Annotated in this window: 173 protein-coding genes, 4 pseudogenes and 1 riboswitch (2 of these 178 only partly in view); of the genes and pseudogenes, 87 read left to right on the top strand and 90 right to left on the bottom strand. The window is 73.6% G+C overall.

From position 1 onward, the window contains the following. On the bottom strand, positions 1 to 681 hold the 5' portion of the coding sequence (locus ACH4TP_RS09055) for a universal stress protein (RefSeq protein ID WP_398192325.1). The gene continues 270 nt to the left of window position 1, outside the view; only the first 681 of its 951 coding nucleotides appear in the window; the start codon lies at positions 679 to 681; its stop codon lies off the left edge, out of view. 82 nt (positions 682 to 763) lie between these two features. Continuing rightward, on the bottom strand, positions 764 to 1,165 hold the full coding sequence (locus tag ACH4TP_RS09050; protein WP_389224452.1) for a DUF5997 family protein: 402 nt from the start codon (positions 1,163 to 1,165) through the stop codon (positions 764 to 766). A 64-nt stretch (positions 1,166 to 1,229) separates the two neighbouring features. On the opposite strand from ACH4TP_RS09050, the gene ACH4TP_RS09045 reads away from it, so the two are divergent. Together ACH4TP_RS09045 and ACH4TP_RS09040 are read left to right on the top strand one after the other, a co-directional pair. After that, the gene (locus tag ACH4TP_RS09045) at positions 1,230 to 2,048 is read left to right on the top strand and encodes a LysR family transcriptional regulator substrate-binding protein (RefSeq protein ID WP_398192327.1); all 819 of its coding nucleotides are present in this window, start codon (positions 1,230 to 1,232) and stop codon (positions 2,046 to 2,048) included. 101 nt (positions 2,049 to 2,149) lie between these two features. Continuing rightward, positions 2,150 to 2,728, top strand: coding sequence for a Type-2Aa cytolytic delta-endotoxin (locus tag ACH4TP_RS09040; RefSeq protein WP_398436660.1), 579 nt, complete (start codon positions 2,150 to 2,152; stop codon positions 2,726 to 2,728). A gap of 102 nt (positions 2,729 to 2,830) precedes the next feature. On the opposite strand, the gene ACH4TP_RS09035 is transcribed toward ACH4TP_RS09040, so the two are convergent. The 4 genes from ACH4TP_RS09035 to ACH4TP_RS09020 all read right to left on the bottom strand — a co-directional run bounded on the left by ACH4TP_RS09035 (position 2,831) and on the right by ACH4TP_RS09020 (position 10,611). Beyond that, positions 2,831 to 4,492: an FAD-dependent oxidoreductase gene (locus ACH4TP_RS09035; RefSeq protein WP_398436658.1), complete on the bottom strand. Its 1,662-nt coding sequence runs from the start codon at positions 4,490 to 4,492 to the stop codon at positions 2,831 to 2,833. A 39-nt stretch (positions 4,493 to 4,531) separates the two neighbouring features. Continuing rightward, positions 4,532 to 5,434, bottom strand: a complete 903-nt coding sequence (locus tag ACH4TP_RS09030; RefSeq protein WP_398192331.1) for a diiron oxygenase — start codon at positions 5,432 to 5,434, stop codon at positions 4,532 to 4,534. A 213-nt stretch (positions 5,435 to 5,647) separates the two neighbouring features. Next, positions 5,648 to 7,435 (bottom strand): S8 family peptidase, encoded by a 1,788-nt coding sequence (locus tag ACH4TP_RS09025; protein WP_398192333.1) that lies wholly within the window; start codon positions 7,433 to 7,435, stop codon positions 5,648 to 5,650. Between the two features lie 197 nt (positions 7,436 to 7,632). Then, entirely contained in the window at positions 7,633 to 10,611 is a 2,979-nt protein-coding gene (locus tag ACH4TP_RS09020; RefSeq protein ID WP_398436656.1) for a carbohydrate binding domain-containing protein, read from the bottom strand. A gap of 205 nt (positions 10,612 to 10,816) precedes the next feature. Here ACH4TP_RS09020 and ACH4TP_RS09015 point away from each other — a divergent pair, with 205 nt between their 5' ends. Then, positions 10,817 to 11,185, top strand: coding sequence for a YrdB family protein (locus ACH4TP_RS09015; protein WP_398436654.1), 369 nt, complete (start codon positions 10,817 to 10,819; stop codon positions 11,183 to 11,185). A gap of 81 nt (positions 11,186 to 11,266) precedes the next feature. Here ACH4TP_RS09015 and ACH4TP_RS09010 read toward each other — a convergent pair whose 3' ends face one another. The 3 genes from ACH4TP_RS09010 to ACH4TP_RS09000 form a co-directional block, all read right to left on the bottom strand. After that, positions 11,267 to 12,442, bottom strand: coding sequence for a hypothetical protein (locus ACH4TP_RS09010; RefSeq protein WP_398436653.1), 1,176 nt, complete (start codon positions 12,440 to 12,442; stop codon positions 11,267 to 11,269). A gap of 206 nt (positions 12,443 to 12,648) precedes the next feature. Then, positions 12,649 to 13,704 (bottom strand): helix-turn-helix transcriptional regulator, encoded by a 1,056-nt coding sequence (locus ACH4TP_RS09005; protein ID WP_398436651.1) that lies wholly within the window; start codon positions 13,702 to 13,704, stop codon positions 12,649 to 12,651. A gap of 73 nt (positions 13,705 to 13,777) precedes the next feature. Beyond that, the gene (locus ACH4TP_RS09000) at positions 13,778 to 14,233 is read right to left on the bottom strand and encodes a MarR family winged helix-turn-helix transcriptional regulator (protein ID WP_398192343.1); all 456 of its coding nucleotides are present in this window, start codon (positions 14,231 to 14,233) and stop codon (positions 13,778 to 13,780) included. 121 nt (positions 14,234 to 14,354) lie between these two features. Between ACH4TP_RS09000 and ACH4TP_RS08995 the strand changes: the two genes are divergently transcribed. Further along, positions 14,355 to 15,824 (top strand): MFS transporter, encoded by a 1,470-nt coding sequence (locus ACH4TP_RS08995; protein ID WP_398436649.1) that lies wholly within the window; start codon positions 14,355 to 14,357, stop codon positions 15,822 to 15,824. 212 nt (positions 15,825 to 16,036) lie between these two features. Here the strand turns inward: ACH4TP_RS08995 and ACH4TP_RS08990 are convergent, their stop codons facing one another. Beyond that, positions 16,037 to 17,131 carry an Lrp/AsnC family transcriptional regulator gene (locus tag ACH4TP_RS08990; RefSeq protein ID WP_398436647.1) on the bottom strand — a complete coding sequence of 365 codons (1,095 nt, stop codon included), beginning with the start codon at positions 17,129 to 17,131 and terminating at the stop codon, positions 16,037 to 16,039. 238 nt (positions 17,132 to 17,369) lie between these two features. Here ACH4TP_RS08990 and ACH4TP_RS08985 point away from each other — a divergent pair, with 238 nt between their 5' ends. Both ACH4TP_RS08985 and ACH4TP_RS08980 read left to right on the top strand, forming a co-directional pair. Beyond that, positions 17,370 to 18,815, top strand: coding sequence for an MFS transporter (locus ACH4TP_RS08985; RefSeq protein ID WP_398436645.1), 1,446 nt, complete (start codon positions 17,370 to 17,372; stop codon positions 18,813 to 18,815). Beyond that, positions 18,812 to 19,996: a M20 family metallopeptidase gene (locus ACH4TP_RS08980; RefSeq protein ID WP_398436644.1), complete on the top strand. Its 1,185-nt coding sequence runs from the start codon at positions 18,812 to 18,814 to the stop codon at positions 19,994 to 19,996. Before ACH4TP_RS08985 ends, ACH4TP_RS08980 begins: the two co-directional genes overlap by 4 nt. 52 nt (positions 19,997 to 20,048) lie before the next feature. On the opposite strand, the gene ACH4TP_RS08975 is transcribed toward ACH4TP_RS08980, so the two are convergent. Together ACH4TP_RS08975 and ACH4TP_RS08970 are read right to left on the bottom strand one after the other, a co-directional pair. Continuing rightward, positions 20,049 to 20,864: a VOC family protein gene (locus ACH4TP_RS08975; protein WP_389224475.1), complete on the bottom strand. Its 816-nt coding sequence runs from the start codon at positions 20,862 to 20,864 to the stop codon at positions 20,049 to 20,051. Between the two features lie 100 nt (positions 20,865 to 20,964). Then, a complete protein-coding gene (locus ACH4TP_RS08970) occupies positions 20,965 to 21,897 on the bottom strand; it encodes a MerR family transcriptional regulator (RefSeq protein ID WP_398192351.1) in 933 nt (310 codons plus the stop codon). Positions 21,898 to 22,048: 151 nt separating this feature from the next. Here ACH4TP_RS08970 and ACH4TP_RS08965 point away from each other — a divergent pair, with 151 nt between their 5' ends. Continuing rightward, a complete protein-coding gene (locus ACH4TP_RS08965) occupies positions 22,049 to 23,548 on the top strand; it encodes an alpha/beta fold hydrolase (RefSeq protein ID WP_398436641.1) in 1,500 nt (499 codons plus the stop codon). 52 nt (positions 23,549 to 23,600) lie between these two features. On the opposite strand, the gene ACH4TP_RS08960 is transcribed toward ACH4TP_RS08965, so the two are convergent. Genes ACH4TP_RS08960 through ACH4TP_RS08940 form a run of 5 tightly spaced genes read right to left on the bottom strand, consistent with a single transcriptional unit; the run spans position 23,601 to position 28,831 of the window. After that, positions 23,601 to 24,392, bottom strand: coding sequence for an ABC transporter ATP-binding protein (locus ACH4TP_RS08960; RefSeq protein WP_389224481.1), 792 nt, complete (start codon positions 24,390 to 24,392; stop codon positions 23,601 to 23,603). Further along, a complete protein-coding gene (locus tag ACH4TP_RS08955) occupies positions 24,389 to 25,375 on the bottom strand; it encodes an ABC transporter ATP-binding protein (RefSeq protein ID WP_398192613.1) in 987 nt (328 codons plus the stop codon). The genes ACH4TP_RS08960 and ACH4TP_RS08955 overlap by 4 nt, the downstream gene beginning before the upstream one ends. Before the next feature lie 5 nt (positions 25,376 to 25,380). Next, positions 25,381 to 26,250 carry an ABC transporter permease gene (locus tag ACH4TP_RS08950; protein WP_389224485.1) on the bottom strand — a complete coding sequence of 290 codons (870 nt, stop codon included), beginning with the start codon at positions 26,248 to 26,250 and terminating at the stop codon, positions 25,381 to 25,383. Further along, positions 26,247 to 27,200 carry an ABC transporter permease gene (locus ACH4TP_RS08945; protein WP_398436638.1) on the bottom strand — a complete coding sequence of 318 codons (954 nt, stop codon included), beginning with the start codon at positions 27,198 to 27,200 and terminating at the stop codon, positions 26,247 to 26,249. Before ACH4TP_RS08945 ends, ACH4TP_RS08950 begins: the two co-directional genes overlap by 4 nt. Continuing rightward, entirely contained in the window at positions 27,197 to 28,831 is a 1,635-nt protein-coding gene (locus ACH4TP_RS08940) for an ABC transporter substrate-binding protein (RefSeq protein WP_398192609.1), read from the bottom strand. Before ACH4TP_RS08940 ends, ACH4TP_RS08945 begins: the two co-directional genes overlap by 4 nt. 146 nt (positions 28,832 to 28,977) lie before the next feature. Between ACH4TP_RS08940 and ACH4TP_RS08935 the strand changes: the two genes are divergently transcribed. Next, complete coding sequence (locus ACH4TP_RS08935; protein WP_398436636.1) at positions 28,978 to 30,027, top strand: LacI family DNA-binding transcriptional regulator; 1,050 nt, start codon at positions 28,978 to 28,980, stop codon at positions 30,025 to 30,027. Between the two features lie 7 nt (positions 30,028 to 30,034). On the opposite strand, the gene ACH4TP_RS08930 is transcribed toward ACH4TP_RS08935, so the two are convergent. Next, a complete protein-coding gene (locus tag ACH4TP_RS08930) occupies positions 30,035 to 31,669 on the bottom strand; it encodes an amidohydrolase (RefSeq protein ID WP_389224493.1) in 1,635 nt (544 codons plus the stop codon). Between the two features lie 92 nt (positions 31,670 to 31,761). Here ACH4TP_RS08930 and ACH4TP_RS08925 point away from each other — a divergent pair, with 92 nt between their 5' ends. Further along, the gene (locus ACH4TP_RS08925) at positions 31,762 to 32,472 is read left to right on the top strand and encodes a helix-turn-helix domain-containing protein (RefSeq protein ID WP_398436634.1); all 711 of its coding nucleotides are present in this window, start codon (positions 31,762 to 31,764) and stop codon (positions 32,470 to 32,472) included. A 171-nt stretch (positions 32,473 to 32,643) separates the two neighbouring features. Here the strand turns inward: ACH4TP_RS08925 and ACH4TP_RS08920 are convergent, their stop codons facing one another. After that, on the bottom strand, positions 32,644 to 34,338 hold the full coding sequence (locus tag ACH4TP_RS08920; protein WP_398436863.1) for an IclR family transcriptional regulator C-terminal domain-containing protein: 1,695 nt from the start codon (positions 34,336 to 34,338) through the stop codon (positions 32,644 to 32,646). Positions 34,339 to 34,631: 293 nt separating this feature from the next. On the opposite strand from ACH4TP_RS08920, the gene ACH4TP_RS08915 reads away from it, so the two are divergent. The 7 genes from ACH4TP_RS08915 (at position 34,632) to ACH4TP_RS08885 (ending at position 41,492) form a co-directional block, all read left to right on the top strand. Then, positions 34,632 to 35,390, top strand: a complete 759-nt coding sequence (locus ACH4TP_RS08915; RefSeq protein ID WP_398436632.1) for a CoA transferase subunit A — start codon at positions 34,632 to 34,634, stop codon at positions 35,388 to 35,390. After that, positions 35,387 to 36,028, top strand: coding sequence for a CoA transferase subunit B (locus ACH4TP_RS08910; protein WP_398436631.1), 642 nt, complete (start codon positions 35,387 to 35,389; stop codon positions 36,026 to 36,028). The genes ACH4TP_RS08915 and ACH4TP_RS08910 overlap by 4 nt, the downstream gene beginning before the upstream one ends. Then, positions 36,025 to 36,777 carry a protocatechuate 3,4-dioxygenase subunit beta gene (gene pcaH / locus ACH4TP_RS08905; RefSeq protein ID WP_398436629.1) on the top strand — a complete coding sequence of 251 codons (753 nt, stop codon included), beginning with the start codon at positions 36,025 to 36,027 and terminating at the stop codon, positions 36,775 to 36,777. The genes ACH4TP_RS08910 and pcaH overlap by 4 nt, the downstream gene beginning before the upstream one ends. After that, positions 36,774 to 37,340 carry a protocatechuate 3,4-dioxygenase subunit alpha gene (pcaG, locus tag ACH4TP_RS08900; RefSeq protein WP_398436627.1) on the top strand — a complete coding sequence of 189 codons (567 nt, stop codon included), beginning with the start codon at positions 36,774 to 36,776 and terminating at the stop codon, positions 37,338 to 37,340. Before pcaH ends, pcaG begins: the two co-directional genes overlap by 4 nt. Next, positions 37,327 to 38,733 (top strand): 3-carboxy-cis,cis-muconate cycloisomerase, encoded by a 1,407-nt coding sequence (gene pcaB / locus ACH4TP_RS08895; protein ID WP_398436625.1) that lies wholly within the window; start codon positions 37,327 to 37,329, stop codon positions 38,731 to 38,733. Before pcaG ends, pcaB begins: the two co-directional genes overlap by 14 nt. 443 nt (positions 38,734 to 39,176) lie before the next feature. Further along, positions 39,177 to 40,286 carry a 4-carboxymuconolactone decarboxylase gene (gene pcaC, locus ACH4TP_RS08890; protein ID WP_398436861.1) on the top strand — a complete coding sequence of 370 codons (1,110 nt, stop codon included), beginning with the start codon at positions 39,177 to 39,179 and terminating at the stop codon, positions 40,284 to 40,286. Positions 40,287 to 40,304: 18 nt separating this feature from the next. Beyond that, the gene (locus ACH4TP_RS08885; RefSeq protein WP_398436623.1) at positions 40,305 to 41,492 is read left to right on the top strand and encodes a 4-hydroxybenzoate 3-monooxygenase; all 1,188 of its coding nucleotides are present in this window, start codon (positions 40,305 to 40,307) and stop codon (positions 41,490 to 41,492) included. A 66-nt stretch (positions 41,493 to 41,558) separates the two neighbouring features. On the opposite strand, the gene ACH4TP_RS08880 is transcribed toward ACH4TP_RS08885, so the two are convergent. From ACH4TP_RS08880 to ACH4TP_RS08865, 4 genes are read right to left on the bottom strand one after another with little or no spacing between them, the layout of a single operon-like run. Then, positions 41,559 to 42,014, bottom strand: a complete 456-nt coding sequence (locus ACH4TP_RS08880) for a MaoC family dehydratase (protein ID WP_352028654.1) — start codon at positions 42,012 to 42,014, stop codon at positions 41,559 to 41,561. Positions 42,015 to 42,054: 40 nt separating this feature from the next. Continuing rightward, the gene (locus ACH4TP_RS08875; RefSeq protein WP_398436622.1) at positions 42,055 to 43,569 is read right to left on the bottom strand and encodes a long-chain fatty acid--CoA ligase; all 1,515 of its coding nucleotides are present in this window, start codon (positions 43,567 to 43,569) and stop codon (positions 42,055 to 42,057) included. Between the two features lie 10 nt (positions 43,570 to 43,579). Beyond that, positions 43,580 to 44,449, bottom strand: a complete 870-nt coding sequence (locus tag ACH4TP_RS08870) for an amidohydrolase family protein (protein ID WP_389224503.1) — start codon at positions 44,447 to 44,449, stop codon at positions 43,580 to 43,582. Between the two features lie 23 nt (positions 44,450 to 44,472). Next, complete coding sequence (locus ACH4TP_RS08865; protein WP_398436620.1) at positions 44,473 to 45,384, bottom strand: SDR family NAD(P)-dependent oxidoreductase; 912 nt, start codon at positions 45,382 to 45,384, stop codon at positions 44,473 to 44,475. A 156-nt stretch (positions 45,385 to 45,540) separates the two neighbouring features. Here ACH4TP_RS08865 and ACH4TP_RS08860 point away from each other — a divergent pair, with 156 nt between their 5' ends. From ACH4TP_RS08860 to ACH4TP_RS08845, 4 genes are all read left to right on the top strand, one after another. After that, complete coding sequence (locus ACH4TP_RS08860) at positions 45,541 to 46,395, top strand: PaaX family transcriptional regulator C-terminal domain-containing protein (protein ID WP_398436618.1); 855 nt, start codon at positions 45,541 to 45,543, stop codon at positions 46,393 to 46,395. 330 nt (positions 46,396 to 46,725) lie between these two features. Continuing rightward, complete coding sequence (locus tag ACH4TP_RS08855) at positions 46,726 to 48,117, top strand: NAD(P)/FAD-dependent oxidoreductase (protein WP_398436616.1); 1,392 nt, start codon at positions 46,726 to 46,728, stop codon at positions 48,115 to 48,117. A 137-nt stretch (positions 48,118 to 48,254) separates the two neighbouring features. Further along, on the top strand, positions 48,255 to 49,520 hold the full coding sequence (locus ACH4TP_RS08850; RefSeq protein WP_398192594.1) for an MFS transporter: 1,266 nt from the start codon (positions 48,255 to 48,257) through the stop codon (positions 49,518 to 49,520). Positions 49,521 to 49,572: 52 nt separating this feature from the next. After that, a complete protein-coding gene (locus tag ACH4TP_RS08845; RefSeq protein ID WP_398436614.1) occupies positions 49,573 to 50,892 on the top strand; it encodes a carboxylesterase/lipase family protein in 1,320 nt (439 codons plus the stop codon). Here the strand turns inward: ACH4TP_RS08845 and ACH4TP_RS08840 are convergent. Together ACH4TP_RS08840 and ACH4TP_RS08835 are read right to left on the bottom strand one after the other, a co-directional pair. After that, positions 50,879 to 52,216, bottom strand: coding sequence for a hypothetical protein (locus ACH4TP_RS08840; protein ID WP_389224515.1), 1,338 nt, complete (start codon positions 52,214 to 52,216; stop codon positions 50,879 to 50,881). The two genes, ACH4TP_RS08845 and ACH4TP_RS08840, sit on opposite strands and share 14 nt — an antisense overlap. Positions 52,217 to 52,278: 62 nt before the next feature. After that, complete coding sequence (locus ACH4TP_RS08835; protein ID WP_398436612.1) at positions 52,279 to 56,040, bottom strand: choice-of-anchor D domain-containing protein; 3,762 nt, start codon at positions 56,038 to 56,040, stop codon at positions 52,279 to 52,281. Between the two features lie 536 nt (positions 56,041 to 56,576). On the opposite strand from ACH4TP_RS08835, the gene ACH4TP_RS08830 reads away from it, so the two are divergent. Both ACH4TP_RS08830 and ACH4TP_RS08825 read left to right on the top strand, forming a co-directional pair. Continuing rightward, positions 56,577 to 57,995: a chondroitinase-B domain-containing protein gene (locus ACH4TP_RS08830; RefSeq protein ID WP_389224521.1), complete on the top strand. Its 1,419-nt coding sequence runs from the start codon at positions 56,577 to 56,579 to the stop codon at positions 57,993 to 57,995. A gap of 29 nt (positions 57,996 to 58,024) precedes the next feature. After that, positions 58,025 to 58,795, top strand: coding sequence for a hypothetical protein (locus tag ACH4TP_RS08825; RefSeq protein WP_398436610.1), 771 nt, complete (start codon positions 58,025 to 58,027; stop codon positions 58,793 to 58,795). A gap of 18 nt (positions 58,796 to 58,813) precedes the next feature. On the opposite strand, the gene ACH4TP_RS08820 is transcribed toward ACH4TP_RS08825, so the two are convergent. The 4 genes from ACH4TP_RS08820 to ACH4TP_RS08805 form a co-directional block, all read right to left on the bottom strand. Further along, complete coding sequence (locus ACH4TP_RS08820) at positions 58,814 to 60,217, bottom strand: GH1 family beta-glucosidase (RefSeq protein WP_398178928.1); 1,404 nt, start codon at positions 60,215 to 60,217, stop codon at positions 58,814 to 58,816. A 54-nt stretch (positions 60,218 to 60,271) separates the two neighbouring features. Further along, positions 60,272 to 61,138, bottom strand: a complete 867-nt coding sequence (locus ACH4TP_RS08815; protein WP_389224527.1) for a carbohydrate ABC transporter permease — start codon at positions 61,136 to 61,138, stop codon at positions 60,272 to 60,274. Further along, on the bottom strand, positions 61,135 to 62,103 hold the full coding sequence (locus ACH4TP_RS08810; RefSeq protein WP_398436607.1) for a carbohydrate ABC transporter permease: 969 nt from the start codon (positions 62,101 to 62,103) through the stop codon (positions 61,135 to 61,137). Before ACH4TP_RS08810 ends, ACH4TP_RS08815 begins: the two co-directional genes overlap by 4 nt. Before the next feature lie 144 nt (positions 62,104 to 62,247). Then, positions 62,248 to 63,552 (bottom strand): extracellular solute-binding protein, encoded by a 1,305-nt coding sequence (locus ACH4TP_RS08805; protein ID WP_389224531.1) that lies wholly within the window; start codon positions 63,550 to 63,552, stop codon positions 62,248 to 62,250. A 256-nt stretch (positions 63,553 to 63,808) separates the two neighbouring features. Here ACH4TP_RS08805 and ACH4TP_RS08800 point away from each other — a divergent pair, with 256 nt between their 5' ends. Then, positions 63,809 to 66,577, top strand: coding sequence for a glycosyl hydrolase (locus ACH4TP_RS08800; RefSeq protein WP_398436605.1), 2,769 nt, complete (start codon positions 63,809 to 63,811; stop codon positions 66,575 to 66,577). Positions 66,578 to 66,687: 110 nt separating this feature from the next. Here ACH4TP_RS08800 and ACH4TP_RS08795 read toward each other — a convergent pair whose 3' ends face one another. Further along, entirely contained in the window at positions 66,688 to 67,713 is a 1,026-nt protein-coding gene (locus ACH4TP_RS08795; protein ID WP_398436603.1) for a LacI family DNA-binding transcriptional regulator, read from the bottom strand. A gap of 188 nt (positions 67,714 to 67,901) precedes the next feature. Between ACH4TP_RS08795 and ACH4TP_RS08790 the strand changes: the two genes are divergently transcribed. After that, positions 67,902 to 72,710: a hypothetical protein gene (locus tag ACH4TP_RS08790; RefSeq protein WP_398436601.1), complete on the top strand. Its 4,809-nt coding sequence runs from the start codon at positions 67,902 to 67,904 to the stop codon at positions 72,708 to 72,710. Positions 72,711 to 72,780: 70 nt separating this feature from the next. Here ACH4TP_RS08790 and ACH4TP_RS08785 read toward each other — a convergent pair whose 3' ends face one another. Beyond that, positions 72,781 to 73,572, bottom strand: coding sequence for a CbtA family protein (locus ACH4TP_RS08785; RefSeq protein ID WP_389224539.1), 792 nt, complete (start codon positions 73,570 to 73,572; stop codon positions 72,781 to 72,783). Positions 73,573 to 73,586: 14 nt separating this feature from the next. Further along, positions 73,587 to 73,814 carry a CbtB-domain containing protein gene (locus ACH4TP_RS08780; RefSeq protein WP_389224541.1) on the bottom strand — a complete coding sequence of 76 codons (228 nt, stop codon included), beginning with the start codon at positions 73,812 to 73,814 and terminating at the stop codon, positions 73,587 to 73,589. Between the two features lie 59 nt (positions 73,815 to 73,873). Then, a riboswitch (cobalamin riboswitch) is annotated at positions 73,874 to 73,954 on the bottom strand. Positions 73,955 to 74,122: 168 nt separating this feature from the next. Here ACH4TP_RS08780 and ACH4TP_RS08775 point away from each other — a divergent pair. Then, positions 74,123 to 74,698, top strand: coding sequence for a histidine phosphatase family protein (locus ACH4TP_RS08775; RefSeq protein ID WP_389224543.1), 576 nt, complete (start codon positions 74,123 to 74,125; stop codon positions 74,696 to 74,698). Between the two features lie 16 nt (positions 74,699 to 74,714). Here ACH4TP_RS08775 and ACH4TP_RS08770 read toward each other — a convergent pair whose 3' ends face one another. The 9 genes from ACH4TP_RS08770 to ACH4TP_RS08730 all read right to left on the bottom strand — a co-directional run bounded on the left by ACH4TP_RS08770 (position 74,715) and on the right by ACH4TP_RS08730 (position 84,723). Continuing rightward, positions 74,715 to 75,803 carry a FecCD family ABC transporter permease gene (locus tag ACH4TP_RS08770; RefSeq protein WP_398178948.1) on the bottom strand — a complete coding sequence of 363 codons (1,089 nt, stop codon included), beginning with the start codon at positions 75,801 to 75,803 and terminating at the stop codon, positions 74,715 to 74,717. Next, positions 75,800 to 76,834: a FecCD family ABC transporter permease gene (locus ACH4TP_RS08765; RefSeq protein ID WP_389224547.1), complete on the bottom strand. Its 1,035-nt coding sequence runs from the start codon at positions 76,832 to 76,834 to the stop codon at positions 75,800 to 75,802. Before ACH4TP_RS08765 ends, ACH4TP_RS08770 begins: the two co-directional genes overlap by 4 nt. A gap of 15 nt (positions 76,835 to 76,849) precedes the next feature. Then, positions 76,850 to 77,902, bottom strand: a complete 1,053-nt coding sequence (locus ACH4TP_RS08760) for an iron-siderophore ABC transporter substrate-binding protein (protein WP_389224549.1) — start codon at positions 77,900 to 77,902, stop codon at positions 76,850 to 76,852. A 174-nt stretch (positions 77,903 to 78,076) separates the two neighbouring features. Next, positions 78,077 to 78,808, bottom strand: coding sequence for a hypothetical protein (locus ACH4TP_RS08755; RefSeq protein WP_389224551.1), 732 nt, complete (start codon positions 78,806 to 78,808; stop codon positions 78,077 to 78,079). 81 nt (positions 78,809 to 78,889) lie between these two features. Continuing rightward, positions 78,890 to 79,885, bottom strand: a complete 996-nt coding sequence (locus ACH4TP_RS08750; RefSeq protein WP_389224553.1) for a LacI family DNA-binding transcriptional regulator — start codon at positions 79,883 to 79,885, stop codon at positions 78,890 to 78,892. Continuing rightward, entirely contained in the window at positions 79,882 to 81,663 is a 1,782-nt protein-coding gene (locus ACH4TP_RS08745) for a glycoside hydrolase family 36 protein (protein WP_398436597.1), read from the bottom strand. The genes ACH4TP_RS08750 and ACH4TP_RS08745 overlap by 4 nt, the downstream gene beginning before the upstream one ends. An 8-nt stretch (positions 81,664 to 81,671) precedes the next feature. Continuing rightward, positions 81,672 to 82,499, bottom strand: coding sequence for a carbohydrate ABC transporter permease (locus ACH4TP_RS08740; protein ID WP_389224557.1), 828 nt, complete (start codon positions 82,497 to 82,499; stop codon positions 81,672 to 81,674). Continuing rightward, complete coding sequence (locus tag ACH4TP_RS08735; protein ID WP_398436595.1) at positions 82,496 to 83,422, bottom strand: carbohydrate ABC transporter permease; 927 nt, start codon at positions 83,420 to 83,422, stop codon at positions 82,496 to 82,498. The genes ACH4TP_RS08740 and ACH4TP_RS08735 overlap by 4 nt, the downstream gene beginning before the upstream one ends. Beyond that, positions 83,419 to 84,723: an ABC transporter substrate-binding protein gene (locus ACH4TP_RS08730; protein WP_398178966.1), complete on the bottom strand. Its 1,305-nt coding sequence runs from the start codon at positions 84,721 to 84,723 to the stop codon at positions 83,419 to 83,421. The genes ACH4TP_RS08735 and ACH4TP_RS08730 overlap by 4 nt, the downstream gene beginning before the upstream one ends. 199 nt (positions 84,724 to 84,922) lie before the next feature. Here ACH4TP_RS08730 and ACH4TP_RS08725 point away from each other — a divergent pair, with 199 nt between their 5' ends. Then, entirely contained in the window at positions 84,923 to 86,866 is a 1,944-nt protein-coding gene (locus ACH4TP_RS08725) for a hypothetical protein (RefSeq protein ID WP_398436593.1), read from the top strand. Beyond that, on the top strand, positions 86,863 to 88,002 hold the full coding sequence (locus tag ACH4TP_RS08720; RefSeq protein WP_398436591.1) for an aminotransferase class V-fold PLP-dependent enzyme: 1,140 nt from the start codon (positions 86,863 to 86,865) through the stop codon (positions 88,000 to 88,002). The genes ACH4TP_RS08725 and ACH4TP_RS08720 overlap by 4 nt, the downstream gene beginning before the upstream one ends. 11 nt (positions 88,003 to 88,013) lie before the next feature. Here ACH4TP_RS08720 and ACH4TP_RS08715 read toward each other — a convergent pair whose 3' ends face one another. Then, positions 88,014 to 88,733 carry a beta-glucanase gene (locus ACH4TP_RS08715; protein ID WP_398436590.1) on the bottom strand — a complete coding sequence of 240 codons (720 nt, stop codon included), beginning with the start codon at positions 88,731 to 88,733 and terminating at the stop codon, positions 88,014 to 88,016. A 205-nt stretch (positions 88,734 to 88,938) separates the two neighbouring features. Here ACH4TP_RS08715 and ACH4TP_RS08710 point away from each other — a divergent pair, with 205 nt between their 5' ends. Both ACH4TP_RS08710 and ACH4TP_RS08705 read left to right on the top strand, forming a co-directional pair. Next, on the top strand, positions 88,939 to 89,625 hold the full coding sequence (locus ACH4TP_RS08710; protein ID WP_398436588.1) for a hypothetical protein: 687 nt from the start codon (positions 88,939 to 88,941) through the stop codon (positions 89,623 to 89,625). 219 nt (positions 89,626 to 89,844) lie between these two features. Continuing rightward, positions 89,845 to 90,219 carry a VOC family protein gene (locus ACH4TP_RS08705; RefSeq protein WP_389224569.1) on the top strand — a complete coding sequence of 125 codons (375 nt, stop codon included), beginning with the start codon at positions 89,845 to 89,847 and terminating at the stop codon, positions 90,217 to 90,219. 22 nt (positions 90,220 to 90,241) lie between these two features. Here the strand turns inward: ACH4TP_RS08705 and ACH4TP_RS08700 are convergent, their stop codons facing one another. After that, the gene (locus tag ACH4TP_RS08700; RefSeq protein ID WP_398436586.1) at positions 90,242 to 91,582 is read right to left on the bottom strand and encodes an amidohydrolase family protein; all 1,341 of its coding nucleotides are present in this window, start codon (positions 91,580 to 91,582) and stop codon (positions 90,242 to 90,244) included. 223 nt (positions 91,583 to 91,805) lie between these two features. Here ACH4TP_RS08700 and ACH4TP_RS08695 point away from each other — a divergent pair, with 223 nt between their 5' ends. Continuing rightward, a complete protein-coding gene (locus ACH4TP_RS08695; RefSeq protein WP_398178976.1) occupies positions 91,806 to 92,813 on the top strand; it encodes an aminoglycoside phosphotransferase family protein in 1,008 nt (335 codons plus the stop codon). Between the two features lie 19 nt (positions 92,814 to 92,832). Here the strand turns inward: ACH4TP_RS08695 and ACH4TP_RS08690 are convergent, their stop codons facing one another. From ACH4TP_RS08690 to ACH4TP_RS08680, 3 genes are read right to left on the bottom strand one after another with little or no spacing between them, the layout of a single operon-like run. Further along, complete coding sequence (locus tag ACH4TP_RS08690) at positions 92,833 to 94,107, bottom strand: sugar ABC transporter permease (RefSeq protein ID WP_398436584.1); 1,275 nt, start codon at positions 94,105 to 94,107, stop codon at positions 92,833 to 92,835. Next, positions 94,104 to 94,886 (bottom strand): ATP-binding cassette domain-containing protein, encoded by a 783-nt coding sequence (locus tag ACH4TP_RS08685; RefSeq protein WP_389224577.1) that lies wholly within the window; start codon positions 94,884 to 94,886, stop codon positions 94,104 to 94,106. Before ACH4TP_RS08685 ends, ACH4TP_RS08690 begins: the two co-directional genes overlap by 4 nt. A gap of 35 nt (positions 94,887 to 94,921) precedes the next feature. Then, positions 94,922 to 96,007 (bottom strand): substrate-binding domain-containing protein, encoded by a 1,086-nt coding sequence (locus ACH4TP_RS08680; protein ID WP_389224579.1) that lies wholly within the window; start codon positions 96,005 to 96,007, stop codon positions 94,922 to 94,924. Positions 96,008 to 96,254: 247 nt separating this feature from the next. On the opposite strand from ACH4TP_RS08680, the gene ACH4TP_RS08675 reads away from it, so the two are divergent. Further along, on the top strand, positions 96,255 to 96,719 hold the full coding sequence (locus ACH4TP_RS08675) for an SRPBCC family protein (protein WP_398436582.1): 465 nt from the start codon (positions 96,255 to 96,257) through the stop codon (positions 96,717 to 96,719). Here ACH4TP_RS08675 and trpS read toward each other — a convergent pair. The 8 genes from trpS to ACH4TP_RS08635 all read right to left on the bottom strand — a co-directional run bounded on the left by trpS (position 96,713) and on the right by ACH4TP_RS08635 (position 104,535). Next, entirely contained in the window at positions 96,713 to 97,807 is a 1,095-nt protein-coding gene (trpS, locus tag ACH4TP_RS08670; protein WP_398178988.1) for a tryptophan--tRNA ligase, read from the bottom strand. The genes ACH4TP_RS08675 and trpS overlap by 7 nt on opposite strands. Positions 97,808 to 98,019: 212 nt before the next feature. Then, a complete protein-coding gene (locus tag ACH4TP_RS08665; RefSeq protein WP_398436580.1) occupies positions 98,020 to 99,264 on the bottom strand; it encodes a cytochrome P450 in 1,245 nt (414 codons plus the stop codon). Further along, a complete protein-coding gene (locus ACH4TP_RS08660; RefSeq protein ID WP_389224587.1) occupies positions 99,261 to 100,490 on the bottom strand; it encodes a cytochrome P450 in 1,230 nt (409 codons plus the stop codon). The genes ACH4TP_RS08665 and ACH4TP_RS08660 overlap by 4 nt, the downstream gene beginning before the upstream one ends. Next, complete coding sequence (locus ACH4TP_RS08655) at positions 100,487 to 101,113, bottom strand: ATP/GTP-binding protein (RefSeq protein ID WP_389224589.1); 627 nt, start codon at positions 101,111 to 101,113, stop codon at positions 100,487 to 100,489. Before ACH4TP_RS08655 ends, ACH4TP_RS08660 begins: the two co-directional genes overlap by 4 nt. Next, positions 101,094 to 101,447 carry a DUF742 domain-containing protein gene (locus ACH4TP_RS08650; protein WP_388847261.1) on the bottom strand — a complete coding sequence of 118 codons (354 nt, stop codon included), beginning with the start codon at positions 101,445 to 101,447 and terminating at the stop codon, positions 101,094 to 101,096. Before ACH4TP_RS08650 ends, ACH4TP_RS08655 begins: the two co-directional genes overlap by 20 nt. After that, positions 101,444 to 101,845 (bottom strand): roadblock/LC7 domain-containing protein, encoded by a 402-nt coding sequence (locus tag ACH4TP_RS08645; RefSeq protein ID WP_030212242.1) that lies wholly within the window; start codon positions 101,843 to 101,845, stop codon positions 101,444 to 101,446. The genes ACH4TP_RS08650 and ACH4TP_RS08645 overlap by 4 nt, the downstream gene beginning before the upstream one ends. Then, positions 101,842 to 103,395 (bottom strand): sensor histidine kinase, encoded by a 1,554-nt coding sequence (locus ACH4TP_RS08640; protein WP_398436577.1) that lies wholly within the window; start codon positions 103,393 to 103,395, stop codon positions 101,842 to 101,844. The genes ACH4TP_RS08645 and ACH4TP_RS08640 overlap by 4 nt, the downstream gene beginning before the upstream one ends. Positions 103,396 to 103,503: 108 nt before the next feature. Continuing rightward, positions 103,504 to 104,535 carry a hypothetical protein gene (locus ACH4TP_RS08635; RefSeq protein ID WP_398179004.1) on the bottom strand — a complete coding sequence of 344 codons (1,032 nt, stop codon included), beginning with the start codon at positions 104,533 to 104,535 and terminating at the stop codon, positions 103,504 to 103,506. Positions 104,536 to 104,763: 228 nt separating this feature from the next. Here ACH4TP_RS08635 and ACH4TP_RS08630 point away from each other — a divergent pair, with 228 nt between their 5' ends. The 4 genes from ACH4TP_RS08630 (at position 104,764) to ACH4TP_RS08615 (ending at position 108,488) form a co-directional block, all read left to right on the top strand. After that, positions 104,764 to 104,919 (top strand): hypothetical protein, encoded by a 156-nt coding sequence (locus ACH4TP_RS08630; RefSeq protein ID WP_389224595.1) that lies wholly within the window; start codon positions 104,764 to 104,766, stop codon positions 104,917 to 104,919. 53 nt (positions 104,920 to 104,972) lie between these two features. Continuing rightward, positions 104,973 to 107,825 (top strand): class IV lanthionine synthetase LanL, encoded by a 2,853-nt coding sequence (lanL, locus tag ACH4TP_RS08625; protein WP_398436575.1) that lies wholly within the window; start codon positions 104,973 to 104,975, stop codon positions 107,823 to 107,825. Positions 107,826 to 107,884: 59 nt separating this feature from the next. Continuing rightward, complete coding sequence (locus ACH4TP_RS08620) at positions 107,885 to 108,010, top strand: ALQxL family class IV lanthipeptide (protein WP_388847272.1); 126 nt, start codon at positions 107,885 to 107,887, stop codon at positions 108,008 to 108,010. Positions 108,011 to 108,140: 130 nt separating this feature from the next. Further along, positions 108,141 to 108,488: a DUF190 domain-containing protein gene (locus ACH4TP_RS08615; protein WP_389224598.1), complete on the top strand. Its 348-nt coding sequence runs from the start codon at positions 108,141 to 108,143 to the stop codon at positions 108,486 to 108,488. Between the two features lie 3 nt (positions 108,489 to 108,491). Here ACH4TP_RS08615 and ACH4TP_RS08610 read toward each other — a convergent pair whose 3' ends face one another. The 4 genes from ACH4TP_RS08610 to ACH4TP_RS08595 all read right to left on the bottom strand — a co-directional run bounded on the left by ACH4TP_RS08610 (position 108,492) and on the right by ACH4TP_RS08595 (position 113,901). Beyond that, positions 108,492 to 108,788: a hypothetical protein gene (locus tag ACH4TP_RS08610; RefSeq protein ID WP_389224600.1), complete on the bottom strand. Its 297-nt coding sequence runs from the start codon at positions 108,786 to 108,788 to the stop codon at positions 108,492 to 108,494. Between the two features lie 130 nt (positions 108,789 to 108,918). Then, positions 108,919 to 110,142: a nitric oxide synthase oxygenase gene (locus tag ACH4TP_RS08605; RefSeq protein ID WP_398436572.1), complete on the bottom strand. Its 1,224-nt coding sequence runs from the start codon at positions 110,140 to 110,142 to the stop codon at positions 108,919 to 108,921. A gap of 101 nt (positions 110,143 to 110,243) precedes the next feature. After that, positions 110,244 to 111,806 (bottom strand): mucoidy inhibitor MuiA family protein, encoded by a 1,563-nt coding sequence (locus tag ACH4TP_RS08600; RefSeq protein WP_398436571.1) that lies wholly within the window; start codon positions 111,804 to 111,806, stop codon positions 110,244 to 110,246. Positions 111,807 to 111,813: 7 nt separating this feature from the next. Then, positions 111,814 to 113,901 (bottom strand): DUF4139 domain-containing protein, encoded by a 2,088-nt coding sequence (locus ACH4TP_RS08595; RefSeq protein ID WP_398436569.1) that lies wholly within the window; start codon positions 113,899 to 113,901, stop codon positions 111,814 to 111,816. A gap of 157 nt (positions 113,902 to 114,058) precedes the next feature. On the opposite strand from ACH4TP_RS08595, the gene ACH4TP_RS08590 reads away from it, so the two are divergent. Continuing rightward, a complete protein-coding gene (locus ACH4TP_RS08590) occupies positions 114,059 to 115,501 on the top strand; it encodes a TerD family protein (RefSeq protein ID WP_398436567.1) in 1,443 nt (480 codons plus the stop codon). Here the strand turns inward: ACH4TP_RS08590 and ACH4TP_RS08585 are convergent. Next, complete coding sequence (locus tag ACH4TP_RS08585) at positions 115,484 to 117,718, bottom strand: alpha-N-acetylglucosaminidase (protein WP_398436565.1); 2,235 nt, start codon at positions 117,716 to 117,718, stop codon at positions 115,484 to 115,486. The two genes, ACH4TP_RS08590 and ACH4TP_RS08585, sit on opposite strands and share 18 nt — an antisense overlap. 304 nt (positions 117,719 to 118,022) lie before the next feature. Here ACH4TP_RS08585 and ACH4TP_RS08580 point away from each other — a divergent pair, with 304 nt between their 5' ends. Next, the gene (locus tag ACH4TP_RS08580; protein WP_398436563.1) at positions 118,023 to 118,670 is read left to right on the top strand and encodes an alpha/beta fold hydrolase; all 648 of its coding nucleotides are present in this window, start codon (positions 118,023 to 118,025) and stop codon (positions 118,668 to 118,670) included. Positions 118,671 to 118,799: 129 nt separating this feature from the next. Here the strand turns inward: ACH4TP_RS08580 and ACH4TP_RS08575 are convergent, their stop codons facing one another. Continuing rightward, positions 118,800 to 120,467: an FAD-dependent oxidoreductase gene (locus ACH4TP_RS08575; RefSeq protein WP_398179029.1), complete on the bottom strand. Its 1,668-nt coding sequence runs from the start codon at positions 120,465 to 120,467 to the stop codon at positions 118,800 to 118,802. Positions 120,468 to 120,700: 233 nt separating this feature from the next. Here ACH4TP_RS08575 and ACH4TP_RS08570 point away from each other — a divergent pair, with 233 nt between their 5' ends. The 7 genes from ACH4TP_RS08570 to ACH4TP_RS08540 all read left to right on the top strand — a co-directional run bounded on the left by ACH4TP_RS08570 (position 120,701) and on the right by ACH4TP_RS08540 (position 125,996). Next, positions 120,701 to 121,822, top strand: coding sequence for a SchA/CurD-like domain-containing protein (locus ACH4TP_RS08570; RefSeq protein WP_398436561.1), 1,122 nt, complete (start codon positions 120,701 to 120,703; stop codon positions 121,820 to 121,822). A gap of 106 nt (positions 121,823 to 121,928) precedes the next feature. Continuing rightward, complete coding sequence (locus ACH4TP_RS08565; protein ID WP_389224617.1) at positions 121,929 to 122,354, top strand: cupin domain-containing protein; 426 nt, start codon at positions 121,929 to 121,931, stop codon at positions 122,352 to 122,354. After that, complete coding sequence (locus tag ACH4TP_RS08560; protein ID WP_389224619.1) at positions 122,351 to 123,619, top strand: beta-ketoacyl-[acyl-carrier-protein] synthase family protein; 1,269 nt, start codon at positions 122,351 to 122,353, stop codon at positions 123,617 to 123,619. The genes ACH4TP_RS08565 and ACH4TP_RS08560 overlap by 4 nt, the downstream gene beginning before the upstream one ends. Beyond that, positions 123,616 to 124,866 carry a ketosynthase chain-length factor gene (locus ACH4TP_RS08555; RefSeq protein ID WP_398436559.1) on the top strand — a complete coding sequence of 417 codons (1,251 nt, stop codon included), beginning with the start codon at positions 123,616 to 123,618 and terminating at the stop codon, positions 124,864 to 124,866. Before ACH4TP_RS08560 ends, ACH4TP_RS08555 begins: the two co-directional genes overlap by 4 nt. Positions 124,867 to 124,889: 23 nt before the next feature. Next, entirely contained in the window at positions 124,890 to 125,147 is a 258-nt protein-coding gene (locus ACH4TP_RS08550) for an acyl carrier protein (protein ID WP_389224623.1), read from the top strand. A gap of 1 nt (position 125,148) precedes the next feature. Further along, positions 125,149 to 125,628 carry an SRPBCC family protein gene (locus ACH4TP_RS08545; protein WP_398179038.1) on the top strand — a complete coding sequence of 160 codons (480 nt, stop codon included), beginning with the start codon at positions 125,149 to 125,151 and terminating at the stop codon, positions 125,626 to 125,628. Between the two features lie 35 nt (positions 125,629 to 125,663). Beyond that, the gene (locus ACH4TP_RS08540; RefSeq protein WP_389224627.1) at positions 125,664 to 125,996 is read left to right on the top strand and encodes a TcmI family type II polyketide cyclase; all 333 of its coding nucleotides are present in this window, start codon (positions 125,664 to 125,666) and stop codon (positions 125,994 to 125,996) included. Between the two features lie 85 nt (positions 125,997 to 126,081). On the opposite strand, the gene ACH4TP_RS08535 is transcribed toward ACH4TP_RS08540, so the two are convergent. Next, positions 126,082 to 127,119, bottom strand: coding sequence for a methyltransferase (locus ACH4TP_RS08535; protein ID WP_398436557.1), 1,038 nt, complete (start codon positions 127,117 to 127,119; stop codon positions 126,082 to 126,084). 55 nt (positions 127,120 to 127,174) lie between these two features. After that, positions 127,175 to 128,239 carry a nitrous oxide reductase family maturation protein NosD gene (locus ACH4TP_RS08530; RefSeq protein ID WP_398436555.1) on the bottom strand — a complete coding sequence of 355 codons (1,065 nt, stop codon included), beginning with the start codon at positions 128,237 to 128,239 and terminating at the stop codon, positions 127,175 to 127,177. Positions 128,240 to 128,562: 323 nt separating this feature from the next. Here ACH4TP_RS08530 and ACH4TP_RS08525 point away from each other — a divergent pair, with 323 nt between their 5' ends. From ACH4TP_RS08525 to ACH4TP_RS08500, 6 genes are all read left to right on the top strand, one after another. Continuing rightward, entirely contained in the window at positions 128,563 to 129,099 is a 537-nt protein-coding gene (locus ACH4TP_RS08525; RefSeq protein WP_389224632.1) for a sortase, read from the top strand. Positions 129,100 to 129,500: 401 nt separating this feature from the next. Next, the gene (locus tag ACH4TP_RS08520; protein ID WP_398179050.1) at positions 129,501 to 130,940 is read left to right on the top strand and encodes an ATP-binding protein; all 1,440 of its coding nucleotides are present in this window, start codon (positions 129,501 to 129,503) and stop codon (positions 130,938 to 130,940) included. A 1-nt stretch (position 130,941) separates the two neighbouring features. Further along, complete coding sequence (locus tag ACH4TP_RS08515; protein ID WP_389224636.1) at positions 130,942 to 131,349, top strand: roadblock/LC7 domain-containing protein; 408 nt, start codon at positions 130,942 to 130,944, stop codon at positions 131,347 to 131,349. After that, positions 131,346 to 131,702 (top strand): DUF742 domain-containing protein, encoded by a 357-nt coding sequence (locus tag ACH4TP_RS08510; RefSeq protein WP_389224638.1) that lies wholly within the window; start codon positions 131,346 to 131,348, stop codon positions 131,700 to 131,702. The genes ACH4TP_RS08515 and ACH4TP_RS08510 overlap by 4 nt, the downstream gene beginning before the upstream one ends. Next, positions 131,683 to 132,306 carry an ATP/GTP-binding protein gene (locus ACH4TP_RS08505; RefSeq protein WP_389224640.1) on the top strand — a complete coding sequence of 208 codons (624 nt, stop codon included), beginning with the start codon at positions 131,683 to 131,685 and terminating at the stop codon, positions 132,304 to 132,306. Before ACH4TP_RS08510 ends, ACH4TP_RS08505 begins: the two co-directional genes overlap by 20 nt. Next, positions 132,303 to 133,748, top strand: coding sequence for a cytochrome P450 (locus ACH4TP_RS08500; protein ID WP_398436553.1), 1,446 nt, complete (start codon positions 132,303 to 132,305; stop codon positions 133,746 to 133,748). Before ACH4TP_RS08505 ends, ACH4TP_RS08500 begins: the two co-directional genes overlap by 4 nt. Positions 133,749 to 133,775: 27 nt before the next feature. Here ACH4TP_RS08500 and ACH4TP_RS08495 read toward each other — a convergent pair whose 3' ends face one another. Together ACH4TP_RS08495 and ACH4TP_RS08490 are read right to left on the bottom strand one after the other, a co-directional pair. Next, positions 133,776 to 134,807: a hypothetical protein gene (locus ACH4TP_RS08495; protein WP_398179057.1), complete on the bottom strand. Its 1,032-nt coding sequence runs from the start codon at positions 134,805 to 134,807 to the stop codon at positions 133,776 to 133,778. A gap of 184 nt (positions 134,808 to 134,991) precedes the next feature. Then, on the bottom strand, positions 134,992 to 136,053 hold the full coding sequence (locus ACH4TP_RS08490; RefSeq protein WP_398436551.1) for a PucR family transcriptional regulator: 1,062 nt from the start codon (positions 136,051 to 136,053) through the stop codon (positions 134,992 to 134,994). 218 nt (positions 136,054 to 136,271) lie between these two features. Here ACH4TP_RS08490 and ACH4TP_RS08485 point away from each other — a divergent pair, with 218 nt between their 5' ends. Then, positions 136,272 to 138,290 carry a flotillin family protein gene (locus ACH4TP_RS08485; protein ID WP_398436549.1) on the top strand — a complete coding sequence of 673 codons (2,019 nt, stop codon included), beginning with the start codon at positions 136,272 to 136,274 and terminating at the stop codon, positions 138,288 to 138,290. Between the two features lie 101 nt (positions 138,291 to 138,391). After that, positions 138,392 to 143,239 (top strand): DNA repair ATPase, encoded by a 4,848-nt coding sequence (locus tag ACH4TP_RS08480; RefSeq protein WP_398436547.1) that lies wholly within the window; start codon positions 138,392 to 138,394, stop codon positions 143,237 to 143,239. A gap of 64 nt (positions 143,240 to 143,303) precedes the next feature. On the opposite strand, the gene ACH4TP_RS08475 is transcribed toward ACH4TP_RS08480, so the two are convergent. From ACH4TP_RS08475 to ACH4TP_RS08460, 4 genes and pseudogenes are all read right to left on the bottom strand, one after another. Then, entirely contained in the window at positions 143,304 to 143,795 is a 492-nt protein-coding gene (locus ACH4TP_RS08475) for a molybdopterin-dependent oxidoreductase (RefSeq protein ID WP_389224652.1), read from the bottom strand. A 147-nt stretch (positions 143,796 to 143,942) separates the two neighbouring features. After that, a pseudogene (locus ACH4TP_RS08470) lies at positions 143,943 to 144,498 on the bottom strand (molybdopterin cofactor-binding domain-containing protein); the annotation flags it as partial. A gap of 2 nt (positions 144,499 to 144,500) precedes the next feature. Next, positions 144,501 to 145,301, bottom strand: a complete 801-nt coding sequence (locus ACH4TP_RS08465) for a crotonase/enoyl-CoA hydratase family protein (protein ID WP_398179072.1) — start codon at positions 145,299 to 145,301, stop codon at positions 144,501 to 144,503. A 46-nt stretch (positions 145,302 to 145,347) separates the two neighbouring features. Next, a complete protein-coding gene (locus ACH4TP_RS08460) occupies positions 145,348 to 146,265 on the bottom strand; it encodes a LysR family transcriptional regulator (protein WP_398436546.1) in 918 nt (305 codons plus the stop codon). A gap of 98 nt (positions 146,266 to 146,363) precedes the next feature. Here ACH4TP_RS08460 and ACH4TP_RS08455 point away from each other — a divergent pair, with 98 nt between their 5' ends. The 3 genes from ACH4TP_RS08455 (at position 146,364) to ACH4TP_RS08445 (ending at position 151,288) form a co-directional block, all read left to right on the top strand. Further along, complete coding sequence (locus ACH4TP_RS08455; protein ID WP_398436544.1) at positions 146,364 to 147,791, top strand: MFS transporter; 1,428 nt, start codon at positions 146,364 to 146,366, stop codon at positions 147,789 to 147,791. A 196-nt stretch (positions 147,792 to 147,987) separates the two neighbouring features. Then, the gene (locus tag ACH4TP_RS08450; protein WP_398436543.1) at positions 147,988 to 149,277 is read left to right on the top strand and encodes a serine hydrolase domain-containing protein; all 1,290 of its coding nucleotides are present in this window, start codon (positions 147,988 to 147,990) and stop codon (positions 149,275 to 149,277) included. Positions 149,278 to 149,401: 124 nt separating this feature from the next. After that, positions 149,402 to 151,288: an AMP-dependent synthetase/ligase gene (locus tag ACH4TP_RS08445; protein WP_398179084.1), complete on the top strand. Its 1,887-nt coding sequence runs from the start codon at positions 149,402 to 149,404 to the stop codon at positions 151,286 to 151,288. A 24-nt stretch (positions 151,289 to 151,312) separates the two neighbouring features. Here ACH4TP_RS08445 and ACH4TP_RS08440 read toward each other — a convergent pair whose 3' ends face one another. Continuing rightward, a complete protein-coding gene (locus ACH4TP_RS08440; protein ID WP_398179087.1) occupies positions 151,313 to 151,867 on the bottom strand; it encodes a helix-turn-helix domain-containing protein in 555 nt (184 codons plus the stop codon). Between the two features lie 166 nt (positions 151,868 to 152,033). On the opposite strand from ACH4TP_RS08440, the gene ACH4TP_RS08435 reads away from it, so the two are divergent. Both ACH4TP_RS08435 and ACH4TP_RS08430 read left to right on the top strand, forming a co-directional pair. After that, entirely contained in the window at positions 152,034 to 153,182 is a 1,149-nt protein-coding gene (locus ACH4TP_RS08435; protein WP_398436541.1) for an arylsulfotransferase family protein, read from the top strand. Then, positions 153,179 to 154,501 (top strand): uracil-xanthine permease family protein, encoded by a 1,323-nt coding sequence (locus tag ACH4TP_RS08430; protein ID WP_398436540.1) that lies wholly within the window; start codon positions 153,179 to 153,181, stop codon positions 154,499 to 154,501. Before ACH4TP_RS08435 ends, ACH4TP_RS08430 begins: the two co-directional genes overlap by 4 nt. 68 nt (positions 154,502 to 154,569) lie before the next feature. Here the strand turns inward: ACH4TP_RS08430 and ACH4TP_RS08425 are convergent, their stop codons facing one another. Together ACH4TP_RS08425 and ACH4TP_RS08420 are read right to left on the bottom strand one after the other, a co-directional pair. Beyond that, positions 154,570 to 155,400, bottom strand: coding sequence for a DUF1684 domain-containing protein (locus ACH4TP_RS08425; protein ID WP_398436539.1), 831 nt, complete (start codon positions 155,398 to 155,400; stop codon positions 154,570 to 154,572). 272 nt (positions 155,401 to 155,672) lie between these two features. Beyond that, positions 155,673 to 156,470 (bottom strand): hypothetical protein, encoded by a 798-nt coding sequence (locus tag ACH4TP_RS08420; protein WP_398436538.1) that lies wholly within the window; start codon positions 156,468 to 156,470, stop codon positions 155,673 to 155,675. A gap of 343 nt (positions 156,471 to 156,813) precedes the next feature. On the opposite strand from ACH4TP_RS08420, the gene ACH4TP_RS08415 reads away from it, so the two are divergent. Next, positions 156,814 to 159,642: an AfsR/SARP family transcriptional regulator gene (locus ACH4TP_RS08415; RefSeq protein WP_398436537.1), complete on the top strand. Its 2,829-nt coding sequence runs from the start codon at positions 156,814 to 156,816 to the stop codon at positions 159,640 to 159,642. A gap of 138 nt (positions 159,643 to 159,780) precedes the next feature. Continuing rightward, a complete protein-coding gene (locus ACH4TP_RS08410) occupies positions 159,781 to 160,971 on the top strand; it encodes a S8 family peptidase (RefSeq protein ID WP_398436536.1) in 1,191 nt (396 codons plus the stop codon). 21 nt (positions 160,972 to 160,992) lie between these two features. On the opposite strand, the gene xdhC is transcribed toward ACH4TP_RS08410, so the two are convergent. From xdhC to ACH4TP_RS08395, 3 genes are read right to left on the bottom strand one after another with little or no spacing between them, the layout of a single operon-like run. After that, positions 160,993 to 161,802 carry a xanthine dehydrogenase accessory protein XdhC gene (gene xdhC, locus ACH4TP_RS08405; RefSeq protein ID WP_398436534.1) on the bottom strand — a complete coding sequence of 270 codons (810 nt, stop codon included), beginning with the start codon at positions 161,800 to 161,802 and terminating at the stop codon, positions 160,993 to 160,995. Position 161,803: 1 nt separating this feature from the next. Then, positions 161,804 to 164,164 (bottom strand): xanthine dehydrogenase molybdopterin binding subunit, encoded by a 2,361-nt coding sequence (gene xdhB / locus ACH4TP_RS08400; protein WP_398436533.1) that lies wholly within the window; start codon positions 164,162 to 164,164, stop codon positions 161,804 to 161,806. Then, the gene (locus ACH4TP_RS08395) at positions 164,161 to 165,618 is read right to left on the bottom strand and encodes a xanthine dehydrogenase small subunit (RefSeq protein WP_398436531.1); all 1,458 of its coding nucleotides are present in this window, start codon (positions 165,616 to 165,618) and stop codon (positions 164,161 to 164,163) included. The genes xdhB and ACH4TP_RS08395 overlap by 4 nt, the downstream gene beginning before the upstream one ends. A 458-nt stretch (positions 165,619 to 166,076) precedes the next feature. On the opposite strand from ACH4TP_RS08395, the gene ACH4TP_RS08390 reads away from it, so the two are divergent. From ACH4TP_RS08390 to ACH4TP_RS08365, 6 genes are all read left to right on the top strand, one after another. Further along, the gene (locus ACH4TP_RS08390) at positions 166,077 to 167,360 is read left to right on the top strand and encodes a flavin-containing monooxygenase (RefSeq protein ID WP_398436529.1); all 1,284 of its coding nucleotides are present in this window, start codon (positions 166,077 to 166,079) and stop codon (positions 167,358 to 167,360) included. A 10-nt stretch (positions 167,361 to 167,370) separates the two neighbouring features. After that, positions 167,371 to 167,865 (top strand): RidA family protein, encoded by a 495-nt coding sequence (locus ACH4TP_RS08385; protein ID WP_398436528.1) that lies wholly within the window; start codon positions 167,371 to 167,373, stop codon positions 167,863 to 167,865. After that, a complete protein-coding gene (locus ACH4TP_RS08380) occupies positions 167,862 to 168,536 on the top strand; it encodes a DUF1028 domain-containing protein (RefSeq protein ID WP_398436527.1) in 675 nt (224 codons plus the stop codon). Before ACH4TP_RS08385 ends, ACH4TP_RS08380 begins: the two co-directional genes overlap by 4 nt. Then, positions 168,533 to 169,723 carry a M20 family metallopeptidase gene (locus ACH4TP_RS08375; RefSeq protein WP_398436526.1) on the top strand — a complete coding sequence of 397 codons (1,191 nt, stop codon included), beginning with the start codon at positions 168,533 to 168,535 and terminating at the stop codon, positions 169,721 to 169,723. The genes ACH4TP_RS08380 and ACH4TP_RS08375 overlap by 4 nt, the downstream gene beginning before the upstream one ends. Positions 169,724 to 169,737: 14 nt before the next feature. Further along, positions 169,738 to 171,189 (top strand): aspartate ammonia-lyase, encoded by a 1,452-nt coding sequence (locus tag ACH4TP_RS08370; protein ID WP_398436524.1) that lies wholly within the window; start codon positions 169,738 to 169,740, stop codon positions 171,187 to 171,189. A 66-nt stretch (positions 171,190 to 171,255) separates the two neighbouring features. Beyond that, positions 171,256 to 172,182, top strand: coding sequence for a LysR family transcriptional regulator (locus ACH4TP_RS08365; RefSeq protein ID WP_398436522.1), 927 nt, complete (start codon positions 171,256 to 171,258; stop codon positions 172,180 to 172,182). 2 nt (positions 172,183 to 172,184) lie between these two features. Here the strand turns inward: ACH4TP_RS08365 and ACH4TP_RS08360 are convergent, their stop codons facing one another. Beyond that, positions 172,185 to 172,802: a TetR/AcrR family transcriptional regulator gene (locus tag ACH4TP_RS08360; protein WP_398436521.1), complete on the bottom strand. Its 618-nt coding sequence runs from the start codon at positions 172,800 to 172,802 to the stop codon at positions 172,185 to 172,187. A gap of 239 nt (positions 172,803 to 173,041) precedes the next feature. Between ACH4TP_RS08360 and ACH4TP_RS08355 the strand changes: the two genes are divergently transcribed. The 4 genes from ACH4TP_RS08355 (at position 173,042) to ACH4TP_RS08340 (ending at position 178,603) form a co-directional block, all read left to right on the top strand. After that, on the top strand, positions 173,042 to 174,514 hold the full coding sequence (locus tag ACH4TP_RS08355) for an aldehyde dehydrogenase family protein (RefSeq protein WP_398436519.1): 1,473 nt from the start codon (positions 173,042 to 173,044) through the stop codon (positions 174,512 to 174,514). 56 nt (positions 174,515 to 174,570) lie between these two features. Further along, entirely contained in the window at positions 174,571 to 175,926 is a 1,356-nt protein-coding gene (locus ACH4TP_RS08350; RefSeq protein ID WP_398436518.1) for an aspartate aminotransferase family protein, read from the top strand. A 112-nt stretch (positions 175,927 to 176,038) separates the two neighbouring features. Then, positions 176,039 to 177,526: an APC family permease gene (locus ACH4TP_RS08345; RefSeq protein ID WP_398436516.1), complete on the top strand. Its 1,488-nt coding sequence runs from the start codon at positions 176,039 to 176,041 to the stop codon at positions 177,524 to 177,526. Between the two features lie 138 nt (positions 177,527 to 177,664). Beyond that, positions 177,665 to 178,603 carry a nucleoside hydrolase gene (locus ACH4TP_RS08340; RefSeq protein WP_389224704.1) on the top strand — a complete coding sequence of 313 codons (939 nt, stop codon included), beginning with the start codon at positions 177,665 to 177,667 and terminating at the stop codon, positions 178,601 to 178,603. A gap of 59 nt (positions 178,604 to 178,662) precedes the next feature. Here the strand turns inward: ACH4TP_RS08340 and ACH4TP_RS08335 are convergent, their stop codons facing one another. Both ACH4TP_RS08335 and ACH4TP_RS08330 read right to left on the bottom strand, forming a co-directional pair. Beyond that, positions 178,663 to 182,010, bottom strand: coding sequence for a S8 family serine peptidase (locus tag ACH4TP_RS08335; RefSeq protein WP_398436514.1), 3,348 nt, complete (start codon positions 182,008 to 182,010; stop codon positions 178,663 to 178,665). A gap of 396 nt (positions 182,011 to 182,406) precedes the next feature. Then, on the bottom strand, positions 182,407 to 183,990 hold the full coding sequence (locus tag ACH4TP_RS08330) for a hypothetical protein (protein WP_398436512.1): 1,584 nt from the start codon (positions 183,988 to 183,990) through the stop codon (positions 182,407 to 182,409). Positions 183,991 to 184,130: 140 nt separating this feature from the next. Between ACH4TP_RS08330 and ACH4TP_RS08325 the strand changes: the two genes are divergently transcribed. Both ACH4TP_RS08325 and ACH4TP_RS08320 read left to right on the top strand, forming a co-directional pair. Continuing rightward, positions 184,131 to 184,799, top strand: coding sequence for a class I SAM-dependent DNA methyltransferase (locus tag ACH4TP_RS08325; RefSeq protein WP_398436510.1), 669 nt, complete (start codon positions 184,131 to 184,133; stop codon positions 184,797 to 184,799). A 43-nt stretch (positions 184,800 to 184,842) separates the two neighbouring features. Beyond that, positions 184,843 to 185,478, top strand: a complete 636-nt coding sequence (locus tag ACH4TP_RS08320; RefSeq protein ID WP_398436508.1) for a hypothetical protein — start codon at positions 184,843 to 184,845, stop codon at positions 185,476 to 185,478. A 130-nt stretch (positions 185,479 to 185,608) separates the two neighbouring features. Here the strand turns inward: ACH4TP_RS08320 and ACH4TP_RS08315 are convergent. From ACH4TP_RS08315 to ACH4TP_RS08305, 3 genes and pseudogenes are all read right to left on the bottom strand, one after another. Continuing rightward, positions 185,609 to 185,740, bottom strand: a pseudogene (locus ACH4TP_RS08315) (5'-nucleotidase C-terminal domain-containing protein); the annotation flags it as partial. A 212-nt stretch (positions 185,741 to 185,952) separates the two neighbouring features. Then, on the bottom strand, positions 185,953 to 186,795 hold the full coding sequence (locus tag ACH4TP_RS08310) for an alkaline phosphatase family protein (protein ID WP_398436506.1): 843 nt from the start codon (positions 186,793 to 186,795) through the stop codon (positions 185,953 to 185,955). Positions 186,796 to 186,826: 31 nt separating this feature from the next. Next, positions 186,827 to 188,956 carry an alpha-galactosidase gene (locus ACH4TP_RS08305; RefSeq protein WP_398436505.1) on the bottom strand — a complete coding sequence of 710 codons (2,130 nt, stop codon included), beginning with the start codon at positions 188,954 to 188,956 and terminating at the stop codon, positions 186,827 to 186,829. Positions 188,957 to 189,099: 143 nt separating this feature from the next. Here ACH4TP_RS08305 and ACH4TP_RS08300 point away from each other — a divergent pair, with 143 nt between their 5' ends. The 7 genes from ACH4TP_RS08300 (at position 189,100) to ACH4TP_RS08270 (ending at position 198,076) form a co-directional block, all read left to right on the top strand. Continuing rightward, complete coding sequence (locus ACH4TP_RS08300) at positions 189,100 to 190,290, top strand: ROK family protein (RefSeq protein WP_398436503.1); 1,191 nt, start codon at positions 189,100 to 189,102, stop codon at positions 190,288 to 190,290. A 124-nt stretch (positions 190,291 to 190,414) separates the two neighbouring features. Next, positions 190,415 to 191,701 carry an ABC transporter substrate-binding protein gene (locus tag ACH4TP_RS08295; RefSeq protein WP_398179158.1) on the top strand — a complete coding sequence of 429 codons (1,287 nt, stop codon included), beginning with the start codon at positions 190,415 to 190,417 and terminating at the stop codon, positions 191,699 to 191,701. Then, complete coding sequence (locus ACH4TP_RS08290; protein ID WP_389224723.1) at positions 191,698 to 192,687, top strand: carbohydrate ABC transporter permease; 990 nt, start codon at positions 191,698 to 191,700, stop codon at positions 192,685 to 192,687. Before ACH4TP_RS08295 ends, ACH4TP_RS08290 begins: the two co-directional genes overlap by 4 nt. Positions 192,688 to 192,694: 7 nt before the next feature. After that, entirely contained in the window at positions 192,695 to 193,540 is an 846-nt protein-coding gene (locus ACH4TP_RS08285) for a carbohydrate ABC transporter permease (protein WP_389224725.1), read from the top strand. 66 nt (positions 193,541 to 193,606) lie between these two features. Then, positions 193,607 to 195,544, top strand: coding sequence for a glycoside hydrolase family 5 protein (locus ACH4TP_RS08280; RefSeq protein WP_398436500.1), 1,938 nt, complete (start codon positions 193,607 to 193,609; stop codon positions 195,542 to 195,544). Between the two features lie 79 nt (positions 195,545 to 195,623). Beyond that, positions 195,624 to 197,378: a beta-galactosidase gene (locus ACH4TP_RS08275; RefSeq protein ID WP_398436499.1), complete on the top strand. Its 1,755-nt coding sequence runs from the start codon at positions 195,624 to 195,626 to the stop codon at positions 197,376 to 197,378. Between the two features lie 38 nt (positions 197,379 to 197,416). After that, positions 197,417 to 198,076: an HAD family hydrolase gene (locus ACH4TP_RS08270; RefSeq protein WP_398436497.1), complete on the top strand. Its 660-nt coding sequence runs from the start codon at positions 197,417 to 197,419 to the stop codon at positions 198,074 to 198,076. A 14-nt stretch (positions 198,077 to 198,090) separates the two neighbouring features. Here ACH4TP_RS08270 and ACH4TP_RS08265 read toward each other — a convergent pair whose 3' ends face one another. After that, positions 198,091 to 198,738, bottom strand: a complete 648-nt coding sequence (locus ACH4TP_RS08265; protein ID WP_398436495.1) for a TetR/AcrR family transcriptional regulator — start codon at positions 198,736 to 198,738, stop codon at positions 198,091 to 198,093. A 76-nt stretch (positions 198,739 to 198,814) separates the two neighbouring features. Between ACH4TP_RS08265 and ACH4TP_RS08260 the strand changes: the two genes are divergently transcribed. From ACH4TP_RS08260 to ACH4TP_RS08240, 5 genes and pseudogenes are all read left to right on the top strand, one after another. Beyond that, positions 198,815 to 199,753 carry a zinc-binding dehydrogenase gene (locus ACH4TP_RS08260; protein ID WP_398436494.1) on the top strand — a complete coding sequence of 313 codons (939 nt, stop codon included), beginning with the start codon at positions 198,815 to 198,817 and terminating at the stop codon, positions 199,751 to 199,753. A 180-nt stretch (positions 199,754 to 199,933) separates the two neighbouring features. After that, positions 199,934 to 201,133, top strand: a complete 1,200-nt coding sequence (locus ACH4TP_RS08255) for a glycosyltransferase (protein ID WP_398436492.1) — start codon at positions 199,934 to 199,936, stop codon at positions 201,131 to 201,133. Positions 201,134 to 201,308: 175 nt separating this feature from the next. Then, positions 201,309 to 204,224: pseudogene (locus tag ACH4TP_RS08250) on the top strand (SpvB/TcaC N-terminal domain-containing protein); the annotation flags it as partial. Between the two features lie 43 nt (positions 204,225 to 204,267). After that, positions 204,268 to 204,423: pseudogene (locus ACH4TP_RS08245) on the top strand (hypothetical protein); the annotation flags it as partial. Positions 204,424 to 204,609: 186 nt separating this feature from the next. After that, positions 204,610 to 208,965: an RHS repeat-associated core domain-containing protein gene (locus tag ACH4TP_RS08240; protein ID WP_398436491.1), complete on the top strand. Its 4,356-nt coding sequence runs from the start codon at positions 204,610 to 204,612 to the stop codon at positions 208,963 to 208,965. A gap of 45 nt (positions 208,966 to 209,010) precedes the next feature. On the opposite strand, the gene ACH4TP_RS08235 is transcribed toward ACH4TP_RS08240, so the two are convergent. The 9 genes from ACH4TP_RS08235 to ACH4TP_RS08195 form a co-directional block, all read right to left on the bottom strand. Then, positions 209,011 to 218,211, bottom strand: coding sequence for a neuraminidase-like domain-containing protein (locus ACH4TP_RS08235; protein WP_398436489.1), 9,201 nt, complete (start codon positions 218,209 to 218,211; stop codon positions 209,011 to 209,013). 37 nt (positions 218,212 to 218,248) lie between these two features. Next, positions 218,249 to 219,406, bottom strand: a complete 1,158-nt coding sequence (locus ACH4TP_RS08230) for a kelch repeat-containing protein (protein WP_398436487.1) — start codon at positions 219,404 to 219,406, stop codon at positions 218,249 to 218,251. Continuing rightward, positions 219,403 to 220,596 (bottom strand): Kelch repeat-containing protein, encoded by a 1,194-nt coding sequence (locus ACH4TP_RS08225; protein ID WP_398436485.1) that lies wholly within the window; start codon positions 220,594 to 220,596, stop codon positions 219,403 to 219,405. Before ACH4TP_RS08225 ends, ACH4TP_RS08230 begins: the two co-directional genes overlap by 4 nt. A gap of 16 nt (positions 220,597 to 220,612) precedes the next feature. Beyond that, positions 220,613 to 221,893 (bottom strand): kelch repeat-containing protein, encoded by a 1,281-nt coding sequence (locus tag ACH4TP_RS08220; RefSeq protein WP_398436483.1) that lies wholly within the window; start codon positions 221,891 to 221,893, stop codon positions 220,613 to 220,615. Between the two features lie 68 nt (positions 221,894 to 221,961). After that, positions 221,962 to 223,035: an acyl-CoA dehydrogenase family protein gene (locus ACH4TP_RS08215; protein WP_398436481.1), complete on the bottom strand. Its 1,074-nt coding sequence runs from the start codon at positions 223,033 to 223,035 to the stop codon at positions 221,962 to 221,964. Further along, complete coding sequence (locus tag ACH4TP_RS08210; RefSeq protein WP_398436479.1) at positions 223,032 to 224,420, bottom strand: MFS transporter; 1,389 nt, start codon at positions 224,418 to 224,420, stop codon at positions 223,032 to 223,034. Before ACH4TP_RS08210 ends, ACH4TP_RS08215 begins: the two co-directional genes overlap by 4 nt. A 107-nt stretch (positions 224,421 to 224,527) precedes the next feature. After that, a complete protein-coding gene (locus tag ACH4TP_RS08205) occupies positions 224,528 to 225,544 on the bottom strand; it encodes an acyl-CoA dehydrogenase family protein (protein WP_398436477.1) in 1,017 nt (338 codons plus the stop codon). Further along, complete coding sequence (locus ACH4TP_RS08200; protein WP_398179206.1) at positions 225,544 to 226,713, bottom strand: acyl-CoA dehydrogenase family protein; 1,170 nt, start codon at positions 226,711 to 226,713, stop codon at positions 225,544 to 225,546. The genes ACH4TP_RS08205 and ACH4TP_RS08200 overlap by 1 nt, the downstream gene beginning before the upstream one ends. Then, entirely contained in the window at positions 226,713 to 227,570 is an 858-nt protein-coding gene (locus ACH4TP_RS08195; protein WP_398179209.1) for an enoyl-CoA hydratase, read from the bottom strand. The genes ACH4TP_RS08200 and ACH4TP_RS08195 overlap by 1 nt, the downstream gene beginning before the upstream one ends. Positions 227,571 to 227,615: 45 nt before the next feature. Between ACH4TP_RS08195 and ACH4TP_RS08190 the strand changes: the two genes are divergently transcribed. The 4 genes in view from ACH4TP_RS08190 to ACH4TP_RS08175 are tightly spaced (at most 2 nt apart) and all read left to right on the top strand, a layout consistent with a single transcriptional unit that may run on beyond the window. Beyond that, positions 227,616 to 228,782: an acyl-CoA dehydrogenase family protein gene (locus ACH4TP_RS08190; RefSeq protein ID WP_389224757.1), complete on the top strand. Its 1,167-nt coding sequence runs from the start codon at positions 227,616 to 227,618 to the stop codon at positions 228,780 to 228,782. Further along, entirely contained in the window at positions 228,779 to 229,567 is a 789-nt protein-coding gene (locus tag ACH4TP_RS08185; RefSeq protein WP_398179213.1) for an SDR family oxidoreductase, read from the top strand. The genes ACH4TP_RS08190 and ACH4TP_RS08185 overlap by 4 nt, the downstream gene beginning before the upstream one ends. Further along, a complete protein-coding gene (locus ACH4TP_RS08180) occupies positions 229,564 to 230,175 on the top strand; it encodes a TetR/AcrR family transcriptional regulator (protein ID WP_388847444.1) in 612 nt (203 codons plus the stop codon). The genes ACH4TP_RS08185 and ACH4TP_RS08180 overlap by 4 nt, the downstream gene beginning before the upstream one ends. Before the next feature lie 2 nt (positions 230,176 to 230,177). Further along, positions 230,178 to 230,686 carry the start of an acetyl-CoA C-acetyltransferase gene (locus ACH4TP_RS08175; RefSeq protein ID WP_389224761.1) on the top strand. Its footprint extends 649 nt past the window's final position, so the window shows 509 of its 1,158 coding nt (coding positions 1-509); its start codon is at positions 230,178 to 230,180; the stop codon falls past the right edge of the window.

Raw genomic sequence — 230,686 nt, 5'->3', positions numbered from 1 at the left:
CAGCTCCTCCGCGTCGTCCGCGAGCGGCAGCGGCGGCGGCACCTGGAGCGCGGGCGAGGGCGCCGCGAGGAGCGCGGTCTGCGGCGGGGGCAGCCGGAACGCGCTCACCACCTCCAGCGGCACGCCCCGGTGGTGCGCCGCCTCGAAGGCGAAGTCCACCACCTCGTCCGGGGTCTCCTCCGGATGCATCCCGAGCAGCACCCGGCCCGCCCCCGCCCCGTCCCCCAGGGCGGCGGCACGCGCCTCGTGCGGGACGACGACCAGCGGGCAGGGCGCCGTCATGGCCAGCGTCCGGCTGGTCGAGCCCAGGAGCAGACTGGCGAAGCCGCCGTGCCCCCGCGAACCGGTCACCAGGAGCCGCGCGCCCCGCGCCGCCGCCGGCAGGGCGTCCGTCACGGACCCGTCGAGCGAGTCGTACCGCACCGGAACGCGGTGCCCGCGCTCCTCCACCAGCGTCCGTACGGCCCGCGCCACCGTGTCGGGAAGCTCCGGCGCCGTGCCGAGCGAGGCGATGCGGGCGGCGCCGAGCTGGAGCGCCTCGGCGCGCACATGGGCCACCACCAGCGGCGCGCCCAGGCCCTCCGCGGCGCTCAGCGCCCACTCCAGGGCCCGGAGACTGTGCTCCGACCCGTCCACCCCGACGACGACCGCCGGCTCGTACGCGGTGCTGGTGTCACTCATGGGGGAATGCCTCCCGCACGCGGGGAAACGCCACGCCGGTCCGGCCCGAGGGACTCGGACCGGACCGGCGTGGAAGAGAGGATCAGGCGTCCTGCTGGCGGCGGCGCGCCCGCTCGGCGTCGCGCTCCTTGATGCGGACGGTCTCCTTGCGGACCTCCGACTGGGTGGCGCGCTCCTTCTTGAGCCACTCGGGCAGTTCCTGCTTGATCGCCTCGATCTGCTCGGTGGTGAGCGGCTCGGTGATCCCGCCGCGCGCGAGACCGGCGATGGAGACGCCGAGCTTGTTGGCGACGACCGGGCGGGGGTGCGGGCCCTTCTCGCGCAGCTCCTGGAGCCAGGCGGGCGGGTTGGCCTGGAGCTCGGTCAGCTCGGCGCGCGAGACGACACCCTCCTGGAACTCTGCGGGGGTGGCCTCGAGGTACACACCCAGCTTCTTCGCCGCGGTCGCGGGCTTCATGGTCTGGGTGTTCTGGTGCGACGTCATGGTGTCAAGGGTATCGAGCATGTGGGCGAGCTCCGACCACGGCGGCTACCGGTAATCTGGCGGGGTGACAGGCTCGGACGTTTCCCCCGCTTCTTCTTCCGCCTCCTTCCGGCTCGCCTACGTGCCGGGAGCGACCCCCGCCAAGTGGGTGCGGATCTGGAACGAGCGCCTGCCCGACGTCCCCCTCACCCTCGTCGCCGTGACCCCGGCCGAGGCCTTCGGCGCGCTCCGGGAGGGCTCCGTGGACGCGGGCCTCGTCCGGCTGCCCGTCGACGGGGACGACCTCAGCGCGATCCCGCTCTACACGGAGACGACGGTCGTCGTCGTCCCCAAGGACCACCTGTTCGCGGCGGTGGAGGAGGTGTCGGCGGAGGACCTCGCCGAGGAGCTCGTCCTGCACCCCCTCGACGACACCCTCGGCTGGGAGCGGCCGCCGGGCCGCCCCGCCATGGAGCGCCCGGAGACGACCGCCGACGCGATCGAGCTGGTCGCCGCGGGCGTCGGCGTGCTCGCCGTCCCGCAGTCCCTGGCCCGGCTGCACCACCGCAAGGACCTCACCTACCGGACCCTCGTCGACGTCCCGCAGTCGCGGGTGGCCCTGTCGTGGCCGAAGGCGGACGAGGCGCCCGACCTGGTGGAGGAGTTCATCGGCATCGTCCGCGGCCGCACCGTGAACAGCACCCGGGGCCGCCGCGCGGAGGAGAAGAAGGGCCAGAAGCAGCCCAGGGAGCAGAAGCCGGCGCGCTCCGGGAAGCCCGGCGGCGGGTCCCGCACCGGCGGGAAGCCGGGCGGCGGATCCCGTACGGGCGGGAAGCCCGCCGCGTCCCGCAAGGGCGGCGCGGGCTCCGGCCGCGGCGGGAAGCCGCGCCGCGGCCGCGGCTGAACCGTCCGCACGGCGGACGCCCCGCGCCCGGCCCCGGGCGCCTCGGCATACTGACCCCTCCTGATCACCGAATTGATCACCGAGATCATCCAGGAGGAGCTTTGGCCGCCAGTTTCAGGACCGTCGTCGAGGTGGGACCCGACCACCTCGACCAGGCCCGGTCCATCGACCGGGTGTTCCAGGAGGCGATCGCCCCGGCGACCGTCAACTTCGACTTCGAGGCGATCCACCGGGCGGCCTCCGCCGTCCCGGACAGCGACGTGGTGAGGATGGTCCGGGGCTGGGGGCTCCAGGAGCACGCCCCCGTCCTCGTGATGGTCCTCTCCCTCAAGGAGGCCGTCCGCCAGGCGCTGCCGCCGGAGTGCGCGGAGGCCGGGTTCTGGGCCACGGTCGAGCGGGAGCTCGTCCAGGCCTTCACCGGGCTCGCCGCGCAGGAGGGGCAGCCCGGACTCTCCTTCTACGAGGAGTCCGGGGAGCGCACCCGCTTCTACCGGGACCTGTTCTTCGCCCTCCAGGACGAGGAGACCGGGGACCACATGTACGCCCTCGCGTTCTGCGTCGACGTGACGGTCGAGCTGCCGAAGGCCGAGACCCTCACGCTCGACCTGACCGACATCGTGCCCTTCGCGGTGCGGCTCAACGCGATCGTGGTCCGCCAGGCGCTGTCCGTCTCCGTCTGACCGTCTCCGTAAGACTGCCTCCGTACGACCCTCTCCGTACGGCCGTCTCTTCCCGGCCGCACCGGCCCGCCGTCCCGGGCCGGATCCCCGAGGAGGAACGGCTCAGCCCCGCAGGCGCAGCCGTCCGCCCCGCGCCGCCGCGACGAGCTCCGGCAGCGTCGCGAGCTTCACCCGGGGACGCCCCGCGTCCCGGCCCCGCGCCCGCTCGGCCCGGTCGATGGAGGCGAGCCCGCGCGCGTCGACGAGCCCCCGCGCGCTGCGCCCCTTCGCGAGACGGCGGAACTCCTGGGAGGTGCCCGTCGGCTTCGGCAGCGCCCCGGCGACCGCGTCCGCGAGCAGCGTCCCGATCGTCTCCTCGGCGCAGGCCCGGTTGGCCCCGATGCCCCCGGAGGGCCCGCGCTTGATCCAGCCCACGACGTAGCTGCCGGGCAGCCCCGCCACCCGGCCGGCCTCGTGTGGCACGGTGCCGGTCGTCTCGTCGAACGGCAGCCCCGCGAGCGGTACGCCCCGGTAGCCGATGGCCCGGACGAGGAGCCCCGCCGCGATCTCCGTACCGGACGCCGAACCCTCCTCCGTCACCCGGACCGCCCGCACGCCGTCGGTCCCGAGGGCCTCGACCGGGGCGGAGTGGAAGCGCAGCACGATCCGGCGCCGCTCCCCGGCGGGGGCCCGCGTCCAGTCCACCGCCTCCCGGCCGACGCCCTGGAGGAGCGCCGCCTTCGTCCCGGGTCCGGCCGCGTCGATCGCCGCGCCGGTGCGCGGGTCGTGCTCGTCGACGACCAGGTCGACCCCGGGCAGGTGCGTGAGGGCGAGCAGTTCGGAGGTGGTGTACGCGGCGTCCTCGGGGCCCCGGCGGCCGAGGAGGACCACCTCGCGGACCCGCGCGTCGCGCAGGGCGGCCAGGGCGTGGTCGGCGATGTCCGTACGGGCGAGGGCGCCGGGGTCCGAGACGAGGACGCGGGCGACGTCGAGCGCCACGTTGCCGTTGCCGACCACGACGACCCGCTCGGCGGAGAGCCGCACGGCGTCCGCGCCGGTCTCCGGGTGCGCGTTGTACCAGGAGACGACGGAGGTCGCCGAGACGCTGCCGGGCAGGTCCTCGCCGGGGATGCCGAGCCGCCGGTCGGAGGGCGCGCCCACCGCGTAGACCACCGCGTCGTGGTGCGCGGCGAGTTCCTCGGGGGTGACGTCCACGCCGATGTCGACGCCGAGCCGCACATGGGCCCGGGGGTGGGTGTGGAAGCGGGCGAGGCTCTCCCCGGCGCCCTTGGTCGCCGGGTGGTCCGGTGCCACGCCGTAGCGGACGAGACCGCCGGCGACCGGCAGCCGGTCGATCAGCGTCACCTCGGCGTTGGTGTGCAGGAGGAGGTCCTCGGCGGCGTACATGCCGGCCGGTCCCGTGCCGACGACCGCGACGCGTATCGGGGCGAAGTCGGCCGGGATCGAGCGGGCGAAGGCCGGTTCGCCCCAGGTGTGGAACACGGCCGGGTCCGCGGCGGGCGCCGGTGCGCGGTCCGCGTAGTACTCCGCGTTGATCGCCTCGTACTCCCGCAGGCGTCCGGTGAGCCGGTCCACCGGGAAGATCGCGTCGACCGGGCAGGCGTCGGCGCAGGCGCCGCAGTCGATGCAGGACTTCGGGTCGATGTACAGCATCTCCGTGGTGCCGAAGTCCGGTTCCCCGGGCGTGGGGTGGATGCAGTTGACCGGGCAGGCGGCGACGCAGGTGGCGTCGTTGCAGCAGGTCTGGGTGATCGCGTAGGTCATGTCGTCGACTCAGCTCGGGTGCGGGGTGCGGGGTGCGGGTCAGATGAGGTGCGCGCGCCTGTAGACGGCGAGCGCCGGCCGGGTGAGCAGGCGGGCGGAGGCCAGGAACTCCATGAGTCCGGAGCAGCTGGAGCGCAGCTGCGCCTTGTAGTGCTCGTTGGCCGCGGCCTCCCGGCAGGCGCGCTCCGGGTCGAGCCCGGCCTGCACGTACACCTCGGGGCTCACCATGCTGGTGACGATGAAGTACGCGGCGACGGCGATGACGAGGGCGTGGAAGTTGCGGCGGGCCCGGCCGGCGCGGGCCAGTCGCCTGCGGGTCTCGTCCCGGGCGAACTTCATGTGCCGGGACTCCTCGACGACGTGGATGTTGCTGATGGTGCGGACGAAGGGGACGACCCGGGTGTCCCGCATCCAGTCCCGCTGCATGACGTCGAGGACCTCCTCGGCGACGAGGATCGCCGCGTACGCGGCCTCGCCGAAGGCGACGCTCTTGAAGACCCGGCCCAGCTCGACGACCGCGCGGCGCGGCCGGTAGGCGGGGGCGCCGAGCTTCGCGGAGCTGCGGCCGAACATGATCGAGTGGCGGCACTCGTCGGCGATCTCGGTGAGGGCCCACTGGAAGCGGGGGTCGGTGGGGTCCTTCGCGTACATGTCCCGCAGCACCATCTGCTGGAGGATCATCTCGAACCAGATGCCGGTGCTGGCGATCGAGGCGACCTCCTGCCGGGTCAGCTCCTTGCGCTGGGCCTCCGTCATCTCGTTCCAGTACGCGGTGCCGTAGAGGGTGCTCCACTCCGGGCACTGGCCGTGGAAGTCCTTGTCGAGGGGGGTCTCCCAGTCCACGTCGACGGCCGGGTCGTACGACAGCTTCGCGGACGACAGGAGCAGCCGCGCGGCGACGTCGTGGTCTTCGTTGTCCGGGCGAACGGTGCTGCTGGCCATGGTGCGGCTCCTCGGGGTCGCGCGAGCGGCTCGGACGCTTGTTAGACGTCGCGTCTAGCAAGCTTGTTAGACGGAACGTACAACAAGGGTCCCGGGGAGGCCTACCCCCCGGTACGGACTTTCTTCCGCCGGGGCAACTCCCCAGTTGCTCCGGAACACGCGGAACGGGGCCGGAGCCGTGGCGGCTCCGGCCCCGTCCGGGGGTGCGCGGTGTCAGAAGGTCAGGTTCCAGGCGTCGATCCGGCCCGTGTCCTGGCTCGCGTTGTCGTTCACGCGGAGCTTCCAGACGCCGTTCGCGACCTCCGAGGAGGCGTTGACCGTGTACGTCTGGAGGATGTTGTCCGTGCCGCTGCCGGTGTGGTTGTGCAGGGTGTACACGGTGCCGTCCGGGGCCACCAGGTCGACCTTGAGGTCACCGATGTAGGTGTGCTTGATGTCGACGCCCACCTTGAGGGTGGCCGGCGCGTTGCCCGTGACGCCGCTGACCGTGATCGGGCTCTCGACCGTGGAGTTGTCGGCGATCGCGTAGTCGTTGAGGTTCTCGAAGTACGCCCCGGCCGGCGGGGTGGCGCCGACGGCCTTCAGGGCGTCCACGCGGCCCTCGCCGAAGAAGCTGTTCTTCGCCGTCGTGCCGGTGCAGCGCGCGTCCGCCGGGCAGGCCAGGTCGGTGGCCTGCTCGCCGAGCTTCGCCCGGATGTCCGCCGGGGTGTACGCGGGGTTGGCGCTGGCGAGCAGCGCGGCCACGCCCGCCACGTGTGGGGAGGCCATCGAAGTGCCGCTCAGCGTGGCGTACTTGCCGCCGGGGGCGGTGCTGTAGACGGACTCGCCGGGGGCCGAGACCTCGATGACGTTGCTGCCGTAGTTGGAGAACGAGGCCTTGGACGTGCCGCTGGTGCCGTTCGCCGCGACCGTGACGACGCCCGGCAGCTCGGCCGGGATGTCGAGGCAGTCGTTGGTGAGGGTCCGGGTCACCGGCGTCGAGTCGTTGGGGCTCGACGTGTCGGTGGTCTTGTTGGCCAGGTCGACGTTGGAGTTGCCGGCCGCCGCGACCTGGAGGGAGCCCTTGCCGTCGGCGTACGCCTGGGCGCGGCCCACGCCCTCCAGGATGGCCGCCTGGTCGAGGTCGTTCGGGCAGTTGAACTGCCAGGGATCCGTGTAGTAGCTGTTGTTGGTGACCTTGAAGCCGTGGTCACCGGCCCACACGAGGCCGCAGATGGTGTTCTCCGCGTAGAACAGCGTGCTGCCGGGCTCGGCGAGGCGCACCGAGGCGATCTTCACGCCCGGCGCGACGCCGATGGCGCCCTTGCCGTTCTTGGCGGCCGCGACCGTGCCGGCGACGTGGGTGCCGTGCTGGTCGACGTCGCGCCAGGCCCCGACGCGGGTGTCCGGCTTGCCGTAGGCGCAGGAGACCGAGTCGGCGGCGTCGAAGTTCGGCGCCAGGTCCTGGTGCTGGTCGTCGACGCCGGTGTCCAGGATGCCGACCTTGACCGTGGCGGAGCCCGGGTTGACGGCCCAGGCCTGGTCGGCCTTGATCTGCGTCATGTCCGAGCGGACGGGCTCGGTCGTGGGCGCGGCGGCCTGCGCCGGGTTGGCCGGGAGCGCCGGGTTGTAGGCGTCGGCGGGGACGTCGGAGGTACGGGTCGCGCCGACCTTCTGGACGCCGGCGACGCCGCGCATCGTGGCGGCGAAGGAGGCGGAGGCCGAGTGCGCGACGATCACGCCGATCGCGTCGAAGGAGGAGAAGACCGAACCGCCGTTGGCGGCCACGGCGTCGCGGACCGCGGTGGTGTCACCGGGAGCCGTGATGACCAGGTAGGCGCGGGTGCCCGCGGCCCAGGCGGCGGGCGCCGCGGTGTTGGTCCGGGCGGTCGCGGTGAAGGCCGCGAGCGGCTCGTTGTCGAGCGGGGCGGCCTGGGCGAGGGAGACCGGACCGGCGAGCGCCAGGGTCGCACCGAGGGCGGTCGCCGCGAGTCTCACGCGGCCGGATATCTGGGAAAACAATGCGTCCTCCGATGGCCCGGTGGCGCGGGTGGCGCCGGCCGGGCCGTGTGTTGTGTGGGGTGGACGCAAGATCGCAGACAAACGGGGCGGAAGGAAGTCTTCTGTCCGACAAGCCCGTTCGTGTAACAAAATCTTGACTTGAACATGCCGACGAGAGGGCGATTTCCGTTCCTTCGCCCCCTCGTCGGGCCTTGCTTCTACTTCAGGTACGGGCCCGCTGTGCCGATCTTGCCGGGGCCGTTCAGGACGTACACCCGCAGGTTGCCCTTGCCGGGGGCGGCGAGGGAGAGGGTGCCGTCGGCGACCGTGCGGACGTCGCCGGTGACGGCGTCGGTGTACGTGCCGTTCGGGACGCCCGTGAAGGTGGCGCCGCCCGAGACGGTGACGAGGGCGAAGCTGTCCGTCGGGCCGCTGGTGTAGCGGCGCTTGAACGCCATGCCGCCGGAGACGCCCTCGGTGGAGTACTGGCCCGTCTGGAGCGCGGGGATCGCCCGGCGGATCTGGTTGAGCCGCTGGACGTGCTTGACCAGGGGCTGCGCGAGGGTGGTCGCGACCTGGCCGCTCGCCGAGGAGACCCGGGAGAAGTCGGAGGCCGTGACGGAGCCGGCGACGTGGTCGCCGAAGTAGGCCCGGCCGGTGGTCGCGAGCGGACAGGTCGGCCCGCAGTCGATCTTCTGCCCCTTCTGGAACTCGATCTCGGAGCCGTAGTACAGCGTCGGGATGCCGCGGAAGGTCCACATCAGGGACATGTTCTCGGCCCAGGCGTCGGTGCCGCCGGCGTACCGCTCGCTCGACTTGTTCGGGCCGTAGTCGTGGCTGTCGACGTAGACGACGTTGTAGGTGGCGTCGTTGTAGCTGTCGTCGGAGTCCTTGCCGTTGGAGAAGGCGTTCTGCGCGTCACCGAAGTTCATGTGCATGCGCATGTCGATGACGTTCATGCCGGAGAAGCGGCTGTGGTCCGGGGTGTGGTAGCTGTTCCCGTTCAGGAAGGCGTTGGTGGACGTGGGCTGGTTGCCGGTGCCCTGCTGCTGCTCGTAGTCGTACATCTCCAGGGCGGCCTTGGCGTCGTCGGCGTCGTACTCCTTGCGCTCCTTCCAGGTGTAGAACTGCGCGGAGTGGTTGACCGAGCCGCGGTTCCACTTGTCGTTGACGAAGGCGGCGACCTCGCCGAAGACGAAGAAGTTCGCGGCCGCCTCTGCGCCGTGCTGCTGGGCCACCCGCTCCTGGATGGCGGGCAGGAAGCGGCGGTTCCAGGTGGTGCGGGGGATGTGCACGGCCGTGTCGACGCGGAAGCCGTCGACGCCCATGTCGATGTACTTGTCGTAGGCGCCGATCAGGTAGTTCTGGACGGTCGGGTTCTCGGTGTTGAAGTCCGCCAGGTCCTCGTGCAGCCAGCAGGAGCGGGAGTCCTCTCCCTCCCAGTTGCCGATCCAGCACTGGTGGTAGAGCTCCTTGGGGAACATGCCCGATGTGGGGCTCGGCCACTGGCAGTTGTAGACCGTGTAGCCCTCGGCGCTCTTGCCGCCGGTCGGCTTGCCCCAGTTCACGCAGGTGTTGCCGGTGGGCTCTGCCGTCGACCACAGGTCGCCGTTGTAGTACGACTTGCCGCTCTTCGCGTCGATGGTCAGGCCGTCGTACTCGAAACCGGGCTGCTTCTCGTCGTAGTACCAGCTCCACTGGCTGTCCCGCACGCCGTACACGGTCGGGACGAAGAGGCCCTTGGCGCCCCAGCGGGAGGAGTGGTTGTAGACGACGTCCTGGTAGATCTTCATGCCCTTGGCGTGGGCGGCGTCGATCAGGTCCTGGTAGGAGGCGCCGGCGGACTCCAGGCGCGGGTCGACCTTGTAGAAGTCCCAGCCGTGGTAGCCGTGGTAGTCGTAGTCCGAGCGGTTGAGGACCACCGGGGTGACCCAGACCGCCGAGAACCCGAGGCCCTTGATGTAGTCCAGCTTCTGGATGAGGCCCTTGAAGTCGCCCCGGAACATGGGGTCGTCGTTGGCCGCGTTGCCCGACTTGACGTGCTGGCTGCCGCCCCGGTTGTTCGACGGGTCGCCGTCGTTGAAGCGGGCGGTGAGGACGAAGTAGATCGGGTCCTTGCGCGGGTCGGTGCCGAGCGGCTTCCCGGTCGCGGGCGTGGCCGGCCTGTCGCCGGTGGTGGCGCTCGCCGCGGCCGAGGCGGCGGAGACGTTCCCGGCGGCGTCCACGGCCCTCACCGTGTAGGTGTACGCGGTCCGTTCGGCGAGGTTCGTGTCGGAGAACACCGTGGAGCCGACGTCGGTCACGACCGTGCCGCCGGTGCCGCCGGTACGGGTGACCTGGTACTTCGTGACGCCCCGGTCGTCCGTGGCCGGGTCCCAGGTGAGCAGTACGGAGACGCCGTCTGCGGTCGCGGTCAACCGGGCCGGGGCGGTGGGGGCCCGGGTGTCGGGCGGGGTCGCGGCGCACGGGTCGGCGGCGTTCGCCGTCACCACGCGGTTCCGCACGGTGGAGACGCCCGTGCCGATCGTGTAGTCGGAGCCGCCGTTGTTGTCCCAGGTGCCGTTGCCGTTGTTGAAGGCGGCCTTGAGGGATGCGGCCGACCCGAGGTCGATCTCCCGCTTCCACCAGCCGGCGCAGGCGGCCTGCATGCCGACGCCGGGGACGGCGGTCCAGGCGCCGCCCGCGGGCTGGTAGTGGATGTTGGCCATGGACCAGCCGAGCGCCTCGGTGGAGTAGTAGACCGTCGCCTTCGCGGCGGGGGCGGGCGCGGTGTCCCCGCAGGGGTCGGAGTGGGCGACGACCCCGTCCTTGACGGTGATGCTCCCCGTCCCCAGGGCGTAGTTGCGGCCGCCGTTGTTGTCCCAGATGCCGCTGCCGTTGTTGAAGGTGGCCTGGAGTCCGGCGGCCGTGCCGAGGCTGACGGTCTTCTTCACCCAGTCCGTACAGGCGGGCTCCATGGTGACGCCGGGGACCGTGGTCCAGGCGCCGCCGTCGGGGGCGTAATGCAGGTTGTACGCGGCCCAGTTCTTCGTCTTCGTCCAGTAGAAGACCGTCGCCGTGTTCTCGGCGCTCGCCGCGACCGGGGCGGTCCTGGGTGACGGGTCGTCAGGTGGTGCGGCGAGCAGGCCGAGGAGACCGGCGGCCGCGGCCAGGACGGCCACCGGGCGTCCGGGCAGCGGCAGGGGGGTGCGGCTCATCTGATTCTCCAGGCGGAGGTGCGTTCCGTGCGGGCCGGCGGGAGGGGCGGGGATCGGCACCGTTGGAAACACTGTCGGAAAGTTTCTGAAACATCTTGCGTCGGGCGGAAGTTACCGCCGCCGGGGCCGGAGGTAAAGACTTCTGACGGAAGCAGCGTCTACGCTCGGGCCGTCCGCGCGCGTGAACGATGTCGAGAGGTTTCCGGTGAAGCTCCCCGCCCCGCTGCATGTGTTCAACGAGGGCCTGGCGTTCCTGCTCGAACTCGCCGCCCTGGCCGTACTGGCCTGGTGGGGGTGGGACAGCGCGGAGGGCGTGGCGCTCCGGCTGCTGCTCGCGGTTGCCGCGCCGGCCGTCGCGGCCGTCGTCTGGGGCCTGTTCGCCGCGCCCAAGGCGCGGTTCCGGGTGCCGCTCGCGGGTGTTCTGCTCGTGAAGGCCCTGGTGTTCGGCGCGGCGGCGCTCGCGCTCCTCGGTGTCGACCGGCCGGTGTGGGCGTTCGTCTTCGCCGCGGTGGCGCTCGTCAACACCGCCCTGGCGACGGCGGACCGGCAGGCCGCGATGCGTCGCGACGCCTGATCGACTCCCTGAACCGGGAGCAGGCGTCCGGCCGGGAAGCCCAGCCGGGCGCCTGCGTGACGGGCAAGGCTCCTCCCGTCGTCAGCCGACGTGCCAGTCGTAGAGGATCTCGTAGGACCCGCCGAACTGCTCGACTTTCTGGGTGAGTTGGCGCTCCACGGAAGCGTGCCGCGCGAACTGCTCCGGGCCGTCGGCGTGGAGCGTGATCGGGATCGGTGTGAAGGACTCGTCCGCCAGTCCGGACCTGGTCTTCTCGTTCACCGCGTCGAAGACGTCGCCGGCGAGTGCGCCGATCGCCCCGGCGACGAGGGGCCCGGCGATGACCGCCCCGGTCGTGCTCGCGGCCTTCACGACGGCGTCCTTGATCTGTGTGCCGAAGGCGCCGTAGAGCGTGTCGAACCCGTTCCTCAGGTCGCCGTCGTCGTGCTCGATCACCAGCAGGGTGGTCGTGTACGACCGGGGCCAGGGGCCGGGCCTGTCGATGTCGAACTCCATGAGCACGTGCGGACGGTCGCGCCAGGGGTCCCGCACGTCGTCGCTGGACACGTCCCCGATCTCGCCGCCCCTCAGGACGTCGGCGCCGTACGTGCCGTCCGGCCGTGCCACGACCGATGCCGAGTCCACGCCGAGCGCGGAGACGTACACCTCGTCGTCACCGCCCTGCAGGAGGTCGTCCGTCGATTCCTTCTCGATGAAGTACCGCAGCCGGAACTGCAGAGTGCGGTGGTGCCAGTACGTCGACCACACGTGGTGGTCGGCCCCCAGGACGAAGAGGTCGATGTGGTTGCCCCGGCGGGACACGGCCGTCACGCGCTGCCGCTTGTCGAAGACCGCCTGCCCCGGCACCGCGAACCAGTCGGCGGCCCAGCCCGTCTCGGCACTCCAGTAGGTCGTCCGGACGTGGCTGTCGTTCCCCACGACGTACAGGTCCAGGTGCCCGGGGACCCGGGAGGACGCCGTGACGGGGCGGCCCTTTTCGAAGACGGCGCTTCCCGGTACGGGGAACCAGTCCGCGCTCCAGCCGCTGTCCGCGCCCCAGTAGGTCGTCCAGACGCGGTTGTCGTTGCCCATGAGGAACAGGTCGAGGTGGTCCTCGTCCCGGCCCACGGTCGCCACCGGTTGCTTGTCGAAGGCGGTTGCTCCGGGGATGGGCATCCAGTCCGGGTTCCATCCGGCCTGGGCGCTCCAGAACTGCGACCACACCCGGTGGTCGTTGCCCACCACGAACAGGTCGACGTTCTCCTCGGAACGAGACACCGACGTGATCTGCCTGCCTGTGTCGAACACGGCCGCACCCGGCACCGTGAACCAGTCGGCGTTTCACGTACCCGTACGATCACTCCTCTCCGGAGGGAACAGGCCCACAGGGGGCTCGTTCGGACTCGACCTCCAGCGTGCGCCGGGGTCGGGCCGCGGAGGATCCCTGACATTGGGGATGGACAGGGGTCGGGGAGTCGGCGTCGTCAGCGATACAGCGCGGCGACGAGTTCGTCGCGGCCTTCCGCGCCCGTCTTGCGGAACACCGCCTTGAGGTGGTCGTTGACCGTGTACGGGGACACCCCGAGACGCCGGGCGATCCGCTTCACGGGCGACCCGTCCCGGAGCTCGCCGACGATCTCGCGTTCCCGGGGCGTGAGCCCGTACCAGGCGCAGAAGGACGGCGTGATCATGTCTCCGGTCGCCCCTTGCAGGATGATCGCGACATCGCCGGCACCGTCCTCGCCGAGGGCCTCGGCCTGGGCGGTGAACCACCTGCCGCAGCGCGCCGGCGGCATGCACGCCAACGGGCCCGGGGCGTCGTGCCGGGCCCGGGCGGCGAGCGACAGCGCTCGGAACCAGGCGTCGGACGCCCCCGCCGCGACGGCGGGCTCGCTCCGCGCCACCACGTGTTCGACCCATGCCTTCGCCTGCGGGCTGACCGCCTTGACCTGGTGGTCGGCGCCCACGATGGCCACTCCGGCGGGCAGGACCGGAGCGTCCGGGGCGGGACACAGCGGGCCGGACGTTCCGTAGCGCCGGAGGACGGCCACCAGGGCCGGCGCGAGCCGCATGGCCCGACGGGCCTCGTCCTCGCCGAACCGATGCCCGCCCGAGGCGCGCAGCAGCCGCAGCTCTCCCCAGACCCCGCGCGGGTCGGCGAGCCTCAGCCACAGCTCCGAGCCCGCCCCGTGAGCGGCGAGGATGCGGTCCGCCTCCCGGTCGTGCGACCGCCCGCCCACGACGGCGACGGCGCTGTTCGTCCGGGCGGTGCCGGTCGGCCCGCGCACGCCCGCCCCCGCGATGCGGTGGGTGAGGAGGGCAAGGGCCAGCGCGGGCTCGTATCCGTGCCAGAAGCTGAACCAGCAGAGCTCGGTGCCCAGGACGGGATCGATGCCCCGCAGACAGAGCGCGTCGTGGGCGACGATGGGGGCGAGCAGCCGGGAGACGCCCGCGGCGGCATCCTCGCCGCCGGCACTCAGGCTCACCACCGCGTACACGTCCCGCGCCAGCCGCTCGTCGTCGAAGAACGTCGGGCCCACACGGGTCATTCTGTCAGCGGCGCCACTGCCGCGCCCACCGCGCGACTCACCCTCGCCCGGTCGACGGTCCCGGTCACGGGCGGGGCCAGGGGCGGCCTTCGAGCCGCTCGATGTCCCGGTTGAAGCGTTCGAGGTAGGCGGCGAAGCGGGCCACGTCCTCGGGCGACCAGTCCTCCATCACCCGCTCCAGGCCCTCGATGTTCGCGGTCCGGTCGGCCTCCAGGCGGCGCTCGCCCTCCTCCGTGATGCGGAACTTGCGGGCGATGCCGCCGTCCGGATCCGGGATGCGCTCCACGACCCCGGCGCGCAGCATCGCGGCGGTCTGCCGGTTGAGGGTGGAGGCGTCGAGGCCGAAGGCCTCGGTGAGCTGCCCGATGGACATCGGCCCGTGCATCCGGATGCGGGTGAGCAGGACGTACGCGCTGCGGTCGAGGTGGCCGCCGGCCGCGCGGGCGCGGGGCCCGTACAGATGGGCGTGCCGTCCCAGCAGCATGCTCTCGAACTCGACCAGGTGGGTGGGCTTGTCCATGAGGGCATTCTCTCCTGCCGCGAGGGCATGTGCATCCTGCATAACTTGTGCATGGTGCAAGTGCTGTGCATGATGCATATACCTGTTCCGGAAAACCGGAGAAAGCACCGAGGGAGAACCCGTGGACGGCTCCAAGCCCGAGGCCCGCCCAGGCGGCGTCGTCGGCGTCCTCGCCATGGCCGGCATCGTGGCCGCACTCATGCAGACCCTGGTGGTGCCGCTCATCGGCGACCTCCCGAAGCTGCTCGGCACCACCGCCTCCGACGCCTCCTGGGTGATCACCGCCACCCTCCTCGCCGGAGCGGTCGCCACCCCCGTCGCCGGCCGGCTCGGCGACACCCTCGGCAAGCGGCGCGTCCTGCTCGTCTCCGTCCTCCCGCTCGTCGCGGGATCGGTCGTCTGCGCCCTCGCCTCCTCCGTCGCCCCGATGGTCGTCGGACGCGGACTCCAGGGCCTCGGCATGGGCGTCGTCCCCCTCGGCATCAGCCTGCTCCGCGACCTCCTCCCGCCCGAGAGGCTCGGCGGCTCCATCGCCCTGATGAGCGCCTCCATGGGCGTCGGCGGCGCCCTCGGCCTGCCCTTCTCCGCCGCCGTCGCCGAGAACGCCAGCTGGCGCGTGCTCTTCTGGGTCGCCGCCGGACTGAGCGCCCTGGTCGGTGCCCTCATCTGGCGCGTCGTCCCCGCCGGACGGCGCTCGGCCGCCCCCGGCCGCTTCGACCTGCCGGGCGCCCTCGGCCTCGGCGTCGGGCTCGTCTCCCTGCTGCTCGCCGTCTCCAAGGGCGCCACCTGGGGCTGGGGCAGCGGCACGACCCTCGGCCTGTTCGCCGTCGCGGCCGTCGTGCTGCTCGCCTGGGGCGCCTGGGAGCTGCGCACCCGCGACCCGCTCGTCGACCTCCGCGTCACCGCTCGCCCGGTCGTCCTGATGACCAACGCCGCCTCGGTCCTGGTCGGCTTCGCCATGTACGCGCAGTCCCTGGTCGTCCCCCAGCTCTACCAGCTGCCCGAGGCGACCGGCTACGGGCTCGGCCAGTCGATGATGGCCATGGGCCTCTGGATGGCTCCCGCCGGCCTGATGATGATGATCCTGGCGCCCCTCGGCGCCAAGCTCTCGGCCGCCCGCGGCCCCAAGGTCACGCTCTCCGTCGGCGCGCTCGTCATCGCCGCCGGATACGGCTCCTCCCTCGCCCTGATGGGCTCCACCTGGGGCCTGCTCGCCGTGACCCTCGTCTGCAACACGGGCGTCGGACTCGCCTACGGCGCCATGCCCGCCCTCATCATGGGCGCGGTGCCGCAGGAGGAGACCGCCTCGGCCAACAGCTTCAACACCCTGATGCGCTCCATCGGCACCTCCGTCTCGGCCGCCGTCATCGGCGTCGTCCTCGCCCAGATGACCACCACCCTCGGCGGCCACGCGCTGCCCTCCGAGGACGGCTTCCGCGCCGCGATGTTCATCGGCTGCGGAGTCGGCCTCGTCGCGGCCGTCGTCGCCGCGCTGATCCCCGCGAGGTTCACGGCGCCGGCCTCCGGCGGCGCCGAGGAGACCGGGCCCGGAGCCGGTCCGCGCACCGCCTCGCGGACCACCACCGCCTGACGGCGGCGACGACCGGGGCGCGCCGCCGCGCGGTACGTGGGGACGGCCCCGCGGCGGCGCCGCCCCGTCCGGCGGGCGGGCCGCAGAGACGCCCGCCGGAACCACGAGGGCCCCGCCCGGCCGCGCAGACGCGACCGGCGGGGCCCTCCCGGGCGTCCCGGGCACCTCGCGGGCCTGCCCGCGCCCCGACGCGTCCCGCGGGTGGCGGGCCCTCAGCCCTGGGCCACCGCGAACCCCGCCCTCTTGTACGTACGCATCAGCAGCGCCGTCTCCGTCGACGTCACGCCCTCCAGGCGGGCGAAGACCCGGGCCGTGAACTCCTGGAAGTCCCGGGTGTCGCGGTGGCTGGAGTACCCGAGCAGGCTCGTCCCGCCGCTCGTGACCACCAGATGGCGCAGGGCCGGCTCGCGCGCGAGCAGCCGGATCGCGGAGTCGAGCTCCCGGTGCGGCACCCCGAGCCGGAACCGCGCCTCCACCGGGTATCCGAGGACCGCCGGGTCGGCATGCAGCCGCAGGTGCAGCACGTGCGAGGCCGTCAGCCGGGCCAGGCGCCGCCGGGCCGTCGTCTCGCCGACGCTCAGCTCCCGCGCGAGGCGGGTCGTCGACATGCGGGCGTCGAGCCGCAGCAGCTCGACGAGCCGCCGGTCGAGCCCGTCCACGACGAGCGGCTCCGGGAGCGCGGTGCCCTCGACGGCATGCCGCCGCACCTCCGTCGGCTCGTCGTCGTACGGCGCCCAGTCGCTGGCCGTGAGCAGCAGCCGGAGCACCACCGCCGAGTGGATGTCCACGACCCCGTCGAGCCGGCCGATCACCGTGTCCACCAGGGTGAGCAGTGCGTCGTGACCGGCCGCCTGGAGCTCGACGAACACGTCGAGCGCCCCGGTGGCGACCTCCACCGACCGCGTCTCCTCCAGGGCGGCGAGCGTCAGCGCCACCTCGTGGACGCGGCCCGGCGCGCACCGCACGGCGATCTCCGCCGTCACCCCCTCGTACAGGTACTCGGGGATCAGCGCCGCCACGAACGCGACCCGCCCGTCGGCGGTCATCCGCTCCAGGCGCCGCGCCACGGTCCGCTCGTGCGCCCCGACGGCCGCCGCGACCTCCGCGAACGGTGCGCGGGGGTCGCGGTGCAGGACCTTCAGGATCCCGTGGTCCAGCGCGTCCAGGCCGCCACCGGTCCCGGAACCCCCGCCGGTCCCGGAACCGGCGCCGGCGCTCCGGGCGCCCCCGGCGCCGCTCGTGCCGCCACCGCCGGCGGAGCCCGTACCGCCGTCACCGCCGTACCGCGCCGTCCGGTCCGCCGTCATCCCGCCCCTCCTCTCCGCCCCCGGGTGTCCGCCCGAAGGCGCCCCGGGCGCCCACCTCATGCCCGAATCCGCCGAAGACCCCCCACCTGCTGCCGCAATCGGCCGTCTTCAGGGTCAACTCTTGCCCGAAGTGCCGTTCGCTCGCCACATTGTGGTGCATCTTCCGCCCCTGCACCCCCACCCGCCGGGCGGCCCCTTCCCCATCGAGCCCATGGGCCCTCCCGAAGAGGTAGTACGTATGACGGACGCCGGTACCCGCACCGCCCCCGTACACAGAAGAGCCGTACGCACCGTCCCCGCCGGCGCGGTCATCGCCTCGGTCGCGCTCGTCGAGCTCTCCAGCGGCATCACGCAGGGCTTCCTCTCCCCGCTGCTCAAGCGCCTCACCGACACCCTCCAGGTCACCGCGGCCGACCTGAACTGGATCAGCATCGCGAACCTGCTCGCCAGCGTCGCCTTCACGCCGGTCCTCTCCCGCATGGGCGACCTCTACGGCCACCGCCGCCTGCTGCGCTGGAACCTCGCGATCGTCATCGCGGGCTCCGTGCTCGTCGGGCTGAGCCGCTCCTTCCCCGTGCTGCTCGCCGGCCAGATCCTCCAGGGCGCCATCGCGGGCTTCTTCCCGCTCCTCGTCGGCATCCTCCGCAACCGCCCCGACGGCGGCGACGCCGAGAGCCGCCGCGGCATCAGCCGCATGGTCGCCGCGCTGATCGGCGGCCTGACCCTCGGCCTGCTGTCCAGCGGCGTCATCGCCTCCACCGTCGACAGCCCCACCGCCGCCCTCTGGGTGCCCGCCATCGGCGTCAGCATCGCCCTGGCCGTCACCTGGCCCCTGCTCCCCGAGTCCGAGGACCGCCCCGGCGGCTCCGTCGACCGGGCGGGCGCCGTCCTGCTCTGCGCCGGCCTCGTCGCCCTGATGCTCGCGCTCGGTCTCGGCGGCACCCCCGGCTGGGAGTGGACCTCCACCCGTACGCTCGCCACCCTGGCCGGCGGCGTGCTCGTCACCGCCCTGTGGGTGCTCGTGGAGCTCCGTACCGCCGAGCCCATGATCGACGTCCGGATGTTCGCCCGGCGCAACGTGGTCGTCGTCTCCGTCGTGACGCTCTCCTTCAGCTTCTGCATGCTCGGGCTCCAGATCGCCCACCCGGTCTTCCTCGGCACGAGCCCCGACGAGACCGGCTACGGCTTCGGCTACAGCCCCGTCGTCATCGGCCTGGCCATGCTCCCCAACCTCCTCGCGATGGCCCTCGGCGCGCTCGCCGCCCCCGCCGTCGCCGCCCGGATCACCGACCGGTTCACCCTCGTCACCGGCTCCGCCCTCATGGCCGCCGGGTACGGCGTCGTCCTCGCCACGCACTCCTCGGCCCCGCTGTTCCTCCTCGGCACGGCGTTCGCCGGACTCGGCAACGGCTTCCTCCAGCACTCCACCCGCACCCTCGCCGTCGAGTCCGTCCCGCACGACCGGACCTCCGTCGGCTCCGGCATCAACGAGCTGATCATCAACGTCGGCGGCTCGCTCGGCGCCGCCGCGGTCCTCACCGTCTTCGCGGGCCACACCGCCACCGGCCACACCCTGCCCGACCTCGGCGCCTACACCGCCTCCTGGGTGCTGTGCGCCGTGATCTCGGTCGCCGGCGGCGCCGCCTCCCTCCTCTACCGCACCCCCTCCAAGGAGCTCCGATGACGACCGCCACCACGACCCGCGAGCACAGCCGGGCCGCCCTCGCCCGCCACCGGGACACGGTCATCGGGCTCAACCACGCCCTGCACGCCGACCCCGAACTCGCCTACGAGGAGCACCGCGCGGCCCGCCGCATCACCGACCTCGTCGAACGCGCGGGCTTCGACGTGACCAGGGAGGCGTACGGACTGCCCACCGCCTTCCGCGCCACCGCCGGCAGCGGCGACCTGGTCGTCGGGATCTGCGCCGAGTACGACGCGCTCCCCGGGATCGGCCACGCCTGCGGCCACAACGTCAACGGCTCCGCCGCCGTGGCCGCCGCCCTCGCCCTGGCGCCGCTCGCCGACGACCTCGGCATCACCGTCGCGCTCCTCGGCACCCCCGCCGAGGAGTCGGGCGGCGGCAAGGTCGACATGCTCCGCGCCGGGGCCTTCGACGACGTGGCGGCCGCCATGATGGCGCACGCCGCGCCGCAGGACGCCGTGGGCCTGTCCACCCTCGCCATCAGCAGCCTCTCCGTCGCGTACTCCGGCGTCCCCGCGCACGCGGCCGCGATGCCCCACCGGGGCGTCAACGCCGCCGACGCGATGATGATCGCCCAGGTCGCGATCGCCGCCCACCGCCAGCAGATGGCCCCCGGCGCCGTCGTCTCCGGCGTCGTCACCTCGGCCGGCGACGCGGCGAACGTCATCCCGGACCGCGCCACCGCGACGTACGACGTCCGCGCCCGCACCAGCGAGGAACTCGCCGAGCTCCAGGCACGGGTACGGGCCTGCTTCGAGGCCGGGGCCCTCGCCACCGGCGCCGAACTCCTCCTGGAGACCGTCGGCAACGACTACGCCGACCTCCGGCCGGACCTCGCCATGGGCCGTAGCTACCAGGCCGCCGCCGAGGCCCTCGGCCGCACCGTCCTCCCCAACGACCCCGACGTGCGCGGCGGTTCGACCGACATGGGGAACGTCTCGCACCTCGTCCCGACGATCCACCCGTCCATCGGGTACGACTGCGGCGACACGATCATGCACCACCCGGACTTCACCCGGTACGGGACCACGCCCGCCGCCGACCGCGCCGTCCTCGACGGCGGCCTCGCCATGGCGTGGACCGCGATCGACCTGGCGACCGACCCCGCCCAGCGCGAGCGGCTCCTCGCCGGGGTCGCCGCCCGCGCCGCCGCGAACTGACGGCCCTCCGCCCGTGCCTCCGGCCGCCGCGCCCGGCGGCCGGAGGCACGGGTCAGTCCTCCTCCTCCACGGTGAACAGCGCCCCCTCCGGGTCCCGGACCACCACCCGGCGCTCCTCTTCGCCCTCCGAGGGCCGCATCCCGGCCCACTCGCCGCCCGGCACGACCGAGCCGCCGTGCGCCTCGACCGCCGCCCGCGCCGCCGCCAGATCGCGCACCCGGAAGCGGACCAGCCAGCGCGGCCGCAGCTGCGGCCGGGCAGAGGCGGACTCGACCGGGCCGCTGTCGAGCCGGGCGACCGCCTCGCCCTCGCGGCGCAGCACCACCCCGTCGTGCTCGTACGACACCTCGCTGCCGCCCGGGCTCCCGTCCGCCCAGCGGAGCACCCCGCCGTAGAACACGGCCGCGTCGAACGCGTCGCGGGTGTGCAGCTCCACCCAGGCCGGGGCTTGCCGCTCCCCGACGTGCCAGCGCGAGATCAGGCGCCCCTCCCACACGCCGAACACCGCGCCCTCCAGGTCCGTCGCCAGCGCCGCCCGGCCCCGGGGCGGATACGCCAGCGGCCCCACGCCGACCGTGCCGCCGCGCTCCCGGATCCGGGCCACCGCCGCGTCGGCGTCGTCGACGGCGAAGAACACCGTCCAGGCCACCGGCACCGCGGGCTCGACGGCCACCGCCGCGATCCCGCCCACCGGCACCCCGTCCCGGTCACCCACCACGTACGCGTCGCCGAGGGCACCCCGCCGGAACGTCCACCCGAGCACGGCCCCGTAGAAGCGCTGCGCCGCCTCCAGATCGTGCGCGGACAGATTCAGCCAGCAGGGCGCGCCCATCGCGTCCCCGGTCGTCGGCCCCGACACCGGCACCACCTCCTCGTCGTCCTGAGTCCGTGCGCCCCTTCCCCGCCCCACCGCCCCGCAAGCACGCCCTCACCCGGGTGCCGCCGAACGCCACCCGCCCGGCGGTGCCTCAGGCGGTCGGGCCGTACACCTGGGCCCGGAGAGCCACCGAGAGGTGGTGGTGCAGGAGGCCGAGGACCGGCTGGTCCGGGGCGAACAGACCGGCGGCGAGCTTCCAGTAGCGGGGGAGCACCGGACCGTCGTCCAAGGCGAGCAGACCGACGAGCCGCCGCCGGAAGGCCGGAGTGTCCGGCTCCCCGCACGCGTGGGCGTAGGCGGCGACGAAGCAGTCCAGGGCCCCGCCGTCCTGCGGCGCCCGCCCGGCCGGCACCTGGGCCGAGGCGAGCCCGTACGCCTCGGCGAGCCCCTCGTACAGCACGGCCGGGCGGTACGTGCCGTCCGGGAGCGGCGGCGCGGGCCGGAACTCCGGCCGTTCGAGCCGCGGATCGGTGACGAGCGCATGCAGCCGGGCGAACGCGAGCACCTGCTCGGGGTCCGGCTCGTCCGGCGGCGAGGGCACCACCGCGTCGAGGACCAGGGACACCACCGGCCGCGGCAGCCGCGCCGGCAGCGCCCGGCGCCAGAACCGGACCAGGGCGTCCGTGTCCGGCGGGGCGGGCAGCGCGCCGAGCAGCCGCAGCCGCTCCGTGCGCTCCCCGGCCGCGCACTCCCGGATCAGCCGCAGCGACGCCTCCTTCCAGCGCAGCGCCGTCAACTGGGAGCCCACGTCACGCAGTTGCCCCGCGACGGCCTCTTCGAGCGCGTCGTCGTCCCCGTCCTTCTCAAGGACCCGCTCCACCTCCGGCACCGGCAGATCGAGGGCCCGCAGGGACCGGATGAACCGCAGCCGGTCGAGCGCCTCGGCCCCGTACCTGCGATGCCCTCCGGAGCTGCGGCCCGCCTCCGGCAGCAGCCCGCGATCCGAGTAGAACCGCACGGTCTTGACGGTCACCCCCGCCCGCGCCGCCAGCTCCCCGATGCTCCACAGCCCCTCGGACGACACGAGGCGAACCTCTTTCAGCGGAACCCGACCTCCTTCGGACCCCACCATTCTGACCTCCCGCCGGTCCGCCCGACACGTCCCTTGAATCTCCCGCAGGGGGAGTTCCTAGCGTGATCGCGAGACATTCCCGAGGAGTGACGAGGAGACGGTCATGACGGCGTTCGTGCTGGTACCGGACACCTTCACCGGTGGCTGGGTGTGGGAGGAGACCGCGGCCCGGCTGCGGGAGGCGGGAGCGGAGGCGTATCCGGTGACGCTCGCCGGGATGGGGGAGCGGGGCGACGAGGCCGGTCCGGGGACCGGTCTGGAGATGCACATCGAGGAGCTCGTACGGCTGATCGACGGGATCGACGCGGCCGAGGTGGTCCTCGTGGGGCACGGGTACGGGCTGCACCCGGTGTTCGGGGCCGCCGACCGGAGGGCCGGGCGGATCGCGCGGATCGTCTCCGTGGACACGGGGCCCCCGGGAGCCGGCGAGCCCGCCGTGCGGTCCGTGCCCGACCCGGAGGCGCGCGAGCTGCTCGCGGCGCGGCCCGACGCGCCGGTCCCGCCGCCCGCGGCCGGCGCCTGGCCGCGCTGGGGCAGCGTCGAGGGGATCCCCGCCGAGGCGCTCGGGCGCCTGGAGCGGGAGGCGGCGCCCCAGCCGGCCGGCACCCTCACCGAGCCGCTCCGGCTGACCGGTGCCGCGGCCGATCTGCCCACCACCGGCGTCCTGTGCGCCGCCAACGGGCAGAGCATCGCCATGGTCGAGATGGCGGTGGCCTCGGGCCCGCCGCAGTTGCGGGTGTTCGCCGAGGAGAGGTTCCGCTTCTTCGAACTCGCCACCGGGCACTGGCCGATGCTCTCCGCGCCCGGGGAGCTCGCCGAGGTGCTGCTCCGCGCGGCGGCCGGCGGGGGCCACCGGGTGACCGCGCCCGAGGACGGCCACGAGCAGCCCTCCCACCTGCTGCCCTTCCTGCTCGACCCGCCGGAGCGGCCGCGCGACCGGATCGGGCGGGTCGACCTGCACCTCCCGGACGGCGACGGGCCCCGGCCGGCGATCGTCTTCGTCCACGGCGGCCCCATCGACCCCGACCGGCGGCCCACGCCACGGGACACGCCGTGCTTCCTGGGATACGGCCGCTGCGCGGCGGACGCGGGCGTCGTCGGAGTCACCGCGGACCTGCGGCTCCACGGCCTCACCGACTATCCCCGGGCCGCCCAGGACCTCGCCGAGGCCGTCGACCTGGTCCGCGCCGATCCGCGCGTCGACGGGGACCGGATCGCGCTCTGGTTCTTCTCCACCGGCGGGCTCCTCGCCGCGGACTGGCTCGCCGCGCCCCCGCCGTGGCTGCGGTGCGTGGCGGCCAACTATCCGGCTCTGGCACCGCTGCCCGGCTGGGGGACGGTGGAGTCCCGCTTCCGCCCGGTGGACACCGTGGGGACGGCGGACGGGCCGCCGGTCGTGCTGACCCGCGCCGGCCTGGAGCACGAGGTCATCGCGGCGACCGTCGAGGCGTTCCTGGCCGCCGCGAAGGAACGCGGGGCCGACGTCGAGGTCATCGACGCGCCGAACGGCCACCACGCCTTCGAACTGGTCGACCCCACGGACGAGTCCCGCGCGGTGCTTGAGCGGTCCATGCGCGCGGTCCTCGCCCGGCTGGAGGCCTGACGGCGCGCGGGCCGGGGCCGGACGTGCGCGTTCCGGCCCCGGCCCGCGCCTCTCATCCTCCTGCCGGGTGCCGCCCGCGGCGGGGCACCGAGTCCAGGAGGAGCCGGGTGTACGGGTGCTCCGGCGCGTCCAGGACCCGCGCGGTCGGACCCGTCTCCACGACCTGACCGGACTTCAGCACGAGCACCTCGTCCGCGATGTGCCGGACCACCGCCAGGTCGTGGGTGACGAACAGGTAGCCGATGCCCGACTCGCGGCGGATGGTGCCGAGGAGTTCGAGGATCTGCGCCTGGATCGACACGTCGAGCGCGGCGACCGCCTCGTCGAGGACGAGCACCCGGGGCTCCACGGCCAGGGCGCGCGCGATCGCCACGCGCTGGCGCTGCCCGCCGGAGAGGCCCTTGGGCAGGGCCGAGGCCTCGCGCTCGCCGAGGCCGACCTGGTCGAGGAGCTCGGCGACCCGGGTCCGGCGGCCGGCCCGGTCGAGGCCGGTGTGGAGCCGCAGGACCTCGTCCAGGCAGCCGGAGACGGTGATCCGGGGGTCGAGCGACAGGTACGGGTCCTGGAAGACCATCTGGATCTCCCGGGCCCTGGCGAGCCGTTCGGCCCGCCCCCGCGGCAGTGCCGAGCGGTCCCGGCCGCCGAGGCGGACCGTGCCGCCGTCGGGGCGCTCCAGGCCGACGAGCATCCGGACCGTGGTCGTCTTGCCGCTGCCGGACTCCCCGACGAGGGCGAGGCAGGACCCGGGCGCCAGCGCGAAGGACACGCCGTCGACGGCCGTGTGGTCCCCGTACCGCTTGCGCAGGCCCTCGACGACCAGACCCTCCTTGAGCGCGACGGTCACAGCGTGATCCCTTCTTCGGCACGGTGGCAGGCCGCCAGGCCGTCGCCGTGGGGTACGAGCGCGGGCTTCTCCTCGGCGCAGCGCGGCAGCGCGTGGGCGCAGCGCGCGGCGAAGGAGCAGCCGGGCGGCGCCTCGGCGAGGGAGACGGGACGCCCGGGGACGGGCCGGGGGGCCGGCGCGCCCGCTTCGAGACGCGGCGTGCAGGCCAGCAGGCCCGCCGTGTACGGGTGGCGCGGCGCGTCGAACAGGTCGTCCGTGGACCGGGTCTCCACGATCCGGCCCGCGTACATGACGTACACCCGGTCGCAGACGGCGGCGGCCAGTTCGAGGTCGTGGGTGACGAACAGCATGCCCGTGCCCCGCTCGGCCCGCAGCCGGGCCAGGATGGAGATGACCTCGGCCTGGGTGGTGACGTCGAGCGCGGTCGTCGGCTCGTCGGCGACGAGGAGGGCCGGCTCGTTCGCGAGGGCCGCCGCGATGACGACCCGCTGGAGCATCCCGCCGGAGAACTGGTGCGGATGGCGGCGCAGGGCGCCGCGCGGGTCGCGGATGCCGACCGCGTCGAGGAGTTCCTCGGCGCGGGCGGTCGCCTCGGCGGCGGGCGTCCCGGCCGCGCGCATCCCCTCGGTGAGGAAGTCGCCGACCCGCCGCAGCGGGTTGACGGAGGCGCGCGGGTCCTGGAAGACCATCGAGACCTGCCGGAGGCGCAGCGCGGCGAGCTCGGCGCGGTTCATCGCGAGGACGTCCCGCCCGGCGACCCGGACCTGTCCTTCGGTGCGGGCCCCCGCGGGCAGCAGCCCGAGGACGCTGCGGCAGGCCACGGACTTGCCGGAGCCGGACTCGCCGACCAGGCCGACCGTCTCCCCGGGCCGGACCGTCAGGCTCACCCCGTCCAGGATCGGCCGGGCGGCCCGGTCGCCGGACAGGCGGACTCCGAGTCCCTCGATCTCCAGGACCGGCGCGGTATCCGTGTGTGCGCGCATGCCGTTCACCGTTCCCGCTTCGCGATCCGGTCGGCGAGCCCCTCGCCGACGATGCCGAACGCCACCACGGCGAGCACGATGCACGCGGAGGGCGCGAGGGCCGGCAGCATCGCCCCCTGGAGGACGGCCGACTGCCCGTCGTTGATCATGGCGCCCCAGTCGGCGGCCGGCGGCTGCACGCCGAAGCCGAGGAAGGACAGCGCCGCCAGGTCCATCAGCGCGTACCCGAAGTTCATCGCGGACTGCGCGAAGACCGTCGGCGCGATGTTGGGCAGCAGATGGCGCACGGACACGGTCCAGCCGGACCAGCCCTGCACCCGGTACGCCTCGATGTACGGCCGGGCCTTCTCCTGCCGGGCGATGCCGCGGACGAGCCGGCCCACGTACGGGGTGTAGGCGACGGACATGGCGATCACGGGCGCGGTGAGTCCCGAGCCGACGACCGACACGAGCAGGATCGCGAGCAGCAGACCGGGGATCGCGAAGACCATGTCCATGGATCGCGAGAGCACCGTGTCCACCCAGCCGCCGCGCCAGGCGGCCACCATGCCGAGGAGCGTGCCGAGCAGGGTGGAGACGCCGACGACGAGCAGCGGCCCGAGCAGCCCGGTGCGGGCGCCGTGGAGCAGCCGGGACAGGATGTCCCGGCCCGACTGGTCGGTGCCGAGCAGATGGTCGCCCGTGGTGCCGGCGAGGCTCGCCGACAGGTCGAGCGCGTCGGGGTCGTACGGGGCGAGGACGGGCGCGAGCAGGGCGACCAGGACGAGCAGGGCGAGCACCGCGACCGAGACCGCGAAGAGCGGTCCCTGGCCGAACAGCCGCAGGGCGCGCAGCCCCGGTCTGCGGTACGGCACCGCGGAGGTGGTGGAGGTCATGAGGAGCCTTCCCCGAGGGAGAGACGGGGGTCGATGAGCGGGGCGAGCAGGTCGACGACGAGGTTGACCAGGACGAAGGCCGCCACGCTGAGGAGCGTGATCGCCTGGACGACGGTGAAGTCCTTCGCGGAGACCGACTGCACGAGCAGCTGGCCGAGTCCGGGGACGTCGAAGGCGGTCTCGACGATCGAGGTGGAGATGAGGAGGCCGGCGAGCATCGTGCCGCCGACGGTGACGACGGGGCCCAGCGCGTTGCGCAGCACGTGCCGGCGGACCACGGACCGGCCCGCGACGCCCCGGGCGCGCGCCACCTCGACGTGTTCGCGCCCGAGTTCGTCGAGCATCGCCGAGCGGGTGACCCGGGCGAGGAGTCCCGCGAAGGACAGCGCCAGGGCGAAGGCCGGCAGGGTCAGCTGGTAGACCCGCTCGGAGAACGAGGCCGGGATCCCGCCGCCCGGTCCCGGGAACCAGCCGAGCTGCACCGAGAAGAGCGAGACGAGCGCGATGGCCGTCACGAACGAGGGCGTGGCGGTGGCGACGCCGGTGCCGATGAGCACCGCCCGGTCCGGTATGCCGGGGCGCAGCGCGCCGAGGATGCCGGCCGCGATCCCGATCACCGCGACGAGCACGGCGGCGTAGCCGACGAGCAGCAGGGTGCCGGGCAGCCGGGAGCCGATGAGCGAGGCCACGTCCTGGTGGTACTGGGCCGAGCGGCCGAAGTCGCCGCTCAGGACATCGCCGAGCCACTTCGCGTACTGCGTGACCAGCGGGTCGTCGAGGTGGTGCTCCGCCCGCAGGGCCGCCACGGTCGCGGGGGTCGCGGGGCGGCCGTGCAGGAGGAACGACACCGGGTCGCCGGGGGCCAGGTGGACGGAGCCGAAGACCACGAGCGAGGTCACGAACAGCACCGCCACCAGGCCGAGGAGCCGTCCGACGAGGTAGCGCGTCATCGCTGGGAGGCCCCGATCGTCGCGGCCCACGGGTAGTAGAGCTGGGCGATGCCGGTCGGGGCGCCGGTGATCCGCTTGTTGAGGTAGACCGAGAAGGGCGCCTCGTACACGGGGATGATGGGCAGCTCGTCCAGGGCGATCCTCTGGAGCTTCGCGGTGAGCTCGGCGCGCTTGGCGGGGTCGGGCTCGGCGTTGGCCCGGTCGAAGGCGACGTCGTACTCGGCGTTCGACCAGCGGCCGTAGTTCCCGAAGTCGCCGGTGCGCAGGTACTGGTAGAACTCCAGCGGGTCGGGCGTGTTGTCGTAGCCGTTGGTGATGACCAGGTCGAGGCCCTCGCGGGCGGACGGGTCGACGAAGATGCTGCTGTACGCGTCGGGGGAGACCGGCTTCAGCTTGACGTCGAGGCCGATCCGGCGGCCGGCGTCCTGGACGGCGTTGGCGACGACGCTGATCTCGGGCGCGAGCGAGCTGGTGACGACGGTGAGCGTCCGGCCGGTGGCGTGGGCCTCCTGGACGAGCTTCTTCGCGGCCTCGACGTCGTACACGGGCTCGGGCAGCGTGTCGAAGAGCTCCGCCGTCTTCTCCGGGGCCAGCGCCCAGGCGCCGCGCGCGGCGGGGGCCTTGGCGGGGACGCCGACGCCGCCGGCCGCCGCCTTGATGATGTTCTTCCGGTCGAGCGCCATCGACAGGGCCTTGCGGACCTTGAGGTTGCCGAGCACGCCGTGGAAGTCGAGGACCGCGAGGTCGGCGGCGGCGGTGTTGGGGCCGAAGAGGAGCGAGCCCTTGCTGCTCGCGCGCAGCTGGGCGAAGGAGGAGGACGGGACCAGGTAGCCGCCGTCGGCGGTGCCGGAGAGGAGGGCGTTGGAGCGGGCCGCGGCGTCCTCGACGAAGGTGAACTTCACCTTCTCGGACCTGGGGGCGAGCGACTTGTCCCAGTAGGCGGGGTTCTTCTTGAGGGTGATGCTGTCGCCCTGGGCCCAGTTCTCCAGGGAGTACGGGCCGGTGCAGTTCAGCTTGCCCTTGGGGGTGCCGTAGTTCTTGCCCTCCTTGGCGAGCGAGGCGGCGCTCACGACGGTGCCGGGGGAGGCGGCCATCAGCTCGGAGAAGAGGACGTCCTCCTTGCCGAGGCGGATCGTCACCTCCAGGGGGCCGGTCTTCTCGATGGAGTCGACGGTCTTGAAGGAGGAGCCCCAGGGGGAGCCGGTCTTCGGGTCCATCTGCCGCTTGAGGGAGGCGACCACGTCGTCGGCGGTCATGGTGGTGCCGTCGTGGAACCTCACCCCCGGGCGCAGGGTGTAGACGAGGGTGCGCGGGTCGGGCTGCGACCACTTCACGGCGAGGCCGGGCACGATCTTCATGTCGGGGGTGACCCGCAGCAGCTGCTCGCACACGTTGGCGAGGACGGTGTTCGGCGGGTAGTCGTACGCGAGGGCGTAGTCGAGGGTGTACGGCTCGGCGTACAGGGACCACGTGAAGGAGTCCAGCGGCCCCTGCGCGGGCGGAGAGGTCGGGCTGACCTTGAAGTCGGTGCCGCCGCCGGCGGCGGGCTTCGTGGCGCCGGAGCAGGCGGACGTGGTGGCCGCGAGGGCGGCGGTACAGACGAGCAGCGCGAGGGCTCTGGGCATGCGCATGGGGAGGGACCCACCCCTTTACAGGTGTAGTGACGGTCTCGGGGGGATGGAGCGAGTATTGGTGCGGGAACGTTCCCGCACAAGACCTGCACCCGAGTTTGCGGGAACGGTTTTGCAGAGGTCACGAGGGTGGCAGCATCAACCCCATGACCGAAGATCAACGGCACGGCGGGCAGCCCTCGCCGCCCATCCCGCGCGTCCGCCTGGTCGACGTGGCCCGCGAGGCGGGCCTGTCCAAGACGACCGTCTCGGCGGCGCTCAACGGCACCGGAAGGCTCTCCCCCGAGGTACGGGAGAAGGCCCGCGAGACCGCGCGCAGAATGGGCTACCGGCCCAACGCCGCCGCGCGCCGGCTGCGCGCGGGACGGGCCCGGCTGATCGGATACGTGGTCGGCGAGTTCGCCGCCGCTCCCTGGACCTTTCTCGAGTCGCCTTATTTCGCCCGGCTGACCGGCGCCACCGCGGCCACCGCGCTGCGCCGCGGCTACGCCGTGGTGCTGCTGCCCGCCGGTTCCCTGCAGAGCGAGTGGGCCGACCTGTCCCTCGACGCCGTGGTCGTCGCCGACCCCGTCGCCGACGACCCGGTCGTCGAGAGCCTCCTCGCCGCCGGCATCCCGGTCTTCACGGACCGGTCCGTCGAGGGAGTGCCCGGCGCGTACTGGGTGGACGTCGACGCGGACGGTGCCGTCCGCGAGGCCCTCGACCACCTCCTGGACCAGGGGGCCCGCAGGCCCGTCCTCGTGGTGCCGGACAGCACCACCCGCTTCCACGTCGGGGTGCTCGCCGCCCACCGGGAGTGGTGCGCCGCCCGCGGCCTGCCGGAGCGGGTGGTGCGCGTCGCGGAGGCCGGGAACGGCCCGGTGGTGCGGGCCGTCGAGACCGCCCTGACCGCCGACGGGCCGGAGCGTCCCGACGCCCTCCTGGTCGTGGCCGAGGCGAGCCCGCCCCTCGTCCTGGAGGCGGCGCGCCGCCTCGGGTACGAGGTCCCGGACGACCTGCTGCTCGTCCTGGTCAGCGAGGACGCCACGGCCCTGCACACCGAGCCGCCCGTGACCACCCTGAGCCTGCGGCCCGAGGCGGTCGCGGAGGCCGGCGTCGAGCACCTCGTGGCGGTCCTGGAGCACGGCCGCCGCGAGCCGACCGGGACGCTCGTACCGACGCGTCTGGACGTACGGGCGTCCTCGCTGCGCCGGTGAGGCCCGGTCAGACCGCGTGGACCAGCCGGCCGCCGACGTACGTCCGCTCGACCCGGGCCTCGTGGATCTCCTCCGGCGGGCCGGTGAGGATGTCGCGGTCCAGGACGACCAGGTCGGCGAGGTGGCCGGGGCGCAGGCTGCCGGTGTCGTCGAGACCGTTCACGTGCGCGGTGCCCGCCGTGTAGGCGGCGAGCGCCGTGCTGAGGTCGATGCGCTCCTCGGCGTAGAAGACCCGGTCGTCGGTGGCCTCCGGGTCGCGGCGGTTGACCGCGACGTGGATGCCCTCGATCGGGTCCGGGCTGCTGACCGGCCAGTCGCTGCCGGCGGCGAGGGTGGCCCCGGCGCGGACCAGGCTGCCGAACGGGTACTGCCAGGCGGCGCGTTCGGCACCCAGGAACGGGATGGTCAGCTCGTCCATCTGCGGCTCGTGCGCGGCCCACAGCGGCTGGATGTTGGCGATGGCGCCGAGCTTCGCGAAGCGCGGCAGGTCGTCGGGGTGGACGACCTGGAGGTGGGCGAGGTGGTGCCGGTTGCCCCGGCGCCCGTTGGCGGCGACCGCGGCCTCCACGGCGTCCAGGGCCTCACGGACGGCCCGGTCGCCCAGGGCGTGGAAGTGGACCTGGAAGTCGAGCGCGTCGAGCTCGGTCACGTACCCGCGCAGCGCCTCCGGGTCGACGAAGCTGAGACCGCTGTTGGCGGTGGCGCAGCCGCAGCCGTCCAGGTACGGGGTGATCATGGCGGCGGTGAAGTTCTCCGCGATGCCGTCCTGCATGATCTTCACCGAGCCGGCGCGGAACCGGCCGGAGGTGAACTTCTCGCGCCGGGCGACCAGTTCGGGGATCTGCTCGGCGCCCCGCTCCCGGTCCCACCAGAGCGCGCCGGTCACCCGGGCGGTCAGCGAACCGTCGTTCGCGGCCGTCAGGTACGCCTCCGAGGGGTCGGACATGCCGCTGAAGGAGCCGAGCAGCGCGTCCTGCCAGGCCGTGATGCCGAGCGAGTGCAGCAGCTTCTGGGCCCGCAGCAGACCGGCGAGGCGCTCCTCGTCCGTCGTCTCCGGCACCAGCCGGGCGACGAGACCGATCGCGCCCTCCTGGAGCACGCCGCTGGGGGTGCCGTCCGCCTCCCGCTCGATCCGGCCGTCGGCCGGGTCCGGGGTGTCGGCGTCGATCCCCGCGAGCTCCAGGGCGCGGGAGTTGGCCCAGGCGCCGTGGTGGTCACGGTTCGACAGCAGGACCGGCCGGTCGGATACGACGGAGTCGAGCAGCTGCCGGGTGGGCAGTCCGCCCTCGAAGCTCTCCATCGACCAGCCGCCGCCGGTGATCCAGGTCCTCTCCGGGTGGGCGTCCGCGTACTCCCGGATCCGCTCCAGGTAGTCGGCGACGCCGACCGTTCCGGTGAGATCGCACTCCGCCAGCTCCTTGCCGCCGCCGACGGCGTGGATGTGGGCGTCCTGGAAGCCGGGCAGCAGCAGCTTCCCCGTCAGGTCGACGACCTCCGTGCCGGGCCCGACGAGGTCCCGCACCTCGTCGTGGCCGACGGCCACGATCCGCTCGCCGACGACGGCGAGCGAGGTCGCCCGGGTGCGGGCCGGGTCCGCCGTGAAGACGGGACCGCGGGTGAAGACCAGATCGGCCGTGGTCATGGGCGCTCCAGAACAAGTGGTGTCGGTTGGTGGGCGCCATGCAAGCGGGCGGGCCGTTTACACGTCAATGGCGTTGACGTAAGGTTCCGGCCATGTCCGAACGCGTGGTCCCCGAAGGCAGCCGGCAGCGCCGCCGCCCCACCAAGCAGGGCGCCGTCCTCTCGGAGCGGCTCATCGTCGACACCGCACTGCGCCTGATCGCCCAGCACGGCGCGGAAGCCCTCTCGGTACGGAGACTGGGCGCCGCGCTCGGCGCCGACCCCACCGCCCTCTACCGCTACTTCCGGAACACGGACGCCCTGCTCCTGGCCGTCGCCGACGAGATGATCGGCCGCGCCCAGGAGGGCTGGACGGCCACCGGCGACTGGCGGGCGGACCTCCGCGACCTCGGCCTCCGCATCCACGGCTGCTACCAGGCCTACCCGCAGGCGGCGGCCCTCGCGGCCCACCGCACCACCGGACGGCCCTACGAGACCCGGGCCGTCGAGCGGATCCTCGGCGTCCTGCGCTCCGCCGGCTTCCCCGACGCCCTCGCCGTCCGGATCTACCACGCCTTCGTCGACCAGGCCCTCGCCTTCGCCGCCCAGGACGCCGCCGCGCTCGCCCTGCCGCCCGCGGCCCAGGAGAAGGAGGCGGAAGTCTGGCATGCGGTCTACGGCAGGCTGTCGCCCGACACCCACCCCAACATCGCCGCGACCTTCTCCCTCCTCGCCGCCGACATGCGCGACAGCGGCTACCCGTTCGCCCTGGAACTGATGCTGTCGGCGGTGGAGGCCCTGCGGCCGAAGCGTCCCACCGACTGACCGCCGCGCGGCTGGTGCTCTTCGGGGCCACCGGGCGCTCGTGGACGCGGATGCCGTTCGGGGGGAAGTCGATCCAGCCGTCGCCGGCGCCGCTTTGTGCCGAATCGGCCCCCTCCTGACCGGAACCCCACCGGGGGAACTCGTCGCGGACCCGGCGGCGGGCGCGGCCCGTCAGGCCGGGGGCACCTGGGTGAAGCGGCCCACGGCGCCGAGGTCCGTGCTGATCAGGGCGGCCGTCTCGCGCAGGGCCGGCAGCAGCGCCGCGAGGCTCTCCTCCGGGGTGGCCCGGCCCGCGTGCAGGGCCACGTTGACGGCCGCGACCACCCGGCCCGTGCCGTCGGTGACGGCCACCGCGAGGGAGCGGAGCCCCTCCTCCAGTTCCTGTTCCACCCATCCGTAGCCGCGCGCGGCGGTCGTCGCCACGGCCTCGTCGAGCCCCTCGGGGGTCCGCACCGTGCGCGGGGTGAGCGCCTCCGGGGTGATGCGGGCGAGCCGCGCGGCGCGCTCCGCCTCCGGGAGGGCGGCGAGCAGGACGCGGCCCATGGAGGTGGCGTACGCGGGCAGCCGGGTGCCGACCGTGATGTCGATGTGCATGATGCGGGTGCTGGCGACCCGGGCGACGTACCGGATGTCGTCCCCGTCGAGGACGGCGACGGACGCGGACTCGTGGACGCGCAGGACGAGCGCGACGAGGTGCGGGGTGGCGATCTCCGGCAGGCTCAGACCGGAGATCCGGGCGTAGCCGAGCTCCAGGACCCGGGGGAGTACGAGGAAGCCGTCGGCCTCCTCCCGTACGTATCCCAGGTGGCGCAGGGTGATCAGCGACCGGCGGGCGGTCGCCCGGGGCAGCCCGGTCCGCCGGGCGAGTTCGGAGAGCCGGACGGGACCCCGTACGGAACCGAAGGCACGCAGGACGTCGAGACCGCGCGCGAGCGACTGGAGGAAACCGGAGCCGAGTTCCTCCTTGAGCCCGCCCCCGGACACGGGTGCCGGCTCGGCGCACGCGGCCTCCGCCGCCCCCGGCGCCGCCAGGGCCCGCTCCATCGCCGTGACCGCGCGGCGGAGCGGCGGCAGGGCCTGTTCCCTGAGGGACGCGGCGCTGTGCCGGCTGGTGTGGCTGACGACGCTGACCGCGCAGACCACTTCGCCGTCCGGTCCCCGTACCGGCAGGGCGACGGCGAGCAGCCCCGGCTCGATCAGCTGGTCGTCCACGGCGAACCCGGCCTCCCGGGCCTCCCGTACCCGGTCGAGGAACTCGGCCTCGACCTCCCCGGAGGGGGCGGCCTGCCGGGGCGGCATGGAGGGGAAACCGGTGTCCAGCGGGTCCTTCGCGCGCCGCTCCCGCCACCGCTCGTGGTCCGCAGCGTCCCACCGCGCGGCGAACAGGGCGCCGGGAGCGCACCGCTCGGCCGGCAGGAGGTCACCGGTGCGGAAGGAGATCGCCATCGCCCGGCGGCGGGTGGCCTGGGCGAGGAAGCGGACCCCGTCGCCGTCCGGGACGGCCACGGACACCGACTCGTCGAGGGCGTCGGCGAGGGCGACGGCATGCGGGCCGAGGAGCTCCGGCAGCCCGCAGGAGGCCAGATAGGCGTTGCCGAGCTCGGCGGCCCGGGGCGCGAGCAGCAGATCGCGGCCCTCGGCCCGCAGCACGCCCAGGCGGACGAGCGTCGTCGTGACCCGGTCGACCGTGGAGCGGGCGAGTCCGGTCGTCCGGGCGAGGTCGCCGGGCCGATGACGGACCTCGGGCCCCGCGGCCATGGCCCGGAGCACGGCGAGCCCACGTTCGAGCGGCCCGACCAGCTCGTCGGGCGCGCCTGCGACTTCGGGTGCGCCTGCGACTTCGGGTGCGCCTGCGCCCTTGGGCATGCCCGGGACTTCGGGCGTGCCCGCGATCTCGGGGGCGGCCGCGACTTCGGGCGCGCCCGCGACCTCGGGGGCACTCGCGACCGCGGGTGCGCCCGGGACCTCGGTGGGCTGCGGCATCGTCCGGGCTCCTCGCTGTGGTGGTGGCAGAAGTGCGGGGAAACCGTACTCGCGCCGTTGACAGGGTCCGTGGGGCGGATGGACACTCACCCCCGCCAAAATTCTGAACTGAAGTTCAGCAGGCGAACACCCGCAGCGTCAATTCTGAGTGAATCCCGAGTGAAACGGGTCGTTACATGGACAAAGTGGTCGCCAGTGCCGCCGAAGCGGTGGCGGACATCGCGGACGGCGCCTCACTCGCCGTCGGAGGCTTCGGGCTGAGCGGCGTACCGGACGTACTCATCCGCGCCCTGCACGCCCACGGCCCCGGAGACCTCTCCGTCGTCTCCAACAACTGCGGCGTCGACGGCGGAGGCCTCGGCATCCTGCTCGCCGACGGCCGGATCAGCCGCGTCACCGGCTCCTACATCGGCGACAACAAGGAGTTCGCCCGCCGCTACCTCGGCGGCGAACTGGAGCTGGAACTCACCCCCCAGGGCACCCTGGCCGAACGGCTCCGCGCCGGCGGCTGCGGCATCCCCGCCTTCTTCACCCCGGCGGGCGTCGGCACCCAGGCCGCCGACGGGGGACTGCCCTGGCGGTACGCGGAGGACGGCACCGTCGCCGTCGCCTCCCCGCCCAAGGAGACCCGCGAGTACGACGGGCGGACGTACGTCCTCGAACGCGGCATCACCACCGACTTCGCGCTCGTCCGCGCGGCCAGGGGCGACCGCCACGGCAACCTCGTCTTCGCCCGCGCCTCCCGCAACTTCAACCCGCTCGCCGCCATGGCGGGGCGCATCACGATCGCCGAGGTGGAGGAGCTCGTCGAACCCGGCGAGCTCGACCCGGACCAGGTCCACCTGCCGGGCGTCTTCGTCCAGCGGGTCCTGGCGCTCACCCCCGCACAGGCCGCCGACAAGGGCATCGAACGAAGGACGGTACGGACCCGATGAGCTGGACCAGGGACGAGATGGCGGCCCGCGCCGCCCGCGAGCTGACGGACGGCTCGTACGTCAACCTCGGCATCGGGCTCCCCACCCGCGTGCCGAACTTCCTCCCCGACGGCGTCGACGTCGTCCTCCACTCCGAGAACGGACTCCTCGGCGTCGGCCCCTACCCGTACGAGGACGAGGTCGACCCCGACCTGATCAACGCCGGCAAGGAGACGGTCACCGTCCTGCCCGGCGCCGCGTTCTTCGACTCCGCGCTCTCCTTCGGCATGATCCGCGGCGGCCACATCGACACCGCGATCCTCGGCGCCATGCAGGTCTCGGCCCGCGGCGACCTCGCCAACTGGATGATCCCCGGCCGCATGGTCAAGGGCATGGGCGGCGCCATGGACCTCGTCCACGGAGCCCGCCGGGTCGTCGTCCTCATGGAGCACACCGCCAAGGACGGCACCCCCAAGATCGTCGAGGAGTGCTCCCTGCCCCTCACCGGCCGGGGCTGCGTCGACCGGATCATCACCGACCTCGGCGTCCTCGACGTCACCGAGGACGGACTCCGGCTCGTCGAGACCGCCCCCGGCGTCACCCCCGAGGACCTCGTCCGCCTGACGGCGGCCCCCGTGAAGGCGGAGACCACAGCATGATCCCGACCCAGCAGGACATCTCGAAGGAGATCGACGCCCAGCGGGAGGAGTACGCGCGCACCGGCGAGACCCGGCACCACCCCGCCCGCGACTACCCGCCCTACCGCAGCAGCGCCCTCCGCCACCCCCGGCAGCCCCTCACCGTCGTCCGCGACCCCGAGGCCGTCGAACTCTCCGGACCGGTCTTCGGCGCCACCGACGTCACCGCGCTCGACGCCGACCTCACCCGGGGCGCCGCGGGCGAACCCATCGGCGAGCGGATGACCGTCACCGGACGGATCCTCGACCGCGACGGCCGCCCCGTGCGCGGCCAGCTCGTCGAGATCTGGCAGGCCAACGCCGCCGGCCGCTACGCCCACCAGCTCGACCAGCACCCGGCCCCGCTCGACCCCCACTTCACCGGCGCCGGCCGCTGCCTGACCGACGACGACGGCACGTACCGCTTCACCACGATCCGCCCCGGCGCCTACCCCTGGCGCAACCACACCAACGCCTGGCGCCCCGCGCACATCCACTTCTCCCTCTTCGGCAGCGCGTTCACCCAGCGGCTCGTCACCCAGATGTACTTCCCCGGCGACCCGCTCTTCGCCTACGACCCCATCCTCCAGTCGGTCACCGACGACGCCGCCCGCGCCCGGCTCGTCGCCGCCTACGACCACGACCTCACCACCCCCGAACACGCCCTCGGCTACCGCTGGGACATCGTCCTCGACGGCCCCGCCGCGACCTGGATCGAGGAAGGCCGATGACGACGACCAGGAAGCCCACCCCCGCCCAGACCGTCGGCCCCTTCTACGGGTACGCGCTGCCCTTCCCCGGCGGCCCCGACATCGCCCCCGCCGGGCACCCGGAAACCCTCACCGTCCACGGCCACGTGTACGACGGGGCCGGCGCTCCCGTCCCCGACGCGCTCCTGGAGATCTGGCAGCCCGGCCCCGACGGCGACCGGTCCGGTGCCCCCGGCTCCCTCCGCAAGGACCCCGTCACCGGAGGCCACGCCGGCCGGGACGGCGTCACCTTCACCGGCTTCGGCCGGGTCGCCACCGACGCCGACGGCCGCTGGGCCGTACGCACCCTGCCGCCGGCCGGAGCGCCGTACCTCTCCGTCTGCGTCTTCGCCCGCGGCCTCCTGCACCACCTCTTCACCCGGATCTACCTGCCGGGACCGGCCGCCGACGCCGACCCGCTGCTCGCCTCGCTCCCGCCGGAGCGGCGCGCCACCCTGCTCGCGGCCGAGGCCGGACCCCGCGCGCTGCGCTTCGACGTCCGGCTCCAGGGCCCGGAGGAGACGGTGTTCCTTGACTTCCGCTGAGCACCCCGAGGAGCTGGAGGAGCCGTACGAGTCGTACGACCTCGGGCTCCTCGCCCCCGTCCGCGCCGGCACCGACGTGGAGGCGGCCACCGGCGACCGCGCCTTCCTGCGGGCGATGCTCGACGCCGAGGCCGCCCTCACACGGGCCCAGGCCGCCCTGGGCCAGGCGCCCGCAGAGGCGGCCGCCGCCGTCACCGAGGCCGCCTCCCGCGCCGACCGGTTCGACCCGCGCGCGCTGGCCCTCCGTGCCCGGAGGGGCGGCAACCCGGTCATCCCGCTCGTCGCCGAACTGACCGCCGCCGTACCGGACGAGGCCGCGCCCTACGTCCACCGGGGCGCGACCAGCCAGGACATCATGGACACGGCAGCGATGCTCGTCGCGGCCCGCGCACTGCCCCTGATCACCGCCCCGCTGCACCGCGCGGCCGCCGCCCTCGGACGGCTCGCCGCCGCCCACCGCGACACCCCCATGGCCGGCCGCACCCTCACCCAGCACGCCGTCCCCACCACCTTCGGGCTCAAGGCGGCGGGCTGGCGCAGCCTCGTCCTCGACGCGGCCGACCGGCTCACCGCCCTCACGCTCCCCGCCCAGCTCGGCGGCGCGGCGGGCACCCTGGCGGCGTTCGAGCAGCTGGCGGGGGAGCCCGGCAGCGGGCCCGCCCTCGCCGAGGCGTACGCGCGGGAACTGGGCCTCGCGGCCCCCGCTCTGCCCTGGCACACCCTGCGCACGCCGGTCGCCGACCTCGGCACCGCCCTCGCCTTCACCACGTCCGCGCTCGGCAAACCGGCCGCCGACGTGCTGCTCCTCAGCCGCACCGAGACCGGGGAACTCGCCGAGGGCGAGGGCGGCGGGTCCTCCGCGATGCCCCACAAGAACAACCCGGTCCACGCCACCCTCATCGCCGCGGCCGCCCGCCAGGCACCCGCGCTCGCCGCCCTCGTCCTCGGCTCGCTCACCGCCGAGGACGAGCGGCCGGCCGGCGCCTGGCACGCCGAATGGCAGGCCCTCCGCGAACTCCTCCGCCTCGCCGGGGGAGCCGCCCACCACCTGGCCGCGCTCGCCGAGGGCCTCCAGGTCCTCCCCGGCCGGATGCAGGAGAACCTGGACCTGACCCGGGGCCTGGTGGCGAGCGAACGCCTGGCGGCGGAGCTCTCCGGCCTCCTCGGCCGTCCCGCCGCCCGGCGACTCCTCGACACGGCCGCCCGGCGCGCCCTGACGGAGCGCCGCCACCTGGCGGACGTCCTCGCCGACGCCCCGGAACTCACCGGTCTGATCACCCCCGACCGCCTCACCTCCCTCACGGACCCGACGACCGCGACCGGCGCCGCGCCCCGACTCGTCGACCACGCCCTGCGGAGAACCCCCTCCACCGACCGGAAAGGCCCCGCATGACCCCCGACCCGCGCCCGACCCCGGCGCAGGCCCCCGCCGCCCCGAAGACACCGGAACCCGACGGCGTGCCCCACCCTGCCGAAGCGACCGCCACCGCCGGAGCGGCCGACGCGCCCCGGGCGGCCGCGAGCCCCGGTGCGCCCGACCCGGCCGGAACGACCGCCGTCGCAAGCGCGACCGTCCCTGCCCGGGCGGTCGTGAGCCCCGGCGCGGCCGACCCGGCCGGAGCGACCGCCGTCGCGGGCGTGACCGTCCCTGCCCGGACACCCGACGCCACCCGGGCGTCCGGCGTCGCCGAGGAGCCCGACGTTCCCGAGGCGCCCCGTACCCCCGCACGATCCCGTACTCCCGGCACCCCCGGAGACCCCCGTAACCCCGGCGCGCCCCGCGAGGCCTCCGCCCTCCACCACCGCGTCGACGGCCCCGCCGACGCCCCCGTCCTCATCCTCGGGCCCTCCCTCGGGACCTCGCTCGCCGTCTGGGACGCGCAGACCGCGGCGCTCGCCCGGCATCACCGGGTGGTCCGCTGGGACCTTCCCGGGCACGGCGGCACCCCGGCCGGCGTCCTGCCCGACACCGCTCCCGGCGCGGCCACCGTCGCCGACATCGCCGCCCTCGTCCTCGAACTCGCCGACCACCTCGGTGCCGAGCGCTTCGGTTACGCGGGCATCTCCCTCGGCGGCGCGGTCGGCACCCACCTCGCCGTCCACCACCCCGAGCGGGTCACCGGCCTCGCCGTCGTCTGCTCCTCGGCCCGCTTCGGCGAGCCGGAGGGCTGGCGCGAGCGTGCCGCGCTCGTCCGCGCCCAGGGCACCGGGCCGCTGGCCGAGGCGATGGCCACCCGCTGGTTCACGCCGGGCTTCGCCACCGCCCGGACCGCCGACCGGCTCCTGGACGACCTGCGCGGGGCCGACCCGGACGGTTACGCGGCCTGCTGCGACGCCCTCGCCGTGTACGACCTGCGCGAGGCGCTCGGCGGGATCACCGCCCCGACCCTGGTCGTCGCGGGCCGGGACGACCCGGCCACCCCGCCCGCCCACTCCCGTGAGCTCGCCGACGGCATCCCCGACGCGAACCTCCTCGAACTCGCCGGGGCCGCCCACCTGGCCCCCGCCGAACGGACACAGGCCGTCCTCACCGCGCTCCTCGGCCACTTCGGCGCCCCCGCCGACGACGGCAGCCGGCACGCCCAGGGCATGGCCGTCCGCCGCGCGGTCCTCGGCGACGAGCACGTCGACCGGGCCGTCGCCCGGACCACCGCCCTCACCGCCGACTTCCAGGACTACATCACCCGCTGCGCCTGGGGAGAGATCTGGACCCGTCCGGGACTCGACCGCCGCACCCGCAGCTGCATCACCCTCACCGCCCTGGTCGCCCACGGCCACCTGGAGGAACTGGCCCTGCACGTCCGGGCCGCGCTGCGCAACGGACTCACCCCCGAGGACATCGGGGAAGTCCTGCTGCACTCCGCCGTCTACTGCGGCGTCCCCGCCGCCAACGCCGCCTTCGCCACGGCCCAGCGCGTCCTCGCCGAAGACGCGACCGCCTCCTGACCTTCCACGGAGCCCCGCATGTCCACGTCCCGCACCACCACCGTCGGCATCATCGGAGCCGGCCCCGCCGGCCTCCTCCTCTCCCACCTGCTCCACCGGCAGGGCATCGACAGCGTCGTCCTCGAACTCCGCGACCGCGCGTACGTCGAGCGCCGCCAGCGCGCCGGCATCCTCGAACAGGACACCGTCGACGTGCTGCGCGCCTCCGGCGCCGGCGCCCGGATGGACCGCCAGGGCCTGGAGCACCACGGCATCGAGCTCCGCTTCGACCGCCGCTCCCACCGCATCGACTTCCCGTCCCTGACCGGTGGCCGCTCCGTCATGGTCTACGCCCAGACCGAGGTCGTGAAGGACCTCATCGAACTGCGCCTCAAGGACGGCGGAACCGTCCTCTTCGAGGCCGAGGCCCTCTCCGTCGACGGCGCCGAGACCGACCGCCCCACCATCCGCTACCGCCACGAGGGTGCGGAGGAGACCCTGGAGTGCGCGTACGTCGTCGCCTGCGACGGCTTCCACGGCATAGGCCGCCGCTCCCTCCCCGAGGGCCTGCTCAAGGTCGTCGAGCGGACGTACCCCTTCTCCTGGCTCGGCATCCTCGCCGACGTCCCGCCCTCCTGCGACGAGCTGATCTACGCCCACCACGAGCGCGGCTTCGCCCTGCACAGCATGCGCTCGCCGCAGGTCAGCCGCCTCTACCTCCAGGTCGACCCGGACGACACCGTCGACAACTGGTCCGACGAGCGGATCTGGGACGAGCTCGACACCCGCTTCGCCGTCGACGGCGACTGGACGCTGCGGCGCGGCCCGATCACCGAGAAGAGCATCACCCCGATGCGCAGCTTCGTCGCCGAACCCCTGCGCCACGGCCGCCTGTTCCTCGCCGGCGACGCCGCGCACATCGTGCCGCCCACCGGCGCCAAGGGCCTCAACCTCGCCGTCGCCGACGTCACCCTGCTCGCCCAGGCCCTCACCCTCCACCACACGCGGGGCGACGAGAAGGCGATCGACGCCTACTCGGAGACCGCGCTGCGCCGGATCTGGCGGGCCGAGCACTTCTCGTACACGATGACCACCCTGCTCCACGCCGACCCCGCCGAGTCCGGTTTCGACCGCGAGCTGCGCCTCTCGCACCTGCGCTACCTCGCCGGCTCGGAAGCCGCCTCGGCCTCCCTCGCCGAGAACTACGTGGGATTCAGGACGAATTGACGGTCTTCTGACACGCGGAAGGGGGCGACTGCTCGAAGCAGCCGCCCCCTTCCGCGTACGGGCGGATCAGGCGAAGAAGCGGTACACCGCCTGCGCGACGCAGGCCGGCTTGGCGACGCCGTCGATCTCCACGGTGAGGTCCACGACGACCTCGACCCCGCCCTTGACGTCCTCCACGGACACCACGCGGCCGTGCGTGCGGATCTTCGAGCCGACGCGCACGGGGGAGGGGAAACGGACCTTGTTCAGGCCGTAGTTGACGGCCATCGAAACGCCCTCGACCTGGAGCAGCTCGCTCCACATCGGGATGAGCAGCGAGAGCGTCAGGTAGCCGTGGGCGATGGTGCCGCCGAAGGGGCCCGCGGCGGCGCGCTCGGCGTCGACGTGGATCCACTGGTGGTCGTCGGTGGCGTCGGCGAAGGTGTCGACGCGCGGCTGGGCGATCTCGACCCAGGAGCTGTGGCCGAGGTCGGCGCCCGCCTGGGCCTTGATCTCGTCGATGCCGTGGACGGTGAGAGCCATGGTGGTACTCCTTGACGTATCAGAAGACGTAGAAGAGGGGTCAGGCACCGTAGAGCGCCCGGATGGGGGCCTTGAGCAGCTTTCCGGTGGCGTTGCGGGGGAGTTCGGGAACGAGGACGACGCTCCGCGGGATCTTGTAGCGGGCGAGCCGGCCCTCCAGGTGGGCGATCAGCTCCCCTTCGGTGACGGTCGCGCCCGCGCGGGTGACGACGACGGCCCGCCCCACCTCGCCCCAGCGGGCGTCGGGCACGCCGATGACGGCCGCCTCGGCGACGTCCGGGTGCAGGAGCAGGGCGTCCTCGACCTCGGCCGGGTAGATGTTCTCCCCGCCCGAGATGATCATGTCCTTGAGGCGGTCGACGAGCGTGACGTAGCCGTCCTCGTCGACCGTGGCCACGTCGCCCGAGCGGAAGCGCCCCCCGTCGCGGAAGGCCGCGGCGGTCGCCTCCGGGAGGTTCCAGTAGCCGGGGGTGACGTTCGGTCCCGAGACGACGACCTCGCCCTTCTCGCCGGGCGCCGCCTCCTCGCCGGAGGGCAGCAGCACCTGGACGTCGGTGAAGAAGTGCGGGACGCCCGCCGAACCGGCGCGGCTCACCGAGTCGGACCGGTCCAGGATCAGGGCGCCCGGCGAGCTCTCCGTCATGCCGTACCCCTGGACGAAGGCGAGGCCGCGGTCCAGATACGTCTGGGCGGTGCGGGTCGGCACCGGGGCGCCGCCGCAGAGCAGGTTGCGCAGACTGGTCAGGTCCGCCTCGGCCCACCCGGGGGCCGCCGCCATCGCGTCGTACATCGTCGGCACGCCGAACATGCAGGTCACCCGGTGCCGTTCGATCAGCCGCAGGGTGCGGTCCGGGTCGAAGGAGGACTCCAGGAGGACCGTGCCGCCCTTCAGCAGGGTCGGCAGACAGCTCATGTTGAGCGCCGCCGTGTGGAAGAGCGGCGCGGAGACCAGCGCCACCTCGTCGCCGGCGAGGTCGGTGTCCACGAGGACGTTGAGGCTGTTCCAGACGATGTTGCCGTGGGTGAGGACGGCACCCTTGGCGCGGCCGGTGGTGCCCGAGGTGTACATGATGAGGCAGACGTCCTCGTGCCCCACCTCCTCGTCGAGCGGCTCCGTCGACGCGGCCGCGAGCAGCTCCTCGTACGAAGCGCCGGCACCGCCGTCCACGGCGAGGACGATGCCGACGCCGGCGGCCTCCGACAGCTCCGTCACCCGCTCGGGCGACTGCCCGGCATGCACCAGGACGGAGCTGCCCGAGTCGGTCAGCTGGTGCAGCAACTCCGGTACGGCGAGCCGGGTGTTGAGCGGGACGAACACCGCCCCGAGGAGCCCGGTCGCGAAGAGCGTCTCCAGGTACGCCGGGTGGTTGGGACCGAGATACGCCACCCGGTCGCCGCGTCCGACCCCGGCGCCCCGCAGGGCGTGGGCCAACCGGGTGCAGCGGTCGTGGAGTTCGGCGTAGTCGATCGCACGGCCCTCGTGCAGGAGGGCCGTGCGCCGGGGCGATTTGCGGTCGCGGCGGGCGGGCCAGGAGCCGATGCCCTGGTTGCGCATGGGGTACCCCTCAGTGTCCGGTGAGACCGAGCAGCGCGGCCGCGTTCTCCTTGAGGATCTTCGGACGGACCTCGTCCTTGATCGGGAGCTCCGCGAAGTCCGCCAGCCAGCGGTCCGGGGCGAGCAGCGGGAAGTCGGAGCCGAACAGCACCTTGTCCTTCAGGAGGCTGTTGGCGTACCGGACCAGCTGCGGCGGAAAGTACTTCGGCGACCAGCCCGACAGGTCGATGTACACCTGCGGCTTGTGGGTGGCCACCGCGAGCGCCTCGTCCTGCCAGGGGAAGGACGGGTGGGCGAGGACGATCCTCATCCCCGGGAAGTCCGCGGCGACGTCGTCCACGTCCATCGGGTTCGAGTACTTCAGCCGGATGCCCCCGCCGCCGGGAGCGCCCGCGCCGATGCCCGTCTGCCCGGTGTGGAAGACCGCGATCGCACCGGCCTCCTCGATCGCCTCGTACAGCGGGTAGGCCATCCGGTCGTTGGGGTGGAAGGCCTGGATGTTCGGGTGGAACTTGAAGCCCCTGACCCCGAACTCCTCGACGAGACGCCGGATCTGACGGACCGCCGCCTTCCCCTTGTACGGGTCGACCCCGGCGAACGGGATGATCACGTCGGGGTTCTTCAGCGCCGCCTCGGCGATCTCCTCGTTCGGCACCGGCGGGGTGCCGGTCGCCGACTCCGCGTCCACCGTGAACACCACGCAGGCCATCCGCCGTTCGCGGTAGTACGCGGCGATCTCCGGCAGCGTGGGGTGACGGTGCTCCGCCTTGAAGTACGCGCCCGCGGCGGCGTCGAGCTCGGCGGAGAGCGAGGCCCCGCCCTTCTCGGACACCTCGGCGTGGGTGTGCATGTCGATGGCGACGAGCGCGTCCACGTCCATCGGGGACACCGGGCCGTGGCCGCTCACAGCTGCGGCGCCGGGATGCCGAAGGTCTCCGGGGTGCGGCCGACGGTCACCGGCCAGGCGGCCGCGATCGCCTCGGCGCTCCAGCCGCCGTCGGCGTACGCCACCGACACCTCCTGCGGATGCGACCACAGGGAGAGCTTGTCGCCGCCGATGCCGACGCACTGGCCGGTCACCCCGGCGGAGGCGTCCGAGGCGAGGAAGGCCACCAGGCCGGCGACGTCCTCGGGCGTGCCGAAGCCCTCGCCCTTGCGCAGGCTGTCCGGGAACGCGACGCCGTCCTTCTCCAGGGCCTCGACGTGCGGGGCGAAGACGGGGATCGTCTTGGTCATGGCGGTCGCGGCGACCGGGATGACGGCGTTCGCGGTGATGCCGGCCTTCGCCAGCTCCATGCCCCAGGTGCGCACCATGGCGGCGATCCCGGCCTTGGCGGCGGCGTAGTTGGTCTGCCCGAAGTTGCCGCGCTGTCCGGCGGGGGAGCCGGCGACGACGATCCTGCCGCCCTCGCCCTGGGCGCGCATCCGCTCGACGGCGGCGCGGACGCAGGTGAAGGTGCCGCGCAGGTGCACCTCGACGACGGTGTCGAAGTCCTCGTCCGTCATCTTCCACAGCACCCGGTCCCGCAGGACGCCGGCGTTGGTGACCATGACGTCGAGCCGGCCGTACGTGTCGACGGCGCGGGCGACGAGGGCCTCGGCGGCCTCGGTGGAGCCGACCGGGACCACCTCGGCGACGGCCCGCCCGCCGTCGGCGGCGATCAGGCGCACGGCCTCGGCGGCGGCCTCGGCATCCACGTCGTTGATCACGACGGCGGCGCCGGCGGCGGCGAGGGAGCGGGCGTAGGCGAGGCCGAGTCCGCGGCCGCTGCCGGTGACGACGGCGACCTTGCCGGAGAGATCCACATGAGTCATGAACGGGGGTCCTTTCCCGTGAACGCGGTGTGGGGCGCGGGGAATCGCGACCGGTCGCACACCGTCGGGCCAACAAGTTAGGCATTCTTCTGTCGGCCGTCAATGAACTGCCGAATGTTGGGGGCGGATTCCCGGAACCCGCCCTACGCTGTCCCCGTGACGCAGCCCGCCCCGACCGCAGAGACCGGACCTCCCGCCGAGCCCGGCGCTCCGCCCCGCCCCCAGTCCCTGATGCTGACCTTCTTCGGCATCCACGTCCTCGGCACCGGAACGGCCCTGTCCTCGGCGAGCGTGATCGACGCCTTCGCCCGCGTGGACGTCGGCGAGGACGCCGTCCGCTCCACGCTGACCCGCATGGTCGCCCGCGGACTGCTCGCGCGGCACCGGCGCGGCCGCCGGATGTACTTCTCGCTCACGCCCCGCGCGGCCGAGGTCCTCGCCGACGGCGAGGAGCGGATCCACCGCACCGGCGCCGTCAACCGGGGCTGGGACGGCACCTGGACCCTGGTCGGCTTCTCGCTGCCCGAATCCTGGCGCCGGGAACGCCACGACCTGCGCTCGCGCCTCGTGTGGGCGGGCTTCGGCCCGCTGCAGAGCGGCCTCTGGGCGGCGCCCGGCCGGGTGGACGTCGCCCCCCTCGCGGCCGAGCTCGGGCTCGGGGACCGTATCAGGGCCTTCCACGGCGAGGCCGCCGCGCCCACCGAGGCCGGCCCCCTGCTCCGTACCGCCTTCGACGTCGACGCGATCGCCGAGGGCTACCGCGCCTTCCTGGCCCGCTGGGACGCCGCCGCCCCCGCCGAGGCGCGCGACGACCTCGGCCGGCTGCTCCTGCTCCACACCGACTGGCTCGACCTGGTCCGCCGCGACCCGCACCTGCCCGCCGAGCACCTGCCCGCCGACTGGCCCGCCGAGGCCGCCGAGACGCTCTTCCGCGAGCTCTCCGCCCGCTTCGAGCCGGGGGCCCGGCGGATCGCGGAGGAGATCCTCGACCGCTGGGAGCCGGAGGGGTAGCGGCGGGGGCGACCGGGGCGACTCCGGTGCGGCCGTGCGGTTCCGTCGTGCCGGGGGTGTCGGGCCGAAGGCGCTGCCGTGCCAGGGGCGCTGCCGTGTCGAGGGCGCCGCCGTGCCGGGAGCGTCGGGCCGAAGGCGCCGCCGCGCTGGGGATCCGCCGTGTCGAGGGCGCCGCCGTGCCGGGGGTCCCGCCTGCGGGCGGCCCGAGCGGCGCCCCCGTGGGCGTGCTTACGTCAACACCATTGACCTTGTCGTGCGCGGCGGAGTCTCATGGGCGGCACTTCGGAGATTCCCCGTGCCGGGCGTCTCCGCGACCCCGAAGGAACCCCCATGGACCACCTCAGCTCGCTCCGGGACGTCGACCACACCCCCTTCTGGCTCGACGACCCCCGCCGGCCGCAGGCCGCCCCCGCCCTCGTCGGCGGCACCACCTGCGACCTCCTCGTGGTCGGCGGCGGCTACACCGGCCTGTGGACCGCCCTCGTCGCCAAGGAGCGCGACCCCTCCGCCGACGTCGTGCTCGTCGAGGCCGATGAGGTCGGCGGCGCAGCCTCCGGCCGCAACGGCGGATTCTGCGAGGCCAGCCTCACCCACGGCCTGGCCAACGGCATCGAGCGCTGGCCCGACGAGATCGGCCGGCTGGAGCGCCTCGGCCGCGAGAACCTCCAGGCCATCGAGGACGCCATCGAGCGCCACGGCATCGACTGCGAGTGGGAGCGCACCGGCTCCCTCGTCGTCGCCACCGAGCGCTACCAGCTCGCGGGACTCGTGGAGGAGGCCGACGCCGCCGCCCGATACGGAGGCGAGCACGTCCTGCTCGACGCCGACGCCGTCCGCGCCGAGATCGACTCCCCGACCTTCCTCGGCGGCCTGTGGAACAGGAACGACGTGGCCATGGTCAACCCGGCCCGGCTCGCCTGGGGCCTCAAGCGGGCCTGCCTCGACCTCGGCGTCCGCATCCACGAGCACACCCCCGCGACCTCGCTCGACGAGCACGGCGCGGTCGTGAGCGTCGGCACCCCCTACGGCCGGATCACCGCCCGCCGCGTCGCCCTCGCCACCAACGCCCACCCCTCCCTGCTCCGGCGCCACCGCCCGTACACCGTGCCCGTGTACGACTACGCGCTGATGACCGAGCCGCTCACCGAGGAGCAGCTCGCCTCCGTCGGCTGGAGCCGCCGCCAGGGCTTCGCGGACTGCGCGAACCAGTTCCACTACGTCCGGCTGTCCGCCGACAACCGCATCCTCTGGGGCGGTTACGACGCCGTCTACCACGGCGGTCCCGTCCGCGCCGAGCACGACCGGCGGCCCGAGACGTACGCGAAGCTCGCCGAGCACTTCTTCACGACCTTCCCGCAGCTGGAAGGGGTTCGGTTCAGTCACGCCTGGGGCGGAGCCATTGACACCAGCACCCGTTTCTGCGTTTTCTTTGACACGAGTCACCACGGCAAGGTCGCCTACGCCGCCGGCTACACCGGCCTCGGCGTCGGCGCCACCCGTTTCGGTGCCGAGGTGCTGCTCGACCTGCTCGCGGGCGAGCACACCGAGCGCACCGGCCTGGAGCTCGTACGCCGCAAGCCGCTGCCCTTCCCGCCCGAGCCCGTCCGCTCGATCGGCATCAACATCACCAGGTGGTCCATGGCGCGCGCGGACCTGAACGAAGGCCGCCGCAACCTCTGGCTGCGCACCCTCGACCGCTTCGGTCTCGGCTTCGACAGCTGAGGCTCCGACGGCCGAGGCTCCCACGGCCGAGGCCTCGGCAGCCGAGCGGCCCGCCGCACCCCACGCACCGCCCTTCCCGCTCACGCAAGACCCGCCGCGCAGCCCGCCCTCCGGGGCCGCGGCCGAGGAGACCCGACATGAACGCATCCGAAGTCCGGCCGGCCGCCCCGGCGGCCGTGGAGCCGCAGGCCACCGCCCCGGCCGCCCGCCGGGGCGACCTGTTCCGGCTGATGCCCATGCTCACGGTGGCCAACGCCGCCATGTTCATGCTCTACATGGGCATCGGCGCGGTCCTCCTGCCCGTCCAGGTCGAACTGATCGACCCGGCGAACAAGGTCGCCGACTTCGGTCTCGTCTCCGGCGTCGCCGCGATCTTCGCGACCCTCTTCAACCCGCTGGCGGGGCTCCTCTCCGACCGCTCGGGACGGCGCAACCCCTGGATCCTGTGCGGCGGCCTGGGAGCCCTCGGCGCGCTGGCGCTGCTCGGCGCCGCCCGCACGGTCCTCCTGGTCACCATCGGCTGGTGTCTCGTCCAGGCGATGATGAACGTCTACCAGGCGGCCCTCACCGCCGTCGTCCCCGACCGCGTCCCCGTCGAGCGCCGGGGCCTCGCCTCGGCGATGGTCGGCATCGGCACCCCCATCGGCTCCGCCATCGGCATCTCCACCGCCGCCCTGTTCGTCCCCTCCGACATCTCCTTCGGCTACCTCGTGATGGGCGTGGTGATCGCGGGCGCGGCCGTCCTCTTCACCGCCGTCGTCCGTGAGCGCAGGCAGCCGAAGGCGGAACCGGTGCCGCTGCGCAGGCAGATGGCCGCCTTCGCGGACACCATGAGGTCGGCCGACTTCCGCTGGGTCTTCATCGGCCGCTTCCTGATGATGCTCGGCTTCTTCTCCGTCTCGCTCTTCCAGATGTACATCCTCCAGGACCACATCAAGCTCCCCGAGGGACTCGACGCCAACGAGGCCGTCGCCTTCCTCGCCCCGATCGACGCCGGCACCACCCTGCTCGCCACCGTCGTCGGCGGACTGCTCTCCGACCGCATCGGCCGCCGCAAGCCCCTCGTCGGCATGTCCTGCGCCCTCTCCGGCCTCGCGATGCTGGTGCCCGTCGTCCTGCCGGACTGGACCGGCATGCTGATCTTCACCGTCATCGCGGGCCTCGCCTTCGGCTGCTACATGGCCGTCGACACCGCCCTCGTCACCCTGGTCCTGCCCAGCGCCGACGACGCGGCCCGCGACATGGGCGTCCTCAACATCGCCAACGCCGGCCCGCAGATCCTCGCCCCCCTCCTGGCCTCCCTGCTCGTCGGCGCGATCGGCTACGACGGGCTGTACGTCACGGCGGCCCTCATCACGCTGGCCGGCGCGGCGGCGGTCATCCCGATCAAGTCGGTGCGCTGAGGCACGCGACACCCACCGAGACCGTACGACCCCCCTCATCAGGAGCCCTCTCATGACCGAACCCCTCGTCACCACCGTCCGAGGTCCCGTGCGCGGCGAGCGCCGTGCGGACGGGACCTTGCGTTTCCTGGGCATTCCGTACGCGCAGCCGCCGGTGGGGGAGTTGCGGTTCGCGGCGCCGGTGCCGCCGGAGGCGTGGTCGGAGCCGCTGGACGCGAGGGCGTACGGGCCGACGGCGCAGCGCCGGCCGTTCGCGGAGGTGACGACGATTCCGGAGCCGTCGGTCCCGGGTGCGGGGGTGCTGAACCTGAACGTGTTCACGCCGGCGGCCGACCCGGAGGCGGGTCTGCCGGTCCTGGTGTGGTTCCACGGTGGTGGGTACGTGGCGGGTTCGGCGGCGAGTCCCTGGTACGACGGGGCCGCGTTCAACCGGGACGGCGTGGTGCTGGTCTCGGTCGGTTACCGGCTGGGGATCGAGGGCTTCCTGCATCTGGAGGGTGCGCCGGACAACCGGGGGGTGCGGGACTGGGTCGCGGCCCTGGAGTGGGTGCGGGACAACATCGCGGCTTTCGGTGGTGATCCGGAGAGGGTCACGATCGCCGGGCAGTCGGCGGGTGGTGGTGCGGTGCAGACCCTGCTCGCGGTCCCGTCGGCCGAGGGGCTGTTCCGGGGTGCGATCTCCGTCTCCGGCGCCGTCATGCGGCCCCAGGGCAGGGACCTGGCCGAGGCGGTGACGGCGCTCTTCACCTCCCGCACCGGCGTCCCCGCCACCGTCGAGGCCCTGCGCGACCTGACCGACGACGAACTCCTGGACCTCCAGGACCTCCTGAACACGCCCGGCCCCGGCCGCGACGAGCTGCCGATGGTCGTCCTGGCGCCCTTCGCGGACGGCGAGCTCGTGCCGGACCCGGTGCACGAGGCGCTCGTCGACGGCGTGGCCGGAGCGGACGTCCCGCTCATGCTCGGCCACACCGCCCACGAGTTCGACATGGTCGAGCCCCGTGAACTGGGGGCCGCGATGACCGAGGCCATGTTCCGGGAGCCCGTCATGGAGATCGCCGAGGCCCGCGCCTGGGCCGGCCGCCCGACCTGGCTCTACCGCTTCGACTGGCAGGCGACCGCGCCCGGTTACGAGGGGCTGGCCCACCACTGCGTGGACATCCCCTTCGCCTTCGACCTCCTGGACGCCCCCGGCGTCCCCGAGGCCCTCGGCGACAACCCGCCCCAGCCCCTCGCCGACGCCGTGCACGAGGCCTGGGTCCGGTTCGTCCGCGACCTCGACCCCGGCAAGTCCTGGCCGCGCCACGCGTCCGACACCCGGGCGATGCGCGTCTGGGCCACGGAACCCACGGTCGTCCTCAGGGATGCGTGAAGACCCCCACCATGCGGGTGTCCGGGTTGCTGCTCATCCCGACGATCGCCCCGCCGTCGGCGCGGTTCACGCGCGCGTGCGCGCCCGCGTAGCCGTCGTCGGTGAGGAAGAGGCCCAGCGCCGCGATCCAGTCGTCCACGGTCCCGGTCACCGGGTCGTACACGGGCTCGGGGCGCGGCACGACCCGCTCCTGCGCCACGTAGCCGCCGCGCTCGACCGCGAGGTCCAGCGCCTTTCCCCACGCGGCGTCGGAGAGCTCCCAGCCGACGAACGTGTCCAGACCGCCGTACCCGGCCCCGGGCTTGAGGATGAGCCGCTCCCGCCGCTCCCGGCAGAGCTCGACCGCCTCGGCGGGGCCGGAGGCGCGCAGGGTGCGGCTCCACGGCAGGACCCGCTCGACCAGGGCCCGCTCACCGGCGTCGAAGGCGTCGCTCCGGAGCGGGTCGGAGAGCAGGGCGAGGGCGCTCTTGTGGGAGTAGAGGCCGCTCTCCAGGGACGTGAACAGCACGGTCCTGCCCGCCTCGTGGGCGCGGAAGAAGGGCTCCGCCGCCCCCGGTCCCTCCGGGTCGTCGAGCAGCTGGCTCGCCGCGAAGTTCCGCAGCACCAGGTCGAGCGGGGTGCCGTCCAGGGTGAGTTTTCCGTCGGCACGCGCGCGTACGTCGCCGATCTCGCCGATCCTCAGGTCGAGGCCCTGCTCGGCCATCGCCTCCTGGGTGGCGCGCATCAGCCGTCCGTACGGGGCGACACCGCCGCGCCCCTCGATCAGCCCGATCACCGGTTCCGCGGAGCCGGACAGCGCGGGACGGGCCCGGTCGCGCAGGACGGCGGCGACCCGCGCGGCGATGTCCACATGGCCGAGGCCGTGCTCGCGCGCGAAGCCGGCGAACTCGGGGACCCGCAGCAGCGACTGGTTGAGGACGTCCATGTCGAGGCCACCGACCTCGCTGCCGAGGTTGAACTCCAGGAGCTTGAACGCGGTGCCGTCGTGGTACGCGTCGGCGCGGCCCAGCTTGGCGGGGACGCCCGAACCGGCCCGGCGGAGCAGCGCCACCAGCGCAGGGCCGAGCCCGATCTCCGCCGCGTACCGCTCGACGTCCCCGTCGAAGAGCCGCTCCGGCAGCGACAGCAGGAGGTCGAAGAGCCCCTCCAGGTCCCGGGCGAACGCGGCCGTCTCCTCGGCCGGTAAGAACCAGGGCCGGGGCAGCAGGTGCGGACGCCAGGCCTCCTCGAAGGCGGGGGGCAGCTCGGCCCGCGCGACGGCCGTCGCGAGCCCGCCGTCCCCGCGCAGGCACTCGGCCACGTACATCCGGCTCAGTTCGGTCATCGGTGTCGCTCGCCTCTCGTCGAAGGGATCGGGGCCGTGCTCCGAGGGGCGAGCAGGGTACCTCAGTAGCCGACGCGCACTCCCGTGACCGCATGACGGTCCGTCAAACCACCGGTGGCTCCGGAGAATCCGACCAGGACGTTCCTGGGCAGCGTCACCGCCACGTCGATGACCCGGGTGCCGTCGACCAGGACGACGAGGCGGCCGGCGGCGGTGACGTTCACGTCGATCACACGGCTGCCCGTACGCAGCGCGGGCACGGCAGTCGAGGTGGCCGCGTACTGGAGGGTGGTGCCCGAGCCCCCGGTCGCGACGCCCACGAAGTTCGACGACGGCTCCCCGGGGTTGCGGTACGTGTCCAGGGTGACCGCCACCCCGGGCAGGCCGGCGAAGCCGAGGCCGCCGCCCCCGCCGCCGAGGGCGGTGGGCGTCGCGCGGGACGCGTCGAGGAGCACGAGCGCGAGCCCGTCGGCGCCGGTGCCGCCCGAGAGGGTGGCGGTGAAGCGGGCCCGCAGTCGCGCGGACGGCACCGCGGTGGCCTGGACCGCCGAGCCCTTCAGGTAGGCCTGGGCCGGGGTCAGGACGAGCGTGGTGCCCGAAAGGGCCGCGCTGCCGTTGTACGTCCAGCCGTTGGGACCGGGCGGTGGCACGGCGTACGAGGAGGCGGTGATCGTCGCGCCCCGCACGGCGTGGATGTCGGTGATGCCGCCCGTCCCGCCGGTGAAGGCGAGCAGCGCGGTCGGGGTGAGCGAGGCGACCGTCGTCCGCAGCCGCTGGGTGCCGTCCACGGAGACCGTGACGGTCTTGCCGGCGACCGAGACGGAGACCGTGTGGGTGCCCGACCGGAGGTTCGGCACGCTCGTCGTCGTCGACGCGTAGGTAAGGGCCGAACCGCTGCCCCCGGTGGCGATCCCGACGAAGTTCGCGGACGGATCGCCCGGGTTCTTGAACGTGTCGAAGGCGACGGCCACGCCCGGGAGGCCGGTGTACCCGAGGCCGCCGCCGACCCCGCCGAGCGCGGACGGCGTGGTCCTCGCCGGGTCGAGCAGCGAGAACGTCATGCCGTCGGCGCCGGTGCCGCCGCCGATCACCGTGGTGAACGAGGCCTTGAGACCGTCCGTCAGGACGGGCACGGGCCAGACCGCGGAACCCCGCTGCGAGGCGCTCGCCTGGGTCACCTGGAGGTCGTCGCCGGAGATCCGGGCGGAGCCGTTCAGCTTCCAGCCGCCCGCGCCGGGCGTGGGGACGGTGACCGTGGTCCCGGCGACACCCGAGCCGGTCAGGGCCTCGCTGTGCGCACCGCTCCCGTCGTCGGAGGTCAGCTCGTACGCGGCCGTCACCGCGCCGACGGACGTGGGGGAGAAGGTGACGGCCTGGTGGACGACGTCGTCCGGGCCGAGGACCTGGCCCTCGCTGATCGGACTGCTCACCTGGAAAGGGGCCGCCGGAGGCTTCGCCTTGGTGATGGTGAGGGGGATGTTGCCGGTGTTGCTGATGTCGAAGGTCTTCGTCACGGACTCGCCGACCTTCACCTGCCCGAAGTCCGTCGAGGTGGGCGTGAGGGTGAGCTGCGCCCGTCCGGTCACGGCGGTGCCGCGCAGGCCCACGGACACCGTGCCGTTCGTCCCGGTGACGGCGAGCGTCCCGGTGTCCGTACCGGCGGCCGTCGGCGCGTACGCCACCTGGACGGTGACGGACTGCCTCGGCGGGACGACCGTGCCGGCGGCCGGCGGATCGGACGCGGTGAAGGGGCCGCCGGGCGGGGAGACCGAGGAGATCGTCTCGTCGGCCGTCCCCGTGTTGGTGAACGTCACGCCGAGCGCCTTCCGCGTCGTCGTGGCCACCGTGCCGAAGTCGAGCGCGGCCGGGGACGCCACGAGACCGGGCCGGGTCCCGTACCCGGTGAGGCCGAGTGCGCTGTCGCCCAGGTCGGTGGCGAAGGTCAGGGCCGAGGTGTCCGGACCGGGAGCGGTCGGCGAGAACGACACCTGGACGGTGTGAGTGTCGCCGGCCCGCAGCGCCCGGGGCAGCCCCGCGGAGGACGCCGAGAACGCGCCGCCCGCCGGCGTGCTCACCCCGGTGATCGTCACGTCCCGGGTCGCCGTGACGGTGGCCGTCACCGTGCCCGTCGTACCCACCGCGACCTCGCCGGCGTCCACCGGGTCGCCCGTCAGCGCCGTGTTCGCGGGGCGGCCGAAGGCCAGCACGTGCCCGTCCCGCGTCCCCACGTAGACCCGCCCGCCGTCGGTGGCCGGCACCGAGAACTTCGAGGCCGTGCCGATCGGCGCCGACCAGCGCAGCCGCAGCGTCCCGTTCACGGGCACCGCGTCGTACGCGCGCAGCTGCCCGTTGGCGCCGTTCGCCCCGTCCGCGGCGACGGCCCACACCAGCGCCGAACCCGGATTCGTCCCCGTGGACGTCACCACCGGCGAACCCGAGGTGTAGCCGAAGGTCTGCGTGCTGCTGCCCGTGTTGGTCAGCCCCGGCAGTCCCGAGCCGGTGAGCCCGTACGCGAACGCCCGCAGCGGTCCTCCGGAGCCGATGGCGTACACGTAACCGCCCTGCCCGCCGTACACCGCGGGATGCCCCCAGACGCCCTCGTACGGACCGAAGGCGCCGAGCACCTTGTCGCTGCCGCCGGGGCCCTGGCTCCGCCCGCCGAGATCGTCGCGGTCCAGCAGGAACAGCCGCCCGTCCTTGCCGATCTGGACGAGGAGCCGCGGATGCGCACCGGTCCCGAAGAGGGGCTCCGGCAGGGCCACCGGGCCCCCGGAGCCGAGGTCGGTGTCGTTCTGGTCGAGGACCGGGGCGTCGGACGGACTGAAGAAGTCCTGTGCCGACATCGTGCCGTCGCTGTTCACCCCGAGCCGGACCACCGACTCCGCGAGCTGACCCGGTGGCCGGTTGCCGGGGCCGGGCGCCGGGGAGACCCCGTTGCCCGTCGAGAACAGGATCCGGCCCGGACCGTCGGAGACCAGACCGCCCCCGCTCATCCACACCCCCGCCATGCCGTTCGCGGAGGAGTCCTCGGTGGCCCACAGCGTCGTCTTCCGCGTCGAGGTGCTCACGCCCATGACGTAGCCGACGTACGGCCCCCGGTCGCAGTGCGAGGCGAAGGCCGCGTACACCGAACCGCCCATCAGGAGCAGACCGGGGCGCTGGCCGGCGGTGTACGGGTTGAACGCCCGGCCCGGGTCGTTCACCGGGGCGCCCGCCACCTTCACCGGCCAGCCCGCGCGCTCGGCGCCCGTCGCCGGGTCGAGCGCGTGCACGTACCAGTCGGGGTGCTGGACGTCCGGCCCGTCGTTCACCTTCGCGGTGAGGTACACGGCATCGCTCGCCGGGTCGTACACGGGCGTCGAGGTGACCCCGATGTTCGGCACCAGGTCTCCGCAGGTGATGGCGGAGGCGGGCCAGGGGGCGCCGAGGCTCTTCGTCCAGCCGATCGCGCCGCTGGCCGCGTCGATCCCGTACACCTTGTTGTTCTCGGTGGCCGCGACCAGGGTGCGCCCCACCACCAGCGGCTGGGCGTAGACCTGGCCGTCGACGGCGGTGGAGAACTGCTGCCCGAAGTCCGAGCTGGACACCTGCTCGGGGGCGAGCCCCGGCTCGTCCCGGTCCCAGCCGGTGCGCAGGTCGTCCTGGGAGACCGTCGTCTGGTCGGCGGCGGGGGCGCCGGCGAGGGCGGGAGCGACGGCGGTGGGGACGGCGGGCACAGGAGGGGTGGCGGGGACGGCGGTTCCGGTGGCTGCCCCGCCGCCCAGCAGGCCCGCCGTCAGGGACATCGTCAGGAGTCGGGCGATCGTCCTGCGCCGGCCGGCCATCTTTCCCCCATCACATGGACGCACGAGGACGGAGACCGGGGTGCTCCGCCGGCCTCATCGTGGACCAACCACCCCGCGAGAACGCCCCGGTGGTCCGTTACGTCCCCCAGGTGTACCCGATCGGCGGGCGGGCCGGGGGCCGTTCGCCCGGGTCCCTGCCGCGCCCGGCGTTAGCGGAACGTGAGCGAGACGTGAGCGGCACCGAGCAGAGTGGTGCGTGTCGGCAGGCCAGGGAGGAGCGACCACCCTCCCGGCACGCCCGCCGACGCGTTCCGAGGAGCAGACCGGAATGAAGCAGGACCGAGGCGGGCGCTGCGGCGGCCGCCGTCCTGGCGGGTGCCGTCGTGGGGGCGGCACCGGCCAGGACGGGTCGACGCCACCGGAGAGACGGCGCTCGGAACCGGCCCCGGCCGACCGGGACCCGGCGCGGGCCGTGGGGGACCGTGCCGGGCCCCGACGGCCGGGGCCGCCTCGGCGTCCGGAGCTTCCTGATCCCGGGACACAGAACGACGACTTCCCTTCCACCAGGAGGCATCATGCGACGACGTACCTTCCTCAAGGGCTCCCTGCTGGGCGCGGCGGCCGCCGCCGTCCCGCTCGACGCCCTGCTCGCCACCGGCGCCTCGGCGGCCGAACCGGCCCCGGTCACCTCCCTGAGCGCGCTGCAGAGCGCGATCGACCGCGCGGTGCCCGGCGACCGGATCGTCGTCGCCGACGGCACGTACACCGTCCCCTCCGGCGGCGCGATCGACCTCTCGGGGCGCAGCGGCATCACGATCGTCTCCCAGAGCCGCGGCGGCGCCGTCCTGAACGGCCCGCGCAGCTTCGTCCTCGACGGCGCGAGCTCCGTCACCATCAGCGGCTTCGCGCTGCGGCAGAGCGGCACCCTCACGATCCCGGCCGACAGCACCGGCATCCGGCTGACCCGCAACGACATCCGGTTCGCCGACGTGGACGGCCTCGACTGGGTCCTCGTGGAGGGCAACGACGCCAAGATCGACCGCAACCACTTCCACGACCGCACCACCCAGGGCATCTTCCTCGTCGTCGACGGCCCCGGCACCACCGCCATCGCCCAGCGCCTCCAGGTCTTCAAGAACCACTTCTCCGGCCACGCGTACACGGGCACCAACGGCGGCGAGTCGATCCGGCTCGGCGTCAGCAGCCGGGCGCTGTCCACGGCCGACGCGATCGTGGAGTACAACCTGTTCGAGCGCTGCGACGGAGACCCCGAGGCCATCTCGGTGAAGTCCTCCGGCAACACGATCCGTTACAACACGCTCCGCGACAGCCAGGGCGGCATCGTGCTGCGCCACGGCAACCACTCCACCGTCGAGGGCAACTGGCTGCTCGGCGGCAAGGAGGGCATCCGCCTGTACGGCAACGACCACCTGGTCGTGAACAACCACCTCGCCGGCCTCACCGGCCGGGCCCTCGTCATCGGCAGCGGCACCACGCGCGACCACCACGACGGCGAGACCACCGAGGAGCGGCGCGGCAACGACGCCTGCGACCGCGCGGTGATCGTCCACAACACGCTGCGCGCCAACAAGAGTTCCCTCTCGGGCGAGACCCGCACCTACGAGCCGCGCGACGTGACCGTCGCCGACAACCTCATCGTCGGGGACAGCGGCAGCCTCGTCGCGATGGGCGCCACCACCGGCTTCCTCTGGCAGGGCAACATCCTCTGGGGCGCGGCCGCCGACGGCACCCTCCCCAACGCGGGCTATACCCGCGTCGACCCCCGCCTCGCGCAGTCCTCGGACGGCGTCTACCGGCTCACGGCGGGCAGCCCCGCCATCGGCGCCGCGACGCTGAGCGGCGTCCCGGTCCCCGACGACATCGACGGCCACGCCCGCGGCACCGCCCGCGACATCGGCTCCGACGAGTACTCGACCCTGGCCCCGGTCCGCCGCCCCCTCACCTCCACGGACGTGGGCCCGAACGCCTCCTGACCCGACCTGCCCGTACGATCACCCCGATCATGATCAACATCGCGCATTTCCGGGGGCATCAGCACGTGAACAGGGTGAGGGCGGTCGTCGCCGCGGTCGTACTGGCGTCCGCGGCGACGGGTTGCGGTTCCGGGGGACCGGCGGACGCCGCACGGCCGGCCGACAAGCCGACCGCGGCGAAGCCCTCCAACGGGCAGGCAGGGGCGGGGAATCCCTCCAGGGGGCAGGCAGGGGCGGAGAAGCTCGCCGCCGACCCCGGCACCCGCTACACCGCCGTCGCCGTGCCGACGATGGAAGGCCTCGTCTGCGACGAGGGCGACGGCGGCTTCCACTTCGGCAGCGACCTCGACATGAGCGTCACCGGCGACGACGGCCTGAAGGAGATCGAGGACGAGGGCCAGGACGTCGCCGACGAGGTGTCCTGCTTCGGCAGCCCCCGCAACGTCCTCCGCAAGGGCACCATGTCGGCCTCGGCGCCCACGTTCACCGCCAGGACCCGCCTGTACGAGGACGTGCCCGACCCCACCGCCTCCCTGAACCGCATCTTCGACGCGTCCATGGGCCTGGCGAAGGACTACGGCCGCAACCTCACCGGCGCCCCGAAGACCGTCACCAGCAGCTCCCTCGTCGTGAAGTGCCGGCAGAACGTCACCGACACCTTCCCGATGACGACCTGTCTCTGGGCGAACTACGGGGCGGCCGGAGTCCTCGACTTCTTCCCCTTCGACGACCAGTACGTCCCGGTCGACTCGGCCGCCAGGCTCACCCGGGACTTCGTCGCCGGCGCGCTGAAGAAGTAGGGGGCCGGCCGGGCGGTCTCAGACCTCGCCGAGGCCGCCCCGGGCGATCACCTCCGCGTACCAGCGGGCACTGTCCTTCAGGGTCCGGCGCTGCGTCGCGAAGTCCACGTGCACGATGCCGAACCGCTTGCTGTAGCCGTACGCCCACTCGAAGTTGTCGAGCAGCGACCACAGGAAGTAGCCCCGCACATCGGCCCCGTCCGCGAGCGCCCGGTGCACCGCCGCCAGGTGCGCGTGCAGGTACGCCACCCGCTCCGGGTCCTTCACGTTCCCCGACGGGTCGGCGTAGTCGTCGTACGCCGCGCCGTTCTCGGTGATGACCAGCGGCACACCCGGCAGTTCGTCCCGCAGCCGGACCAGGAGGCCGTGCAGCCCGTCCGCGTCCACCGGCCAGTCCATGGCCGTCCGCGGCCCGGGCGCCGGCTCGAACCGTACGTGCCGCTCGGCGCCCGCCCACGGCGACGGCGACTCCGAGCTGCCCGCCGCGACGACCGCCGGGGAGTAGTAGTTGATGCCCAGCGAGTCGATCGGCGCGGCCGCCGTCGCCAGATCGCCGTCCCGGACGAACGACCAGTCCGTGACGGCCGCCGTGTCGCGGACCAGGTCCTCGGGGAGCCGGCCGTGGAAGACCGGGTCCAGGAAGATCCGGTTGCCGACCGCGTCGATCCGGCGGGCCGCGTCCAGGTCCTCGGGCGTCTGCGAACGCGCCCGTACGGCATGGAGGTTGAGGGTCAGGGACACCTCCGCCGCACCGGGCAGCTCACCGCGCAGCGTCCGGGCCGCGAGGCCGTGCGCCAGGTTGAGGTGGTGCGCGGCGCGCAGCGCGGCGAGGTCGCTGGTCCGGCCCGGCGCGTGCACGCCTTGGCCGTAGCCGAGGAAGGCCGCGCACCAGGGCTCGTTGAGCGTGGTCCAGGTGGCGACCCGGTCGCCGAGGGCGTCCGCCATGATCCCCGCGTACTCGGCGAAGCGGTACGCGGTCTCCCGGTGCGGCCAGCCGCCCGCGTCCTCCAACTCCTGCGGCAGGTCCCAGTGGTAGAGCGTCACCACCGGCCGGATACCGGCCTCCAGGAGCGTGTCGGCGAGCCGCCGGTAGAAGTCCAGGCCCTTGCGGACGGCCGGGCCGCGGCCGGTGGGCTGGACCCGGGGCCAGGAGACCGAGAAGCGGTAGTCGGTCACCCCGAGCCGCCGCATCAGGGCGACGTCCTCGTCGACCCGGTGGTAGTGGTCGGCGGCGATGTCGCCGGTGTCGCCGTTGCGCACCTTGCCGGGCGTACGGCTGAAGGTGTCCCAGATCGAGGGGGTGCGGCCGTCCTCGGCGGCGGCCCCCTCGATCTGGTACGCGGCCGTGGCCGTGCCCCAGCGGAAACCCTCGGGGAAGCGGAGAGCGGTCGTGGGGCCGGAGCGGGCGTCGAGTGCGGTCATGGGACGGTGACTCCCTGGAGTGAGGGGGTGGTGGAGGGGGAGGGGGCGCGGGCGTCAGCCCTTGACCGCGCCCTGCATGATCCCGCCGACGATCTGCCGGCCGAGGAGGCCGAAGACGAGCAGCACCGGCAGGGTCCCGAGCAGGGTCCCCGCCATGATCACGGACTGGTCGTGGACATAGCCGCCGCCGAGCTGGCGCAGCGCGACCTGGACGGTGGGCTCGGAGGAGGAGAGCGCGACGACGGGCCAGAAGAAGTCGTTCCACGCGGCCATGAAGGTCAGCAGGCCGAGCACGGCCATGCCGGGCCGGGCGATCGGCACCACGATCGACCAGAAGATCCTCGCCGTGGACGCGCCGTCGACCCGGGCGGCCTCGATCAGCTCGTCCGGCAGCGACTGCACCAGGTACTGCCGCATGAAGAACACCCCGAACGCCGACACCAGGCCCGGCAGGATCACCGACTGGAGCTGGTTCACCCAGCCGAGCTCGGCGATCAGCATGAACAGCGGGATCACCCCCAGCTGCGGCGGGATCATCATGGTGCCCACCGTGACCGCGAGCAGCGCGCCCCGGCCCCGGAAGCGGAGCTTGGCGAAGGCGAAACCGGCGAGCGTGCAGCACAGGACGGTGCCGAGGGTGATCGACCCGGAGACGAGGAGCGAGTTCAGGAGCGCCTTGCCGATGTCGGCCTCTTCGAGGACCGCCTCGAAGTTGCGCATCAGGTGCGGGCCCGGCAGCAGGGCCGGCGGGACCTTCGCCAGGTCGGCGTTGGAACGGCTCGCGGCGACGACCGTCCAGTAGAAGGGGAAGGCGGAGAACAGTACGGCGACGATCAGGATCGTGTAGGCGAGCGGCCCGGCGTGCAGGGTGCGGCCGGCCCGGGAGGGGCCGGACCGTGCCGGGCGGACCAGCGCGGTCACCGGCCGGCCTCCTTGCGGGAACGGCGGTGCGCGATCAGGGCGTTGATCCCGACCAGCACCACGATGAGCAGGAACATCACCCAGGCGATGGCGGCGGCCCGCCCCAGGTGGAAGAAGCCCCAGCCCTGCTCGTACAGGTAGAGGCCGAGGGTCTGGTACTGGTGCGAGATGCCGCCCGAGATCGAGCCTTCGAGGAGCAGCGGCTCGCCGAACAGCTGGGTCGCGCCGATCGTGGAGACGACGACGGTGAAGAGGATGGTGGGCCGCAGGCCCGGCAGCGTGACGTGGAAGAACTGGCGCCACCGCGAGGCCCCGTCCATCGCGGCGGCCTCGTACAGCTCGTCGGGGATGGACTGCATGCCGGCCAGGTAGATCAGCGCGTTGTAGCCGGTCCAGCGCCAGATGACGACCGTGGACACGGCGATCTGCGAGGCGACCGTGCCGTTCTGCCAGTCGACGGGATCGATGCCGATGAGGCCGAGCCCGTAGTTGACCAGCCCGAAGTCCCGGCCGAAGAGCTGGGCGAAGACGAGGGTGGCGGCGGCGACCGAGGTCGCGTACGGCAGCAGGACCGCCGTCCGCAGGAAAGTACGGCCGCGCATGCGGTAGTTCAGCAGGTGCGCGAGGCCGAGGGCCATCACCAGCTGCGGCACGGTCGACAGGACGCCGATGGTGAAGGTGTTGCGCAGCGCGACCCAGAAGTACGCGTCGCCGAGGAGCGCGGCGTAGTTGCCGAGGCCGCGCCACTCCATGTCGCCGGGGGTCTGGAGCTCGACCCGGTAGAGGGAGACGAAGGCCGTGTAGAGCAGCGGGAAGAGGCCGAAGGCGGCGAACAGGGTGAAGAACGGGGCGAGATAGGCGTACGGCGAGACCGTCCGCCAGGCCCGCCGGGCGGGCCCCGGCCGGGGCGGCGGGACGGCGGCGCGCGGTGGGGCCGGTGGTGCCTGGGATGCGGCGAGGGTCACGGTGCGGCCCTTCGGTGGGAGAGCGGGGCGGGGGAGTCGGGGCGGCGCGGGCGTTCGGGGCGGTGCGGGCCTTCGGGAAGACGCGGGCATTCGGGGCGGCGCGGGCATTCGGGGTGGCGCGGGGCGGGCGCCGGGCGGCTCGCGTCAGCCGAGGGTGTTCTCGACGCCCTTCTTCGCGTTCGACCAGGCCTCCTCGGGCGACGTGCCCTTGCGCTCGACCTCGCTCAGCGCGTTGGTGATCTGCTGGGCGATGTTCTGGTCGTGCACGCCGAGCACCTGGACCGGGGCCGCCTTCGCCGCGTCGCCGAAGATCTTCCCGATCGGGGCGCCGGAGAAGTACGCGTCCTTCGCGCCGGCGACCTTCTCGATCGCGCCGGTGGCCGAGGGGAAGTTGCCCTGCTTCTCGAAGAGCCGGGTCTGCTGCTCGGGCGCGGTGAGCCACTTGATCAGCTCGTACGCCTCCTTCTTGTGCCGCGCGGCCTTCGGCACGGCCAGGTAGGAGCCGCCCCAGTTGCCGGCGCCGCCGGGGAGCGCGGCGACGTCCCACTTGCCCTTGCCGGCGTCGCCGGCCTGGCCCTTGATGTAGCCGAGCATCCAGGCGGGGCAGGGGATCGTCGCGAACGAACCGGCGGCGAAGGCCTGGTTCCACTGCGGGGACCACTGGTCGAGCTTGGCGCTCAGCCCGCTCCGCGCGGCCTCGACGGAGTGGTCCCAGGCGGTGCGAAGGGCGGGGTTGTCCTGCCAGATGAGCTTGCCGGAGGCGTCGTAGTACCGCTCCTTCTCCTGCCCGATCATGATGGAGTACAGGCTGCCGACGCTGTCGATCCACGCGTGCTTGCCCGGGGCCTTGGCCTTGTACTGCTTCCCGAGCTCCAGGTAGCCGTCCCAGGTGGCCCACTTCTTCGCCAGTTCCTCGCGGTCGGTGGGCAGTCCGGCCTGCTGGAACAGGTCCGCGCGGTAGCAGAGGGCCTCCGGGCCGACGTCCGTGCCGAGGCCGAGGACCTCGCCGCCCCCGCCGGTGGCGGCGGCCCACTTGGCCGGGGCGAACTGCTCCTTGAGCGCGCCCGCCCCGTACTTCCTGAGGTCCTCGAACCGCTCGGCCTGCTCCTTGGCGACGGAGGCGATCCGGCCGACCTCGATGCCCTGCACGTCGGCGAGGCCACCGCCGCCGGCGAGCCGGGTCTGGAGGGACTTCCAGTAGTCGGCCTCGTCCTCGGTGTCCGTCTGCTTGATCGTGACACCGGGGTGGAGCTTCTCGTACTCCGCGTACAGCCCGGCCTCCTTGTATCCGAAAGAGCCGAACAGGTCCACGGTGATGGTGACCTCGCCACCGGCGCCGTCCCCCGACGCGCCGTCCGTCGAACTTCCGCAGGCGGCGAGCAGAGCCCCGGTGAGCACGACCGCCCCCAGGCGGGCGGCGGTTCTCTTGGCGGCGCGGGTGACGGTCATGGGAAGCCTCCTTGGCTCCGGAGCGAGCGAGAGTCTCTGAGAGCGCTCTCAAGTCTGCGGGGGGAGCGTGCCCGTGAAGAGGCGTGTCCGTCAAGACTCGAAGGAGCATCGGACGGGAAGAGCGCTCAACTCCCTTCTGTGTTCAACCCATTGACACAGTCGTTTCGCGGGTTTTACGTTTCCGGCGATCTGAGAGCGCTCTCACCCTCTTCGCCGCACACCCCCCACCTCCCCCGACGACATGAGGTGCTCCTTCATGCCAGCCCCCCGCAGCAGGCCGGCCGTCGTGCTGGTCCTGGTCTCCGCCCTCGCCGCCCTGGGAATCGGCCCCGCCGCCGGTCCCGCGGCGGCGGCCACCGTCCCGGCGGGCGCAGGAAGTTACTCCGACACCCGCCCCGCCGGCGCATCGGGACCCACCACCAACACCGGCACCCCGGTCACCCCCAAGGTCACCCCCGCCGCCCAGGGCAAACCGGTCCCCACCAACGACTGGTGGTCCTCCCTCGCCTTCCAGCGGTACGGGGACAACCCGTACTCCACCCCCATGTACGGCCACCCGCTCACCTACCAGGCCGTCGCCGGCGGCCTGGAGATCGGCTACCCGACCAGTCCCGCGATCGTCGGTGACGGACGCCAGTACGAGTTCGCCCACAAACGCGACCTCACCCTCGGCCTCACCGGCCTCAACTCGCCCGACACCAGGGCCGACGCCTGGTCCGACTGGACCGTCACCCCCTACTGGTCCGACGGCACCCGCACCCTGCGCACCACCATCGGCCACGGCCTGCCCTTCGTGTACGCCAGGGGCACCGGCGGCGACGCCCGTATCACCACCGCCGAGGCGCCCACCGTCTTCGCCGACCAGGGCAACGTCCTCGGCATCACCGTCGCGGGCCACCACTACGCCCTCTTCGCGCCCACCGGCACCGACTGGAACGTCTCCGGCTCGACCGTCACCGCCGGTCTCGGCGGCAAGGACTACTTCTCCGTCGCCGTCCTGCCCTCCACCGACACCCTCGCGACCTACCGGAAGTACGCGTACAGCTTCGTCACCGGGTCGACGGTGAACTGGAGTTACGACGCGGGGACCGTCCGCGCCACCTACACCCTCACCACCGAGGCGAAGGAGGGCACCGAGCGCGGCACCCTCCAGGCGCTCTACCGCCACCAGTGGCTGCACACCACCGATCCGCTCACCCCGTACACGTACGTTTCGCCGCGCGGCACCATGAAGGTCCGCGAGTCCGCCTCCTTCACGACCTCCCAGCGGGCCGCCGCCACCCTGCCCGGACTCCCGGGCGCCGGCGTGGACCCCGCCCGGCTGCGCGGCTACCTGAACGAGGTCGCGAACTCCGCCGACCCCTTCTCCGGCGCCGTGGACACGTACTGGACCGGCAAGGCCCTCGGCAAGCTCGCCCAACTCGTCCCGCTCGCCGACCAGATCGGCGAGGGCGCGATCCGCGACAAGCTCCTCGGGCTGATCAAGGGCCGCCTCCAGGACTGGTTCACGGCCGGCGGCGCCAACGAGTTCTCGTACGACCAGGCCTGGAAGACCCTCATCGGCTACCCGGCCTCCTACGGCAGCGACACCGAACTCAACGACCACCACTTCCACTACGGCTACTACGTGTACGCGGCCGCGATCGTCGCCCAGTACGACCCTGCCTGGGCCGCCGACTCCGCGTGGGGCGCCATGGTCAAGACCCTGGTCCGCGACACCGCCGACCCCAGCCGCACCGACAGCGCCTTCCCCTTCCTGCGCGGCTTCGACGTCTACGCCGGACACAGCTGGGCCAGCGGCCACCAGGGCTTCGCCGCCGGCAACAACCAGGAGTCCTCCTCGGAGTCGACCAACCTCAGCGCGGCCCTCGTCCTCTGGGGCTCGGCCACCGGTGACACGTCACTGCGCGACCTCGGCACGTACCTCCTCACCACCGAGGGCGAGGCCGTCGCCCAGTACTGGTTCGACGCCGACCAGCAGGTCTTCCCCGCCGCCTTCCAGCACGACACCGTCGGCATGGTGTGGGGCAGCGGCGCCGCCTACTCCACCTGGTGGACCGCGAACCCGGAGGAGATCCACGGCATCAACGTCCTCCCGGTGACCGGCGGTTCGCTCCAGCTCGCCGGACACAAGGACGCCGTCCGGCGCAACATCGCCGAGATGGAACGCGAGAACGGCGGCCCCGCCGTCGAATGGCGCGACATCCTCTGGGAGTTCCAGTCCCTCGCCGACCCCGGCGCCGCCAAGGCCAAGTGGGACGCGGGCAACGCCGGTTACACCCCGGAGGCGGGGGAGTCGAAGGCCCACACCTACCACTGGCTCACGGCCCTCGACGCCCTCGGCGCCCCCGACGCCACGGTCACCGGATCCATCCCCACCTCCGCCGTCTTCCTGAAGGGCACCACCCGCACCTACGTGGCCCACAACCACGGCACGACCGCCCGCACGGTCACCTTCTCCGACGGAAAGTCCCTCACGGTCCCCGCCCGCTCCACCGCGACCGGCACCGGAACGGGCGGCACCGATCCCGACCCCGGCCCTTCCACGGGAAACACCTTCCAGCTCCGCACCGGCGGCACCCTCACCACGGCCACCGGAGCCACGGCGGGCAGCGACACCATCGCCTCGGCGCAGGGCGCCAACCACGACGGCACCCCGAGCCGGCCGCTCGTCTACGAGGCCAGGAACGTCAACGGCACGCTCAGGAGCGGAGGTTCGACCGCCTTCCGCCTCCAGGTGGACGCCGGAACGGTGGTCGGCCTAGGCCAGCAGGCCCGCATCAGCTACGACCTCACCGGCGACGGCACCTTCGACCGGACCGAGACCTACCAGTACTTCGCGACCGACCCGGTCACCGGTTGGGAGGAGTACAGCCAGGCGCGCGGCCTGAAGTCCGCCACCGGCACGCTCGGTGACCTGCGCGGCGGAACGGTCCGCCTGGAGGTCTGGAGCGCGATAGGGAACGGCGACTCACGGCTCCAGACGGGCACGGACCGGTCCGTCCTCGTCATCCCGTACGACTGACCCCAGGGTGGGGAGGCGGCGGACCCGGGAAAGCCACCCGGGCCCGCCGCTTTCCCGTACGACGTCACCCGGACCCGTCGCTTTCCCGTACGGCGTCTTTCCGCGCGGCGTCACGCGGAGGCGCGGCGGACCAGCGAGGTGGGGGTGATCACGGAGGCCGGGACCTCGGGACCGGTCCCGTCGAGCAGCCGCATGAGCAGCTTCACCATCAGCCGGCCCATGCCCTCGATGTCCTGGCGGACGGTGGTGAGCGCGGGAGTGGTCCGCTCGACGACCGAGGCCATGTCGTCGAAGCCGACGACGGCCACGTCCTCAGGCACCCGCAGCCCGCGCTCCCGCAGGGTCCGCAACGCCCCCGACGCCATCAGGTCGTTGGCGACGAACACGCCGTCGACGTCCGGCCGCCGGCCGAGGAGCTCCGCCATCGCACGGGCGCCGCTCTCCTCCGTGAAGTCGCCCGGGCACAGCAGCCCGGGATCGGCGTCCAGGAGGACGTCCCGGTAGCCGTGGATCCGGTCGATCGCGGACGTCTGGTCGGCGGGACCCGAGATGTGCGCGATGTTCCGCCGCCCGAGACCCACCAGGTGCCGCACCGCCTCCCGGGCGCCGCCCCGGTTGTCGCAGTCGACGAACGGCACGGCCGGATCCGTGCCCGGGGCGGGCCGCCCGCCGAAGACCACCGGGATCCGGGCCCGCTCGATCACGGACGGCAGCGCGTCGTCGCTGTGCAGCGAGAACGCCAGCGCGCCGTCGACGTGCCCGCCCCCGAGATAGCGCGAGATCCGCTCGTGGTCCCCGGGACCCTCCACCCACAACAGCACCAGCTGGGCGTCGTACGCGGTCAGTTCCCGGCTGATCCCCCGCACCTGCTGCTCGAAGAACGGGTCCGAGAAGACCCGGAACTCGGGCTCCGCGATGATCACGGCCACGGCGCCGTTGCGCCGGGTGACCAGGGTGCGGGCCGCGTGGTTCGGGACGTAACCGAGCTCCTCGACGGCCCTGCGCACCTTCTCCACCAGGGGAGCGCGCACGCCCGCGCCCCCGTTGACGACCCGGGAGGCCGTGGCGCGCGAGACCCCGGCGCGCGAGGCGACGGCTTCCAGCGTGGGGCGGGGCCCCGTGGTCTGCTCGGGCAAGGCGTGCGCTCCTCGACTGCGGCGGCTGGACGGGGTGTGCGGTGTGCGTGTCCGACGGGTGGTGTGCGGTCCTGCGCGGACCAGGATATCTGCAGTCCGCACCTGTTGAGAGCGCTCCCAAGATCCGAAGGGCGGGTGAACACCCGCTGCCCGGGGCGGTGTCAGTGGGGCGTGCGACGATCCTCGGCATGATCGTCTCGCTGGATGCCCTGCTGCCCGCCGCCGGTACGCACGTGTCGACCACGTACGCCGACTGGGTCGCCGCCCACGACCCGGGCGCGGTCGAGGGCGCGCGTGCGCTGGTCCGGGACATGGGCGCCGAACTCAACCGCTCCTGGACCAGGCCCGGCGCGTTCGTCGACGCCATGGCCCGGCGGGCGCGGCGGCTGCCGCCGGCGCATCTGCCGTGGTTCTGGGACACCGTGGGCCACCGGCTGATCGGTTACGGGAGCAGGCCGGGCGGGCGGGCCTACGTGGCGGCGCGCGCCGCCGAGGCCCGGCACGGGCTGTCCGTGGACCCCGCCTACCGCCGGGCCAACGGGCTGCTGTTCGCCCGGGGCGGGGCCATGCCCGCCAAGGAGTTCGGCGCCCACCAGCGGTTCCTCGCCGAGACCCTTGAGCCGGCGGCGGCCCACAGCGCCCTGGAGGACTTCCTCACCGCGTGGGCCGCCTCGCCCGCCGACCTGCCCGCGGATCTGGTGCGCCGGGTACGGGCCTCCGCCAGGAAGGCCGGGCTCGGTGACGCGGAGGTCGCCCGGATCGTGGGCACGATCCTCTCGGCCACCCGGAAGAAGGGCGTGCCGGACGCCCTGCTGGCGGCGGCCGAACCGATCCTGACGGCCCATCCGCCGACGGACGCGGTCGCGGCCGGCCTCGTGGAGGTCTTCCCCGAGGGGGCCACCGACGGCGGCCCGTGGCTGCGGCTGCTGGTCGGCTCCGGCGCGGCCGGGGCGATGGAGGACGGACGGATCGTGCCCGAGGGCGGAACGCACCACTGGCTCGGCACCTTCGTCCGCATGTACCAGTACGCCCTCCAGTCCGGCGGCGGCGTCGGACGCCAGCCGCTCCCGGCGGAACTCCTCGACCTCATCGGCCGGTTGGGGCCGCGCCTGCGGGCCGAGGGCGCGCCGGTGACCCTGCACACCACCCGCCACCACTACCAGGGCTTCGACGCGGACGTCCTCGACGCCTGCCTGGCGGCCGGGGTCGCGGTCGCCGACCCGGGGCCGGACGTCCGGATGCGCTTCTGGGGCGAGAAGTCCCGCCGCGACCTCGCCGCGCTCGCCGCCGACCCCGTCTTCGGCCCCCGCCTGGAGGGGACCGTGCACGCGAACCTGCTGCCGAGCTGGCAGACGGGGCGCGAGCGGCGGCCCGGCTCCGCGGTGACGCTGCTCCCGGGCAACGAGGGCATCGCCCACGAGGTGGCCGGACGCGTCGGCAAGCTCGTCGACACCGTCGGGGGCGGCGGCATGGCGGGCGCCGAGGAGTCCGTGGCCGAGCTGGAGACCCTCCTCGACCGGCCGACCGTGACCGCCCTCGGCGGCATCGCCGACGCCCTCGGCGCGACGAGCGCGGCGGGCGCCCTGCACCGCTCCCTCACGGCCGGGCTTCCGGAGGAACTGGTCTGGCCGGCCCTGGAGTCGGTGTACGCGGAGTTCGCGGCGGAAGCGGAAGCCGATGGCGATGGCGATGGCGATGGCGATGGCTGTGGCGATGGCGGGCCCGTGCCGGGGGTGACCGGCGTCGACGGAGTGACCTGCACCTGGCCGGTGCTCACCGTCTTCGGGGGTGGCCGGGCGGTCGCCGTCGACCCGGACGGGGTCAGGGGCTCCTGCCGGTTCACGGTGCCGGAGGACGCGACGATGCACGCCGTCCACTACGTCGGCGGCTCCTTCCTCGTGAGCTGGACGGTCAAGCCGGATCCCTACTTCTGCGACACCGCGTGCTGGGCGGACCGGCCCGAGGAGCCGTTCACGCCCGACGAGCAGGGCGGACTGGTGCCGTTCGGCGGGAAGCTGGACGGGGCCTTCGGCTTCCAGTTCGAGACCGCCGACGGGGGAGGGCGCCACGGCGGCCTGCGCGCCCTTCGGCCGGGCGGCACGGAAGGCATCGACAGCAACGAACTGCAGCTCGGCGACGGCTCCCGCATCTGGACCAACGGCGTGTACCGGCGGCGCCCGTGGGAGGTGGTGGACCCGGTCACCGGCGAGCCGAGGGGCGGCGCCGAGGTGCCGGACTTCCCCGGCCGCCCCGCGAGCACCGACCCGGCGACGGAACCGTCCGAGGCGGGCATGGCCCTCGCCCAGGAGGCCCTCCACCTCGCGCCGCTGCCCGCCGGTCTGACCGACTCCCCGCTCGGCAGCAGGGACGGCCTCGTCGGGACCCGGATCCTCTTCCGCACCCCGCACCGCGACCCCGCGCCCGACCACTACCTGGTGCAGAGCGTCGACGGGCGCTCGGCCCGCTTCTCCATCGACCGGCAGGGCCAGAAGCCCTGGGCGCTGTGGGCGCCGCCGGAGGGCGCCGTGGAGGACGTGGTCCTCGCCGAGGCCGAGACCCGGACGGGCGTGCGCGCGTACACCGCCGACGGCGTCCTGCTGTGGGAGCTGGACGGCCACCACTCGCCCCGGCACCCCCGGGTGCGGCCGGCCCGGCGCGCCACCCCGTCCGGCGGCGTGGCCCTGCCCCCTGCCTTCTGGTACCTGCTGCGGACCCGGGACGCGGCCGGATCCCGGGCGCTGCGGACGGTGAGCCGGGAGACGGCGGACGCCCTGCTGACGGCGGCGCGCGAAAGCGCGGCCGTTTCCGAGCGCGCGGAGGCGGCCGACGCCACGGCGGCGCTCCGCGCGGTCCTGGCGCGGGAGTTGCCGGACGTCACCGATCCCGTCCTGGTCGAGGCCGTCGTCGCCGTGGCCGAGCGGGCCGCCCGGGTGGAGGAGCGGCGGCGCGCCCTGCACCGGCGCGTCACCCTGCTCGCCGAGGCCCCGCCCGTGCGGCTGCGGCGGTCCTCGCCGGACACCGTGCTCGTTCCCGCGCTGTGGGGCCTCGCCGACACCGGCGGGACCGACCGGTGGCGGCGGACCCCCGACGTGGCCCTGCCGGCGACGCTGACCGCGCTCGCCGCCGACGGCGCCTGCCTGGCCGGGACGATCGTCGAGGAGGTGCGCCGGCTGTCGCCGCCCGCCCCGCCGCACGACTGGTCGCAGCTCCTCGGCGCGATCGACGCCGTCGCCTGGCGGGCGGCGGTCGCACCGACCCCGGACGCGGAGCGGGCCGCTCTCCTCGCGCTCCTGGACACCTGGGCCGAGCAGCCGTTCGCCCGCGCGGGCAGCCGCTGGTGGGCGGGGCGGATGCCAGGACCGGGCTTCGTGGACCACCTGCGCTCGGGCGCTACGACCGTCGCGTCCGCCGGTGTGCGGGACGGGGGCGCGGAGCAGTGGTTCGTGGCGCCCGTCGCGGAGAACCCGCACCGCGACCCCGTGCCGGGAGCGGCCACCGAGGTGCGGCACGTGCGCGTGGAGCGGGACGACACCGGGCGGCTGCGCGCCCTGGTGGCCGCCGTGGACACCCACGGGCCGGTCCCGGTGCCGGAGTCGGCGGCCGCGCGTTTCGCCGAACTGACGGGGGTACGACGGTCCGTGGCCCGGCTCGTCGTCGCCGGTCTCGTCGGCCGGGCCGACCGGGAGGAGCACCGGGCCCTGGTGTGCAAGGCCCCGTACAAGGCGACCCCGCTGGCGACCGAGACGTACGAGCGGCTGCGGACCCGGCTCGGCGGCGCGGGCCGCAGGGCCGTCCTGGCCGCCGCCCTGCCCGAGGACCCGGCCGAACTGTGGCGGCCCGGTGGGGTCGAGGCGGCCGTGGAGCGCATGGCCGGAGCGTGGCGGGAGCGCCTCGGCGAGCAGCCCGCCGTGCACGACGGGACGGCCGACGCCCTGGAGGCCGACCTCGGCCTCGGTGAGGTGTGGGCCCGGCGCCTCGCCGGGGGCTACGACGCCGCCGAGGACACGACCGCACCCGCGGCCGGCTGGGAGCTGACGGCGGCCCGGCAGGGCACGGGGGTGGAGGTCAGGGCCGTACCGCCGGCCGGGCCCGAACTGCCCTACCGCACCCCGGTGGGGCTCGCGCTCACGGACATCGCGAGCGCCCTCGTGTGGGCGTGGACGGACCGGCCCGTCGGCGATCCGGCGCTGGCCGGGGCCGCCGCCCTGTACGAGCGGCTGCGCGCCGAGCTGGACCGCCCCGAGCTGCTGCTCGAACTCCCCGAGACCCGCGTCCGCGACACGCCGGAGCGGATCGCCGAGCGGTTCGGCCCCCGGCGGCTGCCGGTGGCCCGGCACCCGGAGAACCCGGCCGATCCGGCGAGCGCGTACGACTCCGGGCCGCTGGTGGTGTGCGCCCCCCACGGCACCGCCTTCCTACGCCCCGCGGCCGTCACCGGCCCCGGGACCTGGCGCGAGGTCCGCGAGGTCACCGACCTCGCCGAGGACCTGGACCGGCTGGCACCGCTGCTCGCGGGCGGCGGACTGGAGCGGATGATGCGCCGGTCCCTGTCCGGAGCCGTACCGGTGGGCGGGTACGAGGCGGATCCTCGCCTGTCCTGCCCGGAGCTCGTCGCCCGGGCGGCGGCGGAGCTCGGCACGGGCGAGGACGCGGCGGCCCTGTACCTCCAGCTGGCGGCCCTCGCCGCGCCCACCGACCGGAACGTCCGGCGGTGGAACGGCTGGTCGACCACGCGGCATGCGGAGGTCCGGGCGGAACTCCTCGCCACCGGCGCGGTCCTGGAGGCCAGGCGGGCACGGGCCGGCCGGACCCTGTTCCTGCCCGGCGACTGGACCGAGCTCAAGGCCCCGCACCTGCCGCTGGAGACCGCGAAGCTGACGACCCACCTGGTGCGGCCGATGTGGGACAAGTGGATCCGCTCCCCGTTCGTACGGGTGCTGCCGACGGCACCGCTCCACGAGATGTTCGAGGAGGCCTGGCAGCGGAACCGCGGTTGACGGAGGACGGGACGACTCCGCCCCGCCCACCGGGTGGTGGGCGGGGCGGAGTCGTCGGAGCGCGCGGGGGTCAGCCGGCGGCGGGAGCCCCCAGCTGGGCGCGGGCCGTCCGGGGCGCCAGCGCCTTCTGCGCGAAGACGCCGAAGACGATCCCGAACACCGCCCACATCACGGCCTGGATGGCGAGCGAGGCGAGCCTGAAATCCCAGAGGAGCGCGGCCGGGAAGTTCGCCGCTACGGCGTCGGTGTTGTCCGGCAGGACGGCGAAGGCGACCGCCGTCACGACGACGAACCCGGCGCCGGCCGCCAGGGTCGCGTTCCAGTTCCCCAGGCGCGGCGCGAGCCGGCGCCCGGCGATCACGGCACCGATCCCCAGGAGCACACTGAGCAGGATCATCAGGAAGAACAGGGTGGTGCGCTTCCCGATGGTGTCCGGATTGCCGACGGCCGGAGGGGTCGCCGGGTACTTGAGGAACGGCACCAGATAGACGGTGGTGAACGCGGCGGCGGCGGTGAGGGCCGCCGTCGCCCGGGGGCTGAAGCGGCCGACGCGCCCCAGCGCGAAGGAGAACGCGAGGGAGGCGATGCCGCCGAGCGCCACCCCGTAGACGAGGACGCCGGTGGCGAGGCCGAAGGTCGACTGCGTGGTGCGGCTGATCCCCTCCTCTTCCTCGGCGGGCGCGGCCGCGGCCACGTCATGGTGGGCGTGGGCCTCACCGGCGGCCTGGGACTCCTCCACGGCGATCGCCCCGTTCACGGGCGGCTCACCGACCGCGTAGGCCACGGCGAAGGCGAACAGCCCGGCGATCAGGCCCGCGAGCATGCCGCGGACCAGGAGGGATCTGACGGTTGAGGCGTGCATGTACCGGTCGCCCCTCAGTGGCAGGGGAAACCGAGCAGGTGACGTCCGTCGTGCACCCACTCGTGCACGTCGGAGCCGGCGAACAGGGAGGTGGCACCCTGCTCGGCGCCCACGAAGTACAGCGCGATCAGTGCGAGGAGCCCGACGAAGAGGGCCCAGGGCAGTACGGCGCGCACGGGCAGCGGAGCCGGAACGGCGACGGAAGGGGTGGAAACGGCAGCGGAGACGACGGCCTCGGCCATGATGGAACCTCCTGTGGGAACTCGCGTCCCAGACGGTGGTGCAGGACGACGGTCCACGGGTCTGACTCGCCGTGACGTCACCCTCGGGGGACGCCGCGGCATACAGTGGCGCGACCGTGCCGGATTCCCACCGGACTTCCGTCTCGCCGTCGTCACGCTGTTCAAATGTCGCCTGACGGTACCGCGTACGGGGACCGCAGCCAAGGGCGTGAGGCCGGGATCACTTTCCGTGCACCCCCCGGTAGAGTCCCCGCGCACCCCTTCGACCACGGCCGCCCCCGCCGCCCCGCCCGCCGCAAAGGATCCCGATGACAGTCCGGTTGACGCTGATCTCGCCCGCGACGAACGAGGCGCTGCGTGAGGTCCGCTTCGACGACGACGGTCCGCTCGATCCGGCGGGCATCGCCCGCGCCGAGGCCGTCGCGTCCGCCGTCGCCCCGTCCCCGTACGCGTACACCTCGCCGTCCCGGCGCTGCCGCGGCACGGCGGAGGCCCTCGGCCTGCGCGCCGAGCCCCTGGACGGGCTGGCCGGCTGCGCGATGGGCCGGTGGCGCGGGCAGACCCTGGAGGCCGTCGCCGCCGCCGAGGAGGCCGCGCTCTCCGCCTGGCTGTCCGATCCGACGGCGGCCCCGCACGGCGGGGAGTCCCTGCGCGAGCTGCGCGTCCGGGTCGGGGCCTGGCTCGACGGCCTCCAGGACGGCTCCGGACGCGTCACGGCGGTCGCCGAACCGGACGTGATCCGCGCCGCGATGGTCCACGCCCTCGCGGCGCCGGACGCCATGGCCCGGCGCCTGGACGTCCGCCCCCTGACCGCCGTCCACCTGAGCGGCCGCGCCGGACGCTGGAACCTCCGCGCGGGCGAGCCCCTCGGAGGACGGCGGTAGCGGGGGAGGGCCGCTGTCAGGCCGGGCGCTTCCACTCCCGCAGCAGCAGGTAGCCGAGGTACGCGCCTCCGACGGCCATCGTGTACAGGCCGACCGGCAGGTTGTCGAAGAGCGGCAGCTGCTGGGCGGTGAGGTCGGCGAGGACCAGGAGCAGCGCGCCGAGCAGGGTCGACATGACCAGGTGCGGGCCGCCGCCCCGGGTGACCCGCTTGGCGATCTGCGGGGCCGTCAGGGAGACGAAGGCGATCGGTCCGGCGACGGCGACGGCGCCGGCGGACAGGACGATCGACAGCGAGACCGCCGCCGTCGCCGTACGGGCCGGGCGGGCGCCGAGGCCGGTGGAGAGGTCCTCGCCCATCTCGCCGATGCTCAGGGGCCGGGCGAGGAGCGCCGCGAGCGGCAGGCAGACGAGCAGCACCACCCCGATCGTCGTCGCGTCGTCCCAGGAGCGGGCGGCGAGGCTGCCGTTGACGTAGGCGGTCAGCGCGCCGGCCTTGTCCCGCTCGACGGCGTAGACCACGTACTGGGTCAGGGCCGTCGCCATCGCGGACACGCCGATGCCGGCCACCACCAGGCGCCCCGGGTTGCGGAACCCGGTCCCCGTGGAGAAGTAGACGACCGCCATCGCGAGGACCGCGCCGAGGAGCGCGCCGACGGGCACCGGCACGAGGTCCGGGAAGAACAGCGCGGCGGCCGCCGCACCCGCCCCGGAACCCGCGCCGAGCCCGATGACGTCGGGGCTGCCCAGAGGGTTGCGGGTGACCGACTGGAAGAGCGCCCCGGACAGGCCGAAGGCCGCGCCCGTGCCGATCGCGACGACGAGCCGGGGGCCGCGCAGCCGGTTCAGCACGAACCTGTTCTTGCCGGTGACCTCGCCCATGAGCGCCGACGGAAGGTCGGCCGGGTGGATGCCGAGGCGGCCCATGGACAGGGTCGCCACGGCCGCCCCGAGGAGCAGCAGCAGCGTCACCGCGGCGGCGACCGCGGTGCGGCGCCGGACGGGGACCGAGACCCACGGGCCGATCCGCAGGAGGCTCCGGCCCGGGGGCCGCGGCGGCCGTGCCGCCGCCCCGGCCGGGGTGTCGTTCAGCTCGGCGGTCTTCATGCCGCTCCCCTCATGCGACGGACGGCGAAGAGCAGCGCGGGCGCGCCCGCGAAGGCGGTGACGACGCCGACCATCAGCTCCTGCGGGCGGAGCAGTACGCGGCCGATGACGTCGGCGAACAGCAGCAGCGTGGGCCCCGTGAGCGAGGTGAAGAGGATCTGGAGGCGGAAGTCGGCGCCGACGAGCACCCGGACGAGGTGCGGGACGGCGAGCCCGACGAAGGCGATCGGGCCGACGGCGGCGGTCGCGGCGGCGCTGAGCAGTGTCGCCGCGAGGAGTCCCGCGCCCTTGACGCGCGCGGGGCTGATGCCGAGGGACGCGGCCTTGTCGTCGCCCATCGCCATGGCGTTGAGCCCCGGCGCGAGCAGTACGGCGAGGACGAGGCCGACTCCGGCGAAGGGCAGGACCGCCCAGAGCGCGTCGAAGCCGCGCCCGCCGAGCGAACCCACCACCCAGTAGCGGTACGTGTCGAAGACCTGCGGCCGGGACAGCGCGACGGCCTGGATGAACGCGGCGAGGACGGCGGCGAGCACCGCGCCGGCGAGCACCAGGCGGACCGGACCGCCGCCCCCGCCGGCCGTGCCGACGAGGTGGACGAGCACACCGGTCGCCAGGGCGCCGGCGAGGGCCCACCAGACGGTCTCGTGCTGCCCGGAGGCGCCGAGGAACGCGGTCGCGGCGACGATCGCGGCGGACGCGCCCGCGTTGATGCCGAGAAGTCCCGGCTCGGCGAGCGGATTGCGGGTGATGCCCTGCATCAGCGTGCCCGCGACGCCGAGGCAGAGCCCCGCGAGCAGGCCGAGCGCGGTGCGCGGATAGCGGCTCTCGACGACGGTGCGGACATAGCCCTCGCCGTCACCGGTGACGACCCGGAGGACGTCGGCCGCGGACGTCGGCTTGCTGCCGAACATCACGCTGGCCAGGACCGCCAGGGCGAGCAGGACCAGGCACAGGGCGGCGGCTGCGACATGCCGGGCAGGGCCCCGCCGTACGACGGCGGGGCCCTGCCCGGTTCGGAGGAGAGTGGTCACGCCGGGGACCCGCCGCTACTTCCCGGCCTTGGCGACGGCCTTGTCGATCATCGGGAGGTACCGCTCGATGCTGTACGGCACGGTCAGCGGGTTGATCATCGAGGAGGCGGTGACGAAGGGCTGGTCGTCGCTGTAGACGAGCGCGCCCTTCTTGACCGCGGGGATGGCCGCGTACAGCGGCTGCGCCTCGACCTCCTTGCGGGACTTGTCGTCCGTGTAGAAGGTGAAGGCGATGTCGCTCTTGGAGAGCTTGTTGGCGTTCTCCAGGCCGATGAGGGCGGAGTCGGTGCCCTCGGTCTCCTTGAAGGTGTTGACGACCGGGTCGACCTTGAGGCCCAGCTTGGAGACCATCGCGACGCGCTGCTCCTCGGGCTTGAAGACGCCGAGGGTGCCGGGGCCGGTGTTGTAGATGTACGAGAACGTGACGTTCTTGTAGTTCGGGCGCGAGGCGGCGGCGTCGGCGAGCTGCTTGTCGATCTTGGCGGTGAGCTCCTTGGCCTTCTCCGGCTGACCGAGCGCCTTGGCGACGATGTCGATCTGCTGGTCCCAGTCGGTGCTCCACGCCTTGTCGGGGTAGGCGACGGTCGGCGCGATGTCCTTGAGCAGGTCGTACTGCTTCTGCGTGATGCCCGACCAGGGGGCGAGGATGACGTCGGGCTCCAGCTCGGTGATGGCCTCGATGTCGAGCTCCTCGCCGCCGTCGAACTGCTTGGGCAGCGTGGCGCCGGCCTTCTTCACCGCGTCGTGGATCCAGGGCAGGTAGCCGGTCTTGTCACTGCCCCAGGGGTAGCTCTCGATGCCGACGGGGACGTCGCCCAGGGCGATGGCGGTCTCGGCGGAGCCCTGGCCGAGGGTGACGATCCGCTTCGGCTTCTCCTTGATGACGGCTTCGCCGAGCGCGCTCTTGATGGTGACGGGGAACGCCCCCGCCGGAGCCTTGGCCGCCGAGTCCTTCGGGGCGTCCTTCGTGTCGTCCGAGCCGCACCCGGTCACCATGAGGCCGAGCGAGACCGCGGCGGCGCCCGCCACGAGAACGCGGCGGCGGAAGGGGGTGAACACAGCAGGCATGGCGGATCCTTGTCTCCGGGCAGAGGTGTGCTGACGCCCCGCCCGCCGCCCCTCCAGGCACGGGAATGCCGAGGCAGCGGCCATCGCGAGGCGCTTGTTAGGTGAGCCTAACCTATTCTCGGTGGCTCCGGTACGCCCGGCCCCGTCCGCCGCCCCGCCCCTCGTGAAGCGCCGTCAGGCCGACGCCTCCCACGCCGTCGTCAGCCCGTCCAGCCAGGCCGGCGGCAGCTCGGCGGCGTCCCACTCCTCGTGCAGCTCCGCCGGCGCGGTGGCGAGCCGCTCCAGGACGGCCACGCTCGTGGGGGAGTGGATGAGGGAGTACCGGCCGTGGATCGCGATCGCGCTGCCGGGCCCGTACTCCGCGTACAGCCGTTCGAGACGCGCCCGGTGCACCGAGGTGAACTCCGCCAGCCGCCCCGCGTACCCCGCCCGCTGACGCGAGCTCATCGTGCCGAGCAGCGCCCGCAGCACCTGCTCGGTGACCTCCGGATCGAGATCGGAGACGTCGGTGAAGGAGAGGTAGAGCGGGGTGACCGCCACATTGGTCCGTTCCAGCTCCGTCCGCCCGACGGGAGGACGGTCGTCCGGCGAGGCGGCCGAGGGATCCGCGGCGACGGCATGCCGCAGCGCCCGCTCGGAGACGGCCGCCAGCTCCTCGGTGACCGTACGGACCCCGTCGAGCCAGCCGGAGGCGTACGCCTCGCCCTTCTCCTCGGGCGCCTTCCGCCCGGCCGTCCCGATCTCCTCGTACGCGAGGGCCAGCGCGCCCGCCTCGACGAACCCGATCAGCTCCTCGGCGTCGCCGGACCAGACCCCCGCCCGCGCGAGCAACTGCAGGAGCGTCCGCTTCGCGTTGACGACACTGGCCTCGTCCAGCTGCCGCGGTCCTTCTCCGGCGGTACTCACAGGCTTCTCCTCGACACAGGGAGGGCATTGCGCGGCCCTCCACGGAACGCTCCGTTCGAGCCTACGCAACACCCGCCCCGGCTAGCGGGCGGCCGGGCCCGTCGAGGCGCGGATGACCAGTTCCGGATCGAAGAGGAGCTCGCCCGTGGGGACCTCGCGGTTGCCGACCAGGGCGAGGACGCTGCGGCCCACCTCCAGGGCGAGACGGTCGGCGGGCTGACGGACCGTCGTGAGCGCCGGGTCGGTGAACTCGGTGACGGCCGAGCCGTCGTAACCCACCACCGAGACGTCGCCGGGCACGGACAGGCCCTGGCGGCGGATGCCCCGCACGGCGCCGAGCGCCATGAAGTCGCTGGCCGCGACGATCGCGGTGGCGCCGAGCCCGACCAGGGCCGTGGCCGCCGCCTGCCCACCCTCCACGCTGTACGACTGGCGGACCACCCAGCGCTCCGCGTCGTCGAGGCCGCGCCGGGCCATCGCCTCGACGAAGCCCCGGACCCGCCGGTCGGCCGGCCGGTTCCCCGAGGGGCCCGAGGCCATGCCGATGCGCCGGTGCCCCAGCCGGTGGAGGTGGTCCACGGCCAGCTCGGCCGCGAGGGCGTCGTCGGTGGAGAAGACCGGGGCGGGCACGCCGTCGGCGAACTCGCCGTTGATCCCGACGTACGGCACGCGCCGCTGGCGCAGCAGCTCGTAGCCGTCGGTGTCCGCGCCCTCCACGGTGTTGGAGGAGGAGAGGAAGACGACGGCCGCGATGCCCTTGTCGACCAGGGAGGTCAGATAGTCCAGCTCCTGCACCCCGCCGGCGAAGACGGGACACAGCACCGTCTTCAGGCCGTGCGGGGCGAGCGCCGACTCGATGCGCTCGGCGACGTCCGCGAAGAAGGGGTTCGACACGAACTCGGTGACGACCGCCACCAGCTGGCCCTGCGTCTGGCGCTCGTAGCCGAGCTCGGCCATCGCCCGCTCGACCGCCTCGCGGGTCTTCCGCGACACCCCCTGCCGCCGGTTGATCACCCGGCTGACGGTGGCCTCGCTGACCTGTGCGTGGGCTGCGACGTCGGTGATGCCGACCTTCATCGCGGTCCTTCCGTGAGTACGAGCGACACCAGACCGCCGCGCGGGACGGCCAGCGGGCGGGGCCCTTCCGGCAGGTGCGCGGGCGGATCAGCCATCATACGGCCGTCCGGCCCGTGGACCCGGGCGGTCACCCGGCCGCCGCCCCCGGTCACGTCCACCACCAGCCGGTCCCGGTCGGAGCCGTTGACGAGGTGGATCCGGCGGTACGCGGTGAAGTCGAGCTCCACGACCCGGTCGCCGTGCACGCTCACCAGGCACTCCTCCCCCCGGGCCGCGACCACCACCGGGTACAGCTCGTCCGGCCGCCCCGGCTCCACGGCCCCGTCGAGCAGCAGCTCCCGGTGCAGCCGCCAGCGCCCGAGCCAGAACCGTACGGCCGCCAGGTGCGCGGGCGGCGCCTCGTCCAGGCGTACGGAGATCTGCGGCACCGCGTGCAGCGCCCCGATCAGCTGCCGGGCCACCGCCTCGACCGGCGCCGTCCGGGACCACATCAGCATGTCGGCGTGGACGGCGCCGCCCACGGCGAGCAGCGAGGTGTCGAGGGTCTGGATCCGGTTGGCCGTCGCGTCCGCGGGGCAGTCCACGGAGCGCAGCATGTTCCCGAACGGCGCCATGCCGGGACCCGTGTACGGCTGGCGCAGTTCGAGCAGCAGTCCGGGCCGTACGGCTTCCAGGGCCCGGCGCAGCTCGGCGAGGAGCCCGGCCATCGCCCGGCCCACGTCCCCCGCGCCGTCCCCGGCGTACACCGCGGCCTCGTCGAGGAAGTCCAGCTTGAGCCCGTCGAGTCCGTACGCGTCGACGAGGGAGACGCACAGCTCGACCACGTGCCGGCGGACCTCGGGGAGGCGCGGGTCGAGCACCCGGGCGCCCGGCACGGTGGCGGGGGCGGGCGCCGAAGCGGCCCAGCGGTCGTGGCAGTCGGCCTCGGGGCCGAGGAGGAGGGGCGCGACCCAGAGGAGATAGCGCAGGCCCCGGTCGCGCACCCGTGCCACGTGTCCGGCCAGGTCGGGGAACTTGGCGGGGTCCGGCTGCCAGTCGCCGCAGCCGGCGTAGCCCCGGCCGTTGCCGTGGCGCTGCCAGCCGTCGTCCAGGATCAGCACCCCGCAGCCCAGGTCGACGGCCGGGTCCGCCTGCGCCTCGACGGTCGCGGCGGTGACGTCCTGGTTGAAGGCGTACCAGGTGGAGTACACCGGGAGCCTGGCCGCGTCCGGTACGGGCATCGGCGGGCGGTCGGCGGCGAACCAGGCGCGCAGCGGCCGCAGCGCGGCGGCGACCGACGGCGCGCGCGGCACGAGCAGCAGCCGGTGCGGCTCCGCCGAGGCGGGGAGGCTCAGATGGACGACGTGGGTGTCGTTCTCCTCCGAGACCCCGAAGCGGACGTCGGCCCCGGGGACCGGGTCGGCGGCGGCGAAGGTGAGGAGGGTGGCACCGGAGTGCTCGTACAGACAGCCGGCGGCGGGCCCTTCGACCAGGCCGGCCCGGGTGCGGCCCGCCCAGTCGGCGACCAGGGTGCGCCGCCAGCCGCCCTGCGGGTGCCAGTACCCGGTCGCGTCGCCGAGCGGCACCGTGAGGCGGATCTCGACGGGGACGCCCTCGGCGTGGACGGAGAGCAGCCGCACTCCGTCGGCGGGCGGGGCCAGTTCCCACCGGGGGGTGAAGCCGGGGTGGTCAGGGGCGAGGACGGCGATCGACACGTCGTCGAGCAGCGGTTCGGCGGGGGCCGGGGCGGCGTGCGCGGTGGTCACCGGGACGGTCGGCCGCGCGTGTTCCATGGGCATGGTCTCGTTCATTCCTTCACGGCCCCCGCGAGGAGGCCGGAGACGAAGTGGCGCTGGAGGGCGAGGAACACCACCGCCATCGGGACGGCGGCGACGGCGGTGCCGGCGAGGATGGCGCCGTAGTCGGTCTCGTCCAGGCCCTGGAGGGAGGCGAGCGCCACGGGGAGGGTGAAGCTGCTGTCGTCGCGCAGCACGATCAGCGGCCAGACGAAGTCGTTCCACTGGTACAGGAAGAGGAACAGGGCGAGCGCGGCGAGCGCCGGACGCATCGGGGGCAGGGCGACCCGCCACAGGAGCCGGAGTTCTCCGCAGCCGTCCATCCGGCCCGAGTCGAGGAGTTCCGCCGGGAGCGCGGCCATCGACTGGCGCATCAGGAAGATGCCGAAGGGCAGGGCCAGGTTGGGGGCGATCACCGCCTGGTAGGTGTCGAGCCACCGGAGCTCGGCCATCATCGTGAAGAGCGGCACGAGGGTGATCTGCGCGGGCACGACCAGGCCGAGCATGAGCAGGCCGAACAGGGCCCCGCGGCCGCGGAAGCGGTAGGTGGCGAAGCCGTATCCGGCGAGGGTGCACACGGTGCCGGCGAGGAGCGTGTAGACGAGGGCGATCCCCAGGGAGTTGAGGACGACCCGGCCGAAGTCCGCCGTGTCCCGGAGGGTGGCGAGGTTCTCGGCGAGGTGCCCGCCGGGCAGCAGGGGAGGCGGGCTGTCGAAGAGCTCCCGCGAGCTGTGGGTGGCGCCGACGGCCAGCCAGTAGAAGGGGACCGCGACGGCGGCCAGGGCGAGGGCGAGCCCGGAGGTGAGCAGGATGCTCCGGCCCGGGTTTCGGGTGGTCACGTCTTCTCCCCGAGGAGGCGGAACTGGATCAGGCCGAGCAGTCCGACGAGGACGGTGAGGGCGTACGCGATGGCCGAGGCGTAGCCGAAGTCGAAGTACTTGAAGGCGTTCTGGTAGAGGTACACGCCGACGGTCAGGGTCGCGTTGTCCGGTCCGCCGCCGGTGAGGACGTACGGCTCGTCGAAGAGCTGGAGCGTGCCGATGGTCGACAGGACGGTGGTGAGCAGCAGCGCGGGCCGAAGCCCCGGCAGGGTGACGTGGCGGAACGCGCCCCACGCCCCGGCGCCGTCCACGGCGGCCGCGTCGTACAGCTCGCGCGGGACGGTCTGCAGCCGGGCCAGCAGGATGACGGCGTTGTAGCCGGTGTAGTGCCAGGTCAGCGCCAGGCCCAGGGAGATCCGCGCCCACAGCGGGTCGGTCAGCCAGGGCACCGGGTCCGCGCCGAGCAGCCCGAGGAGCCAGTTGACGAGCCCGTAGTCCTTGTTGAGGAGGACGGAGAAGACGATCCCGTACGCGACGAGGCCCGTGACCATCGGCAGGAAGAACCCGAGCCGGAAGACCGGACGGCCGCGCAGCAGCTTCGAGTCGAGCGCGACCGCGAGCGCCGTGGCGAGCGCCAGCATCAGCGGGACCTGGACGGCCAGGATCATCCCCGTGTTGCGCAGCGCGGTCCAGAAGAGCGGGTCGTCGGCCAGCCGGACGTAGTTGTCGGCGCCGACGAAGGTCTCGGTGCCGCCGGTCGTGCGGTGCAGGCTGAGCAGGAACGACCGGCCGACGGGGTAGAGCTTGAACACGGCGAAGAGCAGCAGGGCTGGCAGGACGAAGAGGTACGGGGCGACCCGGCCGCGCCGCCGTCGGCGCCCGGCGGCCGGGGCGGGTCCGGGCGCCGGGGTGGCGGGCCGCGCGGGGGCGAGCTGGGTCATCGGGCGGTTTTCCGGCCGGTCTGGCGGGCCAGTTCGCGGGCCGCGTCGGTCAGCACCTTCGCCGGGTCGGCGCCCTTGAGGAGCACCTTGGACTGGGCGTCGGTGACGAGCTTCAGGGCACGGGCGTAGTCCGAGGTGTAGTTCACGGCGGGGCTGGGGGCCTTGAGGGCGTCGAGGAAGACCTCGCCCTCGCGCTGCCCGCTGAAGAAGGCCGACGGCTGGTGGAAGACGGGGTCGTCGTACGCCTTGAGGAGGGCGGGCGCGATGCCCTTGCCCCGGTAGATCCGCACCTGGGAGGCGGGGCGGGTCAGCGCGAACTCGACGAAGGACCAGGCGGCCGCCTGCTGCCCGCTGCTGCCGGAGACGGCTAGGTGGGTGGAGTTCACCGTGGCCGCGGTGGGGCCGCCGCGGCGGACGGCCGGGGGCAGTCGGACCTTCCACTTGCCGGCCTCGTCCGGCACCTGCTCCTCGATGATCCCGCCGAACCAGGTGGGCCAGGGCAGGACGGCCGCGGTGCCCCGCTTGAGCGAGCTCATTAGGGCGTTCCATCCGCCGGAGAGATCGCTGACGAGCCCGGCGTCGTTCATCGTCTTGATGAGCGTCATGGCCCGGACGGCCTCGGGGGAGTCCAGGGTGATGCGGCCCTCCAGGTCGAAGTAGAAGGCCCCCTGGAGCTGGAGCAGCATCTGGAAGAAGTTGGCGGCGTCGGGCTGGGAGGCCGGCTTGTCGATGCCGAGGAGGTGGACGCCGGTCTTCGCCTTGAGGCGCTTGCCGGCCTCGACGGTCTCGTCCCAGGTCCCCAGCGCCTCGACGTCGACGCCGGCGCGCTCGAAGAGGTCGGCCCGGTAGTAGAAGCCGGCCGAGTTCGCCTCCCAGGGAAGGGCGTTGACTCTCTTGCCGTCGGGGGAGACGGTCCCCCAGAGGCCGGGCGCGAAGGCGTCCTTGTACGCGGTGGCGCCCAGCGGGGCGAGGTCGGCGAAGGCGCCGGGGAAGTGTTCGACGTACCCCGGCAGGTAGTCGACGCCGATGTGCAGGACGTCGGCGAGGCCCTGGCCGCCGGCGGCGAGGCCGGCCGTGATCTTGTCCCAGATCGCCGGGTTGCCGATGTCCTCGACGGTCACCCGGATGTCCGGGTAGGCCTTGTTGAACTCCGGCAGCAGGGCCTTGAGTTCGGCGGCCGGTCCCTGCCAGGACCAGACCGTGATCCGGCCCTTGCGCGGGTCCCCGGCGGCGCCGCCGCCCGGTTCGCCGTCGCTGCCGGAGCAGCCGGTGAGGGCGAGTGCCAGGGCGCCGCCTCCCATGCGGAGAACGTCTCGTCGTGCCGGTCGTCTGTCTGTCATGGGGCGGGACGTTACAAGCGGGCCAACATGAGTTGCAATGGATAGTAGAAAACTTTCAGCTGGACAGTCTGTCAACGAATGCGAGATCTCTTGCAAGTCTTCCGGGTGGGTTGTTAGCGTGCCGCGCGCCGACTGATCCCCCCGATCCGGGAGAGACCCCGTGACGCGTTCCCGTACGACGCTGCTGCTCGCCGCCGCCCTCGCGTTCCTCACCCCGTCCACCACGGCGCACGCCGAACCTGCGCCGCTCGCCGTGACCGACCCCGGTTTCGAAATGGGCGGTACGGGCTGGGAGTTCACCGACGGCACCGGAGTCGCGGTCAACAACCCGCACGCCGGGAGCCGGCTCGCCTACCTCGACGCCGGCAGCGGCATGACGGTCTCCCAGACCGTGACGGCCACCGGCGGCGGCAGCTATCTCGTCTCCGCCTGGATCGCCACCGGCGGACCCGGCGGCCGGTACGTCCTCCGGGTCAACGGCGTCGAGGCCGCCGCGCGCACCCTGCCCGCCGCCGCGAACTACCGCCGCCACACCCTCGGCAGGATCACGCTCGCCCCCGGCGACCGCCTGGAGATCGCCTTCGCCTCGGGCCAGGGCTGGATCAACGTCGACGACGTCATGGTCTCCCCGGCGGCCCCCGCCGACCCCCGCGTCTCCTCCAGCGACCCCGAGGTCGCCGCCATGTTCGACTGGGCGAAGGGCAAGGCGGGCAGCTGGGTCCACCTGCCCGGCACCCGGGGCCCCCTGGACGCCGACGAACGCCAGACCGGCGGCACGGGCACCGGCGTCTACGCGCCCTCCTACTGGGCCGGTTACGCCAACCGGAGCGGCTACTACTCCCGCGACACGGCCCATCAGCTCGCCGGCGCCGGAGTCCTCGGACTGCACGCCGAGAACCGGGAGATGCTGCGAGCCTTCGCCGCCTCCGCCACCGCCGGGCACGCCTACTACCCGGTCTGGGCCCTCAACTTCGACAACCGCACCCCCCTCTCCATCGACTACCGGGGCCCGAGCCTCTTCGTCCGCGAGGTGCCCGCCCCCTTCGAACTCGTCCAGAAGGCCGAGGAGGCGTACCGCTGGAGCGGCGACCCCGCCTACCTCGACGACCCCGCCCTCTGGGCGTTCTACCGGCACACCACCGAGGAGTTCGTCACCCTCCACGACGGACAGAAGGACAACGGCCCCGTGAAGGTCGCCGAAGGCACCGGCCGCGGCATCTTCCAGGGCACCGCCAGCTACGACGAGCAGAGCGACGAACCCCTTACCGAGGCGGGCGACGCCATCGCCTCCCAGTACCAGGCCTACCGCGCGATGGCCGCCCTCGCCCGCGCCAAGGGCGACCGCGTGACCGCCGACCTCTTCGGACGCCGTGCCCGCGACCTCAAGCGGTACTTCAACTCCACCTGGAGCGGCACTGGTTCGGGCGCCGACATGGTCCGCGGCTACACCACCGACGGGCACGCCCTGACCGGCTGGGGCAAGGAGAACAGCTGGTTCATGCCGATGAAGGGGATCATCGACCCGGGCGCCCGCCGCGAGGCGTACCTCGACTACATCGACGCCCAGGCCGAGGGCGACGGACGCCCCGACAACATCGAGGCCCTCACCTACCTCCCGGACACCTTCTTCGCCGGCAACCGCCCCGACACCGCCTGGAAGTGGATGCGCCGCGTCTACGCGCAGAAGGACGTCCAGCACGTCAACTCCCGCCAGGGCACCAACGGCGACTACCCCGAGGTCTCCTTCACCCTCGTCGCCCAGACCGTCCAGGGGCTCATGGGCGTCACCCCGGACGCCCCCGCCCGCACCCTCACCACCCAGCCGCGCCTGCCCTCCGGCATGGACTGGCTGAGCGTCGAGGACCTGCGGGTCGGGGACTCCGCCTTCACCCTCCGCCACGACACGGACCGCCGCTCGACCCTCACCCACACCACCGGCACCGCCGCCTACACCTGGGAGGCGCGCTTCCCCGGCGCCCACGCCGCCGTCGCCGTCGACGGAGTGCGCCGCCCGGCCCGTACCGAGGTCGTCGACGGAGTGACGTACACGGTCGTCCGCACCCGCGTCGCCCCCGGCCGGACCGTCACGGTGGAGGTCCGATGAGCACGCCCACCGCGTTCCCGGGCGGGGTCGGACTGTTCCGCCTCACCCCCGACGTGGCCCACCTCAACCACGGCTCCTTCGGCGCCGTGCCGACCCCGGTCGCCCGGGTCCACCAGGACCTGCTGGCCGAGGCGGCGGCCGACCCTGACGCCTTCTTCCTGGGCGTCCCCGACCGCCTCGCCGAGGCCCGCGGACGCGTCGCCGCCCACCTGGGCGCCGACCCCGAGGGCCTCGCCTTCGTCACCAACGCCACCGAGGCCGCGCAACTCTCACTCGACGCGCTCCGGTTGGACGCCGACGACGAGATCCTGGTCACCGACCACGGCTACGGCACGGTCGTCGCGGCGGCGGCCCGCCGCGCCCGCACGGTCACCGTCGCCCTCGACCCCGCCCTGCCGGACGAGGACGCCGTGCGCGAGGCGGTGCTCGCCGGGCTCACCCCCCGGACCAAGGCGGCGCTCCTCGACCACATCAGCTCGCCCACCGCCCGGACCGTCGCGGGACCCCGGCTGCTCGCCGAGCTCCGCGAGCGCGGGATCACCACCGTGGTCGACGGCGCCCACGCACCCGGAATGCTCGCCGAACCGCTGGCCGGACGACCCGACTTCTGGTTCGGCAACCTGCACAAATGGGCATACGCCCCGCCGGGCAGCGCCGTCCTCGCGGTGGCCCCCGCCCACCGGGCCCGGGTGCCCGCGCCCGTGCCCTCGTGGGAGGACCACCGGGGCTTCCCGCGCGCGGTCGAGTACCGGGCCACCGCCGACTACACCGGCTGGCTCGCCGCCCCCGAGGGCCTCGACCTGATCGCCCGGCTCGGTGCCGACGAGGTACGCGCCCACAACGGCGCACTCGTACGCCACGGAGCCGAGTTGCTGGCCGAGCTCCCCGGCCTCACCCCGCTCCCGTACACCGAGGGCCTCGCGATGCGCTCGCTGCGCCTGCCCCGGGGCCTCGCCCGCACCCAGCAGGAGGCCGCCGCGCTGCGCGAGGAGATCGCCGCCCGGCTCGGCTGCCGGGTGCTGATCTGGCCCTGGCCGGACGGCGGCGGCATCCGGATCTCCGGGCAGGTCTACAACCGGCCCGAGGAGTACGAGCGCCTCACCGCCGGCCTGCGGACGCTGCTCGCGGAGGGTTGAGCGAGGAGGGCTCAGTTCCGGTACACGCGCAGCTCCGTCACCTCGTACGACATCGCCGAGACGTCCGGGTCGGGCGCCGGGTGGTACCGGCCCGCGCAGACGGAGAGGTTCACGATGAGGTGCGCCCGCCAGGAGCGCCCCACCCCGCGGCGGTCGTCGAAGACGCGCGCTCCGTTGACCCACCACACCACGGAGCGCGCCCCGAACTCGACCCGGAGGTCCACCCACGCCCCCGGCCGGACCGCCGGGTCCCGGAAGTAGAGGTACCGGCCCCGGACCCGGTTCGACAGCTCCAGGAGGTCCGGGTTGTCGGGGTGGTACTCGAAGACGTCGACCTCCTGGCCGCCGTCGAGCCAGGTCCAGATCGCGGGCCAGGCGCCCGTCTCCACGGGCAGCCGTACCCGGGCCTCCAGGACGTCACCCGTCCGCACCTGGAAGCCCTCCGCGCTGCCCTCCGTGGTGAGCAGCCCGGCGTCCCACAGCCCGTCGTCCCTGCGGGTGGCCCGGAAGGTCCCCGTGCGGCTGTACGAGGGGTCCTCCACCAGGTAGTCGAGCTTGTTGTCGCCCCGGTTCGTCGGTCCGCCGTCGGGATAGGCCCACGAGTGGCCCGCGACCCACTGGTCGGCGGAGGAGAAGTCCGCGTCGAGGACGAGGTTCGCGGGGGTCGACGCCGGACCGCGCCCGCCGGAACCGCCGCCGCGCCGGAGCCGGTCGAAGAAGTCGGAGAACACGGCACCACTCCTTTCCGCGCGGGCCTCCGCCGGTCCGCGGGCGTTCCGCTTCACTGTGGCCCGCGCGGGCCGGGAGCGTGGCCGATTGGCGACAACTCGTCACCGGAATCACCGAATGTCCTGCGGAGACTCCGCCGAACGGCCCCCGTTCCCGCACCGGCGATCCCCATCGCAACGATCTTCACGACGGCTCGTTGACCACGCCGTGAAGAACGTCAGCACCGGGCGCCGCGCCCGCCTCCTCGCCTCCGCCGTCGCCGCCCTGCTCCTGGGCGTCGTGGGCACGCCCAACGCGTACGCCGCCCCCGACACGCAGGAGTGCCCGGCCGCGGAGATCTTCGCGACCGACAACACCACGGTCATCACGGACCCCGACGACCCCCGGCTCGACACCCGCCTCGTCCGCTTCGGCCACGAGGTGCGGCAGATCATCCGCGCCCACGGCGCCCGGCCGGGTGCCTCGGAGCTGCTCGACGGCGTCTTCTGGTCCGAGGAGCTGAAGCAGGCGACGTACGAGCGCTCCCGGGAGTTCGACGTCGAGCGGGTCGGCCGCGACGGGCTCCACCACATCGCGGGCGTCATCGCCAAGCGGTACGACCAGGAGGCCGTGCTCACCTTCCGCTGCCTGCCGCGCACGTCCCCGGAGACCGACGCCGTCGAGATCGAGGTCCCCGGCGTCCGGGTGAGCGGCGTGCGCGAGGCGCTCCTCGCGGACCCGGAGGCCCGCGCGAAGCTCGGCGGCGGTTCCGTCACCCGTGACGGCCGCCTCCTCCTCGTCGCCCCGGTCGACGACCTGCCGCTGGCCCGCAGGTTCACGACGGCCCTCGGCGCCGACTGGCACCGGGCCCAGGTGCGGTACGGAGACCGGGAGTTCGTGACCGGGGCGGTGTGACCGGGCGGCCCGCCTTGTCCCGGCGCGGGGCGATCGAGTAGCGTCGCCCCCGTGAACACCGGACCGGCGATACGCCATGCACGGACGGGCGATCCGGTGGACGACTGATCGCTCGACGGGTGCCCGGCAGGCACCCCGACGGTTCGGCACGCGGACCTCCCCAGTGCGCCAGCACTGCGAGTCCCTTCCCCGTGTCGAATCAGCAGCGAGGTCATCCACATGGCAGTCACGTTCAACCACACCATCATCGCGTCCGAGAACCGCGAGGAATCCGCGCGGTTCTTCCGCGAGTTGCTGGAACTCCCCGAGGCGCCGTCCTGGGGCCCCTTCCTCAACATCCAGCTCACCGACGGCGTCCTGCTCCAGTTCGCCGAACCCCCGGTGGACATCCAGATGCAGCACTACGCCTTCATGGTCGACGACGACCTGTTCGACCGGGCCTACCGGCGCCTGTGCGAGGGCGGCATCGAGCACTGGGCCGATCCGCAGATGAAGCGCCCCGGCGAGACCAACACCGAGCACGGCGGTCGCGGGGTCTACTTCAAGGACCCCTCCGGGCACGCGATCGAGCTGATCACGCGCCCGTACCTGTAGACGGGCCCGTGGCCGGGCGGGGTCAGGCGAGGAACTCCCCGTCGCGGGCCACGACCGCACCGCCGTGGACGACCATGTCCCGGCGCGGCATGTCGACGACGACCTGCGGCAGGCACTCGCCCCGCACCAGGACGAAGTCGGCCGGGGCGCCGGGCGTGAAGTCGGCGTGGGCGAGGCCCATGACGTCCGCGCCGCCGTGGGTCGCGACGCGGTAGCACTCGTCGAGCTCCTCGTCGAGGCGTATGTCCGTCACCCATCCGAGGATGTGCGCGCGGTGCAGCATGTCGGCGTCGCCGAACGGGCTCCAGGAGTCGCGCACGCCGTCGGAGCCGAGCCCGACCCGGACGCCGTGCTCGCGCAGCCGGGCGATCGGCAGCACCAGGGAGTCGGACGGCGCGACCGTGGTGAGGGCGATGTCCTGCTCGCCCAGGTCGGCGGCGACGGCGCCGAGTTCCCTGTCCGTCAGACCCGGCAGGCAGAAGACGTGGCTGACGGTGACCTTGCCGGCGAGGGAGAGGGCGCGGGTGCGCTCGACGATGCCGCGCATCGCCCTCATGCCGTTCTCGCCGCGGTCGTGCAGGTGGATGTCCACGCCGACGCCGTGCCGGTCCGCGATGCCGAAGACGGTGTCCAGCTGCTCGTCGAGGGCCTTGTCGAAGCCGATCGGGTCGATGCCGCCGATCATGTCGACGAGGCCCTCGCGGGCCGCCCGCTCCAGGAGGGCAGCCGTGCCCGGGGTGCGGATGACACCGTGCTGCGGGAAGGCCACGATCTGCACGTCGAGGGCGTGCCGCAGCTTCTCGCGGGCCTCGGCCAGGCCCTCCACACCGGCCAGGCCGTAGGCCGGGGCCACGTCGGCGTGGGCGCGCATGCCGCGGGTGCCGCGGGAGACGGCGTGGCTCATCAGGCCGTACGCGCGCTCGGCGACCGGGCGGCGCTGGGCGCGGAACAGGTCCACGTCCTGAGCGACGTAGTCCGCGAGGGAGGAGGCCGGGCGCCGCGAGACCCAGGAGCCGCCCCAGGTGGTCTTGTCGGGGTGGATGTGCGCGTCGACGAGGGACGGCAGGGCGATCCGGCCGCCGCCGTCGACGACCTTCGCGCCGTGCGGCGCGGGGCCGTCCGAGATCCGGCCGTCGACGACCACGAGGTCCGTGGCCTTCGCCGCGCCGAACGGGCGCACATCGCGGAACACCACGGCCCTGGACCGGTGCCCGCCGCGCCCGTCCGCCGCGGTGTCGGCGGTCGCCGCCCGGGCGGGGGCGGCCGCGGCGGCACCCGTGGCCGTGGCCCCGGCGAGGGCGGCGGCCCCGGCGAGCATGGTGCGACGGGAGAGCGGGCCGGAGGCGGGTGAGGACGACTGCATGGGGACTCCTTTGGCGAGGGACTCCAGATTTTGTATACCAAGTTGCGATCGGTGGACAAGGGTGAAGGTCAGTAATGACTTACTGTCCAGCTCGTGCCGCTGTTGAGGGGTTCCCCTTGCTCTCCATTTGGTATACGAATTCTTCTTGTGGCGTTCTCGTTCCCGTGCGGGCCCCTCGGATATTCGGGTGCGCCCGGCGCCGGTCCGGTGGTGCAATCGCCCGATGGGACAAGCGACAACCATGACGGTCGACCGCGGACAGTTCGCCGACGCGGTCACCCCCTGGGAGGAGACGGCCTGGCGGGCGGCCGCGCTCGGCTGGTCGGAGCGGGAGCTCGCCCGGCACGGCCTGGCCGAGACCGGACCGCGCGAGGTCAGGGTCCGGCCCTGGTCGATCCTCGTGCGCTTCCGGACCGGGGCCGGGGAGCGCGAGGCCGTGTGGTTCAAGGCGAGCGCCCCGGACGCCGCCTTCGAGGCCGCCCTCGGGGGCGCGCTCGCCGACTGGGTGCCCGAACACGTCGTGACCCCGCTCGCCGTCGACGCCGAGCGGGGCTGGTCGCTCCTGCCCGACGGCGGGCCGCTCTTCCGGAACGTCCTCGACGCCGGTGGTGCCGGGCCGGAGTCCTGGGCGGAGGCGCTCGGCCAGTACGCGCGGATGCAGCGGGCCCTGACCCCGTACACGGACCGGATGACCGGCCTCGGCGTGCCCGGCGGACGCACCGGTCAGCTGCCGGACGTCTTCGACGGCCTCGTCGAGGGCAACGGCACCCTCGCCCCGGACACCCGCCGCGCCCTCCGGGACCAGCGGCCGAGGCTCCTCGACTGGTGCGCCGAGCTCGACGCGTACGGCATCCCGGACTCGCTCGACCACTGCGACCTGCACGACGCACAGCTCCTCGCCCCCGCCGCCGGCCGCTTCACCTTCTTCGACTGGGGCGACGCCAACGTCGCCCACCCCTTCAGCAGCCTGCTGGTCCCGGCCCAGGCCGTCCGGGAGCGCCACGGCCCCGAGCACGTGCACCGGCTGCGCGAGGCCTACCTCGAACCCTGGACCGACCTGGGGCCCTCCCTCCCGGAGCTGCGCCGCGCCGCGGTGCTCGCCACCCGGCTCGCCGCACTGGGCCGGGCGGTCTCGTGGTTCCGGCTCTTCCCCGGCACCCCGACCACGGGGTGCGAAGAGGCGAGCGCCCACTGGGTGAAGGAGCTGTTCGCGGCGTCCCCCGTGTTCTGACCCCCGTCCCGCTCCGGGGTCAGGCGCGGCCCGCGGCCTTCTGGCTACGGCGGGACAGCGAGTCGACGACCACGGCGGCCAGCAGGACCGATCCGGTGATCATGAACTGGACGGCGTTGCTGACGCCCATGATGTTCATGCCCGACTGGATGGACCCGATCACCAGCGCGCCGAGCAGGGCGGACCAGACCGAGCCGCGCCCGCCGAACAGGCTCGTGCCGCCGATGACGGCCGCGGCGATGACGTTCATCAGCAGGTTGCCGCCGCCGGAGGTCTGGCTCGCGGACTGGATCTGTCCGGCGAGGAAGATGCCGCCGACCGCCGCCATGAGCCCGGAGATCGAGAAGACGGTCATCCGGACGAACGGCACGCTGATGCCGGCGCGGCGGGCGCCCTCGATGTTGCCGCCGACCGCGAAGATCCGGCGCCCGTACGTCGTGCGGCGCAGCACGAAGTCCAGCACCACGAGCAGGATCAGGAAGATGAGGAGCGCCAGTGGCAGCCCCTGGTAGCGGTTGAGGATGTACGCCGCGACGAACGCGATCGCGGCGATGACCACCGTACGGAGCACGATCTCGGCGACCGGCCGGAACGGCACCCGGGCGGCCTGGCGCCGCCGGGCGTCCAGGAGCGAGGCCGCGAGGAAGAGCCCCACGCCCACGGCGGCCGTCACATAGGCCGCGGCGGGGCTGTGGAAGATCGTCGAGTAGAGCTTGGAGACGATGCTCTCGCTCGGGATGTTCACCGTGCCGCTGCTGCCCAGGATCTGGAGCATCAGACCGTTCCAGAAGAGGTTGCCCGCCAGGGTGACCACGAAGGCCGGTACGCCGACCTTCGCGAAGAAGAACCCGTGGATGAGCCCGACGGCCGCTCCGCCCGCGAGGGCGACGAGCAGCGCCAGCCACTCGTTCATGCCGTTCAGGACGTTCAGCACGGCGAAGACGGCGGCGCACAGGCCGCTGACGGAGCCGACGGAGAGGTCGATCTCGCCGAGCAGCAGGACGAAGACGATGCCGACGGCGATTATGCCGGTCCCGACGATCTGCTGGCTGAGGTCGGAGAGGTTCTGGGCCGAGAGGAACGTGCTGTTGAGACTGCCGAAGACCGTCCAGATGATGATCACGGCGACGATGACCGGCAGCGAGCCGAGCTCTCCGCTGCGCAGCTTGCGGCGGAACTCCCCGAGGTATCCCTTCAGGCCCTCCTCGCGGACGAGCAGTCGGCTGTCGACCGCCGGCATGGCCTCGGGCGCCGGTCCCTGCGCGCCGTTGTCGGGGGCTCGGTCCCGTCTCATTGCTCCTCCTCCTGCCGCTTGCGGGCCTGGCGGCGGGTGACGGCGCTGTCGGTGGCCCCGGTGATGGCGGAGATGATCTCCTCGGTGGTGGTGGCGCGCTTGTCGAAGAAGCCGTTGTTGCGGCCGAGCCGCATGACGGCGATCCGGTCGGCGACCGCCATCACGTCCACCATGTTGTGGCTGATCAGAATGGTGCCGAGACCGTGGTCACGGAGCCGCTCGACCAGGTCGAGGACCTCGGCGGTCTGCTCCACGCCCAGGGCGGCGGTGGGCTCGTCCAGGATGACGACCTTGGGGTCGCCGATCAGGGAGCGGGCGATCGCGACGGTCTGGCGCTGGCCGCCCGAGAGGGAGGCCACCGGGATGCGGACGCTGGGGATCCGGATGGAGAGGGTGTCGAGCAGTTCGCGCGAGCGCTGTTCCATCCGGACCTCGTCCAGGACGCCGAAGCGGCGCAGCTCGCGGCCGAGGAAGAGGTTGCCGACGACGTCCAGGTTGTCGCACAGGGCGAGGTCCTGGTAGACGGTGGCGATGCCGAGGTTCTGGGCGTCGTGGGGCCGGTTGATGGAGACCGCCCGGCCCTGCCACTCGATGACGCCCTCGTCGGGCGGGTTCACCCCGGCGATCGACTTGACGGCGGTGGACTTGCCGGCGCCGTTGTCGCCGACGAGGGCGACGACCTCGCCGGCGTGGACCTCCAGATCGAAGTCCTTCAACGCCTGGACCGCGCCGAACCGTTTGGAGATCCCCCGCAGGGTGAGCACGGGTGGCTCCGGCAAGGGAACCGCCTCCTCAGCTCGTGCCTAGGGACCGGCTATTCGAGACCGGCGTCCTTGCAGGCCGCCGCGTAGGTCGGGGTGCAGATCTCCTTGACCGTGTAGAGCCCGTCCTTGACGACGGTGTCCTTGATGTTGCTCTTGTTCACCACGACCGGGTTGAGCAGCTGGGCCGCGACCTTGTGGTTGCTGCCGCTGGTGACGGTGGTGGGCACCAGGTCGGACGAGAGGGTCTTGCCCTCGGCCAGGTTGACGGCCATCGTGGCGGCGATGTCGGCCTCCGGCTTGTAGGGCTTCTCGATGGTGAAGGTCTGAGTGCCGATCAGGATCCTCTGGATCGCGTCGAGTTGCGCGTCCTGACCGCTCAGCGGGACATTCATGCCAGCCGACTTGAGGGCGGTGGCGATACCGGCGGCCAGTCCGTCGTTGGCCGAGTAGACGCCGACGATCTTGTCCTTGCCGAGGGAGGCGATGGCGCCGGACATCTGCTGGTTGGCGTTGTTCGGGTCCCAGTTGGGAGTGTCGTACTCCTTGCCGATCTTCACCTTGCCGTCGAGGACGGAGTGCGCGCCGGCCTTGAACTCGGCCGCGTTCGGGTCCGTCGGCGACCCGTTGTGCATCACGATCTCGCCGCTCTTGGCCTTGTCGCCGAGCGCGTCGAGGAGCGCCTTGCCCTGGAGTTCGCCCACCTTGTGGTTGTCGTACGACACGTAGGCGTCGACGGGGCCCTGCGCGAGGCGGTCGTACGCCACGACCTTGACGCCCGCGTCATGGGCCTTCTGCACGGAGGACTGGATGGACTTGGCGTCCACGGCGTCCAGGATGAGGACCTTGTCGCCCTTGGCGAGGGCGGTGTTGACCTGCTGCTGCTGGGTGGTGGCGCTCTCCGCGGCGTTGTAGTAGTCGATGTGGGCCCCGGGCGCCAGTTCGTTGATCTTCGCCTCGATGTAGGGCCGGTCGAACTTCTCGTACCGCGTGGTCTTGCTCTCCGGCAGCAGCAGTCCGATCTTGACGTCCTGCTTCTCGCTCCCCGCGCCCAGGGCCGTCGCACTCGTCGCCGCCACTCCCAGGGAGAGGGCCGCGGCTCCGGCCAGGGCTATCGCGCTCCGCAATGTACGGGTCATGGGGGGCTCCTTTCGTACGCCCCTTCTCCCTCACCTCGTGAGCGCGGGAACGAGGGTGTACATATGGCCTATATATCGACATTAGCCGCAACCTGAGGACCGGCAAGCGGGTGAGCCCCGGGGCCGTGCGCTCGGATCGAGGCTGGCGGGGCGCTGCCCGGAGTGGGAGGATTTGTACGAAGCGACAACGAGCCCGCGCCGGCGCATCCGCTTCCGGCGAGGCCTCCCGTCGAACGAAGAAGGCGCCATGTCCGCCATCACGGAAAGCATCGACATCTCCCGCACGCCCGCGGAGGTCTTCTCCTACGCGACCGACCCGGCGCATCTGCCCGAGTGGCAGGAGAGCGCGGTCTCGGTCCGCGCGATCGGCGACGCCCCCCTCACGGTCGGTTCCAAGGCCGCCGTCACGCGGCGGCTCGGCAAGCGGGAGTTCACCACGACCATGCAGGTCATCGAGCTGGAGCCGCCGAGGCACTGGCACGTGCACGGCATCGACGGCCCCGTACGCGGCGACGTCCAGGGCACCATCGAGCCGCTGGACGACGGCGAGCGCTCCCGGCTGACGCTCTCCCTCGACTTCGAGGGGCACGGCATCGGCAAGGCCCTCGTCCCCCTCGTCGTCCGCCCCCACGTGCGGAAGGAGATGCCCAGGGACGAGCTGACCCTCAAGAACATCCTGGAGAGCGGCGCGGCCGGGGACACGCGTCAGTAGTGACTGTTCATCGCCTCGCGCACCTCGGCGAGGGTCGCGTCCGCCACGGCCCGGGCCCGCTCGTTCCCCTCGCGCAGGACCCGGCGGAGGTACGAGCGGTCCCGCGCGTACTCCGCGCGGCGGGAGCGGATCGGCGCCAGGTACTCGTTGACCGACTCCGTCACGGTCCGCTTCAGCGCCGCGGCCCCCGCGGAGCCGATGTCCTCGGCGACCTCCTCGGGAGTACGGCCCTGGCAGAGCGCCGCGAGCAGCAGGAGCGACGACACCTCGGGACGGCCCGCCGGGTCGTAGGCGATGTGCCGCTCGGAGTCGGTCCTCGCGCCCCTGATCTGCCGGGCGGTCTCGTCGGCGTCGGCGGCCAGGGCGATGGCGTTGCCGCGGCTCTTGCTCATCTTGCTGCCGTCCGTGCCGAGCAGCAGCGGCGCCTCGGACAGCAGGGCGTCGGGCTCGGGGAAGACGGCGGCGCCCTTGCCGTAACGGTCGTTGAAGCGGCGGGCGACGGTCCGGGTGATCTCCAGATGCGGCAGCTGGTCCTGGCCGACGGGGACGAGATCGGCCTTGCAGAACAGGATGTCGGCGGCCTGGTGGACGGGATAGGTGAACATCAGGCCGCTGACGGCCGACTGCCGGGAGTGGGCGATCTCGTCCTTGACGGTGGGGTTGCGGTTCAGCTCCGCCACGGACACCAGACTGAGGAAGGGCAGCAGCAGCTGGTTCAGGGCGGGGACCGCGCTGTGGGTGAAGACCGTGCTGCGCTCCGGGTCCACACCGATGGCGAGGTGGTCGAGGACGAGCTCCTCGACGTGCTCGGTGAGCCTGTCCGCCACGTCGCGGTCGGTCAGGACCTGGTAGTCGGCGATGATCACGAACAGCTCCACCCCGAGGTTCTGGAGCCGCACCCGGTTGTGCAGGGTGCCGAAGTAGTGCCCCAGATGCAGCCGCCCGGTGGGGCGGTCCCCGGTCAGGATGCGGAAACGGCCCGGGTCCTTGAGGATCTGCTCCTCCAGGACCGCGCTGCGCGCCTTGGCGGCGGACGTCCCGAGCGCGTCGGTGGAGGGGACGGCGGTGGTGGCGGTGAGGGTGCTCATGAGTTCTCCTGGTGTGGGTCGATGGCGCCGTCGGGACGACAGGACCCATGAGCCAGGGAACGCAAAAGGGCCGTTCGTCCGAACGGCCCGGTCGTGCGCGAAGGGTGGCCGCTCCTAGGAGGAGCGCCACCAGCTGAGGCACGACGACAGATGCATGGAGCCAGCGTACATGCCCCGCGGCCGAAGCCGCGGGGCATATGAGGAGCGTCGGGTCAGGAGAGCACGACCGGCAGGTCGAACAGGTCGTTCTGCGTCACGACCGGCTTGTTGCGGAGCTCCTCGCGGGGGACCGCCAGACGGAGGCCCGGGAAGCGCTCGTACAGCGCGGGGAGCGCCACCGAGGCCTCCAGGCGGGAGAGCGCCGCGCCCGGGCACACGTGCGGGCCGTGGCCGAAGGAGATGTGCCGGTTCGGGGTGCGGGTCACGTCGAACTCGCCCGCCGTCGGACCGTGCTGCTCCTCGTCCCGGCCGATCGCGCCGAACGACACGATCAGGGCCTCGCCCTTCGGCAGGACCCGGTCACCGACCTCGATGTCCTCGGTGGCGAACCGGATCAGCACGTGCGAGGTGGGCGTCGACCAGCGCAGCGTCTCCTCGATCACGTTCTCCCACGGCACCTCGCCCTTGAGCACCAGGGCACGCTGCTCGGGGTGGGTCTCCAGGGCGACGACCGCGTTCACGATCAGGCTGATCGTCGTCTCGTGCCCGGCCGCCACCATCAGCTGGAGGGTGTTGGTGATCTCCTCCGTGGTCAGCCGGTCGCCGCCCTCCGACGCCTCGATCAGCGCGCTCGTGAGGTCGTCGCCGGGGTTCTCCGCCTTGCCCGCCACGATCCCCGCGAACAGCGCGCCCAGGTCCGCCATCATCTGCGGCACCTCCTCGGGCGGCGTCTGCGTCGAGAAGAACTTGTCGAACAGCGCCTTCATCCGCGGGTGGTCGGCCGGGTCGACGCCCATCAGCTCGCCCACCACGTTCATCGGCAGCGGGTACGCGAACTCCGCCTTCAGGTCCACGACCTCACCGGCCGGGCGCTCGGCCAGCCGGTCGAGCATCCCCCCGGTCAGCGACTCGATGCCGGCGCGCAGCCGCTCCACCCGACGCGCCGTCAGGGCCTGCGCGACCAGCGTCCGCAGCCGCCGGTGCTCCTCGCCGTCGACGGTCAGCATCGACCGGCCGGGGTTCGCCAGACCGATCAGCGGCCAGTCCAGGGGTATCTCGCCGCGCTGCCACGCGCCCCAGACGCCGATGTCCTTCACGAGACGGGCGTCGGTGAGCAGCCTGCGTGCCTCGGCATGCCGGGTGACGGCCCAGCAGGGCACCCCGCCGGGCAGCACGACACGGGCCAGCGGGCCGGCCGCGCGCAGCCGGGCGCTCTCGCCGTCGAGGTCGGCGACGAAGGGGTCAAGCTCGATCACATCGGTGCCGGACGCGGCGGTGTGGTCGTACGGGCAGCTCATCCGAGGGCTCCAAGGGCGGGGGTCGGGGTGTACGTCACGGGCAGTGCGGTCAGGCCGCGCAGCCAGGGGGAGGGGCGGCGGGCGAGGGCGTCCTCGGCGACCGCGAGGTCCACGTCCGGCAGCCGGTCGAGGAGCACCTCGATGCCCGTCCGGGCGATGGTCTCGGCGACCTCCTGGGCGGGGAACGGGCAGCGGTGCTCGCCGTGCCCGAAGGAGAGGTGCGCGTTGTTGCCGCCGGTGAACGCGCCGGAGTCGGTGCGCACGTGCGGGTCGGAGTTGGCGGCGGCCAGGCCGAGCAGCAGCAGATCGCCCTGGCCGATCCGGCGCCCGCCGAGGCGGGTGTCGCGCGAGGCCCACCGACCGGCGACGTTCTGGGTCGGGGTGTCCTCCCACAGGACCTCGTTCATCGCCTCGCCGACGCTGTGCCGGCCACCGGCGAGGGAGGCCGCGAACCGGTCGTCGGTCAGCATCAGACGCAGCGAGTTGCCGATCCAGTCGGCGGTCGGCTGGTGCCCCGCGGCCATCATCACCATGAGGTCCTGGGCGACCTCCTCGACGGTGAACCCGGCGGTGTTGGCGAGCATCCGGGAGGCGACGTCGTCGCCGGGCGTCTGCAACTTCGCGGCGAGCAGCGCGAACATCGACTCGGCCAGGTGGCGCTGGCCCTCCAGGGCGCCCTCCTGACCGTTGATCATGTCGTTCATGGCGGTGACGAGGCCGGGCCCCTGCTCGTCGGCGAAGCCGTAGCAGCTGGCCAGGACGCGGACCGGCAGCAGCATCGCGTACTCGGCGATGATGTCGCAGGAGCCCTTGCCGCACAGCGCGTCGATCAGTTCGTCGGCGAAGCGCTCGGCGCGCTCCTTGAGGAGGAACGGGTCGATCGCCTCCAGGGCGCCGGAGACGACCCCGGCGCGCTCGCGGTGCCGCTCGCCGACGGTGTAGAGGATGGACGGCTGCTTGCGGCCGATCATCGGCAGCAGGGGCCAGTCCGCCGGGATGGCGTCCCACTGGTTCCACAGGTCGGAGTCGCGGGAGAAGAGGACCGGGTCGCTGGTGACCTGGTGCAGCTCGCGGTAGCCGAGGACCAGCCAGGCGGGCACGTCCCCGTCCAGCAGGACCGGGGCGACGGCCCCGTGCTCGCGGCGTATCTGCCGGTACAGCTCGGTGGGGTCGGTCTGGAACCGGGGCCCGCTCAGCGGGACGGGCTGGGGCTCGGGGAGGGTCACGGGGTGGGCTCCGGGATCGGGTGGGGGGTCGGCCGGGAGGCCGCGACGACGGTCCGCAGGTGCTCCACGAGCGAGATCAGGACCTGCTTGCTGGACTCCCGCGAGCGGGCGTCGCAGAAGACCAGCGGTACCTCGTCGGCGAGGTCGAGGGCCTCGCGGATCTGTGCGGGGGTGTGGGCCGGGCCGCCGAAGTCGTTGCATGCGACGACGAACGGCGTGCCGTGGTGCTCCAGGCGGTCGATCGCGTACCAGGAGTCGGCGAGCCGCCGGGTGTCGACGAGGACGACCGCGCCGAGGGTCCCGGAGAACAGCCGGTCCCACAGGAACCAGAACCGCTCCTGGCCGGGCGCCCCGAACAGGTACAGGACGTTGTGGGCGTCCAGCGAGATCCGGCCGAAGTCGAAGGCGACCGTGGTGGCCCGCTTCGCGGTCACGCCGACGGTGTCGTCGACGCCCTCGCCGGCCTGGGTCATGGTCTCCTCGGTGTTCAGCGGACGGATCTCGCTGACCGAGCGGACCAGGGTGGTCTTGCCGACTCCGAAACCGCCGACGACGACGATCTTCAGTCCGTTGTCGGCGGTGCTGCGCAGGGTCTGGCGCTGTTCAGAGATTGCGGAGTCCAACGAGCACCTGCTCCAGGATGTCGTGATCGGGAAGGCGGTACGCGGCGCGGGGGTGCCGCGCGCTGATCCGGCCCGTGTCGTGCAGGTCCGCGAGGAGGATCCGCGTGATCGACACGGGCAGGCCGAGTCCCGCCGCCACCTCCACCACGGCCGTGGGGAGGCGGCACATGCGCAGGATCGCGGCGTGCTCGGACTGCATGCCGGCGACCGGATCGCTCTCGGAGACGACGAGCGTCACCAGGTCGAAGGCGTCGGACCCGGCGCGGCTGCGGCCGCCGGTCAGGGTGTAGAGCCGGTCGGGTGAGTCGTCCCGGCCCGGCCTGCCGCGGCTCATCCCCGGGGCCTCGCGACCAGGTGCTCGCCCAACTGCTCCACCAGCTCGGACATGTTGTGGCCGACGAGCCCGGCGTCGGCGTCCTCGTCGGCGACGAGCGCGAGGTGGGCGCCCTCGCCCGCCTCCACGATGAACAGGATGCCGCCGTAGAACTCGGCCATCGCGGAGCGGACCCCGCCCGTGCCGTCGCCGAACTCCACGGAGGCGCCGTGCGACAGGCTCTGGATGCCGGCGGCGATCGCGGCGAGCTGGTCGGCCTGGTCGACGGAGAGCTCGGGGGTACGGCAGAGCTTGAGGCCGTCCCGGGAGAGCACCAGGGCGTGACGGGTGCCCGGGGTGCGTTCCAGCAGGCCCTCCAGGAGCCAGCTGAGCTTCTCGTCGGTGGTGGTGCCGGTCATGACGGGGTGCCTTCCGAGTGCGGAGAGTTGGTGCTGGGCGGGTCGACGGGGGCTTCGGCGGCGGGCTCGTCCTCGGTCGTCGCCCGCTCCTCCGGCGCCGGGGCGCCGGTGCCGCGGACCGCCTGGCGGAAGGTGCCGAAGCGCGTGGCGGCCCCGGCCGCCGCGCCGGCGCGCGGGCCCGCCGCGCGCGGCTTCCCGGCGGCCTCGGGGCCCTCGGGGTGGGCGGCGGCCATCGCCCGGCCGCGGCGGCGGCGCGGCAGACCGCTCTCGCCGAACCGGGGGTGCTCGCCGGTGCTCTCGGCCGCGGTCTCGTGCGTGGTCTCGGGCTCGACGGCCGGGACGGGCGCGGGCGGCGACGCCAGGCCGCGTCCCGTCACGGGAGGCAGGACGGCCTCGGGCGCGGGCTGCGGCTCGGCGGGCACGTGGCTGATCAGCTCCTGGGGCAGCATCAGCAGGGCGCCGGTGCCGCCGCGCGCCGAGGGGCGGAACGACACGGTGAGGCCGTGCTTGCGGGCCAGGCGGCCGACGACGGCCAGGCCGAGCCGGGTGCCGGAGAGACTGGCCAGGTCCTGCGCCGTCGAGCCGACCGCGGCCTCCGCGCGGCGCAGCTGCACGTCGCTCATGACCAGGCCGCTGTCCTCGACCGAGATGATGACGCCGGCCGGGACCTCCTCCACGTAGACGTGGACCTCGGCGGTGGGCGGCGAGAAGTTCGCCGCGTTGTCCATGAGTTCGGCCAGGGCGTGCATGACGCCCTCGGCCGCGTGCCCGGCGACGGCCGCGTCGCTGCTGGAGTGCAGTCGCACCCGCTGGTAGCCGCCGATCCGGCCCATGGCGCCGCGCAGGATCGACTCCATGACGATGGGTCGGGCCCAGCGCCTGCCGGACCGGGCCCCGGTCAGCACGGCCACCGAGTCGGCGAGCCGGCCGGCCTGGGCGGTGCGGTGGTCGAGGTGGAGCAGGTCGGTCAGGACGTCCTCGTCCGCGTGCCGGTGCTCCATCTCCCGCAGGTCGGCGAGCATGCTGGTGGCGAGGGCCTGCATGCGGCCGGCCGCGTTGGCCGCGGCGGCCATGGCGGCGGACCGGCCGGACTCGGCGCGGCGCAGCCGCGTTTCGAGCCGCTGGACCTCGGCGGCCCGATCGGCGGTCAGCTCGGCGATGCGGGCGGTGTGGGTGCGGGCGAGTTCCTGGGTCCGGGCGGTGTGGGCCGCCTCGGAGGCGGCGGCCTCCGTCTCGTACCGCTCCTTCAGCGCCGCCGTCCCGCGCGCCGCTTCGGCCGCCTGCCGGGCGGCCAGGGCCTCCCGGGAGGCGAGTTCGGCGGTGAGGGCCTCGACCCGGCGGCTCAGGGAGCGCGCGGTCCGCCCGTACCAGGTGACGGCGAAGGCCGCGGCCGCGAGGAGCAGGACGCCGCCGCCGCTGAACCAGCCGAGGGCGGGACGGATCTCGGCCGGCACCGCGGCGACCGCCGCGACGACGAGCGCACCACCCGCGACGGCCGTCAGCGACGAGGCGAGCAGGGCAGGACGGAAGGGGATGGACGGCGCCGACATCAACCAGACTCTCAGGAACGGGCACGCGGGGTGGGGAGTCGCAATGACGGCACTATAGATCCGGAGTTGATCGTTTCGGAACCGGCCTTGATCGGATCGGTATGCAGGTCACGGAATACGCTGCCGCTCCGCCTCCGTCGTGACCTCCGGGCAGGTCAGACCGGCGCGCTCCGCCAGCGCACCGCCCTGGAAACGGCTCTCCGCCCCCAGCTCCTCCAGGAGATCGGCGATGTGACGGCGGCAGGTGCGCAGCGACATCCCCATGCGCCGGGCGATCACCTCGTCCTTGGCGCCCTCCGCGAGCAGCCCCACGAGCGCCCGCCGCAGACTCGGCCCGACCTCCTTGTACGCGGCCTCGCTGGCGCCGACGAAGGGCACCGCCCCGGACCAGTGCTGCTCGAACACCCGGCAGAGGTACGCCACCACGTCGGGGTCCCGCACGAGCACCGCGCCCTCGCCCGCACCGCCGTCGGCACGCCGGGGCAGGAAGGCGACCGACCGGTCGAAGACCACGGCCCGGTCCGGCAGTTCGGCGGCGGTGCGGTACTCGGCGCCGGCCTCGGTGAGCCGCTCCACGTACCCCTGGGTGGACAGGCTGGACCGCGCCGAGTGCTGGTACAGCGTGCGCATCCGCACGCCCCGGCGGAGCATCGCCACGTCCCGCTCGACGGCGTCCCCGAGACGGTGCGCGGCCCGTCCGCCGCCCGGCTGGATGCTGAACACCTCCTCGCGGCAGCGGGCCGACTCCTCGGTGAGCATCGCGGAGGCCGACGCCATGTCGGGCAGCACGTCGAAGCCCTCCCGGCGGCCCTGTTCGCGCCGGGCGGCGCGGTACCGGGGCATCAGGGAGTGCAGGTCGTCGCGGAGGGCCTGGGCGTGCGCGGCGGCCCGCGCGAGCTCCGCCTCCAGCGGCCCGACCACCTCCGCCGCGGCGGCGTCCGGGCTCACCGGGATCAGCTCATCCGGCCGGCCGGGCGCCGGACGCAGCAGGCGCAGCCGCCGCAGGGTGCGGCAGGCCGACTCCACGTCCTCCGCGCCCAGTCCGAGGCCGGGAAGCCCCTCCGACGGCCGGTCCGCCAGGCTGCCGTGCTCCAGTACGTACGCGAAGACGGCGACGGCCCCGGCGTCCAGTCGAGGCATTCCGTCCACATCCACCCCAGTAGTCACCCAATTCCCCCGTGATGCGGCCCTGCTACTTCCGTGCCATGCAGGGTATTGCCAGGTCATGGCGCTGGACCAAGCGGGCTCGCCGGGATGGACTGGTGCTGTCCGGCCGAGGGAAACCCCATCAGGCCGACATACGGCGTGAACCATCCAGACATGGAGCTTCCCGCCCGTCCTTCCACCTCCCGAACCAGGAGCCGCACCATGTCCGTCGCCGTCCGCTGCCTCCTCGTCCTCACCGTCCTGCTCGCCGGCGGATCGGCCCTCGCCACGGCGGCCGACGCACCGGCGACGCGGACGGCGGCCGCGGACCTCATGGACACCAGCTGGGGCGACGACTACCAGCGGCCCCTCCAGTAGGCACCCCGCCGCCCGCCCACTCGTCAGCCCTGCGAAACGCGAGGACGAAGAGCGTGTCGTCACCCACCGGGAACCCTTCCCCGCCCGGCCCCGGCCCCCGGCGGTCGCGCCCCGAAAGCCCCGCGGACCGGGCCCTGTTGCCGGACGTCGTCCGCGCCGTGATCGCCCGGAGCGCACCCGGCGCCGAGCCGGCGGACTGGAGCGTCGAACAGGGGGAGTTCTGGTGCCACGTCGTGCCCGGCGGAGCCGTCGCGCGCGCCCAGGGCTGGAAGCTCCACATCCCCGCCACCCCGCTCTCGGCCCCCCTGGTCCTGGCCCGGTCCGCCGAGGTTCTCGTGGCCCACCGCGCGGCCTTCAAGTTCGCCGGGAGCCCGGCCAGGGTCGCCGCGCTGGTCTCCGGGCGCTTCGCCCGCGGCGGAGGCGGCAAGTTCCTGACCGTGTACCCGTCCGACGACGAGCAGTTCCGGCGGCTCGCCGAGGAACTCCACCGGGCCACCGAGGGCCTGCCGGGCCCCGCCGTCCTCTCCGACCGGCGCTACCTCCCCGGCAGCCAGGTCTTCTACCGGTACGGAGTGTTCAAGGGCGTCCGTGAACTCACGGCCGACGGCTCCTTCGCCGCCCGCCTCACCGACCCCGAGGGCCGGCCGGTCGCCGACGAGCGCAACGCCTGGTTCAGCCCGCCCGCCTGGGCCGGCGACCCCTTCCCCGACCGTACCGCCGCACCCGCCCGCAGCACGGCCACGGCCAAGCCCGTCCTGCTCGGCGACCGCTTCCTCGTACGGGGCGCGATCCAGCACTCCAACAAGGGCGGGGTGTTCCGGGCCGAGGACACCCGCACCGGCGCACAGGTCGTCGTCAAGCAGGCCCGCCCCCACGTGGGGGCGGGACTCGAAGGCCTGGACGTCCGGGACCTGCTGCGCCGCGAGGCCGCGCTGCTCGAACGGTTCGGGCGCGCGCACCCCGACCGGGTCCCCGGCCTCGTCGAGGTGTTCGAACAGCAGGGCAGCGTGTTCCTGGCCACCGCCTCGGTCCCGGGAGCCACGCTCCGGCGCACCGTCGCCGAACGCCTGGCACGCGAGGGCAACGGCTGCCCCGACGACCGCACGGCCGCGTCCCTGGTCCGGCAGCTCGTCGAACTCGTCGCCGCCGCCCATGAACTCGGCGTCACCCTGCACGACTTCAACCCCAACAACATCATGGTCGCCCCGGACGGGCGGCTCGTCCTCATCGACCTGGAGATGGCGGCCCCGGAGGGGGAGCGCTGGGTACTCGGAGCCACCCCCGGCTACACCGCCCCCGAACTGCGCGCCGCCGACCAGGTGGCCCCCGCCCTGCCGCCGGACGTCGACCTGTACGCCCTCGGCGCCACCGTCCTGCACGCCCTCGGCGGCGCCGACCCGCTCTTCGCCGAGGACCTCCCGCGCGAGACGGCCCGGCCGGACGAACAGCGCCTCGCGGACCTCGTGGAGCTGCTCTCCCGCGACCACGCACCCGTACGGCGCTTCGCGCCGCTGATCCGGGGGCTGATGCGGGACGAACCCGCGGACCGCTGGAGCCTGGAGCGGGCGCGGGAGTTCCTCACGGAAAGCGTCGTGGAGGGCCGAGCGGAAAGCCTCGCCGAAGCCTCCACGGACGGCCGGGAGGACGCGGCGGCACGACCGGACGCGGCCGCCACGCGCGAGCGCCTCCTGCGCGACGGCATCGCGCACCTGCTGGCCACGATGCGCCCGCACGACCCCGAACGGCTGTGGGTCTCGGACTCGTTCGGCGAGACCTGCGACCCGGTGGCCGTGCAGCACGGCTCGGCCGGCGGCGTCGCCCTGCTCGCCCGGGCCCTCGGCCACTGGGACGCCGGATCTCCCCTCCAGGAGGCCGGTTCCGTGACCCGCGAGGCGCTCGCCGAGGGCCTCCGCTCCGCCGCCCGCTGGACGGCGGAGCGGCAGGAGGCGCTGCCGAGCACGCTCCCCGGGCTGCACTTCGGCCGCTCGGGCACCGCCTGGGCGCTGCTCGACGCCGCCCGCGCCCTGGACGACACCGCCCTCGCGGACCGGGCCGTCGCGCTGGCCCTCGAACTGCCCGTCCACGGCCCCAACCCGGACGTCTGCCACGGCGTGGCCGGCTCCGGCCTCACCCAGCTGCACTTCTGGCGCACCACCGGAGACCCGCGCTTCCTGGACCGCGCCGCCGAGGTCGCGGACGGACTGCTCGACGCGGCACGGCGCACCCCCGAAGGGGTCTTCTGGCCCGTGCCGGAGGACTACGACTCCGCGCTCGCCGGAGCCTGGCACTACGGCTTCGCGCACGGCGTGGCCGGGGTCGGCACCTTCCTGCTGCTCGCCGCCGGGGCCACCGGCGACGGACGGTTCCTCGACGCGGCCGCCGAGGCGGGGACCACGCTCACGGCCGCCGCCCGCAGCGGCCCGGCGGGCGCGCTGTGGCCCGTCGACCGGGCCCGGCACCTCTCCGACTCCCCGGAACTCGCCCGGCACTGGTGCAGCGGCTCCTCCGGGATCGGCACCTTCCTGGTCCGGCTCTGGGCGGCGACCGGCGCGTCCGACAAGGTCGTCCGCGACCTGGTGGACGGCGCGGCCCTCGCCGTGCGGGCGGGCAGGGTCACCGACTCGCCGGCCACCTGCCACGGCCTCGCGGGGAACGCCGAGTTCCTCCTCGACGCGGCCGTACGGACGGGCGACGAGCGCCACTTCGCCGCGGCCGAACTCCTCGTCGAGCACCTGGCGGCCCAGGCCGTGCTGCGCGACGGACGCCTCCTGGTGCCCGACGAGAACCGCAGGACCGTCCTCGCCGAGTACGCCACTGGCCTCGCCGGGAGCCTCTCCCTGCTGCTCCGCCTGCGGAGCGGAGGCCCGCGGGCCTGGCTGCCGGAGGACGGCCCGGCCCACCCCTGAGTGTCCGGCGGCCCCAGGCCGCCGGCGATCCACCGAAGAATCCGAAGAAGGAGACCATCATGATGGAGTTCGACATCGACGCCCTGCAGGTCCTGCCGGAGGAGGCCCGCACCGAGGACGCCCGCGGCGAGGAGCACGCCGCCGCGCTGATCACCGCCTGCCGCTGGCTCACGAGCGGCTGCTGACCCGGCCGCTCACGGAGGGGGCCGGCGTCCCGGCCGGCCCCCTCGCCGCGGAGGTACGACCCGCGGAGGTACGACCGTAGACTCGGAGTACGGGCGTGCCGCGCCCCCGCGTTCACGGCTGGAGGCGGCGATGACCAGGCTGACGGGCAGGGCCCTGCGGGTGACGGTCTTCGTGGGCGAGACCGATCTGTGGCACCACAAGCCCCTGTACACCCAGATCGTCGGCCGGGCGCGCGAGGCCGGTCTCGCGGGCGCGAGCGTGTTCCGCGGCATCGAGGGCTTCGGCGCCTCCTCGCTGATCCACACCCAGAGGCTGCTCTCGCTGAGCGAGGACCTCCCCGTGGCCGTGGTCATCGTCGACACCGAGGAGAAGATTCGGGCCTTCCTGCCGCAGCTCGACGAACTGGTCGGCGAGGGCCTGGTGATCCTCGACGACTGCGAGGTCATCCGCTACGCCGGCCGCGCGGAGCCCGTCTGAGGTTCACGAGGGCGTGATCGCCGAGAGACCCTTGCGGAGGTCCTCCGGGTTCATGACGGGGGAGTAGTGGATCTTGGCGTTGACCCCCATGAAGAACGGCTCCGAGATGACCGGCAGTCGGGAGGGGTCGTCCAGGTCGAAGAAGAGGTACCCGGTCCGACAGCCGTCCTCGACGGTGAAGTACGCGGCCTCGGGCTTGAGTTCCTGGAGCGCGCCCTCCATCAGCTTCAGCAGGCTTCCCTGCCTGATGGCCTCGTTGGAGGCCGGGGTGTCCATCTGGATCTTCAGCAACATGCGCATGGCGCGGCCTTTCCCGGCCGGGCGGGCGCTCCGTTCGGGCGCCCGGGATCCCGGACGCGCTCAGTTCCAGCGTCCTCCTTTCCCTCCGGCGGGACCACTCGGCGGGACCTCCGGCGGGACCACGGCGGCGCTACCGCGTTTCCCGGGCGAGGAACGCGGGCCGCAGCGAGGTGTCCACGGGGTCGTAGTAGCGGTGGAAGACCGGCGTCGTGGAGCCGGAGACGGGCGGAACGATCCAGCTCCAGTCGGCCGGTGTGGGCCTGCCGTACCGGCTCTCCTGGGCGATGTGCCGCAGGAAGCGCTCGGACTCGGTGTGATGGTCCGCGATCGTCACCCCGGCCCGCTGGAAGGAGTGCAGCACCGCCACGTTCAGCTCGACGAGCGCCCGGTCCCGCCACAGCGTGCGCTCCGAGGAGCGGTCGAGGCCCAGACGGTCGGCGACCACCGGGAGGAGGTCGTACCGCTCGGTGTCGGCGAGGTTGCGGGCGCCTATCTCCGTCCCCATGTACCAGCCGTTGAACGGCGCCGCCGGATAGCGGACCCCGCCGATCTCCAGCGTCATGTCGCTGATCGCCGGCACCGCGTACCAGCGCAGCCCCAGCTCCGCGAACCAGCCGTGGTCCGGATGCCGGAGCGGCACCTCCAGGACGGAACCGTCCGGCACCTCGTACCACTCCGGCCGCCCGCCCGGACGCTCCTCGATCATCAGCGGAAGCACCTGGAAGGCCTCCTCGTCCCGCTTCCACCCCAGGTCACGGGCGCGGGCGGTCGAGGTCGCGCCGCGCGGGTCGCCGAGCCAGCGGCCCTCGGGGGTGCGGTGCCCCGCGTAGCGGACCAGTTGGTCGTTGACGATGCGCGGCGCGGGGCGGCCCGGCCGGTCGGGGGCGAACACCGAGATCACCGGGCGGATCCGGCCGCCGTTCCCGGCGAGCCTCAGGTGCTCGAAGCAGTGGGCGGCCATGTCGTCGGCCGACGTGACCTGCCGCAGGTCGCGCACCACGAGGCTGCGCCAGTACAGCCTGCCGATGCAGCGGGCCGCGTTGCGCCAGGCGACCCGGGCGCCGAAGGAGAGCTCGGCCGGGGTGTGCTCGTACGTACCGGTCCGGTCGATCGCGGCGAGCACCTCCCGGACCCGGCGCTCCACGTCCCCGGCCTCGGGCTGCTCGTGGTGGAACTGGCGGACGAAGCCCTCCGCCTCCCGACGGTCCGTCACCTGCTGGACCGGAGAAGGCGGTTGGGCCGGCCGTGCGCCGGACGGGGGCGCGGCCGTGGGCGTGAACGGACAGGTGCTGACGGCGGCGGCCTTGCGGCGGCGGCCCAGGCTGAAGACCAAGGTGATTCCTCCCGCCCCCATGACTACCGCACGTGTGCGCGTGGTTGTGGAGAGTAGGGGGAGTTCGAGATGCGGAGGGCGCCGCACTGGTAAGGTGCGCGGCGCCCTCCGCCTTCAGGGGCTCAGATCCCCGTGACCTTGGCCGTCGCCGTCAGCTCGTAGACCAGGGTGACCGTGCGCCGCCCGCCGGGCGGCAGCGGGACGTCCCAGCGGACGATGCCCTCGTCGTCGACCGCGTCGGGAGCCGGGGAACAGGCCTCCTTCCGCAGGCGCACCTCCACCGCCGACACCTCCGAGACGGGGATCCGCTCCCGCAGGGCGATCACCCGCTCGCCCTCCTCCCCGGGCGGGGAGAACCGGGACAGGTGCAGCCGGACCGTGCGGGTGACCACCGTCCGCTGGGTGAGGCCGGTGGTGTCGCGGGACTCCTCGGTGTGCCGGACCACCCGGTGGTCGTCGCGGCTGCCGAAGGCGAGCTCGACGGCGGCGCCGGGGGCCGTGAAGTCCAGCGTGCCGCGGCCGGTGAACCCGCTGCCCCGGACCAGGTCCACGGGACCGGCGAGCAGCGCGTGCCCGGACCGGTTGTCGCACCGGACCACCTGGGTGACCAGCGGGGACAGTTCGGGCGAGCAGGCGTACTCGCTGCGCGCGGCCGTCGTGAACGCGGAGAGCGGCACCCGGTGGGCCCGGCCGTCCGAGGGCACGGACACGGGTGCGGGGGAGTGCAGGACCCGCGCCTCGCCGCCGTCGTCCACGCCCGGCAGGCCGAGGACCGGGGCCGGTCCGAGCGTCGCGATCTCCTCCTCGCGCAGCTCGACGTCGATCGTGCGGCGCTCCGCCGCGGTGCGGTCCTTGAGCGTCAGCCGGTCCTCGGCGAGCCGCGGCGGATCGGTGGCGAGCGCCGACCGGGCGGTCGACAGCGTCAGCCGCACGTCCGACCAGTCCTCGCCGGTGCGCTGCCAGACCACGGCGTCGGTCTCCAGGGTCAGGGAGTCCCCGTCGAGCACGGCCCGGTAGGCGGGCCTCCACAGCGCGCACGGGGTGAGATGGCTCAGCCGCATCCGTACGGGCCCGGCGACCGGGGCCTCCACGGTCAGCTCGACATGGGCGGTCAGCTCGGCGGGCTCCTCCTCGGCGAGGTCCATGGCCCGCCGGACGGCACTCAGTTCGGCGTCGAGGGCCGTCAACCGGGCCTCCGCCACGCGGAGTTCCTCGCCGTACGTGTCGCGCTCCGCGTCCACGCGGTCGAGTTCGCGGTTCCAGCGGGGCCCTTCGGCCTCTCCGTACCCGGCGCCCTCGCCGATCTCCCGCAGCAGGTCGGCGGCGAGCCGGCCGAGCAGGTCGAGGCGGGCCCGCAGCCGGTCGCGGCGCCGCTCCACGGCGAGGCGTTCCTCTTCGAGGGCGTGCGCCCGGTGACCGAGGGCGGAGTCGTCCTCGGTGGGAGGGGCCGGGGCGCGGGGCGTCCAGTCGCGGACGATCCGCACGTCGAGCACGGTGGCCCGGTGGCCGGAGACCGGCTCGGCGTGGAGGGTGCGGTCGACGGCGAGCGCGCTGACGGGCCCGAGCCGCAGGCGCTGGACGCCGGCCTCCAGGTCGAGCACGGCGGTGCGCTCGACGTGGGCGCGGTCCTCCAGACAGGTGACGGCGGTGACGGGAAGGGCGATCGGCTTCGGATCCGTGGACATGGGGGTGTCAGCTCCTGCGGTTGCCGTCGACCAGGGCCTTGCCGGCCGGGATGCGGATCTCGTAGCCGCCGTCGAGCACGGCGGTGCCGCCGGCGGGCAGGTCCACCCGCCAGACGCGGGTGCCCGGGGCGTGGTGCTCCGGCGCGGCCCCCTCCTCGGGCGCCGTCCAGTCGGCGCGCTCCTCGACGCGGACGTCCGGCTCGGAGGAGACCGGCACCCGCTCGTGGACCTCGACGGTGACGGGCCCCGCGAGGCGGTTGGCCAGTTCCACGTGGACGCGGTGGTCGAGGACGGTGACGTTGTTCCGCAGGCCCGCGGTCGACTCCTTCAGATGCGTACGGCGGGTGACGCGGACGCCCTCGGCCGGCCCGAGACCGAGGCGCCGCACGCCGCCGGGCGCGAGCGTGGGCAGGGCGGCGGTCAGCAGGAACTCGTCGTCGACGGTGACCTCCACCGGTCCGGCGAGCAGCGCCTGACGGGTGGTGTTGGAGACGGCGAGGGTCGCGTACACCGTCTGCTCCACGGACGGCACACAGATGTGCTCGGTGTGCAGGACGACCGGGATCTCGCCGACGGTGACCGTGTGCCAGGTGCCGTCCGAGGGCACGTCGGCACGGGCGGCGGCGTCGAAGCGGTGGTCGAAGGAACCCGCCGAGGCGCGCGGGCGCACCGCGTGCCGGGGCAGCGGCAGCCCCGCCACCGCCTCGGCACGGCGGCGGTACTCGTCGGTCACCGCGTCGGAGGAGGCGCCGGGGAACAGCCGGCCACGGCGGGCCCCCGGCTCCTCGGGACCGCACAGCACGAGGCCGGCGTAGTCGAGTTCGGCCCCGCTCGGCTGCGGCGGACCCACGGGCGGTGGCGCCGTCGCGCCCGGGGCCACGGGGCCCTGGGGCGCGGGTGCCGGGGACGGGCGGCCCGCGAAACCGCCCCTGCCGCCGGCGCGCGGCCGGCCGCCCGGGCGGGGCGCCGCCGACCGCAGGAGGTCCGGACCCTCGTCCCCGAAGGCCTGCGGAGCGGAGCCGTACGCGCCACCGGGCTGCGGCGGCCCGGTGAACGCCGGCGGCGGGGGCGGTACGGGCGCGGCCGCAGGCGCGGGAGCGGCCACGGGCGCCGAGCCCGCCGCGCCGGCTGCCACGGCGCCTCCCGCCGCGGAACCGGCGCGGAACGGAGCCGGGCCCGCCGCCTCGTACCCGGAGAACAGGTCGGCGAGCCCCGCCGGGGGTTCGCGCCAGCCGGACGGCGCGGGCGCGGACTGGCGGCGGCCGATCCGGATCGAACGGAGCGCCGGCAGATCGGTGCGGCGCCGCAGATCGGCGGTGGCCAGGGCGAGGCGCACCCCGGTCCAGTCCTCCCCGGTGCGCTGGGCGACCGAGGCGCGCAGCACCAGCCGGCCGCCGCCGTCGCCCTGACGGTGGGTGAGGCGGTACGTCGGCACCCAGACGGCACCCGGCACGCCGTACTCCAGCTCCACGTCCACCTCCTCCGCGTCCCCGGCGCCGGCGAGGGCCAGGACGGCGCACACCGAGGTCGCGACATGGGCCGAGGGCGCGTCGGTGGAGGCGCGGTGCAGCCGGTCGCAGGCCACGTCGAACTCGTGCTCGGCGAGCCGGAGGGCCTCGTCCAGCTCGACGAGCCGGGCGTGGAGCCCCGCAAGGCGTTCGTCGACGAAGTCGGCGAGCTCCAGCCACGCGTCGACCGGGGTACGGCGGTGCGGGTCCTCGCGCTTGCGGTGGGGCGGGACCGGGCGCAGGTCGCCGACCTCCGCGATCAGGGTCCGGTGCCGGTCACGGCGTGCCCGCGCCGCCGCGCGGACCTCCTGGAGCCGGTCGACCTCGCGCCGCAGCGCGTCGGGAGCGCCGTCCTCGTACGGCTCCGCCTCGATCTCCACGCGCGCCTCGGTGACCCGCGCCCCGGAGGGGCCCAGGATCCGGGCCCGCAGCGAACCGGCGTCCAGGGTGCGGGGCAGTCCCGTCACCCGTACCCGGCCGTCCGGCGGCACGACGCCCCGGGCCAGCCGCCGACAGAGCGCGCCCTGCGCGTACACCACGACCGAGTCGAGGCTCGACCCCCACCCCGGCACCGCACCGACCGTCATGCGCCCCCCTGCTCATCCGTGTCGGGGGAAGCCTACGCCGTGCCGGTCCGCGCGGCCTCGGAGCCTTGTCGGGGAGGGGTGACGGCTGCAAGATCCTCTTTGTGAGGGACGCGGGTGGGAGCACAGAGGGAAAGGGCGGTGCGTCGTGGGGGAGACGATGACGAAGGGGAGCAACGGGTTCGTCCCGTCGGTGCCGTTGAGGATCGCCGTGCGCGGTGGCGTGGACGCCATGGCACTGCTGCTCGGCGAGACCGGGAAGGTCAGGGGCGACGGGGACGTCGTCTTCCACGGCGCCCCGGTGCACCCCTCCGGAACCGTCCGGCTGACGGAGGCGGCGACGGGGTCGGGGGCGGGGGAGGGGGAGGCCGGCACGGCGTGGCTGGAGGTCGGCCTCACCTTCGTGGAGGAGCAGATCACCCGCGTCCTCGTCGTCGGCTCGACCGAGCGCGGCGCGATGCGGGACGCCGCCGGACTGTCGGTGGAGGCCTTCGCGCCCGACGGCACCTCGGTGGTGCGGTACGACGTCACCGACGCCGCCGGGGAGACGGCGATGGTGCTGGCCGAGCTCTACCGGCGGGCGGGCGGCTGGAAGTTCCGCGCCGTGGGCCAGGGCTGGGTGACGGGTCTCGCCGGTCTGGCCACGGACCACGGCGTGGACGTCGCCGACTCCGGAAGCCAGGACGTACCACCCGGCGGAACCGTTCCGGCACCGCCCGCGCCGCAGCCGCCGACCGTGATGGCTCCCGCGCCCGCGCCGGCCTTCGCGCCTCCGCCCGCGCCGCCCGCTCCGGCGGCGACCCCGCCCTTCGCGGCCCCTCCGGCAGCGGCCCCGCCTGCCGCCGTCCCGCCTGCCACGGCTCCGCCCGTCGCCGCTGACTGGTGGACCTACGGCCCCGTCTTCGAGCCGTACACGGAGACCGGCCGGGACAACGACGTGATCACCGTGGGCGGGCTCCCGCCGGGCCCGGTGATCGTCCAGCTCGACGTCAGGGGTGACGGCTACACGGGCCTCTGGGTGCTCGACCGGCGGAACAAGGAGGAGGACAACCTCGTCAACAGCACGGAGGAGGACTTCCACGGCACCCTCCTCACCACGGTCCCGGGGAACGGCACCCTGCGCCTGAAGCTCCAGGCCGAGGGCCCCTGGCAGGTCCGGGTGTCACCGCTGGCGGCGGCCCCGCGCCTGACGGAGGAGGAGGCGGAGTACCGGGGCCCCGAGGTGCTGCTGCACACCGGCGGAGTGGCCGACATGGCCGTCCACTACCGCGGCGACGACAACCTCATCGTCCACGTCTACGAACTCGCGGGGCACGACGACCACACGGCCCTGCCGCAGTACGACAACGCGGTCAACGAGATCGGCAGGCGGCGCGAGACCGTCCCGCTGCCCGAGGGACCGCTCATCGTCCGGTTCGAGATGGCGGACGGCCCGTGGCGGGCGCGGCTGAAGCGGCTCCAGCCGCCGACCCGGCCCCTGTCCCCGGCCCCGCCGGGCGCGGCGGCACCCGTCCCGTTCGCCGCCCCCGGCACCCCGGCCCGGCCGGACAAGCAGGACGGGACCGCCCCGCGCAGGAACTGGTTCTCACGCGGCCGGGGGTGACACCGCCAGGGCCGCGCCGACCTCGCCCGCCAGGGCGACCGGGTCGCCGGACGGCGCCGTCGGGTAGGTCTGGTGGCCGTGCGCCCAGGCGTCCTCCCGGGCGAACCAGTCGACGGCGACCGGCGCCGTGCCCCGGACCAGCGCGGTGTCCAGGCTCGCGAAGTACGCGGCCCAGCGCGGTGCGTACACGTCCTGGACGAGACCGGCCCACTCGCGGTTGGCGTAGTCGTGGAGGCCGCCGGTCTCGCTCGGCCCCCGGTCGGCCCAGGTGGTGAGGATCGAGCGGGCGTCGTACTCCAGCCGGTCCCGCTCGGCCGCGTCGGCGCCCCAGGAGCGGGCGTCGGCGAGCCAGGGGCCGAGCAGGAGGCGGCGGTCGGAGCCGACGAGCCGTCCGAGCAGCTCCTCGTCGGCGCTCCACTCGCGGACCAGCTCCCGGAAGCCCGCCAGGTCCTTCGCCTCGTACGCGGCCTTGACGCGCGGCAGCAGGACCCGGCTCCGGTTGGTGAGCGCCTGGCGCGCCACGTCCACCACGTCGTAGCGGTACGCGTCCGAGCTCCGCAGCGCCGGAGCCACCTGGAGCAGCTCCGCCAGGGCGCGCTCCACGGTGGCGGCGTCGTACCGCATGGCGGCCGGGCTCCAGCGCGCCGCCTTCGAGGCCGTCAGGCTCGGCCGCGCCGTGAAGAGGCTGTCCTGCGGCTCGCTCCAGGTGCCGGAGGCACCGCTGTACGGGCCGAGGCGCAGCTGCTCCCACGCGGCGGCCGCGTGCGGGTCGGCACCGCCGTAGCGCCGGGCCGCGTACGCGGCGAACCAGGCGCGCTGGTCGACCGGGCCCGGCTCCCAGGCGAGCTCGGTGAACAGGTCGAACGAGGCGGGGTTCCCGCCGGTGCCCTCCGGGAGCCAGGCGATGCCGCGCAGCGCGCTGCCGGACTTGGCGAGCCAGCCGTGGAAGCGCTCCGTCCACACGCCCGTGTTGGCGCCCAGGCTGGTGTGGCCGCCGAAGTTGGCGATCGCTCCGAAGGCGTACGGCGTCCCGCCCCACTCCGTCTCGCGGTCGAGCCCCTCGTAACGGTCGGAGAGGCCGTCGACGATCAGCACCCGGTCGCGGTCCACACCGTCCAGGAGGGCCGGGGTCGGGTTCTTCTGCCAGCCGAGCATGACCCAGGTGGCACCGGGGTGCGCCGCGTCCAGGGCCCGCTGGACGGCCTCCGCCGCCCGCGTGACGTCGACCGGGCCGGGGGTGCCGCCCTCGTGCAGCAGGTCCATCTTGAACATGTCGCTGTCGCCGAACCGATCCCGCTGCGCCCGGTAGTAGGCGGCGGCCAGCTCGCCGAAGACCGGTCCGGTCGGGTCCAGCCAGTCGGGCCGGGCGAACCCGACCCACTTGCCCTGCGGGACGGTGGCCGCGCCCGGGTTCCGGTCGGCGAAGCCCGGCGGCACCGTGCCGAAGAAGCCCGGCAGCACGGGGGTCATCCCCAGGGCGCGCAGGTGTCCGGCGATCCGGCTTCCCAGCGCCGCCCGGGCCTCGATCAGCCGTTCGGACACCGGCCCCCCGAAGCCCGACATGTTCTGCAGCAGCCACCAGGCCTGGTGCGCGGGGCCGGGGATCCAGGCGCGCAGCTCCGCCGCGTCGTAGCCGAACCCCTGGAGCGCCCGGTAGTACGGGTACTCGGCCCCGGTCGGCACGAAGACCTCGTTCACGCCGTGCAGCGCCATCAGGTCGATGTCGCGCTGGTAGGAGGCGAAGTCGCGGTACGCGCCGGAGTAGCCCTCGTCGGTGTCGTTCAGGGCGTAGCGGTGGGGGACGGCCGCCGAACGGGTGATCGTGCCCGGGACGGCCGGGAGCGTGGTCGGCAGCCGGCCGACGCTGTCGCCCGGCCAGCCGATGTCGACCCCGGCGACCCGCTCCAGGTACCAGCCGACCCCGGTGAGCAGTGTGGCCGGCGAGGTGCCCCGCACCTGGATCGCGCCCGCCTCCCCGGAGACCGAGAAGTAGTCCCCGGAGGCGGGTTCCCCGACGGGGACCAGGGTGAACTGCGCGGCCCTGGCGGGCAGCAGGCGCTCCAGGCCCGCCCGCGCGGGCCCCGGGTCGAAGGCGGGCACGGCGGCGGAGGCGGTGGCGCCCGGCCGGGACGGCACGCCGGGCGCGGCGGCGGCCACGGCGGCGAGCACCGAGACGACGAAGGCGCTGCGGCAACGACGGATCAGACGGCTTCCCATCAGGCTCCCTGCTCGAACGGGACGACGGTGTTCGGGCGACCACTCTCCGACGCCCCGCGCCCCCGGCCGCGCAGGCGGAGCCGGGGGAGCGGCGGCGCTCATCCTTGCGGGTGCGCGTGTTCGAGCCGAGGGGGCGAACCGGGCCGGGGCCCGCGCGGGGGACCGACCCGGAGCGCGGTGTACCTGACAGGGGAGAGGCCTGGCAGACTTCGGGCCCTCACGGTCGTACCGTCCTCACGACTCCTGGAGGCTCCATGGCGCAGTGGCCCGGTCACCCGGCCCGCACGAGCGGGAAGGCCGCGCGATGACGCCGTGCCGTACCCGCCGTGCCGATCCGGCCGCGCTCCTCGTCCGCAGCGCGCCCGCCGTCCCCACCGCCGCCGTGCTGCTGCTGCACGGCGGCCGCGAGGAGGGCCCCGAGCCGCCGCCCGCGCTCAACCTGCCCGCGCTGCGGATGCGCCCCTTCGCCGGCGCCGTGACCCGGGCCGTCCGGGGCCGCGGGGTGCTGGTGGCCGAGGTGCGCTACCGCCACCGCGGCTGGAACGGTGAGCGCGCCGACGCCGCCCGGGACGCCGAGGCCGCCCTCGCGCGGCTCCGGGAGCGGGCCGGGACCGTGCCCGTCGTGCTCCTCGGCCACTCCATGGGCGGCCGGGCCGCGCTCCGTGCCGCGGGCGACCCGGCCGTGCGCGGGGTCGTCGCGCTCGCTCCGTGGTGCCCCGCCGACGAGCCCGTGGACCACCTCGGCGGCCGGCGGCTCTACCTGCTCCACGACGAGACCGACCGGGTCACCTCGGCCCGGCAGTCCTGGGAGTTCGTCCGCCGTGCCAGGGAGGCGGGCGCCGACGCGGTCGGCATCCCCATGCCGACCGGCGGCCACGCCATGCTCCGCGGCGCGGACCTCTGGCACCGCCGCGCGGCCGAACTCACCGCGGCACTGCTCTCGCACGGCTGAGCCCGGCCGAGCCCGGCCGAGCCCGGCCGAGATCGGCCGAGATCGGCCGAGCCCGGCGGGCGACCTGACGGACTTCCCGATGGGATGGGGCGGCACGCCTCCTGAGGGGCGTGGGCCGTCCCGTCCGGCTCAGCGGGTGCCGGGGCGGGAGTCCAGGGCGAACACGGCCGTGAGGGCGGCCCGCAGCGCGGATTCCGGCTCCTCCGACGTCCCCTCGGACCGCCAGGCGACGAACCCGTCCGGGCGGACCAGGACCGCGCCGCCCGCGGTGACGCCGTGGGCCTCCGCCCAGTCCGCGCCGTCCACGGGGGACAGCTCCGCGTCCGGCCCGTCGCCGATCCGGTACGAGGCGAGGGGCACCGCCAGGCGCTCGGCGACGCGCGCGGCCGCGGTGTGCCAGCCGCCCGTGGCCCCCGCAGAGCTCAGCAGGACCGGAGTCCGCTCGTACAGGTCCAGGGTGGAGATCCGTTCGCCCGCGCGGTCCAGCCACAGGTGCGGTGCGCGGCTGCCGGGCTCGCCCGTCAGACGGAGACCGTCCGGGACGACCGGCACCGCCGGGTCCGCGCCCAGGACCGCGCCCCGCGGATAGCGGTAGCCGAGCGCGACGTTGAGGATCCCGCCCCGCTTCCCGCCCGCCCCCGGCCCGGGCGCGTACCCGGGGTGGCTGTGCTCGACCGAACGCGAGGAGGCGCGGGCGCTCGTCGCCTCCGCGACCGGTCGGCGCTCCGCGTCGTACGAGGCGAGCAGGTCGGGGCCGGCCCAGCCGCCCAGGACCGCCGAGAGCTTCCAGGCGAGGTTGTGGGCGTCCTGGATACCGGTGTTGGAGCCGAAGGCCCCCGTGGGCGGCATCTCGTGGGCCGAGTCGCCCGCGAGGAACACCCGCCCGTCCGCGTACCGTTCGGCGATCCGCTCGGCCGCGTGCCAGGGCGCCCGGCCCGTGACCTCCACGTGCAGATCCGGTACGCCCACGGCGCGCCGGATGTGTTCCCTGCACCGCTCGTCGGTGAACTCCTCCAGGGTCTCGCCGTGTTCGGGGTGCCAGGGGGCGTGGAAGACCCACCGCTCGGCGTTGTCCACCGGGAGGAGCGCCCCGTCCCCCTCCGGGGTCGTGAGGTAGCAGACGATGAAGCGCCGGTCGCCGACGACGGCCGCGAGGTCGCGCGACTCGAACGTGACGCTCACGTTGTGGAACAGGTCGCCCGGACCGGTCTGCCCGATGCCGAGCTGCTCGCGGATCGGGCTGCGCGGGCCGTCCGCCGCGACGAGGTAGTCCGCCCGGATCGTGGTGTGCTCGCCGGTCTCCCGGCTCTTGACCCGCGCGGTCACCCCTTCGGCGTCCTGCTCGAACGACATCAGCTCGGTCGAGTACCGCAGGTCCCCGCCCAGCTCCCGCGCGCTCCGCAGCAGCACGGGTTCGAGGTCGTTCTGGCTGCACAGGCACCATTCGGCGGGGCTGAACCGCGCGAGGCCGCCACCGGGGTCGATCTCCCGGAACAGCCACTCGCCGGCGTCGCCCACCAGGGTCGGCGCCTGGAGGATCCCGTTGTTCGCCGACAGGGTCCTCGCGGCCTCGTGGATGCGCGGGCGGACGCCCGCGCCGCGGAACACCTCCATGGTGCGCACGTTGTTCCCGCGTCCGCGCGGGTGGATCGAGGTGCCCGCATGACGCTCGACGAGCGTGTGCGGCACACCGAGACGCCCCAGGAACAGCGAGGTGGACAGGCCCACCAGCGAGCCGCCCACGATGAGGACGGGCGTGCGGTGTCCGACCTCACCGGTCGCTTCGCTTCGGTTCATCGATGGCCTCCAGCGTCACCGGTGACGCGGGTCGGGGATGGGGATGCAGATGCCTGCCCGGCCGAGCCCCGGACCGTGCGCGCGCGCCACCCGAATGACGCGCGGTTCACTCATCCGCCCCGTGGGGCTCGCGTGGAGGTGTGGCCCGCGTGAAGGTTCGGTACATGACGACCCCGGCCATACCGGCCAGGCGGTCCCTTCCCGCTCTCGCAGACGAGAAAGAGGTGCGCCGTATGACCAGCACGGCACGCATATCGCAGTCGGTGTTCGACGGCTCCAGGCTGCGGGTGATCCTGCTGCTCGACCTGTACGACGGAGCCCAGCAGCAGTTCCTGGAAGCGTACGAGGTCATGCGCAAGCAGGTGGCCGGCGTCCCCGGTCACATCAGCGACCAGCTCTGCCAGTCCATCGAGAACCCCTCGCAGTGGCTCATCACCAGCGAATGGGAGAGCGCCCCGCCCTTCCTCGCCTGGGTGAACAGCGAGGAGCACGTCGAGATGGTCAAGCCGATGCACAGCTGCGTCCGGGACACCCGGTCCATGCGCTACAGCATCCTCCGGGAGACCGGCGGACACCGGCCGCTCGACCCGGAGTCGGCCCAGGGCGAGCAGGTGGCGGCCCGCGTCGGCGACGGGGTGACGCGCCACGCGCTCACCTTCACCGTCAAGCCGGGCTCCGAGTCGAAGGTCGCGGAGCTCCTGGCGGGCTACGAGTCGCCCGATGCCCAGGTCGACGAGAACACCCGGCTGCGCCGGACCTCGCTGTTCATGCACGGCAACCGGGTCGTGCGGGCCGTCGAGGTGGAGGGCGACCTCCTGTCCGCGCTGCGGCACGTCGCCCGCCAGCCCGGTGTCCGGGCCGTCGAGGAGGCCATCAACCCCTACCTGGAGCAGGACCGGGACCTCACCGACCCCGAGTCGGCCCGCGTCTTCTTCACCCGCGCGGCCCTCCCGGCCGTGCACCACGTGGTCGCCGCCCGCCCCGAGCCGGCCGACCTGCGGCGCCACGCCCTGTACTACCCGGCCAAGGAGGGCCGCGGCACGGACCTGGCCCGGCTGCTCGCCCAGCAGGACGCGGAGGCGGCCGTCGACCCCGACAGCCCCGTCTACGGCAGCACCGTCTTCCAGCGCGACGACGTCGTGGTGCGCCTCGTCGACGTCGAGGGCGACCTCGACCTCGATCCCGTCGCCGCCCTCGGCGTCAAGGGCGAGAGGAAGGCCAAGGTCCTGGAGCGCCTCCTCGACGGGGCCGCGATCGGCGTCGAGGGCTCGCTGGACACGGAGCGCAACCTCAACCGGCTCCTGTCGCACGCCGACATGCTGCCCGTCACCGACCGCAGCGCGGCCGACTCCTGAGAGGACGGCACCGGGGCCACCGGCCCGACCGCCCGCGAGAGACCGGCCCAGGCCACCGGCCCCGACCGTCCGTCACATCTCACCGCAACACTCGGAGGTATCAACCATGCTCGAGCAGACTCGGCTCATCGTGAACCTGAGCGACACGGAGCCCAACCGCAGACGCGGGGGCGACGTGCGGGCCATGCTCACGCCCGCCACGGTGAAGTCGACCAGCGGCTTCATGGGGATGGCCATCGCCCAGCCGGGCGAGCGCATCGCCGAGCACTACCACCCGTACTCCGAGGAGTTCGTGTACGTCGTCTCGGGCCGGTTCGAAGTGGACCTGGACGGCGAGACGCACCCGCTCGTGCCCGACCAGGGCCTCCTGATCCCCATCGGCGTCCGGCACCGCTTCCGCAACGTCGGCGACGTGGAGGCCCGCATGGTCTTCCACCTGGGGCCGCTCGCCCCGCACCCGAGCCTCGGCCACGTCGACACGGAGACCGCCGAGGAGGCCGCGGCGAAGGTCGTCGAGGGGGCCGTCGAGTGACCCGCCGTGTGGCCGTCACCGGCATAGGCGTGGTCGCCCCGGGCGGCGCCGGAACGGCGGCGTTCTGGGACCTGCTGACCCAGGGGCGCACGGCGACCCGCGGCATCACCCTGTTCGACCCGGCCGGCCTGCGCTCCCGCATCGCCGCCGAGTGCGACTTCGATCCGTACGCCCACGGGCTGCCTCCGGACCTGGTCCAACACGCCGACCGCTACGTGCAGTTCGCCGCGGTCGCCGCCGACGAGGCCGTACGCGACTCGGGCCTCGACACCGTCGCCGAGGACCCCTGGCGCGTCGGCGTCAGCCTCGGCAGCGCCGTCGGCGGCACCACCCGGCTGGAACACGACTACGTCCTGGTCAGCGAGCGCGGACAGCGGTGGGACGTGGACCACCGCGCCGCCGACCCCAAGCTGCACCTGGCGTTCTCGCCCAGCACGCTCGCCGCGGTGGTCGCCGAGCAGTTCGGGGCCCGCGGCCCGGTGCAGACCGTCTCCACCGGCTGCACCTCCGGCCTCGACGCCGTCGGCTACGCCTTCCACACCATCGAGGAGGGCCGGGCGGACGTCGTCATAGCCGGGGCGTCGGACTCGCCGATCTCCCCGATCACCATGGCCTGCTTCGACGCCATCAAGGCCACCTCCCCCGACAACGACGACCCCGAGCACGCCTCCAAGCCCTTCGACAACCGCCGCAACGGCTTCGTCATGGGAGAGGGCGCGGCGGTCCTCGTCCTGGAGGAGTACGAGCACGCCAGGGCCCGCGGCGCGCACATCTACTGCGAGATCAGCGGCTACGCCACCTACGGCAACGCCTACCACATGACCGGTCTGACCGGCGAGGGACTGGAGATGGCCCGGGCGATCGACACCGCGCTCGACCAGGCCCGGCTCGACCCCACGTCGATCGACTACGTCAACGCGCACGGCTCGGGCACCCGCCAGAACGACCGGCACGAGACCGCCGCCGTCAAGCGGTCCCTGGGCTCCCACGCGTACGACACGCCCATGAGCTCCATCAAATCCATGGTGGGCCACTCGCTCGGCGCGATCGGCGCGATAGAGGTCGCCGCCTGCGTGCTCGCCCTGCAGCACCAGGTGGTGCCCCCGACCGCCAACTACGAGATCCCCGACCCCGAGTGCGACCTGGACTACGTGCCGCGCACCGCCCGCCCCCGGAAGCTGAGGAACGTGCTCTCCGTCGGCAGCGGCTTCGGCGGTTTCCAGTCCGCCGTGCTCCTGACCGGGCCGGGCGGGAGGACACGATGAGCACACAGCGGTCGCCTCGGGCGGTCGTCACCGGCATCGGTGTGATCGCCCCCAACGGACTGCGTACCGACGCCTACTGGAAGTCCGTACGGGAAGGTCTCGGCGTTCTCGGCCGGATCACCCGCGAGGGCTGTGAGCACCTGCCCCTCAAGGTCGCGGGACAGGTGGAGGGCTTCGACGCCTCCGCCCTCATCGACGAGCGCTTCCTCGTCCAGACCGACCGGTTCACCCACTACGCCATGGCGGCGGCCTCGCTCGCCCTCGACGAGGCCGGTCTCGGCCACGACGAGGGACCCGAGGAGCCCTTCTCCATCGGCGTCGTCACCGCCGCCGGATCGGGCGGCGGCGAGTTCGGCCAGCGCGAGCTGCAGAAGCTCTGGGGACAGGGCTCCAAGTTCGTCGGCCCGTACCAGTCCATCGCCTGGTTCTACGCCGCGAGCACCGGCCAGATCTCCATCCGGCACGGCTTCAAGGGCCCGTGCGGGGTGGTCGCCAGCGACGAGGCCGGCGGCCTGGACTCCCTGGCGCACGCCGCCCGCGCCGTCCGGCGCGGCACCGGCGCGGTCGTCGTCGGGGCGGCGGAGGCGCCCCTCGCCCCGTACTCGATGGTGTGCCAGCTCGGCTACCCCGAGCTCAGCACCGTCGACGACCCGGACCGCGCCTACCGCCCCTTCACGGCGAAGGCCTGCGGCTTCGTCCCCGCCGAGGGCGGCGCCATGCTCGTCGTCGAGGACGAGAAGAGCGCCCTCGACCGGGGCGTGACCGCCCGGGCCACCATCGCCGGCCACGGCGCCACCTTCACCGGCGCCTCCCGCTGGCAGGAGTCCCGGGAGGGACTCGCCCGCGCCATCCGGGTCGCCCTCGACGAGGCGGACTGCGCCCCGGAGGAGATCGACGTCGTCTTCCCCGACGCCCTCGGCGTGCCGGAGGCGGACCGCGCCGAGGCCCTGGCGATCGCCGACGCCCTGGGCGCGCACGCCCGGCGCGTCCCCGTGACGGCCCCCAAGACCGGCTACGGCCGGGCCTACTGCGGGGCACCCGTACTGGACACCGCGGCCGCCGTGCTCGCCATGGAGCACGGCCTGGTGCCCCCGACCCCCAACGTGTTCGACATCGACTGCGACCTCGACGTGGTCATGTCCGCGGCTCGGCCCGCCGAGCTGCGCACGGCCCTCGTCCTCAGCAGGGGACTCATGGGATCCAACGCGGCGCTCGTCGTGCGCCGCGGCGGCGGACTCGCCCGGTAACCGGGCGAGGAAGGAGAAAACACATGATCACCACCGGACTCACCTTCGGCGAACTGGCCACGCTGATGAAGCAGTCGGCCGGCGTCACCGTCGACCCCGCCCAGCTGGAGGAAACCCCCGAGACCCCCTTCAACGAGCTCGGCGTCGACTCGCTCGGCCTGCTCGGCATCGTCGGAGAGCTGGAGAACCGCCACGGCGTGTCGCTGCCCACCGACGCCGAGCGCTGCAAGACGCCGGCGGAGTTCGTCGCCCTCGTCAACAACGCCCTCGCAGGAGTCTGACGTGTCCGGACACACCGACAACAGCATCACCATCGACGCCCCCCTCGACCTCGTCTGGGACATGACCAACGACATCGAGAACTGGCCGCAGCTCTTCAGCGAGTACGCCTCCGTAGAGGTCCTCGAACGGAAGGGCGACACCACCAAGTTCCGCCTGACCATGCACCCGGACGAGAACGGGAAGGTCTGGAGCTGGGTGTCGGAGCGCACCATGGACCGGGTCAACCGGAAGGTGCGCGCCCACCGCGTCGAGACCGGCCCGTTCGCGCACATGAACATCGCCTGGGAGTACACGGAGCTGCCCGGCGGCGTCCAGATGCGGTGGATCCAGGACTTCGCGATGAAGCCCGACGCCCCCGTCGACGACGCGTGGATGACGGACAACATCAACCGCAACTCCCGCATCCAGATGGCCCTCATCCGGGACCGTCTCGTCCTGGCCGCCCGCGAGCGCGGGAGCGCGCCGGTCCGGTCCGTCTGACGGGCCCCGGGACGTCCGTCCCAGAAAGGAAGACGATGCACCACGCACTGATCGTCGCCCGCATGGCGCCCGGTTCGGCGCCCGCGATCGCGGACGTGTTCGCCGACTCCGACCGCGGCGAGCTGCCGCACCTGGTGGGGGTCGCCCGGCGCAGCCTGTTCCAGTTCGGCGATGTGTACCTGCACCTGATCGAGTCCGAGCAGGACCCGGCGCCGAACGTCGCCAAGCTGGCCGGACACCCCGAGTTCCGCGATGTCAGCAAGCGTCTGGAGGCGTACGTCAGCGCGTACGACCCGACGACCTGGCGCAGCCCCAAGGACGCCATGGCGCACTGCTTCTACCGCTGGGAGCGTGACGCCGGATCCTGAGCCGGGAACCCGGTGAAACCCGAGGCCGCCCGCCCCGCGAGAGTCGCGGAGCGGGCGGCCTCGGGTTGTGCGCCGCGGTCCGGGATCAGCTGGGCACGGTGCACTCGAAGGCGTGGAGGTAGGCGTTGACCGGACGGATCTCGCCGATGACGAGACCGGCGTCCGTGAGCCGGTCCACCATGCTCTGCCGGGTGTGCTTCGCGCCCCCGACGTTGAGGAGCAGCAGCAGGTCCATGGCCGTCGTGAACCGCATCGACGGGGTGTCGTCCACGAGGTTCTCGATGACGACGACGCGGGCGCCGGGCTTCGCGGCCTTCCGGACGTTCGCCAGGCACCTGCGGGTGCTGTCGTCGTCCCACTCCAGGATGTTCTTGATGACGTAGACGTCGGCGCGGACCGGGATCGACCGGCGGCAGTCGCCGGGCTCGATCGTGACCCGGTGGGCGAGCGAGCCGCCCTCCCGCAGCCGCGGATCGGCGTTGCCGACCACCGCCGGCAGGTCGAGCAGGGTGCCGTGGAGCTCGGGGTGCCTCTCCAGGAGGCTCGCCAGGACGTGGCCCTGGCCGCCGCCGATGTCCGCGACCGAGGACGCCCCGCGCAGGTCGAGCAGTTCGGCGACGTCCTCGGCCGACTGCCGGCTCGACGTGGTCATGGCCCGGTTGAACACGTACGCGGACTCGGGCGCCTCCTCGTTGAGGTACGAGAAGAACTCCCGCTCGTACACGTCCTCGAAGACGTTGCGGCCGGAGCGCACGGCCTCGTCGAGCTTGGGCCAGACGTCCCAGGTCCAGGGCTCGGTGCACCACAGCGCGATGTAGCGCAGGCTGTGCGGGTCGTCCTCGCGCAGCAGCCGGGACATCTCCGTGTGGGAGAAGGTGCCGTCGGGCTGCTCGGTGAAGACGCCCTGGCAGGCCAGGGCGCGCAACAGGCGCCGCAGCGTGCGGGGTTCGGTCTTCACCGCGGCCGCGAGGTCCTCCGCGGTCATGGGGGTGTCTCCCAGGGCGTCGGCCACGCCCAGGCGGGCGGCCGCGCGCACGGCGGCGGCGCACGCCGCGCCGAAGACGAGTTCGCGCAGCCGCATGGGCGGCGGGGGAGCGGAGTCGACGGATTCGACGGTCGTCATCTGTTTCGCCTTGCCTTTGCTGTCGTGCCGTTCGGGTGGGGGAGGGGAGCGGTGGTCAGCACATGCCCGCGGGCTCGGAGGTGCCGCAGGTGTTGTGGCGGAAGGTGTTGGTCGTGCCGACGTCCCGGTTCGCCAGGTCGGCGGCGCCGTTGCGCAGCACCACGTTGTCGCGGATCTCGATCCGCTCGTTGGGGACGCCCACGAAGCTCTTGAAGAGGACGATGCCGCCCGACAGCGGGGAGCTGCCCACGTTGTCCTCGACCCTGTTGTGCGCGACGACCGTGTCCTCGGCGCCGGTGACGACGATGCCCGAGCCCTGGAGGAAGGGCAGGCGAGGGGTCTTCGGGCACAGCTTGTTGTTCTCGTGGATGTGGTTCTGCCGCACGGTCATCGCCCCGGCGCGCGGCGTGGACTCGTCGCCCACCACGAACACGGCGGCGCAGTTGCCCGTCGCCTCGTTGTGGTCGACGGTCAGGTTCCGCAGGCGGCGCACGGTGATGCCGATGCGGTTGCCGGACACCCGGTTGCCGCTGACGACCGTGCCGTCGGTGTCGGTCGCCCCGCCCTCCTCGGTGACGGTGTTGGCCAGGAACAGTCCGGCGTCCCCGTTGCCCCGGGCGGTGTTGTGGCGCAGCACGCTGCGCACGGAGCGGTCCTCGGCGATGCCCCAGGTGCCGTTGGACTCGGCGGTGACCCGCTGGACCTCCAGACCGTCGGTCCAGGTGGCCCACAGGCCGTTCTTGGCGAAGCCCCGGAGGGTCAGCGAGCGCACGGTCACGTTCTCGACGGGCCGGTCCTTCGTGCCGGTCACGCAGATGCCGTTGCCGGCCTGGGAGCAGGCGTCGGCGCCGGGGGCGGCGGCGGGCACGATGACGGTGGGGAAGAGGCTCGAACCGCGGAGCGTGAGGTTCGAGGTGGTGATGCGGACGCTCTCGCGGTACGTGCCCGGGGCGAGGAGGACCGTGTCGCCGGGGCGGGCGGAGTCCACGGCCCGCTGGATCGATTCGCCCGGCTTCACCCGGTGCACCGACCTGCTCGCGGCCGACGGCGCGGCGGCTCCGAGCCCCGAGGCCGCGAGGGCCGCGGTGCACGCCAGGAGGGCGATCTGTCGTTTCGTCATATCGCGAAGTTATGAGCGCCCGTTCCGGCCCGCCACCGCTGATCCCCCGGGTGGGCCGGGGCCGACCGGGGGCCGCCGGGGGAGGGCCGTACGGGCACTGGGCCGTTCGCGTGCCGGTCGAGATCACCCGTGGGGACGCACCGTCACCACGGTGACCTGCTGTGACGGTCCGGGACGGTGGCGGGCGTGCGTCCGGCCGGAGTACGGCCGAACGCGTCCCCCGTGTTGCGGGGACCCCGTACCGGCCTTTGCCTCGTGCACGGAGCACAGCACAGGCGCCGCGCGAAGAAGCCGGCCGGAAGGCTCCACCGAAGGAGAGAAACATGCGTCGCGCACGCACCGGTCTGCAGGTCAGCCTGATCGTCGGCGCCGTCGTCCTGTCCGCCCCCGCGGCCCTCGCCGTCCCCGGGGACCCCGATGTCCACATCTACCCGATGAACGCCTCTCCCGGCACCACGGTCACCGTCACCACCACCGCCTGCGGCAAGGAGACCTACGGCAAGGGGGAGTCGGAGGCGGGCGGCAAGTTCCACCTCCTGCCGCGCGGTCGGCAGGGTGTCCTGGTGGGCGAGTTCACGGTGCCGGAGGGCGCCTCCGGCACGGACACGATCACCCTGAAGTGCCCGCCGCGGATCAAGCAGGTCGTGACGTACCGCATCTCCGCCCGGCCGCACGGCGGCGTCGAGGCCGGCTCCGGCTGGGCGGCCGGCGCCGCGGGCCCCGCCGGAGCCGCGGCGGAATCCGGTACGGAGCTCCCGGGCACCCCGCTCGCCGCGGGCGGCCTCCTGCTCGCCGGCGCCGTCGCGGGCGGCGCGGTCCGCCTGCGCCGCCGCGCGAGGGGAGCCCGCGCCTCGTCCTGACGGACGACCGGCCCCGAGGCGCCTCCGCCCCCGGCCCCGTCGCATCGCGCGGCGGGACCGGGGGCGGAGTCGTACCCGCGTACGCCCAGATGTGATCGGTTCCTTGCATTTCCATTCGGTGATCGGTCGTTTTATGGGGTCCAAATGACCGCTGGAGGCTGTCCTTCCAGCAAGGTCACATGGCGAACCCGAACTGACTATGCTCCCCGATGTGTTGCGCCGCGCTCACAGCGAGTCACCATCGGCGCGCCGCATCACCTCAGTCCGTTTCATTTCAGACGGTTTAGGGACCCCTGATGGTTCGTGCAGGTTCACTCTCCAGATCCCGGTCGGCCGCGGTCGGCCGGGTATGGCTCCTCCCGCCCGGAGTTCTGGCCGCGGCCACCGTGATAGCGCTGTTCGTGTCCTCCGAGCGGATACGGACACCGATCGCCTGGTGCGGACTCGCGGCCGTCCTCCTGACGGCCGCCACCTCGGCCGTGGCCGCGCGCCGAACCCGCGCGGAGGAGGAGGACCGGCACACGCGGGCGAGGACCGAGGCGGCCGAGAAGCACGCCGAGCGCGAGGCCGCGCTGCTCGCGCGCCTGGACGACCAGCGGGCCGCCGTCGCCTGGCTCGCCGAGGAACTCCTCCCGGTGGCCATCACCCGGCTGCACCGGGGCGACCCCGCCTCGGAGGTCCTGCGGGCCGCCACCTTCGGGAAGCACCTCGACCCGGACTACACCGAGGCCCTCCGGGCGGCCCTGCGGACCTCCCTGGACGCCGTGGAGGCCGAGGAGAACACCCGGGACGCCTCCCAGCGCGCCCTCGTGGCGATCGCCCGCCGGGTCCAGGCGATCGTGCACCAGCTCGCCAAGGACCTCCACGCCATGCAGATCCTGCACGGCAACGACCTCGTGGTCTCCCGCGGCCTCCAGGACGTCGACCACCGGAACGCCCTGATCGGCCGCCTCGCGGCCAGCGTCGCGGTCCTCGGCGACGCCCGCCCCGGGCGCCAGTGGTCGAAGCCGATCCCGCTCTACGACGTCCTGCGCGGGGCCATGTCCCGCATCGTGGACTACCCCCGCGTGAAGCTGCAGTCGGTGGCGGAGGTGGCGGTGACCGGCCCCGGCGCCGAGCCGCTCATGCACCTGCTCGCCGAACTCCTCGACAACGCCACGACGTTCTCGCCGCCGCACACCCCCGTCGAGGTGACCGCGAGCGAGGTCCCCTCCGGCATCGCGATCGAGATCGAGGACCGCGGAGTCGGCCTCACCGAAGAGGTCAGGCAGCGCGTCGAACGCGTCATGGCGCAGTCGCGGACCGGCGTCAACCTGTCCGGCCTGGGCGAGCTCACCCAGCTCGGCCTCCCGGTCGTCAGCCGGCTGGCCCGCGAGCACGGCTGCGAGGTCGACCTGCGCACCTCCGCCTACGGAGGCGTACGGGCCGTGGTGCTCGTACCCCGCACCCTGATCACCACGGTGCCCCAGTCCGCCCTGCTCACCCCGGAGATCCTCCGGAGGCGCGCGCGCGGCCCCGTCCTGCCCCGGCCGACCCCGGCGCCCGACGCCGGCCCGGACACCGTCGAGGTCAGGAGGACCGCCAACGGACTGCCGCAGCGACGCCGGGAGTCGCCCGCGCCCGCGCTCCCGCAGCGACGCCGCGAGTCGCCCGTCCCGACCCCGGTCGTCCAGACGGGCCCCGCGCCCGACGCCGATCCGGCGGCCTCCCGCCCCAGCCGGAGCAACTCCCGCCCGCCGGGCCTGATGTGGGAGGCGTTCAACGGCGACAAGAGAGGCGACAAGAGAGAGGTCGCCGCCCCTTCCCCTTCCCCCAGCGATCCGTCAGATGAGGACGAGTAACATGCAGCCACTGCCGAACATGGACTGGATGCTCACGGAGCTCGCGAACAGCGTCCCGTACGTGCGACACGTGGTCGTCCTGTCGTCGGACGGCCTGTGCATCGGGAAAGCGAACACGGCCCCCGACACCGCCGACGCGATCGCCGCCGCCTGCTCCGGCATCCAGAGCCTGGCGCGGGCGATCTCGCAGATGTTCCCGGAGGGGGACGGATCGACGCGGATGGTCGGGATCGAGGCCGACGGCGGCTACTTCTCCCTGATGGCGGCCGGTCCCGGGGCCTATCTCGCGGTCCTCGCCGACCCGGAGGTGGACGCCGGACTCCTCGGCGACCGGATGCGGACGCTGGTGATCCGGATCGGCCAGCACATGACCAGCCCTCCCCGTGAGGACATCGGGCAGGCGATGTGACATCGGAGAACCAGGGCCCCTGGAATGAAGGCACACCCGTCCCGCTCTACGTCATTACCGGTGGCCCGGACCCCACGGCCGGGAACTTCAACCTGGTCACGCTCATCGCGACGAGGTCCGAGCCCGACCCCGCCATGCAGCCCGAGCAGTCGGCCATCCTCAGCCTGTGCACGTACCCGCTCTCGGTGGCGGAGGTCTCGGCCTACCTCAGCCTCCCCTTCAGCGTCGTCACCGTGCTGCTCGCCCAGCTCGTCGAAGAGGAGCGGGTCGAGGCCATCGCGCCCGTACCCGTGGCGGCCTATCCCGAACGCGGCCTACTGGAGGCGGTGATCCATGGACTACGCAAGCTCTGACGTACTCGATGCCGGCCGGCGCGACATCGACCTGCCGCTGCCGCACGGCGCCAGGGGAGTGAAGGTCGTCATCGTCGGCGGCTTCGGAGTCGGCAAGACGACCATGGTCGGGGCGGTGAGCGAGATCCCGCCCCTGACCACCGAGGAGACCATGACGCAGGCCGGCGTCGGGATCGACCACAACCCCGGCGCCAAGGGCAAGAAGACCACGACCGTCGCGCTGGACTTCGGCCGGATCAGCATCAACCAGGAGCTGATCCTCTATCTGTTCGGCACCCCCGGACAGGAGCGCTTCTGGTTCCTGTGGAACGGCATCTTCGAAGGCGCGCTCGGCGCCGTCGTCCTCGTCGACACCCGCAGGATCGAGGTCTCCTTCGAGGTCATCACCCGCCTCGAGGACCGCCGCGTCCCGTTCGTCGTGGCCGTCAACACCTTCCCGGAGGCCCCGCAGTACCCCCTCGAAGACCTGCGCACAGCTCTGGCCCTCAGCGAATCCGTGCCCATCGTCACCTGTGACGCACGGGACCGGGCGTCCTGCCGCGACGCCCTGCTCTCGCTGATGGGCTACCTGTACACCCTCGCCGCCGCCCAGGAGACCGCATGACCGTCCCACCCACCGAACACGCCCTCGCGCAGACCGGGGCGGTCCCGCCCCCGGGCTGCCCCGCCCACATCGGCGACGGACCCGGCGGAGCCACCCGGCTCTACGGCCCCGCCGCGGAGACCGACCCGATGGGCCTGTACGAGGACCTGCGCGCCGCCCACGGGCCGGTGGCGCCCGTCCTGCTCGACGGCGACGTCCGCGCCTGGCTCGTCCTCGGGTACCTGGAGAACCGCGACGTGGCCAGCCGCCCGACCCAGTTCTCCCGCGACCCGCGCGTCTGGCACGGCTGGCGGAGCGGGGAGATCGACCCCGAGACCTCCCCGCTGGTCCCGATGATCGGCTGGCGCCCCGACTGCGTCTGCGCCGACGGCGAGGAGCACCAGCGACTGCGCGGCGCGGTCACGGCCGGCCTCAACCAGTTCGACCACCGGGGCGTCCGGCGCACCATCAACCGCTTCGCCCACGAGCTGATCGACACGTTCTGCGAGGACGGCGAGGTGGAGCTGGTGGAGCGGTTCGCCGAGCACCTGCCCATGCTCACCCTCACCCATCTGCTCGGGATGTCGGACGAGTCCGCGCCCGAGCTGGTGCGCGCGGCCCGCGACCTGTTCAAGGCCACCGAGACCTCGCTCGCCAGCAACGCCTTCGTGCTGGAGTGCCTCGAACAGCTCGTCGTCGAGAAGCACGCCCGCCCGGGCCACGACATCGCCTCCGCGCTGCTGGCCCATCCCGCCGGCCTCACCGACGAGGAGGTCCAGCACCACCTGCGGCTCATCCTGCTCGCCGGCTACGAGACGACCGCCAACCTCATGTCCAACGTCCTGCGCATGGTCGTCACCGACCCCCGCTTCCGCGGTTCGCTGGCGGGCGGCCAGATGACCCTGCCCGAGGCCGTGGAGCAGGTCCTCTGGGACGAGCCGCCGCTGATGGTGTGTCCGGGCCGCTGGGCCAACGACGACACCACCCTCGGGGGGCAGCAGATCAAGGCGGGGGACATGCTCCTGCTCGGTCTCGCGGCGGGCAACATGGACCAGACGATCCGCCCGAGCTCCGCGACCCCCGTGCACCACAACCGCGCGCACCTGTCCTTCAGCGCCGGTACGCACGAATGCCCCGGTCAGGACATCGGCCGCATCATCGCCGACGCGGGCATCGACATCCTGCTCACCCGGCTCCCCGACATCGCCCTGGCCGTCCCCGAGGAGAGCCTCAGCTGGCGCTCCTCCACCTGGGCCCGGCACCTCACGGCCCTGCCGGTGACCTTCGCGCCCCGGCCTCCCCAGGGCGACGTCCTCCCGGATCCGCTCCCGGCCCCGCCGGCCCGGAGCGACGGGAGGCCGGCGGCGGCCGTCCCGCCGGCCTCCGCCCCCGGGACGGCACCGGGACCCGCGCCCCGGGTGCCGTGGCTGACGCGCCTCAGGCGCTTCCTGGGCCTGGGGTAGGCCCGAGCCGGGGCGTCCCCGCTGCCCTCACTCCCGGAGCGACAGGTCCGCGGAGGCGTAGCGGGGTGCTCCGGTGTACCAGGCGTGCAGGCCGGAGAGGAATCCGCAGGCTCCCCGGAGCCAGGTCTCCAGTTCGGCCCGCTCGTCGCGGTCGAGGCCGGCCCGGCGGACGAGCAGCGGCAGTTCGCTCTGCCGGAGGTGCTCGAAGTCCCGCAGCCGGGCGTTCACCAGGTGCAGGGCGGCGGGCACGGCGTCGTGGAGGGAGATGCCCAGGGAGGTCCCCACGACCAGGACCAGGTTGTTGACGTCCTTCTCCTCGTGCACCTCCCTCTCGTAGGAGGCGATGTCGTTCGCGAGGCCCATGAAGTCCATGAAGGCGTCGAGCAGGGCGCGGACGGTGCGGCTGTGCCGTATCGGCTCGGGTATGCGCGCGCCGGTGGCCAGTTCCACGGAGTAGGGGGCGGTGTAGGCGGCGAAGCTCTCCCGGCGGAACGGGGCGTAGTCGATCAGGTGGGGTATGCGGCCGCTGAGGCTGTTGGCCAGCTCCTCGACCCCCGCGTCGACGTACCGCGCCAGGGCCCGGTTGAACTCGGCGCGCCAGTGCGCCAGCCGCGGCGGGAAGAGCTGCCGCTGGAGATCGGCCATTCCCCGCTCGACGGCGTTCGCCGGCTCGGGCGGCCGGGCGCCGCGCTCGGAGTGCAGGAAGGCGTGCAGACGGGTGGTGAAGGCCCGCGCCCCGGGAAGGTCGCCGGTCTGCTTGAACGCGGCGGCGAAGTAGTCGTCCCAGGCCAGGGCCCAGATGTTGAACCGGTGGTTGAGCCGGAGGGCGGCGAGCGAGGCGTCGGGCAGGGTCCAGGCGGTCAGCTGGTCGACGGTCATGGCGTGGAACTTCGACCGGCTCCAGATCGCCGGACGGGCCGAGGGCCGGTGGTGGTCCTCCAGCATGCCCATGGCGCGCGCCCAGGACTCGCTCTCCTCGTGCAGCGCCGGAAGGTGCGGGTTCACCCGTAACGCGTACGGCATCCACAGCAGGGGAACCTCGACGGCACGTACGGTCATGGGGACCGACCTCCTTCTGTCCTCGCCCGCACCGGTCCACCGGGAGGACGGGCGCTGCCCGGCCTGCGGCTCTCCAAACCTGCCCGCCACAGACGACCGGAAACCGACAACTGTCCACGGCATGTGACCAGTTGGGGTTCACATCTGAAGCGTAACGGTCCTTCTGGTGTCACGGGGGTGCGTGTCACAGCGACTGATCGGGCCAGTCCAGGAGGCGGGCGCCGATGACGGCCGTCTGGAGGGTGTAGCGCTGGACGGGATCGCCGGGGTCCGCGCCGGTCAGGCGGTGGATGCGGTCGAGCCGGTAGGTCATGGCCCGCACGCTGAGGCTGAGGCTCCGGGCCGCCTGGGCGGTGACGCAGCCGGTCTCGAAGTACGCCGCGAGCGTGTCGAGGAGGGGCTTCGCGCCCCCGCGGGCCTGCCGCAGCGGGCCGAGCACGGTCCGCACGAGATCGGCCATGGCCTCCCGGTCGCGGGTGAGGACGGGGTACACGAGGAGGTCGGCGGCGTGCAGGACCGGCGCGTCCAGGTCCATGCGGGCCGCGAGCGCGAGGGCGTTGAGGGCCTCCTCGTACGAGTGGACGACGCCGCCCGCGCCCGGGTGAGGGCGGCCGACGGCCACCTGGCAGCCGTCGGTCGCCGCGTACGCCTGCTTGGCGAAGTGGGCGAGCACCTCGGGCTCGTCGCCCGGCGCGACGCAGATCAGCCGCCCGTCCTTGGTGGTGAGCAGGATGCGGCGGTTGCCGAAGCGGGCGGCGAGCGAGGACTCGACGGCACGGATGACCGCGTACCCGTCGACGTACGGTTCCGGGCCCTGGGCGACGGCCACGGCGTGGGCGTGGGAGAGCAGCAGCCCGAAGCGTTCGGCCCGCTCCGCGAGGCGGCCGAGATCGCTCCGGCCGTGGAGCAGGTCGTCGATGAACTCGCGCCGCGCCGCCTCCTCCTGACGCATGGCCAGGTGCTGGGCCCGCTCGTGTCCCTCGGCGAAGGCGTCCACGGCCTGCTCGACGGCGCTCAGCAGGTGGTCGGCGACGGCCGCCGGCAGACCGGGGCGCACCCGCTGGGCGGCCGAGAGGTGGGCCCGGACCAGTGCCCGCAGTCCGATGCCGGCCTCCGCGGCCCGCTCGCCGAGCGCGCCCAGGGCCTCGCGCTCCTCCCGGGTGAGTCTTCGGCGGGTCGCGCACACCCCCGTCAGGATCTCGGCGTACCCGTCCAGGTACTCCTCGGCCTGCTCTCTCTCCGCCACGGTCCCTCCCCCGGTGCTGACGCGTCCCTGATGCGTTCTTGACGCGCGGTGATCAAGGGTGGCACGCCGTTCGGCGGGGTGTGCCACCGGCATCGAGAAGGTGCCGAACACTGCCGGATCGCGGCAGTGCCGGGCGGGTGATCTTCCCGCAGGATGGCCCCACGGGAGGGCACGGGCCGCGGCTCGATGCCGGGAGAAGGAAATGGACGGGGTTGCTCATGGACGTCATCACCGGGGGCATCGGCGTGCTGGTCGCCGCCGTCCTGCTCGTCGCCGTCGCCCTGCTCCTCGTGGCCGGCCGGCTGTTCCGCAAGGTGGAGCAGGGCAAGGCGCTGATCGTCTCCAGGACGCGCAAGGTCGACGTCACCTTCACGGGGCAGATCGTCCTGCCCGTCCTGCACAAGGCCGAGGTCATGGACATCTCGGTGAAGACCTTCGAGATCTCCCGGATGGGCCGGGACGGGCTGATCTGCCGGGACAACATCCGTGCCGACATCCGGATCTCGTTCTTCGTACGGGTCAACAAGACCGTCGAGGACGTCATCAAGGTCGCGCAGGCCATCGGCACCGCCCGGGCCAGCCACCAGGAGACCCTGGAGCAGCTGTTCCACGCCAAGTTCTCCGAGGCCGTCAAGACCGTGGGCAAGCAGCTCGACTTCACCGACCTCTACACCAAGCGCGAGGAACTGCGCTTCCGGATCATCGAGTTGATCGGCATCGACCTCAACGGCTACCACCTGGAGGACGCCGCCATCGACTACGTGGAGCAGACCCCGCTGAGCCAGCTCGACCCCGGCAACATCCTCGACGCCCAGGGCATCCGCAAGATCACCGAGCTGACGGCCGTGGAGAACATCCGGACGAACGAGTACCGGCAGAACGAGCAGAAGGAGATCACCCGGCAGAACGTCGACGCCCGGGAGGCCATCCTGGAGCTGGAGCGGCGCCAGGCCGACGCGGAGATCAAGCAGAAGCGGGAGATCGACACCTCGCGGGCCCGCGAGGAGGCGGAGACCGCGCGCGTGGTGGAGGAGGAGCGGCTGCGGGCGCAGGGCGCCTTCCTCCGCACCGAGGAGCAGCTCGGCGTCCAGCGCGAGAACCAGGCCCGTGAGGTGGCGGTCGCGCAGAAGAACCGCGAGCGGGTCATCGCCGTCGAGAACGAGCGGATCGAGAAGGACCGCCTCCTGGAGGTCATCGCCCGCGACCGGGAGACCCAGCTCACCCGCATCGCGGCCGAGAAGGAGGTCGAGGCCGAGCGCCGCGAGATCGCCGAGGTGATCCGGGAGCGGGTCGCGGTGGACCGCACGGTCGCCGAGCAGGAGGAGTCCATCAAGCGGCTGCGCGTGGTCGAGGAGGCCGAGCGCACCCGGCAGGCCGTCGTCATCGCCGCCGAGGCGGAGGCGCAGGAGAAGCTGGTCAAGGACATCAAGGCGGCGGAGGCGGCCGAGCAGGCCGCCGTCCACCGGGCCGCGGAGCAACTCACCCTGGCGGAGGCCCGCAACAAGGCGGCCGACATGGACGCCCGCGCCAGGACGCGCCTCGCCGAGGGCCTCCAGGCCGAGGCCGCCGCCGAGGGGCTCGCGGCGGTGCGGGTGCGGGGCCTGGAGGCCGAGGTCATCGAGAAGACCGGCCGCGCCGAGGCCGAGGCCACCGAGGCACGGCTGCGCGCCGAGGCGGCCGGCACCCGGGAGAAGGCCCTGGCCGAGGCGGTCGGCACCCGGGAGAAGGCGCTCGCCGAGGCCACGGCGATCGGCGAGAAGCTCAAGGCCGAAGCGGCCGGTCTGACCGAGAAGGCGGCCGCGATGGCCGCGCTGGACGGGGCCTCGCGCACCCACGAGGAGTACCGGCTGCGGCTGGCGGCCGAGAAGGAGATCCGGCTCGCCGGGCTCGACGTCCAGCGGCAGGTCGCCGAGGCGCAGGCCACCGTCCTCGCGACGGGCCTGGAGAACGCCGACATCAACATCGTCGGCGGGGAGTCGGTCTTCCTCGACCGCCTGGTGGAGTCGATCGCGCTCGGCAGGTCGGTCGACGGGTTCATGGACCACTCCAAGACCGCGCAGGCGCTCGCCGGCCCCTGGCTGGACGGCTCCGGTTCCTTCACGGAGGACCTGACCAAGGTGCTCGGCTCGCTGTCCACGACCGACCTGCGGAACCTCAGCGCCGCCTCCGCGCTCCTCGCGAAGGGCACGGGCCCCGGACCGGACGCGGCCGCGCTGAACGGAGCCGCCGAGAGCTGACCGCCCCGGGGGGGAGCGGTCGCAGAGGGGTCCGGTGCCGGCAAACGGGGGAGTTGGCGGCACCGGACCCGTGTTCACCACCGTACAAGGAGCGGGGCGAGATGGGTGCCGGAATCGACCAGGACACGTACACGGTGCTGCGCGACCGGCTCCGCGCGCAGGCCGCCGAACTGGCCGGGCGCGCCGGGGACCTCGACAAGGCCCGGATCGCGGCCTTCGGCTCCGGCGAGCTCGCCCTCACCGGCACGGGCCGCATCGGCACCGGGCGCGCCTGCGTGCCGCAGGACCTCGTCCCCGTCGGCGACGGCCTGCTCCTCCTCGGCACCCGGCCGGCCGGCCCGGGATCCTCCGAGGTCGCGGTCGCCGACGTCCTCACCCTCCACGACCGCGACCTGAACCCGCTGCCCGCGCGGACGGTGCCCGGACTGCTCGACGACCCCGCCTTCGTACGGGAGTTCTCCGCGCTGCACCGCTACTACCGGGGCGCGCGCCTGCTCCGGCTGCGGCGGGTGGAGGGCCGGATCCTCGCCGTGTTCCGCACGGGGGAGCAGAGCGAGGACCTCCGGGTCCTGCGCTGGTCCGTCTCGCCTTCCGGTGAGACGCGGTTCCTCGACGCCCGGGGCGAGCGCGACCATGTCCTGCCGCCCTCCGACGACGTCGACTGGGTGGAGACCACCCGCGCCGACCACGTGCCGGGACGGCATCCGCATGTCTCGCTCGGCGGCCGCCTCTTCGTCTCCACCGTCGGCGGGACGCTGACGGTCAGGACGGAAGACGACACCGACACCGCCGGAGCCGTCCACACGGAGCCCGTCGACGAACCGCTGCAGTCCCTCGCCGACGCCGAGGTGGCGTACGCGGTCGTGGGCGCCCTGATCCTGGTGCGGGTCCGCCCGTACAAGGAGGAGACCCGCCGCCACCTCGTCTTCAACACCCTGACCGGCGAGGTCGTCCGGCTCGACGGCATCGGACAGGCCTGCCTGCGGCTGCCCGGGGACGAGGGGATCGTGTTCCCCGGCGGCTACTGCCTCGCCTCCGGCGCCGTGAAGACCTTCGACACCGACACGGCGGGCCTCGCCTTCGACCGGGCGGTCCGCTCGCCCGACGGGGACCACCTCCTCCACGTCTTCCGGGCGCCGGCGGAGGGCCGCACCCTGCTCCTCCCGTACGACGTGATCGGCAAGGAGATCGCCGCCCCGCTCGTCTGCCGCGGATACGCGCTGCTCGACGACGGGACGATGGCCGTCCTGCGCGAGGGGTCCGGCGAGCCGGGCCGGGTCCACCCGGTGCAGGTCTGGCGCACCCCGTACGCCTCCGACACCCACCCGCGCCCCGTGGCGGACGGCCCGCTGGCCCGCATCGGCAACGCGGACCTCGTCAGGGGCATCGCCGACTGCCTGTCGATCGCCCGGCAGGCCACCGAACTCACCCCGGCCGGCGAGGTGTACGAGGCGCTCGTCGCCGCCTGCACGCGCGCGGGTGACGTCCACCACTGGCTGGGCGACCCGGAAGCCGGCGACCTGGGCGCACCGCTGACCGCGCTGCGGGCCACCGCCGTCCAGGTCCTCGACGAGTTCGGGACCGTGACGGCCCTCACCCGGCAGGCCGCCGAGGCCCTCGCCGAGTCCGCCCAGGAGATCAGCAGGCTCGTCCGCCGCATCCGGGGCGAGGCGCCCGCCACGGCCGCGGAGTGGATCTCCCGGATCACCGAACTGCGCCGCGCCCGGGGCCGCCTGGTGACCCTGAGGGACCTGCGGTACGCCGACACGGCCCGCATCGACGCCCTCGCCGCCGACGTCGAGGCCGACACCGCCTCGGCCGCCCGGCGCGCCGTCGCCTTCCTCCGCGGCGAGGACGCCTTCGCCCCGCACCACGCCGAGGCGGAACGGCTCGCCGCCGAGGCCGGGACGCCGGCCACCGTCGTCGAGACGGTCCCGGTCGGCGAACGGATCGACGCGCGCACCCACGAGCTGCACACCCTCAGCGAGGTCATCGGCGGCCTCGACATCGGCGACGCGACCGTCCGCGCCTCGATCCTGGCCCGGATCGCCGACGTCCTGGGCGCGCTCAACCGCGCCCGGGCCCTCCTCGCCGCCCGCCGCGCCGAACTCCTCGACCAGGAGGGCCGGACGGAGTTCGCCGCCGAACTCGCCCTGCTCGGCCAGGCCGTCACGGGCGCGCTGGCCGCCGCCGACACCCCCGACCGCTGCGAGGAACAGTTCGGCCGGATCCTGCTCCAGCTGGAGAACCTGGAGTCCCGCTTCGCCGCGCACGACGGCTTCCTCGCGGACATCGCCGGGCGGCGCACCGAGATCCACGACGCCTTCACCGCGCGCGGGCAGTCCCTCCGGGACGACCGGGCCCGGCGCGCCGAGCGGCTCGCCGCGTCGGCCGACCGGGTCCTGGAGACGATCGCCCGGCGGGCCGCGAGCCTGTCCGACCCGGACGAGGTGCACACCTGGTTCGCCTCCGACCCCCTGGTGACCAGGATCCGGCGCACCGCCACCGAACTGCGGGAACTCGACGACCAGGTAAGGGCGGAGGAGCTGGAGAGCCGGCTCGCCGCCGCCCGGCAGGAGGCCGGACGGGCCCTGCGGGACCGCACCGAGCTCTTCTCCGACGGCGGCGACACGATCCGGCTCGGCCGGCACCGCTTCGCCGTCACCCGGCAGGCCCCCGAGCTGACCCTCGTACCGCACGGGGACACCCTCGCCCTCGCGCTGACCGGAACCGACTACCGCGCGCCCGTCACCGACCCGGCCTTCGCCGCGACCCGCCCCCACTGGGGCCGGACCCTGCCCTCCGAGTCGCCGGAGGTCTACCGCGCCGAGCACCTGGCCGCACGCCTCCTGGCCGAGCACGGCACGGCCGGCCTGGCCGCCGCGGACCTCGGCGCCCTCGCCCGCCGGGCCGCCGAGGCCGCCTACGACGAGGGCTTCGAGCGCGGCGTCCACGACCACGACGCGGCGCTCGTCCTGGAAGCGGTCCTCGCCCTGAGCGAGGGCGCCGGACCGCTGAGCCACCCCGGGACGGCGCGCGCGGCCGCCCAGATCTTCTGGGCCCGCTCCACCACCGCCGAGACGCGCGAGCAGTGGACCCACCGCGCGGTCGCGCTGACGCGGGCCCGGGACCTCTTCGGCACCGAATCGGCCCTCGACGGGCTGCGGCAGGAGCTGGCCGAGGCGACCGGCGACCCGGCGGCGGCCGCGTACCTGGTCGACGAACTCGCCTCCGGGCCACCGGGATTCGCCCTCTCGGGCGAGGCGCACGCCCTGCTCGACGGCTTCCGCCGCGCCGTCGGCTCCTCCGATTCCTCCGCCTCCTCCGCCTACGGCGAGGCCCTCGCCGCCCTCACCGGACCGGGGGCCCGGCGACAGCTCGTCGAGGCCTGGCTCGGCTCGTACGCGACGGCGTCCGGAGAGCACCACGACGCGGGCGTGCTCGCCGAGGCCGTCGCCGTCGAACTGTGCCCCGGGCTCGACCGCTACGAGGTCACCGCCCCGACCACCGCGACGGTCACCGGACTCCTGGGCACCCACCCCCGCGTACGGGACCGGTCGATGGAGCTACGGCTCGACGAATTCCTAGCCAGGACACGGGAGTTCGCCACCCACGACGTGCCTGCCTTCCGCGCCTACCAGCGGCAGCGGGCCGAGCTCCTCACCGCCGAACGCGCCCGGCTCCGCCTGGACGAGTACCGGCCCCGGGTCATGTCCGCCTTCGTCCGCAACCGCCTCGTCGACGAGGTCTACCTCCCCCTCGTCGGCGACAACCTCGCCAAGCAGCTCGGCGCGGCCGGAGACGCCAAGCGCAGCGACACCCACGGACTGCTGCTGCTCCTCTCCCCGCCCGGCTACGGCAAGACCACCCTGATCGAGTACGTCGCCGAACGCCTCGGCCTGCTCCTCGTCAAGGTCGACGGCCCCGCCCTCGGCACGCGGACGACCTCCCTCGACCCCGCCGCGGCGCCCGACGCCGCCGCACGCCGGGAACTGGAGAAGATCGCCTTCGCCCTGGCCGCCGCCGGCAACGTCCTGCTGTACGTGGACGACATCCAGCACACCTCGCCGGAGTTCCTGCAGAAGTTCATCCCCCTCTGCGACACCACCCGGACCCTGAACGGGCACGACCTGCGCGGAAAACGCTTCGCCGTCTGCATGGCCGGCAACCCGTACACCGAGTCCGGGCGGGCCTTCCGCGTGCCCGACATGCTCGCCGACCGCGCCGACGTGTGGAACCTCGGCGACGTCCTGACCGGCAAGGACGAGGCCTTCGCGTTCAGCTTCGTCGAGAACGCCCTCACCTCCCACCCGGTCCTCGCCCCGCTCGCCGGCCGCGACCGCGCGGACCTGGAGCTGCTGACCCGCCTGGCGGCCGGGGACCCGGCCGCGCGCCGCGACCGGCTCGCCCACTCCTACGCCCCGGCCGAACTCGACCGGATCCTCGCCGTCCTGCGTCACCTCCTCACCGCCCGCGAGACGGTCCTCGCCGTCAACGAGGAGTACATCGCCTCCGCCGCGACAGCCGAGGGGGACCGCGTGGAGCCGCCGTTCCGCCTCCAGGGGTCCTACCGGACGATGAACAAGATCGTGGCCCGCATCCAGCCCGTCATGGACGACACCGAACTGGGAGCCCTGCTCGACGACCACTACACCGCCGAGGCCCGGACCCTCACCACCGGGGCCGAGGCCAACCTCCTCAAGCTCGCCGCCCTGCGCGGCACCCTCACCCCCGCGCAGGCCGGGCGCCGGGCGGAGCTGACCGCCGCCCGCACCCGCGCCCGCGGCGGCTCCGGAGACGACCCCCTGGACCGGGCGGTCGCCGCCCTCGCCCTGCTCGCCGACCGCGTCACGGCCGTCGAGACGGCGATCACCCGGGCGACGGCATCGCTCCACCCGCACCCGAGCGCGCACACGGACCCCGCCGGCCCCGGCGAAGAGAGCGAGTGACCCATGGCCGAGCCGGTGCACGCGGCGATCGGCGAGAAGCCGATCCGCTTCGTCAACCGGGACATCAGGCTCTACCGGATACGGGAGCGACCCCGGCCCCCGGCGAGTGCGGCGCCCGGAAGCCGCCGACCCAGACGCCGGTGACGGCGCTCACGTACCGGGCGCCGCAGCGGTCGGAGGGGACGACCAGCTGCGTGCCCGGCGCGTCGAGCCACTCCCCGTCCAAGCGGGTCGCGAGCAGGACGGGGGCGCCACCGAAGTCGGCGTCGATCTCCGCCCAGGACAGCAGCGCGTGGTGCCCGTCGCCGCCGTCCACGGCCAGCAGGAAACGGGACCGCTCCTTGCGCCGGGCCGGATCGAACCCCGGACGCGCCGCCGCCACCACGTCACGCAGCAGCGGACCCTCGAAGGTGTGGTGCCGCGGCCCCTCCTTCGCGCACTCGAAGACGACCTCGGCCCGGTGCTGGGCCCAGTCCCTGCGCAGGTCCGCGACGGTGAGCACGGCCGGGAGGGCCACGTCTCCCCAGATGGCGAAGGCTCCGGTACGGCGACTCATCGTCAATCTCCTTCGGGCGGTCGGTGCGGGAACTGCGCCCAGTGATACCCGACCGCGCGGAGCGAGAACCGTGACCGCCCATCAAATCGGCCTCAAAGCCACGCATTTGTGAGCTTGATGCGAGACGACGGGACGCATCCTCCGGGTTCATTCGCCAACACCCCGCGCCCGGCGGTCGAGCGCGAGCCACACCCGGTCCCGGGTGACGGTCAGTTCGGCGAAGCGGATGCCGGTCGCGTCCCGCAGGGCGTGGCGAACGCGGGGGCGACGGGGTTGAACGGGCTCTCGCTCATGGACTTGGCGCCGAGCGGGCCGATGGCGTCGGACGTCTCGGCGAAGCGGACCCCGGTACGGGCACGTCGGCGTACCGGGGAGCCGGTAGCGGCGGAACGCGGCCGTGGTGGCCTCGCCCCGCTCGTCGGTCCGCACGTCCTCGAAGAGGGTGGCCCCGAGCGCCTGGGGACACCGCCCTCGACCTGGCCGCGGCACCGCATCGGGTTCATGACCCTGCCCGCGTCGGCGGCATGCGCGCTCCGCGGGATCCGGATCTCCCCGCTCCCCGGATCGACGGCCACCCGGAACCACTGGGCGTGGAAGGCCACCGAGCGCGGCGAGCCGTCCCGGTGCCCGTCCGCCCCGCCGGCTCCTCCGCCGCGCCGAGCGCGTACCCCGCCCCGTACAGCTCCTTCGGCGTCACCGTACGGCTCAGTCGGTGAAGGAACCGTGCCGTCCCGCCCCGCCCGCGAAGCGCGCGGCGCCCGACAGGGTCTCGCCGGCCGACAGCGGCACCATGCCGTGCCGGAGTTCGGCCGCCAGGGCCTCGGGCTCGGGCAGCCCGTGCTGCTCCCGCACGGACAGCCGGTCGTGGCGCAGGCACAGCTGGGGGAAGGCGGCGATCTCCCGGGCGAGTTCCTCCGCCGCGACCCGGGCCCGGCCCCTCGGCACGAGACGGTTGGCGAGCCCGATCTCGTACGCCTCCGCCGCCGGGACCGGCCGGCCGGTCAGGATCAGGTCCATGGCGCGGCTCTCGCCGATCAGCCGCGGCAGCCGGACCGTACCGCCGTCGATCAGGGGCACGCCCCACCGGCGGCAGAACACCCCGAGGACCGCGTCCTCCTCGACGACGCGCAGATCGCACCACAGGGCCAGTTCGAGTCCGCCGGCCACGGCATGGCCGCCGATGGCCGCGATGACCGGCTTCGTCAGCCGCAGCCGGGTCGGCCCCATCGGGCCGTCGCCGTCGGGTGCCACCCGGTTCCCGCTCCCGGTGCCGACGGCCTTGAGGTCGGCGCCCGCGCAGAAAGTGCCGCCCTCGCCCCACAGCACCGCGACCGAGGCCTCCTCGTCGGCCTCGAACTCCCGGAAGGCGTCGGCCAGTCGGCGGGCCGTCGGCCCGTCCACGGCGTTGCGGGCGGCGGGCCGCGAGAGGACCACCGTGGTCACGGGCCCGTCGCGCTCGACGCGTACGGTGTCCCGCTCCGCCGGTGTCGCTGATGCATCGGTCATGCGGGGCATTCTCGCGGGGCGGCCGGCCCGGCGGCCAGAGGGGACCTCAGTCGGAACGGTCGAGCAGCAGGTCCCGCACGCAGCCGCGCAGCCAGGCGTGCGCCGGGTCGGCGTCGTGGCGGGGATGCCAGGCGAGGCCGAGCGGCAGGGGCGGCAGGTCGAGGGGGACCTCGAAGACGACCAGGCCGAGGGACTCGGCCAGCGAGCGGCTCCGCGCGCCGATCAGGCCGACGAGGTCGGTGTCGCGGAGGAGGAACAGCGACGCCGGGTACGTGCCGACGCCCGCGACGACCCGCCGCCGCAGCCCGTGCTCGGCCAGGGCGGTGTCGATGGGGCCGTGCAGCCGCCCCCGGCGCGAGACGACGAGGTGGTCCGCGTCCACCGCGAACCTCCGCCGGGTCAGGCGCCCCCGGAGGAGCGGGTGCCCCGCCCGCACGACGGCCGTCATGCGGTCGTCCAGGAGGTGTTCGGTGCGCACCTCGGGATGGACGGTGTCGATGACACCGATCTCCAGGTCGGCGACGCCCTCCCGCAGCGTCGGCGCGTCGGTGCGGCTCTCGTTCAGGAACCGCAGCCGCACCCCCGGGGCCTCGCGGCCGGCGCGGGCGAGGAGGGCGGGGCCGAGCGTGGCGGCGAGGGCGTCCTGACCGAGCACCGTGAAGGTCCGCTCGACGGTGCTCGGATCGGTGGGGCCCGAAGCGAAGAGCGCCCTGGCCCGCTCCACGACCGCACCGACCTCGGCCCGTACGGACAGCGCGTACGGCGTCGGCACCATCGCGCGCCCGGCGCGCACCAGGATCGGATCGCCGAGCGCCTTGCGGATCCGGCCCAGGGTGCGGCTGGTGGCCGGCTCGGACAGGTGCAGCCGCCGGGCCGCGCCGCGCACGCTCTGCTCCTCCAGGAGGACGTCGAGGGCGAGGAGAAGGTTGAGGTCGAGGCCGGTCGGGTCCGTTGATTGCGTCATGCGCACTCATCTCTTGCAAAAGATGCACTGGAGGTAATCCGGGGGCCGAGCCTACGGTGAACGCGCATCCCCTCACCACCACGCTCCCCGGAGGAGCCATGTCTTCCCCTGCCCTCGTACCGCCTCCCGCCGCCCCGGCCGACACCGCGCCGGGAGCTCTCAGGCGGTCCACCCTGCTCGCGCTGTGCGCCTGCGTCCTCGTCGCGCAGAGCATGGTCGCCGCCGTCAACCTCCTCGTCCCCCAGCTCGCCGCCTCCTCCCTCCACCCGTCCGCCACCGAACTCCTGTGGACGGTGGACACGTACGTCATCGTCTTCGCCGGACTGCTCATCCCAGCCGGGGCGCTGGGCGACCGGCGGGGCCGCAAGGGCCTGCTGCTCGCCGGCCTCGCGCTGTTCGCCGCCGGAGCGGCGCTCAGCGCCCTGGCCCCGTCGCCCGCGCTGCTGATCGCCGGACGCGGGGTCTCCGGCGCCGGAGCCGCCTGCATCATGCCCGCGACCATGTCGGTCCTCGTGCAGCTCGCCGGACCGGAACGCCGGGCCCGGGCCCTCGCCTCCTGGACCCTCGCCGTCGGCCTGGGCGGCCTCGCGGGCAACGTCGGCGGGGGAGCGGCCGGCCAGTACCTCTCCTGGCGCGCCCTGTTCTGGCTGATGGTCCCGCTGGCCGCGCTCCTCGCCTGGACCGTCAAGGTCGCCGTCCCGCGCACCGGACGCTCCCCGCACGGCCACCCCGACCCGCGCGGCACGCTGCTGCTCGTCGCGGCCCTGGTCGCCCTCCTCGCGGGCATCATCGAAGGCCCGGCACACGGCTGGACCTCGCCCCGCATCCTCGTCCTCTTCGCGGTGGGCGCGGCACTGACCGGCCTGTTCACCTGGTACGCGCTCCGCTCGCCCGTCGCCCTGTTCGACCCGCGGGTCTTCCGCTCCCGGCGGCTGCGCGCCGCCGTCCTGGGCACGGGCACCGGCTTCTTCGGCCTCTTCGCGCTCTTCTACGCCAACTCGCAGTACCTGCAGTACGTCAAGGGGTACGGCCCCGCCGTCACCGGCCTCGCCATCGTCCCCCTCACCCTCGGCATGGCCCTCTTCCCCAAGGTGTCGACCCGCTGGCAGGCCGCGTCGGGCCCGCGCCCTGCCGTGACCACCGGACTGTTCCTGATCGGCGCCGGACTCCTGGGCGCCTCCACCGCCGACGCGGCCACGCCGTACGCGCTGTACGCCTGCTGGCTGCTCGTCATCTCGGCGGGCACCGGCCTGTGCATGCCGGCCCTGACCGTCGGCGTCGTCTCCGCCCTCCCCGCGCACCAGGCCGGTCTCGGCTCCGGCCTCGGCACCTCGGCCCGGGAGATCGGCGCCGCCCTCGGCGTGGCCGTCACCGGCACCGTACTCGCGGTGCACGAGGCCGACGCCCGCGCGGGCTCCTTCGCCGACGCGATGAGTCCGGCGCTGCGCACCGCGGGCGCGCTCGTCCTGGTCGCCACGGTCCTGGTCACCGTCGGATACCGCACCGGGGCCGGCCCCACCCGCTGAGGGGAACCGCCTCCGCATGCGCCTGTGGGCCGGATGGCGCAGGCGGCGCGCGGCGGGGCCCGTACCGCGAGAGGGTGGCCGGACCCCGGGACAGGACGGCCCGGCGGCCGACGAGGGCCCGGACGGCCGCTCGTCCGGCCGGACCGGGCCCCGGCACGGTCCGCCGTCCCCGGTCCCGCAACCGAGGAGGTAGCGCATGTCCCGCCGTGTCCCCGCCGCGTACGCCGGGCGGAACTCCACGAGCTCCGCCCCCGGCCGCACCGGCCCCCGCCCGAGGCTCCGATTCCGTACGGCGGCCGCCGGGACGATCGTGGCGGCCGCCCTCCTGGGCGGTGCCACCACCGCTCCGGCGGGGGCCGCGCCACCGGTCCCGTCGGACCGGGCGCAGGCTCCGTACGGCCCCGGACACGGCGGCGACCCGGCGCTCCAGCGGGCCCTGGCCGAGCTGGTGGGGGCGCCCGGCGGGCCGCCCGGCGCGATCGCGGTCCTGACCCGGGACGGCGTACGGCGGGTCTACCGGGCCGGCACGGCCGAGGTGGGCACGGGCCGCCCGCTCCGGCCGGAGGACCACATGCGCGTCGCCAGCGTCGCCAAGGCCTTCAGCGGCGCGGTCGCGCTCGGCCTCGTCGACCGGAAGGCGCTGGACCTGGACGACACGATCGGCCGCGTCCTGCCCCGACTTCCCGCCGCCTGGCACGCCGTGACCCTGCGTCAACTGCTCCAGCACACCAGTGGACTTCCGGACTTCAGCAAGAGCAAGGCCTTCCAGGACATCGTCCGCGCCGATCCCCGCCACCACTTCGACTCCCGCCGCCTCCTCGACTTCGTGGCCGACCGGCCGCTCGCCTTCCCGCCGGGCAGCCGCTACGCCTACTCCAACTCGGACAACATCGCGGTCGCGCTGATGGCCGAACGGGTCACCGGCCGCCCGTACGAGTCGCTGCTGAAGCAGCTGGTGTACCGACCGCTCGACCTGACGGGCACCAGCCTCCCCCAGGACTACCGGCTGCCGCGCCCCTTCCTGCACGGCTACTTCACCGCCCCCGGCGAGCCGCCCGAGGACGTGAGCGAGGCGGTCAGCGCCTCCGGTGCCTGGGCGTCCGGCGGCATCGTCTCCACCCCCGCCGACCTGAGCCGGTTCATCGGCGGCTACGCGGGACCGGAGCTGCTGACCCCCGCCACCCGCCGCGCCCAGCAGGATTTCCTCCCCGGCGGCGCCTCCGAGCCGGCCGGCCCCGGCGCCAACGCGGCCGGCCTGGGCCTCTTCCGCTACACCACCCGCTGCGGCAAGGTCCTCGGCCACACCGGCAACACCCCCGGCTACACGCAGTTCGCCGCGGCCACCCGGGACGGCCGGCGCACGGTGACGGTCTCCGTCACCAGCCAGGTCACGCAGGACCCGGCCCTGCTGGCCCGACTGCGCGCGACCGAGGAGCAGTTCGTCTGCGCCCTGCTGGGCGAGGAGGACTGGGGGTTCCGGCCGTAGGACCCGTCGAACGGAAGAGGACCGACCCCTTACGCGGCGAAGGGTTTCCCCTTAGCCTCACCCCAGCGTGCAAGTTACCTGCCGGTCAATGAAGTTGACGGGCGCACCGGGTCCGGAGGTCGCCATGAGTTCCGCGCAGTCCCCGCTCGACGACCGGCCGCCCTCGGTGGCGCACCTCTTCCTCGCGCGGGTCGCGGCCACGCCCGACCGGGAGGCCTACCGCCACCCGGTGGCGGTGGGCCACGGCGCTCCCGGCGCCGAGGAGTGGCACTCGCTGACCTGGGCCCAGACCGCCGAGCGCGTGACGGCGATCGCGGCCGGGCTGCTCGCCCTCGGACTGCGGACCGAGGAGCGGGTGGCCATCTGCTCCGCCACCCGGGTGGAGTGGATCCTCGCCGATCTGGGCGTGATGTGCGCGGGCGCCGCCGCGACCGCCGTCTACCCGAGCACCGACGCCGACGAGACGGCGTACATCCTCGCCGACTCCGACAGCCGGGCGGTCTTCGTCGAGAACGCCGCCCAGCTGGCCAAGGTCGTCGCACACGCCGACCGGCTGCCCGGACTCGGCCACGCGATCCTCTTCGACCCGGAGGCCGACCTCCCGCAGGCCGAGGGCATCGAGGTGCTGAGCCTCGCCGAACTGGAGAAGCGCGGCACGGCCCACCTCCAGGAGCACCCCGACGCGATCCGCAGGACGGTCGAGGCCATCGAGCCGGAGCAGCTCGCCACCCTGATCTACACCTCCGGCACGACCGGCCGCCCGAAGGGCGTGCGCCTGGTGCACGACTGCTGGTCCTACCAGGGCGTCGCGCAGGAGGTCAGCGGGCTGCTCGACCCCGACGACGTGCAGTTCCTGTGGCTGCCGCTGTCCCACGTCTTCGGCAACGCCCTCATCTCCGGTCAGGTGCGGACCGGACACGTGATCGCGGTGGACGGGCGCGTCGACCGCATCATCGCCAACCTGCCCGTCGTCCGGCCCACCGTGATGGCCTCGGCGCCGAGGGTCTTCGAGAAGGTCTACAACGGCATCGCGGCGAAGGCGAGGGCCGAGGGCGGCGCGAAGTACAGGATCTTCCTGTGGGCGGCGAAGGTCGCCCGCGACTACGCCAGGACCGGACAGGAGAGCCTGGTGGCGACGGGAAGCCGCACGGTGCCCCTGGGGCTCACGATCCGGCATGCGCTCGCCGACAGGCTGGTCTACGGAAAGATACGGGCGGCGTTCGGGGGCGCACTGCGCGGCAGCGCCTCGGGCAGCGCCGCGCTCGCCCCCGACATCGCCTACTTCTTCGCCGGCGCGGGCGTGCCCGTCCTGGAGGGCTACGGCCTGACGGAGACCAGCGCGGCCTGCACGGTCAACCCTTCCGAGGACCACCGGGTGGGCACGGTCGGCAGGCCCCTGCCGGGCACCGAGGTCCGCATCGCCGAGGACGGGGAGATCCTGCTGCGGGGGCCCGGTGTCATGCGCGGCTACCACAACCTCCCGGAGAAGACCGCCGAAGTCCTGGAGAGCGACGGCTGGTTCCGCACCGGGGACATCGGCGAGATCGACGAGGAGGGCTTCCTCCGGATCACCGACCGCAAGAAGGACCTGTTCAAGACCTCGGGCGGCAAGTACGTGGCGCCCACGGAGATCGAGGGCCGGTTCAAGGCCGCCTGCCCGTTCGTCAGCAACATCCTGGTCATCGGCGACGGCCGCAACTACTGCACCGCCCTGATCGCCCTCGACGAGAGCGCGATCATGCCCTGGGCGGCCTCGCACGGCCTCGGGGGCCGCGACTACGCCGAGGTCGTCTCCTCGCCCGAGGTCCACGCCCTGATCGACGGCTTCGTGCGGCGCGTCAACGACGGCCTCCAGCGCTGGCAGACGATCAAGAAGTTCGCGGTCCTGCCGCGCGACCTCGACGTCGAGCACGGCGAGCTCACCCCGAGCCTCAAGGTGAAGCGGCCCGTCGTCGAGCGGGAGTACGCCGAGGTCGTCGAGGCCCTGTACGAGGGCGCCCGCGAGGCCTGACGCCCGGCCACCGCCCCGGCGGCCTCAGGACTCCAGCACCTCCACGTGGTCGCCGACCGCGACGGCCAGGACCCGGGAGCCCGGTTCGGTGGTGCGCCAGCGGTGGCGGACGCCGCCGGAGAGCAGGAGCGTGTCGCCGCGCCCCAGCCGGTGGACGCGGCCGTCGGCCTCCACCTCCACCGCGCCGTCCGCCACGTACAGCAGCTCGTCGTTGCGGTGCCGGAACTCGCGGTCCGCCTCGTGCGCGCCGACGAACTCCAGGGCATGCAGCTGATGGCGGCCGCGCACCACCGGCCGCACGCGCGCCTCCCGGTCGAGGCCGCTGTCGTCGCCCGCGCGCACCACGTCGACCGTACGGGTCTCGTCGGAGGCGGCGAGCAGTTGCACCGCCGTCGTGCCGAGGGCGTCCGCGATCCGCTGGAGCGACCTCATGCTGGGGCGCGCCCGGTCGTTCTCGATCTGGCTGAGGAACGGGGAGGAGAGCCCGCTGCCCTTCGCCACCTCGGCGAGCGTCAGATCCAGTGCCCGGCGCCTGCGGCGCACGGCGGCGCCCACCCGCGGTGTGTTCGCGGCCTCCATGGATGTCCCGTCCTTTCCCGCCCCGTGATGCATGACCGCACCCTACGCGGCGGTAGGCCGGAGCCCGGAGACGGTTTCGTACTCCCGACACACGCCCGTCACACAAGGCCCCTAACGTCAAAGTCGCTTGCTCTCATCAAAGAAAGTTTGAAGGAGGAGTCCAGACGTGGAAAGTCCGAAGGAGCCCGACGTGCCCGCGATCGACCAGAACTCACGCCGCCGACGCCCCACCGGCCTCATCGCCCTCGACGAGACGGCCGCGTCCGAGGGCTACACCCTCTACGCCCCGCTCACCGGCACCGGCGAGGTCCACCTCATCGACCTCCACGGCCGCACCGTCCACCGGTGGGACCTCCCGTACCGCCCCGGCCGCCACGCCCGGCTCCTCGCCGACGGCACCCTCGCCTACAACGGCGTCCTCCCGGGGGAGAAGGCCCTCTTCCCCATGTGGCACAAGTACCGAGGCGGCGTCATGCTCCACGCCGCACCCGACGGCACCGTCCTGCGCGAGCACCGGGACCCCCTCCAGCACCACGACGCCCACCACCTCGACGACGGCCGCATCCTCTACACCGCCCTGGAACCCCTCACCGGCGCCGAGGCCGCGACGGTACGCGGCGGAGTGCCCGGCTCCGAGGCCGAGGGCGGCACGGTCTGGGCCGACACCATCAAGGAGGTCGGCCCGGACGGCGAACTCCTGTGGTCCTGGCGCGCCGCCGAGCACCTCGACCGCGATTCCTTCCCGCTGCACGAGGCCTACGCCCGCGAGCACTGGCCGCTGATCAACAGCGTCACGCCCCTGCGGGACGGCAACATCCTCGCCAGCCTGCGCAGCGTCTCCGCCGTCGTCGTCATCAGCCGCGCCACCGGCGAGATCCTCTGGCGCAGCCGCCCCGGCACCGTCAGCCAGCAGCACGCGCCCACCGAACTGGACGACGGCCGGTTCCTCGTCTTCGACAACGGCGTCTTCCGGCCCGGCCACGACGTCCCGTACTCCCGCGTCATCGAGATCGACCGGACCGGCGGCGACATCGTGTGGGAGTACCACGACCCGGCCCGCGAGTTCTTCTTCGCTCCCTTCATGGGCTCCGCGCAGCGCCTGCCGAACGGCAACACCCTCGTCACCGACTCCCCGTCCGGGCGGCTCTTCGAGGTGACGAAGGACGGCTACCTGTGCTGGGAGTACGTCGTCCCGTACTTCGCCGGCTACGGCGAGAGCGAGGTCCGCGGCCTCTTCCCGTCCGAGCCCAACGCCGTCTTCCGCGCCTACCGGTACACCGCGGCGGAGATCCCGTGGCTGGAGGCGACGGCATGACGACGACCGCACCCGCCCCCGCGGTGGAAGCCGTCGACGCGCCCGTCCCGTTGCGGCGCCTCGCGCCCCTCGCGGCCCAGCACGTCCTCGCGATGATCGCCGCCCCCGTCTCCACCGTCTTCCTCGTCGCCGGCACCCTGAAGATGACGCCCGGCGCGACGGCCTCGCTGCTCAGCACCGTCCTGCTCCTGTGCGGCGCGGGCGCCCTGCTCCAGTCCCTCGGCGTGTGGCGGATCGGCGGCCGCCTGCCGTTCGTCATGCTCCCGGGCGGCGCCGCGACCGCGCTGTTCCTCCAGATCGCCCAGGAACACGGACCGGCCACCGCCACCGGCGCCGTCCTCCTCGCGGCCGCGCTGCTGCTCGCCGTCCTGCCCCTGTACGCCCGGATCGTACGGCTCTTCCCGCCGCTGGTCATGGGCGTGACCGTGCTGCTCATCGGGGTCGCGATGATCCGTGTCGCCGCCCGGCTCGTGACCGGTCCCGACGGGACGGGGGAGCCGCGCGCGGTGCTCCTCGCCGCGCTCACCGTGGCGGCGACCGTCGCCGCGTACGTGTTCCTGCGCGGCGTCTGGCGGCAGACCTCCGTCCTCCTCGGGATGGCGGCGGGGACCGTCGTCGCGGTGGCGACCGGCCTCGGCTCCTTCCACCCCGCAACGGGCAGCGGCTTCGCGCTGCCGGTGTTCCTGCCCTTCGGCGCACCGCGGTTCGACCTGGCGGCCGCGCTTCCGCTCCTCGTGTTCAGCCTCACCACGCTGGCAGAGATCACCGGGCAGACCGTGCTCAACAGCGAGACCGTGGGCCGGACTCCCGTACCCGAGCGGGACGTTCCGCGCGTCGCCCGCGCCGACGCCCTGCTGTCCCTGGCCGGCGGCCTCTTCGGCACCTCCCTCATGGTCACCAGCGCCGAGAACATCGGCATCGGCCGGCTCACCGGCGTCCGCAGCCGCTTCGTGACCGCCGGCGCCGGGGCACTCCTCGTCGCCCTCGGCCTGGCCACGCCCGTCTCCCGGGCCCTCGCCGGCATCCCCGAGGCCGTCGTGGGCGGCTCCGCCCTCGTCGTCTACGCCGTGATCGCCGTCATGGGCGTCGAGATGCTCCGCCGCGCCGACCTGTCCGGCACGGGCACGGGCTCGCTGACGGCCGCGCTCGCCCTCACCACGGGACTGCTGCCGCTGCTCAGCCCGGACCTGTACGCCGGGTTCCCCGGCTGGGCCCGCACGATCCTCGGCAGCGGCGTCGTCGCCGGCACCCTGACGGCGGTCCTCCTCACCGCACTCCTCGGCCGCACCCGCCCCGGGGAACCCGACCCCGTTCCTTAGGGCCGGTCCGGCGGATCGCGGCCGGGCCGCCACGACGCCGTCCCGTCGTGGCGACACCGGACGCCGGCCTACGCGACCGGGCCGCGCTCGTGGGGGATCCGCTCCCCGGCCTCCACCGCGACGGGCAGCCGGTTCTCGGCCGGAGGCAGCGGGCAGGTCGCGAAATCGGTGTAGGCGCAGGGCAGATTGGTCGCGCGGTTGAAGTCGAGCACGACCGTGCCGTCGGGGCCGGGGGCCCCGACCGTGAGATTCCGGTTCGCCGCGTACGTGGTGACGCCCGAGGTCGCGTCGGTGAACAGCAGCGTGAGGCTGCCGGGCGCGTGCCCGTTGAACGCGGTGAGGCTCAACTCCCTTTCGTCCAGCCGGAAGACGACCCGGCCCGGGGCGTCGTACACGTGCTGGAGCCCCTCCACGGAGGCGCCGACCGTCGTCGGCCGCGGCGCGTCGAAGGCCTCGTACCGGCCCGTGACCACCCAGCGCGGATCGGGCTCGTACGCCGGCGTGCCGGTGAACGCGACCCGCAGCGGGTGGCCGGGGTGCCGCGGACGGATCACGTCGTTGCCGCCGCGCTTGGCGACCTCGATCACGGTGTCGCCCCAGACGGCGTCGACGCCGCCGCGCTCCGGGATGACGCCGAAGAGGTGACGACCCCGGACCGCTTCGCCGCCGACGAGGAGTTCCTCGCCCTCGCCGAGCTCCACGGCGACTCCTTCGGGTCCCGTGGACCAGGTCCCGGGCGCGCCGGGGAAGGACTGCGGCTCGGCGGAGAGCCAGTGCAGACCGGTGATCGCGAGGAAGCCGTGCTCCGAGGCGAGCCGGGCGTCCTTGTCCCGGTGCCACGCCTCCCACTCCTTGGCGAAGACCTCCGGATCGGGAACGGATGTGTCGCGGACGCTCATGCGTCTCCTCCTGCTGCGGTGGATGGTGTGATGCGCGCGGTCGCGTGGCCCGCCGCGAGGGCAGGGGGAACGGAGCGCGGGGCAGGACGAGGCCGTCAGGAGGCGCCCGGGATCAGCCGGGGCGTGCGCGTCGGTGTCCGGACGCCGGGTCGAGGCCTCGGTGTCAGCCGGAACACGCCATGGTCGTGACGCGCGCGTAGTCCACGTGTCGGCGCGTCACGAGAAGGCTCATGGCTTCAGGAGAACACAACTCCGGTGCGCGGCGCCAGTGGTCAGGCGATCCGGGCACCCCGGTCGTCGCAGGGGATGCCGGTGGCCGGGCTGTGGGCGGGGAAGTCGCGGGTGGCCTGGCGTTCCACCTCGGTGATCGCCGTCGGCTCCACGTCGATGATGCCGCCGAAGGGCCGGTCGACGTCCCGGATGATGATCAGCATCGTCGTCAGGAGCGCGGTGATCACCGTCAGGGTGGTCAACTGGCCGAGGTTGTTCTTCCGGGGCAGGCAGAAGCCCAGAGCCGTCACGGTGATGAAGAGGGTGGCGAGCAGGAACCAGAAGATGGTGCCGGGAATGCTCGCGCTCGCCTGGGTGAGGCGTTCCTCGCGCTCGTCGGAGCGCTTGTTGTCGGCGGCGACCAGCATGCCGAAGACCGGCTGGCCCTGCAGGGTCCGGAAGGTCGCGCGGAAGTCCGTCGACCACACGCTGGGCGCCGGCGAGCCGTGGCCGTCGGACATGGCAGGCCATTCCTGCTCGCGTACGGCTCGGGCGTGGCAGACGGCGTCGGCCTGGACCCGCGCCCGCTGCGCCTGCGGCGCGTACTCGGCCGTCTCCACGAGCTGGTCCAGGGCCCGGGCCTCCCCGCGCGAGGCGACCTCGGCCTTGCCGTACGAGCCGTTGGCGGTGACCAGGACGAAGGAGAGCAGCAGGACGGTCATGGTCAGCAGCGGGCCGACGAGGTCCTTGACGGCCATGCCCGTTCCGTCGTCTTCCTTGATCAGTCGCGGCCGGAGGAACCGGTTCGCCGCGAGGCCCGCGAGCAGGGCCACGACGGCGGCGGCGATGACGAGAAGCACGAGGAGCACCTCCGGGAACGGCCGGAAGCCTCCGGTGACTCCGGCAAGGCGCCGATCATCGCCCGGCGGGTCACGGGGCGGGAACTGAGGAAGCGTTCGCTCGCCCCCGCACGGGGGACGCGTGTGGGGCCGTGCGGCTCAGGCCCGTGGCCGGGCGGACTCGCGGTCCCGGCAGCGGAATTGGACCTCCATGACCCTTATGGCACTCGTCCGGGAACGCAGGTTTGAGACATGAACGTGTGTCCGGTTCGCTTCGGTCAGGATGAGTGGCGTACAACCTGTGACCGGCCCGTTCACCGATGCGCGCGGTCACCCCGTACCACCGAGCCCTGGAGTCAGACAGATGCGTTTCGGCCTGCTCGGCCCGATCACGGCGCAGGACGCCGCCGGCCCTCTCGTCATCGGCAGCACGAAGGTCCGGATCCTGCTCGGCATCCTGCTCCTGAAACGCGGCCAGGTGGTCTCCTCCGACGAGCTCAAGGCCGCCCTGTGGGGCACCGACCTGCCCGCGACGGCCTCCAGTTCCCTGCACAACCACGTGACGCGCCTGCGCAGGACACTGGGCTCCGAGGGGGCCGCCCGGCTGCGCTCGGTACCGCCCGGATACGTCCTGGACGTGGAGCGCGGCGCGCTCGACGGCGACCGGCACGAGGAGCTCCTCGCCACCGCGCGCACCGCCCGGCACGGGGAGGACTGGGAGACCGTACGGGAGGCATGTGCGACGGCCCTGGCGCTCTGGCGGGGAAGCCCCCTCGCGGACCTGCCGGGACTCGGCCAGAGCCTGCTGTACGGGCCGGCCCTCCAGGCCCTCGACGAGGCCCGGCTCGTCGCCCTGGAGTGGCGCTGCGAGGCCGACCTGCGTCTCGGCCGGTACGACGGCCTCGCCGCGGAGCTGTACGCGCTCACCGAACAGCACCCGCTGCGCGAGGGCCTCCACCGCCACCTGATGCTGGCCCTGCACCGCACCGACCGCCAGGCGGAGGCCCTGGCCGTCTTCCACCGGCTCCGCAGGATCCTCGCGGACGAGCTCGGCGTTTCGCCCGGCCGCGCCGTGCAGGAGGCGCTCGCGGACATCCTCCAGGGCCACGGAGAACCCGCGGCGAAGCCCCCGGTCCCCGCTCCCGAACCCGCACCGGCCCCCGACGCCGCCACGGCGGCCGGGAACCACGTCCCGGCCCAGCTCCCCCCGGTCTCCCGCTACTTCTCCGGCCGGCGGGCGGAACTGGCACGGCTCGACGCGCTCCTCGAAGACGCCCGCCGGCACGCCGGCACGGGCCCCATCGTCGTCTCCGGCCCCGGCGGCGTGGGCAAGACGACCCTCGCCGTCCACTGGGCGCACCGGGTCCGCGCCGACTTCCCCGACGGCCAGCTCCACCTGAACCTGCGCGGCTTCGCCCCGGAGGGCTCCGCCGTCACCCCGGACAGCGCCCTGCGCAGCCTCCTCGAAGGCCTCGGCGTGCCCCGTGCGCGCGTCCCCGCCGCCCAGGAGGCCCGGACGGCCCTCTTCCGCACGCTGACGGACGGACGCCGCTGCCTGATCCTGCTGGACAACGCCCGCGACGCCGCCCACGTGCGGCCGCTCCTCACCGGGTCCGCGACCAGCCTGACCGTCGTGACGAGCAGGGACCAGCTCCTCGGCCTCGTCGCCGTCGAGGACGCCCAGCCCGTGGCGCTCGACGTGCTGTCGCCCGACGACGCGCGCGAGCTCCTCGCCGCGCGCGTCGGCCGGGACCGCGTCACGGCCGACCCGCGCGCCGTCGACGAGGCCGTCGAGCTCGCCGCCCGCCTCCCGCTGGCCCTGGCCGTCGTGGCCGCCCGGGCGGCCGTCACCCCCGCCCTCAGCCTGACCCGGCTCGTCGAACGGCTGCGCCTCGCCCGCGGCCTGGACGCCTTCACCGGCAGCGACGCCCGGAGCGACGTCCGTGCGGTGCTCTCCTGGTCGTACGAGACGCTGAGCACCGACGCCGCGCGCCTCTTCCGGCTGCTCGCCGTCCACCCCGGGCCCGGGATCACCGTGCCCGTGGCCGGCAGCCTCGCGGCGCTCCCGCCGGCCCGGGTGCACCCGCTCCTGACCGAGCTGGCCGAGGCCAACCTGGTCACCGAGGGCGCCGACGGCAGGTACGCCTTCCACGACCTGCTGCGCACGTACGCGGTGGAGCTCGGCGAACAGGTCGACTCCGGGGCGAGCCGCCGCACCGCCCTGCGGCGGATCGCCGAGCACTACCTCCGCACCGCGGAGCGGGGCGCCCTCCTGATGGACCCCCAGCTGGCCCCCGTCGACCTGCCCCCCAAGCCGGGGCGGGGGGTGCGCCCCGAGGACCCCGCGGACATCGGCGCGGCCCGGGAGTGGTTCACCGGCGAACACGAGGCCCTCGTGGAGACCGTCGTCCGGGCCGGCGCGAGCGGCCTCGACCGGGCATGCTGGCAGCTGGCCCACGTCCTGAAGACGTACCTCTCCTGGGGCGGCCACTGGGCGGACGGCGCGGTCGTCCAGACGGCCGCCCTGGAGGCGGCGGAGCGCCTGGCCGACCCGACGGCCCGGGCACGGGCGCACCGGAGCCTGGCCGCGGCCCTGCGCTGGAACGCCGCCACGGACGCCGAGGCCGGGACGCATCTGCGCCGGGCGCTCGACCTGTTCACCGCCGAGGGGGACCTGCTCGGCCAGGCCGACGTCCACCTCGACCTCGCAGGGCGCCACGAACGGAAGGAACGCCCAGGGGAGGCGCTGCACCACAACCAGCGGGCCCTGGAGCTGTTCCAGGAGCTCGGCCACCGGAGCGGAGAGGCGAAGGCCCTCAACAACGTGGGCTACTTCCAGGCCCTGCTGGGCAACCACGCCGAGGCGCTGGCCATGTGCGACGCCGCCCGCCGGGTCTTCGAGGAGCTCGGGGACCGGCGCAGCCTGGCCCTCACCTGGGACAGCCTGGGCGTGGTGCACCAGCAGACGGGTGACCTGGAGCGGGCGGCGCACTGCTTCCGGATATCGGCGGAGGGCCTGCGGGAGGTCGGCGCGGCGTACCACGAGGCCGTCTCGCTCGACCACCTCGGCGACGTCGAGTCGACGGCCGGCCGGCCCGAGAGCGCCCAGGAGGCCTGGAGGCAGGCCTGGGAGCTGCTCGACGCGCTGCGGCACGACGACGCGGACACGATCCGGCTCAAGCTGCGGCGGTGAACCGGTCCGGCACGGGCCGGGGCCGACACCGCAACGGCGGAGCGCGGGAGGTGAGGTGTGCGGCATCCGTTGGAATCGACCGGAACCGCTCGGAGACGTCGTAGGGCTTGATCGTTTCTGCATGGCGCCCTCACCGGCATGCACACACGTACCGGACTCGCTCTCGCGAGCGCCGCCCTGACCGCCCTCGCCGTCACCGCCCCGACGGCGTCCGGGACCGCCGCCGGACCGGAGCCGACCCCGGCTCCGCTCGTCACCGCCGCCCACGCGCTGCCCGGCACGTACATCGTGACCCTCGACAGGACGGTCGACACCGCCGGGACCGCCGAGCGGCTCGGCCTCAGGCCCACGTTCGTCTACGAGAAGGCCATCAACGGGTTCGCGGCCCCGCTGACCGACCTCCAGCCGGAGCTCGTCCGGAGGACCCCCGGAGTGACCTCGGTCGAGGAGGACGCGGTGACGCTCGCACCGCCCCGGCCGGCCACGCCGTCGGCGTCCCGGGGCCCGGCCGCCCCCTGGGGCCTCGACCGGACCGACCAGTGGAACCTGCCGCTCGACGGCGACTTCACCACCCGCGGCAACGGCGCCGGGGTGACCGCGTACATCCTCGACACCGGCATCGACTACCAGCACGAGGAGTTCGGCGGCCGCGCCGGCTTCGGCTTCGACGCGATGGGCGACGGACGCTACGGCCAGGACTGCAACGGCCACGGCACGCACGTCGCGGGCACGGTCGCCGGCGCGACGTACGGGGTGGCCCGCAAGGCGAGCCTGGTGAGCGTCCGCGTGCTGGGCTGCGACGGACGCGGCGCGTACTCGGGCATGACCGCCGGGCTCGACTGGGTCGCCAGGAACGCCAGGCAGCCGGCGGTCCTGAACGGCTCCCTGGGCGGGGACAGGTCCGTGACCCTGAACGACGCCGCCACCGCGCTCTACGACGCCGGAGTGCTGCCCGTCATCGCGGCGGGGAACTCGGCGAAGGACGCCTGCGGCGTCTCGCCCGCGTCGGCGACGGGCGCGTTCACCGTCGCGGCCTCCACCATCTGGGACGAGGAGGCGTCCTTCTCCGACTACGGCCCGTGCGTGGAGGTCTTCGCCCCCGGCAAGGACATCGTCTCGGCGAAGACCGGCGGCGGCTCCGTCGCCCAGGACGGCACCTCCATGGCCGCCCCGCACGTCACCGGCGTCGCCGCCCTCTCCAAGGCGGCGCACCCCACGGCGGGCCCGGCCGAGGTCGCCGAGTGGCTCGACGGCAACACGACGAAGGGCCTCCTGACCAGCACCAGCGGCGGCACCCCCAACAAGCTGCTGTTCACCGGCGGCCTGTAGCGCGGCACGTCCCGGCCCCGGTCAGGCCCCCTCGGTCTCGAAGGCGCGCAGCAGATCGGCGGCGACGCTCACGGCGATCGTCGCCGGTTCCTTGCCGGAGATGTCGGCGAGACCGATCGGGGTCTTGATCCGGTCGATGACGGCCTCGTCGTGACCGCCCTCGGTGGCGAGGCGCTTGCGGAACCTCGCCCACTTGGCCGCCGACCCGATCAGCCCGATGGAGCCGAGGTGCGGCGTCCGCAGGGCGGCGTCGCACAGGGCGGCGTCCTCGGCGTGGTCATGGGTCATGATCAGGACGTGGGTGCCGGGCGGCAGCTCCTCCAGGACCTCCTCGGGCAGCAGCGGCGTGTGGTGCACGCGCACCTGCGCCACCGCGTCCGCGAGCACGCCGAGCCGCTCCTCGGCGAGGGTGTCGGCACGGCTGTCGACCAGATGGAGGTCGAGGTCCTGACGGGCCAGGATCCGCGCCAGTTCGAGCCCGACGTGCCCGACGCCGAAGATCGCCACCGCCCGTGCCACCGGCAGCGGTTCGAGCAGCACCGACACCGTGCCGCCGCAGCACTGCACGCCGTGCCGGTTGGTCACCTTGTCGTTCAGGGCGAAGTCGATCAGCTCCGGCTCAGCCCCGGACGCGGCGATCATCTCCCGGGCCCGGTCGATCGCGACGGCCTCCACGTTCCCGCCGCCGATCGAGCCCCAGGTCTCGTCCCGTCCGACCACGAGCTTCGCGCCGGCGTCGCGCGGGGCGTGGCCGCGCACGGCCGCGACGGTCACGAGCACGCCGGACTCCCGGCGTGCCCGCAGCCGCGCGACCGCGGCGAACCACGTCATGTCAGGCACCGCTCAGGACTTCCGCGCCCGCGCCGGCCCTGTCGCGGGCCGCCTCGACCGCCCAGTACACCGCCTCCGGCGTCGCCGGCGAGGCCAGCTCCACGCTGACACCGCCCGGCCCGAACGCGGCCGCGGCCTCCCGCAGCGCCTCCCGTACGGAGAAGGCCAGCATCAGCGGAGGCTCGCCCACCGCCTTGGAACCGTAGACCGCGCCCTCCTCGCCGGCGTTCTGAAGGAGCGTGACGTGGAACTCCTCGGGCATCTCCGAGAAGCTCGGCAGCTTGTACGTGCTCGCCGCCTGCGTGAGGAGCCGGCCCCGGTGCGGCCCGTCACCGGCGTCCCAGCGCAGGTCCTCCAGGGTCAGCCAGCCCGCGCCCTGCACGAACCCGCCCTCGACCTGACCGATGTCGATCATCGGGGAGAGGCTGTCGCCGACGTCGTGCACGATGTCCACCCGCCGGATCCGGTACGCGCCGGTGAAGCCGTCCACCTCCACCTCGGCCGCGGCGGCACCGTGCGCGAAGTACTTGAACGGCGAGCCGTGGAAGGTCTTCGCGTCCCAGTGCAGCCCCTCGGTCCGGTAGAAACCGGCCGCCGACAGCTGCACCCGCTGGAGGTACGCGGTGCGGACGAGGTCGTCCCAGGCCAGCTCCCCGTCGCTGCCGAGCCCGCGCGCGACGCCCTCGACGATGCGTACGTCCGAGGCGTTCACCCCGAGCCGGGTCGCCGCCACCTGGAGCAGCCGCCCGCGCAGCTGCTCGCAGGCGTTCTTCACCGCCGCGCCGTTGAGGTCGGTCCCCGCGCTGGCGGCGGTGGCGGAGGTGTTGGGCACCTTGTCGGTACGGGTCGGGGCCAGGCGCACCTTGTGCAGCGGGATGCCCAGGGTGGTCGCGGCCACCTGGAGCATCTTGGTGTGCAGGCCCTGGCCCATCTCGGTGCCGCCGTGGTTGATCAGGACGGAGCCGTCCTTGTAGACCAGCACCAGCGCGCCGCCCTGGTTGAAGGCGGTGAGGTTGAAGGAGATGCCGAACTTGAGGCCGGTCAGCGCGAGGGCCCGCTTGGTGTGCGGGTGCGCGGCGTTGAACGCGGCGATCTCGCGCCGGCGGCCGGTGAAGTCCGCGTTCTCCTTGACCTGCTCCCAGACGGCGGAGATCCGCTCCGGCTGGACGACCGGCTGTCCGTACGGCGTGGACTGGCCCTTCCGGTAGAAGTTGCGCTCCCGCAGCTCCGCCGGGTCCAGGCCGAGCAGCGGCGCGCACCGGCCCATGATGTCCTCGATCACCAGCATGCCCTGCGGTCCGCCGAAGCCGCGGAACGCGGTGTTGGAGACCTTGTTGGTCCGGGCGATGCGGCCGGTGATGCGGGCGTTGGGCAGCCAGTACGTGTTGTCGATGTGGCACAGCGCGCGGGCCACCACCGGCTCGGACAGGTCCAGGCTCCAGCCGCCGTCCGCCGTCAGGGTGGCGTCGAGGGCCTGGATGCGGCCCTCGGCGTCGAAGCCGATCCGCCACGAGGCGTGGAAGCCGTGCCGCTTGCCGGACATGGTGAGGTCCTGGGTCCGGTTGAGCCGGACCCGGACCGGGCGGCCGGTCAGCCTGGCGCCGAGCGCGGCGACGGCCGCGAAGCCGTGCGGCTGCATCTCCTTGCCGCCGAAGCCGCCGCCCATCCGCAGGCACTGCACGGTCACCTCGTGACTGTGCAGACCGAGGACGTGGGCGACGATCTCCTGGGTCTCGGACGGATGCTGGGTGCTGCTCTGGACGAAGACCTGCCCGGCCTCGTCGATGTGCGCGAGGGCCGCGTGCGTCTCCAGGTAGAAGTGCTCCTGGTCGGAGAACCGGAGCTCGCCGGTGAACACGTGCGCGGAGTCGGCGAAGCCGGCGTCGACGTCGCCCGTCTCCATCACGGGCCGGGCGCCGTGGAAGCTGCCGGCGGCGATCGCCTCCTGGAGCGTGACGAGGGAGGGCTTCTCGTCGAGGTCGACCTCGACGGCGGCGGCGCCGAGCCGGGCCGCCTCCAGGGTCTCGCCGAGCACCCAGGCGACCGCGTGCCCGTGGAACATGACGGTGTCGGGGAAGAGCGGCTCGTCGTGCTTCATCCCGGCGTCGTTGACGCCGGGCACGTCGGCCCCGGTCAGCACCCGCACCACACCGGGCACGTCGAGCGCGGGCCCGGTGCGCAGCGCGGTGATCCTGCCGTGCGCCTTCATGACCTGGACGGGGTAGGCGTGCAGGACGTCCTTGGTGCGGTGGACCAGGTCGTCGGTGTAGAGCGCGGTGCCGGTGACGTGCTGGGCGGCGCTCTCGTGCGGCAGGGAGAGCCCGACGACGGACTTCTCGGGACGCTCGGACAACTGGCTCATGACGACACCGCCTCGGTGGTTCGCGCGTACAGCTTCAACAGGCTCTGGCCGAGCATCGCGGAGCGGTACGCGGCGCTCGCCCGGTGGTCGTCCATCGGCGTGCCCTCGTCCCGCAGCACCGGCGCCACGGCCTCCACGGTCTCCGCCGTCCACGGCCTGCCCTCCAGGGCCGCCTCGGTGGCGAGCGCGCGGATCGGGGTGGCGGCGACGCCGCCCAGGCCGATGCGGGCCTTGCGGACGATCCCGTCCTCGACGTCGAGCGCGAAGGCGACCGCGACGCTGGAGATGTCGTCGAAGCGCCGCTTGGCGATCTTGTGGAAGGCCACGAGCAGCGACAGCGGCAGCGGGACGCGCACCGCGCGGATCAGCTCGCCGGGGCGGCGCACGCTCTGCCGGTAGCCGGTGAAGTACTCCGCGAGGGGGACCTCGCGCTCGCCGTCGGCGTCGGCGAGCACCACCGACGCGTCGAGGGCGAGCAGCGCCGGCGGGCTGTCGCCGATGGGGGAGCCGGTGCCCAGATTGCCGCCGAGGGTCGCTCCGTTGCGGATCAGCCGGGAGGCAAACTGCGGGAACAGCTCGGCGAGGAGCGGGACTTCGCCGTCGAGGCGGCGCTCGATCTCGGTGAGGGTCAGTGCCGCGCCGATCTCGATGGCATCGGACTCGACGCGCAGCTCGCGCAGTTCGGGGAGCCGGTCGACGGCGACCACGCAACCGGCCCGCCGGGAGCGGATGTTCACCTCGACGCCCCAGTCGGTGGAGCCGGCGACCACCACCGCGTCGGGCCGCTCGCGCAGCAGCCGCAGCGTCTCGGCCAGGGTGTCCTTCCGGAGGAACACATGGTCGTCCTGGGCGTATGCGGTGGCGACCGGTGCGGGCGGGGCCTGCTCGCGACGCCGCGCGAGGGGGTCCTCGTCGGTGGGCGCGCCGACGGCGAACGCGGCGTCGCGGATGGGGCGGTAGCCCGTACAGCGGCACAGGTTCCCGCTCAGCGCGTGCAGGTCGAAGCCGTTCGGTCCGTGCTCGGCGTCGCCCTCCGCGGCCGGGTGGGCGCAGCGGTCCGGCCGGTAGTACTCGGCGGCCATGCTGCAGACGAACCCCGGTGTGCAGTAACCGCACTGGGATCCGCCGCGGACCGCCATCTCCTCCTGCACGGGGTGCAGGGCGGGCGCGGTGCCGGGCGCGCCGGGGGTGGCGAGGCCCTCGGAGGTGACGATCTCCTGGCCGTCGAGCGCCGCGACCGGCACCAGGCAGGCGTTGACCGCCACCCAGTCGGTGGGCTTGTTCACCCCGGGCCGGGCGACCAGGACCGAACAGGCGCCGCACTCGCCCTCGGCGCAGCCCTCCTTGGTGCCGGTGAGACCGCGCTCGCGCAGGAACTCCAGCACCGTGGTGTGGGGTGCGGCCGGTGCGATCGGTGCTTCTTCCCCGTTGACGGTGATACGCGCCGCTACCATGACGGGCCCTCGATTCGGTGCGCGATGGGTCGATTCCTCATGTTCGCCAATGTCGGCAGCTTTCTGTGTTCGGACGCGCCACGGCGGAGAAGCGGGCGCGGAACGGCGCACGTCGGCGGCGCGCCGGAAACGGTGAGGGGGAACAGGGGCGTGCCCGTGGACGGGCACGGCGGAACGGCGTCGTCAGCAGCCGTGGGCGATGCGACCCGGAACCCAGACCGTGCTGTGGGCGAGGCGACTCAGGTCGGAGCTGGTGTTCATCCGCCGGTCGCCTCCTCTCGGTCGTCATGGGTCGAGGCTGCAAATTAATGCCGGGCGATCACCGGGGTCAAGAGCCGTCCGAGCTGTGTACATCTCGAAATCAGATGGCTCCCAACTGAAACATCTGTTGGACGGTTGCGCGGGCCGCTCCAAGGATGGGCCGTGCGGTAGCACAGTCCACGAGAGCGGAGGCACACATGCCGCATGAAGAGCATGAAGAGACCGAAGTGGTCGTCGTCGGGGCGGGCCAGGCGGGCGTCGCGATGAGCGAGCACCTGGGCGCCCACGGCATCCCGCACACCGTCCTGGAGCGGCACCGGATCGCCGAGCGCTGGCGCTCCGAGCGGTGGGACTCCCTGGTCGCGAACGGGCCCGCGTGGCACGACCGCTTCCCCGGCCTGGAGTTCGCCGACGTCGCCCCCGACGTCCACCCCGACGCCTTCGCGTCGAAGGAGCAGGTCGCCGACTACTTCGCCGCGTACGCCGAGAAGATCGGCGCCCCGATCCGCACCGGCGTCGAGGTGACCTCGGTGCGGAAGCACACCGGCCGGCCCGGCTTCCGCGTCGAGACCTCACGGGGCACGATCGACGCGCGGTTCGTCGTGGCCGCCACCGGGGCCTTCCAGCGGCCCGTGATCCCGCCCGTCGTGCCGGACGGCGCCGTCCCCACGCAGATCCACTCCAGCGCGTACCGCAACCCGGGGCAGCTGCCCGAGGGCGCGGTCCTCGTCGTCGGGGCCGGTTCCTCGGGGGTCCAGATCGCCGACGAACTGCGCCGGTCCGGGCGCCGGGTCCTCCTCTCGGTCGGTCCGCACGACCGTCCGCCCCGCGCGTACCGGGGACGCGACTTCTGCTGGTGGCTCGGTGTGCTCGGGATCTGGGACGCGCAGACGCCTCCCCGGGGCGCCGAACACGTCACCATCGCGGTCAGCGGTGCGCGCGGCGGTCACACGGTGGACTTCCGGGACCTGGCGGCCTCCGGCATCGAACTCGTCGGTCTGACCGCGTCCCACGACGACGGCGTCCTGCGTTTCGCACCGGACCTCGCCGAGAACATCGCCTTCGGCGACGCCAAGTACCTGGAGTTCCTGCGGGCCGCCGACGCGTACGCCGAGCGCAACGGGCTCGACCTCCCCGAGGAGCCGGAGGCCCACGTCCTCGGGCCGGACCCGGACTGCGTGACCAGCCCCCGCCTGGAGCTCGACCTCGCCGAGGCCGGCGTCACCTCCATCGTCTGGGCGACGGGCTTCGCGAGCGACTACGGCTGGCTCGACGTCGACGCGTTCGACGAGAACGGCCGGCCGGACCAGCAGCGGGGCGTGTCCGCCGAGCCCGGCGTGTACTTCCTGGGCCTGCCCTGGCTGTCCCGCCGCGGGTCGAGCTTCATCTGGGGCGTCTGGCACGACGCCCGGTACGTCGCCGACCACATCGCGCGGCAGCGCGGCTATCTCGCGTACGACCCCACCGACCGGAAGCACTGAGGAGCGGACCATGACCTCCACGACCCCGAACACGCCCCCGGATACGACCTCGAACACGGCCCCGAACGCCCCGGCCGTCGCCGGCGGGCACACCCGGATCCGCCCGTTCAACACCCGCGAGACCTATCCCGAGCAGAACCTCGACAACGACCTCTGCCAGGCCGTCGTCGCCGGGAACACGGTGTACGTCCGGGGCCAGATCGGCCAGGACCTCGACACCAGCGAGTCCGTCGGCGTCGGCGACGCCGAGGCCCAGGCCGAGCGCGCCATGGCCAACATCAAGATGCTGCTCGAAGAGGCGGGCAGCCGCATGGAGCACCTGGTCAAGCTGACGGTCTACCTGATCGACCCGCGCTACCGCGAGGCCGTCTACCGCACCGTGGGCCGCTGGACCAAGGGCGTCCACCCCATCTCCACCGGTCTGGTGGTCTCCGCCCTCGCCCGCCCGGAGTGGCTGTGCGAGATCGACGCGATCGCCGTGATCCCCGAGGAGGGACGGGCGTGACCTTCTCCCTCCTCGTCCGCGACGGTGCGCGGTTCGGCGTCGTGGCGAGCTCGTCGAGCCCGGCCGTCTTCGCCCGGGTCGCCCATCTGCGGCCCGGGGTCGGCGCGGCGGCCTCGCAGAACATCACCGACCCCACGCTCGGCACGAGCCTCCTGGCGGGCCTCGCGGAGCACGCCGACGCGGAACGCGCCCTGGCCGACGTCACCGGCGCCGCCCGGAACGCCGGGACGATCGCGTACCGCCAGCTGACCGTCCTCGGCCGCTCCGGCGCCGGGTTCGCGCACAGCGGGGCGCGGACGCTCGGCACGTACGCCTCGGCCACCGCCGACGGCGCGGTCGCCGCGGGCAACATGCTGTCCGGCACCCACATCCCCGGCGTCCTCCTCGACGCCTACGCCGCCGCCGGCGGGGAACTCGAAGAGCGCCTCCTCACCGCCCTGAGGGCCGCCGTCGCCGCCGGCGGCGAGGAGGGGCCGGTGCACTCCGCGGGCCTGGCGGTCGTCGCGGACGTCGGCTGGCGCGTGACCGACCTGCGGGTGGACTGGGCCGAGGACCCCGTGGACCGGCTCGGCGACCTCCTCGACGTCTGGCTGCCGCAGCGCGACGACTACGTGCGGCGCGGCCTCGACCCCGCCTCCGCGCCCCCGTACGGCGTCCCGGGGGACCAGTGACGGGGGACGTGAAGGAGGCCGCCCGGCGGGCGGTCGACCGCCGCGCCGAGGAGCTGATCCGCCTCTCCGAACGGCTGCACGCCGACCCGGAGACCGCCTGGGAGGAGCACCGGGCCGCGGCCGCCGTGCCGGAACTCCTCGACCGGGCCGGATTCGACGTCACCCCCTCCTACCTGGGCCTGGAGACCGCGTTCCACGCCCGGTTCGGCACCGGGCCCGTACGGATCGCCCTGTGCGCCGAGTACGACGCGCTGCCCGGCCTCGGCCACGCGTGCGGGCACAACCTCATCGCGGCGAGTTCCGTCGGGGCCGCGCTCGGCCTCGCGGCCGTCGCCGACGACGCCGGGCTCACCGTCGAGGTCTACGGCACCCCGGCCGAGGAGGGCGGCGGCGGCAAGATCGAGCTGCTCGACCGGGGCGCCTTCGCCGGGGTCGACCTCGCGATGATGGCGCATCCCGCGCCGGTCGACGTCGCCGAGGCCCGCCCGTTCGCGGTCAGCCACTCCCACGTCTCCTACACCGGGAGGTCCGCGCACGCCGCGGCCTATCCGGAGGCCGGGATCAACGCCGCCGACGCCTTCACCGTGGCCCAGGTCGCGATCGGACTGCTCCGCCAGCAACTCCCCTCCTCGGCGCGGGTGCACGGCGTCGTGACCCACGCCGGGGACGCCCCGAACGCCATCCCGGAGCGCGCGACCGGACGGTGGTACGTACGGGCCGAGACCCTCGCCGAACTCGCCGCGCTGGAACCGCGCGTGAGGCGGGCCTTCGAGGCCGGGGCCCTCGCGACCGGCTGCGAGCTCCGGATCGAGCCCGAGAGCAAGCCGTACGCGGAGTTCCGCGCCGACGGGACCGCCCTCGGCCACTACCGTACGAACGCCCTCGCCCTGGGACGGGAGTTCGCGCCGCCCGGCCAGGCCGCCCGGATGAACCGCGCCTCCACCGACATGGGCAACGTCTCGCAGGTGGTGCCCGCCATCCACCCGTACATCGGCATCGGCTCCCTGCCCGCCACCAACCACCAGCGCGAGTTCGCCGCGCACTGCGTGGGCGGGCCGGCGGAGCGCGCCCTGCTCGACGGGGCGACGGCCCTGGCCTGGACCGGCGTGGACCGGGCCCTCAGCCCCCGACCGAGCGAAGGACCCCGGCGATCCGAAGGCCCACGACGATCCGAAGGACTCCGATGACCCGAAGGACTCCGATGACCCCCACCCCGGACCCCCGGCGCAGCACCCCGCCGGACCGCGCGTACCGGACGGAACACGACATGCTCGGCGACGTCGACGTGCCGGCGGACGCCTACTACGGCGCGCACACCGTCCGGGCGGTCGACAACTTCCCCCTCACCGGGGAGACCCTCGCCGCCCGCCCGCACCTGGTCCGCGCCCTCGCGGCGGTCAAGTGCGCCGCGGCCCGCGCCAACGCCGAGGTCGGCGCCCTGGACCCCGCGCTCGCCTCGGCGATCGCGGACGCCTGCGCCGAGATCCGGGACGGAGCGCTCCACGACCAGTTCGTGGTCGACCTCATCCAGGGCGGCGCGGGCACGTCGACGAACATGAACGCCAACGAGGTGATCGCCAACCGCGCCCTGGAACTGCTCGGCCGCTCCCGAGGCGAGTACGCGGTCCTGCACCCCCTCGACCACGTCAACCTCGGCCAGAGCACCAACGACGTCTATCCGACCGCCCTGAGACTGGCCCTGGACGCGCACGTCGCCGAGCTGCTCACCGCCCTGGCCGGGCTGCGGGGCGCCTTCGAGGACAAGGCCGCCGAGTTCGCCGACGTCCTGAAGATGGGTCGCACCCAGCTCCAGGACGCCGTGCCCATGACGCTGGGCCAGGAGTTCGGGGCGTACGCCGCCACCCTCGCCGAGGACGAGCAGCGGCTCGCCGAGGTCAGACCGCTGCTGTACGAGCTCGGCCTCGGCGGCACCGCGATCGGCACCGGGCTCAACGCCCGCCCGGGCTACCGGGAACGCGCGGTGGAGCACCTGCGCCGGCTGACCGGCATCCCGGCGCTCCGGTCCGCGCCGGACCTGGTCGAGGCCACCCAGGACGTCGGCGTCTTCGTCCACCTGTCCGGGGTGCTCAAGCGCGTCGCCGTGAAGCTGTCCAAGATCTGCAACGACCTGCGCCTGCTGTCCTCGGGCCCGCAGGCCGGACTCGGCGAGATCAACCTGCCCGCGCGGCAGGCCGGTTCGTCCATCATGCCCGGCAAGGTCAACCCGGTGATCCCGGAGGCGGTCAACCAGATCGCCTTCGAGGTCATCGGCAACGACGTGACCGTCACCCTGGCGGCCGAGGGCGGACAGCTCCAGCTCAACGCCTTCGAGCCGGTCATCCACCGGAGCCTGGGCGCCGGGCTCGACCACCTCACCGCGGGCGTCACCGTCCTCGCCGAACACTGCGTGCGGGGCATCACCGCCAACCGGGAGCGGCTCGCCGGGACCGTCGCCGCGTCCACGGGCCTCGTCACCGCGCTCGCCCCCGCCCTCGGCTACGAGACCGCCTGCGCGCTCGCCCTGGAGGCCCACCACACCGGCAGGCCCGCGCTCGACCTCGTACGCGAGCGGGAACTGCTGACCGAGGCGGAGCTCGACGGGCTGACGAGCCCCGCGGCCCTGACGGGCCTGTCGCCGGCCGGTGCCGCATAGGGTCGGAGCCGACCGGCGCCGCATAGGGTTCGGAGCGGACAGGATCACCAGGCGCGAGGGCCACGCATGACGTCACCAGTGGGTTTCACACTCGTTCAGCTCCGCTACTTCCTCGTCGCCGCCGAACGCGGCTCGATGACGGAGGCGGCCGCGGAGCTGCACATCGCGCAGTCCGCCGTGTCCACGGCCGTCCACAACCTGGAGCAGGACCTGCGGGTCCAGCTGTTCATCCGCAGGCGGGGCCGGGGACTGACCCTCACGCCCGCCGGGGAGCGCCTCCGGCAGCAGGCGCGGGAGCTCCTCGCCCGCGCCCGCGAGGTCGAGCGGGAGGCGCGGGGGGAGGGCGGGCCCCTGTCCGGGCCGGTGGCCGTCGGCTGCTTCGTGACCCTGGCCCCGTACTACCTGCCGGCGCTGTTCAGCGAGTGCACCCGACGCCATCCGGGCATCGAGCTCGACGTCGTGGAGGCGGAGTCGGACCAGCTCGTGCGGGTCCTGGCGGAGGGGCGCGTCGACTTCGCGCTCACCTACGACCTCGGCCTGTCGGCCGAACCGGACCTGGCCGCCGAGACGGTCGCCCGCGCCCCGGCGTACGTCATCGTCGCGGCCGGTCATCCGCTGGCCGGCCGGGACGGCGTCGAGCTGGCCGAACTGTCCGGGGAACCGCTCGTCCTCCTCGACCTGCCCCACAGCCGCGACTACTTCCGCTCCCTGGTGGCCGCCACCGGCACCGCGCCCGACGTCCGCTACCGCACCCAGAGCTACGAGACCGTGCGCTCCCTGGTGGCGCGCGGACTCGGTTACTCCGTGCTCAACCAGCGGCCGGCGACCAGCCAGACCTACGGTGGTGGTGAGATCGCGGAGCTCCGGCTGACGGACGGCGGCCCGCCGCTGGAGGTCAAGCTCGCCACGGTGGGGGGCGTGGCGCAGAGCGCCCGCGCCCGCGCGGTGATGGACCTGCTGCGGGAGATCGCCGCCCGGCCGGCCGGGGACTGAACTCAGAGGTCGGCGCGGCCCGTCACCGCCCGCGCGTGGGCCAGGAGCAGTTCCCGGGCCCTGTCGGGGCGCAGTGCGGCGTTGCGGCTGACGATGTGCAGTCCGTAGCCGTCCTCCAGGGCCACCAGGCCGTGCGCCAGGTCCGGCGCGGCCGCGGCGAGCGTGAACCCGCCGGTCGCGGCGCCGACCGCGAGGGCGGTGGTGTAGAGCGCGACCTCCCGGGCGAACAGGGAGGCCATCAGCTCGGCGTGGCCCGGACTGCGGCCGGCGCGCCGGTGCAGCTCGTACAGGAGCCCGTGCACCGGGTCGTCGGTCATGCCCGGCAGGCCGCTGTTCAGCAGGGCCCGCAGCCGTGCGGCGGGATCGTCGGCGGGCGCCTTGTCGTAGGCCTGCTGCCGGGTGGCGAGATATCCCTCCACGGCGCCCCGGTGCACCTCCAGGACGAGGTCGTCGAGCTCGGGGTAGTAGTACAGCACCGAGCCCTGGGAGACGCCCGCGGCCTCCGCGATGTCCTTGATGCGCAGGGCTTCGAGGCCGCGCTCCGCGATGGCCCGCCCCGCGGCGGAGACGAGGGCCTCCCTGCGTGCCGTCTGGTCGCGTGGTCTGCCTGCTTTCCTCATGACAGTCATTCTCTGATGCCCGCATCAGGTTGTGCAAGAAGTTCTCGTCCAGAGCATTGACGGACGGTTCGGCAATTGTTTGAATCCCGACTCAAAGAAGTCGGCGCGGACGTTCCCGCCGAGCTCCTCCCCTCCCCGCCGCCCCCGCGCACCGCCCGGGCCGCACCTCACCTCGCCCCTCACCTCACCCGAACGGGCACCGGCTCGCCCACGTCCCACGACGCGATCGAAGGCCAGACATGCAGACCTACGCCCACTGGCGGCAGCGCGCCGCAGACTTCACGCCCCGCACCCGCCTGTTCATCGACGGAGCGTGGACCGACCCCGCCGAGGACCTCCGGATCCCGACCGTGAACCCCGCGACCGGCAAGACCACCGCCGAGGTGGCGGCCGGCTCCGCCGCGGACGTCGACCGGGCCGTGGCCGCCGCCCGCACCGCCTTCGAGGGCGGCCGCTGGTCGCGCACCGCCCCCGCGGAGCGCAAGCGGGTCCTGCTCGCCCTCGCCCGCCTCATCGAGGAGCACGGCGAGGAGCTCGCCCTCTGCGACACCCTCGACATGGGCAAGCCCATCGCGGAGTCCCACGGCACCGACGTCCCCGGCGCGGCCGGGGTCTTCGCCTGGTACGCCGAGGCCGTCGACAAGCTGTACGACGAGGTCGCCCCGGCCCCGCCGGGCAACCTCGCCCTCGTGCGCCGCGCCCCGCTCGGCGTCGTGGGCGCGGTGGTTCCCTGGAACTTCCCCCTCGACCTCGCGGCCTGGAAGCTGGCGCCCGCCCTGGCGGCGGGCAACAGCGTCGTCCTCAAGCCCGCCGAGCAGTCCCCGCTCTCCGCCCTGCTCCTCGCGGAGCTCGCCGCGGAGGCCGGACTGCCCGACGGTGTCCTGAACGTCGTCCCCGGCCCGGGGGAGACGACCGGGCGGGCGCTCGGCCTCCACCCGGACGTGGACACCCTGGTCTTCACCGGGTCCACCGCCGTCGCCAAGCGCTTCCTCGCCTACGCCGCCGAGTCCAACATGAAGCAGGTCTGGCCCGAGGCCGGCGGCAAGAGCCCGAACCTGGTCTTCGCCGACGCCGACCTGGACGCGGCCGCGGAGCGCGCCGCCTGGGGCTTCGCGTACAACGCCGGACAGGTGTGCTCCGCCAACACCCGGCTGCTCGTCGAGGCCTCCGTCGCCGAGGAGTTCACGGCCCGCGTCGCCGAGCACGCCCGCACCTGGCTGCCCGGCGACCCGCTCGACCCCGCGACCCGGCTCGGACCGCTCGTCGACGAGGCCCAGGCGGTACGCGTCCTCGACGCCGTGCGCTCCTCGGGCGGCACCGTCGTCTGCGGCGGCACACGGCCCGACCGGGACGGCGCCTACCTCGACCCCACCGTCGTCACCGGCCTCGGCCCCGACTCCCCGCTCGTCCGGGAGGAGCTGTTCGGCCCCGTGCTGACCGTGCTCCCCTTCCGGGACGAGGCCGAGGCGATCCGCCTCGCCGACGACTCCGCCTACGGCCTCGCCGCCTCCGTGTGGACCCGGGACCTCGGCCGCGCCCACCGCGTGGCCGACGCCCTGCGCGCCGGGACCGTCTCCGTCAACACGGTCGACGCGCTCAGCCCGTACACCCCCTTCGGCGGGTTCAAGCAGTCCGGCCACGGCCGTGACCTCTCCCTGCACTCCTTCGACAAGTACACCGGCCTGAAGACGACCTGGATCGCGTACGGCTGATCGTTCCGACGCGGCACCCGACCCGACACCCTCACCCCAGCAAGGGACTCACCACCATGACCGGCGACAACACCGCAGACCTCATCCGCCTCGACCGGGCGCACCTCATCCACCCCTACCTGCCGGGCAGCGCCACCGAGCGCGTGATCATGACCTCCGGCTCCGGCTGCCGCCTCACCGACACGGAGGGCCGCGACTACCTCGACGCCACCGGCGGCCTCTGGCTCGCCCAGATCGGCCACGGCCGCGAGGAGATCGCCGACGTCGCCCACGAGCAGATGAGGAAGCTGGAGTACTTCACCAGCTTCTGGGAGTTCTCCAACGAGCCCGCCGTCAAGCTCGCCGCCCGCCTGGCCGAGATCGCCCCCGAGCCCCTCAACCACGTCTACTTCACCTCCGGCGGCTCCGAGGGCAACGAGGCGGCCATCAAGATGGCCCGCTACTACCACCACCGCCGGGGCGAGGGCAGCCGGACGTGGATCCTGGCCCGCAGCAAGGCCTACCACGGCATCGGCTACGGCGGCGGCTCGGCCACCGGCTTCCCCGTCTACCACGAGGGCTTCGCCCCGATGATGCCGCACGTCTCCCACCTCACGCCCCCGTGGCCGTACCGCAGCGAGCTCTACGGCGGCCAGGACCCGACCGACTTCCTCATCCGCGAACTGGAGGAGCGCATCGCCGAGATCGGGCCGGAGAACATCGCCGCGATGATCGGCGAGCCCATCATGGGCGTCGGCGGGATGCTCGTCCCGCCGGCCGACTACTGGCCCCGGGTGCGGGAGGTCCTCGACCGGCACGGCATCCTGCTGATCTTCGACGAGGTCGTCACCGCCTACGGCCGGGTCGGCGAGTGGTTCGCCGCCCGGTACTTCGACGTCACCCCGGACATCATCGTCACCGCCAAGGGCATCACCTCCGGATACGTCCCGCTCGGCGCCCTCCTGGTGAGCGACGACCTCGCCGAGGTGCTCCTGCGCGACCACGGCTTCCCCATGGGCTACACCTACAACGGCCACCCCGTCGCCACCGCCGTCGCCCTCGCCAACCTCGACATCATCGAGCGGGAGGGCCTCCTCGCCCGCGCCACGAGCCTGGGCTCCTTCCTCCACGGCGAACTGAAGGCGCAGCTCGGCGACCTGCCGATCGTCGGCGAGATCCGCTCCGTCGGCATGATGCTGGCCGTCGAACTCGTCCAGGACCGCGCCACCCGCACGCCCCTGCCCCTCGACCCCGCCCACATGCCCCACGACGTCATCCGCCGCGAGGCCGGCGTGATCGTGCGCGACTCCGCCCACAGCCTGGTCCTGTCCCCGCCGCTCGTCATGACCGAGACCGAGGCCAAGGAAGTGGCCACCGCGCTGCGCGGCGTCCTGGAGCGCACCGGACCCGACGGCGCGATCCGCTCCGCCTGACCACCCACGGGAGGCCCGGTGCCCCGCCGGGCCTCCCCGACACGGACGCCACGCCGTCACCGCGCTCGCGCGCGCCTGCCTGCAGTACCCCTCTCCCCGCTAGGAACTGCCCGTGTCCTCCCCTCTCCCCGCCACCGAACCGCGCGCCCCCCACACCACGGCCGTCCTGAAGCGCAGCCTGAAGCGCCTGGACATCACCGCCCTGGCCATCGCCGCGGTCATCTCCTTCGACACCGTCGGACAGATCGCCACCGGCGGCGGCGAGGCCGCCACCTGGACGGCGGCCCTCGCGCTGTTCTTCCTCGTCCCGTACGCCCTGCTGTTCGCCGAGACCGGCGCCGCGTTCCCGCAGGAGGGCGGCCCGTACGTCTGGGTCAAGCTCGCCCTCGGCCGCTCGGCGGCCGCGCTCACCACCCTGCTGTACTGGGTGACCAACCCGATCTGGCTGGGCGGCTCCCTGGTCTTCCTCGCCGCCGAGACCTGGGACGGCTTCGTCTTCCCCCTCGGCTCGGGCACCCTCGCCGACTACGCGTTCAAGCTGCTGTTCGTCTGGACCGCCATCCTCACCGCCGTCGTCTCCCTGCGCCGCGGCAAATGGATCACCACGCTCGGCGCCGCCGTGAAGGTCCTCACGCTCGCGGTGTTCACGCTGACCGCGCTGCTCTACGGGATCGAGCACGGCTTCCACGGCCTCACCGGCGCCCGCTTCACCCCGACCACGGCCGGCTTCCTCGCCCTCGTGCCGATCCTGCTGTTCGCCTACGTCGGCTTCGAGGCCCCCAACGCGGCCGGCGAGGAGATGCACGATCCGCAGCGCGACGTGCCCGCCGCGCTCGGACGCTCCGCGACCGTCGCCGCCTGCTGCTACCTGCTGCCGGTCCTCGCGCTCCTCGCCGTCGTCCCCGCCCACCAGGTCACCGGCATCGGCGGCTTCATGGAGGGCGCCCGCCTCGTCTTCGGCATCTACGGAGGCGCGGCCGGCCCGCTCCTGACGCTCACCGCCGTCATGTTCGTCCTCGCCCTCCTCACCCAGGGCAGCGCGTGGATGATCGTCAGCGACCGGATGCAGGCGATGGCCGCCGCCGACGGAGGCTCCTTCACCCGCAAGCTCGGCGCCTTCCACCCCCGGCTCGGCACGCCCGTGCGCACCAACCTGCTCTCCGGAGCGGTGGCCACCGTCTTCATGCTCGTCGCCATGCGGGTCGCGGGCGGCGACGCGGGCGCCGTGTTCGCCGTGGTCCTCACCGTGGCGGTCACCACCCTGCTGCTCTCCTACCTGGTCATCGTCCCCGCCCTCGTCCTGCTCCGCCTGCGCCGCCCCGAGGTCGTACGGCCCTACCGCGTCCCCTTCGGCCACCGCGGCTTCATGACCTGCGCGGCGCTGGTCTACGCCTGGATCCTCGTCGGCTCCTGGTGCGCCCTCTTCCCCGGCACCCTCGAAGCGCTCCTCGGCATCGAGTACGCCTTCGACGACACCTGGGGCATGTCCCGGGCGGCCTTCGAGGCGTTCACCCTCGGCACGGTCGCCGTCCTGCTCCTGGTCGGGGCCGTCGGCCTGAGGATCGCGCGCGCGGAGACCCCCGACCGCCCGGACGCCTGAACCGGCCGATCCGGTGCTCACCGTCCGGCCGGGCACCCGGCCGGACGGGCGGGTCCCGGGGCGCGGGACAGGGCGTGAACCGGTCACGTCCTGTCCCGCGTCCTTCGCGTGCCGGGCCGGATGTGGCACGGTGAGGACATGCCGGTCCCCGTGATTCTCGACTGCGATCCCGGTCACGACGACGCCTTCAACATCCTCCTCGCCGCCGCGCACCCCGCGATCGACCTGCTCGCCATCACCACCGTCGCGGGCAACCAGACGCTGGAGAAGACCACCCTCAACGCCCGCCGGGTCTGCTCGGTCGCCGGGATCAAGGGCGTGCCGATCGCGGCGGGCCGCGACCGCCCGCTGCACGGACCGCCCCGGATCGCCGAGAACATCCACGGCGCATCCGGCCTCGACGGGCCCGGCTTCGCCCGGGGCGAGCCGGACGTGCCGCAGGACCCGCGCGACGCCCTCACCCTCGTCAGGGACACCCTGCTCGCGCACCCGGCGCCCGTCACGCTCGTGCCGACCGGCCCGCTCACCAACATCGCGGTCCTCCTGCTCGCCCACCCCGAGCTCACCGACCGGATCGAGCGGATCGTCCTCATGGGCGGCTCGACGGACCGCGGAAACACCACACCCGCGGCCGAGTTCAACATCCTCTGCGATCCGGAAGCGGCGGACATCGTCTTCCGCAGCGGCCTGCCGGTGACGATGTTCGGCCTCAACGCGACCCACCAGGTACGGGCCACCGCCGACGTCATCGCCCGGATCGCCGCGCTCGGCACCCCGCTCAGCGGGCTCTGCGTCGACCTCCTCACCTACTTCGCGTCCACCTACCGCGAGGTGTACGGCTTCGACGCGCCCCCGCTGCACGACCCGCTCACCGTCGCCCACCTGATCGACCCGTCCCTGGTCAGCCTGGTACGGGCGGCGGTGACGGTGGAGCTGAACGGCACGCACACCCGCGGCGCGACCGTGGTGGACCTGCACGGGGTGACGGGCCGGCCCGCCGACACCGAGGTGGGCATGGAGGTCGACACGGACGGGTTCTGGGACCTGATCGTGGAGGCCGTACGCGTCCTCGGCTAGCCCTCACGACGAAGCGGCGCCACCACCCGGGGTGGTGACGCCGCGTCAGGATCAATCGATCACTTGCCGAGCCACGCGTTGTGGACGGTCAGCGTCGACACGTTGCCCTGCTTGTCCGTGACCTCGGCGGAGAGCGAGACGCCGCTGTCCTTCGCCGGGCTCTTCACGGAGACCAGGCCCTCGACGACCTTCGTGGCCTGCCAGGTCTTCCCGCCGTCGTAACTCACCGACACCGAGAGCGACTTGAGGTTCCCCCCGGCCGCCGCGCCCTGCACGGTCACCGGGACGAGGACCTGCAGGCCCTGCGGGACGCGCGAGGCGAGGTCGACGGGGGCCGCGAAGCGGACCGTGGACACCGGCAGCGCCGTGGTGGCCGGGACCTGCGACGAACGGAACGTGAAGCCGGCCTCGATCCGGGTGGAGACCGCGGTGGCCGTCGCCGGGCGCTCCACGGAGGTCGTCAGCCGGTACTCGGCGTCGGCGGCGTCGACCGCGAACGGCTCGTATCCGCTCAGCGGGTCGGTGCTCTCGGCGACCTTCACCCCGTCGCGGTACAGCGTCGAGGTGGAGGAGGAGTACGGGACGCTTCCGGCGTGACCCTTGCCGTCGGAGGCCAGCGGCACGGCGCCGACGATCTGCTGCACGCCCGTCACCGGGTCGACCTTGCGGAAGACGCCCATGCCCTCACTCAGGAGCGGGCCCGTGACACCGGTGTTGAAGGTCTCGTGGTACGTCCGGCCGGCCTCGTACCGCTTCGGCCTGACCATCTCCCAGGACCCCTCGAAGGCCGGGTAGCCCCACTGGTCCTTGTCGCCCAGCTGGTTGTACCGGGTGAGCCACGTGGCGCCGTCACCGGTGGAGACGTAGAAGGTGCGCGTGCCCGGCGCCGGCTGCGGCGCGGAGAAGCCGTTGCCCTCCGGCGCGCCCGGCAGATGGGCGTACGGGGAGGCGAGTGCCGTCTTGCCGGGCGCGGAGGCGCCGAGGCCGACCTTGAGGGTGGCCAGCTCGGTCGCCTTCACGTGCTTGGTGTAGCCCGTCGCGACCGTGCTCGTCTTTCCGCCGAAGGCCACCGAGTACTGGCTGGTGGCGTCCTTCAGGAAGTGCGCGTCCCAGGTCTGCAGGAGGGAGCCGTCGGTGACGGCCGGACCCATGTGGGCGGTGCGGAAGCCGGTGAAGCCCCGCAGGACCCAGCCGTTGCCGACGCGGCCGATGCCGGTCGCGACCTCGTAGTACGTGCCCGCGTAGTCGGCCTTGTCGATGCCGGGCACGGTCAGGTCCACCGGCTTGGTGGTGCGCGCGTCGGAGACGACCGTGGTGTCGCCGGTGATCTCCAGCTTCGGCTGGGCGATCCAGTCGGTGCCCGCCGCGTAGTTCGACGGGTCCTGATAGACGGCCGTGTTCAGCGTGTACGAGCCCTTGGGCACCCGGATCGTGTGGGCGCCGGGCTCGTTGTCTACACGGGCCTGGAAGTTCGCCGCCGGACCGCCGACGCCGAGCAGCGTGGTGGCGAAGTTCTGGGCGTCAGCGCCGTCACGGCCGATGGTCCGGACGGTGAGGTCGTACGACTCGGCCTCCCGCACCGCCACCGCGGCCGTACGGATCGACTGGCCCCCGCCGGTGGCGGTGACGTAGCCCGAGTAGGTGCCGTCGGCCTCGCCGACGCTGGTGTCGGCGACGAGGTCGACCTCGGCGGTGCCGCCGGCGGGCACGGTCACCTTCGAGGCGCCGAGCTTGAAGAAACCGGCCGGGGCCGGCGTGCCCGACGGGTCCAGGGTGGACACCGACAGGTCCAGGGTGACGTTCGTGTTCCCGAGGTTGCGGTACGCGATCTTCTTGGTCACGGGCTTGTCGTCCTGGTGCGGCCAGAGCGCCGTGCCGTAGTTCAGCGACACCGGCTCGGCGACGACGTTCACGTTCAGCGCCCGGTCGACCTGGATACGGCCCGTGCCCTGCTGGAAGGCGGTGTAGGCGCCGCCCTTGGTGGAGCCGGTCAGCGCGCCCTTGAGCTCGGCGGACTTCCAGTCGGGGTGCCGCTGCTTCAGGATGGCGGCGGCGCCCGCGACGTGCGGGGTGGCCATGGAAGTGCCGTCTATCTGGAGGTACCCCGGAGCGGGGTGCGGCGTGCCCGGGCGGGTGTCGATGGCGCTGCCGGGAGCGGCGGCCGCCGTGATGGCGACGCCGGGCGCGGTCACGTCCGGCTTGACGGCGCCGTCGCCGACGCGCGGGCCGGTGCTGGAGAAGGGGGCCAGCTTGTCGTCCTTGTCCACGGCGCCGACGGTCAGCGCGGAGTCCGCGCTGCCCGGGGAACCCACGGACGACGGGCCGGACTCGCCCTCGTTGCCCGCCGCGACGGCGAACAGGATGCCCTTCTCGGCGGACAGCCGGTCGACCGTCGCCTCCAGTGGGTCGACGCCGGGGCTGTCCGGGCTGCCGAGGCTGAGGTTGACGATGTCCGCGCCCTCTGCAGCGGCCCACTCCATGCCCGCGATGACGGCGGAGTCGTCCCCGTAGCCCTCGTCGTCGAGGACCTTCCCGCTGATCACCTTGGCGCCGGGGGCGACGCCCTTGAACCGGCCGCCGGACATGGCGCCGGTACCGACGGCGATCGACGCGACGTGCGTGCCGTGTCCGACGCGGTCCACGGCGTCGGCGGCGGAGGAGAAGTTCTTCTCGGCGACGACCTGGGTCCTCAGATCGTCGTGGGTCTTGTCGACGCCGGTGTCGAGGACGGCGATCTTCACGCCCGTGCCGTCGAAACCGGACTCCCACGCCTTGTCGGCGCCGATCTGACGGACGCTGCGGTCGAGGCTCGCGCCGCGCACCCCGTCCAGCCACACCTTGTCGATGCCGGAGGCGGTGGCGCGCAGGCCGGTGGTCTGCGGGTTGGTCAGAGCCTCCCATACCCGGGCCACGTCCTCCTGGGACGTACGGATGGCGTCGGCGTTCAGCGTCGGGAAGGTACGGCGCAGCTGGGTGTCGCCGGCCGAGCGCACCTCGGCGCGCGCCGCGCCGGCGCCCCCCGCGTACTGCACGATCAGCTTGAGCCCGGCACGGTGGCTCTTCCGCAGCCGCGGGTCGGTGAGCACGTCGAGGTCGAAGAGCCGCTGGTCGAGGCGGCCCGTGGCGATCAGGCGCCGCGCGTCGGCGGGCACCACGAAGGTGTGGTCGCCGGTGCGCTGCACCTGTACGGGTATGTGTTCACGGCCCGCGGCGGACTCGAAGCCCACCATCCGGCCCTTGGCGTTCACGACCACGCGGTCGCCCGTGACGAGCGGGATCCGCTGGGTGTCGCCGAGGCGTGGGGCGGTGGTGTCCGGTGTGGTCGTCGCCGTCGCGGGGCCGGTCATGCCCGCGACGAGGGCCACCGAGGTGGCCGCCGCGATGGTGAGGGCGCGTGCTCTCTGCACGTGTGCGCGCAAGTCTCCCCCAGGAGCTTGGGATGAGGTCGAATGGTCGATTCCGGCCGGGGTACGAAGACGCCCGCCGCCGGTCAGCGCAGTATGTGAGGAGAGAAAGGCGTGATCAACGCGGGTGGGGGAGTGGGGAGTCGATTCGCATGGTTTCAAGCCACCGCGCGACGCCCGCATGCGATGGGGCGACGATGGCCGTGTGACGACAGCGTGACGGCGGCGCGATCCTTGTGCGACGGCGGGGCCCGCCGACCCCGCCGGATCGCAGGCCCCGCACGGGATCGGGCGACCGGCGGCCCCGCGTTCGGAGCGCGCCCCTCCCCTTGGCCGTATCCGTACCCGGAGGGAACGGCTCTCCGTCCGGGTACGGCGGGGGAGGACTCCCGGCCTGGGCTACGGCTGTCCGTCGAGCCAGCTCAACCTGTGCCCGTACAGCACCCGCTGGCAGTAGTCCGTGCCGACCGGATCGGCGGTGTCGCGGTCCGCCGTGCAGTCGGAGGCCGACCCCGGGCGGTGCTCGGAGAGGGACCACAGCCGGCCCGTGCCGCGCTCGACGTAGAGGTCCTCGGCGCCTCGGGCGGTCCTGACGGCCTGGCCCTTCCGGACCAGGGCGCCGTTGCTCCAGCCGAAGCGCCAGAGGTTGCCCGGCTCGTCGGTGCCCTTCGACTCGTTCACGTACAGCGTGCCGTCGTACGCGGCCGCGCCCTGCGCGCCGCCGTTGGTCAGCGGCAGGTAGTTGGCCCAGCCCTCGGCGGTCACGTCGGAGGAGCGCTGCTCCAGGTCCGCGACGGGGTACGAGGCGATCCGGCCGGTGGACTCGTAACCGCTCTGCGGACGGCAGTACTCACCCATGAGCAGGCGGTCCGGGGTGGTGCTGCGGTCCAGCGAGATGTAGGAGGCCTTCGGGGCGCCGGTGGGGACGCAGCCGTAGGAACCCGCGGGATTGCCCTGCGCCGCCTTGAACTTCCACGCGGCGACCTGCGGCATCACATAGCGGTAGCCGAAGCTGTACCAGACGTTGTCGTGGCGTCCGACCTTCGTCTTGTCCTCGGTGTTCGCGGTGGTCTTCACCCCGTCGGTGTCGCTGCCCATCGCGTCGTGCGTGCCGGGGTCGCCGTCCGGGTCGAGGTCCATGATGTACCGCATGTCGAAGACGCGCAGGCCGTTGCGGGTGTCGGCGACGTAGAGGTAGTTGCCGTACCAGACGATCCCGCCGGCGTGGACGCCCTTCTGGATCGGGTACTCGGAGGCGTGCAGCCCGTCGAAGGAGATGTGGCCGGCCGAGTTGACGTAGGTCCAACCAAGCAGGACGTGCCGGTACTTGACCTCGGGGCTGCCGGTGGCCGGGTTGGTCCGGCTCTGGACGAAGGTGATCCGGACGCCCTTCTGGTTGCAGGCGTCGTTCGCCTCCAGCTCGGCCGCGGTGCAGTCGCCGGTGGCCGGGTCCGGGTCGGTCTCCCGGCCCGGATCCCAGCCGTCGTACGAGGCGAACAGCTGGACGTTCCCGGCCGTGCCCCACAGCTCGTCGTCCTGGGCGTCGGACACGCCCGAGAACCCCTGGGGGATCCACTCCTGCGAGGTGGAGTCGTCGTTCTGCAGGCAGTACTTGACGTCGGGGTCCGCGGCGGTGCCGAACGGGTCGCGGGAACACCACGGCGTCACGGTGCGGTTCGCCCCGGCCAGCAGGTTCTGCACACCCGACTTGGGGAGCACCGCGTCCAGGCGCGCGACCCGGGAGGTGGTCTCGGCGTTCAGCGCGCCGGGCGACAGGGTGAAGTCACCGGGAGCGGCCGCGCCGCCGGGCGTCCAGGCGGCTGCCGCGAGCGAGGAGGGGGTGGCTTCGGCCGCGAGCGGCTCCTGCGCCGTGAAGTCCTGCGGAACGTCCTCGGCCTGGGCGGGAGCCGTGAGGCCCGTGAACGCGAGGGAAGCCGCGGCGGCCGCGGTGAGCCAGGCGCGGCGTATTCGCCTTGAGAGCATGGGGAATTGCCTCCGTCGATCATGGTCGGAGGCCCTATCGCATCGCACGCGCGGGCGGGGACGCCCGCCCGGTACAGAACCCGCCGCCGATCGGCACAGGATCCGCACGGGGGGCCGTCACGCCCTCCTACGATGGGCCGATGCATGCTCACCGTATTGACCGACCGGCGGACCTCGACGTGGTGCGCGAGTCCTACGACCGGGTGGCCGACAACTACGCCGACATGGTGGTGAACACGGGCATCGGCGACATCCGCCGCCACCCCTGGCTCAAGGCCGCCATCGACGCCTTCGCCGACTCCGTCGGCGACTCCGGCCCCGTCCTCGACGTCGGCTGCGGCCCCGGCACGGTGACCGCCTACCTCGCCGAGCGCGGACTCGACGTCTCCGGCGTCGACCTCTCCCCCCGCATGATCGAGAACGCGCGCCGACTCCACCCGGAATGCCGCTTCTCCGTCGCCTCCGCCACCGAACTCGACCTCCCCGAAGCCTCCCTCGGCGGCGTACTCGGCTGGTGGTCCCTCTTCAACCTCCCCCGCCCGATCCTCCCCCAGGTCCTCGCCCATTTCGCCCACGCCCTCAAACCCGGCGGCCACCTCATCACCGCCACCCACGTCGGCGACCAGGACCTCCTCCGCACCGAGGTCTACGGAGTTTCCTCCGTCCGCTGGACCACCCACCAGTGGCGCCCCGACCGACTCGTCGCCCTGATCCATGACGCCGGCCTCCACCCCGTCGCCGAACTCCGCCTCCCCGCGGACGAACACACCGGCCCGGGCGTGGTCGTCATGGCCAGGAAGCCCGTCTGAGCACCGGACGGCCTTGTCAGTGGCGGGCGGTAGCGTCCCCGGCATGGGATTCACGAGCGCGTGGGCGATCAGCGGTCACACCGACGAGGTCGTCGCCGACCTCTCCCCGCACCTGCTGCCGGCGATGCGGGCGGACCGCGGCCATCCGGAGGCCGACCGGCGCTGGCGGCTGTGGCAGCGGGAGCCGCTCCCCGACCACCGCACCTGGTACTCCCACGACAGTGCCGGGTCGGCTGATCCCGACGCGATCGAGTCGTTCCGTGGACTCACCGCGCCCGGAAGCCATGTCGACGAGGTGTGCGGCGGGAACGTGGACCCCTCCTTCCACGTGCTGGACGCCGTGTGGGAAGGCCAGAGCGACGAGAGCATGTTCATCTCCGTCCACAGCAAGGAGTACGCGGTCTCGTCCCTGTTCCACGCCATCGGACCGGCGCGAGCGGCTCTGCTGCCGGGCTGGTGCGGCACGTTCCTGCTGTCCGCCGCCGAGGTACGCGAGGGCCTGCCGCTCGTGGAGCGTGCGTTCACCTTCACTCCGGCCGAGCGCGCCGCCGCGGAGGACCAGGACTGGTTGTACTACGGCGAGGGCGAGGAGAGCGTTCTCGACGGTCCCCTGCGTGTCTGGCGTACGGCAGCCCGTGAGGGGCTGGGCCTGTGCGGTGTGGCCGTGCACCTCTGCTGAGGCCGCGGCGACGCCGGGCCGGGGGAGTGGCCGGGTTGGTGGGGGAGGCGGTGGTTTCGAGGGAGGTGACCAGGGCGTCGAGGTCGGTGACTTCGCCGCCTTCGCGGGAGGTGATCTCGCCGAAGACGCTGAAGCCGTTGCCGCCGTTGGCGAGGAACCCGTTGAGGACCACCTTGTAGGTGGTGTCGGGGGAGACCGGCTGTCCGTTGACGCGGACGGTGTCCGCGAGGAGGCGGTCGGCGCCCGTGCGGCTCATGTCGACGGAGTGGCGGAGGGCGTCGCCGTACGAATCGGTTGATCATGAGGGTGGTCGTACGGGCGGGAGCCGTGCTCCGTCGGCGTGCCGCACCGGCGGAGCACGGAACACCACCACAGAAACGATCGTGCAGGTCGCCCGGACTGCGGTTGCGGCCGACAGGCCGACCGTGCATCCAGTCGCCTGGGCATCCGGGCATCCGGCCGCCCGGGCTCCGGTCACCCCGTGAACGCGGTGCCGTCCAGCGTCCAGTGCGGGTCCGGCGTGATCCCGAGGGCCGTGTAGACGTGCGCGGCGACATCGGCGTGGTGGAGGGACGACGGTGCCTCGCCCGCCGGCAGACCGGGACCGCACGCGGCGATCCAGGCCGTCCGCTCCTGGAGGCTCCGTCCCCCGTGGCCCCCTTCGTCGCGGTGGCCGTGGTCCGTCACCACGATGACCGTCCACTGTTCCTCCGCGTGGCCGGGACGCTCGCGCACGGCGGCGAGGAGCCGCCCGAGGCGGCGGTCCGCGGCCTCGATCGACGCGCGGTACTCCTTGCCGCAGCCGAGGAAGTGGGCGGTCTCGTCGACGGCGCCGAGGTAGACGAACCCGGCGTGGAGCTCCTCGTCCAGGCCGAGGAGCTGCTCCGCGTCGCCGGTCACCCGGTCGTCGACTTCCTCCCAGGCCTCGGGGGTGTCCGCGCCGGGGGCGGTGTAGCGGAGCCGGGTGGGGGCGACGAAGAGCGGGCCGCCCTCCTGGGCGAGGAAGAGCGGCGCCCAGCCGCCGACGGCGAAGGTCCGTCGTCCGCAGTCCTTCGCGAGGCGGGTCGTGAAGTCGGGGAAGACGTCGAGCCGGTTGCCGTCGAGGCGGTTGGCCCAGACGCCGTGCTTGGCGACACCGACGCCGGTGGCGATGGTGGTCCAGCACGGTCCCGACATCGTGGGCGTCACGGCGTCCACCTCGACGGGGGCCAGGAAGCCCGCGCGGGCGATCCCGTCGAGGTGGGGCGTTTCCAGTTCGGGGAGCAGGTCGAGGCGTACGCCGTCGATGCCGATCACCAGTACGCGGGCGTTGTCCATGAGCGGTTCCAGGGGGTCGTGGGCAGGGGTTTCAGGGGGCGACGCGGCGGAGCCGGATCAGGCTGCTGGCGTGGTCGCCGGCGGGCAGCCGCGGGTCGATGCCGTGGCGTACGAGGACGGCGCCGCTGTGGATCCGGTCCGCCTCCACGTCCAGGTAGCGGGCCCCGGGGTCGAGGGCGGGCAGCCGTACGGGGTCGGGGCGGTGCCCGAAGCGGGTGGAGGGCCGCCAGGTGAGGAGCACGTGCTCGCTGTCGTCCGGTGCCGCGTAGTGGACGGCGGTGACGGGCCCGTCGGCCGGGGCGACCCGGTACTGGTGCCCGCGCTGCACGAGCGGCCGGACCGCCTTGTACGCGGCCACGAGCTCGGCGGTCTCCGCGAGTTCCGCCTCGGACCAGGACGTCAGGTCCCCGCCGAGTCCCAGCGCGCCCGCCATGGCGACGTGGAAGCGGAACCGCAGGGGCGTGTGCCGACCGGTGGCGGTGTGGGGGCTGTCGGTCACCCAGGCGGCCATGGCCTGGGCGGGGAAGAGCTGGCCGAAGCCGTTCTGGATGCCGATGCGGTCGACCGGGTCGGTGTTGTCGGAGGTCCAGGCCTGATCCGTACGGGCGAGGATGCCGAGGTCGACGCGCCCGCCGCCGCCCGCGCAGGCCTCGATGCGCAGGCCGGGGTGGGCGGCGCGGAGCCGGTCCATGACGCGGTGGACGGCCCGCGTGTGGTCGATCCACAGGCGGTCGGGGTCGGGGTGGCCGTCCCAGCCCACGTCGGTGAAGGCCCGGTTGGCGTCCCACTTGAGCCAGTCGACGCCGTTCTCGCGCACCAGGCGGTCCAGGGTCCGCAGGGCCCAGGCCTCGACCTCGGGCCGGGCGAAGTTCAGGACGAGCTGGTTGCGGAGTTCGGTCGCGTCGAGCCGGGGGGAGTGGACGACCCAGTCGGGATGCGCGCGGTACAGCTCGCTGTCGCGGTTGACCATCTCCGGCTCCACCCACAGCCCGAAGTCCATGCCGAGGCGGTGCACCTCGTCGGCGAGCGGGCGCAGCCCCCGGGGGAAGGCCTCGGGCCGTGGCGTCCAGTCGCCGAGCGCGGACCGGTCGTCGCGGCGGGTGCCGAACCATCCGTCGTCCAGGACGAAGAGTTCGGCGCCGACGCGGGCGGCCAGACGGGCGAGGCGGATCTGACCGGCCTCGTCGACGTCGAAGCCGGTGGCCTCCCAGGAGTTGTAGAGCACCGGCCGGTCCCGCTCGGGCTCCGGCAGCACGTGCGTGCGTACGTAGTGGTGCCAGGCGCGGCCGGCGGCGCCGAAGCCGTGCGGGGTGAACAGCCCGGCGTACACCGGCGTACGGAGGCTCTCGCCCGGTCGCAGGGTCCAGCCGATCCCCTCGTGGCCGAAGCCGCCGGTCCAGGTCGTGCGGCCGGCCGGGTCGCGGTGGACGGTGACGCGCCAACTCCCGCTCCAGGCGAGTGCGGTGCTCCACACCTCCCCGTGGTCCTCGGTGGCGGTGCCGTCGTCGAGGGCGAGCCAGGGGCTGGCGTGGTGGCTGGTGATGCCCCGGCGGCTGGTCAGTACGGTCTCGGCGACGGGCAGCCGGTCGCGCCGGAGCTGGAACTCGCTGTTCCAGCCGCCCACCAGATGGCTGAGCCGGTAGTCGGGCAGTGGGGGAGCGGTCCAGGACGCCGAGTCGAGCCGGTCGACGGCGACCGGGTCCGGGTGGCCGTCCGCGGGCCCGGTGTGGGTGAGTTCCGTCCAGCGCTCGATGACGTCGGTGCCTTCGCGGACGCGGTAGCAGAGTTCGGCCCGCAGGGGCCGGTGCCGGTCGTCGAGGCGCAACCGCAGCTCGCCGCCGTCGACGCGGTGGCCCGCGAACCGCCACTGGGCGCCCCTGGTTCCGTCGGCGAAGCGGACCTGGAGGCCGGCCGGTCCGAAGCGCGCCCCGGTCTGCGGCGCGAGTTCGTCGGCGGCCGCGTCGGCCTCGAAGCTGCTCGCGGCGGGGGAGACCGCGTCCGGGAGCCCGGCGAGCGTCGCGGTGTCGAGCGGCGGGCCCCAGTAGAGGTGCCGGGGGCTGCCGTCGGCGGCGAGCCGCAGCGCGTAGAGGCTGTTCGGGGTGCGCAGGACCGCGAGGCCGGGGCCGGGATCGAAGGTGACGGGCGGGAGCGTGGCGTGCACGGATGGATCCCCTGAGGTGTGGTGAGGGAAGGGGCCGAGGAGCCCGGAAGGCACGGAGGGCACGGAGGCGGGCCGAGCGTAGGGCCGCCCCAACTCCCAAATCAATACTGGAAGAAGTTATTTATTTGCTCTATGTTGCTCCCGTGTTTCGACATCGCTCACAGCCTCTGGTCAGTGCGCCCGCCGAGACCGCGGTCCTGGCCCTGCTCCTCGCGGAGGGCCCCCTCAGCAGAGTGGAACTGGCGCGGCGGACAGGGCTCTCCTCGACCGCCGTCACCAAGGCGGCCAGGCCCCTCATCGACGACGGCTACCTGTACGAACTCCCGCCGGAGCGCACCGCACCCGGTGCCGGCCGGCCGGTCAACCCGCTCGCGGTCGCACCCGACCGGGAGTACTTCATCGGGCTGAAGATCAGCTCCGACCAGGTCTTCGGCGCCGTATGCGATCTACGGGCCGGGATCCGGGCCACGGCCGCCCGCCCGCTCGACGACCGCACCCCCGGTACCGCCGCCGCCGTCACGGCCGAACTCGTAGACGAACTGCTCGACTCCGAAACCGCGTTCCGGGCCCGCACGCGCCACCTGGGCGTCGCGGTGAACGGGGACGTGGACCGGGACGGCGGACGGCTCCGGCACTCCGGCCTCCTCGGCTGGCGCGACGTCCCGCTCGCCGAACTGCTCACCGCCTCCACCGGCCTGACCGTCACCGTCGAGAACGACGTCAGGGCCCTGACCGTCGCGGAGCACTGGTTCGGCGAAGGCATCGGCACCGAGTACTTCGCCCTGGTCACCATCGGCGCCGGCATCGGCTCCGCCCTCGTCGTCAACGGGCAGCTGCTCAGGGGCGCTTACGGTGTCGCGGGCGAGGTCGGACACGTCTGTGTCGATCCGGCCGGACCGCGCTGCCGCTGCGGTGCCCGCGGCTGCGTCGAGGCGATCGCCTCTACCGACGCGATCCTCGCGACGGTCCGCCGGGCCACCGGGAACCCGCACCTCACGTTCGGCGAGGTCGCCGACCTGGCCCGGGACGGTCACCCCGCGGCCCGCGAGGCCTTCGCCCGGGCCGGACGCGCCATCGGGGTCGGCATCTCCGTACTGGTCAACCTCGTCGGCCCGGAACGCGTGGTCGTCAGCGGCGAAGGCGTCGACGCCTACGACCTGTTCAGCCGCCACATCCAGGAGGCGTACGCCGAGCACGTCTTCGGGACGGCCGCCCGCTGCCCGCTGTCGCTGCGACCGCTCCCCTGGGAGGAATGGGCCCGCGGCGGTGCGGCCGTGGCCATCCAGGCCCTCTTCCCGCAGTACGCGGTCGCCACCACGAACGGCGCCGGCTGAGCACCCCGCAGCCGTCGCGCACCACTCCCTGGCCGACGCCCTCCTCTGCCGGCAAGCACTGACGAGGACGTCGGCCAGGCAGCACATCCGCCCTGTCACACCCTCAACGACGAAGGACGCGACAATGAGCACACGCAGACCAGAGCTTAGCCGACGCGGATTCCTCACGGGCTCGCTGCTCGTCGCCGCCGGAAGCGTCCTGTCGACCGCCTGCAGCACCGACCCCGTCGGCGGCGCCGCCGGATCCGGAGCCGGGACCACCCTCGACGTCTGGTACCACGCCTACGGCGAGACCGGCACCCAGCAGGCCGTCCTCCGCTACGCCACCGCCTTCACCAAGGCCAACCCCGACATAGCCGTGAAGGTGACGTGGGTCCCGGGCGACTACTCGGGCAAGCTCAACGCGACCCTGCTGACCGACGCGGCCCCCGACGTCTTCGAGATCGGCGACTTCAGCGAGAGCCTGGTCCGCCGCGGCCAGATCGCCGCCCTCGACGACGCGTACGGCGACGCGAAGAGCGACTTCAACACGAACGCCGTCGACTCGGTCACCGTCGACGGCAAGCTCTACGGCGTCAAGATGATCGACGACGTCATGATGCTGTACTACCGCAAGAGCGCCCTCGCGAAGGCCGGGATCACCCCGCCCGCGACCTTCGACGAGCTCGTCGCCGCGGCGAAGGCCCTGTCCACGAAGAAGAACAAGGGCCTGTTCGTCGGCAACGACGGTCTCGGCGACTCCGGAGTCCTCTCCGTCTGGTCCAACGGCGGAGACCTCGTCACCCGCGAGGGCAAGGTGGCCTTCGGGTCGCCGCAGGCACTCGAAGCGCTCAAGGGCCTGAAGCGCCTCCACGACGACGAGTCGCTGCTGCTCGGCTTCACCACCGACTGGTGGGACCCCTCCGCCCTCACCCAGGACGTCGTGCCCATGCAGTGGTGCGGCCTGTGGGCGATGCCCGCGATCAAGGACGCGCTCGGCGACGACTTCGGCATCCTGCCCTGGCCCGCCTTCAAGGCCGGCGGCGCCCCCGTCGTGCGCGTCGGCGGATGGACCAGCGTCGTCAACGCCAAGGGCGGGAACGTGGCCGCGGCGAAGAAGTTCGTCCAGTGGCTGTGGGTGCGGCAGTCCGACCTCCAGAAGGACTTCGCCGAGAGCTACGGCTTCCACGTCCCGCCCCGCAGGTCCGTCGCGGCGACCGCCGAGAAGCTCTCCCAGGGCACCGCCAAGGAGGCCGTGGTCCTCGCCGACAAGGACGGGAAGCACTACCCGGGCACCTGGGACACCGCCGTGAGCAACACGTTCAACGCGGCCGCGGTCAAGATCGCCGAGGGGCAGGGCGACCCCGCCGCCCTCCTCGCCGACGCGGTGAAGAAGGCCCAGAGCGAGATCGACAAGCAGCAGGGCCGATGAGCTCGGCCACGAACACCACGCTGAAGTCCGAGCGTGCCGGACGCCCCGCGGTCACCCCGCGGGGCGCCGCCCGGACCGGCCGGGCCCGCCCCGGCCGCTCCGGCTGGACCGCGTTCGTCCTGCTGACCGCGCCGACGCTGATCGGCCTCGGCCTCTTCAAGTACGTCGCGATCGGCTGGAGCTTCCTGCTCAGCCTCAGCGACGCGCGCGGCACCATCGCCCTCGGCCACTGGGTCGGCCTGGAGAACTACCGCCGCCTCCTGTCCGACCAGGCGTTCCGCGCCTCCCTCGTCCAGATCCTGCTGTTCACCGTCTTCATCGTGCCGCTCACCTTCGCCGTCTCCCTCGGTCTCGCGCTGCTCGTGCACCGGATCCGGCGCGGCCGGGCCCTGTTCCGCACCACCTTCCTCATCCCGGCGGCCGTCTCGTACGTCGCCGCGTCACTGCTGTGGAAGATGTCGCTGTTCAACGGCCTGCCGGCGGGCATCGCCAACACCGTCGGAGGATGGTTCGGAGCGGATCCCGTCCCCTGGCTGCAGACCACCTCGCCGCCGCTCTACTGGATCGTGCTCGTCACCCTGCGCCTCTGGCTCCAGGTCGGCTTCTACATGGTGCTCTTCCTCGCCGGCCTCCAGGGCATCCCCGGGGAGCTGTACGAGGCCGCCGCCCTCGACGGCGCCACCGGCCGGCGACTCCTGACCAGGATCACCCTCCCCCTGCTGCGCAACACCTCCGTCGCCGTACTGATGCTGCTGTTCATCGCCGCCTTCCAGGCCTTCGACGAGTTCTACAACCTCTTCAACAGCGGTCTCTCCGGCACGGGCACCGCCCCCGTGCAGACACCGCTGGTCCACCTCTACAACACCGCCATGGGCAGCCAGAACTACGGCATCGGCTCCGCCGGCGCCTTCGTGCTCACCGCCCTCATCGTCGGAGTCACCCTGATCCAGGGCCGGTTCACCGGATTCGGCAGGAGCGGAGAATGAGACGCGCATGAGCACCCTGCCCGGACCGATCCGATCCGCGCGCCTCCTCGCGCGCGGCCTGCTCCTCGGCCTCCTCACCGCGGCCTTCCTCGCGCCGTTCTACCTGATGCTCCGCAACTCCCTCATGGACTCGCGGAGCCTGACGGCGCCGGAGTGGACGTGGTGGCCCTCGACGACGCACTTCGAGAACTTCACCGACCTCTTCGCCGACCCCGTCGTCTCCATGGGCCGGGCGCTGGGCAACTCCCTGCTCATCGCCGCCGTCACCGCGCCCGTCTCCACCCTCCTCGCCTCCGCCGCCGGATACGCCCTGGCCCGGATCCCCGTGCCGGGACGCGGCGTGGTGCTCTCCCTGATCGTCGCCACGCTGATGATCCCCGGCTCGGTCACCTTCGTCCCGACGTTCGTCGTCGTCGGCTCCATGGGCGGCGTCAACACGCTGTGGGGCATCATCGTGCCCGGCCTCTTCAACCCGTTCGCGGTCCTGCTCTTCCGCAACTTCTACCTCCAGTTCCCCGGCGAGATCGAGGAGGCCGGCCGGCTCGACGGCCTCGGCTGGTTCGGCCTGTACCGCCGGATCGCCCTGCCCAGCTCCGGCGCCATGCTCGCCTCGCTCGGGGCGCTGTCCTTCATCGACAGCTGGAACGCCTTCCTGTGGCCGCTGGTCATCGGTCAGGACCCCTCCGCCTGGACCGCGCAGATCGCGCTCTCCACCTTCCTCACCTCGCAGACCGTCAACCTGCCCGGCCTCTTCGCCGGTGCCGTCGTCACCATCACGCCCCTGGTCGTCATGTTCCTCGTCGCCCAGCGGTACATCGTCGAAGGCATCGCCACCAGCGGCCTCAAGGGCTGACCCCCGCACCGCACCGTCCGCACCACGCACAAGGCAGGCACCTCTCCCCACCCGTAAGGAGCCCCCGTGACACCCCGTTTCACCCTGCTCCGACGCGCGACCGCAGTCCTCGCCACCTCGTCCGCCCTCCTCCTCGGCACCCTCACCCCGAACGCCGCCGTGGCGGACACCGGGACGGCCCCGCCCCCGGCCCTGACCGGCGCCCAGCTCGCCGCCTCCTGGACCGGCCCGCTGTCGACCCGGGACCGGTACGTCGTCGACGCGAACGGCGACCGGTTCAAGCTCAGGTCCGGCAACTGGGCCGGCGCGCAGGGCACCTGGCAGGGCAGCGGCGACGTCGACGACGTCGCCAACCACCAGGCCCGCCAGAAGTCGAACAACATCCCGCTCGGCCTCGACCGGAAGCCGATCGCCGACATCCTGGCCGACTTCCACGCCCTGGGCCTCAACAGCATCCGGCTGCCGTTCGCCAACGCGGTCATCCACGACACGAGCGTCGTCCCGGACGCGGCGGTCACCGCCAACCCGCAGCTCAAGGGCAAGACCCCGCTCCAGGTCCTCGACGCCGTCGTCGGGGCCCTGACCGCCGACGGCTTCGCCGTCATCCTCAACAACCACACCACCAGCTACCGCTTCTGCTGCGGCCTGGACGGCAACGAGCGCTGGAACAGCGGCCAGACCACCCAGCAGTGGATCGACGACTGGGTGTTCCTCGCCAAGCGCTACCAGGCCGACAAGCGGGTCGTCGGCGCCGACCTGCGCAACGAGGTCCGCCGCGACACCTGGGACGACCCCAACTGGGGCTGGGGCGACGACCACGACCTCAACAAGGCCATGGAGGAGGCCGGAAACAAGATCCTCCAGGCCAACCCGGACATGCTCGTCATCATGGAGGGCATCAACTGGCAGGGCATCCCCACCGACATCACCCCCCACGGCCGCCCGATGCTCACCCCCGTCGCCACCCTGTCCAACACCCTGATCCGCTCCGACAAGCTCGTCTACGCCGCCCACTTCTACGGCTACACGGGCCCGAACCACACCGGCGCCACCGGCACGGGCGAGACCCACGACCTCCGCTACGAGGAGCTCACCCCCGCACAGCTCGCCCAGGCCGTCGACGACGAGGCCCTCTTCGTCACCCGGTCCGGCCAGCACTTCACCGCCCCCGTGTGGATCAGCGAGTTCGGAGCCGCCGGCCGCGGCGCCGTCGACGCCCGGGAACGCGCCTGGTTCACCAACTTCACCGACATCCTGGTGAGGAACGACGCCGACTTCGCCATCTGGCCCCTCGTCGGCTGGACCGACGCCAACGGCGTCCCGCAGGACAACTGGGCCATGGTCAACTACAGCGCGAACGGCACCCGGCTCGGCCTCATGGACACCGGCGACTGGCGCGCCACCGACTGGAACAAGCTCGTCAACGCCCCCGGCAAGACCGGCCGCGTCGACCCGGCCCCGCGCTGGAACATGCTCAACCTGGACCACGCCGACTACAACACCTCCGCCACCATGCTCGCCAAGCCGGACTGGTCCCCGGGCAACCGCAAGGCCACCTGCCCCGACAGCCAGCGCGTGACCGGAATCGCCCGGAGCAGCAGCCGGGGCCTGTGCACCGACGCCGGACAGCCGGCGAAGGCGAGCGGCACCTGGACCGTCGTCACCGACGAGCGGTACGTGACCGGCGGCGACTGGGCCAGCGGCTACAACAAGCTCCAGTGCCCCGACCGCACCTTCGCCGTCGGCTACAGCGTGCACAGCAACGCCATGGCGGCCCTCCTGTGCGCCCCCGCGGCCACCACCCTCCCCACCACCGGCCGCGTCCTCTGGTTCGACCACGGCGACAACCGGCCCGCCACCGGCGGGTCGACCGCCAGCGACTGGGCGCCGGGCTACTACAAGGGCCAGTGCCGCGACGACGAGTACCTCGCCGGCGTCGCCTACACCTGGAAGTGGACCCACGGCGGCGTCCCCGACGCCCTGCTGTGCCGCCCGCTCGCCTGACCGCAGCCCATCGACCCCAGGCCGGCCGCCCGACCCCGGGCGGCCGGTCCGTCCTCCGCACCCGAGGAGCACCGCACCCATGCCCCGACTGGAGATCGCCGACGACGGATTCCGTCTCGACGACCGCCCGTTCCGCATCATCTCCGGAGCCCTGCACTACTTCCGGATCCACCCGGAGCAGTGGGCCGACCGCCTCCGCAAGGCCCGCCTCCTCGGCCTCAACACGGTCGAGACCTACGTCCCCTGGAACCTGCACGCCCCGCGCCGGGGCGAGTTCCGCCTCGACGGCGGCCTCGACCTGCCCCGGTTCCTCGACGCCGCGGCCGCCGAAGGACTCCACGTCCTCCTCCGCCCCGGCCCGTACATCTGCGCCGAATGGGAGGGCGGCGGTCTGCCCTCCTGGCTGCTCGCGGACGAGCACATCGTCCTGCGCAGCCGCGACCCCCGCTTCCTGACCGCCGTCGACGAGTACCTCGGCGCCCTCGTGCCGCCGCTCAAGCCCTACCTCGGCAGCGAGGGCGGGCCCGTCCTCGCGGTCCAGGTCGAGAACGAGTACGGCGCGTACGGCGACGACACCGCGTACCTGGCCGAACTCGCCGCCCTGCTGCGCCGCCACGGCGTCGACGTCCCGCTCTTCACCTCCGACCAGCCCTCCGACCTCGCCGCCGGCAGCCTCGACGGCGTCCTGGCCACCGCCAACTTCGGCAGCCGCACCGCCACCGGGCTCGCCGCCCTGCGCGAGCACCGGCCCCGGGGCCCTTTGATGTGCATGGAGTTCTGGATCGGCTGGTTCGACCGCTGGGGCGGCGTCCACGCCCGCCGCGACCCGGCCGACGCCGCCGCCGAGCTCGACCTCCTCCTCTCCGCCGGCGCCTCCGTCAACATCTACATGTTCCACGGCGGCACCAACTTCGCCTTCACCAACGGCGCCAACGACAAGGGGACGTACCGCCCCACCGTCACGTCCTACGACTACGACTCCCTCCTCGACGAAGCCGGCGACCCCACCCCCAAGTACGCCGCCTTCCGCGAGGTCATCGCCCGCCACGCGCCCGTGCCCGTCGAACCGCCGCCCGCCGCCGGGCCGAAGGCCGCGTACGGCGCGGTCGAACTCACCCGTACGGCGGGGCTGCTCGACCAGGCCGACGTGCTCGGCACCCCGGTGACCGCCGGCCGGCCGCTGACCATGGAGGAGCTCGGCCAGTCGTTCGGGTTCGTCCTCCACGAGACCGACCTGGCCACGCCCGGACCGGTGCTGCTGCACGCCGAGCGGGTCCACGACCGCGCCCAGGTCTTCCTCGACGGGCAACCGGTCGGCGTCCTGGAGCGGGAGAACCACGAACACGCCCTCGCCTTCACCGTGCCCCGCGCGGGAGCCCGGCTCGCCGTCCTGGTGGAGAACCAGGGCCGCGTCAACTACGGGCGGGCGCTCCACGACCGCAAGGGGCTCCTCGGCCGGACCACGGTCAACGGGGCCGAGCCCGCCGTCTGGCACAGCCGCGCCCTGCCCCTCGACACCCTGGACGCCCTCGACCTGCGGCCCTCCGAGCCCGGGCGTCCGCCGGTCGGACCGGCCTTCCACCACGGCACCTTCACCGTGGCGGAGCCCGCCGACACCTTCCTCCACCTCGACGGCTGGACGAAGGGCCTGGCCTGGATCAACGGCTTCCCGCTGGGCCGCTACTGGTCCCGGGGCCCCCAGGCGAGCCTGTACGTCCCCGCCCCGGTCCTCAGGACCGGAACCAACGAGGTCACCGTCCTCGAACTCCACGCCTCCGCCACGCGCCGGGTCCACCTGCGCGACGCGCCCGACCTCGGAGCCACCGAGGAGTGAGCCGGCACCCCTCCGTCCCGACCACCCGGGAGCCGCTCGTGCCCACCGGACTCCAAGCGGTCCTCTTCGACATGGACGGCACCCTCGTCGACACCGAGCGGCTCTGGCTGCGGACGGTCGAGGAGGAGGCCCGGGGCCTGGGGCTCGACCTGACGGAGGCCGACCGCGCCTCCGTCCTCGGCCGGGCGATCGGGGTCTGCGCGGAGCACCTCGCCGGCCGCGCCCCCGGCCGTACCGACCCCGCGCGGATCGGCGCGTCCCTCGAACGGCGCTTCACCGCACGGGTACGAGGACGGGTCGAGCCCCTGCCCGGCGCCGTGGAACTCCTCGCGGCGATCCGCGCCGCCGGGGTGCCCACGGCGCTCGTCTCGGCCTCGCCGCGGACGGTCGTGGACACCGTCCTCGACGTCCTCGGGCGGCACCGTTTCACCACCTCCGTCGCCGAGGGGGAGACCCCGCGCACCAAGCCCTTCCCCGACCCCTACCGGGCGGCCCTGACCGCCCTCGGCGTCGATCCGGCCCGCTGCGTCGCCGTCGAGGACACCCCGACGGGCGTCGCGTCCGCGGAGGCGGCCGGCTGCGCGGTCCTGGCCGTGCCCTCGTACACCGCCATCGCCCCGGCCCCGCGCCGGACGATCGTGCGCAGCCTCCTGGACGTGGACCTCGCCCTCCTGCGGGGGCTGGTCGCCGCTCCCTGACGCAGCGGCCGGGCTCAGGCGTGCGGTTCGGCGGTCGCGGCGAGGGCCGAGGGAAGTTCGGCGGCGGTGGTGCGGAGCCGGTGCACGAGGTCCTCGGGCGTGTGCCCGGAGGGCTGTGCCACCCAGGTGTCCAGGGCCCGGTGGAACAGCGCGACGAGGAGGTCGAGGGCCAGCCGGGCATGCAGCTGCCCGTCGGGGCCGGGGAGGGCGAAGCGCCGCTCGACCACGGCGAGCGCGGACCGGGTGGTGCGGTCGCAGAAGGCGAGGCCGTGCGCTTCCATGGAGGGCGTACGGGCGGCCAGGTGACGGCTGGTGAGGACGCGCCCGGCCCAGCCGTCGGCCGGCATCCGGCCGACGGCCTCGGCGAGGGCGTCCTCGAACAGCGCGAGGAGCCGCCGACCGTCGGCCGGGCAGGTCTCCAGGACGTCGAGGAAGGCCGTCCACAGGTCCTGGGTGGGGGCCATGGCGACGTCCTCCTTGCTGCCGAAGTAGCGGAAGAAGGTCCGCTTCGACACCTCGGTCGCCTCGCAGAGCGCGTCGAGCGTCACCCCGTCGAAGCCGTGGGCGCCGAACAGGTCCAGGGCGGTGTCGATCAGCGCCTGCCGGGTGCGCAGCTTCTTGCGCTCGCGGAGGGGGAGCGAGGGGGAGGTTTCGGCCGTCATCGTGACCACTGTATCGGAGCGGCGAACGCTACCTATAGGCTTATGCCACTCAGTGGCAGAATCTTGGAGGCCTCCCATGCGCGCGCTTCTCGTCGACCCCTCCGCCCCCGGCGGCCTCAGGCTCGGCACCGCCCCCGACCCCGAGCCCGCACCCCACCAGGCCCTGATCCGGGTGACCGCGACCTCGCTCAATCCCGGCGAGATCGCCTTCGGCCTCGCCGCCGCCCCGGAGGGCGCGGTCCTCGGCTGGGACGCCGCCGGAATCGTCGAGCGGGCCGCCGCGGACGGCTCGGGACCCGCCGCCGGAACCTCCGTGGTGACCCTGATGCCCGACGGCGCCTGGGCCGAACTCCGCGCGGTCGACACCGCCCTCATCGGCACCGCCCCCGCCGGGGCCGACCCCGCCTCCCTCGCGACCGTCCCCGTCGCCGGCGCGAGCGCCCTGCGCGCCCTGCACCGCCTCGGCCCGCTCCTCGGGCGCGACGTCCTGATCACCGGGGCCACCGGCGGCGTCGGACGGTACGCCGTCCAGCTCGCCCGCGCCGCCGGCGCCCACGTCGTGGCGTCCACGAGCTCCCCGGCCGCCAACGGCGCACTCCTGCGCGGCCTCGGGGCGCACGAGGTGGTCGGCGCGCCGAAGGAGACCGCCCGGCCGGTGGACGGGGTGATCGACCTGGTCGGCGGCCCGCTGCTCGTGGAGGCGTACGACCGGCTCGGCGAGGGCGGCACCCTGGTCGCCCTCGGACACTCCGCGGGCACCGGCGAGGACTTCCCGTTCGGGGCGCTCTTCGGCGACCAGGGGCGGCACGACCGGTCCGTCGTGACCTTCTTCCTGCTCAACTGCGCCGGACTCGACCGCGACCTGAGCTGGCTCGCCCACCGCGTCGCCGACGGGACCCTCGACCCGGGCATCACCTGGCGGGGCGGCTGGGACGACGCGGCGGACGCGGTCGCCGCCCTGCGCGCCGGAGACCTGCACGGCAAGGCGGTCCTGACGATCGGCCCGACGTCCTGACCATCGGCCCGACGTCCTGGCCATAGGCCCGACGTCCTGGCCATCGGCCGGGCGTCCTGACGGTCGGCCGGACCTCCTGGCTATCGGCCGGACCTCCTGGCTATCGGCCGGGCGTCCTGGCCACCGGCCCGGCGGAGAAATCACCCGCGTGACCAGGCCGGGCGGGCGGAGAATCGCGCCATGCGCATCGTGATCATCACCGCCGGCTCCCGGGGAGACGTCGCACCCTTCACCGGCCTGGGGCGGCGCCTGCTCGACGCCGGCCACCAGGTCGCCGTCGCCGCCCACCCGGCCTTCGCCGAACTCGTCGGCTCCTGCGGCCTCGAACACCGGCCGGTGCCGGGAGACCCCCAGGGGCTGATCCGGGACTGGGCCCGGGCGGCCTCGCGGGAGGAGGCCCAGGCGCTGACGAGGGCGTACGCGGACGGGATCGCCGACGGGGTGGCGGAGGCCGTGGAGGGCGGCGCGGACCTGCTCCTCACCGCCCACGGCCCGGCGCCGCTGAGCCGGACGGCCGGCGAGGCCCACGGCATCCCCGTCGTCGGCACCTATCTCGTCCCGTCGTTCGCCACCGGAGAGTTCCCGCTGCCCCACGCCCGGAACGCAGACGGCCGGAGCCCCGAGGACAACCTCGCCGCCGGCCGGGACGTGCTGAGGCGGGCCGAAGGGGTCTTCGCGGGCGGCGTGACCCGGCTGCGCGAGCGCCTCGGGCTTCCCGACGGCACGCCTTCGGCGACGGCGGACATCCGCCCGGCCTTCCACGGCTTCAGCCCGCTGGTCGTGCCACGCCCCGCGGACTGGCCGTCCGGGGTGGAGGTGACGGGCTACTGGTGGCCCGCGCGCCCGCAGGCCTGGCAACCCCCGGCCGTACTCGTCGACTTCCTCCAGGCCGGCCCGCCCCCGGTGTTCATCGGATTCGGCAGCATGGCGGCGGGCCAGGGCGAACGGCTCGGCGAGCTGGTGGCGGCCGCCGTCAAGAGGGCGGGCGTGCGCGCGGTGGTGCAGGCGGGCTGGGCCGGGCTGGGCGGCGGCGGCCCCGACGTCCTGGCCGTCGGCGACGTCCCGCACGACTGGCTGTTCCCACGCACCGCCGCCGTCGTCCACCACGCCGGGGCGGGCACCACCGGGGCCGGACTGCGCGCCGGAGTGCCCGCCGTGCCCGTCCCCGTCATGTACGACCAGCCGTTCTGGGCCGCCCGGCTGCACGCGCTGGGCGTCGCCCCACGGGCCGTGCCGTTCCGGGACCTGACCGCCGAAGCCCTCGCCGACGCGATCACGGCCTGCCTGTCCGACCCGGCCCTCCGCCGCCGCGCGGCCGAACTCGGACGCGCGATCGCCGCGGAGGACGGCGCCGCCCCGCTGCTCGCCCACATCGGCTGAGACGGCGCCGGACGCCGGCAGGGGCGCGTGCGGCGCACTCCGGCGTGCGAAGTGCGGGGTGTGCTTCGAATGGCACGTATGTCGGGGATGCGTCAGAAAGCATCGGTGTACTAGCTTTCCGTACACCCAGGCCGATGATCACGTGGGGGTTGCGGTGGCCGTCAGCAGCGATTCCATGACGAGCGCGGCCGGCGGCGGGCCCGGCACCGGGAGCGCCCCCGCCCCCGCACCGCAGGCGGCGCCCGCCGTGACTCTCCCGAAGGGCGGCGGGGCCCTCAAGGGCATCGGCGAGAAGTTCGCGGCCGATCCGGTGACCGGCGTCGGAGCCCTGACCGTGCCGGTCGCGGCCACCCCCGGGCGTTCGGGCTTCGGACCGGACCCGGTGCTCCGGTACGACTCGGGCGCGGGCAACGGCCCCTTCGGCCTCGGCTGGAGCCTCGGGCTGCCCGCGATCACCCGGAAGACCGACAAGGGCGTCCCCCGGTACGACGACGCGGCCGACTCCGACGTCTTCATCCTGTCCGGCGCCGAGGACCTCGTACCCGTACTCGTCCCCGAAGGAGCCGAGGGCGACCGTTGGGTGCCGGAGACGCTGCCGCCGCGCGCGATCGGCGGCACCCGCTACGCCGTCCGGCGCTACCGGCCCCGCGTCGAGGGCTCCTTCGCCCGCATCGAGCGCTGGACGAACGTCCAGGACCCGGCCGACGTCTGCTGGCGCTCGATCTCCCGCGACTCCGTCACCACCTGGTACGGGACCACCCCCGAGTCCCGGATCGCCGACCCGGCCGACGCCTCCCGCGTGTTCAGCTGGCTGATCGCCGAGCGCCACGACGACCGGGGCGATCTCGTCACGTACGGCTACCGGTCCGAGGACGACGAGGGCGTCGACACGACAGCCGGCCACGAGCGGCACCGGCAGCGCTCCGCCAACCGCCACCTCAAGCGGATCCGCTACGGAAACCGCACCCCCTGGCTCTCCTCCCTCGACGACGCCACCGGCCGGCGCCCGCTGCCCGCCGACGACCAATGGCACTTCGAGCTCGTCCTCGACTACGGCGAGCACGACCCGGCCGCCCCCACCCCCCACGACTCCGGCCCCTGGAGCGCCCGCCCCGACCCCTTCTCCTCGTTCCGCTCCGGGTTCGAGGTGCGGACCCACCGGCTCTGCCGACGCGTGCTGATGTTCCACCACTTCCCCGAGGAGCCGGAGGTCGGCGCCGGCTGTCTCGTCCGCTCGACGGACCTCCGGTACGCGTACGGCGGGGTGCACACGACCCTCGCGGCGGTGAGCCACCGCGGCCACCAGCGCGACGGCGGCGGCTACCGGACCCGTTCCCTGCCGCCGGTCGAGTTCGGCTACTCGGAGGCGGTCGTCGACCACACCCTCCGCGAGCTCGACGAGGAGAGCCTGGACGGACTGCCCGCCGGTCTCGACGGCACCCGGTACCGCTGGGTCGACCTGGACGGCGAGGGACTGCCGGGCATCCTCAGCGAGCAGGGCGGCGGATGGTTCTACAAGCGCAACCTCGGCCCGCTCGCCCCGGTCCGCGCCCGGTTCGGGCCGACGGAGTCCGTCCCGTCCCGCCCCTCGCTCGCCCTGGCCGGCGGAGCCCAGTTCCTCGACCTCGCGGGAGACGGACGCCCCGACCTGGTGAGCTTCGCCGGGCCCGCCCCCGGCTTCCAGGAACACGCCGCCGACGGGACCTGGCAGCCGCACACCCCCTTCGGCTCGCTGCCCGACCGGGACTGGGCGGATCCGAACCTCCGCTTCGTCGACCTCGACGGCGACGGACTCGCCGACGTCCTCGTCACCGAGGACGACGCCCTGGTCTGGCATCCCTCGCTCGGCGAGGACGGTTTCGGACCCGAGCGGCGCGAGACCCGCGCCCGGGACGAGGAACGCGGACCGGTGCTCGTCTTCGCCGACGCCGAGCAGTCCGTCCACCTGGCCGACATGAGCGGCGACGGGCTCACCGACCTCGTCCGCATCCGCAACGGCGAGCTCTGCTACTGGCCCAACCTGGGCCATGGCCGCTTCGGCCCGAAGGTCGTGATGGCCGGGGCCCCGTCCGACCACCCCGACCGCTTCGACCGGCGGTGCCTGATCCTCGCCGACGTCGACGGCTCCGGCACCACGGACGTCCTCCACCTGCGCGCCGACGGCGCACGGATCCACTTCAACCGGTCCGGCAACGACTTCGCGCCCCCGGTGCCGCTGCCGACCCTGCCCCCGGCGGACGCCCTCACCGGCGTCCTCGCCGTCGACCTGCTCGGCAACGGCACGGCCTGTCTGGTCTGGTCCTCGCCCCTGCCGGCGGACGCCGGCCGCCCCCTGCGCTACCTCGACCTGATGGGCGGCGTGAAACCCCATCTGCTCACCCGGGTGCGCAACAACCTCGGCGCGGAGACCGAGATCGCGTACGCGCCCTCCACCGCCTTCGCCCTGCGCGACCGGCGGGCGGGCAGGCCCTGGGCGACGAAGCTGCCCTTCCCCGTCCACGTCGTCGAGCGGACGACCTCCCGCGACAAGTGGCGCGGCACGGCCTTCACCAGCCGCTACAGCTACCACCACGGCTGCTTCGACGGGACCGAGCGCGAGTTCCGGGGCTTCGCCCGCGTGGAGCGGACCGACGTCGAGGACTACGGCACGTTCGCCGCGGCCAACGCGGACAGCCCGTACGTCACCGCCGACCACCGGCTCTACCAGCCGCCCGTACGGACGGTCGCCTGGCACCACACCGGGGTGCCCGTCGAGGGGCGGGACCCGCTGCACCCGTTCCGGCACGAGTACGTCCGCGCCTCCGACGAGTACGCGCCGCCCGGCCCGGACCTGGAGGGCCTCGCCCTCGACGCCGACGAACGGCGGGAAGCCCTGCGGGCGTTCAGAGGCGCCGTCCTGCGCGAGGAGACGTACGAGCTCGACCTCACCGCGACGGCGGACGGCGAACGGCCCCCGGCCCCGGTCCGCCTCCTCTCCGCCACCTCGCACACCCACCGCATCCGCCGCCTCCAGCCCCGCGCCGGCCGGCAGCACGCCGTCTTCCACACCTTCCCGAGCGAGACCGTCGCCCACCACTACGAACTCGACCTGCGGGACCCCGCCTCCACCCCCCGACCCGCGCGTCACCCACACCCTCGACGTCACCGTCGACGCCTATGGGAACGTCCTCCAGTCCGTCGCCGTCGCCTACCCCCGCACCCGGCCGGCCCCCCTCTCCGACCCCCTCCTGCCGCCCGGCACCGAGCCCCTCGTCGCCGCCGTCCAGGGCGAACTCCACGTCGTCTACACCGAGCGCCGCACCACCGCCCCCCTCCCGCCCCACCCCGACCGCCACCGCCTCCCGCTGCCCTGCGAGACCCGCACGTACGAGCTGGCCGGGATCGGCCCCGCACAGGCGGGCGACGGGCGGTGGGTCACCCTGGAGGGGCTGCGCCGCTTCCGGCTCGGCGAGCGGTACCAGACCGGCGGGACACCGGTGGCCGAACTCGACCACCACCGGCTGCCCGACCGGACCACACCCCAGAAGCGGCTCCTGGAACTCGTCCGCACGCTCTACTACGACGAGACGCTCACCGCGGCCCTGCCGCCGGGCGGCATGACCGCCCATGCCCTGACGTACGGGACGTACACCCTCGTCTGGACCGACGCGATGCTGACGACGCTGCTCGGCGACAAGGCGACGGCCGAGGTCAGGGCCGCGGCGGCGGACCGGGCCGTCAGCGGCCACCTCGGCGGCCCGGACGCCGTCCGGCTCCTCGGCGAGGACGCCGCCGGCCGGTACTGGCGCTGCTCCGGAGGCGCGGAGTACGACCCCGACGCACCGCGCCGGTTCTTCCTGCCCGCCCGCTGGACCGACCCCTTCGGCCACACCACCCGCCTCGAACACGACCCGTACGGGCTGTCCCTGAAGGCGAGCACCGACCCCCTCGGCAACCGCACCGAGACGCTCGTCCACGACTACCGCGTGATGGCGCCCCGCAAGGTGCGCGACATCAACGGCAACGACAGCGAGGTCCGCTTCGACGCCCTCGGCCTTCCGGCCGCGGAGGCGCGCAGCGGCAAGGACGGCGGAGGCGACCACCTCACCGGGCTCGACACGGCCGTGCTCAACCCCGAACTCCCGGCCCTCACCGCCTTCTTCTCCACCGACGACTACGACCCCGCACACGCCCGGACGCTGCTCCTGGGCGCGAGCGTCCGGTGGCTCTTCCACTTCGGCGAGGAACTCCGCGACGGCGAGCCCGTCTGGGCCCAGCACCCGCCCTGCACCGCCGTCCTCACCCGCGAACGGCACGCCGACGAGCAGCCCGAGAGCCCACTCCAGGCCGCCTTCCTCTACGCGGACGGCCTCGGCAACGCCCTGGTCAAGAAGGTCCAGGCCGAACCCGAAGAGCCGGGCGGCCCGCTGCGCTGGGTCGCCGACGGCAAGACCGTGCTCAACAACAAGGGCAACCCGGTCAAGCAGTACGAGCCGTACTTCAGCCCGCCCGAGAGCGGCCACCGCTTCGAGGAGCCCGGCGAGCACGGCGTCACCCCGCTGCACTTCTACGACGCGATCGGGCGGCTGATCCGCACCGACCTCCCTGACAGCAGCCACCGACGCGTCGACTTCTCGCCCTGGCACGTCACCGACCACGACCAGAACGACACCGTCCTCGAACCCGGCAACGGCTGGTACGCGCGGACGAGCACCTCCGCCCTGCCCGCCGAACGCCGCGCGGCCAGGCAGGCGGCCGCCCACGCCGGCACCCCCGGACGCGCGCTGCTCGACAGCCTCGGCCGCACCGTCGTGACGATCGCCCACAACAGGACCGACGGCGTCGACGAGAAGCACGTCACCTTCACCCGGCGGGACGTGGAGGGCAACCCGCTCTGGATCCAGGACCCACGCGGCAACCGGGTGCTCCAGCACACCGTTCCGCCCCTCCCTCCCGGCGCGCGTCCCTTCGACGACCCGCAGAACCTGTCCCCGGGCGGCTTCAGCCCCGGCCACGACCTGACCGGGCGCGCCCTCTTCGAGCACGACCCCGACTCCGGCACCCACTGGACCCTCCGGGACGCGGCCGACGGCCTCCTCCTCACCTGGAACGCCCGGGGATTCCGCACCCGCACGACCTACGACGCCCTGCACCGCCCCCTCGGCACGTACGTCACCGCGACCGGCGACACGACCCTCTCCGGCGCCCCGCGCGACCCCGCGTCACCACCCGCGCCCGAGGCGCTGGCCGAGTACCGCCTCTACGGGGAGACACACCCCGACCCGGACCGGAACCTTCGCGGCCGGGCCTTCCGCGTCTACGACGGCGCCGGTGTGACGACGAGCGAACGCTACGACTTCAAGGGCAACCCGCTCGCCACGTCCCGCCGCTTCGCCCGCGACCACACCGGCACCCCGGACTGGTCCGCCCTCGGCCCCCTCACCGAACCGGACCGGATCGCCGAGGCCGCCGAAGCCCTGCTCGAACCGGGCCCGCCGCTGACCACGAGCACCACCTACGACGCCCTCGACCGGCCGGTCGAGACCACCGCCCCCGACGGCAGCGTCACCCGGTGCGCGTACAACGAGGCGGGCCTGACCGAACGCGTCGAGGTGCGACTGCGGGGCGCGGCGACGGCCACCGCGTTCGTCACCGACGTCGACTACGACGCCCACGGCCGCCGCACCCGCGTCGCCCACGGCAACGGCGCCCGCAGCACGTACACGTACGACCCGCTCACCTTCCGCCTCACCGGCGTCCGCACGACCAGGCCGGCCGACCCCGACACCACCGCCTCCCCGCTGTTCGCGAACGCCTCCGTCGTGCAGGACCTCCACTACACCCACGACCCGGTCGGCAACATCACCCGCATGGAGGACGCCGCACTCGCCACCATCGCGGGCGTCGGCACCGCCCGCGACTTCACCCACGACGCCCTCTACCGGCTCGTCGCCGCGAGCGGCCGCGAACACACCGGCCAGACGGACTTCCTGCTCGACCCGCCCGACACCGGCCGCCGCGACTACCCGTTCGCCGGAGCCCGCGTCCACGCGAACGACCTCCAGGGCCTGCGCGGCTACGTCGAGCGCTACCGCTACGACGCCGTCGGCAACCTCATGCACCTCGCCCACCACGAGGGCACCGACGCCGAGGCCCCGGGCCCCGTCCTGTGGCGCCGCCACCACCAGTACGCCCTCGACAGCAACCGGCTCCTCGCCACCAGCCTGCCCGGCGAGACCGGCGGCCTGCCCGACTACGCGACGGAAGGCGGCTACGGCGCGCGCTACGCCCACGACGTCCACGGCAACATGAACCGGATGCCGCACCTGCCGCTGATGCGCTGGGACCACCGGGACCAACTGGCCGCCACCGCACGGCAGGTGGTGAACGGGGGCACGCCCGAGACGACGTACTACGTGTACGACTCCGCCGGCGAACGGGTCCGCAAGGTGACGGTGACGGCCGCCGGGGCACTCAAGAACGAGCGCCGGTACGTCGGCGGCTTCGAGGTCTACCGCGAGTACGGCACGGGCGGCACGGTCCTCGCACGCGAGACCCTGCACATCGGCGACGCCGGCGAGCCCGTCGCCCTCGTCGAGACGGCCGTCCTCCCCGCCGGCCCGCCCGCCGTCCGCCACCGGTTCACCGACCATCAGGAGTCCGTCTGCGTCGAACTCGACGAGCACGGCGCCCTGGTGGGCCACGAGGAGTACCACCCCTACGGCACGACCGCCTTCCAGACCGGTCGCACCGCCGCCGAGACCGGCCTCAAGCGCTACCGCCACACCGGCAAGGAACGCGACGACGAGACCGGCCTCTCCTACTTCGGCGCCCGTTACTACGCCCCCTGGCTGGGCCGCTGGACGAGCTGCGACCCGGCGGGCCTCGCGGACGGCCCGTGCCGCTACGCGTACGCGCGGTGCGGGCCGGTGCGGTACCGCGACCCGGACGGGCGGCAGGTCCCCAGCCCCGACCCCAACGACGCGGAGAAGCTCGCGGCCGCCGCGGCGGCCGCCGCACCCGCGCTGCGGGCGTCCGGGATCTACTTCCGGGCCGCCCCGGGGCAGCTCAAGGCCGGTGTCGTCATCGGGCTCCTCGCCACCGTCGCGATCTTCGGATACGTCTACTTCACCTACGAGGCGGGCAAGTCGCGGGATCTGATGCTGGACCCGAACAAACCCCAGCCGCAGGTCGTCCCGCCCCCGTCCACGCCTCCGGACCCCGGCACGGAGAAGATCCACGGCAACTGGGTGGACGGCACGTTCGTGCCGGGCGTGCCGAAGAACCCGGACCCGGCCCCCGCCGGGCCCAAGACCGCCGCCGGGGGAGCGGGCGAGCCGCCGGACAAGAGCGGCACGGCGACCAAGGAGCAGACGGGAGCCGCACCGCGCAAGGCCGTGCCGTCCCCGTCGAACCCCTGGCAGCAGGAACGGGCCCGCGCGGAGGCGCAGAAGAAGGCGCGGGACGAAGCGGCCCGGCAGCAGTTCTTCGACTCGGGGCGCGAGCCGAAGAAGCCCGTGGAGAAACCCCAGGACCATCATGTCGCCAGTGACAAGGACCCGGAGTTCAAGCCGAAGTTCGAGGCGGTCTTCGAGGCGGCGAGCGTTCCCGGGCTGCCCGACCTGGACCTCAGCACCGCCCAGGAGAACCGCGTCTCGATCCCCGGACACAAGGGCGCGCACGGCAAGGGGTACAACCAGGAGATCCTCGGCCGGCTGGAGAAGGCGGTGGCGGGCAAGGCCCCCCACACCCAGGAGTACCGCGACGCACTGACCGGCGAACTCCACAATTTGAAGCTGGAGTTGCAGGACCCGACCTCCGACCTCAACAAGATCGTCACCCGCCGCAGATAAGGGAAGGGGGGCCGCGCCCGAGGCGCGGCCCCCCTTCGTCCTGTCTCACGCCACCCGCGTCACCTCGTACTGCCACACGAGGAGCAGGTCCACCACCGCGTCCGGATTCAGTCCGCCGTCCTTCCGCAGCAGCGGGTCGAGCCCCTCCAACGGCACGGTCACCAGCCAGTCCTCGTCGTGCTCGGCGACCTTCCCGCCGACGTCGAAGCGCGCCCCGGGCTGGCCCTTCAGCTGCGGGTCGGCCGTGAGCGGGGCGGGGGTGCCCCCGCCTCCGGGGGAGGTCAGCGTCACCGTCAGGTCGCCGGTGCCGCTCCCGTAGCAGTCCACGTACCGCTTCGTCCCGTCGGGGACGAGGTCCGTGGAGAGCACGAGGACGACCCGCGGGTCGGCGAGGGCGATGCCGTCGTCGGAGAACAGGCGGGGGAACCAGCGCTTGGACACCGGGAACCGCAGCGTCGGGCTCGTCCCGCTCACGAAGCGGTACCACTGGTCGCCGAGCTCGCGCCGGGCGCTGAACGCCCGCAGCAGCCCCTTGCCGCCGTGCGCGTGGAGCCAGTTGTTCAGGCCGTCGCGGAGTTCGGACACGGCCCGGTCGGCGAATTCGGCCCCGCCGTCGCGCGCCGTGTACCGCAGGTGCATGACGACGTCGGCGATCGACTCGTAGTCGAACTGCCGGAACTCCCCGGGCAGCTGGAGCCGCCACTCGCCGACGACGCCCGCCCCCTCGAACGGCAGGAAGCGCTCGTCGCGCAGATTCGTCTCGAAGAGTCCGCTGTCGTCCTGGCCGGTGCTGGTCACCACCGACTGGACCGGCCCCGCGTAGTCCCGGAAGCGGGCGTCCGGCGTCTGCCGCGCGTAGCGGTTGCCCGGCAGCCGGGGATCGGTCCGCACACTGCTCCGCATGAGCGTGGCCGTCAGGTTCACGCTGGTGTACGGGCCGCCGACGCACGGCACGGTGAAGCTCACCGTCTTGATCCGCCGCAGGTAGTGCCCGGGCGCGTCCAGGTCGAACAGGGCCTCCGGGAGCGACACGTAGCAGCTGCCGGTCTCCTTGAGCGCCAGCAGGGCGTTCGGGTCGAGCTGGGCGAGGGAGACGGACTTCGCCAGCTCGAACTCCCGCGCGTTGTCGGCGAGATAGGCGGCGTCGAGCCGGTTCAGGTCGCTCGCGAGCCGCTCGCCCGCGAGGAGACCCTTGCGCAGGGTGTCCCAGTGGCCGAAGCGCACGAGCTGCGGGCCGTCGGTGCCCAGCTCGTACCGCATCGCCCGCTCGGCCCGCTTCGCCGTCTCGTACGCGAGCTGGTACGCCTGGAAGTAGGAGGTGGACAACTGGCCCACCATCCAGTCGTACAGCTCCTGGCCGGTGTACTTGTCGTGCAGGAAGCGGTCCGCCTCCCGGGTGTGGGCGGCCTGGAGATCGTGGTTGGCGAGCTCCCGCCGGGCGTTCTCGTGGCGGACGATCGCGGCCTCGATCTGGGCGTCGTAGTTCGCCATCTCCGATTCGGCCTGGCCCTTCTGGAAGCCCCAGTCGTCCGAGCGCCGCTCGTAGCCGGCGAGCGTCGCCGCCAGCGAGGCCCCGGAGTGGAAGCTGCCCGCGATCTGCGACAGCGAGCCCGACAGCCCCTTGAGCGCCTCGCCGAGGTTGGTGCCGCCCCAGGTCGCGCCGATGGTGGTCGGCGTGCCGAGTTTGAGTTCAGGGAGGAGCCGCATGACGCTCACCGTCATGTCGACGGCCGCCGCGACGCCCTGGATGCCGATGCCCGTCCAGCTGAGCGCCTCGTGCGTCTTCTCGCCGGCGTTCATCTTGTTGAGCTTCGCGTAGTAGTCCTGCTTCCTCCTCGCGCCCTCGCGCGCCTGCTGGAGCCCCGCCACCGTGTGGGCCGCCTCGGTGACCTGGGCCAGCCGCACTTCCCGGACCGCGTCGAGCAGGGAGGTCTCGTGGCTGGAGCGCAGCCGGGCGAGCGCCTCGGCGTCCCGCTTCTCCAGCGCCGCGAGCAGCAGCGCGCCGAAGGACTTGACCTCGGCCGTGTACTCCCGGGCCTTCGCGGCCATGGTGGCGAAGCGGTAGTGGGGGAGCGGCCCGCCCAGGTCCTCCGCCACGGACGCCAGATCGGCCCCGGACGCCACGGCGCCGACGAGCAGGGCGGGGTCGATCGGGGCGCCGAACAGCTCGAACGCGCGCTGCACGCCCTCGATGTCCTGGCAGTGCCGGATCTTGTACAGCCGGTCCTCGACCGTGTCCCAGTAGCCGAGCAGCTTGTCGTTGGGCGGGATGCGGAAGTAGTTCAGCCAGCCGAGACCGAGTCCGGGCGAGATCGTCGCCGGCGGCGGCTGTGTCCCGCCCACCGGGATCAGGTGCTCGGCCGCCGTCACCGGATTCGGCCCCTCGGCGTCCCGGGCGCGCAGCTCGGCGTAGCTGAGCGGTGCGGGCTCGTTCGGCGGCGGCACGGACGCGGGGCGTCGCCCGAGGAGTTCGGCGGCGAGCAGGTACATCTGGGTCGCCAGGTTCACGGATTCGAGGGTGCCCTCGCGGAAGAGCTGGTCGCCCCAGGCGATCAGGTTGTCCAGGTACCGCATCACCACCGCCTTCTGGTAGGCGGTCGTGCGGAACCTGGCGACCACGTCCGGCTGGAACGGGTTCTCCAGCCACTCCTCGACCTGGCGCAGCGCGCCCTCGTCGCTGCCCTCGGCGAGACGCCTGAGGATGTCCTCGATCCGCTCCCGCTGGTAGTCCTTCCGCAGGTGGAACGGCTTGGTGATCCAGTACCGTGCGGGCGACTCGCCGCCGGACCGCGACGTCGGGTCGAAGATCCGGTGGAACCACTGCTGCGCCTCGGCGAAGCGCTGGTTGGCGCCCAGCCGTTGCGCCATGAGGAGCGGGATGTGGAAGAACAGCTCCCAGTTGTAGTCGGCGTACGTGCCTTCCGGCGTGAAGTCCACGTCGGTCTCGGAGGGGCGCTCCGGCGACACGTTGTCCTGCGGGCCGTACGAGGCGAAGTCGAAGAACGGCCACTGCGCGCCGGGGCCGAGCTGGACCGACCGGTCGAACAGGGCGTCCGTGCCGCCGTGGTCGAGCAGGCTCGTGAACAGGTCGACCTGCGGGTGGTACATCGGCGTGAACCGGAAGAGGGGGCGGGTGGTCCGCGTGTCCGCCGTGACGTGGTAGCTGCGCGCCCCGTCGGTCACGGTGGCGGAGTCCTGGAACCAGCCCGTCGCCGAGGAGAAGGCGACCGGCAGCTGGATCCGGAAGAGGTGGCCGTCCTGAGGGTTGGCCAGGACCAGGTCGCTGCCCCAGAACTGGGTGATCTCGGGAAGGTAGACCTGGCAGCGGTATCCGGCCGGCGCGTTCGAGAGGAGGTGCTGGACGAACTCGTTGTTGATGTTCTGTGTGTCCGTCGGCGCGATGAACCTCTGGCCCCTGAGGTTGTGCCGCGGGTCGTTCTCGTGGACGAAGAGCGACGGGACGACGCTCACCGCGCCGGTGCGCGGACCGAACCGGAAGCCCCCGGAGAAGGTCCCCCTCACCGGATCGGGGTTGATGAAACTGGCGAAGTTGTGGACGCTCCACACCGTCAGCTCCCCGCCGGTGGGATCGATCTGCGGGAAGAAGCGGTAAGGGCCCGTGTTCTGGAAGGGGTTGGCCTCGTCCTCCGCGCTCCTCTGCGGCCACTTGATCGTCGTGATCGTGTCCTGCGTGATCCGCTTCGGCTGCCAGGCACCGTTGGCGTACTGGGTCCAGTTGAGCTGGATCTTCCAGTAGGGGTCGGGCTCCTGGATCTCCGAGCCCTTGACCATCGGGTCCGGCAGCCTGCTGATCGGCTGGGCGTCCCCCACCTTGACGAACGTCGGCCACATCAGGTGCAGGCGCTTGTTCCACACCACGGGCACCAGGGCCAGGGTGTCGATGTCGAGCTCGATCTTCTCCCAGGGCGTCCACGTCGTCCGGTTCTTGATCCAGCGGCGGTGGTGGAAGGTCCGGGGTGCGGAGTCGGTGCACGCGAACAGGTGCGCCACCTCGGTGCCCGTGGACCAGTCGTGGTGGATGGCGCACGGGTGGAGCCGGGCCACCGAGCCGAGCCGGTCGACGTAGTTGCGGTAGACCTCCTCCATGTGCTCGCCGACCACCTCCTTCTGCATCAGCTCGTCGCACAGGCTGCCGAAGAACGGGGAGGCGCCGGCCCGCAGATCGGGCTGGAACCAGTTCTCCGGGTACAGGAAGACCTTCTGGTTGGCCTCCCACAGCCGGTAGCGCTTCATCCACTCCCACTGCTTCCAGGTGGCGTCGTCACCGGCCGTCACCCGCGGCTCCAGACCGAGCAGCACCCGCTGGACGAACAGCTGGACCGTGTTGATCGCCTGCGCCATCCGGGTGGTCAGCCGGCAGCCGCCCATCTCGACGTCGAGCAGGAAGTGGTCGTAGAGGCCGTTGACGTCCTTCCAGTACGGGAATCCGACGCTGGTGGTCAGCGGGTTCGCGACGAGATAGGCCACGAGCGCGGCCCGCTGCCGCTCGCGCAGCCCGTCCGCCACGGGGATCGCGGCGGTCAGCCAGTCCTCGGGCGAGAACCGCGCCTTCGCGGCCATCATCGTCGACTGCACGACGTCCAGCGCGAGCTGCGAAGGGATCCAGGCGGCGGCCCGGGCCGCCGACACCCCCAGGCGGCGCAGCAGCGCGACGGCCGCCCGCAGTTTGCCGAGGCCCCGCTCGTCCCCGAGCTCGCCGGGCAGGGCCATCCCCAGCATGTCGGCGGTGCACAGCACCTCGATGTCCTGGCGGTTCCATCCGGCCCGCTCGTGCAGGGTGTCGAAGACGCGGTATCCGGACGCCTCCGGGCCGCGGCCCGCGGCGAGAGCGGCCCCGAGCGTGCCCGAGCCGCCCGGCAGGGCGGCGCGCAGGGCGAGCAGGGCGAGCAGCCGGACGAAGGGCCGGTACAGCGGCGAGGCGCCCTCGACGCGGGCCGTCGGCAGCGTCGCGAGATCGAGCCAGCCGGCGCCCGCCGCGTACCCCATCACCCACGGCAGCTCCTCGCCCGTGACCCGTGGTCGCGACAGGGCCAGCGCGACCCGGTACAGCAGGGAGAGCGCGGTGAACTGGACGGGGAAGCCCGTGCGGGTGACGGCCACCGTCGGGTCGCTGCCGACGAACGCGGGCGCGAGGAAGTCCAGGACCAGGGGACCGGGTTCGGACAGGGACCGCAGCCAGGTTCCGAGGAGGGCGTCGGCGGAGGCCGCGTCGAGGCCGGTCGCCTGGCCGAGCTGGAGCTTCACGGTCGTCTCGCTCAGCCGCCGGCGCAGCTCGGGCAGCAGGACCGACAGGACGTGCCGGAAGCGGTCGGCCGGTGCCTGCGGATCGTCGAACAGGGCATCGGCGTCCGACATGTCCAGGAACTTGTTGTCGCCCTCGACCGGATCGCTCTGCGCGCCCTGCAGCAGGTGCACCGCCCGCTGGAAGTGCTCGTCGCCGCTCGCGGCGAGCAGGGCGTCGATCTCGTCCTGGCCGCGGTGGCCGACGGAGCACAGCGTCTGCGCCGACGGATCGTGGAACACCTTGCCGACGAGCTCGGGCGGCATCACCAGATCGGCGGGCATGGCGGTCAGCGGCGTCCGGTAGACCGGGATCCGGTAGGCGTTCATCTGGGTGGCCACGAAGTCCCGGGGACCCGCGAACAGCTTCCGTACGTAGATCCCCCACAGCTCGCCGGAGCCCAGGTCGTACATCCGCTGCTTCTGGGCGAGCGTCATCGGACCGGTGAACCGGAGCAGGCCCTGCCCGTCGGGACCGGGTTCGAAGCGCACCGGAAGATCCGCGGGATACGGGCGGGAGCCGACGTCGTTGGCGACCTGCACCGAGTACACGGCGGTGCCGAGGAGGGTCGCCACCGCCTGCTCCACCCGGGCCGGCTCCCAGCCCAGCAAGGAGAGCTGACGCCCCGTCAGCGTGCCCTTGTCGTCGGCGGTCTGCGCGGTCTGCTCGTACACGGCCCGCAGCGCCGCGCGCAGACCGGTGAGCACCGAGCCCAGCGCGGCGTCCGAGGGCACGGTCGAGCCCTCGGCGCCGGTCGTCGCGGTCAGCACGGCGTCGACCTCGGCAACGGTCAGTCCGGCCGCCAGGACCGCCTCCACCTCGTCGGCGAACCGGTCCGTCTCCGCGAGCGAGGCGCGCACCGACGCGGCGGTGTCCCCGGCCGCGGGCGGCTCGCCCACCGGACCTCCGGCGCCCACCGAGGACTCCCTGAGTCCCGGCTCCTCCACCGGTGAGGGGCTCAGCCGTACGGGCCGGCCCGCGGGCAGCTCCGTCTCGCCGTCCCCCAGCGCGGCGGCGTCGTCCGCGGGCCGTCCGCCGGGCCGCAGCGGACTGCCGCCGCGCAGCTCGAACAGCCGCAGCAGGTCCGCGACCGGCAGCCGGACGGCACGGGCCAGCGTCACCGTCCGCACCAGGGCCGACAGGTTGGCGAGCGTCAGACCCGTGTCGGCGACGACGGCCCGCGGCCCGCCGACGAGCGTGGCCAGCTCGGCGTCCGTGATCTCCAGGCTTCCGAGCAGGGCGGCCGACACGGGATAGGACCGCAGGTCGCCCGGGGTCTCGACCTCGGTGCGCGAGGCGTTCAGCGTGAACGGGTTGCGGCCGCCCGGCAGGGCGGCGATCACCGTGTCGTCGAGGAACAGCCGGTCGTAGAGGGAAGGGTCGTCGCCCGCGCGGTACAGATGGGTGTCGAGCGGCCCGTACAGGCAGAGCAGCCGCTCCACGGGCAGGCCGAACCGCTCGGACAGGCGCCGTACGGCGACCACGCAGGACAGCGTCGTGGCGGTCAGCTCGCCCGGGGTGCAGGCGGCGATGAGCCGGTCGAGCCGGTGCGCCGGCCAGTCGAGCAGCCTGCGCAGCCGCTCGAAGCGGTGCAGCCGGTCGAGGGTGTCCGCGGTGAGGCCGTTGATCCGCAGCAGCTCCGTGGTGCACGGGTGGTTCGGATCGGTCGGCTCGATCCTCAGGACGCGGCCCGGGTCGACGAAGCGGGTGTCGAGCACCGACTCCAGCTCCGGATAGTCCAGCTGGGCGGTGTCGAGCATCGCCCGCACCGTCGACAGGATGTCGATGAGCTGGGCCGGCTGCATCCCGAAGGGCTTGCCGTAGAACCCGGCCAGGGTCAGGGTCGGCCCCGAGGCCTCACCGGTGATCATCCGCAGGCCGGCCATGCTGATGCCCAGGCTCTCCGCCACCACCTCGACGGAGTCCGCGCCGGCCGGGTGCAGCGTGGCCATCAGCTCCTCGCGCCGCACCCCGAGCATCCCGAGGTAGCTGCGGGCGCGGTCGGCCCAGAGGTCGTACGGCAGCGTCCACGGGTACGGGGCGGTGGCCAGCCAGCTGTAGGCGCTGTGATTGGTCCACTGCGGCTGGATCCGCAGACGCGCCGAGTCGCCGCTGCTCTGCCGCAGCTTGTCCCCGGTGGCGGGGTTCTGGATGATCGCGTTCTCCAGCACCTCGTTGACGAGGTCGATGTACGGCAGCGTCAGGTTGGTGTTGTCGCAGCTGAGCTTCGTGTGCCACAGGTCCGGCCGCCGGGAGTACAGGGTGTCCGCCATCGGGCTCTCGCCCAGCTCGCCCATCGTGCCCGCGCTCGGGGCCCGCTTGAGGAAGTACAGCAGGTCCACCAGGTAGGCGGGCTGGCTGTAGAGGGTGCGGCACTCCTTGCAGGCGCACTGGTCGGCGGAGCCGAACAGCTCCCCCCAGTCCGGGACCAGATCGGTGTGCGCCTCCACCCGGGGGAGCCACGGCACGTCGAACTGCCCGGCCGTCCGCAGGTCCGCCACCAGGTTCACGGCGGCGGCGTGCACCCGCAGCGCCCGGGTGTGCACCGCATGCGCCTCCTCCTCGTCGAGGTGCTCCGCCATCCGCGCGGCGAAGGTCTCCCGGGACAGTCCGGCGATGGCGGCGGAGGAGGAGAAGCCCTGGTCCCGCAGCGCCCGCATCGCGTCGAAACGCGGGGCGACCCGGTACACCCGCTGGACGGCGGCCAGTTCGGGCCGCGCCTCCTCGTCGGGGACGCTGCGGGCGTCGACCGGGGTGCTCAGCAGGTCGAAGTCCGGGTTCGCGGCGAGGAAGCGGGCGGCGGGAGCGCTGTCGGCCCGCGCGTCGGCGGCGAGCCGGTGCGCCACGTACGCGGTCGGGTAGGTCCGCTCGGTCCGGGCGCGCAGCTCGTCGGCGTACCCCGCAGGAGAAGTGGGGAGGGGGCCGCCCGCCTCCGCCACGAGGCCTTCCCAGTGGCCGTCGAGCCGTACGAGCTCACGCGGATGGGCGAGCTCCCCGCTGTCGAAGCGGTCCAGGAGCGCGCCCACCAGCTCGGGGTGGCCGTCGGCCACCCGGCTCAGCTCCAGGGCGAGACGGAGGCGTTCGGTCGCGGCGGGCGGCGCGTCGACGGTGAGGAGGGCCTCGTGGGCGGTGCCCTCAAGGCCGTCGTGGTCGAGGTGGGCGGAGAACAGCCGCCGCCGGACCTCGGGGTCGGTGACGCCGATCGTGAAGAGGCGGGCGAGGGCGGTCGGACGGGCCCCGTTCAGGGAGCCGTCGACGGCCGCGGGGCCGTCCGGGGAGAGCTGGCGGGCGCGGAGCGCGGCGAGCAGCTCGTCCGCGCCGTCCGCCGTGTCGATCAGGCGCGCCTCGGCGGCCATCGCGAGCGCACGCCGCACCGCGCCGAGGGGCCGCAGGGCGAGGTCGCCGGGATCGTCCGGGAGGCCCCGGCGCAGCAGCCCGTAGAACGGCTCCGGGGGCTGCCCGGTACCGGCCGCGAGGCGGGCGGCGGCGGCGAAGAGGCGGACGTGCTCCGGTTCGACGCCGGCGGCGTGGCCGAGGAACCCCACCTCCTCGGGGCTGAGCCCGGCGGGATCCGCGCCGTCGAGCAGTGGTGCCAGCGCCGCGCGGACCCGGGCGTACTCGCCGCGCGTGTCGGCGGGCAGGACGACGTCCAGGACCTCTTCGGCGCGGGGCGCGGGACAGGACGCCTCGGCCGACCGGCCGTCGGGCGACGAGACGCTCACCACCAGGCCGGCGGGGTCGTCCGGCGGCTCGTACTCCAGCCGGTAGCGGCCGTCGCCGTCCGTCCGGGTCTCGCCGAGCCCGCCCGTGGACCGCAGCCGCCGGGCGGCGAGCGCGACCGGGATCCCGGCGGCCGGCCGGCCGCCGTCGGTGACGGTGCCGGTGACGAGGCGCGGGGCCGGTGGCGGGGCGGAGTCGGGCGGCCCGGAGGTCGCTTCGGTCATGGCGGAACTCCTCTGTGCGGTGGGGGGTGGTGACGGACTACGCGGTGAACAGCTCGCTGGTGCGGGTGAGCAGGAGGTACGAGCCCGAGGGCGTGGCGGGGCCGGTCCGCACCGAGCCGCCTGCGACCAGGACCCGGCCGTCGGCGAGGACGGCCGCGGCGAAGTCGACCCGCCCCACCGCCATCCCCGGCCCCTCCGACCAGGTCCCGAACCGCGGGTCGTAGCGGGCGGCGCTGCGGTAACCGGCCTCGCCCAGCAGGTCGTTCGTGCCGCCCATGACCAGGACCTCCCCGGTGGGCAGCCGTACCGCCTGGTGCAGCGCCCGGCCGCAGGGCATGTCCGCCTCCCTGCTCCAGGCGCCGGTCGCCGGGTCGTAGCGTTCGGCGGTGGCCCGGCTGTACGGGTCGGGGCGCCCCCGCATGCCGGAGTCGGGGTCGCCGCCACCGCCGGTGGCGAGCACCGTCCCATCGGCGAGCGCCGTCAGCCGGTGTCCCGTACGGGCCTCGGCGAAGCCGCCCGTCGCCGTCCAGCGGCCGGTGGCGGGGTCGTAGCGCTCGCAGTACGCGAGTCCCGCGCCGCCCCGCCAGTCGTGGCGGGTCGCCGCCCAGCCGCCCGCGACGAGCACCGTCCCGTCGGGAAGCGCCACCGCCGGATGGAGGGAACGCGCGTCGAGCATCGGGCCCGTCGGGGTCCAGCGCCCCGACACCGGGTCGAAGACCTCGGTCGAGGACAGGGAGCGCTCGCTGTCCGGGGAGCGGACCGCGGTGCCGCCGGCGACGAGCACCCGGCCGTCCGGCAGCCGGGTCGCGGAATGGCCGCACCGCGCCTGCCCCATCCGCCCCGCGTCCGACCAGCGCCGCTCGACCGGGTCGTACGTCTCGGCGCTGTCCAGCGCCCGCACGGGAAAGCCCGAGCCCCTTCCCTGGCCGCCGACGACCAGGACGCGACCGTCGGAGAGCAGGGTGGCCGAGTGCATCCGCCGGGGCTCGCGGAGCGGCGCGGCCCCGGTCCACGAGCCGTCGCGCGGATCGAAGAGCGCCGCCCCGTCCTGGGCGGCGAGCCGCTCGTCGCCGCCGCCGGCGATCAGGACGCGGCCGTCCGCGAGCCGCACGGCGGCGCTCGCCGCCCCGAACAGGTTCCGATCCCAAGGCAGTTCGCCGGCCGGTGTCCACTGTCCCCGGTTCATGGCGTTCATGGCGTGAACACCTCCGCCTGTCCGGCCGGGACGGACTCGTCCGCCCTGGGGGCGGCCGCGTCGGCGCGGGAGACACCGCCGGCCGCGAGTACCCGCCCGTCGCCGAGCACGGTCGCCCCGAACGCCCAGCGGCCGGTGGCCATGGGGCCCACCGGCTCCCAGTGCCGGGCGCCGTCCCGCAGGAGCAGCGTGCTCGCGAACCCCGTGTGCGGACAGGCGCTCTCGGTGCCGCCGAAGACGAGCACGCCGTCCGCCGTCGCCACCGCCCGGTGGTAGGAGCGCCCCCACGGCAGGGGCGGCCCGGGGCGCCAGACGCCGGTCGCCACGTCGTAGACCTCCGTGCTCGCCAGGCTGTACGGGTGGAAGCGGGCGTCGTCCGCGGCGCGGCCGGGTTCGCCGCCGATCGCGAGGACGGACCCGTCGGGGAGGGGCACGGCCTGGTGCACGGCCCTGGCCGCGCGCAGCGAACCGGTCGGCTCCCAGGTCCCGCTCCCCGGCTCGTACACCTCGCACAGGCCGAGCGCGGCGCCGGCGCCGTACCGCACGGTGCTGACCATGCCGCCCACGGCGAGGACGCGGCCCCCGGGCAGCGGCACCGCCACGTGGTGCCAGCGGGCCACGGTCATGGCGCCCGTCGGCTCCCAGGTCTCGTGGACCGGGTCGAAGATCTCGGCGGACGCCAGCGTGAGCATGTCGTGGCGGGAGCGGGGGCGCTGGCCGCCCGCGACGAGCACCCGCCCGTCGCCGAGGAGCGTCGCCGAGTGCCCGTTGCGGGCCTCGGTCATCTCCCTCGTGGCCCGCCAGGTCCCGCCGCCGGGCTCGAACAGCTCGGCATGGCCGAGGGTCGGCTGGGGGAAGGCCTGCCGGCCGGGGACGCCGCCGGCGGCGAGCGCGCGGCCGTCGAGGAGCGCGGTGAGGGAGTGCACCCGCCGGCCCTGGACCAGCCGGCCGGTCACCGTCCACGCACCGGGCCCCGGCCCGTACGCGCAGGAGGCGTCCAGGGATTCGAGCAGCGGCCCCGCGCCGCCCGCCGAGAGGGCCCGGCCGTCCTTCAGGGTGACCGGACCCTCGTACTGGCCGTGCCAGAGGACCAGCGGGACGGGGAACTCCCCGGCGCCCGCCCAGCCGCCCGCCGCGCGCATGCGCCGGGGCTCCGCCGTTCCCGCTCCGCCGGCCAGTAGGTCGCGCACTGCCACTCCTCGCGCATCAGGGCGTGTACGTCTCGGTGCCGGCGGTGACCCGGTCCTCGCCCGGCACCGGGGCCGCCGCCCCGGAGTGGGTGAGACCGCCCATGACCAGGACCCGCCCGTCGGGCAGGGCGAGCGCGGCCGGGGCCCAGCGGCCCTCGCCCATCGGGAACTCGTCCGACCAGGCGCGGGCGCCCGGGTCGTACAGCACGGCGTTCTGGTAGCCGACGGCGAGCGAGGAGTCGTCCGTGCCGCCGAGCACGAGCACGGCGCCCGACTTCAGCCGGACCGCCCGGTGGTGGCTGCGGCCCCACGGCATGTCGGCGTCGGCGCTCCAGGTGCCCGCGTCCGGGTCGTAGCGCTCGGTGGTCCACTGGCTGTACGGGTCGTAGGCCCAGTCCTCGTCCCGGAAGCCCCGCATGTCCCCGCCCGTGACGAGCACGCCGCCGCCGAGCAGCGGGGTGGCCTGATGGCCCTTGCGGGCGGAGGCGAGGGTGCCGGTGGGCTCCCAGCTCGCGTCGCCCGGGTGGAACAGCTCGCAGTGGCCGAGCGCCGCGTAGCCGCCGCGTCCCACGGCGAGCGCCCCGCCGACCAGCAGGACCCGGCCGTCGTCGAGCCGCACCGCCGGGTGACCGAACCGGGCGTCCGTCATCGGGGCGCGCACCGGCGTCCACCGCCGGCTTCCGGGGTCGTACAGCTCGGCGGACCGCAGGGTGCGCAGGGAGTGGTCGTCGCGGGCCGTGCAGCCGCCCGCGACGAGGACACGGCCGTCCTTGAGGGCCGTCGCCGAATGCGAGAACCTGCCCTGGGAGAGCCCGCCGACGGGGATCCAGCCACCGCCGGGGACGTACAGTTCGGCCGTGGCGAGGCCGACCGGGGGCACTCCGGGCCCGGCGCCGATGCCGCCGGTCACCAGGATCTGGCCGTTCTCGAGACGGGTCACGGTGTGCAGCCGGCGGGCCTGCGCGAGCGGGGGCGCGGACCTCCAGACGCCCGTCGACACGGTGAGGACCATGCTGCTGTCGGTCGGCAGCCGCCGTCCGTCCTCACCGCCCGCGAGCAGCACCTCGTCGTCGCCGACCACGGCCGCCGCGTCGGCGGGCTGCGCCCAGAACCCGGCGTACGGCAGGTCCCGTCCCGGCTGCCAGGTGCCGGGGGTGGTTCCCGCCGTCGCGGTGCGCGACGTCCCGTCCCGGAAGCCGCGGGTCCGCGGCGGGTGCATCCGTTCCCACACGATGCCGCACCTCATCTCGTCGGGGCGTTCCTCCCCGGGGAGTTGGGCGCGGACACACGACGTCATCCGTCCGGAGTAGGAAGAAACGATCACTCCGGACGGACGGGGCACGCCGGTGCCTCGGTGCCTTCGCGTCAGACCGTGAGCAGCCCCAGGTCCGCCGCCAGGCGGGCGCGGTGCCAGGACGGCGGGCCGAAGAGCCGGGCCGAGCCGTGCGCCCGCTTGAAGTAGCGGTGGGCGTCGTGCTCCCAGGTGATGCCGATGCCGCCGTGCAGCTGGATCATCTCGCCCGCCACCGCCGAGAACGCCTCGGAGCAGGCGGACTTGGCGGCGGCCGCGTGGCGGGTCAGCTCCGGGTTGCCCGCGGCGGCGGCGAAGGAGGCGCCGAGCGCGGCCGAACGCGCCGACTCCACCAGCACGTACGCGTCCGCGAGGCGGTGCTTGACCGCCTGGAAGGAGCCGATGGGCCGGCCGAACTGGACCCGTTCCCTGGCGTAGGCCAGCGTGAGTTCGAGGCAGCGGGCGGCGGCGCCGACCTGCTCGGCGGCGAGCGCCGCGCAGGCCAGGTCGAGCACGCGCGCGAGGATCCGGTCGCCCGCGCCCTCCGCCCCGACGAGCCGGCCCTCCGCCTCCGCGAGCACCACGCGTGCCTGCGCCCGCGTGGAGTCCATCGTCACGGCCGGCTCACGGCGCACGCCCGTGCCGTCGGTGGGCACCTCGAAGAGCGAGACCCCCGCTTCCGAACGGGCCGCCACGAGCAGGACCCCCGCTCCGGCGGCGTCGAGGACGTGCTCCTTGGTCCCGGTGATCCGCCACGTACCGCCGGGCTCGGGGGAGGCCCCGGCCCGTACCGCCGACGGATCCCAGGAGCCGCGCTCGGCCCAGGCCAGGGCCCCCACCACGGCGCCCGAGGCCAGGTCCGGCAGCAGCCGCGCGCAGGCCTCGGCGTCCTCCGAGGCGAGCAGCGCCTGCGTCACGAGGACCGCGGAGCCGAGGTACGGGACGGGGCTCAGCTCCCGTCCCAGCTCCTCCACCACCACGTGGACCTCCCCGGCCCCGCAGCCGGCGCCGCCGTACTCCTCGGGGACGGCGAGCCCCGCGACGCCGATCTGCCCGGTCAGCGGCCGCCAGGCCGCGTCCCCCGGGTGCCGCCCGAGCACGGCCCGTACGGCGGACCGCAGTTCCTCCTGTTCCTCCGTCGGCCTCATGCCTGTGCTCCTCTCGATGCCGTACGGGTACGGGACGGTTCGGCCGCCGCCGGGTCCTCCGGGTCCGCCGCCGACAGGTCCCGGCCCCGGGTCTCGGCCGTGCGCCGGATGGCGAGCGCGGTCACAAGACCGCAGACGACGGCGAGCACCACGAGGGGCGTGCTGCTGACGTCCTCGGCGGAGGAGAGCAGGCTGCCGGCGAGCATCGGGGTGAAGCCGCCGCCGATCAGCGCGGCCAGCTGGTAGCCGAGCGAGGCGCCGGTGTAGCGGACGCGGGTGCCGAACATCTCCGAGAGCAGCGGCCCGAGCGGCGCGTACATCGCGGACTGCACCACCTGGCCGAGGACCATGCCGAGGATCAGCAGCACGGGCGAGCGCGCGTCGACCAGCGCGTACACCGGGTAGGCGAGCAGGACGACGCCGGCCGCGCCGCCCAGCACGACGGCCCGGCGGCCGAGGCGGTCGGAGAGCGCGGAGAACAGCGGGATGGACACGAGACCCGTGAGCGAGGTGAAGAGGAGCCCGGTCATCACCTCGGAGGTGGCGTACCCGATGGCCGTGGCGTACGTGAGCATGAACGTGCTGATCAGCGCCGTCAGCGCGAACGGGCCGATGCCCACGGCACACGCGAGGACCAGGTTGCGCGGCCTGCGCAGCACCTGCGCCAGCGGCACGCCGGGCGCCTCACCGGCGTCGCGCGCCTCCGCCGCCTGCCGGAACAGCGGGCTCTCGCCGACGCTGACGCGCACGTACAGACCGATGCCGAGGAGCACCGCGCTGAACAGGAACGGGACGCGCCAGCCCCAGGACAGGAAGGAGGCGCGGGGGAGCAGCGAGGCGAGCGTGACGGCGACCGTGGAGAGGAGGAAGCCGATCGGGGAGCCCATCTGCATCACACCGCTCCACAGGCCCCGGCGCTTCGGGTCGGCGTGCTCGACGACCATGAGCGTCGCGCCGGCCCACTCCCCGCCGATGGCGACGCCCTGGACGACGCGGAACAGCACCAGGAGCACGGGAGCGGCGACGCCGATCGTCCCGTACGTGGGGAGGACGCCGATCAGGAAGCTCGCCACGCCCATGAGGGCCATGGTGAGGACCAGCATGGACTTGCGGCCGAGCCGGTCGCCGAAGTGGCCGAAGACGGCGCCGCCGAGCGGCCGCGCCACGTAGCCGGCGGCGAGCGTCCCGAAGGCGGCGATCGTGCCGACGGTGGGATCGGACGCGGGGAAGAACAGCTCGCCGAGGACGAGCGCGGCCATCGTGCCGTAGAGCAGGAAGTCGTAGTACTCGATGACGGTGCCGAGCAGGCTCGACAGCGCCACCCTGCGCAGCAGGGCGGGGTCGGAGGGTCTCGCGGGGACGTGCGGGGACGGTGCGGGGGACACGCTGACTCCCGGGTGCGGTAGGGACGTTGGGGGCCTTCGAGCGGTGTGGGGGAGTGTGTGGGTGCCCGCTGCCCGGCCCGGGGCGGCGGGCGTGTTCGGGGAACCGCTCAGGACGCGAGGACGCGGGCGCGGCAGGCCGCGGGGGTGCCCCAGGCGTCGCGGAGCGGACGGGCCTTGCGGATCCACAGGGCGAGGTCCAGCTCCTCGGTGTAGCCGACTGCCCCGTGGAGCTGGAGGGCCGTGCGGGCGGCGGCGTACGCGGCCTCGCCCGCCGTGACCTTCGCCGCGGCGATCTCGGCGGAGCGGTGGTCCGCCCCTTCCGCGAGGGCCAGCGCGGCCGAGTGGAGCAGGGGCTGGGCGAACTCCAGGGCGATGAGCGTGTCGGCGAGGCGGTGCTTCACCGCCTGGAACGAGCCGATGGCGACCCCGAACTGGGTGCGCTGCTTCACGTACTCCACGGTCCGGTCGAGCAGCGCGCGACCGAGGCCGAGGGACTGGGCGGCGGTGGCCAGGGCGGCGACCTCGGCGGCATGCGCGGCGGCGTCGGCCACCGCCGGGCCCCGCGCCAGGACGGTGCCGCCGAGCGGGCGGGCGAGGCGGCGCGCGGGGTCGGCGGAGGGCTGTACGGAGCCGTGCGCCTCCGCCAGGCGTACGGTGTCGCCCTCGACGACGAGCACGGCGTCGGCGGCGTCGGGATCCAGGGCGTAGGGGCCGCCGGCTTCCGGCATGCACAGGGAGACGACCGCCTTGCCCGAGGCGATCTGCGGCAGCCAGGCGGCGGCCGCGGCGTCGTCGAGCCGGTCGTCTCCGGGCCGGTCGTCTCCGAGCCGGTCGAGGAGCGCCGCCGCCGCGACCGTCTCCACCAGCGGGCCGGGCACGGCGTGGCGGCCCAACTCGGTGAAGGCGAAGGCCAGTTCGACGGGCAGCGGGCCGAGCCCGTCGTGGCGCTCGGGCACGGCCAGGGCGAACACGCCCGCCTCCGCGAGCCGCGACCAGAGCGCCCGGCCGGGCGCGGTGTCCCCGGCCGCCCAGGCCCGTACCGCCGTCGGGGTGTCGGCCGCCGTGAGCATGGCGTCGAGGGAGCGGGCGAACTCCCGCTGTTCGTCGTCGAGGAGGAACCGCATCACCGGCGTCCCTTCGGGAGGCCGAGCAGCCGCTCGGCGATGATGTCGCGCTGGATCTCGTTGGTGCCGGCGTAGATGGGCCCGGCGAGGGAGAAGGTGTGGCCCTCGGCCCAACCGCCGTGCGCGGGCGCGTCGGTGGCCCCGTCGGACAGCTCGCCGTACGGCCCGAGCAGATCGAGGGCGGTCTCGTGGAGCGCGATGTCGAGCTCGGACCAGAAGACCTTGTTGAGGCTGGACTCGGCGCCGATCGAGCCCCCGGCGGCGACGCGTGAGACGCCCGCGTACGCGAACAGCCGGTAGGCGCGCGCTCCGACGACCGCGTCGGCGACCCGGTCGCGCAGGGCGGTGTCGGAGGGGTCGGCGGTCTCCCGCCACAGCTCCGTCAGGCGTGCGGCGGCGGCCGTGAACCGGCCGGGGCTGCGCAGGGTGAGACCCCGCTCGTTGCCCGCGGTGCTCATCGCGACCCGCCAGCCCTGTCCGGGGGCGCCGATCACGTCCTCGTCGGGCACGAACACGTCGTCGAGGAAGAGTTCGGCGAAGGCGGGCTTGCCGTCGAGCCGTCCGATGGGCCGTACGGTCACCCCGTCGGCGTCCAGCGGGAACATCAGGTACGTGAGGCCCTGGTGCGGCTTCGGGGCTTCGGGGTCGCTGCGGAACAGGCCGAAGGCGCGGTCGGCGAAGGCCGCCCGGGACGACCAGGTCTTCTGACCGCGCAGCAGCCAGCCGCCCTCGGTCCGTACGGCCGTGGAGCGCAGCGAGGCGAGGTCGGAGCCGGACTCGGGCTCGGACCAGGCCTGGGCCCAGATGACCTCGCCGCTCGCCATGGAGGGCAGGACGCGGGCGCGCTGCTCGTCGGTGCCGTGCTCGAAGAGGGTGGGGGCGAGGAGGTTGATGCCGTTCTGGCTGACCCGGCCGGGGGCGCCGGCCGCGAAGTACTCCTCCTCGAAGACCAGCCACTTCAGGAGCGAGGCGCCCCGGCCGCCGTACTCCTCGGGCCAGGAGACCACCGACCAGCGGTCGTCGGACAGGGTCCGCTCCCACTCCCGGTGGGCGGCGAAGCCCTCCTGCGTCTCCAGGGAGGGCAGGGGGGTGCCGGGCACGTGGGCGGCGAGCCAGGCGCGGACCTCGGCCCGGAAGGCGTCCTCCGCCGCGGTGAAGTCGAGGTCCATCAGGCTCCCGCCTCCTTCATGGCGCGTATGTCCATGCCGCCCAGCGCGTCGGGGGCGGTCTCGGCGTTGTGCGCGTGCGCGAGGTGGTGCAGTCCGAAGACCGAGTCCATGCCGGTGTGCAGGCCCTGGAGGTCCTCGGCCTGGTTGACGGCGCGCTTGGCCAGGGCCAGGCCCATGCGGGGCATCTCGGCGATGCGGTGCGCCAACTCCAAGGTCTTCTCCATGAGTTCCCCGGGCGGTACGACCCGGTTGACCATGCCGACCTCGTAGGCGCGCCGGGCGTCCATCCGGTCGCCGGTGTAGAGGAACTCCTTGGCGACGCGCGGCGGCATCACCCAGGGGTGGGCGAAGTACTCGACGCCGGGGATGCCCATGCGGACCACCGGGTCGGCGAAGAACGCGTCCTCGGAGGCGACGATGAGGTCGCAGACCCAGGCGAGCATCAGGCCGCCCGCGACGCAGGCGCCCTGCACCGACGCGACCATGGGCTTGGGCAGTTCGCGCCAGCGGCGGCACATGCCGAGGTAGACCTCGGACTCGCGGGCGAAGCGGCTCTCCGCGCCCCGCTTGTCCGAGTGGTCCCACCAGAGCCCGGCGCGCCGCTCGAACGGCAGGTGGGCGTCCCGCTCGGGGGTGCCGATGTCGTGGCCGGCGGAGAAGTGCTTCCCCGCTCCGGCGAGCACGACGACCTTGACCTCGTCGTCGTCGGCCGCGCGGTAGAAGGCGCGGTCGAGGGCGTACGTCATCGCGGAGTTCTGGGCGTTGCGGTAATCGGGCCGGTCCATCGTGACCACGGCCACCGGGCCGAGGCGTTCGTAGCGGACCGGCCCTGTGGATGCGGTGCGGGCAGCGGACATCCGCCCTCCTTCCCTAACAAGTGTTTGGTAGGTTAACGTACGGCCATGAGCAACGTCGAGGAGTTCCGCAGAGAGGTCCGCGGCTGGCTGAGCGCCAACCTCACGGGCGAGTTCGCCGCCCTGCGCGGGCGCGGCGGCCCCGGACGGGAACACGAGGCGCACGCCGAACGCCTCGCCTGGGAGCGGCACATGGCCGCCGCCGGGTGGACCTGCGTCGGCTGGCCCAAGGAGTACGGCGGACGGGGCGCGAGCCTCGAACAGCAGGTCGCCTTCCACGAGGAGTACGCCCTCGCCGACGCCCCCGCCCGCGTCAGCCACATCGGCGAACAGCTCCTGGGACCCACCCTCATCGCCTTCGGCACCCCCGAACAGCGCGAGCGCTTCCTCCCGAAGATCGTCAGCGTCGAGGAGCAGTGGTGCCAGGGCTACTCGGAGCCGGACGCCGGCTCGGACCTGGCGAACGTCCGGACCCGCGCCGAGCTGGACGGCGAGGAATGGGTGGTCACCGGGCAGAAGGTGTGGACCTCACTCGCCCACGAGGCCGACTGGTGCTTCGTCGTCGCCCGCACCGAACCCGGCTCCACCCGCCACCACGGCCTGTCCTACCTGCTCGTCCCCCTGGACCGGCCCGGCGTCGAGATCAGGCCGATCGTCCAGCTCACCGGGACCTCGGAGTTCAACGAGGTCTTCTTCGACGGGGCCCGCACCCACGCCTCCCACGTCGTCGGCGCCCCCGGCGACGGCTGGCGGATCGCCATGGCCACCCTCGGCTTCGAGCGGGGCGTCTCCACCCTCGGCCAGCAGGTCGGCTTCCGCCGCGAACTGGAAGCCCTCGTCGAACTGGCCAAGCGCAACGGCGCGGCCGCCGACCCGCTGATCCGCGACCGCATCGCCCGCGCCTGGATCGGCCTGGAGACCATCCGCTTCAACGCCCTGCGCATGCTCGACGGCGTCGCCGCCGGAGCCCCCGGGCCCGAGGCCTCCATCGGAAAGATCTTCTGGGCCACCTGGCACCGCGAGCTCGGCGAACTCGCCATGGACGTCTGCGGAGCCGAAGGAATGCTGGCCGAGGGCGAGCCGTACGACCTCACCGACTGGCAGCGGCTCTACCTCTTCTCCCGCTCCGACACCATCTACGCCGGCTCCAACGAGATCCAGCGGAACATCATCGCCGAGCGCGTCCTCGGCCTGCCCAAGGAGGTCCGCCCATGACCGGCGCCCCACCCCCCTACGTGCCGGGCCACGGCCTGCTCGCCGGCCGCGGCGCCGTCGTCACCGCCGCCGCCGGCGCCGGCATCGGCGGCGCCACCGCGAGGCGCCTCCTGGAGGAGGGCGCGCGCGTCGTGATCTCCGACGCCCACGCCCGCCGGCTCAAGGAGACCGAAGCCGAACTCGCCGCCGAGTTCGGCGCCGACCGCGTCGCCGCCCTGCCCTGCGACGTCACCGACGAGACCCAGGTCGCCGCCCTCTTCGACCTCGCCGCCGAACGCCACGGACGCCTCGACGTCGTCGTCAACAACGCCGGCCTCGGCGGCACCGCCGACCTCGTCGACATGACCGACGACCAGTGGGACAAGGTCCTCGACGTCACCCTCAACGGCACCTTCCGCTGCACCCGCGCCGCACTGCGCCGCATGAAGGCCGCGGGCGCCGGCGGCGTCGTCGTCAACAACGCCTCCGTGATCGGCTGGCGCGCCCAGAAGGGGCAGGCCCACTACGCCGCCGCCAAGGCCGGCGTCATGGCGCTCACCCGCTGCGCCGCCCTGGAGGCCGCCGACTACGGGGTACGGGTCAACGCCGTCTCCCCGAGCCTCGCCATGCACCCGCACCTGGTGAAGGTCACCACCCCCGAACTCCTCGAAGAACTCACCTCCCGCGAGGCCTTCGGCCGCTACGCCGAGCCGTGGGAGGTGGCCAACGTGATCGTCTTCCTGGCCAGCGGCTACTCCTCGTACCTGACGGGCGAGGTCCTCTCCGTCAGCAGCCAGCACCCGTGAGACCGGCGCCGGAGCGGCGCCGCGAGATCCTCGACACGGCGGCCGAGGTCTTCGCCGCCCAGGGGTACGACGCCACCACCGTCCGCCGCATCGCCGACGCGGCCGGCCTGCTCGCCGGCAGCCTCTACTACCACTTCGACTCCAAGGAGTCGATGCTCGACGAGATCCTCTCCTCCTTCCTGGACGAGCTGTGGGCCCGCTACGACACCGTGCTCGCCGCGCTGCTCGGCCCCCGGGAGACCCTGGAGGCCCTCGTCACCGAATCGTTCCGGGAGATCGACCGGCACCGCGCCGCCGTCGCCATCTACCAGAAGGAGTCCAGGCACCTGCGGGAACAGCCGCGCTTCGGCTACCTCGCGGGCTCCCAGCGCAGGTTCGAGGAGGCCTGGCTCAGGACCCTGGAGCGCGGCGTCGCCGCCGGGGTCTTCCGCACCGACCTCGACGTCCGGCTCACCTACCGCTTCGTGCGCGACACCGTCTGGGTCGCCGCGTCCTGGTACCGGCCGGGCGGACAGCACAGCCCGGAGGAGATCGCCCGCCAGTACCTGTCGATGGTGCTGGAGGGCGTCGCCCTCCGGGACGACACCGGACGTACGAACAAGGAGTGACCATGGCCGAGGCCTACATCGTCGAAGCGGTACGCACCCCGGTCGGCCGGCGGAACGGCGGCCTGTCCGCCGTCCACCCGGCCGACCTCGGAGCCCATGTCCTGAAGGCGCTGATGGAGCGCTCGGGCGCCGACCCGGCCGCCGTCGAGGACGTCGTCTTCGGCTGCCTGGACACCGTCGGCCCGCAGGCCGGCGACATAGCCCGCACCGCCTGGCTGGCCGCCGGGCTGCCCGAGGAGGTGCCCGGCACGACCGTGGACCGGCAGTGCGGCTCCTCCCAGCAGGCCCTGCACTTCGCCGCGCAGGGCGTCCTGTCCGGCACCCAGGACCTGGTCGTCGCCGGCGGCGTGCAGAACATGTCGATGATCCCCATCGCCTTCGCCAGCCGCCAGGCCGCCGACCCCCTCGGCCTCACCGAGGGCCCGTACATCGGCTCCGCGGGCTGGCGCGCCCGCTACGGCGACCAGCCGGTCAACCAGTTCCACGGCGCCGAGCTCATCGCCGCCAAGTG

The organism is Streptomyces sp. NPDC021012 (assembly GCF_044333355.1).
Lineage (GTDB): Bacteria > Actinomycetota > Actinomycetes > Streptomycetales > Streptomycetaceae > Streptomyces.
This window is presented reverse-complemented; position numbering and strand designations above follow the sequence as displayed.

Excerpts from the sequence above, each read along its gene's own strand:
- ACH4TP_RS08880 (WP_352028654.1), bottom strand. The coding sequence starts at position 42,014 with ATGGCTCTCACCGTCCACGGCATCGACGAGATCAAGGCCCAGGCGGGC.
- ACH4TP_RS08485 (WP_398436549.1), top strand. The coding sequence starts at position 136,272 with ATGGACGTCATCACCGGGGGCATCGGCGTGCTGGTCGCCGCCGTCCTG.
- ACH4TP_RS08340 (WP_389224704.1), top strand. The coding sequence starts at position 177,665 with ATGCCGGTCCCCGTGATTCTCGACTGCGATCCCGGTCACGACGACGCC.
- ACH4TP_RS08690 (WP_398436584.1), bottom strand. The coding sequence starts at position 94,107 with ATGAGACGGGACCGAGCCCCCGACAACGGCGCGCAGGGACCGGCGCCC.
- ACH4TP_RS08990 (WP_398436647.1), bottom strand. The coding sequence starts at position 17,131 with ATGACGGCGGACCGGACGGCGCGGTACGGCGGTGACGGCGGTACGGGC.
- ACH4TP_RS08200 (WP_398179206.1), bottom strand. The coding sequence starts at position 226,713 with ATGGACCTCGACTTCACCGCGGCGGAGGACGCCTTCCGGGCCGAGGTC.
- ACH4TP_RS08255 (WP_398436492.1), top strand. The coding sequence starts at position 199,934 with ATGCGCATCGTGATCATCACCGCCGGCTCCCGGGGAGACGTCGCACCC.
- ACH4TP_RS08480 (WP_398436547.1), top strand. The coding sequence starts at position 138,392 with ATGGGTGCCGGAATCGACCAGGACACGTACACGGTGCTGCGCGACCGG.
- ACH4TP_RS08980 (WP_398436644.1), top strand. The coding sequence starts at position 18,812 with ATGACGACCGCCACCACGACCCGCGAGCACAGCCGGGCCGCCCTCGCC.
- ACH4TP_RS08775 (WP_389224543.1), top strand. The coding sequence starts at position 74,123 with ATGACAGTCCGGTTGACGCTGATCTCGCCCGCGACGAACGAGGCGCTG.
- ACH4TP_RS08665 (WP_398436580.1), bottom strand. The coding sequence starts at position 99,264 with ATGAGCTGCCCGTACGACCACACCGCCGCGTCCGGCACCGATGTGATC.
- ACH4TP_RS09050 (WP_389224452.1), bottom strand. The coding sequence starts at position 1,165 with ATGACGTCGCACCAGAACACCCAGACCATGAAGCCCGCGACCGCGGCG.
- ACH4TP_RS08965 (WP_398436641.1), top strand. The coding sequence starts at position 22,049 with ATGACGGCGTTCGTGCTGGTACCGGACACCTTCACCGGTGGCTGGGTG.
- ACH4TP_RS08875 (WP_398436622.1), bottom strand. The coding sequence starts at position 43,569 with ATGCGCAACCAGGGCATCGGCTCCTGGCCCGCCCGCCGCGACCGCAAA.
- ACH4TP_RS08835 (WP_398436612.1), bottom strand. The coding sequence starts at position 56,040 with ATGGCCGGCCGGCGCAGGACGATCGCCCGACTCCTGACGATGTCCCTG.
- ACH4TP_RS08910 (WP_398436631.1), top strand. The coding sequence starts at position 35,387 with ATGAGCTGGACCAGGGACGAGATGGCGGCCCGCGCCGCCCGCGAGCTG.
- ACH4TP_RS08745 (WP_398436597.1), bottom strand. The coding sequence starts at position 81,663 with ATGCCCATGGAACACGCGCGGCCGACCGTCCCGGTGACCACCGCGCAC.
- ACH4TP_RS08610 (WP_389224600.1), bottom strand. The coding sequence starts at position 108,788 with ATGCGCATGTTGCTGAAGATCCAGATGGACACCCCGGCCTCCAACGAG.
- ACH4TP_RS08590 (WP_398436567.1), top strand. The coding sequence starts at position 114,059 with ATGACGAAGGGGAGCAACGGGTTCGTCCCGTCGGTGCCGTTGAGGATC.
- ACH4TP_RS08310 (WP_398436506.1), bottom strand. The coding sequence starts at position 186,795 with ATGGACAACGCCCGCGTACTGGTGATCGGCATCGACGGCGTACGCCTC.
- ACH4TP_RS08445 (WP_398179084.1), top strand. The coding sequence starts at position 149,402 with ATGAGTTCCGCGCAGTCCCCGCTCGACGACCGGCCGCCCTCGGTGGCG.
- ACH4TP_RS08430 (WP_398436540.1), top strand. The coding sequence starts at position 153,179 with ATGACGACGACCGCACCCGCCCCCGCGGTGGAAGCCGTCGACGCGCCC.
- ACH4TP_RS08635 (WP_398179004.1), bottom strand. The coding sequence starts at position 104,535 with ATGCCTCGACTGGACGCCGGGGCCGTCGCCGTCTTCGCGTACGTACTG.
- ACH4TP_RS08455 (WP_398436544.1), top strand. The coding sequence starts at position 146,364 with ATGTCTTCCCCTGCCCTCGTACCGCCTCCCGCCGCCCCGGCCGACACC.
- ACH4TP_RS08940 (WP_398192609.1), bottom strand. The coding sequence starts at position 28,831 with ATGCGCATGCCCAGAGCCCTCGCGCTGCTCGTCTGTACCGCCGCCCTC.
- ACH4TP_RS08205 (WP_398436477.1), bottom strand. The coding sequence starts at position 225,544 with ATGCGGTTCCTCCTCGACGACGAACAGCGGGAGTTCGCCCGCTCCCTC.
- ACH4TP_RS08265 (WP_398436495.1), bottom strand. The coding sequence starts at position 198,738 with ATGACGGCCGAAACCTCCCCCTCGCTCCCCCTCCGCGAGCGCAAGAAG.
- ACH4TP_RS08325 (WP_398436510.1), top strand. The coding sequence starts at position 184,131 with ATGCATGCTCACCGTATTGACCGACCGGCGGACCTCGACGTGGTGCGC.
- ACH4TP_RS08705 (WP_389224569.1), top strand. The coding sequence starts at position 89,845 with ATGGCAGTCACGTTCAACCACACCATCATCGCGTCCGAGAACCGCGAG.
- ACH4TP_RS08215 (WP_398436481.1), bottom strand. The coding sequence starts at position 223,035 with ATGAGGCCGACGGAGGAACAGGAGGAACTGCGGTCCGCCGTACGGGCC.
- ACH4TP_RS08410 (WP_398436536.1), top strand. The coding sequence starts at position 159,781 with ATGCACACACGTACCGGACTCGCTCTCGCGAGCGCCGCCCTGACCGCC.
- ACH4TP_RS08190 (WP_389224757.1), top strand. The coding sequence starts at position 227,616 with ATGAGCAACGTCGAGGAGTTCCGCAGAGAGGTCCGCGGCTGGCTGAGC.
- ACH4TP_RS08515 (WP_389224636.1), top strand. The coding sequence starts at position 130,942 with ATGCAGCCACTGCCGAACATGGACTGGATGCTCACGGAGCTCGCGAAC.
- ACH4TP_RS08580 (WP_398436563.1), top strand. The coding sequence starts at position 118,023 with ATGACGCCGTGCCGTACCCGCCGTGCCGATCCGGCCGCGCTCCTCGTC.
- ACH4TP_RS08855 (WP_398436616.1), top strand. The coding sequence starts at position 46,726 with ATGGACCACCTCAGCTCGCTCCGGGACGTCGACCACACCCCCTTCTGG.
- ACH4TP_RS08915 (WP_398436632.1), top strand. The coding sequence starts at position 34,632 with ATGGACAAAGTGGTCGCCAGTGCCGCCGAAGCGGTGGCGGACATCGCG.
- ACH4TP_RS08985 (WP_398436645.1), top strand. The coding sequence starts at position 17,370 with ATGACGGACGCCGGTACCCGCACCGCCCCCGTACACAGAAGAGCCGTA.
- ACH4TP_RS08930 (WP_389224493.1), bottom strand. The coding sequence starts at position 31,669 with ATGACCACGGCCGATCTGGTCTTCACCCGCGGTCCCGTCTTCACGGCG.
- ACH4TP_RS08550 (WP_389224623.1), top strand. The coding sequence starts at position 124,890 with ATGATCACCACCGGACTCACCTTCGGCGAACTGGCCACGCTGATGAAG.
- ACH4TP_RS09035 (WP_398436658.1), bottom strand. The coding sequence starts at position 4,492 with ATGACCTACGCGATCACCCAGACCTGCTGCAACGACGCCACCTGCGTC.
- ACH4TP_RS08475 (WP_389224652.1), bottom strand. The coding sequence starts at position 143,795 with ATGAGTCGCCGTACCGGAGCCTTCGCCATCTGGGGAGACGTGGCCCTC.
- xdhC (WP_398436534.1), bottom strand. The coding sequence starts at position 161,802 with ATGACGTGGTTCGCCGCGGTCGCGCGGCTGCGGGCACGCCGGGAGTCC.
- ACH4TP_RS08465 (WP_398179072.1), bottom strand. The coding sequence starts at position 145,301 with ATGACCGATGCATCAGCGACACCGGCGGAGCGGGACACCGTACGCGTC.
- trpS (WP_398178988.1), bottom strand. The coding sequence starts at position 97,807 with ATGAGCACCCTCACCGCCACCACCGCCGTCCCCTCCACCGACGCGCTC.
- ACH4TP_RS08535 (WP_398436557.1), bottom strand. The coding sequence starts at position 127,119 with ATGACGACCGTCGAATCCGTCGACTCCGCTCCCCCGCCGCCCATGCGG.
- ACH4TP_RS08805 (WP_389224531.1), bottom strand. The coding sequence starts at position 63,552 with ATGACCGTCACCCGCGCCGCCAAGAGAACCGCCGCCCGCCTGGGGGCG.
- ACH4TP_RS08575 (WP_398179029.1), bottom strand. The coding sequence starts at position 120,467 with ATGAACCGAAGCGAAGCGACCGGTGAGGTCGGACACCGCACGCCCGTC.
- ACH4TP_RS08195 (WP_398179209.1), bottom strand. The coding sequence starts at position 227,570 with ATGTCCGCTGCCCGCACCGCATCCACAGGGCCGGTCCGCTACGAACGC.
- ACH4TP_RS08640 (WP_398436577.1), bottom strand. The coding sequence starts at position 103,395 with ATGTCGGCGCCGTCCATCCCCTTCCGTCCTGCCCTGCTCGCCTCGTCG.
- ACH4TP_RS08395 (WP_398436531.1), bottom strand. The coding sequence starts at position 165,618 with ATGGTAGCGGCGCGTATCACCGTCAACGGGGAAGAAGCACCGATCGCA.
- ACH4TP_RS08680 (WP_389224579.1), bottom strand. The coding sequence starts at position 96,007 with ATGACCCGTACATTGCGGAGCGCGATAGCCCTGGCCGGAGCCGCGGCC.
- ACH4TP_RS08185 (WP_398179213.1), top strand. The coding sequence starts at position 228,779 with ATGACCGGCGCCCCACCCCCCTACGTGCCGGGCCACGGCCTGCTCGCC.
- ACH4TP_RS08500 (WP_398436553.1), top strand. The coding sequence starts at position 132,303 with ATGACCGTCCCACCCACCGAACACGCCCTCGCGCAGACCGGGGCGGTC.
- ACH4TP_RS08260 (WP_398436494.1), top strand. The coding sequence starts at position 198,815 with ATGCGCGCGCTTCTCGTCGACCCCTCCGCCCCCGGCGGCCTCAGGCTC.
- xdhB (WP_398436533.1), bottom strand. The coding sequence starts at position 164,164 with ATGAGCCAGTTGTCCGAGCGTCCCGAGAAGTCCGTCGTCGGGCTCTCC.
- ACH4TP_RS08600 (WP_398436571.1), bottom strand. The coding sequence starts at position 111,806 with ATGTCCACGGATCCGAAGCCGATCGCCCTTCCCGTCACCGCCGTCACC.
- ACH4TP_RS08870 (WP_389224503.1), bottom strand. The coding sequence starts at position 44,449 with ATGGACGTGGACGCGCTCGTCGCCATCGACATGCACACCCACGCCGAG.
- ACH4TP_RS08825 (WP_398436610.1), top strand. The coding sequence starts at position 58,025 with ATGATCAACATCGCGCATTTCCGGGGGCATCAGCACGTGAACAGGGTG.
- ACH4TP_RS08620 (WP_388847272.1), top strand. The coding sequence starts at position 107,885 with ATGATGGAGTTCGACATCGACGCCCTGCAGGTCCTGCCGGAGGAGGCC.
- ACH4TP_RS08220 (WP_398436483.1), bottom strand. The coding sequence starts at position 221,893 with ATGACGTCGTGTGTCCGCGCCCAACTCCCCGGGGAGGAACGCCCCGAC.
- ACH4TP_RS08235 (WP_398436489.1), bottom strand. The coding sequence starts at position 218,211 with ATGACCGAAGCGACCTCCGGGCCGCCCGACTCCGCCCCGCCACCGGCC.
- ACH4TP_RS08595 (WP_398436569.1), bottom strand. The coding sequence starts at position 113,901 with ATGACGGTCGGTGCGGTGCCGGGGTGGGGGTCGAGCCTCGACTCGGTC.
- ACH4TP_RS08730 (WP_398178966.1), bottom strand. The coding sequence starts at position 84,723 with ATGGGAGGCGGCGCCCTGGCACTCGCCCTCACCGGCTGCTCCGGCAGC.
- ACH4TP_RS08415 (WP_398436537.1), top strand. The coding sequence starts at position 156,814 with ATGCGTTTCGGCCTGCTCGGCCCGATCACGGCGCAGGACGCCGCCGGC.
- ACH4TP_RS08780 (WP_389224541.1), bottom strand. The coding sequence starts at position 73,814 with ATGGCCGAGGCCGTCGTCTCCGCTGCCGTTTCCACCCCTTCCGTCGCC.
- ACH4TP_RS08645 (WP_030212242.1), bottom strand. The coding sequence starts at position 101,845 with ATGACCGGCACCACCACCGACGAGAAGCTCAGCTGGCTCCTGGAGGGC.
- ACH4TP_RS08945 (WP_398436638.1), bottom strand. The coding sequence starts at position 27,200 with ATGACGCGCTACCTCGTCGGACGGCTCCTCGGCCTGGTGGCGGTGCTG.
- ACH4TP_RS08565 (WP_389224617.1), top strand. The coding sequence starts at position 121,929 with ATGCTCGAGCAGACTCGGCTCATCGTGAACCTGAGCGACACGGAGCCC.
- ACH4TP_RS08495 (WP_398179057.1), bottom strand. The coding sequence starts at position 134,807 with ATGACCGTACGTGCCGTCGAGGTTCCCCTGCTGTGGATGCCGTACGCG.
- ACH4TP_RS08845 (WP_398436614.1), top strand. The coding sequence starts at position 49,573 with ATGACCGAACCCCTCGTCACCACCGTCCGAGGTCCCGTGCGCGGCGAG.
- ACH4TP_RS08885 (WP_398436623.1), top strand. The coding sequence starts at position 40,305 with ATGTCCACGTCCCGCACCACCACCGTCGGCATCATCGGAGCCGGCCCC.
- ACH4TP_RS08850 (WP_398192594.1), top strand. The coding sequence starts at position 48,255 with ATGAACGCATCCGAAGTCCGGCCGGCCGCCCCGGCGGCCGTGGAGCCG.
- ACH4TP_RS08720 (WP_398436591.1), top strand. The coding sequence starts at position 86,863 with ATGAGCACGCCCACCGCGTTCCCGGGCGGGGTCGGACTGTTCCGCCTC.
- ACH4TP_RS08530 (WP_398436555.1), bottom strand. The coding sequence starts at position 128,239 with ATGACGAAACGACAGATCGCCCTCCTGGCGTGCACCGCGGCCCTCGCG.
- ACH4TP_RS08955 (WP_398192613.1), bottom strand. The coding sequence starts at position 25,375 with ATGCGCGCACACACGGATACCGCGCCGGTCCTGGAGATCGAGGGACTC.
- ACH4TP_RS08585 (WP_398436565.1), bottom strand. The coding sequence starts at position 117,718 with ATGGGAAGCCGTCTGATCCGTCGTTGCCGCAGCGCCTTCGTCGTCTCG.
- ACH4TP_RS08760 (WP_389224549.1), bottom strand. The coding sequence starts at position 77,902 with ATGCCTGCTGTGTTCACCCCCTTCCGCCGCCGCGTTCTCGTGGCGGGC.
- ACH4TP_RS08790 (WP_398436601.1), top strand. The coding sequence starts at position 67,902 with ATGATCGTCTCGCTGGATGCCCTGCTGCCCGCCGCCGGTACGCACGTG.
- ACH4TP_RS08555 (WP_398436559.1), top strand. The coding sequence starts at position 123,616 with ATGAGCACACAGCGGTCGCCTCGGGCGGTCGTCACCGGCATCGGTGTG.
- ACH4TP_RS08355 (WP_398436519.1), top strand. The coding sequence starts at position 173,042 with ATGCAGACCTACGCCCACTGGCGGCAGCGCGCCGCAGACTTCACGCCC.
- ACH4TP_RS08425 (WP_398436539.1), bottom strand. The coding sequence starts at position 155,400 with ATGAGCGTCCGCGACACATCCGTTCCCGATCCGGAGGTCTTCGCCAAG.
- ACH4TP_RS08460 (WP_398436546.1), bottom strand. The coding sequence starts at position 146,265 with ATGACGCAATCAACGGACCCGACCGGCCTCGACCTCAACCTTCTCCTC.
- ACH4TP_RS08320 (WP_398436508.1), top strand. The coding sequence starts at position 184,843 with ATGGGATTCACGAGCGCGTGGGCGATCAGCGGTCACACCGACGAGGTC.
- ACH4TP_RS08440 (WP_398179087.1), bottom strand. The coding sequence starts at position 151,867 with ATGGAGGCCGCGAACACACCGCGGGTGGGCGCCGCCGTGCGCCGCAGG.
- ACH4TP_RS08390 (WP_398436529.1), top strand. The coding sequence starts at position 166,077 with ATGCCGCATGAAGAGCATGAAGAGACCGAAGTGGTCGTCGTCGGGGCG.
- ACH4TP_RS08450 (WP_398436543.1), top strand. The coding sequence starts at position 147,988 with ATGTCCCGCCGTGTCCCCGCCGCGTACGCCGGGCGGAACTCCACGAGC.
- ACH4TP_RS08920 (WP_398436863.1), bottom strand. The coding sequence starts at position 34,338 with ATGCCCAAGGGCGCAGGCGCACCCGAAGTCGCAGGCGCACCCGAAGTC.
- ACH4TP_RS08605 (WP_398436572.1), bottom strand. The coding sequence starts at position 110,142 with ATGGGGGCGGGAGGAATCACCTTGGTCTTCAGCCTGGGCCGCCGCCGC.
- ACH4TP_RS08285 (WP_389224725.1), top strand. The coding sequence starts at position 192,695 with ATGAGCACCCTGCCCGGACCGATCCGATCCGCGCGCCTCCTCGCGCGC.
- ACH4TP_RS08365 (WP_398436522.1), top strand. The coding sequence starts at position 171,256 with ATGACGTCACCAGTGGGTTTCACACTCGTTCAGCTCCGCTACTTCCTC.
- ACH4TP_RS09020 (WP_398436656.1), bottom strand. The coding sequence starts at position 10,611 with ATGAGCCGCACCCCCCTGCCGCTGCCCGGACGCCCGGTGGCCGTCCTG.
- ACH4TP_RS08525 (WP_389224632.1), top strand. The coding sequence starts at position 128,563 with ATGCGTCGCGCACGCACCGGTCTGCAGGTCAGCCTGATCGTCGGCGCC.
- ACH4TP_RS08935 (WP_398436636.1), top strand. The coding sequence starts at position 28,978 with ATGACCGAAGATCAACGGCACGGCGGGCAGCCCTCGCCGCCCATCCCG.
- ACH4TP_RS08290 (WP_389224723.1), top strand. The coding sequence starts at position 191,698 with ATGAGCTCGGCCACGAACACCACGCTGAAGTCCGAGCGTGCCGGACGC.
- ACH4TP_RS08925 (WP_398436634.1), top strand. The coding sequence starts at position 31,762 with ATGTCCGAACGCGTGGTCCCCGAAGGCAGCCGGCAGCGCCGCCGCCCC.
- pcaG (WP_398436627.1), top strand. The coding sequence starts at position 36,774 with ATGACGACGACCAGGAAGCCCACCCCCGCCCAGACCGTCGGCCCCTTC.
- ACH4TP_RS08370 (WP_398436524.1), top strand. The coding sequence starts at position 169,738 with ATGACCCCCACCCCGGACCCCCGGCGCAGCACCCCGCCGGACCGCGCG.
- ACH4TP_RS08330 (WP_398436512.1), bottom strand. The coding sequence starts at position 183,990 with ATGCTCTCAAGGCGAATACGCCGCGCCTGGCTCACCGCGGCCGCCGCG.
- ACH4TP_RS08650 (WP_388847261.1), bottom strand. The coding sequence starts at position 101,447 with ATGAGCCGCGGCAGGCCGGGCCGGGACGACTCACCCGACCGGCTCTAC.
- ACH4TP_RS09030 (WP_398192331.1), bottom strand. The coding sequence starts at position 5,434 with ATGGCCAGCAGCACCGTTCGCCCGGACAACGAAGACCACGACGTCGCC.
- ACH4TP_RS08275 (WP_398436499.1), top strand. The coding sequence starts at position 195,624 with ATGCCCCGACTGGAGATCGCCGACGACGGATTCCGTCTCGACGACCGC.
- ACH4TP_RS08750 (WP_389224553.1), bottom strand. The coding sequence starts at position 79,885 with ATGAAGGTCGGCATCACCGACGTCGCAGCCCACGCACAGGTCAGCGAG.
- ACH4TP_RS08505 (WP_389224640.1), top strand. The coding sequence starts at position 131,683 with ATGGACTACGCAAGCTCTGACGTACTCGATGCCGGCCGGCGCGACATC.
- ACH4TP_RS08615 (WP_389224598.1), top strand. The coding sequence starts at position 108,141 with ATGACCAGGCTGACGGGCAGGGCCCTGCGGGTGACGGTCTTCGTGGGC.
- ACH4TP_RS08770 (WP_398178948.1), bottom strand. The coding sequence starts at position 75,803 with ATGAAGACCGCCGAGCTGAACGACACCCCGGCCGGGGCGGCGGCACGG.
- ACH4TP_RS08830 (WP_389224521.1), top strand. The coding sequence starts at position 56,577 with ATGCGACGACGTACCTTCCTCAAGGGCTCCCTGCTGGGCGCGGCGGCC.
- ACH4TP_RS08540 (WP_389224627.1), top strand. The coding sequence starts at position 125,664 with ATGCACCACGCACTGATCGTCGCCCGCATGGCGCCCGGTTCGGCGCCC.
- ACH4TP_RS08785 (WP_389224539.1), bottom strand. The coding sequence starts at position 73,572 with ATGCACGCCTCAACCGTCAGATCCCTCCTGGTCCGCGGCATGCTCGCG.
- ACH4TP_RS08570 (WP_398436561.1), top strand. The coding sequence starts at position 120,701 with ATGACCAGCACGGCACGCATATCGCAGTCGGTGTTCGACGGCTCCAGG.
- pcaH (WP_398436629.1), top strand. The coding sequence starts at position 36,025 with ATGATCCCGACCCAGCAGGACATCTCGAAGGAGATCGACGCCCAGCGG.
- ACH4TP_RS08840 (WP_389224515.1), bottom strand. The coding sequence starts at position 52,216 with ATGACCGAACTGAGCCGGATGTACGTGGCCGAGTGCCTGCGCGGGGAC.
- ACH4TP_RS08820 (WP_398178928.1), bottom strand. The coding sequence starts at position 60,217 with ATGACCGCACTCGACGCCCGCTCCGGCCCCACGACCGCTCTCCGCTTC.
- ACH4TP_RS08295 (WP_398179158.1), top strand. The coding sequence starts at position 190,415 with ATGAGCACACGCAGACCAGAGCTTAGCCGACGCGGATTCCTCACGGGC.
- ACH4TP_RS08735 (WP_398436595.1), bottom strand. The coding sequence starts at position 83,422 with ATGACCCAGCTCGCCCCCGCGCGGCCCGCCACCCCGGCGCCCGGACCC.
- ACH4TP_RS08630 (WP_389224595.1), top strand. The coding sequence starts at position 104,764 with ATGTCCGTCGCCGTCCGCTGCCTCCTCGTCCTCACCGTCCTGCTCGCC.
- ACH4TP_RS08350 (WP_398436518.1), top strand. The coding sequence starts at position 174,571 with ATGACCGGCGACAACACCGCAGACCTCATCCGCCTCGACCGGGCGCAC.
- ACH4TP_RS08695 (WP_398178976.1), top strand. The coding sequence starts at position 91,806 with ATGGGACAAGCGACAACCATGACGGTCGACCGCGGACAGTTCGCCGAC.
- ACH4TP_RS08950 (WP_389224485.1), bottom strand. The coding sequence starts at position 26,250 with ATGACCTCCACCACCTCCGCGGTGCCGTACCGCAGACCGGGGCTGCGC.
- ACH4TP_RS08385 (WP_398436528.1), top strand. The coding sequence starts at position 167,371 with ATGACCTCCACGACCCCGAACACGCCCCCGGATACGACCTCGAACACG.
- ACH4TP_RS08675 (WP_398436582.1), top strand. The coding sequence starts at position 96,255 with ATGTCCGCCATCACGGAAAGCATCGACATCTCCCGCACGCCCGCGGAG.
- ACH4TP_RS08865 (WP_398436620.1), bottom strand. The coding sequence starts at position 45,384 with ATGACTCATGTGGATCTCTCCGGCAAGGTCGCCGTCGTCACCGGCAGC.
- ACH4TP_RS08700 (WP_398436586.1), bottom strand. The coding sequence starts at position 91,582 with ATGCAGTCGTCCTCACCCGCCTCCGGCCCGCTCTCCCGTCGCACCATG.
- ACH4TP_RS09000 (WP_398192343.1), bottom strand. The coding sequence starts at position 14,233 with ATGGACAAGCCCACCCACCTGGTCGAGTTCGAGAGCATGCTGCTGGGA.
- ACH4TP_RS08800 (WP_398436605.1), top strand. The coding sequence starts at position 63,809 with ATGCCAGCCCCCCGCAGCAGGCCGGCCGTCGTGCTGGTCCTGGTCTCC.
- ACH4TP_RS08360 (WP_398436521.1), bottom strand. The coding sequence starts at position 172,802 with ATGAGGAAAGCAGGCAGACCACGCGACCAGACGGCACGCAGGGAGGCC.
- ACH4TP_RS08230 (WP_398436487.1), bottom strand. The coding sequence starts at position 219,406 with ATGAACGCCATGAACCGGGGACAGTGGACACCGGCCGGCGAACTGCCT.